We start from the raw sequence: 225,908 nt of genomic DNA on the forward strand, positions 1-225,908 counted from the left end.
AAAGCTCGGAAGCGACTGGTCCTATGGCTAACGGCGTTCTGCAAGGACAGCCAGGCTGGCATGATCAGCGTCTGCCAGGCTATCTGCGTCAGCATGCTCAGCAGGCTGCACTCAAAGGAACTGAAAGCGCGCTGCCATACGCACGTGCCGCAAGCCTGGAAAACCGTTAAGGAGGATCATGCGCGCCATCCCTCTACTTTCGCTTCTGCTCAGTGGCTGGTTCATTGTTCCAGCCCACGCTGACGAGGCCCAGGACTGGTTGACCCGTCTGGGCCAGGCCGAGCAGCAGCAAAGCTTTCACGGTACTTTCGTTTACGAGCGCAACGGCAGTTTTTCCACGCACAACATCTGGCATCGTGTCCAGAATGGCCAGGTCCGCGAGCGGTTATTGCAGCTCGACGGTTCGGCTCAGGAAGTCGTGCGCATTGATGGACGTACTCAATGCGTCAGCGGCACCCTGATTGCGGGATTGGGTGATTCCCCCAACGCTGCCGCCCGTGCGCTGGACCCCAAAAAGCTGAAGAATTGGTATGACCTTGCCGTCATTGGCAAGTCGCGCGTGGCCGGTCGTGATGCAGTGATCGTGTCGCTGACCCCTCGTGATCAGCACCGATACGGTTTCGAGCTGCATCTGGACAAGAAAACCGGCCTGCCGCTCAAGTCGTTGCTGTTGAACGATAAAGGGCAATTGCTCGAGCGCTTTCAGTTCACTAGCCTCGACACTGATGAAGTCCCGTCGGACAAAGACTTGATGGCAGACGCCGATTGCAAGCCGATCAACATCGGTAATGACAAGGCTTCTGCGGCGAAGACCGTGCAAAACTGGCGTTCGGACTGGCTGCCGCCAGGCTTCGAGTTGACCAGCAGCAGTTCACACAAGGATGCGCAGACCAAGACCCAGGTCAGCAGCCTGATGTATGACGATGGCCTGGCGCGTTTCTCCGTGTTCCTTGAACCGTTGAACGGTGCAACCGTCACCGATACTCGTACCCAGTTGGGCCCTACCGTCGCGGTATCCCGTCGTTTGACTACACCGCAAGGTGAAATGATGGTCACGGTGGTTGGCGAAATCCCGATTGGCACCGCCGAACGAATTGCTCTATCGATGCGTAACAACGATGGCGCTGCGACCAGCAAGCAGTGAGCTGATTTCAGTCATTTCCACCTCGTCGTCGAGACGTCGAAATGTTTGCTGAGCATTTTCATTTGCAAAACCCCTGAAAATTTTTTATAGGTCAGAGCCTCACGGCTCTGGCCTTGTTTGTTGTTCCCGGAACAAAAATACCGGTCTGTGGTTTCCGGTGTTCCTTTGCTCCATATCGCTTAACCCTGCTCGTCGTAACGGGAGCTGTATGTCGATACCTAGTTTGAAATCTTATCTTTCCATCTTCGCCACCGTGCTGTTGCTCGGTCAGGCGGTCCCTGCTGCGCAAGCGGCCGATCTGCCTGATTTCACCCAGTTGGTCGAACAAGCGTCGCCAGCGGTAGTGAATATCAGTACCACGCAGAAACTGCCGGACCGTCGCGTGAATCAGCAGATGCCGGATCTGGAAGGCCTGCCACCGATGCTGCGCGAATTCTTCGAGCGCGGCATGCCGCCTCAGCAGCGCTCACCGCGTGGCGACGGGCGTCAGCGTGAAGCGCAATCGCTGGGTTCGGGGTTCATCATTTCGCCGGACGGCTACATCCTCACCAACAACCACGTGATCGCCGATGCTGACGAAATCCTCGTCCGTCTGGCTGACCGCAGTGAGATGAAAGCCAAGCTGGTCGGCACCGATCCACGTTCCGACGTGGCGTTGCTGAAAATCGAAGGCAAGGATCTGCCGGTGCTCAAGCTCGGCAAATCCCAGGATCTGAAGGCTGGCCAGTGGGTCGTCGCGATCGGTTCGCCATTCGGCTTTGACCACACCGTGACCCAAGGCATCGTCAGCGCCGTCGGTCGTAGCCTGCCAAACGAAAACTATGTGCCGTTCATTCAGACCGACGTGCCGATCAACCCGGGCAACTCCGGTGGCCCGCTGTTCAACCTGAACGGTGAAGTGGTCGGCATCAACTCGCAGATCTACACCCGCTCCGGTGGCTTCATGGGCGTGTCGTTTGCCATCCCGATCGACGTGGCGATGGATGTTTCCAACCAGCTCAAAAGCGGTGGCAAAGTCAGCCGCGGCTGGCTGGGCGTGGTCATTCAGGAAGTGAACAAGGACCTCGCCGAGTCATTCGGTCTGGACAAGCCGGCCGGCGCTCTCGTTGCACAGATCCAGGATGACGGCCCTGCGGCCAAGGGCGGCCTGCAGGTTGGCGACGTGATCCTGAGCATGAACGGTCAGCCGATCGTCATGTCTGCCGATCTGCCGCATCTGGTCGGCGCGCTGAAGGCTGGCGCCAAAGCTAATCTGGAAGTGATTCGAGAAGGCAAGCGCAAGAACGTCGAGCTGACTGTCGGCGCAATTCCGGACGAAGACAAAGAGCTGGACGCACTGCCGAAATCCGGCGCGGAAAGCAGCAGCAACCGCTTGGGTGTTGCGGTCGGCGAATTGACCGCCGAGCAGAAGAAAGCCTACGACCTCAAAGGTGGTGTGGTGATCAAGGAAGTGCAGGACGGTCCTGCGGCCCTGATCGGTCTGCAGCCGGGTGATGTGATTACTCACCTGAACAACCAGGCCATCGGCTCGGCCAAGGAGTTCACCGACATCGCCAAGGCGTTGCCGAAGAACCGTTCGGTGTCGATGCGCGTGCTGCGTCAGGGCCGTGCCAGCTTCATCACCTTCAAACTGGCTGAATAAGCCTGCAACAAGGTAAAAAAGAAACCGCCTCGAAAGAGGCGGTTTTTTTGTGTCTGAAGTTTTTGTCTTGTCTGGAAAGACTCAGCCCATCATGTCCTTGACCATACGCTCCTGTTCCATCAGCTCACGCTGGCGGGCATCGATGCGCGAGGACAGCGGGAAGTTGTTGCCAGCCTTGCGCTTGGCGAAGTCCAACTGCTGAATGGCCTGGCGGTAATCGCCGACCAGCGCAAAATACTCGGCTCGCGCCTGGTGCAGGCCGATGATGTTGCCCGACAAGCCACGGGTTTCAGCAACCTGATACCAGACGTCCGGATCATCCGGGCGGGACTTGAGCAGGCTGTCCAGCGCCTTCTCGGCATCGGCGGCGCGATTCTGTTTCAACAGCAGATCGACACGCACCTGATTCAGCGGATAGTTGCCCGGGAACTGCGTGAGCATGCGGTCGACCCGTGATTGTGCATCGGGCAGGCGATTGTTGGTGATGTCCAGATCGACCTGAGCGAGGTTGTAGATAATCTCGTTGGGCGACTTGGCCAACAATTGCTTGAGATTTTCGCGGGCTTCGTTCAGCTGGCCACCCTTGATTTGCGCGATGGCGAGGCCGTATCGCGCGACATCGTTTTTCGGGTTTTCATCGAGCAGGGCGCGGAAACGCTTGGCGCCCAGCCCCGGGGTTTCCTCGTAGATCAACTGCACCCGCGCGCGAATCAACTGGTAGCGCATGCTGTCTTCGATGCCGCCCGGTTTCGCCTGCTCGGCGCGGTTGCGGGTGTCGGCGATACGCGATTCGGTAACCGGGTGGGTCAGGAGGAATTCTGGCGGTTTGGCGTCAAAGCGGTACTGGCGCATCAGGCGTTCGAACATGGTCGGCATCGACCGCGGATCGTAACCGGCCTTTTCCAGGTTGAGGATGCCGATGCGATCCGCCTCCTGTTCGTTTTGTCGCGAGAAGCGCCGTTGCTCCTGCAACGCCGCAGCCTGGGTGCCAGCGATGGTGGCGATGCCGGCATCACCGCCGCCGGCCGCCGCAATGACAATGCCGGCCAGCAACGCGGCCATCATCGGCACCTGCATTCTTTGTGAGGCTTCCACCCCGCGAGCAAAGTGACGTTGCGACAAGTGCGCCAATTCGTGGGCGAGCACCGAGGCGTATTCACCTTCGGTTTGCGCATTGAGGAACAGGCCGCCGTTGACCCCGACTACGCCGCCCGGTGCAGCGAAGGCGTTGAGCTGCGGGCTGTTGATCAGGATGAATTCCAGACGTCGGTCGGAGACCTGGCTGGTCTCCACCAGTTTATAGACGCTGGATTCGACGTAATCCTTGAGTTGCGGATCGTTGAGCTGGGAAACCTGACTGCGCAGCATGGCCAGCCAGGCACGGCCGAGCTGGTATTCCTGTTGCGGCGAGACAATGGCAGAGCTGGCGTCGCCGAGTGACGGCAGATCGTCGGCAAAGCCTGGTGAGGCGAGCAGGCAAGCGAGCGTCAGCAGGGTAGGGCGCAGAAAAGTCATGCACAAAGCCTTGGAGGACAAAGACCTTACTGTAGCCGGACACCGAAGCCGCGACCAGATATTCTAGGCAGCTCGACAACCCGAACCGGAGTGACGCAATGACTGACGCTGTAGCCCACGACGTGGAACTGGACGCCAGTGGCCTGAACTGTCCGTTGCCGTTGCTAAAGGCAAAAATGGAGCTCAATAAACTGCAAAGCGGCGCTGTACTCAAGGTCATCGCTACCGATGCCGGCTCGCAACGCGACTTCCGCACCTTTGCCAAATTGGCCGGTCATGCGCTGTTGCGCGAAGAAGACGAGGCTGGCGTCTACCGTTACTGGTTGAAAAAAGCCTGACGCGAGCGCGTTAACAATCGAAGGGATTATTGATGTTCAAAGTGTTACGCGACTGGATTCAGCGCTACTTCTCCGATGAAGAAGCCGTGGTGCTGGCAGTGCTGCTGTTTCTCGCCTTCACCGCCGTGCTCACCCTCGGCGGCATGCTTGCGCCGGTCTTGGCGGGCATGGTGCTGGCGTATCTGATGCAGGGCCTGGTGGTGACGCTCGAGCGGCTGCGCGTGCCGGGCGGCGTGGCGGTGGGGCTGGTGTTTGCGCTGTTCATGGGCGCGCTGATGCTGTTCATCGTCGTGGTCCTGCCGCTGCTATGGCATCAGTTGATCACGCTGTTCAACGAGTTGCCGGGCATGCTCGCCAAGTGGCAGTCGCTGCTGCTTCTATTGCCAGAGCGCTATCCGCATCTGGTGTCTGACGAGCAAGTCTTGCAAGCGATCGAAGCGGCGCGGGGCGAGATTGGCAAGTTTGGTCAGTGGGCACTGACTTTCTCGTTGTCGAGTTTGCCGCTGCTGGTGAACATCATGATCTACCTGGTGCTGGTGCCGATTCTGGTGTTTTTCTTCCTCAAGGATCGGGCCATGATCGGCGAGTGGGTGCGCGGCTATCTGCCTCGCGAGCGCGCGCTGATCACCCGCGTCGCGCAGGAAATGAACCGGCAGATCGCCAACTACATACGAGGCAAAGGCATCGAGATAGTGATCTGCGGCGGCGTGACCTACATCGCCTTCATCGCGCTGGGCCTGAACTACGCGGCGCTGCTGGCGTTGCTCGTCGGTTTGTCGGTGGTGGTGCCGTATGTCGGTGCGGTAGTGGTGACCGTGCCGGTGCTGCTGATTGCGCTGTTCCAGTGGGGCTGGAGCGATCAGTTCATCTACCTGATGGCGGTCTACGGAATCATTCAGACGCTGGACGGCAACGTGCTGGTGCCATTGCTGTTTTCGGAAGCAGTGAATCTGCATCCGGTCGCAATCATCTGCGCGGTGCTGCTGTTTGGCGGATTGTGGGGATTCTGGGGTGTGTTCTTTGCGATCCCGCTGGCGACGCTGTTCAAGGCTGTGCTCGATGCGTGGCCGCGGAAGGAGCCGGTGGTGGCGCCGTTGCTTTAGATCGGGGTGAGGCTTTTGGCCTCATCGCTGGCAAGCCAGCTCCCACAGGTTTTGTATGTGCTGAACCCTGTGGGAGCTGGCTTGCCAGCGATGGCGTCGGTGACGACGCAGCAAAAACATCAGGCTTTATTCAGAGCCTCAGCCGCCGCCAGCACGGCATCAACATGCCCCGGCACCTTCACACCACGCCATTCCTGACGTAGCACACCGTCCTTATCAATCAGGAAAGTGCTGCGATCAACGCCCAGGTATTCCTTGCCATAGAGCTTTTTCAGCTTGATCACGTCGAACAGCTGGCAAACCGCTTCGTCCTTGTCGCTGATCAGCTCAAACGGAAATTCCTGTTTGCCTTTGAAGTTTTCGTGCGACTTCAAGCTGTCGCGGGAAATGCCGAAGACTTCGGTGTTGGCAGCCTTGAATGCCGCATATTGATCGCGAAAGCCCTGGCCTTGAGTGGTGCAGCCCGGGGTGCTGTCCTTCGGGTAGAAGTAGATCACCACTTGCTTGCCCTTGAGTTCGGACAGGCTGACGTTCTGCCCGCTGGTCGCAGGCGCGGTGAAATCCGCAACCGGTTGGTCGATGACAACGGCCATGAAAGCTTCCTTACATTGGGTTTTGTGGGCGCCAAGGCTCGATCAGGGCATCCAGGTTCATCGCGTCGGCGAAATCGAGGAACTGATCGCGCAGCCAGCTGATCTGGGTGTTGGCCGGCAGGGTCACGGTGAACGTGGCGTTGAGCATGGTGCCGCCGGTCTGGGGAGCCTGGTAAGTGTCGCAGGTGAGGTTTTCCAGTTCGACGTTGTGGTCCATGAAGAACTGGCACAGCTCATTGATGATGTCCGGGCGATACGCCGAGCTGACGTAAGCCACGTAAGGCAGCGCCTGCGGGCGATTTTCCAGAGCGGCGCTGCGCACCACGTTGACGGTGAAAGCGTGACGCTTGGCCAGCAATGGCAGGCTGCCTTCGAGGCGCGCGAGGGCGTCCCAGCTACCGGAAACTTCCAGCACCAGAGCGCTGCACTCGCCGTGGCGGGTCAGGCGAGAGGTGACGACGGCGCAGCGGTTTTCATGGCTGGCGCGGCACAGGACGTTGGTCAGCTCCATGGGGTTGGCGCCGAGGGCACTGATGACAAGGAATTGTTCGCGAACTGTGGGGGTGGACATGCAGCATTCCTAAAGCGATGAGCGGTCGGTAGGTTGACGGGCATTGGTGGCCGGGCGTGCCTGTTCTGGCGGTCCGTATAAAGAGCCCCGGCCAGCGTTCGCGGCTCGCTCCACTGTGCGGGAGCGCGTCGATGCGACGCAGGAACGGGGCCTGGGAGGCCGAAAGGGGAGGCAGAAACCCGGCGTACAAGCTGATCTGTACCGATCAAAGTCTGAAGGGTAGCGAAAAGCGGCGCCAAGGGGAATGGCAGCGGCGCAGTACTTCGCTTGTGCAAGCATCTTGGCGCCAGTACCATTACCGCTCTCTTTTTCCGGCAGGAGCGGTTTCATGATTGCGGGCAGTATGGTGGCACTGGTCACTCCCATGGATGCACAAGGGCGTCTTGACTGGGACAGCCTCAGCAAACTCGTGGACTTCCACCTCAAGAACGGCACCCATGCCATCGTCGCCGTCGGTACTACCGGCGAGTCGGCCACCCTTGATGTAGAAGAGCACATCGCCGTCATCAAAGCCGTGGTCAAACAGGTTGCCGGGCGCATTCCGGTCATCGCCGGCACCGGCGCCAATTCGACCCGCGAAGCCGTCGAGCTGACCCGCAACGCCAAGGCTGCCGGCGCCGATGCCTGCCTGCTGGTGGTTCCTTATTACAACAAGCCGACCCAGGAAGGTCTGTACCAGCACTTCAAGCACATCGCTGAAGCGGTCGACATTCCGCAGATTCTCTACAACGTTCCCGGCCGCACCTCCTGCGACATGCAGGCCGAGACGGTGATTCGCCTGTCCACCGTGCCGAACATCATCGGCATCAAGGAAGCCACCGGCGACCTCAAACGCGCCAAAGCGATCATCGATGGCGTGAGCAAGGATTTCATCGTGCTGTCCGGCGATGATCCGACTGCTGTCGAGCTGATCCTGCTGGGCGGCAAAGGCAACATCTCGGTCACCGCCAACGTCGCCCCGCGCGAAATGGCTGACCTGTGCGAGGCCGCGCTGAAGGGCGACGCCGATACCGCACGCGCAATCAACGAAAAACTGATGCCGCTGCACAAGGACCTGTTCATCGAAGCCAACCCGATTCCGGTGAAGTGGGCTTTGGTCGAAATGGGCCTGATGCACGAAGGCATCCGCCTGCCACTGACCTGGCTGAGCACCCCTTGTCATGAAACGCTGCGCTCGGCCCTGCGCCAGTGCAACGTCCTGGTTTAATTGAGGAAGTACAACGCATGAAGCGAATGGCCGGACTTTCCGCACTTGCCTTGATTATCTCCAGCACCAGTGGCTGCGGATGGGTCTGGGGGCCGGAAGGTTATTTCCGCGACCGTGGAAGCGATTACCTGCAAGCGCAACAGACTGCACCGATGCAATTGCCACCGGATGTAAGCACTGCCAAGCGTCTCGATCCGCTGTTGCCGATCCCGCGCAACGTGGCCGATGACACCGCGACGGGCGAATACGTCGTGCCGCGTCCTCAGCCGCTGTCGGCGGTTGCCGATGCCACTGATTACTCGCTGCAGAAGAGCGGTGATTCGCGTTGGGTCGTGGCCCAGCACCCACCGGCCGAAGTCTGGCCAGTGGCGCTGCAGTTCTTCCAGGACAACGGTTTCCGTCTGGATGAACAGCGTCCGCAGACCGGCGAGTTCACCACTACCTGGCAGCACTCCGACGAGTTGTCCGCATCGATGGCCAAGCGCCTGAGTGCGGCCGGTATCGCCAGCGACAGCGAAACCCGCGTGCGTGTGCGCATCGAGCCGGGCGTGCAGCGCAACACCAGTGAAATCTACGTAGTCAGCGCCGAGCGTCCTGCCGGCAGCACGGCCGACGTGGCGTTCACCAACCGTTCGGTCAACACTGGCCTGGACGCTGCGCTGGTCGACGACATGCTCGCGAGCATGAGTCGCACCTCCGAGAAGGGCGGCTCGGTGTCGATGCTGGCCTCGCGTGATTTCGACGCGCCGAGCCGTGTCAGCCTGAACGAAGACGGCAGCGGCAACCCGGTGTTGAACGTCGGTACCGATCTGGACCGCGCCTGGTCGAGCGTCGGCCGTGCGCTGGAACAGGGCGAATGGCGCGTTGAAGACATCAACCGCAGCCTGGGCTTGTACTACATCAACCTGGCCGAAAAAGCCGAGAAGAAAGACGACAAGCCTGGCTTTTTCAGCAGCCTGTTCGGCAGTGCGCCGAGCAAGGAAGAAGTCGAAGCCCGCGCCGAGCGTTATCAGGTTCGCCTGAGCAAGGTGGGCGAGAACATCCAGGTCACCGTAGAAAAGAACATCAACACCGTCGCGCCGGCCGATGTCGCGCGTAAAGTGTTGAGCGTGATTCAGGACAACCTGGGCTGATCCGATATGCGTTTTGCCGTTCTCGGCAGCGGTAGCCAAGGGAACGGCACGCTGATCGCCAGTGCTGATACGTACGTGCTGGTGGATTGTGGTTTTTCCCTGCGGGAAACCGAAAGACGTCTGTTGCGCCTGGGTGTGCACCCGGCGCAACTGAGCGCGATACTCGTGACCCACGAACATGCCGACCACGTGCATGGCGTGGGTTTGCTGTCTCGGCGCTACAATCTGCCGGTCTACCTCAGTCGCGGCACACTGCGCGGGATGCGCAAACCGCTGGAACCGGCAGGCTTTCTCGCCGGCGGCGAGCAACTGCAGATCGGCGCACTGAACGTCGGGGTCATTGCCGTGGCCCATGACGCGCAGGAGCCGACCCAGTACGTCTTCAGCGATCAGGAACAGCGGCGCTTCGGCCTGCTGACCGATCTGGGGTCGTTCTGCGAGCGGGTGCTGGATGGCTATCGGGACCTCGACGCATTGATGATCGAGTCCAACCATTGCCGCGACATGCTGGCTCGTGGTCACTACCCGTACTTTCTCAAGCAGCGGGTGGGCGGCGAACGCGGACATCTGAACAACCATCAGGCGGCATTCCTGGTGGCCGAGTTGGGCTGGCAGGGCTTGCAACACCTGGTCCTGGCCCATCTGAGCAGCAAGAACAACCTGCCGCAGCTGGCCCGGCAATGTTTTGTCGACACTCTCGGGTGCGACCCGGACTGGCTGCAACTGGCCGATCAAGATTCAGGGCTCGACTGGCGCCACATCGCCTAGCCCACCTACTTAGCAAGCGGAGCCCATCATGGAAAAACGTGAAGAACTCTACCGCGGCAAAGCCAAATCGGTTTACAAGACCGACGACGCTGACCGCTTGATCCTGCTGTTTCGCAACGACACTTCGGCGTTCGACGGCAAGCGCATCGAACAGCTCGATCGCAAAGGTATGGTGAACAACAAGTTCAACGCCTTCATCATGCAGAAACTCGAAGCTGCCGGCGTGCCGACCCAGTTCGACAAACTGCTGGGCGACAACGAGTGCCTGGTGAAGAAGCTCGACATGATCCCGGTCGAATGCGTCGTGCGTAACTACGCCGCCGGCAGCCTGGTCAAGCGTCTGGGCGTCGAGGAGGGCATGAAGCTCAACCCGTACACCTTCGAACTGTTCTTGAAGGACGACGCCAAGGGCGACCCGTTCATCAACGAATCCCACGTTGTTGCATTCGGCTGGGGCACCGCCGAGCAACTGGCGCGCATGAAGGAACTGTCGCTCAAGGTCAACGAAGTCCTGAGCAAACTGTTCGACGACGCCGGCCTGCTGCTGGTCGACTTCAAGCTTGAATTCGGCGTGTTCAGCGACGGCTCCATAGTCCTCGGCGACGAGTTCAGCCCGGACGGCTGCCGTCTGTGGGACAAGGACACCAAGAAGAAGATGGACAAGGACCGCTTCCGCCAGGGCCTCGGTGACGTCATCGAAGCCTACGAAGAAGTCGCCGCTCGTCTGGGCGTACCGCTTTAATCGACGCAAGCATCTGATAGCACGGAAAAAATTTCGTTTGGGGGGTTCGCAACCGACGAAAGTGTTGTTATGATGCGCGCCGTTGGAGAGATGCCAGAGTGGCCGAATGGGACGGATTCGAAATCCGTTGTACCTTCACCGGTACCTAGGGTTCGAATCCCTATCTCTCCGCCATTATTGAACAAGACAAAGCCCCCGTAATCATTGCTGATTGCGGGGGCTTTTTCGTTTCTGGCGTTTTGTTCGCAATGCTTTTCGGGTACAACCTGCCGACTGCATAAAGGAACAGCTCGATGAGTGAAGTTCAGCCGTTGGCGGGTGATGATGACGTTAGGCCGCAGAGCGTGAGTTTGCTCGAGGCGTTCTGGTTCTGGTTGAAGCTGGGCTTTATCAGTTTCGGCGGGCCGGCCGGGCAGATTTCGATCATGCATCAGGAACTGGTCGAGCGCCGACGCTGGATTTCCGAGCGGCGTTTTCTGCATGCCTTGAACTATTGCATGTTGCTGCCCGGGCCGGAGGCGCAGCAGCTGGCGACCTACATTGGCTGGCTGATGCATCGAAGCTGGGGCGGGATTGTGGCCGGGGCGTTGTTCGTGTTGCCTTCGCTTTTCATCCTGATTTTCCTGTCGTGGCTCTATATCGCCTTCGGTGAAGTGCCGGTGGTGGCCGGGCTGTTTTACGGGATCAAGCCTGCGGTGACGGCCATCGTCGTGCAGGCGGCCCATCGGATCGGTTCGCGGGCGCTGAAGAACAACTGGCTGTGGGCGATTGCTGCGGCGTCGTTTACGGCGATCTTTGCGTTAAATGTGCCGTTTCCGCTGATCGTTTTGGGCGCGGCGGTGATTGGCTATTTCGGCGGACGCTTGGCGCCTGAGAGGTTCAGAGCCGGCGGGCACAGTGCGGCGAAGAAGTCTTTTGGCCCGGCGTTGATCGACGACGACACGCCAACACCGGCCCATGCCCGTTTCAGCTGGACGAAACTGGCCATGCTCGTCGTGATCGGTGCCGCGCTCTGGGCGCTACCGATGGGTGTATTGACCGCGCTTTGCGGCTGGCAGGGCACGCTGACGCAGATGAGCTGGTTCTTCACCAAGGCAGCGCTGCTTACCTTCGGTGGAGCTTATGCAGTGTTGCCCTATGTCTATCAAGGTGCGGTCGGTCACTACGGCTGGCTGACCCCGACGCAGATGATCGACGGCCTGGCGCTGGGCGAAACCACACCGGGGCCGCTGATCATGGTGGTGGCGTTTGTCGGTTTTGTCGGCGCTTATGTGACGCAGGTGTTCGGCGCCGATCAGGTGTTTCTTGCCGGAGCGGTCGCCGCCGCGCTGGTGACGTGGTTTACCTTTCTGCCCTCATTCCTGTTCATCCTCGCCGGCGGCCCGCTGGTGGAGTCGACGCATGACGAACTCAAATTCACCGCGCCGCTGACCGCCATCACCGCCGCGGTGGTAGGGGTGATTCTTAACCTGGCGTGTTTCTTCGGCTATCACGTGCTCTGGCCGCAGGGTTTCAGCGGCAGCCTGGATTGGCCCTCGGCATTGATCGCCATTGCGGCAGCCGTTGCGCTGTTTCGCTTCAAACGCGGAGTGATTCAGGTGTTGCTGGGCTGTGCGTTGGTTGGGTTGGTGGTGCATTTGCTGCGTTAGTCTCGGCCGGCGTGCCATGGACGGCGGCGTATATCGACACCGTCGGTGAGCCTACCGCCGACATGCGCTCCAACATCGCAGCTGAAGCACGGGCGAAGATCGTCTATGAGCGCTTGATGGGGCGCGCGCCTGACATCAGGCGGCGCGCCCCGGTTAATCACTGTGAAATCTTGGTGACTTGCAAAGACTTGCGCTCGATCGCTACGGGCTGCAAATGCCCCAAACGGTCGAGGTGATAGCGCTGCAGATCCCGCGCCAGAATCAGTTGGCCGTGATACAGCGCTGCCGCTTCGTTGCGCACATCCTCGATCGACGGGCTCACCGCCGGATTGGCCTGATAGCGCGCGCTGAAATGCGTCAACACCAGATTGCGCACCCCGGCTGATTCGGCGAAACCGGCGACAGCGGCGGCGCTGCTGTGGCCGTAACTGGCACGAGCGCGGTCGATCGCTGCCTGCACGAATGTCGCTTCATGCACCAGCACATCCGCCGATTGCGCCACTTCGGCCAGCAGGGCCGGCCGATCGTTATCGCCGCAGACAATGATGCGGCGATCAGGTCGTGAACTCAGTAGATAGTCGCGAGCGTGCAGCACCCGCCCGTCAACCTCCACGTCCTGACCGTGGGCCAACTGACCCCAGAGCGGGCCGCGTTCGATGCCTTCGGCATCCAGGCGCTGCAGGTCCAGACGCGGTTCCGGGTCGGACTCGGTGAACACATAACCGTGACACGGCACCCGATGTGACAGTTCGACGGTCTGCACCTGAACGTTAACGTTGCGCCACTCCGTGAGCGTTTCCACAGCGTGCAGGTTGATCTCGAACGGCAGATACGATTGCGTCACCTCCAGACTCATTTTCAGCCAGGGATGCAGCGCTGTCGGCAGGATAATGTCCAGTGGTCGCGTGCGTCCGGACATGCCGGTGCTCGCCAGCAGACCCGGCAAGCCCAAGCAGTGATCGGCGTGCACATGAGTGATGAAAATCGCCCGCAATTCACTCAGTGACAGCGGCGTGCGCAGCACCTGATGCTGAGTACCTTCACCGCAATCGATCAGGTACCAGCCCTTGCCGGCAGACGCGATCAGTGCCGTCGCACTGACGTTGCGCTGGCGGGTCGGCACGCCGGCAGACGTGCCCAGAAACAACAAATCCACGGTGGTTCTCCCTGGCGGATCGGATTTCAGATATTGCGTGCAGTTCTCGGTGAGCTTTCGACAATCAGCGAGGCGATTCGGATCCATCGATGGACTGCGACAATTCATCGGACACCCGCGCTGTCGGCGGCTGGCCTCGGCACTTCGCTCGCTGATGATGGTCACAGCGAAACGGAGTCACTTAGCGGAGGTCAACTTGCCCAGAAAATCCAGGCCGATCGTCGACCGCGCCGATGCGGCGACCCTTTCGCAAGAACGCAAAGATGTGTTTTTCGCGGCGGTGCAGGTCAGCCGCATGGCCATGATTGTCACCGATCCAGCGCAGCCCGACGATCCCATCATTTTTGCCAACAATGCGTTTCTTGAACTCAGCGGCTACGAGCTGGAAGAAGTGCTCGGGCGCAACTGCAGGTTTCTGCAAGGCGAGCAGACTGATCGTGCGGTGTTGCAACGGGTCAAGCAAGCGCTGAAACATCACCACGAAACCTGCGTGGAGGTGCTCAACTATCGCAAGGACGGCTCGTCGTTCTGGAACGAGCTGTTCATCGCGCCGCTATTCAACGAGCGCGGACAACTGGTGTATTTCTTCGCTTCGCAAATGGACGTCAGCCGCCGCCGTGACGCCGAGGACGGTTTGCGATACAGCGAAAACATGGAAGCACTCGGGCAGTTGACCGGAGGCATTGCCCACGATTTCAACAATCTGTTGCAAGTGATGATCGGCTACATCGAGCTGATCCAGCACACCGCCAAGCGGCCGAGCATCGATCCGCAACGCATCGTGGTCGGCGCCGGCCACGCTCGCGCGGCGGCGGAAAAAGCACGTTTGCTGACCCAGCATCTGCTGGCATTCTCCCGCCGACAACGGCTCGAAGGCCGGGTGATCAATCTCAATGCCTTGCTTGAGCGCTCTACGCTGCCGACGCATGAATCCGCCGATCTGGAACCGCAATTCGAACTGGCCGAGGACTTGTGGAACTGCCGGCTCGACCCGGCGCAGGCGGAGATGGCGCTGAACCATTTGCTCTCCAACGCCTGCGATGCGCTGGTTGACCGGCAACAGCCAGCGATTACCGTGCTGACCCGCAACGTCGTGGTCCCGGACGCGACCGATCCGCACCAGGGCGGACTGGCGGCGGGGCGTTACGTCTGCATCGCGGTTGCCGATAACGGCGTGGGCATTGCCGCTGACGATCTCGACAAAGTGATGGAGCCGTTTTTCACCACCAAAGAGGAAGGCAACGGTGCCGGCCTCGGTTTGTCGATGGTTTACGGCTTCGTCAAGCAATCCGGCGGTGTGGTCAAAATCGAATCGACGCCGGGACTCGGCACCACGGTGCGCCTGTTCTTCCCGGCGGATGACAGTCAGCTATCGGCATCTGGCTCCGCTGAAACCGCAGAAAATCTCAAGGGCACGGAGCGCATCCTGATCGTCGAGGATCGCGCCGAAGTCGCTGAACTGGCGCGCTTTGTATTGTCCGAACAGGGTTACCACACCGACCTCGCTGCAGATGCGAGCGAGGCACTGGCCGTGCTGCAGAGTAGCGAATACGACCTGGTATTCACCGATCTGGTCATGCCGGGCGACATGAACGGGCTGGCACTGGCGCGGGAAATCAGCCAACGCTATCCGGCCATGAAGATCCTGCTGACGACCGGGTACTGCGCGGACGAGTCGACGCCCAATGAGCTGGCTGACAATGAGTTCGAATTGATCGCCAAGCCCTACGCGCCGGTGGATCTGTTGCGCAAGCTGCGCTCGATGCTCGGCTGAAAAAACGAACTGACGGCGCACGTTCGGCGTCCATCCTAAAGAGCGCATTGAGCAACCAGTGAGGCACCCGATCCCCGAGGAGATGTTGGCAATGAGCGACAACTTGATGATCAATATCGGGCCGATTGACTGACCGCCGGGAGGGCGATCCATGCAGGAGCAACCTTTGGTGGTGATAAGCGGCGCAAGTGCTGGTGTGGGTCGCGCGGTGGCTCATCGGTTTGCCGCTGGCGGCTACCGCATCGGCCTGTTGGCGCGTGATCCAGCGGGCCTGGCCGCCACGCAGGAGGAGCTGCAAGCGTATGGCGTTCAGGTTGAAACCGTCAGCGTCGACGTCGCCGATGCGCTCGCCGTGCAGCAGGCCGCCCAGCAACTGGAAACCGCGCTAGGGCCGCTGGCGGTCTGGGTCAACGCGGCGATGGTCACGGTGCTCTCGCCGATAGAACAATTGTCCGCCGCCGAGATCGAGCGCGTCACTCAGGTGACCTATCTCGGTACGGTTCATGGCACTTTGGCGGCGCTGTCGTTGATGCGTCCGCGCAACCAAGGGGTGATCATCCAGGTCGGCTCGGCGTTGGCCTATCGTGCCATTCCGTTGCAGGCCGCCTATTGCGGGGCGAAGTTCGCTGTGCGTGGTTTTACCGACTCGTTGCGCTGTGAGTTGCTGCATGAGCGCAGCCATATTCGCGTGTGCATGGTGCAATTGCCCGCGATCAATACCCCGCAGTTCGATTGGGCACGCAACAAATTGCCCCAGCGGCCCCAACCGGTGCCACCGATTCACGACCCCGACGTAGCGGCACGGGCGATTTTCAGTGTGGTAAAGCATCCGCCGCGAGAGTTGTGGCTAGGGTGGTCGACGATCAAAGCGATTATTGGCCAATCCGTCATGCCCGGTCTGCTCGACCGTTTGATGGCGCGAAGTGCATGGTCCGGTCAGCAGACCAATGAGCCTGAAGACAACGAGCACCCGGACAACCTGTTCGAAGCGCAGCCGGATCGGCATCAGATTCGCGGCCGCTTCGTCGGCCGTTCCAGGGATGCAGCGCTGGCCTTGACCTCGACGCAAGTGCTGGCGATATCGGCAGTGATTGCCATATTGGTCGGCGTGGTTCTATTACAGCTCTGATGCTTTCCCGCTTCGCTCCACTGTCGACGCATCTCTGCGCGCGCTGCTAGAGGCGCCGGGGTGCATGGAAGCAACAAATGCAGCACATGCACCTTTGATGACTGTGGTTTCGTTCAGATCTCTTTGATCGGCGTCTCGCCCTGTACGGCTTTGATCAGGTTGATCACGTGCAGGCAATCAGCCTTGTTCACATACGATTCGCCACTGGCCACCGTCTCGTGGTTGCGCGCACGCAGGCGCCAGCGCCATTGGCCTTTGCCAGTGCTGGGGGTGCCTCGGGTTTGTCGGTAGATTTCGAAATACATACGGTTCGCTCCCTGCGATCGATAGGCGCGCCCACCTGTGTGGCGCATCGACGCAAGCCTAGCGCAGCGGTTTTTTTTGGCTATCGGGGATTTGTTTCCAATCGTTCGCGGATGTTTCTGAAAGACGCTGGCCAGAGCGCCGCGACTGCCCGGCGAATTGGCCGATATGACGCCGTGTCCTGCTTGCACGTGCGTGCCGGCTGCTGCTTAATACGGCACGGCTCATGGCCTCGAAAGACTTTCGATGACCGACAAACTATAAAAAGAGCACTCCTTTGACTGAGCACGGAACGCAACAGGCCGGGCAGGTGACGTTGTCGCTGGTGATCCCCGTTTTCAACGAGGCCGACAGCCTCGACAGCTTTCTTTCGCGCATCGACGACGTCTTTCAGACGCAGGCACTGATCGATCTTGAACTGGTCTTCATCAACGATGGCAGCACCGACACCACCCTTGAGCGCTTGCTTGAGCGGCAGCGGCAAGACTCGCGTCTGCGCATCGTCGATCTAAGCCGCAACTTCGGCAAGGAAGCGGCGTTGTCGGCCGGTCTGCAAATGGCCACCGGGCAGATCGTGGTTCCGATCGACGCCGATCTGCAGGACCCGCCGGAAGTCATTTTGCAGATGATCGAGCGCTGGCGCGAAGGTTACGAAGTGGTGCTGGGGCATCGTGTCAGCCGCCGCAGCGACACGTGGGCCAAATCGACCTCGGCCCACTGGTTCTATCGCCTGCACAACCGCATCGCCGAACAGCCGTTGCCGGAGAACGTTGGCGACTTCCGCTTGATGGACCGCTGCGTGGTCGATGCCTTGCTGACCCTGCCTGAGTCGCGACGCTTCATGAAAGGTCTGTTCGCCTGGGTCGGTTTCCGCACCACTCATGTCGACTACGAGCGCCCCGAGCGCGTGGCCGGGCAAAGCAAATTCAATGGCTGGCGGCTGTGGAACTTCGCCCTCGAAGGCATCACCAGTTTCAGCACCGAGCCGCTGCGGGTCTGGACTTACCTGGGGGCAACGGTTTCGCTGGTGTCGTTTGCGTTCGCCATGTTCATTGTCCTGCGCACACTGATCCACGGTGTCGACTTGCCTGGTTATGCCTCGCTGATGGTCGCAGTCACGTTCCTTGGCGGTCTGCAATTGATCGGCATTGGCGTACTCGGCGAATACCTTGGCCGCACCTATATCGAATCCAAACGCCGGCCGGTTTTTCTGGTGCGTCGCGTTTACGACCCCAAGGACTGACAGATGGATCTCAAGGAAACCGACATCCTCGGCGACAGCATCGATGAGCATTGGTATTACTGCTGCAAAGCGGCGGCGACCCGGCGATTGCTGGGTAACATGCCGATCCGACGAATACTCGATGTCGGTGCCGGCTCGGGGTTTTTCTCGCATCATCTGCTGACCCACACCGACGCGCATGAGGCGTGGTGCGTCGACATCAGTTACCCCGCCGATTCAAGCGCCACCACCGCGGGCAAACCGGTGCATTACCGCCGCGGCATCGACAGCATCGATGCCGATCTGGTGTTACTGATGGACGTGCTCGAGCATGTCGACGACGACCTCGGCCTGCTCAAAAACTATGTCGATAAAGTGCCTTCGGGCAGTCGTTTTCTGATGACGGTGCCGGCGTTTCAGTTTCTCTGGAGCGGTCATGATGATTTTCTTGAGCACAAGCGCCGCTACACCCTCGCGCAATTCGAAACCCTGGCGGGCGATGCCGGTTTGACCATGCAGCGCGGCGCCTACTATTTCGGTGCGGTGTTTCCTATCGCCGCAGCGTTGCGCCTGATACCTCAAGGTTCGCAAACCGCACAGCCACAGTCGCAACTCAAGCGTCATCACCCGTGGGTCAACAGCGTGCTCAAGACTCTGTGCCGGCTGGAATTGCCGTTGATGGGCAGAAACCGGCTGGCCGGTTTGAGCGTCTTCGTGCTGGCGCAGAAACCGTGATCGACAGTGATCGTTCAGCGTTGGTTCGCCGTGGTCTGCGCTTTGCCCTGACCGGGCTGTTCGTCACTGCGCTGCATGCGCTGGTGGCCGTGATGTTCATCCGCTTCATCGCGCCCGAACCGCCGCTGGCCAATGGTTTCGCCTTTGCCGTGGCGACCGTTGTGTCTTATGTGATCAATACCACCTGGAGCTTTTCAGCTCGCCTGCACGGGCGCACGTTACTGCGCTTTGTGTCGGTCTCGGCGGGCGGTTTTCTATTGGCGATGCTGGTTGCCTGGGCGGCGCAAGTGGCGGGGTTGCATTATCTGCTCGGGATCGGTGCCGTGGCCATGACGGTGCCGGCGTTCACATTCGTTTTGCATAATTTCTGGACGTATCGATGAAGCTTTGCTCAACCTCTCGGGCGGCTGCGCTGTTGCCTGTGCTGCTAGGCATTCTGGCCTTTTTTATCGTGGTCGGCCCACGGGCGTTGAACCCGATGAACATTGCCTGGCTGGGCGACGGCGACCCGGCCACGCATTACCAGGGTTGGGTGTTTTTCCGGCACTCGCCATGGAGCTTTCCGCTGGGGCTCAATCCGTCTTATGGACTTGAATTGAGCAATGGCTTGATCTTTTCCGATTCCAATCCCCTGTTCGCCTTTTTGTTCAAGCCGTTTTCGGCGCTGTTGCCGGAGCCGTTTCAGTATTTCGGACTGTGGTTGCTGACCTGCTTCATTCTGCAGAGCTGGTTTGCCTGGAAACTGCTCGGCCTGGTGAGCCGCGACGCGGTTCTGCGGTTGCTCGGCACCGGGCTGTTTTTATTCGTTCCGGCCATGCTGATCCGCATGAGCGTGCACCTGTCCCTGGGCGGGCATTTCATGTTGCTGGCCGCGCTGTACCTGGCGCTGCGGCCATTCACGCCAAAACGCTCTCTGGCCTGGGGAACGTTGCTGGCGGCGGCCGCGCTGATTCACGCCTATTTGCTGGCGATGATTGCGCTGATCTGGCTCGCCGATCTCGCAGCACACACCCTGCGGCGACATCTGGCGCCGCGCAAAGCTGTGGCCGAACTGATCGGTCTGTTTTTGCTGGTGAGTCTGTGTTGCTGGCAGGCGGGCTACTTCAGCGTCGGCGATGACGGCCTGGCACTGATGGGCTACGGTCTGTTCCGCGCCAATGTGCTGAGCTTTTTCGACCCGGGAACCTGGTCGTTTGCCCTGCGCGACATGCCCGGTGTGTTGGGCGATGGTGACGGTTTTGCTTTCCTTGGTTTGGGTGTGGTGTTCCTGTTCATCTGCGCCTTCGCGGCATGGCTGCAACGCGGCACGGATGTTCACCTCAAGCCACGTCGCTACCCGTTGCTGTTGCTCGCGCTCGCCGGCCTGGCGCTGTTTGCGTTTTCCAACAACATCGGGGTCGGCCCATTCGAGTTGCACATCCCGCTGCCGGATGCGGTGGTGGCGGTGGCGACAATTTTTCGCGGTTCGGGGCGGATGATCTGGCCTGTCATGTACATGGCGATTTTCGCCATTCTGTACGTGGTGATTCGCGGCCATACTTCGCGCACGGCACGGATTCTGCTGAGCATTGCCCTGTTGCTGCAAGTGGCGGATACGCGTTCCGGTTGGGGAGAGTCGCGCAACCTGTTCATGGCCACGCCGGCGCCACAATGGCCGACGCCACTGGTTGATCCGTTCTGGGATCAGGCAGCCCGCCATTATCAGGCGGTGCGCTGGCTGCGCCCGGAGAATTATCCGGAGCAGTGGCGAACGCTGGCCGAGTATGCGGGACGCCATCATCTGCCGACCAATGCGGTCTACCTCGGCCGCATGAGTACCAAGGCCACCGAGGCGGCCCAGGCTGTGGCCGACCAGATGGTCAGCTCTGGTCAATACGCCACCGATACGCTGTATGTACTCGATAGCCGCACTGTGCTGCCGGCCGCGCTGACTCTCAATCGCGAGACTGACGTACTCGCCAGAATCGACGGTTTGAACGTGCTGGCGCCCGGCTGGAAGCGTTGCGCCGATTGCCCGCCTATCGTGGCCTCTGATCCCCTTACGCTGATTTCGCCAATGAAGTCGAACGAGCGCGTGACCTTCAACGTTACCAGCCTGGCGACGTTTTTCCTCGGCAGCGGATGGTCGAAAAGCGAACCGTGGGGCACGTGGTCCGAGGGCAGTGAATCGCAAATCATTCTGCGGCCCGAGGCGCCGGTGAGATCATTTGTGCTGGAAGCCAACGCTTTGATTGCGCCGTCGCATACCGAACAGGGGCTGGAGATTAGCGTCAACGATGTGCCGGTGCTCTCCACCCGCTTGCTCAAGCCCGAAGCGAACGTTGTCGCCGTTGACCTGCCAGCTGAAGTCCAGCAGCGCATTGAGCGTGAAGGCGTGCTGATGATTCGTTTCCAGCACGCCGATGCCGTCAGCCCGAGAGCGCTGGGCATGGGACTCGATCCGCGCAAACTGGCCATTGGCATTCTGGCGTTGACGCTTCATTGACCCTTCAGTGACTGTTCGGCGCAGCGGCCCATAGACGCGGTTCTTGGGCCTTTCTACACTGCCGCTATTCCGGGGAGCAGGGGCAAAGGATGAACCGCAATGAACTACGCAAGGCCGACATCAACCTGATGGTGGTGTTCGAGACCCTGATGCTCGAACGCAACGTGACCCGCGCGGCGGAGAAACTGTTCCTCGGCCAGCCGACCATCAGCTCGGCGCTCAACCGTTTGCGCACGATGCTCAACGATCCGCTGTTCATCCGCGTCGGCCATCGTATGGAGCCGACGGCCCGCGCTGAAGATATTTACCGCCATCTCAAACCGGCACTGGATTCACTGTCGGCGGCGCTGAGCCTGACCCGCGATTTCGATCCCGCGACGAGCACCATGACCTTTCGCATCGGCCTGTCCGACGACGTCGAATTCGGCCTGCTGCCGCCGCTGTTGCGCGCGTTGCGCCAAGAGGCGCCGAGCGTGGTGTTCGTGGTGCAGCATGTCGATTACTGGCGCATTCCCGACCTGCTCGCTGCCGGCGATATCACCGTCGGCATCAGCCAGACCCGTGGCCTGCCGGCCAACGCCAAACGCAAACTGCTGCGGCATATCCAGCCAAGCATCCTGCGCGCCGATGCCTCTGATACGCCGCTGACCCTCGACGAATATTGCGCTCGCCCGCATGTGCTGGTGTCGCACACGGCCAATGTCAGTGGCTACGCCGATGAGTGGCTGGCGGAACTGGGGCGCACGCGGCAGGTGGTGTTGTCGGTGCCGCAATACAGCGCACTGCCGGCTTTGCTGGCCGGCACCGACCTGATCGCCAGCCTGCCGGATTACACCGCAGCGGCGATGGCGGCGTCCGGGGCGCTGTTCCAGGAACCGTTCCCGTTCAAGACGCCAACACTGGACCTGTCGATGGTCTGGCTCAGCCACGTCGACAGCGACCCGGCCGAACGCTGGCTGCGTTCGCGGCTCGAAGCGTTCATGAGTGAACGGCCGCTTATTTCGTCCTGACAAGCACCACACAACCCTGTGGGAGCGAGCCTGCTCGCGAAGCCGTTCGGCAGGCGCAGATGTGCAACCTGAAAGGACGCTTTCGCGAGCAGGCTCGCTCCCACAAATGACGCTGTGTGATTGTGGTATATGTACGCCCCGCATCCGCCGACTGGAGATCCGCAATGCCACACCTGCACATGGAATACACCGCCAACCTGACGCAGTTGAACGCTGACATCGCCCTGATCCGGCTCAACAACACGCTGGTCGGTTCCGGTCAGTTCGGCGCGGAGTTCGATATCAAGAGCCGCGCGATCAAGATCGACAACTTCAAGGTCGGCACGGCGCAGGGCGAGCGCGCCTTCGTCCATGTGAAACTGGCCTTGCTCAGCGGACGCTCGGCGGAGATCAAGAAGCAGCTCTCGCAAAGCCTGCTGGCGGTGTTGCAGGAACTCTGCGAATGGCCGGCCGGGCTCGAAGTGCAACTGTGTGTCGAACTGCTCGACATCGATCGCGAGTCCTACAGCAAAGCCGCGATCGGCATCTGACGTTCAGGCGTTTTCCAGCTCGCTGCACACCTGAATCACCTGCTCGCGCAGCCAGACGTTGGCGCTGTCCTGATCGGCGCTCTGGCTCCACTGCATGTCGAGGGTGAAACCCGGCAGGCCGTTGGGCGCTTCGCAGTGGTTGAACACTGCGTCGTTGGTCAGCAGACGCTGGATACGCCGGGGCAGGGTGAGGATGAAATCGGTGCCGGTGATCATCTTCAACGCGGCGCTGTAGCTGTTCGATCGGGCCACTATCTGGCGCTTTTGCGCTTGCCGCGCCAGCCAGCCGTCGACCATGTTGGTGCTTGAAGTCCACGGCGTTGGAAACACATGCCGACGTTCGGTGAATGCTTGCAGGCTCAGGCGCGGTTCGAGTGGTGTGGCGCGTTTGTCGAAGACGCAGACCAGGTCATCTTCCAGCAACATCCGGGATTTCAGATCCGCATGCTGGCGGTGAAAGTGCGGGCCGAAACTGATCACCAGATCGAGGCTGCCGTCGCGCAACTCTTCGGCCGGAACGTCGGTTTCAAACTTGTGCATGTTGACCATCACTGGCAAGTCGTCGAAATCGAAGCGCTTCAACAGTCGCGGCAGAATCAATTGCTCGAAGTATTCCGGGGCGCAGATGTTGAAAGTCACCGCCTGCCGGCTCGGGTCGAAGGCCGGGGCACCGGCGTGGCAGAGGTTGATGCTTTCGAGGATTTTCTGCACATGGCCGTACATGCTGCAGGCCTTGTAGGTCGGGCGCATGCCGGTGCGGGTGTTGATGAACAGTTCGTCTTCGAAACTGGTGCGCAGTTTCTTCAGGCAATAACTGACGGTGGACTGGCTGACGAACAGGGTTTCCGAGACATCGGTGACACTGCTCTGCTCGTACACGGCGACGAATACCATCAAGTCCTGCATATCGAGCTTGCGAAGCAAATTACTGTTCAGCATGAGTTCCGTCTCGCTGTGCCCCTTGCGCAGAATTCGCGCAAACGTGTGCGTACGATCCTAACGGAACGATGGTGCCAGGAGAAACCCTCGTAGGACATTTCACGGACACATGTGGGACAGAAACTTTTAGCAACACGACGTTGCCAATCTCGTGCGCAAAAGATGGCCAGAGGCCTCTAGCCCGGGCAGGGCAAGCGACGTGTGTAGTCGCGAGGGTTGAAGCGCACAACCATCAGCAGCATGAGCACCATTACCGCAGTCAGCGCCCACCACGCACCTTCGAAACTGCCCAGCCGATCGCGAATGATCCCTGCCAACAGCGGCGACAGTCCTGCGATCAGATAACCGATCCCCTGTACAAACGCGGTCAGGCCACCGGCACGCTGCGGCTCGTCGCAGTGATCCAGCGCAATGATCAGGCTCATCGGAAACAGACCGCCAATTCCCAGCCCCAACAGACAAGGCCACAGCAGGGCCAAATGTTGCGGGGCAAGAATCAGCCCGCAGAAACCGCCGATGATCAGCAACAGCAGAACCGCCAATATCCCACGCCGGTCACGGCTGCGATTGGCGATCGCAGGCACTGCCAGGCCGGAAATGACCTCCATCGCTGTAAGAAAACCCAACAGCAGCCCGGCGTTCTGTTCACTCCAGCCTTTTTCCACGTAATACGGGGCAAGCCAGGCGAGGACACAGGTGTAGGACGCCGTACCGAGGCCAAAGAAAATCGCCAGCAACCAGGCGCGACGGCGCGTGATGAAAGATTCCCGCTGGGTCACCCTTGGTAGGGGTTGCGCGGGCTGCAAGCACCAGACCAGCAACGCGACCAATGCCAACGCCGCCCAGATGGCCAGCCCGATGCGCCAACTGCCGGTCTCCACCATCACCAGCGGCGCGAACGATGCGGCAATCGCGGCGCCGCCCATGATCGAAGTCACGTAGATGCCCATGCACAACGCCACGTTGTCAGCAAAGCGCGTCTTGATCAGCGCCGGCATCAATGCCTGAATCAGGGCTATGCCAATACCGGCCAGTATCGCGCTGACGATCAGCTCGACCGCAGAATCGATAAACAGCCGTGACACGTTCGCCAGCCCGATGACAAGCAGCGACAGCAGCACCGTGCGTTGTTCGCCCAGACGCTGGCTGATGCGCAGGCCGAAGAACATCGCCAGCCCCATGGCCATGACCGGCAGCATCGTCAGCAAAGAGGCAAGCGTGAAGCTCAACGGTATATCGCTACGGATCGCCGACAGCAGCGGCCCGATGGCTGCCATTGAGGGGCGCAGATTAAGTGCAACAAGAATGATCGCGAGTATCAGCCAAGCGGCGGGGCGGGAGTGATTCATCAGCAGGCCTTTGAGTGGGGAGGCTGATGATTAGGCGTCGCGGCGCGCGCATCGGCAAATCAGAAAACCCCGGGCCAGACCTAAAAACTCGATAATACCCCTGTCCCGATGTGGGAGCGAGCCTGCTCGCGAATGCGTTCCTCCAGACCAACAATCATTTGCTGACACTGCGCTTTCGCGAGCAGGCTCGCTCCCACAGAGGACATTGTGAAGTGCCTGAAACTGAATAAACCCTGAACCATTCTCAAATACTCGCAAACTTTCACGTTCGTACTCCGAGGCAACTAATCATTAGCATCTTTTTCACGAAAAATTGATCCATGCCTGCCTAAAGTTTGGCATGCCTCGGTGAATGAATTTTTCACAATCGACGAGGCTCTTCTTTCAGGAACAGTCACTCATCATGTTGAAGTTAAAAGCCGTGCGCCCGGAATGGGTGACGTTGTTTGCCAGCGCCTTTTTGTTGCTCGGTTTCAATCTGGTGCTTTGGCAACACCTGTTCGAGATCACCGCCGCCGATGGCAAGGGCATCGCCATGCGCGTGGCGTTCGGCGTGATGATCCTTGCCGCGTTCAATATCGTGCTGACGATATTCGCGTTCCGGCCACTGCTTAAACCACTTTTGACTCTTTTGTTTTTAGTCAGCGCCGGCGTGGCTTATTTCATGAGCCAATATGGCGTCATGATTGATGCGGGCATGTTGCGCAACTTTGCCGAGACCAACGCGACGGAAGTGCGTGATCTGCTTTCGTTGAAGTTGTTCGCTTATATTCTCTTGCTGGGTGTTTTGCCGTGTTTGTTGTTGTGGAAAGTACCGGTCAATTATCGGCGCTGGCATCGCGAGTTGTTCAGCAAAGTTATTGTCAGTGTTGCCTCGGCGGCGGTGATCGGCGTTGTGGCATTGGCCAACTATCAAGGTTTGTCGTCGCTGTTTCGCAATCACCACGAAATTCGCCTGATGCTGGTGCCGAGCAATTACATCGGCGCATCCATTGGTTATCTGCAAGAGCAAGTTGTCTCGGCGCAGCAGCCGTTCATCAAGATCGGCGAAGATGCCCAGCGCAACCCCGACTTGCGGCTACAGCCACGCAAATCCCTCACCGTGCTGGTGGTGGGGGAAAGTGCGCGAGCGCAGAACTTCGGCATTCTCGGTTACGACCGAGACACCACCCCGCAACTGGACAAAGAGGCCGGGCTGATCGCTTTCACTGATGTGCATTCCTGCGGCACGGAAACCGCAGTTTCGGTACCGTGCATGTTCTCCAACATGGGTCGCAAGGATTACAACGCCAGCAAGGCCAGGAATGAAGAGGGCTTGCTCGATGTGCTCAAGCGCGCCGGCATTGATGTGATCTGGCGCGATAACCAGTCCGGCTGCAAAGGCACTTGCGACCGCGTCACGGTGCAGGATGTCAGCAAGTTGCAAGACCCGGCGTTGTGCGCCAACAGCGAATGTCGCGATGAAATCCTCCTGCAAGGGCTGCAAAGTTTCATCGATCATCTGGACAAGGACACCGTGCTGGTTCTGCACCAGATGGGCAGTCACGGCCCGGACTACTTCAAGCGTTATCCCAAGGAGTACGAACACTTCACTCCGGTCTGTGAAAGTAACGCGCTGAACAATTGCAGCCGCGAAAGTATCGTCAACGGTTACGACAACACCTTGGTCTACACCGACCATGTGCTGGCTAGCCTGATCGATGTGCTGCGCAGCAATCAGGACAAAGTCGACACCGCCATGCTCTATCTGTCGGACCACGGCGAATCGTTGGGCGAGTACAACCTGTTTCTGCACGGCACGCCTTATATGCTGGCGCCCGAGCAACAGAAGCATGTAGCGATGCTGGCGTGGTTCTCTGACAGCTATCAGAAGGCCTATTCGGTCGACACCCATTGCCTGCAACTGAGCCGGGACAAGCCGCTGAGCCAGGACAATCTGTTCCACTCGATGCTCGGCCTGCTGGAAGTGCGCAGCAGCGTCTATCAACCTGCCTTGGACATGTTTGCCGGCTGTCGTGGCGCGGTGATCGACGGCGTGTTGGCCAAGCAGTGAAGCGTTCCCTGCCCGTCGCACCAATGCGACGGGCCTTTCTGTTTCTGCTGTCAGACTATTCTTGCTCACAGGCAAGACATTTCCTTACAGCTCTTGCCCTTCAAAGGCGCGTAAATCGTCGGTGGCGATATATACTGCGCGCCATTCTTCAAGGGAGAGCCGTGTGGCTATCGATATTCACTGGATTCGCGACAACGAAAGCCTCGCGCAGTTTTGCGCCGAGTGGCAGCAGCTGCCGTTCGTTGCCCTCGACACCGAATTCATGCGGGTCGACACCTTCTACCCGATTGCCGGCCTGTTGCAGATCGGCGACGGCAAACGCGCCTACCTGATCGACCCGCTGACCATCAACGCCTGGCAACCGCTGGCCGCGTTGCTGGAAAACCCGGCGGTGCTCAAAGTCTTGCACGCCTGCAGCGAAGACCTCGAAGTACTGTTGCGCCTGACCGGCAGCCTGCCGGCGCCGTTGTTCGATACGCAACTGGCCGCCGCTTACCTGAACCTCGGTTTTTCGATGGGCTATTCGCGTCTGGTGCAGGAAGTGCTCGGCATCGACCTGCCCAAGGGCGAAACCCGCTCCGACTGGTTGCAGCGCCCGCTGTCCGAAACCCAGATCAGCTACGCCGCCGAAGACGCGGTACATCTGGCCGAGGTGTTCGTCGAGTTGCGCCCCAGGCTGTCCGCCGACAAGTTCGCCTGGGTGCTGGAGGATGGCGCCGAACTGGTCGCCAACCTGCGCCGCGAAACCGATCCTTACGAGGTCTATCGCGAGGCGAAACTGGCGTGGAAGTTGTCCCGTGCACAACTCGCCGTGCTGCGTGAGCTGTGCGCCTGGCGCGAAAAAGAAGCCCGCGCCCGCGACCTGCCGCGCAACCGCATCGTCCGTGAACACTCGCTGTGGCCCTTGGCCCGCACGCAGCCGGATAACCTCGCGGCGCTGGGCAAGATTGAAGACATGCACCCGCGTACCGTACGTCAGGACGGTCAGTTTCTGCTTGATCTGATCAAGCGCTCTGGCAGTGTGGGGCCAGATCAATGGCCGCCGGCAGTGCCGGAGCCGTTGCCGATCGAAGCCGCTGCGCTGATCAAGCAACTGCGCGCGCTGGGTCAGGCCGAGGCCGAACGCCTGGGTATTGCCCCGGAACTGATGCTGCGCAAGAAAACCCTCGAAGCCCTGGTCAAAAGCGGCTTCCCCGAGGGGCCTTACCAATTGCCCGATTCGCTGCGTGGCTGGCGCCGCGAATTGCTCGGCCAGAAGCTGCTCGACAGCCTGGCCACCGCCGGAGAACAGCCTTGAAACGTATTTGCTCCATCTACCAAAGCTCCAAGCGCAGCGGCATGTATCTCTACGTGCTCAAGAGCGATGCGCTCGAGCGCGTGCCGGAAGCGCTGATGACGGCTTTTGGCAAAGCGAAGCACTCCTTCGATCTGGTGCTGTCGCCCGAGCGCAAGCTGGCCAGCGAAGACATCACCGTGGTTCTGGAAAACCTCGACAAGCAGGGCTATCACCTGCAAATGCCACCGGCCGAGGACGAGTACATCGAGCACTTGCCCGAAGAGTTGCTGCGACGCAACGACCCGGTCTGACCCGCGAGGCCCTGTTCTGGGCCTCGGTTAACCCTGGAACTGTTTTTACCGCGATGGCCGGCCCGACCCCGGCGGCTGTCTGCACGGTTTGCGAAAGGTTTGAAGATGCGCGTTCTGATTGCCGAACACGACTACGCGATATACGCCCGCCTGCTGCGTCAGGCGCTGCCCGAGCTTGAAATCCTGACCAGCGGCGACTCCGCCGAACTGGCGCGTCAGGCCGCCGATTGCCCGGTGTGGCTGGGCCAGCCGGATCTGCTGGCGACCTTGCTGCGCCAGGGCCATCAACCGCAATGGCTGCAATCGACCTGGGCCGGCATCACGCCGCTGCTCGCCGACGGCCTGCGCCGCGACTATCGCCTGACCCGCGCCGTGGGGATTTTCGGTCAGGTCATGGCTGAATACGTGCTGACCTACATCCTCGGCCACGAACGCGAAGTGCTGGCGCGGCTGGTCAGCCAGGTCGAGCGCAAGTGGGACAACCGCAGCGGCCAGAGTCTGGTAGGGCGCAAGGTGCTGATCGTCGGCACCGGTGACATCGGCCAGAGCGTTGCGCAGTTTCTGCGGCCGTTCGGCGTCGAGCTGTACGGTATCGCCAGCAGTGCCCGCGAACAGGCGCCATTTGTCGAAGTCGGCGCGCTGGCCGATCTTCCGCGATTGGTGGGCGAAGTGGATTACGTGGTCAATCTGCTGCCGAACACCGAACACACCCACGATATCTACGACGCGGCGCTGTTCAAGCAATTCAAGCCGACCGGATTGTTCATCAACGCCGGGCGTGGTGTCGCAGTGGTCGATGCCGATCTGGTAGAAGCCTTGAAGGAAGGGCATCTGGCCGGCGCGGTGATCGACGTTTGCCGTCAGGAGCCATTGCCGCAACGCCATCCATTCTGGACCGCATGGGGCTTGTTGCTGACCGGGCACAGCTCGGCACCGACCTCGCCGGCGCTTATGGTGGATTTGTTTGTGCAGAACCTGAAAGCGTATGAGGCGGGTGAAGCTTTGCGCGGCGAGGTGGATTTCACCCGCGGTTACTGACTCTCCACCGATTTCACTGTGGGAGCGAGCCTGCTCGCGAAGAGAGCGTGTCAGTCGACAACAGCGTGTCTGACACAGCGCTTTCGCGAGCAGGCTCGCTCCCACTTTGGTTTCAAAGTGTAGCCACCAGTTTGCTCAGTGGGCGGCGCTGGCGCTGACAAGCGGATTTACCGACAGTCGCCAGCGCTTGGCCCTTGCGCTCGCTGGCACTAGACTGGCGGCCTTTTCACCACCTTGATGTTGATGCTTGAGCCATGGCCGCCATAGTCGAACCGTTCTGGAAACGCAAAACCCTCGATCAGCTCGATCACGAGGAGTGGGAATCGCTGTGCGACGGCTGCGGCCTGTGCTGCCTGCAAAAGCTCGAGGACGAAGAAGACAACAGCGTCTATTACACGCGCATCGCCTGCAAACTGCTGGATCTTAAAACCTGCCAGTGCAGCGATTATCCGAACCGGATCAAGTTTGTCCCTGACTGCATCCAGCTCACGCCGGGTCAGGCGGAAGAATTCAAGTGGCTACCGCCGACCTGTGGTTATCGTCTGGTCAGCGAGGGCAAGGATCTGCCGTTATGGCATCACCTGGTGTGTGGCGACCGCGACGCGGTGCACCATGAGCGGATTTCCCGGTCCGGGCGCATGCTCGCCGAAGGCAGCGTGCCGGAGGATGACTGGGAAGATCATCTGATTTTTCGCGCCGGTTGATGAGGTGGTGAGTTGTTGAACCCTTAAAAATCAAAAGATCGCAGCCTGCGGCAGCTCCTACAATGGAAAACGTGATTCCGTGTAGGAGCTGCCGCAGGCTGCGATCTTTTGCTTTAAAGCCTCAGACGCCGGCCTTCGGCGAGGTCAGCGAATCATTGCCGGTGACGGTCGCCGTTTCCGTGGCCACTTCGGCATTGGTCTTCAACTTGCTCAGTTCTTCCCCGGCGCGTTCGATCTTCGCCCGCACGTTGTTCATGTCCTGACGGCCTTTTTCCAGCAGGCTTTTCGCCGAGCAATGGCCAGTGATGCCACGGGCCACGGCCATGCCGCCGAGCGCCACTTGAATCAGGCCGAACACGCCGCCACGGCGCAGGCCCTTGCCGACCATCAGCACGCCGCCGGTCAACGAGCCGACGCGCTCCCAGCCATGCACATTCTTGTGCGAAGGCGACTGGAACGGGGTGGATTCGATGCGTTCTACGCGTTTGAGCTCGCTCATGATCTATCTCCAGGCAGGGTGCGATTGATAGATAAGCTGACTGCCGGGGCCGTCAGCTTGTTCCATCGAATGTGCGACGCTTCAGCGGAATTTCGGCCCTGAGCGGGTGTTCAGGCCCTTGGCCATGCGGTCGTAGAGCACGACGTTGACCGTGGCGGCGAGGTTCATGCAGCCGGTGGTCGGGATGTACACGACGTCTTCGCACCAGTCGCGAATCTCTTTATCCAGCGAGCCGTCTTCCGGGCCGAAGATGTAGAGGGCGCGGTCGGGGTGGGTGTATTCCGGCAGCGGCCTTGCGCCTTCGACCAGCTCTACCGCGACGGGCACGCAGTTGAGCGGAAGGATTTTTTTCAGGTCGTCGATGCCGATCAACGGGATGTCGTAGTGCACGCGCTTGGTGTCGGTGACGAAGTCGGCGGCGCGTTCATAACGCTTGCCGGTGTAGAACACCGACGCCACGCCGTAACAGCCTGCGGCGCGCATCACCGAACCGACGTTCTCCGGTGATTTGGGGTTATACAAACCAATGCAGCTGTACCGTTTGTCTGCCACGAGCGGGGTGCCTTCGGGAAAAAGAGGGCGATTATACGGGGATTGGGGGAGGGCGGGCAGATTCGAGATTTGTGGTGCCTGGCCGGCCGCCTTCGCGAGCAGGCTCGCTCCCACAGGGGAACGCATTTCAACTGTGGGAGCGAGCCTGCTCGCGAAAGGGCCAGCTCAGGCGATGAAGATCTTCAATCTTCTTTTTTCATCAAGCCAGCCAGGGCCGCAAACGGGTTATGCGTGGCCTTGGCGATCTTCGGTGTGCTCAGCGAGCCGTCGCCGAAATACTGCTGATCGGTGTAACGCGAGTGCTCGTTGTCGTGGCAATACAGGCACAACAGCTCCCAGTTCGAGCCGTCCTGCGGGTTGTTGTCGTGGTTGTGGTCGCGGTGATGCACAGTCAGTTCGCTCAGGCGCTTGCCGGAAAACTCGCGGGCGCAGCGGCCGCAGACGTGCGGGTACATTTTCAGGGCCTTGTCGCGGTAGCCCATTTCCTTGTCGCGCTGGTTGTCGGCGAGGATGCGGTCCAGCTTCGACGTGTTGGTGGGGGTGGACGAACTCATGGGTTCACCTTTGCAGAAAGACTGATGACGGTTATGCGCAGTTTAGCTCAGCCCTTGAGCTTCTCGGCAATCCAGATCGTGTGACGGGTGCCCTTGTTGCCGTGGGCGAAGACCTGGACTTCTTCGGCTTTGAAACCGGCCTTCTTCAATTTGTCGGAAAACTGTCGGTCGGCGCTGGCCGACCATACCGCGAGCACACCTTTGGGGCGCAGCGCCTTGGCGCAGGCATTCAGACCTGCGGCGGAATACAGCCAGCTGTTGGCCTTTTGAGTCAGGCCTTCGGGGCCGTTGTCTACGTCAAGCATGATCGCATCGAAACCGTTCGGCTCGCTTTGCAGCACATTGGCCACATCTTCCTGACGGATCACCGTGCGCGGGTCGAGCAATGGCCGACCGGATTTCTCCCCGAGCGGGCCGTGATTCCACTCGACCACGCCGGGCACCAGCTCAGCGACCACCACTTCGGCGGACTTGCCCAGATGCTTGAGTGCCGAGGCGAGGGTGAAACCCATGCCCAGGCCACCGATCAACACCCGCGAATTCGACCGGCCGGCGACCTTGCGGCAGGGGATCTCTGCCAGTGCGTCCTCGGAACCGTGCATGCGCGTGTTCATCAACTGTCCGCCGTCGCCGCCCTGGATCTTGATGACGAAATCCTCGCCATACTCGAACAGGCACAGGGCACCGCCGTTTTCAGGGATCGGGGTGGTGTCGAGCAGAACGAAACGTTTCATGGAAATCTCTAAAGGGGGGAAGGCAAGCAGGCGCGTTGGGAGTAGCCTGAGCACAGACTAAAGGCCAAACGGAGCCCTTGATGAAGCGCACCATTCTAACGGTCATTACCCTGGCCGCGCTCGCGATTACTGCAGTGCAGGCCCAGCAGAGCGTTCCGGTCAGCCCGACGCCGCAGCCCGGCTCGCCCGGCACCGCGACGCCGACACCGTATCCGCAGATCACCCCGATCACCCTGCCCAAGTCGGGCGCCGGTAGCGGCAGCCCGCCACTGGTGCCGATCGAAATGCCCAGCCCGCCGAGCAAGGATCAACCGGTGCCGGGCATCGAGCCGAACGGCAACAAGGTCAAATCCCCGGGCGGCTAAACCTGTTGCGCGGCGAGCTGGCCATCGGCCATGCGCAGGCGTTTGGACAGCGAGACGGCGAGGGCGCGGATGATTTTTGCGGCGATTTTCGGTGCGTCGTTGAGCATTTTTTCCAGCGAATCCTTGCCCAGGTTGAGCAACTGACAGTTGCTCGCCGCGATACACGTGGCCGAACGACGTTCGCCATCAAGCACGGCCATTTCACCGAAGGCCCGGCCGCTGCGCAGGGTGGCCATGGTGATGACCTGGCCGTCAGCGCCGGTTTTCTGCACGGCGACCTGGCCGGTGCGGATGATGCACATGAAACTGCCGGCATCACCCTCGCGAAAAATCGCCTCGCCTTCAGCCACGGTGCTGATGCTGAAATAGCCGGAAGCGGCCGCGAAGTCGGCCAGCTGCAATTGATCGAACAGGCCACAGTCCATCAGCCAGTCGCGGATTTCGTTGTTCAGAAAGGTCGGTTCAGACATGTCGATGCGGTCTTTTTGTTATCACATTTCAAGGCTATACACGGATCCCGTAGGAATGGGCTTTTGTGGCGAGGGGATTTATCCCCGCTCGGCTGCGCAGCAGTCGCAAATCCTGCCAACTCGGTGCTTCAGGAATACTGAGTTTGCAGGTTTTGGGGCCGCTTCGCAGCCCAACGGGGATAAATCCCCTCGCCACAAGGGTCTGCTGTAAGACCCAAGCCACCCACAGAGTTCCTCAGGCAATCTGCAAAACCTTGAACACAAATGCATATTCGAGCGCTACGTCACGTAATCCCTGATAGCGCCCGCTCATACCGCCATGCCCGGCGCCCAGTTCGGTCTTGAGCAGCAGCACATTGTCGTCGGTCTTGGTTGCGCGCAATTTTGCTACCCACTTGGCCGCTTCCCAGTACTGCACGCGGCTGTCGTTGTAGCCGGCGATCACCAGCAGTGGCGGATAAGCCTGCGCGGTGACGTTTTCGTACGGTGCGTAAGCCTTGATCCGATCATAGACGTCCGGTTCTTGCGGGTTGCCCCATTCGTCGTATTCGGTGACGGTCAGCGGCAGATCGGGGTCGAGCATGGTGTTGAGCACGTCGACGAACGGCACTTCGGCAATCGCCACGCCGAACAGGTCCGGGCGCTGATTGAGTACCGCGCCGATCAGCAGGCCACCGGCGCTGCCGCCGCTGATCGCCAGTTTTTCCGCCGTGGTGATGCCGTTGAGGATCAGAAACTCAGCGCAAGCGATGAAGTCGCTGAAGGTGTTGTGTTTGTGTTCCTGCTTGCCGGCGCGATACCAGGCTTCGCCCAGCTCGCCGCCGCCGCGTACGTGGGCAATGGCGAAGGCCATGCCGCGATCGAGCAGGCTCAGGCGGGCGTGAGAAAACCACGGATCGAGGCTGGAGCCGTAAGCGCCATAACCATACAGATACAGCGGCACCGGTTTACCGACCATTTCGCGCTTCATCACCAGACTGATCGGCACCTGCGTGCCGTCCGGGGCGGTGGCCCACAGGCGTTGGCTGACATAGGCGTCGGCATCAAATTGGCCGAGTACCGGGGTTTCCTTGAGCACCGTTTGCTCGCCGCTGGCAAGAATCAACTGGCGCACCTGGGCCGGGCGATTCAATGCTTCGTAGCGCAAGCGAATGCGGTCGCTCTCGAATTCCAAGCTGTTTTGCACGTGGAGGCTGTAGGCCGCATCGGGCAATTGCACGCGATACGGCGCCGAGCCCTGCGGGTGAACCTCGATGATCGGCAGGCCACCTTCGCGCAGACTCAAAGTCATCGCCTCGGTGTTGAGGCTGACACCGTCGAGCATCACTTCTTCGTTGTGCGGGATCAGGTTCTGCCAGTCGGCCTCGCTCGGCGGCACGCCAGTGTCCGGGGCCTGATACAGGGCGAAGTTGATGCCGTCGCGGTTGGTACGGATAAACCATGTCCAGACGCCATCGAGCAGGCCGTGGTCGACGTCGTATTCGTGATCTTCGACCCGTGGCGCCAGGCAGCTGAACGGCAGGTGCGGTTGGTTGGCGTCCAGCGCCCAGACTTCACTGGTGGTCTTGCTGCCCAGCGACAGCAGCAATTGCTGTTCGGAGCTGGCGCGGTAGCAATGCAGGAAGAAACGCCCGTCCGGCTCGTGAAAAACCTCTTCGGCGGCAGTGCCATCAAGGCGATAGCGGAACAGTTTGTGCGGGCGATGGGTGTCGTCGAGCACGCCGAAGAACAGGGTCAGGCTGTCGTTGGCCCAGGTCATGCTGCCGTCGCAGTCCTCGAATTCCAGTTCGCTGACCTTGTCGTTGGACAGCTCCTTGACGAACAGCGTGTAGATCTCGTCGCCCGAGGTATCGACGCTGTAGGCCAGGCGCTGGTGATCGGGGCTGATGCTGAAAGCACCGAGCGAGAAGAAACCGCCGTTGGCCAGCGCATTCGGGTCGAGCAATAGTTGCTCGCGGCTTTCATCGAGGGTCAGGCTGTCGTCCGCCGGGCGCGGGCAGCGGTAGTGCCGGGCATATTCGTCACCGGCGGTGGTGCGCGTGTAATAAAGGTAGGGGCCCCAGGGCGAGGGCAGGGACAGATCAGTCTCGAGAATCCGCCCCTTGATTTCGTTGAACAGGCTTTCGCGCAGCTCGGCCTGATCGGCGATTTGCGCTTCCTGATAAGCGTTTTCAGCCTTGAGGTAGTCGAGCACCGCGTCGGTATCGCGTTCCTGCAGCCAGGCATACGGGTCGGCGCCGGGCGCCCGCTGGGCAATCGGGGCAGTCATGACATTGGCGGATTGGGGCATGGAAGGCTCTCGGACAATATTCGGAATTGGGTTGTTCGCAGGTCTTGAAAGCGCCGCAGCCCGTGTGGGAGCGAGCCTGCTCGCGAAAGCGGTGTGTCAGGCAACGCTGTTGCAACTGACAGTCCGTATTCGCGAGCAGGCTCGCTCCCACAGGGGCGGCTGCTGGCCGTCTGGTATTGGGACAAGCCGCATGGGCGAAAAGTCGTTACTATAAGCGCCTATTTGCCTGCCTTGCCATGGACACCATGACCGAGAACGACTATCTGATCGCCTGGGGCCTTTACGCCTTTGCCGCCGTGGGCTGCCTGCTGGTATGGATGCGCCTGACCACCTGGATGTGGCGCTGGCTGCGCGAGCCGCTGCGTGTGCTGATGGCGGTGTTGCTGTTCAGCCCGACCATCGTCGATCCGGTGAAAGCCAAAGTTGCACCGGCCATCGCCATCACCGCCCTGGACATGCTGTTCAAGGTCGGCAACAACGCCTGGCGCGCGGTTTCCGATCTGTTCATGTACGGCATGATCGCCTTCGGGGTGTATCTGGTTTTCGTTTTGATCCGCCTGCCGATCGAGCGTGCCTCGGCAGCACGGCGTGAACGCGCCGAGGCCGCCAAGGCTGCGGCCCGTGCCGAAGAGCGCGACGATGATCAACCGTTCGGCGGCGCCGGTGACGACCGCTACGGTCGCCCGCCAGTGCCGAACAATCCGCAGCGCATGCGGGTCGAGCCACGTCTGTAACCCGAGAGTCCGCACATGTGTGAATTACTGGGCATGAGTGCCAACGTGCCGACCGACATCGTGTTCAGCTTCACCGGCCTGATGCAGCGTGGCGGACGCACCGGCCCGCACCGCGACGGCTGGGGCATTGCCTTCTACGAAGGGCGGGGCCTGCGGCTGTTTCAGGACCCGGCAGCGAGCAGCGAGTCGGAAGTTGCCAACCTGGTGCAGCGTTATCCGATCAAGAGCGAAGTGGTCATCGGCCATATTCGCCAGGCCAACGTCGGCAAGGTCTGCCTGTCCAACACCCACCCGTTCGTCCGCGAACTGTGGGGGCGCAACTGGTGTTTTGCGCACAACGGCCAGCTCGCCGACTTCACTGCGATCAAGAGTTTCTACCGACCGGTCGGCGATACCGACAGCGAAGCGGCGTTCTGCGATTTGCTCAACCGGGTACGCGCAGCCTTCCCCGAGCCGGTCGATATCGAAGTGCTGCTGCCGGATCTGGTCGCAGCGTGCGCCGAATATCGCAGCAAAGGCGTGTTCAATTGCCTGCTCAGCGACGGTGACTGGCTGTTCTGTTATTGCTCGACCAAACTCGCCCAGATCACCCGCCGCGCCCCGTTCGGCCCGGCGCGGCTCAAGGATGTCGATGTGATCGTCGACTTCCAGGCCGAAACCACGCCCAACGACGTGGTCACGGTGATTGCCACCGAGCCTCTGACCGAAAACGAAACCTGGACCCGTTACGAACCGGGCCAATGGAGCCTGTGGCGACGCGGCGAATGCGTCAGCCAGGGCAAGACCGAATAAGGATTTGCACCCATGTTGCTCAGTTATCTACGGCTGGTGTTGTTTGCGGCGGGCCTGTTGATCGGTGTCCAGGTGCCGGGATTCATCAACGATTACGCCCAGCGTGTCGAAGCGCACCTGATCGAAGCGCAGACCGGTCTGCGTGGTTTCCAGGGCACGGCGGATCAGTTTTTCAAAGGCGATATGCAGGCGCTGGTCGCACATTACCGTGCCAGCGAAGACCCTATTTTCCGCAGCGATGCCGACAGCCTGAACACCTTGCTCACCCGCCAGGTCGCGCTGGATAAGCAGTTCCAGGCGATGCAAGGCCCGTGGTATGTGCGCTTCCTGCAAGTGGTGCTGGCCGCCGATCCGGATATTCGCAAGGAAACCTGGAACGGCTACAGCTACCAGATTTTGCTGACGCCGGAGGCGATGATCTGGGGCATGAGCGGCGCGTTGCTGCTGTCGTTCGGCATCGAATGCCTGTTCCGCCTGATCGACTGGGTCGTCCTCGGCGGCCGTCGCCTGCGCCAGAGCCGACCGATCGAAGATCGCGACGTGCGCGGTTTGTAAAACCTGCTCAATCCCTCTGGCAACAGAGGCTTTATGGCATGGGGGATTCTGTGGCGAGTGGGCTCTGTGGTGAATGAGTTCTGTGGTGAGTGGGTTCTGTGGCGAGGGGATTTATCCCCGTTGGGCTGCGCAGCAGCCCCAAAACCTGCAAATGCGGTACCTCTGAAAGACCGCGTTGGCCGCAATCACTACTGCTGCGCAGCCGAGCGGGGATAAATCCCCTCGCCACTAATCATCCAGTAAGGGTGATGCAGTCCTTGCCCACCTTGTGCGCATACCCCGCTAGCACCTGCTGACACAACGTCACAATCTCCTCGACCCACTCAACCCCGACCCGCCACGACACCACCACCGGCAGATTCGCTGGTCGCTGCTCGATGTCGAGCAAGATCAATTCGCCGCGCGCCAGCTCTTCGGCCACCAGCACCGGCGGCAGCGCGCCGATACCAAAGCCGTCACGCAATAACCGGGTGATCGCCGACACCGAATTTACACAATTCAAGCGGGGCGCCAGCACGCCGTTGGCGTGCATCAGCGCGACGATATCCTGATGCGGCCGTGAGTTTTTCGAGTAGGTGATGATCCGCTCCTGCGCCAGTTCGACGAGGTCGGCGTAGTCGCGGTTGTAGATCGAATTGCTCGCGACAATCCAGCCCAGCGGATGGCTGGCCAGCTCCAGGCTGCGCACGCTTTCGTGGCGGATCAGATCGGTTTGCAACACCAGATCGAGAAAGCCTTTTTGCAGCTGATCGCAGAGGTTCAGCGCCGTATCCGCGACCAATTCGATTTCCACCCGTGGGTACAGATCGGTCATCTGCGCCACCAGCGGGCTAAGCCATGTATGAATCACCGTGTCCATCACGCCGATCCGCACCCGCCCGACCTTGCTCGAACGGGTTTCGATCGATTGTTTCAGCGCCGCCATGGTGTCGAGCATCTGCTCGGCATAGTCGAGCACTTTCAGGCCTTCCGGGGTCAGGCTGACGCCGCGTGAGTCGCGCAGAAACAGCTTCACGCCCAGTTCGCCTTCGAGCACCGCAATGCGGCTGGAAATCGACGCCTGGGTGGTGAACAGCTTGTCGGCGGTCAGGCGAAAACTCTTCAGGCGCGCGACCCAGACAAAGGTCTCGAGAAACTTCAGATTCATGGACAAGGCTCGGCTGACAAATTTTTCTTATGCCTAAGGCGGGTTTTTATTCGTTGGACGGCGCAGGGCAGGGCGACGAAAAATCGGCGCATCCGGTTCCCACGATAGGCGTCGTCGGAGCTTCGAACAAGACCAATAAAAGCCCTGCGGAGATTTGCCATGAGTGCTCCCGACACCCTCCCGTTATCCAAGCCTGCGGCGCGCCCCGGGCCGTTCGACTGGTATCGCAACATCAACCAGCAGGAGCGCCGCACGTTCTGGAGCTGCAAGATCGGCTACGGTCTGGACGGCATGGACACGCAGATGCTCAGCTTCGTTGTGCCGACGCTGATCGCGATGTGGGGCATCACCACGGGCGAAGCGGGGCTGATTCACACCAGCACCCTCATTGCCTCGGCCATCGGCGGTTGGGTCGCCGGGATTCTCTCCGACCGCATCGGCCGCGTGCGCACCCTGCAACTGACAGTGCTGTGGTTCGCCTTCTTCACCTTCCTCTGCGGCTTCGCGCAAAACTACGAACAATTGCTGATCGCGCGCACCCTGATGGGCTTCGGTTTCGGCGGTGAATGGACCGCCGGCGCGGTGCTGATCGGTGAAGTGATCCGCGCCAAGGATCGCGGCAAAGCGGTGGGCATGGTGCAATCCGGCTGGGCGCTGGGCTGGGGCCTGACGGCGATTCTGTACGCGTTGCTGTTCTCGGTATTGCCAGCGGAAGACGCCTGGCGCGCGCTGTTCATCCTTGGCATCGTGCCGGCGATATTCGTGATTTTTGTCCGTCGCCTGGTAAAAGATCCTGAGATCTATCGCGAAGCCAAAGCCGCACAAACACCAGAGAACCCGGCGAAGTTCTACGAGATCTTTGCCCCTGGCATGCTCTTCACCACGTTTCGCGCTTCCTTGCTGACCACCGGTGCGCTGGGCGGTTACTACGCGATCACCTCCTGGCTGCCGACTTTCCTCAAGAACGAGCGCGGTCTGAGCGTGCTCGGCACCGGCGGTTATCTGGCGATGGTGATCGTCGGTTCCTACGTCGGCTATGTGATCAGCGCGTATCTGACCGACCTGCTCGGGCGGAAAAAGAATTTCATCTTGTTCGCGGTCGGCTCGTTCACCATCGTTCTGCTCTACACGCAGATGCCGGTCAGCAACGGCGTGATGCTCTGGCTGGGCTTTCCGCTGGGCTTCTTCGCCTCGGGGATTTTCAGCGGCATGGGCGCGTTTCTGACTGAATTGTTTCCTACGCGGATTCGCGGCTCGGGCCAGGGTTTCTGCTACAACATCGGCCGCGCACTGGCGGCGTTGTTCCCGCTGTTGATCGGCCTGCTCAGCCAGAAAGTCCCGCTGAGCATGGGCATCGGCGCCTTCGCGGCGGTTTCTTACGGCGTGGTGATTCTGGCGGCGCTGAGCCTGCCGGAAACCCGTGGCAAGCAACTCGACGCGCAGTAACTGATACCCTGCGCAGAAGTCTCCTACAGATAAAAAGACCAGCAGCTACAGGAGTGTTCACCGTGAGCCGCCTGCTATTGAATTGCGACATTGGCGAGAGCTTCGGCAGCTGGACCATGGGTCTGGATGCCGAGGTCATGCCCTTCATCGATTGCGCCAACATCGCTTGCGGTTTCCATGCCGGCGACCCGAGCATCATGCGCAAAACCGTGGCGCTGGCGCTCGAACACGGCGTCCAGATTGGCGCGCACCCGGCCTATCAGGATCTGGTCGGATTCGGCCGGCGCTCCATGGCCTATTCCGCGCAAGAGCTGCAAGACATCCTGCATTACCAGATCGGCGCCCTTGACGGCGTCTGCAAGGCGCAGGGCGGGCGTGTGAGTTACGTCAAACCCCACGGCGCGATGTACAACGACATGATGGCCAACCCGGCGCAATTGCGCGCGGTAGTGCAGGCCGTGGCCGCGTATGACAGCAACCTGCCACTTATGTTGATGGCAACCCGTGACAACGCCGCAGCGCAGCAAATCGGTGATGAATACGGAGTAACGTTGTGGTTCGAAGCTTTTGCCGACCGTGCCTACGACAGCGCCGGCCGGCTGGTCTCCCGGCAACTGCCGGGCGCCGTGCATCACGATCCCGAAAAAATCATCGAGCAAGCGCTGACCATCGCCGATGGCGGCGCGCTCACCGCCAGCGATGGCAGCGCCTTGATCCTGCGCGCCAATACCTTGTGCGTCCACGGCGACAACGCCAGTTCCGTGGCCGCGGTGCAGCGCATTCGCCAGGCCTTGCAGCAGTCGAGTGCGTCATGAACCCACGGATTGAAGTGGTGGCGCTCGACTGCCTGATGCTGCGTCTGTTCGATGACATCGCCGAAGCCAACATGCCGTGGATGCTCGCCGCCAGCGAGCGCTTGCGCACGGCGTTTGGTGCACAACTGATCGATCTGGTGCCGTCCTATACGACGTTGATGGTGCATTACGATCTGACGCTGTTGAGTCCGGCGCAGGCGCGCGAATTGATCGCCGAAGCGCTGGTCGATCTGACGCCGAATGCGCGAAGCGGTGGGCAGTGTCACGTCTTGCCGGTCTGGTACGACTTGAGTGTCGGCCCGGAACTGAGCCTGCTGGCTGAACGCAGCGGTCTCGCGGTGGAGGAGGTGATTCGTCGCCACAGCGCACGGGAATATCAGGCGTTCGCGTTGGGCTTTGCGCCGGGTTTTGCCTTCATGGGCCTGGTCGAAGAGATTCTCGCCACGCCACGCTTGAGCACGCCGCGCAAGAAAGTTGCCGCCGGCAGCGTGGGCATCGCTGAGCGGCAGACCGCTGCCTATCCGGTGGTCTCGCCCGGTGGCTGGAACCTGATCGGGCGCACCCCGGCGCAACTGTTTGATCGCCATCGCGACGGCTACAGCCTGATGCAGCCCGGCGACATGGTGCGCTTCGAAGCGGTCGACCACGCCGAATTCATTCGTCTGGGCGGCGATGACACACCACTGGAGGCGTTGGCATGAGTCGATTGACGATCGAAGCCAGCACACCGCTGTGCCTGTTGCAGGATGCCGGGCGGTTTGGCGTGCGGCATCTGGGCGTGACCCAAGGCGGCGCGGCGGATTGGTGTTCGATGAGCTGGGCCAATTGGCTGCTCGGCAATGAGCTGGATGCAGCAGTGGTTGAAATCACCCTCGGCGGGTTTGCTGTTGTGGCTGAAGAGGATTGCCTGCTGGCGCTGGCGGGAGCGGATCTCGGCGCGCAGATCGACGGCCAGCCGCTGGCGCCGTGGCGCAGTTTCAAATTGGCGAAAGGCCAGACATTGCGATTTACCCAGCCGTTGCTTGGCGCTAGAGCTTATCTGGCGGCCCCCGGTGGGTTTACTGCGCCTAAGGTGCTGGGCAGCAGTGCCACGGTGGTGCGCGAAGAATTGGGCGGGCTTGATGGCATGGGCCTTCCGCTCGCCAAAGGGGCGGTGCTCGGTTACAGCGGCGAAGCGTTGGCAGTACGGGAAATGCCTTCGGCGCTGCGGCCGGATTTCAAAACGCACGCGCCTTTGGACTTGGTGCTCGGCGCACAGATCGGCCAGTTCAGCGGGCAGAGCCTGTTCGATGTGTTCAACAGCGCCTGGACCATCGACAGTCGCGCCGACCGCATGGGCATCCGCCTGCTCGGCTCGGCGCTGCAATATCAGGGCGCGCCGATGATTTCAGAGGGCATTCCCTTGGGCGCTGTGCAGGTACCGCCCGATGGCCAACCGATCGTGTTGCTCAATGATCGCCAGACCATTGGCGGATACCCGCGCCTGGGCGCTTTGACGCCGCTGGCGCTGGCACGATTGGCGCAATGCCTGCCGGGAGCGAAGGTGAGATTGAGGCCGGTAGTGCAGGACGTCGCGCACCGCGAGCATGTCGAGTATTTGCAGCGCTTCAAAGATCGCTAAAAGCTTCGCGAGCAGGCTCGCTCCCACAGGTAAAAGCATTCCAATGTGGGAGCGAGCCTGCTCGCGAAGGCGTTCGTCGAGTTAACGATTATTTGGAAAGAAACCGCATCCCTTCTTCAAGCCCGCGCAGCGTCAGCGGATACATCTGATCCTCGATCAGATCGCGGACGATGTTGGTCGACGAGGTATAGCCCCAGGTATCTTTCGGATACGGATTGATCCAGATGAGCTTCTTGTATTTCTCCATGAAGCGCTGCATCCACACGTAACCCGGCTCTTCGTTCCAGTGCTCGACGCTGCCACCGGCCTGGGTGATTTCGTACGGCGCCATGGCGGCGTCACCGATGAAGATCACTTTGTAGTCGGCGCCGTATTTATGCAGCAGATCCTGGGTCGAGGTGCGTTCGGAAGTGCGGCGCATGTTGTTCTTCCACACTGATTCATAAATGAAGTTGTGGAAGTAGAAATACTCAAGATGCTTGAACTCGGTCTTGCAGGCCGAGAACAATTCCTCGCAGATCTTCACGTGCGCATCCATCGAACCGCCGATGTCGAACAACAGCAGCAGCTTCACCGTGTTGCGCCGTTCCGGGCGCATCTGGATGTTCAGCAGGCCGGCATCCTTGGCGGTGTGGTCGATGGTGCCGTCGATGTCGAGCTCTTCCGCCGCACCCTGACGGGCGAACTTGCGCAGACGACGCAGGGCGACCTTGATGTTGCGCGTGCCCAGTTCCACCGAATCGTCGAGGTTCTTGTACTCGCGCTGATCCCAGACCTTGACCGCTTTGCCCTGACGCTTGCCGGCATCGCCAACGCGGATGCCTTCCGGGTTGAAACCGCCGGAACCGAACGGGCTGGTGCCGCCGGTGCCGATCCATTTGTTGCCGCCGGCGTGACGTTCCTTCTGTTCTTCCAGACGCTTCTTGAATTCCTCGATGAGCTTGTCCAGCCCGCCAAGGGACTGGATCTGCGCGCGTTCTTCGTCGCCCAGCGAACGCTCGAATTCCTTGCGCAGCCAGTCTTCGGGAATCAGCGCCTGCAAGTGATCGTCGAGTTTCTCCAGGCCATTGAAGTAGGCACCGAACGCGCGGTCGAACTTGTCGAAATGGCGCTCGTCCTTCACCAGAATCGCCCGCGACAAATAATAGAACTCGTCCATGTCGGCGAAGGTCACGCGCTGTTTCAGCGCGTTGATCAGGTCGAGCAGCTCGCGTACCGACACCGGTACCTTGGCTGCACGCATTTCGTTGAACAGGTTGAGCAACATGGCAGCAGCCTCTTAGCGGGTGCCGCGCCGGCTCATGAACGCCAGGCGCTCAAGCAGTTGCACGTCCTGTTCGTTTTTCACCAGTGCGCCTGCCAGCGGCGGAATGGCTTTGGTCGGATCGCGCTCGCGCAGCACCGCTTCGCCGATATTGTCGGCCATCAGCAGTTTCAGCCAGTCGACCAGCTCGGATGTCGAAGGCTTTTTCTTCAGGCCCGGTACCTTGCGCACGTCGAAGAACACATCGAGCGCTTCGCTGACCAGGTCCTTTTTGATGTCCGGGTAGTGCACGTCGACGATTTTCTGCAGGGTAGTGCGGTCGGGGAAAGCGATGTAGTGGAAGAAGCAGCGGCGCAGGAAGGCGTCCGGCAGCTCTTTCTCGTTGTTGGATGTAATAATGATGATCGGGCGCTTCTTGGCCTTGATGGTCTCGTCGATCTCGTAAACGTAGAACTCCATCTTGTCGAGTTCTTGCAACAGGTCGTTGGGGAACTCGATGTCGGCCTTGTCGATTTCGTCGATCAGCAGAATCACCCGCTCCTCGGACTCGAAGGCTTCCCAGAGCTTGCCTTTCTTCAAGTAGTTGCGCACGTCGTGGACTTTTTCATTGCCCAGCTGCGAGTCGCGCAAACGGCTGACGGCGTCGTACTCGTACAGACCCTGATGGGCCTTGGTGGTGGACTTGATGTGCCAGGTGATCAGCTTGGCACCGAACGACTCGGCCAGTTGCTCGGCGAGCATGGTCTTGCCGGTGCCCGGCTCACCCTTGACCAGCAGCGGTCGTTCCAAGGTGATGGCGGCGTTGACCGCCAGCTTCAGGTCATCGGTGGCGACGTAGGCCTGGGTGCCTTCGAACTTCATCTGCAAATCCTCGAACGGTAACGCTGACCTTGCGGGCAGGGCGGGGCGAATAATCGGATGCCCGACTATAACGCGCACGCCGGTCGACTGTGAACGCAGACGGCTTATTCAGTCTCTGAATGGAGCGTCACATGTTGACTCAGTCTCGGCGGATGGCCAGTATTTCGGTATCGCCGATTTGGCGATAGCCTTTCTTACTCGGTTAGTAAAAAGGGCAGAAAATCGATGTTACCCATGAAACGGCCGCGTCTGCGATCTGCGCACGTCCTGTCGGATTTCAGGTTGGCGCTGACATTTATCAATGGTCAGGAACTGACAGTTGATTTGGGGATGGATATTCATACTTATCCAGGTCTGCGGCCACTGCTTGATCGCGAAGTCTTTGCGACTGCCGTAGTCGGGGACGAGGGGTGGATCGTTGAATGGGTTGATCCCGACGTACAGATCGGTGCAGACACCTTGTATATGGATGCGCTAGCGCAAAATGCCCAGGATGAGAACACGCGCATTTTTATCGATTGGCGCGCCCGTACCGGACTTTCTCTCAATGATGCGGCCGAAGCGCTCGGTGTGAGCGCTCGCAGCATCAGCCGTTACAGCAATGGGCGTGAAGCAGTGCCACGTTCTTTGGCGTTGGCCTGTCTGGGCTGGAATTCGCTGCAACAGCGTTCATCGATAGCGGCCGAAGACACAGGTCGATATGTCGTCAACCGCAAAAATTAACCCTCATCCGGCTTCGGCCGCTCATATCGCGCATTGAATGCCTGGATGAAGCCATTGCGCAAAATCTGCAAAAACGCTTCGAAGGCGTTGACGTTCTGCTGGTGAACATTGCCGCTGAGTTCGACGCGGGTGGCGAACTGGTTTTTGTTCTGGTTTTTCAGCACGGTCTCGGTGCCGCCGACCAGCGCTTCCCAGATTGAGCGGAACAGGCCTTTGTTCTTGTTTTCGACGTCTTGCTGCCAGTTGAATACGTCGACGTCGCGCAGCAGGGGTTTGATGTAGCCGGTGAGTCGGGCTTTCTCCGCTTTCGCTTCGATAACCACGTCGCCGTGGCCGGCGTTGAAGTCGAACTTGCCGTAGGCGGCGGCGAAGTCGTTCATGCGTTTGAGCTCGATGTCGCGAGCGCGCAGACGGAATTCAAAGTCTTCGAAGTTGCTCAGCGGATCGAAGGTGGCGGTGGTTTCCAATGGCGCGTGGCCCAGCAGCAAGGCCTTGCCTTCAAAGCGGGCGTCGCGTTTGCCTTCCTTGTCGACCACATTGGTCAGGTTGTAGATGCTGGCGTTGACGTTGCTGGCATTCATGTTCACCGGCGGCTTGGAATTGAAGTTGCGGAAGGTGATACGGCCGTCGTTGATCTGCACTTCATCGAGGGTGATCGGCAGCAGCTTGCCCAATTGTTCACGCCAGTCGGTGCCCTGACCGGTTTGCGAGTTCTGCTTGTTGGGGCCACCGTCGACGAAGTTGATTTCGGGATTGAGGAATTGCACCTGCGCGACCACGGCATGGTCGTACCAGAGCGAATGCCAGCTCACCGACAGGTCGATCAACGGCGCATCGACGAACGGCACCGGGACCTTGCCGTCGACCTTGACGATTTTCAGGCCGTTGATTTTGTACGCACCACGCCACAGCGCGAGGTCGACATCGGTGATCTGTCCACGGTAATCGCCCATGTCCGCGAGCTTGTCATTGAGGTAGTCGCGTACCAGATAGGGCAGGGCGAAATGCAGGGCGACCAGCAGCACCACGACACCCGCCAGGGTCCAGAGCGGCCAGCTGTAACGACGTTTCATGCCATTGTTCCTTCAAGAGTGTGGCTTGACGATTCAATGCGATTGACTCCGCGCGTTTGCAGACGTTCGACCCGACTGGACTGTGATCGGCAACGGGCTTACCTTGGAAGGCTGAATTCAACGCTGCATAAGGACCCAGCCATGAGCCGTATTTACGCTGACAACGCCCACTCCATCGGTAATACGCCGCTGGTCCAGATCAACCGCATCGCGCCGCGCGGGGTTACGATTCTGGCCAAGATCGAGGGGCGCAATCCCGGTTACTCGGTCAAATGCCGAATCGGCGCCAACATGATCTGGGACGCCGAAGGCAGCGGCAGACTCAAGCCGGGCATGACCATTGTCGAGCCGACTTCCGGTAACACCGGTATCGGTCTGGCCTTCGTTGCCGCTGCGCGTGGCTACAAGTTGATGCTGACCATGCCGGCATCGATGAGCATCGAGCGCCGCAAGGTTCTTAAAGCCTTGGGCGCGGAACTGGTGTTGACCGAGCCGGCCAAGGGCATGAAGGGCGCCATCGAGAAAGCCGCGGAAATCGTCGCCAGCGATACCGATAAATATTTCATGCCGGCGCAATTCGATAATCCGGCCAACCCGGCGATTCACGAAAAGACCACCGGCCCGGAAATCTGGAACGACACCGACGGCGCCGTGGATGTGCTGGTGGCTGGCGTAGGTACCGGCGGAACCATTACTGGTGTCTCGCGGTATATCAAGAACACCGCCGGTAAACCGATTCTGTCGGTGGCTGTCGAGCCGGCGTCTTCGCCCGTCATCACCCAGGCTCTGGCCGGCGCCGAGATCAAGCCGAGCCCGCACAAGATTCAGGGCATTGGCGCCGGTTTTGTGCCGAAGAACCTTGATCTGTCGATGGTCGATCGTGTCGAACAGGTGACCGATGAAGAATCCAAGGCCATGGCTCTGCGCCTGATGCAGGAAGAGGGGATTTTGTGCGGCATTTCCTGCGGTGCTGCCATGGCGGTGGCGGTGCGTCTGGCGGAGAAACCAGAGATGCAGGGCAAAACCATCGTCGTGGTGCTGCCGGATTCGGGCGAGCGTTATCTGTCGAGCATGCTGTTCAGTGACCTGTTCACCGAGCAGGAGAACCAGCAGTAAGCCTGTTGATTCAGGTCAGCCGAGGTTCAGGTGCTGCATGTTAATAAAGGCTTTGTTGCGTAATGCTTAACACTGAATCTTGTGTCAGGCGGGTTTTTCCGCAGGCCGGTAGTGTTTATCATGGCCGGCTGCCATGCCGGGTAAAGGGCATTGCGCAGCGTTGTCTTTATTCAAGGAGTTGTTGATGACCGTTTCGTTTGCCGCCAAGGCGTTTGTGCTGTTGCTGTTTCTGGGCAGCACGCTCTATGTGCATTTGCGCGGCAAGGCGCGTTTGCCGGTATTGCGCCAGTTCGTCAACCACTCCGCGCTGTTCGCGCCCTACAACGCGTTGATGTACCTGTTTTCCGCAGTGCCATCCAGACCGTATCTGGATCGCAGCAAGTTTCCGGAACTGGATGTTCTGCGCGACAACTGGGAAACCATCCGCGACGAAGCCATGCACCTGTTCGACGAAGGCTACATTCGCGCTGCCGAAAAGAATAACGATGCCGGTTTCGGTTCGTTTTTCAAGAAAGGCTGGAAGCGTTTCTATCTGAAGTGGTACGACAAACCGTTGCCATCGGCCGAAGCCCTGTGCCCGAAAACCGTGGCGCTGGTCAGCGCCATTCCCAACGTCAAGGGCGCGATGTTTGCGCTGCTGCCGGGCGGCAGTCACCTCAACCCGCACCGCGATCCGTTCGCCGGCTCGCTGCGCTATCACCTCGGTTTGTCGACGCCCAACTCCGATGATTGCCGGATCTTCGTCGACGGTCAGGTCTATGCCTGGCGCGACGGCGATGACGTGATGTTCGACGAGACTTACGTGCACTGGGTCAAGAATGAAACCGCTCAGACTCGAGTGATTCTGTTCTGTGACATCGAACGTCCGCTGAGCAACCGCCTGATGACCCGGATCAACCGCTTCATCAGCGGCTGGCTCGGCCGCGCCACCGCGCCGCAGAATCTTGATGACGAGCGCGTTGGCGGCATCAACCAGGCTTATGCCTGGAGCAAGAACTTCAGCGACCGTTTCAGCGGCGTGGTCAAGCAGTGGAAACGTCGCCATCCCAAAGCCTACAGGGTAATGCGCCCGGTGCTGGCGGTGTTGGTGCTGACGTTGCTGGGGTATTGGTTGTTTGGTTGAGGCTGGATAAGACAATAGAAAACCGCTCTTTGGGAGCGGTTTTTCATTAGCGGAAGGAAAAGGACGACCCGGCTAATGCGCCGCTTGGCTCTTCAACGGCTGGATTGACCAGTGCATTCCTGATGCGATGCATCTCGGTTTCAGATAATTCAACAGATGGCTGCTTTTTCTCCATCTTTCTGGATTTGAAGTTTGATGCTTTCTTTTCAACGACAGCTTTCATGGGATCTCCCACGTTGATCACTAAATGAGCAGGTGCTCAGATACTAGACTTGGTCAATACGCTTCACAAGACGGCCCTCAGAGTCGAATTCGAAACCCAGTTGACGGTATAGAGGTATAGCTCCCGAAAGAGGCTCCTGAATTTCGATTTGCTGGCTGCCGATGATACGTGCGAAATGAGTGACGGCAGTCAGGGCGAAGGTCGCTATGCGGCCCTTGAGCGGGTGTTCGTTTGGGTGCCCCTCAAGACGCACAATCTTGACTCTCAGTCGGCTTTGGTTCGGATTGGCGAAACAAAGTCCGCACAGTTCACGATCAAACCAGATTGCCAGATCGAAGCTCATTGGTTCTTTGGCTTTCCATCGGACAATTTCCTCCCAGCAGAAATGCGGATCGAGCCATTGCTCATAAGCTTTCATGGCGGACGCATCAATAGCCTCGAAGCGAACCTTGGAATAATCAACGTCAACAATTGCGCGCGCCTCGAGTTCGCTGTGTAGCTTCGCAAATGTAACTGCCGCCCGCTTCCTCGCCTCCGACCGATAAACCTGATACCGCAAATACGTCCGTTTCCTTGGCATATGATCTCTTGCATTCCATGTCTCCTGACAATCCGTTGCCACGCCAATAACCCTAACCACCCGGCGCCGCACTGTCGCTACCGGCCCATTGCCCAAGTCATTGCAATCTGTGTCCCGGGCTGGTTATAGTCAGCCCGCTTGAGCGCCATGCTCACGCCTTCATTTCCTCAATAAAGATCAGCATCCATGCCTGCATCCCTCATCAACGCGGTAGTCGATTCAGCGGTCAACGCTGGCATCGTGCCGTGCGGGAATCGGCAGTCTGTGCAGATCAGTCATTACCCTCCACCTGTCAGTAGCACGCCGGTGTGCGCAGTCGTTTCGCCGCCGGGCGTTGGTGTTCGGGGCTGATCGGCAGTTTCTGCTGACCCCCGCGCCCGCCAGAAAAACCTACTGAATTTCAGCTTCGGCTGAGTTGGCTTCTTGCCTGACTACAGGTGGTATTCATGTTTGTCCTTTCGAAACAATCCGCGCTCGCGGCGACGTCCACGAGCCTGTTCGTTCTGCTGTGGAGCAGCGGGGCAATTTTCTCCAAATGGGGCCTGGCCCATGCTTCGCCCTTTGCCTTTCTGCTGATTCGCTTTGCCATCGCCCTGTGCGGGCTGGTCTTGCTGGCGCCGCTGCTGAAATTGAAGCTGCCCAAGGGTGGCAAACCGATGCTGTTCGCGATCGCCACCGGCGTGGTGCTGTTGGGCGCCTATCAGATCTTTTATCTGCTGGCGCTGGACTGCAAAGTCACGCCGGGGGTGATGGCCACTCTGATGGGCGTTCAGCCGATTCTCACCGTGGTGCTGATGGAGCGCCAGCGTTCGGCGAGCCGCCTGTTCGGCCTGACGCTGGGGCTGACAGGGCTGATCATGGTGGTTTATCAGGGCATCGGTCTGGCCGGAATGTCCTGGGCAGGCATGTTGTTCGGTTTGCTGGCGCTGGCGAGCATGACGCTCGGCTCGATCATGCAAAAACGCATCACCGACAATCCGCTCGGTACGCTGCCAGTGCAGTACCTGGCCGGCCTGTTGCTGTGCGCGGTGTTCGTACCGTTCCAGCCGTTTCACTTCGAGCACAGCGCAGGCTTTATTGTCCCGGTGTTATGGATGGGCCTGGTGGTGTCGGTGCTGGCGACGCTGTTGCTGTATCGACTGATCGCGCGGGGCAATCTGGTGAATGTCACCAGCCTGTTCTATCTGGTGCCGGCGGTGACGGCAGTGATGGATTACCTGATTTTCGGTAATCGTCTGGCGGCGTTGAGTGTGCTGGGGATGCTGCTGATCATTGTTGGATTGGTATTTGTGTTCCGTAAAACCGGATAGCCGATAGGCAGGTGGCGCTTGTTGCGCCGCCTTTCGCGAGCAGGCTCGCTCCCACATTGGAATGTATTTTTCTGTGGGAGCGAGCCTGCTCGCGAATATCTGCGGCAGAAAATCTAACGGACTGACACCTTTGCAGGCCTCACCACCGCCGGCTTCAACACCAGCCACAACGCCGCCGCAATCAGCACCCCGCCATAAATGTGCGCCATCGACAACGGCTCATCCAGCAACAACGCCCCCCACAACACGCCGAACGGCGGGATCATGAAGGTCACGGTCATCGATTTTACCGGGCCGATCGAGCTGAGCAGGCGGAAATAGATGATGTAGGCAAACGCCGTGCAACCCAGGCCCAGGCCGAGCAGCGACAGCCAGACCTGCCAGCCACCCCAACTGACCGGCGGCGCAGTGATCACGCTGTAGGCGAACAGCGGCAGCAGAAACAACGTGGCTCCGAGCATGCTGCCCAGTGCCGACAAACGGCTGTCCAGCCCACCGGCCTGATCCAGCCAGCGCCGCGCGAGGAAACCGGCAAAGCCATAACAAGTGGTCGCCAGCAGGCACGCGACCGCGCCCATCAGCAGTTGCAGGTCGAAGGCCACGGGACCGGCGCGCGTCAGCACGCCGACGCCGAACAGGCCGAGGAACACACCGCCCAGCTTGGCAATCGTCAGTTTCTCGCTGAAGAACAAACCGCCAATCAACACGCCCATCAGCGGCGTCGTGGCGTTGAAGATCGCCGAATAGCCGGCCGGCAATACCTGGGCGGCAACCGAATACAGCGTCGCCGGAATCCCCGAGTTGATCACGCCCAGTAGCATCACGGTCTTCAGCTTGCCCTTGAAGTCCCAACTGATGCGCATCAGCCCAAGGATCACCAGCAGCCCGGCAGCCGCGATCGACACGCGAAAGAACCCGGTCGGGATCGTGCCGATCACCGGGGCAATGATGCGCATGAACAGAAAACTCGCGCCCCAGATAGCGGCCAGCGACAACATGCGGAAAATATCGACAGGGCTCACGGCGGGCTCCTTGCTTGATCGGGACGAGAGTGTTGCCGAGCGTCCGGATCATGGCAACCGCTATTCGGGCTTTTAATTCTGCCTTGGGATTAACCTGCGCGAGAAACACCGTCAACGGTCAGCGCTGTATCGGTTTTGGCAGAAATTGCGCTTTTCCTGCGAGCGCTTCCGTGACTAAGCTCAGACCAACCGAATTCCCGCCGAGGTTTCATTTATGTCGCAGCAATGGCCAGCCACCGAGATCGCCCGGATGATCCTCGCCGGCTTCGACGATTACCGCGAGCATTTCCGCCGCATCACCGATGGCGCGCGGGAGCGCTTCGAACAGGCGCGCTGGCAGGAGGCGCAGGCCGCGTCGGCGGCGCGGATCAGTCTGTATGAGGAAAAGGTTGGCGAAACCGTCGCTCGCCTGCGCGAGTATTTCGACGAAGAGACCCTGATGAACGTCAGCTGCTGGCCGCTGGTGAAAAGCGCCTATATCAGTGTCATCGACCTGCGCTTCGACGATGAGCTGTCCGAAACCTGGTACAACTCGATTTTCTGCGGGCTGTTCAGCCACGACCTGATCAGCGACGGCTGCATGTTCATCCACACCACGCGCCCAAGCCTGCGCCGTGCCCGCGCCGCGCAAACCCGTACGTACAAGCCGCAGGGCCAGTTGTCCGGGATGCTCGCCAGCATCTTCGCCGATTACCGCTTCAGCGAGGATTACGCCGATCTGCCTGGCGACTTGCTGCGGCTCGAAGCGCAATTGCGCGAGAACCTGCCGGACTGGGTGTGCAAGGACCCGGAGCTAAGCGTCGAGCTGTTTTCCTCGGTGCTTTACCGCAACAAGGGCGCGTATCTGGTCGGACGCATCTACACCCGCGACGAGCAATGGCCGCTGGTGATTCCGTTGTTGCACCGCGAAGGTCGGGGCATTCAGATCGATGCGTTGATCACCGACGAAGCCGATGTGTCGATCATCTTCTCTTTCACCCGTTCGTATTTCATGGTCGATGTCCCGGTGCCGGCGGAGTTCATCGGTTTTCTGCGGCGCATCCTGCCGGGCAAGCACATCGCCGAGCTGTACACCTCGATCGGCTTCTACAAGCACGGCAAGTCGGAATTTTACCGCGCGCTGATCAATCACCTGGCCAACACCGACGACCAGTTCATCATGGCCCCGGGCGTGCGCGGCATGGTCATGAGCGTGTTCACTTTGCCGGGTTTCAACACCGTGTTCAAAATCATCAAGGACCGTTTCTCACCGTCGAAGAACGTCGATCGCGCCACGGTGATCGAAAAGTATCGGCTGGTGAAAAGCGTCGATCGGGTCGGGCGTATGGCCGATACCCAGGAGTTTGCCGATTTTCGTTTTCCCCTGAGCAAGTTCGATCCGGCGTGCCTCGAAGAACTGCTTGAGGTGGCGCCGTCGACGGTTTCGGTCGAAGGCGAAACCGTGCTGATCCGCCACTGCTGGACCGAACGCCGGATGACGCCGCTCAACCTGTATCTGGAAAATGCCAACGACGCCCAGGTACGTGAAGCGCTTGAGGATTATGGCCTGGCGATCAAGCAGCTGGCGGCGGCGAATATTTTTCCCGGGGATATGCTGCTGAAGAACTTCGGCGTCACTCGACACGGCCGGGTGGTGTTCTACGACTACGACGAAATCTGCTTCCTGACCGAAGCCAACTTCCGCCACATCCCGGCACCGCGCACGCCGGAGGATGAAATGGCCTCTGAGCCGTGGTACTCGATCGGCCCGCTGGACGTGTTTCCCGAAGAGTTTCCACCGTTCCTGTTTGCCGATGCCGGACAGCGCAAGCTGTTCGATCAGTTGCATGGCGAGTTGTACAACGCCGATTACTGGAAGGGCTTGCAGGAGGCGATTCGGGCGGGGAAGGTCATCGACGTCTTCCCATACCGGCGCAAGGGCCTCGACAACGAGTAGCTCTTTTAAAAGCCCCTCACCCCAGCCCTCTCCCAGAGGGAGAGGGAGCTGACCGAGGTGTCTTGGGTCAAACGCCGACCTGAAAGAGCTCGGCGATTATGGATTCGGCAAAGCTCTTTCAGGTCGATGTACCTTTGAAGCATCCCCCAATCGGTCCCCTCTCCCTTTGGGAGAGGGCTAGGGTGAGGGTCGCAATCCCCCTGACACGCCACAACCCCCCCAAATCTGCGACAATCCGCCCCTGCATAAATAGACGACCGAATTGCCTACCCGATGACCGACGAATCGCCCTCCATCGACAAACTGCTGAAAAACCTCGATCACGCCATGCTCGCCGACCGTCACCGGCTGCGGCGGCAGTTGCTTGAACTGCGCAAGAAACCCGACGAGGCCAAACTGGCCCAGTGGGTGACGCGCATGCAGGCGTCCTGTGATCAGGTACTGGCGCGTCGCGCGAGCCTGCCGGTGATTCGTTACGACGACAGTTTGCCGATCGCGGCCAAGCGCGACGAAATCAAAAAGGCCCTGGAGCAACATCAGGTGCTGATCATCGCCGGCGAAACCGGTTCGGGCAAAACCACCCAGTTGCCGAAAATCTGTCTGGAAATCGGTCGTGGCCAGCACGGTCTGATCGGCCATACCCAGCCGCGTCGGATCGCCGCGCGCAGTGTGGCCAGTCGCGTCGCCGAAGAACTCGGCACGCCGCTTGGAGCGCTGGTCGGCTATCAGGTGCGCTTCGAGGATCAAAGCGATGCCAACACCCTGATCAAGCTGATGACCGACGGCATTCTGCTGGCGGAAACCCAGAACGACCGCTACCTCGAACGCTACGACACGATCATCGTCGACGAAGCCCACGAACGCAGCCTCAACATCGATTTCCTCCTCGGTTACCTGAAAACCCTGCTGCCACGCCGTCCCGACCTGAAGGTCATCATCACGTCGGCGACCATCGATCTGGAGCGCTTCTCCAAGCACTTCGATGACGCGCCGATCGTCGAAGTGTCGGGGCGTACTTTCCCGGTGGAAACCTGGTACCGGCCGCTGACGCTTGAGCAGGACGAGGAGGGCAACCGGGTCGAGGATGACCTGACCGTCGATCAGGCGATTCTCGCCACCCTCGACGAAATCGCCGCCTACGAGCGCAGCGAACGGCGCAGCCCCGGCGATGTGCTGGTGTTCCTGCCCGGCGAGCGCGAGATTCGCGATGCTGCCGACATGCTGCGCAAGGCCCAGCTCAAGCACACTGAAATCCTGCCGCTGTACGCGCGCCTGTCGCCGGCTGAACAGCAGCGCATCTTCCAGTCGCACCCGGGCCGTCGTGTGGTGCTGGCGACCAACGTCGCCGAAACCTCGTTGACCGTACCGGGCATTCGCTATGTGATCGACAGCGGCACCGCGCGCATCAGTCGCTACAGCTATCGGGCCAAGGTGCAGCGCTTGCCGATCGAAGCGATTTCCCAGGCCAGCGCCAATCAGCGTAAAGGTCGTTGCGGGCGGGTCGAGCCGGGCATCTGCGTGCGTTTGTACAGCGAAGAGGATTTCCTCGGCCGCCCGGAATTTACCGATCCGGAAATTCTGCGCACCAACCTCGCCGCCGTTATTTTGCAGATGCTCCATCTGCGCCTCGGCGAAATCACCGCGTTCCCGTTTATCGAACCGCCGGACGGCAAGGCGATCAGCGACGGTTTCAACCTGCTGCAAGAGCTTTCGGCAGTGGATCGCAACAGTCAGCTGACGCCACTCGGTCGACAATTGGCGCGCTTGCCGGTCGACCCGCGCATGGGCCGCATGCTCCTGGAAGCGGCCAGGCTTGGCAGTCTGCAGGAAGTGCTGATCGTCGCCAGCGCCATGTCGATTCAGGACCCGCGCGAGCGTCCACCGGAGCGTCAGCAAGCGGCGGATCAGGCCCACGCGCAATGGAAAGATCCTGATTCCGACTTCGCCGGACTGGTCAATCTGTGGCGTGGTTTTGAAGAGCAGCGCCAAGCGCTGACCGCCAATCCGCTGCGTAACTGGTGCCGGAAGAATTTCCTCAATTACCTGCGCTTGCGCGAGTGGCGTGATTCTCACCGTCAGTTGAGCCTGATCTGCCGCGACATGCAGCTGAGCCTGAACAAAGAGCCGGCGGATTATCCGAAGCTGCACAAAGCGGTACTGGTCGGCTTGCTCAGCCAGATTGGCCAGAAAACCGAAGACGGCGATTACCTCGGCGCGCGGCAACGGCGCTTCTGGATTCATCCGTCGTCGGGCATCGGCAAGAAGCGTCCGCAGTGGCTGATGACTGCTGAGCTGGTCGAAACCACCAAACTCTACGCGCGCATGGTCGCCAAGATCGATGCCGACTGGATCGAGCCGCTGGCCGGGCACCTGATCAAGAAGAATCACTTCGAGCCGCATTGGGAGAAGAAGCGCGGTCAGGTCGTAGCCTATGAGCAGATCACCCTGTTCGGCTTGATCGTGGTCGGTCGTCGTCCGGTGCATTACGGCCCGGTCGATCCGGTGGTGTCGCGTGAGCTGTTTATCCGCGAAGGCCTGGTGCGCGGCGAGATTCAGTCGCGGGCCAAATGCCTGAGCGCCAATCAGAAACTGCTCGAGCAGCTCGACGAACTGGAAGCCAAGGCTCGCCGTCGCGACATTCTCGCCGACGAAGAAACCTTGTATGCCTTCTACGATGCGCGTCTGCCGGCGGAGATCCACCAGACCGCGACCTTCGACAGTTGGTACAAGGTCAACAGCCAGAAAGACCCGCAGCTGCTGATCATGCGCGAAGAAGACGTGCTGGCCCGCGAGGCCAGTGAAGTCACCGCCCGTGATTACCCGGACACCCTGCACATCGGCGATCTGGAACTGGCGCTGACCTACCATTTCGAACCCAATCACCCGCGCGACGGCGTGACCTTGCGCGTGCCGGCGCCGTTGCTGCCGATGTTGCCGCCGGAGCGTCTGGAATGGCTGGTGCCGGGGCTGATTGAGGCCAAGTGCATTGCTCTGGTGCGCAACCTGCCGAAAGCCCTGCGCAAGAACTTCGTGCCAGTGCCGGACTTCATCAAGGCCGCGTTGCAGCGCATGACTTTCGCCGGAGGTTCGCTGCCGCAAGCGCTCGGTCGCGAGCTGCTGCGCATGACCGGCGCGCGGGTCAGCGATGAAGCGTGGGCGGAAGCGGCGCAGCAGGTTGAAAGCCACCTGCGCATGAACCTGGAAATTGTCGACGGCGAGGGCAAGTTCCTTGGCGAAGGCCGCGATCTGGCTGAGCTGACCGCACGCTTCGCCGAAGCCAGCCAGGCCGCGCTGGCGGTGCCGCAGAGCGCGAAAAGTCAGCAGCCGGTGGAGGCGAAAGTCTTTGCGCCGGTAGCAGAAAAGACCCAGCAGAAGATCGCCGGGCTGTCGATGACGGTGTACCCGGCGCTGGTGGAAGAGGGCGGCGCGGTCAAGGAAGGGCGCTTCTCGACCCCGGCCGAAGCCGAGTTCCAGCATCGTCGGGCCTTGCAGCGTTTGTTGATGCAGCAACTGGCCGAGCCGGCGAAATTCCTCCGGGGCAAGTTGCCGGGGCAGACTGAACTGGGCTTGCTGTATCGCGAACTGGGCCGCGTCGATGCGCTGGTCGAAGACATTCTGCTGGCCAGCCTCGACAGCTGCATCCTCGAAGGTGAAGACCCGTTGCCCCGTGATGGCGCCGGATTGGCGGCACTGGCCGAACGCAAACGCGGCAACTGGACCGAGCACGCCGAGCGGGTTGCGCGGCTGACGCTGGAAATCCTCAAGATCTGGCACGGTCTGCAAAAACGCTTCAAGGGCAAGATCGATCTGGCGCAAGCGGTGGCGTTGAACGACATCAAGCAGCAGATCGGCAATCTGGTTTATCCAGGCTTCGTCCGCGAGACGCCGATGCAGTGGCTCAAAGAGTTGCCGCGTTACCTGAAAGCGGTCGAGCAGCGTTTCGAGAAACTCGGCGCACAGGTGCAGAAGGATCGCGTCTGGAGTGGCGAACTCGCTGGCCTGTGGGCGCAATACCAGACCCGCGCGGCCAAGCATGCGCAGGAAGGCAAGCGCGATCCGCAGCTGGAGTTGTACCGCTGGTGGCTGGAGGAATACCGCGTGTCGTTGTTTGCTCAGCAGTTGGGGACGAAAGTGCCGATCTCCGACAAGCGCCTGAGCAAACAGTGGAGCCAGGTCGAGCCCTGACCTGCAGCCATACACAATCCCCCTGTGAAAGCGGGCATTGTGGCGAGGGGATTTATCCCCGTTGGGTGGCGAAGCCGCCCCAAAACCTGCAACCTCGGTTCATCGATCGTTCCCATGCTCTGCGTGGGAATGCCTCTGGGAACGCTCCGCGTCCAGTGACGCGGAGCGTCACGGGCTGCATTCCCACGCGGAGCGTGGGAACGATCATCAAAAGATCGCAGCCTTCGGCAGCTCCTGCAGGGATCGAGTTGAGCAGGAGAAAGGCGCCAAAATTCTGGGTTTATGGCAAACTTCGCCACCATAACCCGCAGTTTCGCGACCCAGAGCCTTCGGCCGTGTCGCGCTGCGGAATAAAACGATGCCAGGTTTGCGTCCCCCGGATGGGAATAGACCCTTTGCGTGTTGGTACGACGGTTCCAGCACTTTCTGCCTGAACAGATTAGAGAAACGACCATGCATAACGTCGTCATCAGCGGCACCGGCCTGTACACACCGGCCAACAGCATCTCCAACGAAGAGCTGGTGCAGTCTTTCAATACCTATGTCGCCCAGTTCAACGCCGATAACGCCGAGGCCATTGCCAGCGGTGAAGTCCAGGCCCTGACCGAATCCAGCGCTGCGTTCATCGAAAAAGCCTCGGGCATCAAGAGCCGCTTTGTCATGGACAAGGACGGCATCCTCGATCCGCAACGCATGGCCCCGCGCTTGCCCGAGCGCTCCAACGACGAATGGTCGGTGCTCTGCCAGATGGCCGTTGGCGCAGCCGAGCAAGCCTTGCAGCGAGCCGGCAAAACCGCAGCCGACATCGACGGCGTGATCGTCGCCTGCTCCAACCTGCAACGCGCTTACCCGGCCATCGCCATCGAAGTCCAGGAAGCGTTGGGCATCGAAGGTTTTGGTTTCGACATGAACGTGGCGTGTTCTTCCGCCACCTTCGGCATCCAGGCCGCCGCCAACAGCGTGCAACTGGGCCAGGCGCGGGCGATCCTGATGGTCAACCCGGAGGTCTGCACCGGGCACCTGAACTTCCGTGATCGCGACAGCCATTTCATCTTCGGCGATGCCGCGACTGCGGTGATCATCGAACGCGCGGATCTGGCGACCTCCGCGTACCAGTTCGACGTGGTCAGCACCAAATTGCTGACCAAGTTCTCCAACAACATCCGCAATAACTTCGGCTTCCTCAACCGCGCGGCGGAAGAGGGCATCGGTGCCCGCGACAAGCTGTTCGTGCAGGAAGGCCGCAAGGTGTTCAAGGATGTCTGCCCGATGGTCGCCGAGCTGATTGGCGAGCACCTGGAAGAGAACCAGCTCAACGTTGGCGACGTGAAGCGTTTCTGGCTGCACCAGGCCAACCTGAGTATGAACCACTTGATCGTGCGCAAGCTGCTCGGCCGCGAAGCTACCGAAGAAGAAGCCCCGGTGATTCTCGACAGCTACGCCAACACCAGCTCGGCCGGTTCTGTCATTGCTTTCCATAAATATCAGGATGATCTGGCCTCGGGTTCGCTGGCGGTGCTCAGCTCCTTCGGTGCCGGTTATTCGATCGGTAGCGTGTTGCTGCGCAAGCGCTGAAACAGGTTAATTTCCCCTTAATCGCGTCGATCTTTCCTACATCCGAAGCGATTGAAACGCTGTAATTTTTCGGACGTCGCGGCAGGTGCACACCTGCCGCGTTCATTTTCGAAGTCCGGACAAGGGGATTGATGGATGGCGGCTGACGACACCCAACTGCTCACGCGCCTGCTGGCGGGGGAGCAAAAGGCTTTCAAGGAACTGGTCACCACGTATCAGAGCGCCATGCGCGCTGTGGCTTACGCGATTGTCGGCCAGCGTCATGTCGAGGAAGTGGTGCAGGATGCCTGGCTGTCGGTGGTGCGTCATCTGGCCAGCTTCGAAGGCCGCTCCAGCCTCAAGACCTGGTTGCTGACCATCACCGCCAATTCGGCCAAGAGTCGCTACAAGCTCAATCGCCGGGAGGTCCTGCTCGACGACCTGCCATCGCCCCACGGCACCATCGGTGATGATCGATTTTCCTCGAGCGACGGTCATTGGCTGGTCGCGCCATTTGCCTGGCATCAGGACACCCCCGAAGCGCTACTCACCGAAAACGAACTGCGCGAATGCCTCGAGCACACCTTGCTGAGTCTGTCCGAGTTGCAGAACAGTGTCCTGCTGTTGCGCGAACGCCAGGGCCTGGAGCTGGAAGAGATCTGTAATCTTCTGGAGATTTCGCTCTCCAATGTCCGCGTGCTGCTGCACCGGGCACGCTTGAAGGTCTTTGCGACCGTGGAACATTTTGAGGAGACAGGAGAATGTTGACCTGCAAGGAGCAAGTGGCACGATCCAGCGATTATCTCGACGGCCAACTGAGCTTTCGCGAGACGCTGATGGTGCGTCATCACCTGTTGTTCTGCCCGAACTGCCGGCGCTTCATGCGGCAGATGCGCGTGATGCAGGCAACCCTGAAGGCGATGCCGGACAAACCGGACGAGAACGTCGATGCCTTGGCCGAACGCCTGGCCGAGCAACGACGAAAAGACAACCCCCTGTAGGAGCTGTCGAGTGAAACGAGGCTGCGATCTTTTGATCTTGTTTTCAGGATCAAGATCAAAAGATCGCAGCCTTCGGCAGCTCCTACAGGGGTTTTTGCATCCTGCAGAAATAACCCGGTGCGGGTGAAACGAACGGATGATGGGGATCGTCCCGCCCGCACCGGGCTATTACTTTCTTAGAACTTCGCTTCAGCATCCAGCTGCAGGGTGTTGGCATCTGCATCGCGCTGGCTGCGGCTGGCGAAGTCGGCCTTGGTCAGGAAGTACGTGGCGCCGACGGCGAAGTTCTTGTCGATGTCGTAACCGACCTTGAACTTGTGCCCGCGCGAACCGGTGGTGCCGTTGGCGAAGTCGGAGTCGGTGAAGGCGCCGACCACGGCATTGCGCTGCACGTCGCGATAGTTGTAGTCGAGGTTGAAGCCGAAGACTTTCGACTTGGCGCCGAGCAACCATGCGGTGTCCTGATCGGTCACGGCATCGTTGTTCTTCACGTACTGGCCGTAGAACGACAGCGGCATTGGCAGGCCGCCGATGTCGATCTGGCTGAACCCTTCATACAGACGGAATTCGTTGTTCGCCGAGTTGCCGTTGACTGCCAGCGCGCACGGCGTCGAGGTGCCGGTGCAGCGGCTGTCTTCGTCGTTCTGGTAGGCGTAGACACTGCCGCCGACGGTCATTTTCAGGTTGTCGGTGATGTTGAAGCGGCTGCCCAACTGGCCAGCGGTCAGGCGCAGGTCGTGGCGGAATTGCACGCCGTCGCCGTCAACGTTGTCCTTGAGGTTGTAGTTACCCAGGCTGCCGAACAGTTCGGCGCTGCCGCCCAATGGATACTTGTAGGTAACGGCCAGACCTTCCGGGTTGATATCGCTGTCCCAGATCACGTCGCCCATGCTCACCCACGGTTGCAGCATCTTGCCGCCGATCACGTGCAGGTTCTTGATCTGATCAGGGTGATAGTCGATGTAGCCGAGGTCGAGCCAGATCTGCTTCTTGTCGAAGTAGTTGTCCTGATCCTGGTTGGTCGAACGCGCGTCGTCACCGCCGCCAGTGGCGATGCGGATACCGGTGTCGACTTGCGGGTTGATCTCGGTGTAGGCGCCCAGACGCGCACGGATGCGCTGGCGATCCTTGTCGCGGCCGCCGTTGTTCGGCTCGCCGTCGATCTTGATGGTTTCCTGGCGGATACGTACGTCGCCCTTGAACTGGGTCTTCGCCGCCCAAGCCAGTTTCTGGTCGAACAGGCTCTGTTCGTTGGTCTTCTTCGCGACCGCCGCCACTTGTTCGTTGGTTTCCTGCTGCGCCTGTTGGGCGATTTGCTGAGCCTTCTGATCCTTGGCCAGTTCTGTTTGCAGCTCGATGTACTGCGCCTGGGAAATCGACCCGTTGGCCTTGAGCATGTCGAGCAGTTTGGCGTCGACTGCAGCACTGGCCGGAACGCTCATGGCCAGCAACAAGCCGCCGCACAGGGCCGCTGCAGTTTTCGTGGAAGCAAGACGCATAGCAATCTCCGAAGATGAAGGGGATGGCTGAACCATCCTGGGCACAACCGGCTGAAGGCCGGAAAACTGTGTCCGGGTTAGAACCCGGCGCTCTAAAAACAGGCGCCAGTATCGCGATGGTTTATGACAGAGCGGTGGCACAGTGATGGCAGGTTGATGACGATGCGTATCAGGCGTGAACTATCGAGTTAGAGCGCTGTCGGCCGATTGAGCGTGTGCAACGGGGTCGCGATCAGCGATACTCGCCGGGCTTTGTCGCCAAGCTGTGGAGTGCCAGTGAATGCCGTTGCAACGCCTGCAAGACCTGTCAGAAATCGCCCCGGCAAGCTGGGATGCGCTGGTGCCGGACAACCAGCCGTTCCTGCGTCACGCCTTCCTCAGCGCGCTGGAAGACAGCGGCAGTGTCGGCCCGCATTCGGGCTGGCAGCCCGAACATTTACTGCACATCGAAGATGATCGACTGATCGCCGCACTGCCCAGTTATCGCAAGTGGCATTCCTACGGCGAGTACGTCTTCGATCACGGCTGGGCCGATGCCTGCGCGCGTGCCGGCATCGATTACTACCCCAAACTCCTGACTGCTGTGCCCTTCAGCCCGGTCAGCGGTCCGCGCTTGCTGGCGGCGAAGGTCGAGGACGGTTTCGAACTGCTGAAAAGCCTGCCGGGCTATTTGCAGATCGAAGAACTGTCCAGCGCGCACATCAATTTCACCGATCCGTTTACCGATGCGGCGATGGCCGAGCAGCCGGGCTGGCTGCAGCGCATCGGCTGTCAATATCACTGGCAGAACCGTGGTTACCGCGACTTTCAGGATTTTCTCGACGCCCTCAGTTCGCGCAAGCGCAAGCAGATGCGCAAGGAACGCGAGCAGGTGGCGGGGCAGGGCTTCGAGTTCGAGTGGCTGGAGGGGCGAGAGCTGGGCGAGGCGCAGTGGGATTTCGTGTACGCCTGCTATGCCAACACTTATGCGGTGCGGCGTCAGGCGCCGTACCTGACGCGCGAGTTCTTCAGCCTGCTGGCCGAACGTATGCCCGAAGCGATTCGCGTGGTCTTGGCCAAACAGGGCTCCCGGCCGGTGGCGATGGCGTTCAGCCTGGTCGGTGGCGACAGTTTCTACGGGCGTTATTGGGGCTGCCTGGCCGAGTTTGATCGGCTGCATTTCGAGACGTGTTTTTATCAGGGCATGGATTACGCGATTGCCCATGGCATCCAGCGTTTCGATGCCGGGGCGCAGGGCGAGCACAAGTTGATTCGCGGCTTCGAACCGGTAATCACCCATTCCTGGCATTACCTGCGCCATCCGGGGTTGAAAGCAGCGGTGAAGGATTTCCTCCAGCAAGAGCGCGCTGGGGTTTTGGCGTATGCCGAAGAGGCGAGAACGGCGTTGCCCTATCGCCAAACCTGACCATGATCGTTCCCACGCTCTGCGTGGGAATGCAGGCCTTGACGCTCCGCGTCACTGGACGCGGAGCGTCCCTTGAGGCGTTCCCACGCGGAGCGTGGGAACGATCATATCGCGCGATCAATCGATGCCGACAAAGCCTCCGGTCTGGTGCGCCCACAAGCGCGCATACAAGCCGCGATGGGCGAGCAGTTCGGCGTGGGTGCCGCTCTCGGCGATCTTGCCGTTTTCCAGCACCACGAGGCGATCCATGCGCGCGATGGTTGAGAGACGGTGGGCGATGGCGATCACGGTTTTGCCCTGCATCAAGGTCTCGAGGCTTTCCTGAATCGCTGCTTCGACTTCCGAATCCAGTGCTGAGGTGGCTTCGTCCATGATCAGGATCGGCGCGTCCTTGAGCAGTACCCGCGCAATCGCGATGCGCTGGCGCTGACCGCCCGAGAGTTTCACCCCGCGCTCGCCGACATGCGCGTCGAAACCGGTGCGGCCTTCAGCGTCGGACAGCAGTGGAATGAACTCATCGGCGCGAGCCTTGTGCACCGCCTCCCACAGTTCAGCGTCGGTGGCGTCGGGTTTGCCGTAAAGCAAGTTGTCGCGGATCGAGCGGTGCAACAGCGAGGTGTCCTGAGTGATCATGCCGATCCGCGCACGCAGGCTTTCCTGGCCGACTTCGGCAATGTTCTGCCCATCGATCAGGATGCGCCCGCCCTCGACGTCGTACAGGCGCAGCAACAGGTTGACCAAGGTTGATTTGCCGGCGCCGGACGGGCCGATCAAGCCGATTTTCTCCCCCGGTTTTATCGTCAGATTGAGGTCGCCGATGATGCCTTTCTTCTTGCCGTAGTGAAAATCCACGTGCTCGAAACGCACTTCGCCCGAGGCCACGGCCAGCGGTTTGGCCTGCTCGCGGTCGGTGACGCTGACCGGTTGCGAAATGGTGCGCAGACCGTCCTGGACCATGCCGATGTTTTCGAAAATGCCGGTGACCACCCACATGATCCAGCCGGACATGTTGACGATGCGAATCACCAGGCCGGTGGCCAGGGCAATCGCGCCGACGGTGATCAGCGACTGCGTCCACAGCCACAATGCCAGCGCCGTGGTGCCGACGATCAGCAGGCCGTTCATCGCGGTGATCGCCACGTCCATGCTGGTCACCACGCGACCGGCCATCTGCGCTTTGACGGTCTGTTCCTCGATCGCTTCCTTGGCGTAGTGCTGTTCGAAGTTGGTGTGGGCGAACAGTTTCAGCGTGGCGATGTTGGTGTAGCCGTCGACGATACGGCCCATCAATTTCGAGCGCGCGTCAGAGGCTTCCACCGAACGCTCTTTCACGCGCGGCACGAAGTAATACAGCGCGCCGATGTAGGCGACGATCCAGGTCAGCAACGGGATCATCAGGCGCCAGTCGGCCTCGGCGAACAGCACCAGCGAGCTGATCGCATAGATCACCACGTGCCACAGCGCGTCCACCGCTTGCACGGCGGAATCGCGCAGCGAGTTGCCGGTCTGCATGATGCGCTGGGCTATGCGCCCGGCGAAGTCGTTCTGGAAGAAATTCAGGCTCTGCTTGAGCACGTAACTGTGGTTCTGCCAGCGGATCATGCTGGTCATGCCGGGGCTAAGGGTCTGATGCACCAGCAGGTCGTGCAGAGCAAAGAAGATCGGTCGCAGCACCAGAGCGACCACCAGCATCCAGGTCAATTCGAGGGCGTGGTCGCTGAAGAAATTCGGGTTGGGCGTGCCTTGCGCCAGATCGATGATGCGGCTCAGGTAACTGAACAGCGCAACCTCAATCAATGAGGCAAACAGGCCGATGACGAGCAGGGCGGCGAAACTCGGCCAGACCTGCTTCAGGTAGTAGATATAGAAGGGCCAGACACGGTCCGGCGGGGACGCCGTCGGGGCGTCGCGGAAGATATCGATCAGTTGTTCGAAACGGCGATAGAGCATCAGATAACCGCCCGGAATCCGGGCTCTCCTTTTATCAGTGCGAGCGGCGCAGGCTCAGCCCGGCGCCGCTCGATATGCCCGGCGAAACTCAGTCGATGCGCTTGGCCGACTTTATGATCACAGGGTCGACAGGCACGTTTTGCATGCCTTGTTTGGTGGTGGTCTGCGAGTTGACGATGACGTCTACGACGTCCATGCCCTTGACCACTTTGGCGAACACCGCGTAACCGGCGTCACGGCCCGGATCGAGGAATGCGTTGTCGGCAACGTTGATGAAGAACTGGCTGGTCGCCGAATCAGGGTTGGAAGTACGCGCCATCGACAGGGTGCCGCGAACGTTGTGCAGGCCATTGCTGGCTTCGTTCTTGATCGGCGCCTTGGTGTCTTTCTGTTGCATCTGCTGGGTGAAGCCGCCGCCCTGAGCCATGAAGCCCGGGATCACGCGGTGGAAAATGGTGTTGTTGTAGAAACCGCTGTCGACGTATTCAAGGAAGTTCTTCGTGCTGATCGGTGCCTTGACCGGGTCCAGTTCGATTTCGATCTGGCCGTTGGTGGTGTCCAGCAGCACGTGGGGCGCCTTGGCCGGGGTAGCAGCCATCAGGTTGGCGGCAAACAGTACGGAGCCGGCGGCGAGGGCGAGTTTTTTCAGCATGGGTCAGTGATCCTGAGAGTGAAGGTCGGCTGTGGCGAGAAAATCCAGCAGCGTGTGATTGAAGCGTTCGGGTTGATCGAGCGGGGTGGCATGGCGCGAGTCGTCAATGACCACCAGCCGCGCATCCGGCAGCAGTTTTACATAGGTTTCTTTTAACGCCACCGGTGTGTAATCAAGGTCGGCGCTGATGACGAGCGTTGGACAGGACACCCGGGAAAGTCGTTCCTGAACGCCCCAGCCCACGATCGCATCGAAGCTGGCGAGATAAGCACGTTTGTCGTTTTTTGCCCAGCGTTCGGCCATTTTCCGTCGCAGATCGGCCTGTTCCGGCTTGGGGAAAAGTTTGCTGCCGAGGGCTTTGCCGATGGTTTCCAGGCTGAGCAGGCGCATCAGGCTCCAGCGTTTGAACCACTGCCAGTAGTCGTCGCGGGTGCGCAATTTGACTTGTGGCGCGCTGTTGACGATGGTCAGGCTCTTGAGCACCTGCGGCTGATCGACGGCCAGCTGAAAACCGATCATCCCGCCCATCGACAGCCCGACGTAGTGCACCGGGCCGAGGCGCAGGTGCTCGATCAAGGCCAGCAGGTCGGCGCTGAACCCGGCAATGCTGTAGCGCTCGCGGGGTTTGTCCGAGCGCCCGTGGCCGCGAATGTCCGGGACGATCACCCGGTAGTGCGCGGCCAGCGCCGGGATCTGCATTTCCCAGTCCAGGGTGCTCGAGCCGAGCCCGTGAACCAGCAGCAACGGCGCACCGTGGCCATATTCCTCGTAGTGCAGGTTGCAACCTTCGTGCTCGAAATACGCCATCGGTGAACTCCGTGTCAGGCTTGTTCAGGTGCGGCAAACGGTGCGTCCAGCGGCAAGGTGTCGAAGGTGCGCAGCAGTTCGATGAGGATCTGCGTGGCCGGGCCCAGGGGTTTGTCCTTGTTCGAATACAGATAAAAGCTCGAATTGCGGCTGCCGCCTCGATCCAACGGTAGCAGCTTGAGCGAACCATCCTTCAATTCGCGGTCGATCATGTGTCGCGGTAGCCAGGCAAAACCCAGGCCGCTGCTGACAAAGGTCGCGGCGGTGGCAAGGCTGCCGACGGTCCAGCGCTGCTCGGCGCCGAGCCAGCCGACATCGCGCGGCTGCTGGCGGCCGGAGTCGCGGATCACCACTTGCATCTGGGTTTCCAGATCCTGAAAGCTCAGCTCGCGATTGAGCCGATGCAGCGGATGATCAGGGTGGGCGACGGCGACGAACTCGACATCGCTCAACTCCGCACCCAGGTAGCCCGGAATGCTCAGGCCGGTGATCGCCAGGTCCGCCACGCCTTCGAGCAGCACTTCCTCGACCCCCGACAACACTTCCTCGCGCAAACGCACGCGGCAGCCGCGACTCTGCGGCATGAACGCGGTCAGCGCGCGGACGATCCGCGCGCTCGGGTAGGCCGCATCCACCACCAGCCGCACTTCCGCTTCCCAGCCTTGCTCCATGTGATGGGCGAGGTCTTCGAGTTGGCTGGCCTGTTTGACCAATTGCCGCGAACGGCGCAACAACACGCCGCCGGCCTCGGTGAGCACGGCTTTGCGCCCGTCGATGCGCAGCAACGGCACGCCGAGCTGATCCTGCATGCGGGCGACGGTGTAGCTGACCGACGATTGCGAACGGTGCAGGGCCTCGGCGGCCTGGGCGAATCCGCCGTGGTCGACCACGGCCTGCAACGTTCGCCATTGATCAAGGGTCACGCGGGGCGCTTTCATCAATAGCTCCTCTTGTCCTAAGCTGGCCGTCCCTCATGGAGACTGCCGAATGAAAAAATTCTGTTGTGTGGTGCTGGCGCTGCTGCCGTTGACCGCGTTTGCCTATCCGATCGATGTGCAAAAGGATCTCAACGGCATGAAGATCGACTACGAGACTTACGACACGGACAACGACATCGGCTCGATCCGCGTGGCCAACTACGGTGATGTCGACGCGACCTGCCGTGCGGTGTTCAGCAACGGCCCGGAAGCACCGCGCACGCGCAGCATCGATGTCCCGGCCGGCAAGCATAAAAACGCCACGGCCAAGTTCACCCGCGAGATCATCAAGCTGCGCATCAAACTGACCTGCACCCCGAAATAACGCTATTACCCTGTGGGAGCGAGCCTGCTGGCGAAGACGGAGTGTCATCCAGAGATGATGTGACTGACATTCCGCTTTCGCGAGCAGGCTCGCTCCCACAGGGGATATGGCTTTAGCTTATAAACGAATTTATCGATGGATTACAGCGGATATTTGCGCTTTTTCATCGATTCGACTCTGTTTAACCTTCACTCCATCGACTTACAACATTCTCGGATGGAGGCTACACACCATGTCCCGCGTTCTGATCATCGAAAGCAGTGCCCGCCAGCAAGATTCGGTTTCCCGTCAACTGACCCAGACCTTCATCGCTCAGTGGAAAGCCGCGCACCCTGCCGATCAGATCACCGTGCGTGACCTCGCCGCGAACCCGGTGCCGCACCTGGACGCCAACTTGCTGGGCGGCTGGATGAAGCCCACCGAGCAGCGCAACGACAGCGAACAGGCGTCGCTGGACCGCTCCAACCAATTGACTGATGAGCTGCTCGCCGCCGACGTGCTGGTGATGGCTGCACCGATGTACAACTTTGCGATCCCGAGCACGCTCAAGGCCTGGCTTGACCATGTGCTGCGTGCGGGGGTGACCTTCAAGTACACCGAAACCGGCCCGCAAGGTCTGCTCAGCGGCAAGCGCGCCTTTGTCCTGACCGCTCGCGGTGGCGTGTATGCCGGTGGCCCGGCGGATCATCAGGAACCGTACTTGCGGCAGGTGATGGGTTTCATCGGGATCAACGACGTGACCTTTATCCATGCTGAGGGCATGAACCTGGGCGGTGACTTCCAGGAGAAGGGCCTGAATCAGGCCAACGCCAAATTGTCTCAGGTCGCTTGATCGGTTAATCGCCAGATAATCGCCGATTGTTTAAGTGACCTGGCGCAACCCCTTCAAGGTTCCACGCGCATCGAACCTCCCTTTGCACTTTTGCTCCTGAGTGTTGTAGCCCGATTGAACGCTTTAGCGAGATCGGGCTTTTTTTTGTCTGGGTTTTCTTGGCGGCCTTTGGGCCGACCAGGCTCTTGGGGTTTTGGGTGAATATCCGTTACTGCGGTGTTGCGGCTGGCGGTTCCGCTCTTACAGCGGGTCACTTTGGCAAACGCTCCAAAGTAACCAAAGGTCTGTGCCCCAACGTTCGGCCCGCTCGATGGGGCTCGGGGTTCCTTCGCTGCGGGATCGATCCCTCCGCTCAGCCTGCCGACGGGGCGGGTGGATCAAGATCAAGAGCGGTACTCGAGCTTGCGCTCATTGTGTTGAGCGGTGGAGGGCCGGTTTTTGGCTTCTTTGGATTCGATGCGGTATTTCATGTCGGCGTAGCTTGCCCAACCACCTCGGTCAGTCCCCTCTCCCTCCGGGAGAGGGCCAGGGTGAGGGGCTTTTGATTCCGGCGCCGTTTGCTGTTGGAGCCCATCCGAAAAACCGCTATCGTCGCCGCCATTCGATTTTCGAGGCGAGCATGGGCTATCTACTTTTTGTCACGCTGATCCAGGCGTTTTCCTTCAGTCTGATCGGCGAATACCTGGCTGGGCATGTCGACAGTTACTTTGCGGTGCTGGTGCGTGTGTTGCTGGCCGGGCTGGTGTTTATTCCGTTGACGCGCTGGCGTTCGGTGGAGCCGGCGTTCATGCGTGGCATGTTGCTGATCGGCGCGTTGCAGTTCGGGGTGACTTACGTCTGCCTGTACCTGAGCTTCCGTGTGCTGACGGTGCCGGAGGTGTTGCTGTTCACGATTCTCACGCCGCTGCACGTGACGTTGATCGAAGACGCGCTGAACCGTCGCTTCAACCCGTGGGCGTTGATTGCTGCGCTGGTAGCAGTCGGGGGTGCGGCGGTGATTCGCTTCGACAGCATCAGTCCCGACTTCTTCATGGGCTTCCTGCTGCTGCAACTGGCCAACTTCACTTATGCCGCCGGGCAGGTCCTGTACAAGCATCTGGTGGCGAAGCATCCGAGTGACCTGCCGCATTACCGCCGTTTCGGTTATTTCTACCTCGGTGCATTGGCGGTTGTGCTGCCAGCGTTCCTGTTGTTCGGCAAGTCGAACTTTCTGCCGGAAGCGCCGTTGCAATGGGGCGTGTTGCTGTTTCTCGGTCTGGTCTCGACTGCATTGGGTCTGTACTGGTGGAACAAGGGCGCGTGCATGGTCAACGGCGGTACCCTGGCGGTGATGAACAACCTGCATGTGCCGGTGGGATTGTTGTTGAATCTGCTGATCTGGAATCAGCATGAGGAACTGGGGCGGTTGTTCCTTGGCGGGGGTGTGATTCTGGCAGCGGTGTGGATCAGTCGGTTGGGCATTAAACGCACTGCGTAACCCGTGTAGGAGCTGCCGAAGGCTGCGATCTTTTGATCTTGAACATCAGAAGATCGCAGCCTTCGGCAGCTCCTACATGTGATTAGTAAGTTACATCAGGTGTTTTTCCGGCTCGGGAATACTCGCCGAGCCCAACACCGCTGGCAGCAAGCCTGCGCGCAAATCCCCTCCACTCGGCTGTTGATACAGGCTCAACCCGAACTCCGGCAGCACCGCCAGCAGGTAATCGAAAATATCCCCCTGAATCCGCTCGTAATCGGCCCACACCGTGGTGCGGGTGAAGCAGTAGATTTCCAGCGGAATGCCCTGCGCGGTGGTTTGCATCTGCCGGACCATGCAGGTCATGTTCGGCTGAATCTCCGGGTGACTCTTCAGATACGCCAGCGCATAGGCGCGGAAGGTGCCGATATTGGTCATGCGGCGGCGGTTGGCCGACATCGCCGCGACATTGCCCTGCGCTTCGTTCCAGGCCTTGAGCTCGGCTTTCTTGCGGCCCATGTAGTCGGTCAGCAGGTGCACCTGCGAAAGCTTTTCTTCCTCGTCGTCGCGGATGAAGCGCACGCCGCTGGCATCGATGAACAGGCTGCGCTTGATCCGCCGACCGCCGGACTGCTGCATGCCGCGCCAGTTCTTGAATGACTCGGACATCAGGCGCCAGGTTGGGATCGAGACGATCGTCTTGTCGAAGTTCTGCACTTTGACCGTGTGCAACGTGATGTCGACCACGTCGCCATCGGCGCCGACTTGCGGCATCTCGATCCAGTCGCCGACCCGCAGCATGTCGTTGCTGGTCAGTTGCACGCTGGCAACGAACGACAGCAGCGTGTCCTTGTAGACCAACAGAATCACCGCCGACATCGCACCCAGACCCGACAGCAGCAACAGCGGTGAACGGTCGATCAATGTAGCGACGATGATGATCGCGCCGAACACGTACAAAACCATTTTCGCCAGTTGCACGTAGCCTTTGATCGAGCGTGTACGCGCATGCTCGGTGCGCGCGTAGATGTCGAGCAGGGCGTTGAGCAGGGCGCTGACCGCCAGCAGCAGGAACAGAATGGTGAAGGCCAGCGCGACGTTGCCGAGGAAATTCATCGCGGTTTTGCTCAGCTCCGGCACCAGATGCAGGCCGAACTGGATCACCAGCGACGGCGTCATCTGCGCCAGTCGTTGAAACACCTTGTTGTGGCGAAAGTCGTTGATCCAGTGCAGCGCCGGTTGGCGGCCGAGCATGCGGCTGGCGTGCAGGATCAGGTAACGCGCCACTCGCCCGAGCACCAGCGCGATGACCAGCAGCACCAGCAGCGCCAGTCCCGATTGCAGAAGTGGGTGCTCTTCGAGCGTGCCCCAGAGGCCTTGGGCTTTGAGCCAGAGCTGTTTGATATCCATGAGCGAAACGTTTCTTCTGTAAGACGCGAGGGCCGATTAGAGCATTTAAGACGCTGTGTATTGCAGCGAGTGACAAATCGGGCAACAAAAAAATCACTGATTGTCGCCGTTTGCACAAAGAAACTCGGCCTGAGCGCTCGAAACCGGTAACCTATGCAGCTGTTTTTTTGCATATCTTCGAGGTAGCACCCGTGTTTTCCCAATTCGCCCTGCACGAACGCCTGCTCAAAGCCGTGGCCGAGCTGAAATTTGTCGAGCCAACGCCAGTGCAAGCCGCGGCCATCCCGCTGGCGCTCCAGGGGCGTGATCTGCGGGTGACGGCGCAAACCGGTAGCGGCAAAACCGCCGCTTTCGTCCTGCCGATCCTCAATCGCCTGATCGGCCCGGCGAAGATCCGCGTCAGCATCAAGACGCTGATCCTGCTGCCAACCCGTGAGCTGGCCCAGCAGACTTTGAAGGAAGTCGAACGCTTCTCGCAGTTCACCTTCATCAAGTCCGGCCTGATCACTGGCGGCGAAGACTTCAAGGTGCAGGCCGCCATGCTGCGCAAAGTGCCGGACATCCTCATCGGCACCCCGGGGCGGATGATCGAGCAGCTCAACGCCGGCAACCTCGACCTGAAAGAAGTCGAAGTGCTGGTGCTCGACGAAGCCGACCGCATGCTCGACATGGGTTTCGCCGAAGACGTGCAGCGTCTGGTCGATGAGTGCCCGAACCGTCAGCAGACCATGCTGTTCTCCGCCACCACCGGCGGTTCCGGCCTGCGCGAAATGATCGCCAAGGTCCTGAACAACCCTGAGCACCTGCAGCTCAACGCCGTCAGCCAGCTCAACTCGACGACTCGTCAGCAAATCATCACCGCCGACCACAATCAGCACAAAGAGCAGATTGTGAACTGGCTGCTGGCCAACGAGACCTACCAGAAGGCCATCGTCTTCACCAACACTCGCGCCATGGCCGACCGCATCTACGGCCGCCTCGTGGCCCAGGAATACAAGGCGTTCGTGCTGCACGGCGAGAAAGACCAGAAGGATCGCAAACTGGCGATCGATCGACTGAAACAGGGCGGCGTAAAGATCCTCGTCGCGACTGACGTTGCGGCCCGTGGTCTGGACGTCGACGGTCTGGATCTGGTGATCAACTTCGACATGCCACGCAGCGGCGACGAGTACGTGCACCGCATCGGTCGTACCGGCCGCGCCGGCAACGATGGCCTGGCGATCTCGCTGATCTGCCACGGCGACTGGAACCTGATGTCGAGCATCGAGCGCTACCTGAAGCAAAGCTTCGAGCGCCGCACCATCAAGGAAGTCAAAGGCACCTACGGCGGGCCGAAAAAGGTCAAGGCCTCGGGCAAAGCCGTCGGCGTGAAGAAGAAAAAGACCGACGCCAAGGGCGACAAGAAGAAAACCGCCGCCAAGACGCCGACCAAGCGCAAGAGCGTCAACCGTCCAAAGCCGGATTCTCTGGTGAGCAGCGACGGCATGGCCCCGCTCAAGCGTCGCAAGCCAGCAGAACCTGCGGCTGAGTAAGCTTTAGAACGCGCATAAAAAAACCGGACAATGTCCGGTTTTTTTTTCGTCCTCAACTGTCGGCTTTTTTCTCCGCCGATCCCAGTTCCTTCAAACGCTGATCGATCAACTGGCACTTGTCCGGCAGATCGGCGCTGGCCGTGCCCAGATCCATTTTCTGCAACTCGGCGTTAATCTCCTTGGCTTTTTCCGGATTCTGCTCGGTGAGCTTTGAGACTTCCTTGGCCAGTTGTTCGCGTTTGATCGTCGCCTCTTCCGGCGTGCAAGCCCAGACGGGCAGGGCGCAGGCGAGAGTGGCGGCGAGGGAGAGCTTGATCAGGATTTTCATGGGCAGGCCTCAGTTCCGGTTAAGGCGGGTTAACCGGTTGAGGGCTGAAGCGTGGCAAAAGTTCAGTAAGCTTCGCAGGAGGAATGCGGATCAAAGTCCACAGCTACGTTTCAGCTAATTGCAAGATAGCTTTCAACGCGGCCTCTCGCGTCGGCAGCTTGATCTCGCCTTCACAAGCAGACGGAACGAAACCTTCAAGACGCAAACTCGCTGCGAAGTTGGCTTTGCGATGCTTGGCAAACCAGATTTTTTTGGTTTCTAAACTGAGCTTTTGCATTGGCGCCTGTCCATGTCAGAACCTCGTATTATAGCGGACGCACATCCGCAGAGCCCTGTCGGCTTAATACGGCACAAACGATACAGCGTTGAACAACATTTCGACGTGCGTGCCAAATTCCCAACCAGACATTGTTCTCCTTGGGAGCGAGCCTGCTCGCGAAACAGGCGACACGTTAGCACCGCCTTGTCGTGTAATCGTTTTTCGCGAGCAGGCTCGCTCCCACAGGTCCTCGTGTGTTTTCTCCACAGTGAACTCAAGATCGCTGCTCACCATGACAGCAACCCGACTTCGGCACACCGTCATACCGATCATGATGTCGCACCCATTCCATGATCTCGTCTTCATTCCTGCCCTTGGGCGTCAGATCAAGGTAGTGGTAAGCGCCGACCAGCATGTCCAGACCGCGTGCGTACGTTGAATAGGTGTGAAAAATCTCGCCTTCGTCATTGCGATAAAACACGCTCAGCCCCGGCATTTCTTCCTCGGCGCTGTCGGTTTTTTCGTAATTGTAGGTAGCCTTGCCCTCGGCGACATCTTCAGCCCGGGCGCAGACGCCGAAGTCGTAATTGAAATCGCAACCTTCTGACGAGACCCAGTCGAATTTCCAGCCCATGCGTTGTTTGAACGCCTGAAACTCGCGCAACGGCGCGTGGGAAACGGCGACAACTGCGACGTCGTGATGGGCCAGGTGCTGGTTGGCGCCATCAATGTGGTCACTGAGGAACGAGCAGCCCTGGCAGCCCTGCTCCCAGCCTTTGGCAAACATGAAGTGATAGATGACCAACTGGCTGTTGTTGCCAAACAGGTCGTTGAGCTTGAGCTCGCCGTTCGGCCCTTGAAAATGATAGTCCTTGTCGACTTTCACCCACGGCATGGCGCGGCGCTCGGCGCTGAGGCGATCGCGGTCTCGGGTGAAGGCTTTTTCGCGGGCCAGATGCTGCTGACGGGCGGCGAGCCATTCTTCGCGTGATACCACCGGATGGTTTGCAACGTTCATGACCATGTCTCCTGCGTGTTGAACCGGCTGTTTCAGACTAGTCGTTTAACCAGCGAGAGAATCGACAGACCGCCGGTCGGTCGCCGCGAAGATATGCGGCTGAACGGCTGCGCAGCGCTTGGGTCACAACCTTTGAAAGCGGCACAAATCACCCGCACCGGAGGTTGAACCAGGATGACAACTTATAACTGGGATTTGATTGAACGTTTGCTGCATGAAGTGCAGAACAGCGCTGGACAGAGCTTCGCTCCCCGCGCTTATGCCGAAGCCTACGCGGCCGAGAAAGCCAGCGCTGGCGAGCCGATCGAGAATCTCGACCATTTGAAAACGTTGGCCTGTGAGTATGAAAGTCTGCTGCTTGACCGTGGTTATATCGAGCCGCGTCCGGATCATGAAGGCAGTACCGGCAACAATTTCATTCTGACGCAGCGCGGTTCCAGCCTGCTGAGCCTGATCGACAGCAGCATCCCCGGCAACGACCACCCGCGTCAGGTGCTGGATGAGCAGGAGGATGCGCTGGATGAGGTGACATTTGATGAAGTCGCTTCAAAGGCTCAAATCGCCTGAGCCAGCGAAATCCCCCTGTGGGAGCGAGCCTGCTCGCGAATACGGTTTGTCAGTGACATTGAACTGTCTGATACACCGCTTTCGCGAGCAGGCTCGCTCCCACATTGGATTCCAGTAATCTCAAGGTTTCTGAGCGGCCTTCAGACATTTCAGGTCATTGAAGTCCTTACGCACTCTCTCGATTTTCTTCAACAACCGCTCACGCTGTTGCGGCGTGCTCTGCGCCATCAGATCGACAAACAGCGAGCGTGCCTGGGCTTCAGTGTTGGCGTAGGCCTCGCGGTAGTCCGCTGTCCACAACCGCTCGCGGTTGACTAGAAGTGTCTCGATGCGTTGTGGGAATTCCGGGCTTTGGCGTTGCGCAACGGCGGCACTGAACTGTTGCTGCCAGTGCGCGCGGTTGGCGATCCATTGAGTGTTCTGGTCGCCCAAGGCGTTGGTCCAGGCCGCGACGCGTTGTTTCTGTGTGTCGCTGAGCGGACCCAGCCAGTCGTTCAGGCGTTTTTCCATGCGCTCGCCGCGTTCCTTGATCTGTTGGGCCAACGGCGGTTTCACGTATTCCTGCTGACGTTTGCGCAAATCCTTGGCAAACGCGTCGTTCATTTCTGCGACCTGTTTATCGTCCAGGCCCTGCAGCAACTCAATGGCCGAAGGGGTGATTTCCCGGGCGGTTTCGGCAATGGCCTGCTTGGCTTCGGCGGTGCGCTCCTGCAGGGCGACGTCGGTGACCTGATTGCTTTCAACCATGGCCTGCAAACGGTCCAGCCAGTCGAGGTAATCGGGTAACTGCGTGGTGCAATGCCAGCTCAGGTGTTCTTTGAGCCGGTCGTTGAACCAGTCTTTCTGCTCGCCGTTCATGTCCACGTAGTCACTTAGCGACCATGGAATAATCACGTCGAGGTTGCGGTAGGCAAGGCCCACGCGGCTGCAAGCGCCGAGGGCGAGAGTGAAGATGAGCAGGGCGGCAATCTGTTTGAACCAGCGAGACATGGGCAAATCCTTGCGAGAGCCTGGCGTCGGAAATCTGATTCTTATGTGATGCAGGATGCGCGCGGCAGTTCAGCCGATCAATAGAACGTGCGTACAGCCTTGAGGGTGACGAGGCCGTCGCACTCGCTGTTGTGCCCGGAATAGGCCGAGCAATCGCTGCCGCTGAGGCTGGAATTGCTGTAGATCAGATCGAGATCGACACCCATGAATGGTCGCGACAGCTTCACCGACCAATCGGTGAAACTGCTGATGTAACCGCCGTCCACCGCCACCGGTGTGTTCAATTGGTGCGTGGTGTATTTCATGCTCACGCCGATGCCGAACGGCTGATTGCCAGTGAGGTCGGCAAACAAGGTGTTGTTCTGTTTATCCGGGTCGTTGCTCAGGGCAATGCCGAAGCGACTGCCGAGCAGAGTCAGGCCACCAAACAGCTCCTGGCTGTCGAGGGTGTCCACGCGGGGATAGCTGTAATGGATCATCCCGACTTCATAGCCGAGCACCTGATCGAACGGCTGCTTGAAGCCGACGTAGGAATCGATCTCGAGGTTCTTGCCCGGGCTGATGCCCATGCTCGGCGCGTACTGACCGAAATACACGCCGCTGTCGTGGCTCAGATCAAGGCCACCGTGGAACGAGCCGACCGCCGCCGGCTTGACCAGGCCCTGGGCCATGCTGCGGCTGGGCGTGGTGCCGAGCTTGAGATCGAAGTCACCCAGTTCGCCCTGAAAAACCTGCGCGTGCGCGGTCGCGCCTGACAGCAGGCTGACGAACAATAAACAGGGAAATGGGCGCATGCGTCACTCCATGAACCGCGAGCGCAGGGCGAAGGCCTGCTGAAACGCTTGATCTAGACGCGTGCAAGGATACCGGCGAATGCCCGGCATTGATGGCCGTTCGTCGATTTTCGGAGATTTTTGTTTAAAGCGAAGGGGTATTGCGCGGTGCCAGTCCAGGCGCTTCGAAGCTCAAAGCGCCTCTGGACGGGGTAAAACCGGTGTTACTTCTTGCCCAGGCTGATCTGCTTGGACGGGCCGAATGTCTGGCCACTGACGCCTTTGGCAATTTGCTGGATCTCGCCGCCGGACTTGAGGAATGCTGCGATCTGATCGTTGATCGATTCGCTGGTTTCAACGGCTGGAGCTGGCTTTGCTTTGCTGGTGGATGCTTTTACACGCATGGCGGCCATTAACCTTTAGAAAAGTAACTCGGCCAGGCATCGTACAGGAATAACTTGACAATAGCTTGGTAAATATCCCCCGGAATAACCACCCGCAGCGCTGCATTATTGCCGGTTCGACACTATTAATGTTTCGCTAACTCCCTGTTTTAAATAAGAACATCGCGCGAGTGTGAGGCGATTGCGCACAGCCGCAAGCCGCCCGACCGGACTGACGAGCGGCACCTCACCGGGCAGTGATCAAGCAAAATCAACAGGTTGACGCAGATTTTCCGCTGCGAGGATCTGTCGCCCGACGTCTGCGGCAAAAACGGGTAGAATGCCGCCCACGTATTGAGGGTTTCGGAAATGGCTTTAGTCGGGCGTTACAACAGTTTGCAAGTGGTTAAACACACTAACTTCGGTTTATATCTGGACGGCGGTGCCGATGGCGAAATTCTTTTGCCCAACCGTTATATCCCCAAAGATATTCCCAGCGAAGATGAAGACTGGCTCAACGTATTCATTTATCTGGACAGCGAAGACAAACTTCTCGCCACCACGGAAAAACCCAAAGTTCAGGTCGGCGAGTTTGCCAGCCTGAAAGTGGTTGAAGTCAACAGCATCGGCGTGTTCCTCGACTGGGGCTTGCCGAAGGATCTGTTGCTGCCGTACTCGGAAGAAAAGCGCCAGATGACCGCTGGCGAATACTGCGTGGTGCACGTTTACCTCGACAAACACACGCGCCGCATCACCGCCACCGCGCGTCTTGATCGTTACCTCGACAAAACCCCGGCCACCTACAGCCCGGGCCAGGAAGTTGATCTGCTGGTGGCCGAAGCCACCGACATGGGCTTCAAGGCGATCATCAACAACAAGCACTGGGGCCTGATCCACAAGAACGAGATCTTCAAGTTCATGCGTTCAGGCATGCGCGAGAAAGGCTTCATCAAGGAAGTGCGCGCCGACGGCAAGATCAGCCTGAGCCTGCAACCGGTTGGCCAGGAAGCGGCGAGCAGCCTGAGTTCGAAGATCCTCGGCAAGTTGCGCGAAAACGACGGCACCCTGGCGGTCAGCGACAAGAGTGATCCGGCGTTGATCAGCAGCCTGTTCGGCGTCAGCAAGGGCAACTTCAAGAAAGCCATCGGCTCGCTGTACAAGGAAGGCAAGATCGTCATTCACGCCGATCGCATTGAACTAACCTGACTCACCGCAGGCCCATGTAGAAGCTGCCGAAGGCTGCGATCTTTTGATCTTGATCTTGAAAGTCGGCGGCTCCCACATCTAAAGGGGTGAGCCAATGAAAAAGGCGCTGATCGCATACGTCTCGACGCTACTGACGTTTCTGCTGCTCGATGGGATCTGGCTCGGGCTGCTGATGGCGCCGACCTATCGCGAACTGCTCGGTTCGCTGATGCTGGATAAACCGCTGCTGTTGCCCGCAGCGGTTTTTTATTGCCTGTACGTTATTGGCTGCGTGGTATTCGTGGTCTTGCCGGCGCTGAGCTGGCAGCGAGCGGCGAAGCTTGGTGCGCTGTTGGGGCTGGTGGCGTACGGCACTTATGACCTGACCAATTGGGCGACATTGCGCGACTGGTCGGTGCAGGTGAGTTTGATGGATTGGGCGTGGGGGACAGTGGCGACGGCCGTTGCTTGCACGGTGGGTTATTTGGTGGCGAAGCGGTTTGCCTGAGCTGCTCCGGCAGTTGTGTTGGCAATGCTGCCTCTTCGCGAGCAGGCTCGCTCCCACATGTTCACCGAACCCTCTGTGGGAGCGGGCTTGCCCGCGAATGACGGCGCAGCCGTCAACCATTCAGCGCTGACGCCACTGACCAAATAAAGGTCTTTTCCAGACGGCTTTTTCCGCGCATCTGATTGATAATCCCCGACACTGTTTTCTGACCATTGGATGGCCTGCCATGTTGTGTGTGTTCGAGGTGTTGCGGTGAGTGCCGAGCGGCGCAATGCCGACGGTTTTGCCCTGCAAGTGATGATCGGCCTGTGCCTGATCTGGGGTGTGCAGCAAGTCCTGATCAAATGGGCGGCGACTGACATCGCGCCGGTGATGCAAGCGGCGGGGCGCTCGGGAATTTCTGCGTTGCTGGTCGGTTTGCTGATCTGCTGGAAGGGTGGCTGGGATCAGGTCGGCAGCACCTGGCGCGGCGGTTTGCTGGCCGGTGCGCTGTTTGGTCTGGAATTCCTGTTCATCGCCGAAGGCCTGCAACTGACCACCGCCGCGCACATGTCGGTGTTCCTCTACACCGCGCCGATCTTCACCGCACTCGGCGTGCATTTCCTGCTGGCCAGCGAGCGGTTGCGCCCGTTGCAATGGCTGGGGATTCTGCTGGCGTTCATCGGCATCGCGATTGCCTTCGCCGGCGGTGTGTCGTGGGACAACCTTGATCGGCGCATGCTGCTGGGCGATGCCTTCGGCGTATTGGCCGGCGCTTGTTGGGGCGCGACCACCGTGGTGGTGCGGGCCTCGCGACTGTCGGAAGCGCCGGTGACATTGACCCTGTTCTATCAGTTGCTGGTCGGTTTTATCGGTCTGCTGTTGATCGCGTTGTTCAGCGGCCAGATCACCCACGTCAGCCTGACCACCGTGGCGGTGGCCAGTGTGCTGTTCCAGGGCCTGGTGGTGTCGTTCTTCAGTTACCTGGTGTGGTTCTGGCTGCTGCGCCGTTATCTGGCGGCCAACCTTGCGGTGTTTTCGTTCATGACGCCGTTGTTCGGCGTAACCTTCGGCGTGCTGCTGCTCGGCGAACAGTTGAGCCTGAACTTCGTCATCGGCGCCGTGCTGGTGCTGCTCGGCATCACTTTCGTCAGCGCCGAGCAGTGGCTGCGTCGGCGTTTGCGCAAGGCGCTGGGCCAGTAGCCTTGGCCTGCATCGCCAGCGCGCCGGCCAGCAACAGGCCGGCACCGGCGATCAGCAGCGCCGGCTGCAAACCGCCGCTGAAATGGCTGCTCAGCGCCGCCAGCAGCGGGCCGCTCAGTTGGCCGACAGCGAAGCACGCCGTGAGCATCCCGGCGTTGCGCTGAGTGGCGTGGGGCGCCAGCTCTCGCGAACGCTGCATGACCAGTTGCATGCACGCCAGAAACGGCGTGCCGCAGAGGATCACCCCCAACGCCAGGCCGACGCCGCTGCCCAGCAGACAGGCGAACACTCCGGCCGCTTGCAGCCACAGCGTCGCCATCAGCCAGTGCCGCGTGGTCTCGGGATCATGTCGACGCAAGCTCACCAGCCACACACCGATCGCCGCGCCGAGGCCAAAACACGGCCAGAACAGATCTGCCTGCCACTGGCCATGAAACTGCGCGTTGGCCATTTGCGCCAGAAACGTCGCCGGAATGATGTAGCCGATGCCGTACAGCGCATACACCAGCGCCAGTCGGCCAATGCCTCGATTCGCTGTTTTCACATGCATTGTCGCTGGCCTCGCTGCCGCCGTGGGCTGCGGCAATAATCGCCAGACGCCGAGCATCATCAGCAGCGCAGCCGCCGCGTAAATCAGCCACAGGGTTGCCGATGTCTGCTGCAATCGATGTGAGACCAGCGCCAGCAAGCCTGTGAGAAAAATCCCCAGACCCGGCCCGGCAAAAACCAGAGCACCCCAGCGCGGGCGACCCGCTGCCGCCGCCAGCGGCTGGCTGAGCGAAGTAATCATCACCAGCACCCAGGCACTCGCCACCCCGGTGCCAAAGCGCAACAGCAGGTGCGACCAGAAACCGCTGGCCCAGAACGACGCCAGTGTCAGCAGCACGCACAGCCACAGCCCGCCATGCAGCCGTCGCTGCACCTGCTGCGGCCGCTGCGCGAACATGGCATCCACAGCACCAAGCAGATAGCCGAGGTAGTTGGCCGCCGCGATCAGCCCGGCGGCGGTGAGGTCGATCTGCCCTTCGCTGAGCAGGTGCGGCATCTGTGGCGTCAGGGCGAAACGGCCAATGCCCATGGCCATCATCAGGGCAACGAAACAGGCGGATAAACGTATCAGCGGCGACATGGTCGGGCTTCCTTCAAGGCAGCAATGACCGTCAGGCTAGGATCGATTGACTTTCTTTAAAATTGAATAATAGTGAGTAACTTGTTCTGTTCAGGAGAAAGCAGTGGAATTCAGCCAACTGCGGATATTCCAGGCGGTCGCCGAGGAAGGCTCGATCACCCGCGCCGCCGAGCGCCTGCATCGTGTGCCGTCGAATCTGTCGACGCGCCTGAAACAGCTCGAGGAGCAACTGGGTGTCGAATTGTTCGTGCGCGAACGGCAGCGTTTGCAGTTGTCGCCGGCGGGCAAGGTGCTGCTCGACTACACCGGCAAACTCTTCGCTCTGCGCGATCAGGCCAGTGCGGCGGTGATGGGCGGGCAACCGGCCGGGGATTTCGTGCTGGGCACCATGTACAGCACGGCGGCGATTCATCTGCCGACGTTGCTGGCGCGATATCACAAGCAATACCCGACAGTGAATTTGCAGGTGCAATCGGCGCCGACCGGCGAACTGCTTGAAGGGTTGCTCACCGGCCGCCTCGACGCGGCATTGGTCGACGGACCGCTGCAACTGGCCGGGCTCGATGGCGTGCCGCTGTGCGAGGAGCGGCTGGTGCTGATCACTGAAATCGACCATCCACCGGTGCACAGCGCGCGCGACGTGGAAGGGCGTTCGGTATTCACCTTCCGTCAGGGCTGTTCCTATCGCATGCGCCTGGAGGCATGGTTCTCTCACTACCATGCGGCGATGGGCCGGCCGATGGAGATCGAGTCGTATCAGGGCATGCTCGCCTGTGTGATTGCCGGCAGTGGTGTGGCGTTGATGGCCGAGTCGATGCTCGCCAGCCTGCCGGGTCGCGAAAGCGTCGCGGTGCATCCGTTGGCCGAGCCGTTCGCGGGTGCGACAACATGGCTCATGTGGCGCAAGGGTATGGCCGGGGCCAACCTGAATGCCTGGATCGACGTGCAGCAAGCGGTCTATCCCGTGGCTTTGCATGAAGTGCGGGAAACCGCGTGAACCAATCGCAACAGATTCTGTTCAATTCAGTAACAGATCATTGCGGATTTGGCCGAGCATTGCGTAGGACTTCGGACTATTATCAGTGCGAAGCGGCCTCAGAATTCCGGCCGCTCAGCACCACCCTGAAGGGGGCATGACGATGAAAGAGAAAATCCAGAACTGGCTGCACGATTTGGGAGTTGCCCTCGGTTTGATCGAACCGCCTCTGCAACCGGTACCGATTCGCACGGACGACGAACAGCGTCGGCGCCAGCCACGTCGCCGTTAATACCTCCGATCAGAGATTTCAGGATCGCAGCCGTCGGCAGTTTCTACAAATGGTAGGAGCTGCCGAAGGCTGCGATCTTTTGCTTTTCGCCAAGCGAAAAAAACGGGTGTGGCTACCGACGCCACACCCGCTGAAGAAAACATCAAGTCGTTACAGCCGATTCATACCGCCGTTGCCACGGTCGCCGGGCGACGGGACAACAGGCTGACCACGACAAAACTCACCAGGCCAACGGCCAGGCTGTAGTAGATCGGCGTGTTGGCATCCAGACCATCCTTGAACATGAACAGCAGAGCTGTGGCGAAGCCCAGGCCCATGCTGGCGATCGCGCCGGCAGTGGTTGCGCGTTTCCAGAAGATCGCTCCGATCAACGGAATCAGCATGCCGCCAACCAACAAGTTGTAGGCGAGGGTGAGGGCGCTGATCACGTCATTCACCACCAGCGCGATACCCAGCACCACGACACCGGTCAGCAGCGTGAACAGGCGGTTCACGCGCAGGCTCGACTGCTTGCCGCCACGCAGCTTCGGCAGCAGGTCTTCGGTCAGCGTGGTGGCAGCGGCGAGCAGGCCGGCGCTGGCGGTGGACATCATCGCTGCCAGTGCAGCCGCGATCACCAGACCACGGATGCCATCGGGCAGCGACAGTTTGACGATGGCCGCGAAGGCATTGTTGACGTTGTCCAGATCCGGAATCAGCACGTGCGCGGCCATGCCGATCAGCGCGCACGCCAGGCCGTAAACGATGCAGTAGATGCCAGCGATGCTGCCGGCGTATTGCGCGACCTTGGCGGTCTTGACGGTGAACACCCGTTGCCAGATGTCCTGGCCGATGAGGATGCCGAAAAAGTAGATCATGAAGTAGGTGATGATCGTGTCCCAGCCGATCGTGGTGAAGTTGAACGCAGTGGCCGGCAGTTTCAGTACCAGCTCATCCCAGCCGCCGACACGGTACAGGCAGATCGGCAAGAGGATGAACATCAGGCCGACGGTCTTGATGATGAACTGGACGATGTCGGTCAGGGTCAGCGACCACATGCCGCCGATCGCCGAATAGATCACCACCACGCCACCGCCGAGCAATACCGAAATCCAGAACGGCAGGCCGAACAGCACTTGCAGCACGGTGCCGATGGCGAGGATCGAGGTCACGCCGATCATCAGCGCATAAGCCAGCATGATTGCCGCGCTCGCCGAGCGGGCCATCGGGTTGTAGCGTTTTTCCAGGACCTGGGTAACGGTGTAGATCTTCAGTTTCAGCAGCGGCTTGGCGAGGAACAGGTTCAGCGCAACGATGCCGCAACCCAGTGCCGCACATAGCCAGAAACCGGAAATGCCATGCACGTAGCCCAGGCGCACGGTGCCGACGGTCGACGCACCGCCAAGCACGGTAGCGGCCATGGTGCCCATGTACAGGCTCGGGCCGAGGTTGCGACCGGCGACGAGAAAGTCCTCGTTGGTCTTGGCCTTGCGCATGCCGAAATAGCCGAGCAAGAGCATGCCGGCGGCGTAGATGAGGACGACGAATAAATCCAAAGCCATGATGGCGTGTCTCCGATTGTCTTTTTTATGGTGAAGCAAATGGGGTCTGCAAGGCTTCCTGTGGGAGCGAGCCTGCTCGCGAAGGCGGTCTGTCAGCCACATCAACGTTGGATGTGCTGAAGTCTTCGCGAGCAGGCTCGCTCCCACAGGGTTTTGCGTTTATTCAGGCGGCGTGACGTAGTTCGGGTTTTATGGCGGCTTCACTGCGCACATCCGTTGGCCCAAACACCTCCCGAGGTTCCGGGAACAGCTTGAGCAGCGTCAGATACACCACCGACGCCAGGCCCAATGTCACCGGCAAACTGATGTCGATGCCGCCGGCCAATTCGCCCAGCGGGCCGACGAACTGCCCCGGCAGGTTGACGAAGCACAGGCCGACCAGTGCGCTGGGGATCCACGCGCCGAGGCCGCGCCAGTTCCAGCCGTGGTTGAACCAGTAGCGTCCGCCCTGTTCACCGCGGGTGAACACTTGCAGGTCATCCGGGCAGTAGAAGCCGCGCCGTACCACCAGGCCGATGATCATGATCACCATCCATGGGGTGGTGCAGGTGATGATCAGCACGGCGAAGGTCGACACGCTCTGCACCAGGTTCGCCGCAAAACGGCCGATGAAGATAAAGGCGATCGACAGCACGCCGATCAGCAAGGTCGCCTTGACCCGGGAGAGCACGCGCGGGAACACGCTGGACATGTCCAGCCCGGTGCCATACAGCGATGTGGTGCCGGTGGACATGCCGCCGATCACCGCAATCAGGCACACCGGCAGGAAGAACCAGCTCGGCGACACGGCCAGCAAGCCGCCGACATAGTTGTTCGCGGCGATGTAGTCCGGCGCCTTGATCGCGACGATGGTGGCGGTGGCAAGGCCGAACAGGAATGGGATCAACGTCGCCAGTTGCGCGGCGATCACCGCCAGCATGATCCGGCCCTTCGGCGTCTCACGCGGGATATAGCGCGACCAGTCGCCGAGGAACGCACCGAAGGAAATCGGGTTGCTCATCGCCACCAGCGCCGCGCCGATGAATGCCGCCCAGAACCCGGCCTGCCCCAGCGCCACGCTGCCGGCGTACTGGCTGTCGAAAGCAGGGGCGAAGGCGAAGATGCCGAGCAGGAACAACAGGCTCGCGGCCCACACGGCGATGCGGTTGACCCACAGCATGATGCGGAAACCGTAGATGCACACGGTCAGCACCAGCAGCGCGAACAGACCGTAGGCCAGGCCCAGGGTCAGGTCGGTTTCCGGCAAATCGACGAGGCGTTTGGCGCCGCCGACCAGCGCATCACCCGAGCTCCACACTGACAGCGAGAAGAACGCGATCGCCGTCAGCAACGACAGGAACGAACCGACAATCCGCCCGTGCACGCCGAAGTGCGCACCGGAAGACACGGCGTTATTGGTACCGTTGAGCGGGCCGAACAGGCCCATCGGCGCGAGGATCAGCGCACCGACCACCACACCCAGGACAATCGCCCAGACACCGGCCTGAAACGACAGGCCGAAGAGCACCGGGAAACTGCCGAGCACAGCGGTGGCAAACGTATTGGCGCCGCCGAAGATCAAGCGAAACAGGTCGCTGGGTCGGGCGTCGCGCTCATGATCCGGGATCTGTTCGACCCCGTTTGTTTCGATGCTGCTAAGGCTTTTTTCGTTGTTGTTGTTATTCATGATCTGCTCCGATCATCAGGCGCGCTCATCGTGCGTGAGCGTCACCATTGGCTAAGGGGGTGGCAGCCCTTCCGGCATTGCGGACAAATGTTCGTGACAGGCCAGCCATAGGCCTTGTTGTTCTAGGCTCGACGCTTGTCTTCTGAAAACAATCGTCTCGCGCTCCTGGCTGAAATGTTGCTCCCCTTGCATGCGCAGCTCGGTGGCCACGTCATGGATGAAAACCGCCACGTCACCCTGCAGGCTGACAAAGGCGTTGCTCGAGGTGCACGACAGCACCTCGAAACCATCCTCGGCACGCCAGCGGTCCCACAACGCCTGATAGGCATCGCGCGACAGCAATGGCTGGTCGAGGGTGTAGAAGACGAAGCTGGCATCGGCGCTGAACGCCCCGAAGTAAGCTTCGCGATCGTTACGCGCAAACGCGGCGACCAACTCGGCGGCCGCGTGCAAAACCTGATCACGTGCGTGCATGACCGACCCTCAGCGATGAACCACGCCAGGCAGTACGCAGAGCATTTCGTACAGCAGGTTGGCGGCCAGCAGCGAGGTGTTGCCGGTGGTGTCGTAAGCGGGCGAGACTTCTACCAGATCGCAGCCGATCAGGTCGAGGCCCTGACAGCCACGGACGATTTCAATCGCTTGAATGGTGGTCAGGCCGCCGATTTCCGGGGTGCCGGTGCCGGGCGCCCAGGCCGGGTCGATGCCGTCGATGTCGAAACTCAGATACACCGGACCGCCACCGACCTTCTCGCGCACTTCGGCCATCAACGGCGCCAGCGACTTGTGCCAGCACTCTTCGGCTTGAACGACGCGGAAGCCCTGATCGCGGCTCCAGTTGAAGTCGTCAGCGGTGTAACCCTGGGCACGCAAACCGATCTGCACCACGCGATCGCAATCGAGCAGACCTTCTTCGACGGCACGACGGAACGTGGTGCCATGGGCGATCTTCTCGCCGAACATGTGATCGTTGACGTCAGCGTGGGCATCGATGTGCACCAGGCCAACCTTGCCGTGCTTCTTATGAATCGCACGCAGGATCGGCAGGGTGATGGTGTGGTCGCCACCCAGGGTCATCGGGATGACGTTGTGCTCGAGGATGTTGTCGTAGGCTTCTTCGATGATGCGCACGGCGTCGAGCAGGTTGAAGGTGTTGATCGCCACGTCACCGATGTCGGCAACCGACAGCGAGTCGAACGGCGCGGCGCCGGTGGCCATGTTGTACGGGCGGATCATCACCGATTCGGTGCGGATGTCGCGCGGCCCGAAGCGGGTGCCGGGGCGCAGCGAAGTGCCGATGTCCAGCGGCACGCCAACGAAGGCAGCGTCGAGGCCGGCAGCGGTCGGTACATGGGGAAGTCGGAGCATGGTGGCGATGCCGCCGAAGCGCGGCATTTCATTGCCGCCCAGTGGTTGGTGAAGAATCTTGTCCACGGGTAGGGCCTCATCGTCTTTGTTTTATTTATGCCGGCGCGCCGTTGAGCACAGGTTCGGACGCCGCTGTGGGGTCGATCATGCGAAATGTAGTGACGGGGAAGAATCGCTACGGGCAAAAACTTAGTTCAGATTTTTCTAAACTAATGGGAGAGGTGGGATTAGACTTTGGTGGGTTCGAATGAAGTGTATGGCTGAAGATTGTTGCCCTCACCCCATCCCTCTCCCAGAGGGAGAGGGGGCCGACCGAGTTGTTGGCGGAATCTGCATCGACCTGAAAAATCGAGTCGAACTCAGGATTTGAAAGCCATGGAGATCGGCTCCCTCTCCCTCGGGGAGAGGGCTGGGGTGAGGGGCTTTTCCCACATACACACAGTTGCAAAGCCCGGAGTAGACATGGCCAACGCTTTACCCGACCTGAAACTCCTGCGCATCTTCGTCAGCGTCGTGCGCCATCAGGGTTTTGCCAACGCGCAGCAGGAACTCAACCTGTCGACCTCGGCGATCAGCACTTACATGAGCCAGCTCGAAACCGCGCTCGGTCTGGTGTTGTGCCATCGCGGGCGCGGTGGCTTCAGCCTGACCAGCAAGGGCGAGCTGTTCCATCAGGAAACCCTGCGCCTGCTCGCCGAGCTTGAAGGCTTCGAGCAATACGCCGCCGCGCTGAAGGGCGAACTGCGCGGCACGCTCAACCTTGGCGTGATCGATTCCACGGTCAGCGACAAGGCCCTGCCGTTTGCCGAAGCCATCGGCGCCTACAGCCAGGAACACCCGGCGGTGCATCTGCACCTGTCGGTGATGAGCCCTTATGAATTGCAACTCGGCGTGCAGGACAATCGCCTCGATCTGGCCATCGGTGCGTTTTCCACGCGCATGAGCGGTCTGGTCTACATGCCGCTGTACCGCGAGCAGCACTGGCTGTATTGCAGCAGTCGTCACCCGTTGTTCAACGAGCGGCGCATCCCCGAGCAGGTCATCACCCAGCAACGAATGGTCGGGCGCGGTTACTGGAGTCAGGCGGAACTGGCCCGCCACGGTTTCAAACACAGTGCCGCGACCGTGGAAAGTATGGAAGCGCAGCTGATTCTGGTGCTCTCCGGCGCCTACATCGGTTATCTGCCGGAGCACTACGCGCAGGCCTGGGCCGACAAGGGCGATCTGCGCGTTCTGCTGCCAGCGACCTTCGGTTATCAGGCGCCGTTTTCGATGATCATGCGCAGGGGCCGCAGCCGCGAGCCGCTGATCCAGACCTTCCGCGATTTGCTCAAAGCGCAGCTCAATCAGGCTTGAGAAAAAAATGTCCCGACCACAATGCCCGCGCTGCCTGCGCCCCCAGACCCACTGCCTGTGCCCGTTGATTCCGCACCTCGATAGCCGCACCCGGGTATTGCTGCTGCAGCATCCGAGCGAGGTCAGTCACGCGCTCAATACCGCGCGGCTGGCGGTGCTGGGACTGAGCAATGCCGAGCTGATTGTCGGCGAGGTATTCGAAGATTTGCCGAAACTGTTGAACCGGCCGGGTTATCAGGCGCGCTTGCTGTTCCCGGCTGACGATGCGCAGTCGTTGCAGGTTTACGCGCCAAATGATCAGCCAATGTTGCTGGTCGTCCCGGACGGCACCTGGCGCAAAGCGCGCAAGATGCTGCACCTCAACCCGCTGCTGGCAGCACTGCCACGGGTGACCCTGGCCGAGGGCGGCGTGTCGCGCTATCGCCTGCGCAAGGCGCCGGGGCCGGGGGCGTTATCGACGATCGAGGCGATCGTCCAGGCGCTCGAAACCCTCGAAGCACCGACGACGTTTGCGCCGTTACTGAAACCGTTTGAAGCGCTGATCGAAGGGCAGATTGCGGCGATGGGGGAGGAGACCTTTCAGCGTAACCATGGCGACAAATGATCATTGTCTGTGCGGGCCTCTTCGCGAGCAGGCTCGCTCCCACAGGGGAATGCATACCAATTGTGGGAGCGAGCCTGCTCGCGAAAGCGCCAGATCAATCACCGCAATTCAAAGATCACTAGCGCTCACGCATCGCCTCGGTCCGCGCTTTCAGCACCGGTTTGAGCAAGTAATCCAAGACGCTTTTCTCGCCGGTAATGATGTCCACCGTCGCCACCATCCCCGGGATGATCAGCAGCGGTTTGACATCGCCGCCCAGGTGATTCTTGTCGGTGCGCACCTGAATCAGATAGAAGCTGTTGCCCTTGTCGTCGGTAATCGTATCGGCGCCGATCAGCTCGAGTTTGGCGCTCAGCCCGCCGTAAATCGTGTAGTCGTAGGCACTGAACTTGACCATGGCTTTCTGGCCCGGATGCAGGAACGCGACGTCTTGCGGGCGGACCTTGGCTTCGATCAGCAGGTTGTCTTCCAGCGGCACGATTTCGACCATGTCGCTGCCCGGCTGGACCACGCCGCCGATGGTGTTGACCTTCATCTGCTTGATCACGCCACGCACCGGCGACGTCACCGTAGTGCGGCTGACGCGATCGTCGATGGCGATGCTCGACGCGGTGATTTTCGACAGGTCGGTGCGTTTCTCATTCAGCTCTTTGGCGGCCTCGGAGCGGAAGGTTTGCTCGGATTCGTCGATCTTGCTGCGAATTTCGGCAATCGCCGATTCGGCGCGGGGAATCGCCAGCGTGGTGGCGTTCAGCGAACCGCGAATTTCCACGGCACTGCGCCTGAGGCGGAGGATTTCCACCGGTGAAACGGCGCCGGTTTTGACCAGCGGTTCCGACATGTTCATCTCTTGCTGCAACAACGCGAGGCTGGAGCTGAACTGGCCTTGCTTGGAACGAAACTCCGCCAGTTCCTGGGTTTTCTGCCGCAGCTGTTCGCTGAGAGTGCGCTGTTCGCTGGCCAAGCGGCGTTGGCGTTGCTCGTACAGTGAGCGTTCATCCTCGGCAACTTGCGGCGCTTTGGCGATGACTTCAGCGGAGAGTTTGAAGGGGCGTCCCTCGGCCTCCGCTGACAAGCGTTCAACCTGCGCGGTCAGCGCGTAACGGTCGGCCTCGCTCTCGCCCTTGTTCGAGCGAAAGCGCGTGTCATCCAGACGCAGCAGGGTGTCGCCCTTGCTGACCATTTGACCTTCGCGAACGAATATCTCGGTGACAATGCCGCCCTCGAGATTCTGGATCACCTGGACCTTGCTCGACGGGATCGCCTTGCCTTCGCCCATGGTCACTTCTTCGAGCACGGCAAATTTGGCCCAGACCAGGGCGGCGATCAGCAGCGCTGCCGCCAGCCATACGGTGATCCGCGATTTGCGCGGCGAATCCTGCAACGCCGCGCCGGCGGTTTCCGGCATGAACTCGGCTTCGGCACTTTTGCCGAAGCTGTCGAAGTAGCCGCGCTTGTTGCTATCGGAAGAAGCAGGCATGGCGTAACTCCTAGACCGCCGCCGAGCCGACACGGCCCTTGCGCAGCGCTTCGATGACTGCTTCTTTCGGGCCGTCAGCGACGACCCGGCCGTTGTCCAGCACCAGCAACCGGTCCACCAGGCTCAGCATTGAGGTGCGGTGGGTGACCAGCAGCAGGGTTTTGCCTTGCACCCAGCCATGCAGTTTCTGCCGCAGCGCATCTTCGCTGCTGTTGTCCATGGCGCTGGTGGGTTCGTCGAGCAGCATGATCGGTGGATCGAGCAGTAACGCGCGCGCCAGCAACACCGCCTGGCGCTGGCCGCCGGAAAGCAATTGCCCGCGTTCGCCCACCGGTCGGTCGAAACCTTGCGGGTGTTGCCGGGCCAGTTCAGTGACGCCGGTGAGTTCGGCGACTTCGAGCATGCGTGAGTCGCTGATGTAACGCGCGCCCAGGGTCAGGTTGTCGCGCAGGCTGCCAGCCAGCAGCGGCAGGTCGTGGGCGACATAACCTATCTGCTGGCGCAGGTCAGCCACGTCCAGTTGGCGCAGGTCGAGGCCGTCGAGCAGCAGTTGGCCTTCCTCCGCTTCATAAAAGCCCATGACCAGCCGCGCCAACGTGCTTTTGCCCGAACCGCTGCGGCCGATGATGCCGACCCGCTCGCCGGCTTTCAGGCTGAAGCTGACTTCGCTCAGCGCCGGCGCATTCTGGCCGTTGTAGTGGAATGTCACGCCGCTGACGTCGAGGGCACCTTGCAGCTGCGTACGTTCCAGTGGTCGTTGTTTGCCGTCGCGCTCCTGCGGCAGGGCCATCAGCGCGTCGGTGCTTTTCATCGTCAGTTGCGCTTGCTGGTAGCGGGTGATCAGCCCGGCGATCTGGCCGAGCGGGGCGAGCACGCGGCTGCCGAGCATGTAAGTGGCAACCAGCGCGCCGACGCTGAGGTTGCCGGCAATGATGCTGTAGACCCCGGCAACAATCGTCGCCATCCCGGAAAACTGCTGGATGAACAGCGTGCCGTTGGTGGCCAGCGCCGACAGGTTGCGCGCATGACTGTCGAGGCGGGTGAGGGCGCCGTGGGTGCTTTCCCATTTGTGCTGACGCTCGCTTTCGGCGCCGCAGGCCTTGAGGGTTTCCAGGCCTCCGAGGGTTTCGATCAGCACCGCCTGACGCTCCGCGCCGAGGCTCAGGCTTTTTTGCACGGTGTCACGCAGGCGCACCTGAATCACCATGGCGAAGATGATGGTGATCGGAAACGCCAGCAGTGGAATCACCACCAGCCAGCCGCCGAGCAGGCCGATCACCACCAGCATCAACACCACAAAGGGCAAGTCGATCAGGCTGGTCAGGGTCACGGCGGTGAGAAATTCACGCAGGCCCTGGAAATCGTGAATGCTCTGCGCAAAGCCGCCGATGGTCGCCGGCCGCGCTTTCATCGACATCCCGGTGATGCGCTCGAACAACGTTGCCGAGAGGATCACATCGGTTTTCTTCCCGGCGGTGTCGAGCAGGTGCGCACGGACCACGCGCAGCACCAGTTCAAAACCGGTGCCGATCAACAGGCCGATCGACAGCACCCACAGCGTCGAGGTCGCCTGATTGGGTACCACGCGATCGTAGGTCTGCATGACGAACAGCGGCACCATCAGGCCCAGCAAATTGATCAGGAAACTGGCGAGAATCGCATCGCTGTACAGCCATTTCGACAGTTTAAGAGTGTCGCGAAACCACGCATTTACCCGTGGCACCAGCGGCGCGCGCAGGTCTTCGAGTTCATGGCGCGGGCGGGCGAACAAGGCCTGGCCGCTGTAGTGCTCGTTGAGTTCTTCGCGGCTGACCCATTGCTCGCCGCCGTCGGCTTCGCTGGGCAGCAGCAGGGCTTTGCCATCCTCGCCAAACCGCCGCAGCACAGCGGTGCGGCCGTCGTTGAGCAGCAGCAGGATCGGCAGGTTCAGCGGTGAAATGTCTTTCAGGTCACGGCGCAACAACCGCGCCTGTAATCCGGCCCGCGCTGCTGCGCGGGGCAGCAGATCGAGGCTCAGGCGTTGTTTGTTCAGGGGCAGCCCGGCGCTCAGGCTGGCACGACTGACCGTGGCGCCATGCAGTTTGCAGAGGATCAGCAGACCGTCGAGTAACGGATCGTCGAAGCTCAGGCGCGGATCGACCCCGGTGGCGCCGGGTTCCATGCTGGTCATAGTGATTGCCTCTGTTGAACGGGCTCGGTTATCGGATCGTTCCCACGCTCTGCGTGGGAATGCAGCCCGTGACGCTCCGCGTCACTGGACGCGGAGCGTCCCTTGAGGCATTCCCACGCAGAGCGTGGGAACGATCAGGGCAAAGTCAGTTCCTGCACCGTTTATTTCAGTTCCGGCAGGCGCGCCTGGTTTTTCACTTCGGTCGTGGCAATCGCATCAGCCGGCAGCACCACGCGTTGCTTGCTCAGCAACTGGCCCATGTTCGCCAGCACGCGATACATCGAGTATTCCTCGGTGTAGCGGATTTCGGTGTAGCGACGGTTGGCGTTGTACAGCTCGTTTTCGCTGTCGAGCAGGTCGAGCAGGGTGCGTTGGCCGAGGCCGAACTGGTCCTGATAAGCGGCGCGCACGCGTTTGGTGGTTTCGGCGTATTCGCGGGCCGTCGGCGTCTGCTTCTTGGCGTTCTCCATGGCGTTCCAGGCCAGGCGAATGTTCTCGTTGAGCTGACGCAGGGCGTTGTTGCGGATGTCCATCGCCTGATTGATGTCGTGGGCATTCGCGGCCAGACGTGCCTTGTCGCTGCCGCCACGGAACAGGTTGTAGTTCATCACCACACCGACACGCCATTCGTTGTCGTGGCCTTCGTCGCCCTGCACGTTGTTGTTCGCGCCCACTGCCGCTTCCGCGTCGAAGCGCGGGTAGAACGGCGACTTGGCCACTTCGTACTGGCTCTCGGCGGACTGCACGTCAGCCTGGGCCGATTTCAGGTACGGGTTGTTGTCGACCATGCTTTGCTGCGCTTCACGCAGGTCCGGTGGCATCTCACCGCGAGTCGAGGCCGGGGTTTCCAGCTCATCGGGCATGCGTCCGACCACGCTGTAGAAATTCGATTCGGCGTCAGCCAGATCGACTTCGGCGGTGTCGAGGTTGTTCTGCGCCAGTGCACGACGGGCAACCGATTGATCCGAGTCTGCAGTGCTGCCGATGCCGCGCTCGGTGCGCAGGCCGATCTGATCGTTGACGCGCAAGTGCGCCTGCAAATTGTTCTTGGCCAGCGTCACCAGTTCCCGACGCTTGAGCACTTCGAGGTAGACCTCGATGGTGCGCAGGGCCAGATCCTGCGCGGTGCCTTGCGCGTAGTAGGCGCGCGAGTTGGACACGCCCTTGGTGCGCTCGACCTCGTTGGCGGTGTTGAAACCGTCAAAGATCATCTGCCGCAAGCGCAGCTCCGACTGGGTGTAATTGAGGATTTCGGTGTTGTGGTTACCGAAAGCGCGGGTGTTGGTGTTGTCGCTGTAGCCGCGCCCGTAGGCGGCGTTCAGATCGACCGACGGATAAAACCCGCCCTTGGCCACTTTCACCTGTTCATCCGCTGACAGGCGGGCGTCCACGCGCGAAGCCAGTTCCGGGTGAGTGGCGATGGTGCTTTGAATCGCCTCGGTGAGGTTCATCGCCTGGGCTTGGGAAGTGCAAGCCATGGCCAGCAAAACCGCGCTGCAGAGGGGGGTTAAAACGCGCATGGGTGCATCTCCCTGGATCTCAATGTTGTGTTACCGTCGCCAAATATTTGACGTAAATTTTGGGTATAAGCGTTTCACTCTTGTAACAACAGAGCTAAGAACATCCTAGAGCGTAGCTAAGAAAAAATTTTCATAAGGTTTATTCCAAAAAAAACTTATGCGGTTTTTCAAAAGCAGCACATTGTTCAGCTCGAAAGCCTTTGTTTTATGCGCTTTAGGGAGCTCGAAAAGGCTTGAGGAAAGTTCCATTCACTTTGCGAGACACTGCGAAGTACTGCTGAAGGGGAGGGACGCGTAACGGCGAATGAGCGACAGATTTTTGTCACTCGGGTGATTCACCACCGTTACGTAGCGCTAGTGGGTCGGCGGATTGAACAGGGTTGGCAAGTGCTTGATAGCGCTGACAATTCACCTCAAACCGGGCCTGCGAAACGAACTGTCGAGGGTGCGAGCGTCGCCCCCGGCAACCCGATTGAGCCATGGGCTGCTTCGCGAACCTGTGCCGACGGTGGTCGGCAGCGGAGGATTTCACATGGCAGCGCTCATCGGTACGGTCACAAAAGTCATTGGTCAGGTGTTCGCTCAGGCGAGCGACGGCATCAAGCGTCCGTTGTTCGAAGGCGATCGTTTGTACGCTGGCGATCAACTGATCACCGGCGCGGAAGGCGCGGTGGCAGTGAAACTGCAAAACGGCGAGGAATTGACCCTCGGCCGGGGCAGCAGCATCACCATGACCGGGCAATTGCTGGCCGACCAGGCTGTGCCGGTGAACGTCGACGAAGCGCAGACCCCAAGCCAGGTGCAACTGACCGATGTCGAGCAGATCCAGAAAGCCATTGCCGCCGGTGAAGACCCAAGCAAAACTGCCGAAGCCACTGCGGCCGGCCCCAACGCGCCCACCGGCAATACCGGTGAACTGGGCGGCGGGCACAGTTTCGTTCTACTGACCGAAGTCGGTGGCCGGGTCGATCCGATCATCGGTTTCCCCACTGCCGGCTTCAATGGCATTCCCGAATTTCCCGAGTATCGTCGCGACGCGGACATCGATAATGGCGACGACACGCCAGCGCCGGTCGTGGTGCCACCGCCACCGGTGAACAATCCAATCATCCTCAACGGCCTCGACGCGGCGGGCGGCGAGCTGAACCTCAATGAAGCCAATCTGCCTGACGGTACAGCGGCCAATCCAGGCGCGCTGACGCAAAGTGGCAGCTTCACGGTCTCGGCAGCGGATGGTTTGAACAGCCTGAGCATCGGCGGCATCAACGTGATTGTTGGCGGCGTGCCGATCGGCTTTCCCCAGTCGATCACCACGCAACTGGGCAACACCCTGACCATCACCGGTTACAACGCGGCGACCGGCACGGTCAGCTACAGCTACACCCTCAACGGCAACGAAACCCACGCGGCCGGCGATGGCGTGAACAATCTCAGCGAACAGTTCACCGTGATCGCCACCGACAGCAATGGCGACAGCGCCACTGGCACGCTGGACGTGAATATCACCGACGACGTACCCAAAGCGTTTGACGACGCCAACGGCATTGCCTCGGAAACCTTGCTGACCCTTACCGGCAACGTGCTTACCAACGACGTGCAAGGTGCCGACCGCGTACCGACAGGCCCGGTTACGCCCGGCACGTTCACCGGTACTTACGGCACCTTGGTTCTGAACGCCGACGGCACCTACACCTACACGCTCAATACCAGCGATGCCGATTTCAAAGCCTTGACCGGCGGCGGTAACGGCACAGAGACCTTCGCCTACACCATCACCGATGCCGACGGCGATAGCAGCAGCGCCAATCTGGTTCTGCAGATCCACAACAACGACGATCCAGTCATCATTGATGGCCTGAACGTCGCCGGTGGCGAGCTGACGATCTACGAAAAAAACCTCAGCGACGGCAGCGCCCCTGACGCTGGCGCGCTGACGCAAAACGGCACGTTCACCATCACCGCACTGGACGGCGTCACCACGCTGACCGTCGGCGGCATCGCCGTGGTGACCAACGGCGTCGCCGCAGGCTTCCCGCAATCGATCACCACACCACTGGGCAGCACGCTGACCATCACTGGTTTCAACGCTGCAACCGGCGTGGTCAGTTACAGCTATTCCCTGGCCGACAATGAAGCGCATCCGAACGCCAACGGCGCGAATAATCTGCCTGAGCAGTTCGCAGTCACGGTGGTCGATGACAACGGCACGACGGCCACCGGCACCCTCGACGTAAACATCGTCGACGACCTGCCGAAAGCCAACGACGACAGCAACGGTACCGCCTCGGAAAGCCAACTGACCCTGACCGGCAACGTCCTGACCAACGACGTGCAAGGTGCCGACCGCGTACCGACAGGCCCGGTTACGCCCGGCACGTTCACCGGTACTTACGGCACCTTGGTTCTGAACGCCGACGGCACTTACACCTACACCCTGAATACCAGCGATGCCGATTTCAAAGCCTTGACCGGTGGCGGCAACGGCACAGAGACCTTCGCCTACACCATCACTGATGCCGACGGCGATTCCAGCACTGCCAATCTGGTTCTGCAGATCCACAACAACGACGATCCAGTCACCATCGACGGCCTGAACGTCGCCGGTGGCGAGTTGACGGTTTACGAGAAAAATCTCGGCGACGGCAGCGCCCCGGACACTGGCGCGCTGACGCAGAACGGCACCTTCACCATCACTGCACTGGACGGCGTCACCACGCTGACCGTTGGCGGCATCGCCGTGGTGACCAGCGGCGTCGCCGCAGGCTTCCCGCAATCGATCACCACACCACTGGGCAGCACGCTGACCATCACCGGTTTCAACGCTGCAACCGGCGTAGTCAGTTACAGCTACACCCTGGCCGACAACGAAGCGCATCCGAACGCCAACGGCGCGAATAATCTGCCTGAGCAGTTCGCGGTCACGGTCGTTGATGACAACGGCACTACCGCCACCGGCACCCTCGACGTCAACATCGTCGACGACCTGCCGAAAGCCAACGATGACAGCAATGGTACCGCCTCGGAAAGCCAACTGACCCTGACCGGCAACGTCCTGACCAACGACGTGCAAGGTGCCGACCGCGTACCGACAGGCCCGGTTACGCCCGGCACGTTCACCGGTACTTACGGCACCTTGGTTCTGAACGCCGACGGCACTTACACCTACACCCTGAACACCAGCGATGCCGATTTCAAAGCCTTGACCGGCGGCGGTAACGGTACAGAGACCTTCGCCTACACCATCACTGATGCCGACGGCGATAGCAGCACTGCCAATCTCGTACTGAATATCCACAACAATGACGATCCGGTGCTGCTCAACGGCCTCGACGTCAACGGTGGCGAACTCACCGTCTACGAAAAAAATCTCAGCGACGGCACCAGCCCCAACACCCCAGCTCTGACCCAGAACGGCACCTTCACCGTCAGCGCTCTCGATGGTCTGCAGACCCTCACAGTCGGCGGCATCGCGGTGATCACCAACGGCGTGGCCGCAGGTTTCCCGCAATCGGTGATCACACCCCTGGGCAGCACCTTGACCATCACCGGTTATGACCCGGCGACCGGCGTAGTCAGTTACAGCTACACCCTGGCCGACAACGAAGCCCATCCAACCGCCAACGGCGCCAACAGCCTCACCGAGAACTTCGACGTCGTCGCGACGGACACCGATGGCAGTACCGCCAGCGGCCAGATCAACGTCAACATCGTCGACGATTTACCGACCGCGCATGCGGACGCGGCTTCGGTGGCGGAGGGCGGCACCGTCAGCGGCAATGTGCTGGATAACGATATCGGCGGCGCGGATGGCCCGGCGATTACCGGCGCAGTCGTCGGCGTGCGTGCCGGTGCCGACACCTCGACTTCGGCCATCGGCGGGCTCAATTCGCAGATCAACGGCACCTACGGCTACCTCACGCTTGATGCCAACGGTAACGCCGTTTATCACAGCAATCCCAACGCGGTGAACGGTCCGGGTGCGGTGGATGTGTTCACCTACACCGTGCGCGATTCCGATGGTGATGAAAGCACCACGACGATCACCATCGACGTCTATAACAGCTGCCTGAAAGCGGTCAGCGACACTGACGTCACCGTCTACGAAAAAGCCCTCGACCTGAACAGGGATGGCCAGGATCTGGCGGCGGGCAGTGTGGTCGGCAGCGATCCAAACAGCACTGGCGAAACCGCTTCCGGCACCCTGGTCGGCTCGGTCACCGGTGCAGTCGGTGCGATCAGCTATGCACTGGTCGGCAGCGCCACCGGTAATTACGGGCAGATCGTCCTCAATGCCAATGGCACTTACACCTACACCCTGACTTCGCCAGCGACCACCACGCCGCATGCTGACGACGGCGCCAACAGCCTGAGCGAAACCTTCACCTATCAGGCCACCGATTCGCTGGGCAATGTCGTCACCAGCACGATCGTTGTGAGCATCGTCGATGACGTGCCGAAGGCGCTGAATGACAGCAATGCCGTCAGCGCAACCGAAGCCCAGTTGACCCTGACCGGCAACGTCCTCGACAACGACGTGCAGGGCGCCGACCGGGTCGCCGGCGGCCCGGTAACCGCCGGTACTTTCACTGGCACTTACGGCACGCTGGTGCTCAACGCCAACGGCACTTACACCTACACGCTGGACGCCAATGACGCCGACTTCAAAAACCTCCATGGCGGCGGCAACGGCACGGAAACCTTCGCCTACACCATCACCGATGCCGACGGCGACACCAGCACCGCCAACCTGGTGTTGAACATCCACAACAATGACGATCCGGTGTGCCTCGACGGCCTCAACGTGAAGGGCGGCGAAATCACTGTTTACGAGAAAAACCTCAGCGACGGCAGCAACCCCGACACCTCGGCGCTGAGCCGGAGCGGCAGCTTCACCGTGACCGCTCTTGATGGCCTGCAAACCCTCACGGTCGGCGGCATTGCGGTGATCAGCAATGGCGTCGCCGCCGGTTTGCCGCAATCGGTGGTCTCGCCACTGGGCAGCACCTTCACCATCACCGGTTACGATCCGGCCACCGGCGTGGTCAGTTACAGCTACACCCTGGTCGACAACGAAGCTCATCCGAACGCCAACGGTGCCAACAGCCTCAGCGAGAGCTTCGACGTGGTCGCCACTGATACCGATGGCAGTACCGCCAGCGGTCAGATCAACGTCAATATCGTCGACGATTTGCCGACTGCCAACGCCGATACCGGCTCGGTAGCGGAGGGCGGCACGGTCAATGTCAGTGTGCTCGGCAATGACCTCAGCGGCGCCGATGGTGCCGCAACGGTGGTCGGCGTGCGCGCCGGCAGCAACACCGCGACATCAGCCAGCGGCGGGCTCAACAGCAACATCAACGGCAACTACGGCTACCTGACCCTCGACGCGGCGGGCAATGCGGTTTACCACAGCAACCCGAACTCGGTGAGCCCGCCGGGCGCGACCGACACGTTCACCTACACCATCCGTGACAGCGATGGCGATGAAAGCACCACGACGCTGACCATCAACGTCGCCGACAGCAAACTGGTCGCCTCGGTCGATCAGGATGTGACGGTCTATGAAAAAGCCCTCGACCTGAACAAGGATGGCCAGGATCTCGCCCCCGGCACAGTCACCGGCAGCGAACCGGGCAATACCGGTGAAACCGCCAGCGGCACGCTGGTCGGTTCGGTCAGTGGCGGCAGCGGCGCGATCACTTACACCCTGGTCGGCAACGCCACCGGTAGCTACGGGCAACTGCTGCTCAACGCTGACGGCACCTACACCTACACGCTGACCTCGGCGCCGAAAACCGCGCCGAACGCCAACGACGGGCCGAACACCCTCAGCGAAACGTTCACCTACAAAGCCACCGATGCACTGGGCAACAGCACCACCAGCACCCTCGTGGTCAACATCGTCGACGACATACCGAAAGCCGTTGCCTCGGATCGCTCGGTAACCGCAGTGGAGATCGATTCGAACATTCTCATCGTCCTCGACATCTCCGGCAGTATGGCTGATGCCTCTGGCGTGCCGGGCCTGTCGCGGCTGGCACTGGCCAAGCAGGCCATTGGTGCCTTGCTCGACAAGTACGATGATCTGGGCGATGTGAAAGTGCAGCTGGTGACGTTCAGCAGCAATGCCGCCGACCGCACCACCGTGTGGGTGGATGTCGCCACCGCCAAGACACTCCTCGCCGGTCTCAACGCTGGCGGCGGCACCAACTACGATGCTGCCGTAGCAGTGATGCAGACCGCGTTCAACACCTCCGGCAAACTCACCGGGGCACAGAACGTCGGCTACTTCTTCTCTGACGGCAAGCCCAACGAGGGCGACATCGGCACGGCTGACGAAGCCGCGCTGAAAAACTTCCTCGACGCCAACAACATCAAGAACTACGCCATTGGTCTGGGCAGTGGCGTGAGCAACGCCAACCTCGATCCGCTGGCCTACGATGGCATCAACCACACCAATACCAATGCGGTGGTGGTCACCGATCTCAATCAGCTCAACTCGGTATTGTCCGGCACCGTGCAGGGCGCGCCGGTCACCGGTTCGCTGCTGGGCGAGGGCGGTTCGTTCGGCGCCGATGGCGGTTTCATCAAGTCGATCGTGGTCGACGGCACCACCTACACCTACGATCCGAAAGCCCTCAGTGGCCAGGGTTCGTTGACCGCGAGCGGCGGCGCCAATCACGGCACCTTCAATACCGCCAACAACAGCGTCAGCATTGCCACCAACAACAGCGGCACGCTGGTGGTCAATCTTGATACCGGCGAATACAGCTACACCTCGCAGAAAACCACCGCCGTGGTGATCACCGAAAACATCGGTTTCACCGTCAGCGACAACGACGGCGATCTGGCCAGCTCCACCCTGACGGTGAAAGTGATCCCCAACGCGCCACCGCTGGCGATGGACGATCACGTCATCACCAACGTGCTGTCGGGCAACATCGTGGTGCCGGGCGAGCTGTTGCTGGCCAATGACACCGATCCGAACGGCGACACCCTCAACGCCACACCCACCAGTTTCAATACCGGTTGGGTGTCGAAAGCGGCGGACTTCACCGGCAGCGGCCTGATCGGCTTCACTGGGCAGACCAATAACGCAGCCAACCAGAATCTGGCCAATGTGCGCAGCGCCTTCAGCGCCAATGCCGCGACCATGACCGCCGTGCTGGTGGTCAGCGGTTATCTGGGCATGGTGAGCAACAGCAATGCCAACGATGAAGACCGCATTACCGTCAATCTGCGTCAGGGCGAAACCCTCAATCTGGATCACAATCTGGGTGCCGGTAAGATCAGCATGGAGTATTCGCTCAATGGCGGTGCCTGGATGGCGCTGGCGGACGGCCAGACCCTCAGCGCCTCGGCGGACGGCGTCTACCAGATTCACATCACCAACATTGGTAATGGTGGCGGCAACCCGAATGCGGCGGAGAACTACCAGCTGACCATGACCCTCAACTACGCCGCGGCCCACGACATCACGCCGGACTACCACGGCACTTACGCCGCCAACGACAACCACGGCGGCAGCGACACGGCCAACATCAGCATCAGCTATCAGGACGGCCACACCCTGACTGGCACTGCTGGCGACGATGTGTTGGTGGCGGGCAGCGGCAACAACGTGATCAATGCCGGCGACGGCAACGACGTACTCACGGCAGGCTCCGGCAATAACGAAATGCACGGCGACGCTGGCAACGATTTGCTCTACAGCGGCGCGGGCAACGATCTGCTCGACGGCGGCACTGGCAGCGACACCGCCAGCTACGCCCACGCCACAGCCGCCGTCACCGTCAATCTCGGCCTGCTGGGTGCGCAGAACACCCTCGGCGCCGGTACCGATACGCTGACCGGCATCGAAAACCTGCTCGGCTCCAACTTCAACGACAGCCTCACCGGCGACGGCAACAACAACGTGATCAACGGTGGCCTCGGCAACGACTTCCTCAATGGCGGCGCTGGCGATGACTTACTGATTGGTGGCATGGGCAACAATACGCTGACGGGCGGGGCAGGGGCCGACACCTTCCAGTGGCTCAAGGGCAACAGCGGCCATGACCTGATTACCGATTTCACCCCCGGTACCGACAGGCTCGATCTGTCGCAACTGCTGCAAGGCGAAAACGCCAGTACCGCGTCGCTGGACGACTATCTGCACTTCACCGTCAGCGGCAGCGGCGCCTCGGTGATGACCAGCATCGACGTCAGCGCCATGGCCGGCGCCGCGCCGAGCCAGACCATCGACCTGGCCGGCGTCAACCTCGCCAGCCACTACGGCGTGACCCCGGGCGCAGGCGGCATGATTGCCAGCGGTCACGACACAGCGACGATCATCAGCGGCATGCTCAATGATCATTCGTTGAAGGTGGATACGGTTTGAGCTGAGGTCTGAAACAACAAAACCCGCCGCCCCGGTTGATTCGGGACGGTGGGTTTTGTCTGTCTGTAGAGACGTGTTGTCTTTAAGTCAGCCTTCGCGAGCAGGCTCGCTCCCACAGGGGAGAGCGGTGAAACTGTGGGAGCGAGCCTGCTCGCGAAGAGGCCGGTTTATCCGTAAATGGGATAGATACACCATGGAGCCCATCGGGCATTCAGGTCCGGATGGCAAACAATTCCGCCATTGGCATGCGCATATATCGACCGCGAGTTGCTCGGGCAACCGCCTTCATCGCACATCCGGTATATGCCCCCAGCGGCTATTGGCCAATAAGGATCGGGTCCATATACCACTTGCATTGTGTGCAGTGCACCACCCATGGCTTCTGCGCCCGGAATGCTGTATCGCCAGTTGAGCGCCTCTTGGTGTGTCATGCCGTAGCCGCCGATAGCCAACTGATAAACATTCGTCACACTGACGTAATAAGAAAATGAGCTGAATCGGTCCTGTACGGTAATGTACGTATTGCCGTTACGTATGCCCGTGACTTTCCCGTTGCCGTCGACATAAGCCACGTTCGGATTACTGCTTCTGTAGGTGATCGGGTGGACGCCTGTAGACGGGACGGCGGCGCGGATTTGGGTATTGTTTGGAAAATCTGCACTGTGAGTGTGGCGCCATGCATAAACTCTCAGTCCTGACAGGGCCATGGCGCTGTTGTTGACTTGCAGCGCTTTGCGCAGCGTGAACGAGCGTAAAGGAGAGAGAAGACCGTCGCCATAGAGTGCTCGAATCTGCACGACTGTCAGTACATCGACAACGAGCCCCTTCAATAGCGTCGAAAATTTCCCGTCCTTGTCTGTGGTCAATGTCTCTATCGACTCGCCATTCACCAGAACTTCAACCTGCTGTTCTACGCTCGCAGTTCCCTCGATCGTGACATTCGGATCAACCGTCAGGTCGCTATGCGGAATCTCCCTGTTCTGCGAGTCCTTAATCAGTGTGATGACCGGCTGCAACTCAACCAGAGATTCGATCTGATAGGTCTGGTGGGGAAATTCCACTGGATTGCCGCGCAACCCCAGGCGCACGGAAAATATCAATGTCGCCGTACTGCCGCTTTTGAGATTTTTCAACACTTCCAGCGTCGGCGTTGACAGTTCCCGTATCAGCCCGGCGCTGGTGACGCTCGCCTCCGCGTTCATGATGACGTGGCGAACAGGGTTGTCTTTGCTGTCGATGCCGATCAGCACCAGCGTCATGCTCTGGCCCGGCCGTTGTCCGTGCCAGAGGTTGACCGCCAATTTGTCTGCGCTGGTCAGTTTTTTTACGTCCAGGATTGCGTTATCAATGCCAATGATTCGCGGTCTCGGAAACCTGGGATCCTGATCAGCGATCAGTTTGAAAGAAATCTCAGTTTCCGGAGAAGATCCGATTTTCTTGCCGTCCTGATTCAGGTTGAATTTGAATCGCACGGTTTCACCGTGAAGCGCCACAATGAGGCGCCTGTCGAACGTAAAGCGGGCTTGTTTGGCCGAATCCAGATCTACCAGCGGGAAGCGATCAAATCCCAAGGGCAGTGGTGTGCACACCAGGCGAACCTTCTCGGTCTTGGCATCGAGATATTCCACCAGCATGCTCGGCAGCGCTGCCAAGGGATCAAGCGGATTAGTGAAAGGCGATACCAGTGAGGGCGGCGTGAGGACAAGCTCCTTGGGATCGCCGATCTTCAACTGCGCGATATCGGAAAAGACTTCACTTTCGCCGGGATTGGTGATGGTGGCCTGCACGGCCAGTCTCGCGCTGGCGTAGGGCTTGATGTACTCGTTCTCGGCCTCGAAAACGATGGGCTTTGAAGGATCCGTTACAAGCTGTCCCCAAGTAAACCGTACCAACTTGCCGTTGATGTCTGTGGTCTGCCAATGCAGCTTGACCTCTGCCCCTTGTTTCAAGGGCCAGAAACTGGCGACATTTATAAAGGCTTTGGCAGTGTCGACTGCCAGCTCACCTTCCACCAGTGGGGTGACCTCCGGTGCTCCCAGTGGCAAGGATTTACCCGCAACGGTGACGTCAGCAGGTTTGGAAAGTTTGGACTGACCTGCTCTGGTCAGAATATAAGTTGCCCGTAAACTTCCACCTATCACATTTTGAATGCGGAAATTTTCCACGGGAAAGTTCAGTGTCTTGCTGTCTACGGTCACCGTTAAAGAATAGGTATGAGTGACTGGCACGTTGTTTCGGGTGAATCCTTCCAGTGTCAGGGCGATCACATCGTTGATCGCAAAACTGCCCGTCAGGAGAATGTTCGTCGGGCCGCCTGCAAGCCAGTCATGGTGTATTACGTCGTCGGCATCGGACTGCTCGAAAATCGGCGCGGTCAGCAGGGTTATTACGGGCTTGAACGGCAGAATGAGCGGTTCCGAAAAACCACTGGAGTTCTCGACAACGTCATAAACGCTCCAGCGCACCACCAGATTGCTGGTTTGTTGCAATTTGCCGAGCAAGTCAGGCGTCAGCTTGAAAACGATGTCGGCCGAGTCGTCGGTCACGACGAAGTCCAGCCGCAGCGAACCAAATGTCAGCACGACCGTATCGCCGATCTGCTGATTGAAGTAATGCTTGACCGTGACTTCCATGCCCTCTTTGATGACGTTCTGATCGACGATACTTTCCGATGCGATCGGCAGCTTGAGGCCCTGATTGGAAGGCTTGCCGCCGTCAATGTCCGCTTCGCCCGGAGCGGGATGTTTGAACCAGAGTTGTGAGTGTGGCGATTCCCCCGGGTTGCCGCTCAGTCTCGTGACTTTAATCCAGCAATCCAGCCTGACGTCGGTAAACGGCAGGAATTTCTCCTCGAGGGTTTCAGCTGTAATGTAAAAAAGTACGGTTTTAGGGGTCTTTCCATCGGCCTCAAAATCGTCCTCTGTAAGGGCGAAATCAATCACGGACGAAGGGGTGGTGACATCGGGTCTATCGAGGAAGACTTCGATACGGTCACCGAGGGCTTGAGACAGATACGCCGGGAGACTGAAGCCCAATCCGTTAATGTTCTGAGCAATCATGGCGATGTTGATACCGTAGCTCTGGTCAGTTTGCAGCTTGTGCAGAAGTGGTTGCGGCGGATAGAGGGCCAGCACACCGATACCGGAACGCGGCGCAGGAGGGAATATCAGGTATTGTGAGCTGGTCATGAATTTTCGCCTTCCATACGGGGCGCTTACCTGGGCTGTCAGCGCCGATACGGAAGAATTAAGCATGCGACGTTAAAGCGCGCACCTGTCAACTCTGACAGGTGCGGACGGATATCGGATGAACGGTTGTGCCGCCGACGGTGGAGCAATCAGCGTTTTTTCAAGGTCTTCTGCCGCACAATATAAACCGTCACCAACACCGCACTCGTCAGCATGAACCCACGCGCCCAAACCAACGGCACCAGATAACACGAGAACAGAATGCTCACCCACATCAGGCCGATCGCGTAGACCTTGCCTTTGAGCGGGATGCCGTTGCCTTCGAGGTAGTCGCGAATCCATGGCCCCAGCCGTGGATGTTCGACCAGCCAGCGATAGAAGCGCGGAGAGCTGCGCGCGAAGCAGGCCGCGGCGAGCAGGAGGAAGGGGGTGGTGGGCAGGACCGGCAGGAAGATGCCGATCACCCCCAATGCGACGCTGAGCCAGCCGATGGCCAGCAGGACGTAGCGCAACATCAGGGGGCGGTTGCCTATGGGGTTGTCCATAGGCCGGTTCTTAGTGATGACGAGGCTTGAGGATCGCCGGTTTTTCGTCGGGGGCCTGGCACAGCAGATACAGCGCGGTCAGGGCTTCCGGGATCTGAACGATCATGTCGTCCATCAGGTTGGCGTCCTTGGCGATGTCTTCGAACTCAGGCTGCTCGTCGAACAGGCCGGAACCGACCATGATCGGCAGGAGCATTTCGCTGACTTCTTCTTCGGCGGTTTCGAACCAGGCCGCTTCACGCAGGAACACGCCTTCCATGAAACCGATGCACCAGCCGCGCAGTTCGGAATCGTCCGGCTCTTCGCCCAGATCCAGTTCGCACGGCAATTCGAATTCTTCATCCGAGGCCAGTTGGCGAGCGATGTGTGCTTTGAGGCCGATCAGTGTGGCTTCGATTTCGGCACGCTGGGCTTCGTCGGCGTAATGCGGCTCTTCGGCGAACAGCGCGTCGATCCACTCGCGCTCCGGAACGTCTTCGGAGCAGATAGACAGCGCGGTCAGGTAACCGTGGGCGGCGACGTAATCCAGCGCCTCGTCGTGCAGCTCGTCGGCATCGAGGAAGACTTGCAGGCGGGTCAGTTGCTCAGCGAAGGACATTACGGGGCTACCTTGGGGAATAAACAATGCGGGAATTCTAGGCTTTCTTGCGCGCTCTAGCCAGCCGCTTGGCAGATTTGCCCGAATTACCGGCCTCACTGGAAAGATGAATAACCCTGTGGGAGCGAGCCTGCTCGCGAAGGCGGTGTATCAGGCACTTTTGCATCGACTGACAGGTCGCTTTCGCGAGCAGGCTCGCTCCCACAGGGTTTTGTGTGTGGCAGGTTTATCAGGTGTCTTCTCAGCGGCACCCTGTGCGGCGAAGGCCTCGGGTATACTGCCGCGTTTTGCGATCCCTGCTGGCGCTGCGCTGGTCATGCAATGTGTTCTTACGTTTTGTTTAAGCAGCCGAAGCTGCTCTGAACCAGCCTGAGCAGGGATGTATCGGTAGATTTTTGGAGTTTTTATGCTCGAACAGGCTCAACGCGTCCTCAAGGACATCTTCGGCTACGACAGTTTCCGTGGCCGTCAGGGTGCGATCATTGAGCGCGTGGCCAGCGGCGGTGATGCGCTGGTGCTGATGCCTACCGGTGGCGGCAAGTCGTTGTGCTTCCAGGTGCCGGCACTGTTGCGCGAGGGCCTGGCGGTGGTCGTTTCGCCGTTGATCGCGCTGATGGACGATCAGGTCGCCACCCTTGAAGAACTGGGCGTCGCCGCCGCTGCGCTGAACTCCACGCTGAGTGCCGAGCAGCAGCGTGATCTCGCCCTGCGGATCAAGCGCGGCGAAGTGAAAATGCTCTATCTCGCGCCCGAGCGTCTGGTGCAGCCACGCATGCTGGCGTTCCTGCAAAGCCTGGAAATCGCCCTGTTTGCCATCGACGAAGCGCATTGCGTATCGCAATGGGGCCACGATTTCCGTCGCGAATACCTGCAACTGGGTCAATTGGCCGAGCTGTTCCCCAACGTTCCGCGCATTGCCCTCACCGCGACCGCCGACAAGCGCACCCGCGAAGAAATTGTCGATCGCCTGCACCTGCAGAACGCCGAGCGCTTTCTGTCGAGTTTCGACCGCCCGAACATCTTCTATCGCATCGTGCCCAAGGAGCAGCCGCGCAAACAGTTGCTGGCGTTCCTCGCCGAACGGCGCAGCGACGCCGGCATCGTTTACTGCCTGTCGCGCAAGAAGGTCGAAGAAGTTGCGGCGTTCCTCAGCGAGCAGGGCTTCCCGGCGCTGCCGTATCACGCCGGTCTGCCCAACGATCTGCGCGCCTATCACCAGAAGCGCTTCCTCAACGAGGAAGGCCTGATCATGGTCGCCACCGTGGCGTTCGGCATGGGCATCGACAAGCCCAACGTACGCTTTGTCGCGCACCTCGATCTGCCGAAATCTCTCGAGGCGTATTACCAGGAAACCGGGCGCGGCGGCCGTGACGGGCTGCCGGCGGATGCGTGGATGGCCTACGGTCTGCAAGACGTGGTGATGCTCAAGCAGATGCTGCAGAACTCCGAAGGCGACGAGCGGCACAAGCGTCTGGAGCAGCACAAGCTCGACGCGATGCTCTCGCTGTGCGAAGAAACCCGCTGCCGCCGGCAGGCGTTGCTGGCCTATTTCGATGAAGACATGCCTGAGCCGTGCGGGCATTGCGACAACTGTGTCGACGGCGTGCAGACCTGGGACGCCACCGAACCTGCTCGTCAGGCCTTGTCGGCGATTTTCCGCACCGGCCAGCGCTATGGCGTCGGTCATCTGGTCGACGTGTTGCTGGGCAAGGACAACGAAAAGGTGCGCAGCTTCGGCCATCAGCATTTGTCGGTGTTCGGCGTTGGCAAGGCGTTGAGCGAGAGCGAGTGGCGCTCGCTGTTCCGCCAGCTGGTGGCGCGTGGGTTGGCCGATGTCGATCACGAGGGTTATGGCGGTCTGCGTCTTAATGACAGTTGCCGGCCGCTGCTCAAAGGCGAAGTGAAGCTGGAACTGCGCCGCGACCTGAAACCGCAAGTCACTGCCAAAACGGGCAGCAAGAGCCAGGCCAGCCAACTGGTGCGCGGCGAGGAACGCGAACAGTGGGAAGCCTTGCGCGCACTGCGGCGCAAATTGGCCGAAGAACACGGCGTGCCGCCGTACGTCATCTTCCCCGACTCGACGTTGTTGGAAATGCTCCGCAGCCAGCCGACGTCTCTGGCGGAAATGGCCCGGGTCAGCGGCGTCGGCGCACGCAAGCTGGAGCGCTATGGCGAAGCCTTCCTCGAAGTGCTCGGCGGCGAGGCGGAGGCGCCGAAGGTGGTCGCCGATGTCCGTCACGAGCTGATCACCCTGGCCCGCGCCGGCATGACCCCGCTGCAGATCGCCGGGCAGTTGCAGTGCTCGGAGAAGAACGTCTACGCCATGCTCGCCGAAGCCATCGGCAAGCAGCAGTTGTCGCTGGAGCAGGCGCTGGATTTGCCTGAGGAATTGATGGGCGAAGTGCAGGACGCGTTTCTCGATGGCGAGGGCGAGTTGCCGTCCGTCGCCGAAGTCGCCGAGTTGTTCGCCGGACGTGTTCCTGAAGGCGTGCTTTATTGTGTGCGGGCGGCGTTGCTGTCTGAATTCGAGATGTAATCTGGCCGTTCCCTAACCCCAGCTCTCTCCCACAGGGAGAGGGAGCCGACCGCGGTGTCTGGCGGCAGACTCGACCTGCAAAACCGAGTCGATTATGGATTCAGCGAGCGCTGTCGGGTCGGCGAATTTTCAAAGCATCCCCCGCTCAGTTCCCTCTCCCTCTGGGAGAGGGCTAGGGTGAGGGGCTTTTGATCTTCGCGCAGTTGTAACGATTCAGTACAGAGCCACTCTTGCCTATAACTGCCGCCCATGCTTAGCTGACTAATAATTAGATTTTCCGTATTTTCAGTCTAACCGTGAGTGTTTTATGCCGTTAACCGATCAACATCGCTTTGGTATGCAACTGGCCCAGATGTCCCGTGGCTGGCGTGCCGAACTGGATCGTCGCCTCGCCGGGCTGGGCCTGTCGCAGGCGCGCTGGCTGGTGCTGCTGCATCTGGCGCGTTTTGAAGAGGCGCCTACCCAACGCGAACTGGCCCAGAGTGTCGGCGTCGAAGGCCCGACCCTGGCGCGCTTGCTCGATAGTCTGGAGAACCAGGGACTGGTGCAACGCCAGTCCGTGATGGAAGACCGCCGGGCGAAAAAAATCGTGCTCTGCGCACCTGCCTTGCCCCTGATCGAACAAATCGAAACCATTGCCACGCAACTGCGTCACGAACTGTTCGAAGGTGTCGACGAGGCGGATCTGAAGGTGTGCATGCGCGTGCACGGGCACATTCTGGCCAACTTGGAAAAATCTTGAGGCACATCCCGGCAGCGATTTTTTGAGAGATCGCGCTGAGCCGACTATAAGAACTACTGGGCAATATCGTGTTCGTACCGGATGTGCGAACGCATAGAAACCGGTTTTGCTTATTTAAGGGATGCTCATGCTCGCAAGTCGGCACGTGCTGCGCGGGGGCGCCAAATGGCTGCTGCTCGCTGGCGTATTCAGCTATTCGACCTGGTCGATGGCGTTGGGGTTGGGCGAAATCACTGTTCACTCAGCCCTCAATCAGCCGTTCAAGGCCGACATCGCGCTGGTCGATGTCGGTACGTTGACGCAAAACGATCTCTCGGCCAGCCTGGCTTCGGCGGATGAGTTCGGCCGGGCGGGCGTCGAGCGGGTGTTCTTTCTCAATGACCTCAAGTTCACTCCGATCCTGCGCGGCAGCCGCCAGATGATCCGGGTGACGTCCGGCAAACCGGTCAACGAACCTTTCCTGAATTTCCTCGTGCAGCTCGATCAACCCAACGGCCGTCTGCTGCGCGAGTACACGGTGTTGATCGATCCGCCGGGTTCGCCGGGCATCGTGCCCGCCACCGACGAGCCGGATCCGCGCCCGCAATCTTCTGAGTTTCCAACCGTCGAACCGGTTACCGCACCGCCCCAGGCTGCCCAAGGCAAACGCCCTGCGACGCCTGTGCCGCCAACGCCGGCGCCGCCTGCCAATGATGCGCAGGCCGAGCAACTGGCCGCCAGCGTGCTGCTCACCCAGCAACTGCAAAAGACCCTCGACGAACAGAACCTCAGGCTGCAAGAGCAGCAAGTGCAAATAGCCGACGGCAAGAAGCAGATTGAAGATTTGCAAACCCGCTTGGCCGAAGTGCAGAAAGCACCGCCACCGCCCGTGGTCGCTCCGGTTCCGGCCGCTGTTTCAGCCCCGGTCGAGGCGGCAGACGATGGCGTGAACTGGCCGCTGCTCGGCGGACTTCTATTGCTGCTGGGCGTGCTGGCTGCGTTGCTCATACGTCGCCGTCAGCAAGGTTCGACCGCAGATGGCACGCCGATGCCGCTATTGCCTGTGAGCGCCGAAGACAACGTTGATGAGCCTGAACTTCAACAATCTGTCGGTGCGCACGCGGCCGCCGATCATCGCGACGAACCCGGTGCCGGCGACGTGCTGGAGGCTGTGGGCATCTATCTGGCCTACGGCCGGCTCAGCGAAGCCGCCGGGCTGCTGCGCGATGCCTTGCACAAGGAACCTGAACGCACCGATCTCGGTTTGCAGTTGCTGGAGGTTCTTGGGCGCCAAGGTGACAGCGCCGCTTACGAACAGCAGGAAAACCGCCTGCGTGCGCTTGGCGTCGATGAGCGCGAACTGATTGAAACCCGCGCTCGCCATCCCAAACTGGCAGGCGCCGCACCGGCGGCATTTGCAGCAACGCCAATCGCGCCTGAGCTGCCCGTGGCCACGGCAGCGACCGCAGCCGCGCCGCTCGCATCGTCGCCCGGCGCTCTCGAGGATGATTTCGAATTGAATCTGGGCGAGCTGTCGATGGATTCAAATTGGGATCTGAACGACAGCCGCACCGATTCCGCCGCACCGCCAATCGATGATCCGGAGCTGGGCACCAGCCTGTCGGTGTTACCTGTCGATTTCGAACTGCCACAGGCTGCATCTGCCGAAGAAGCCGAACTCGAATGGATCCCCGAACCCGACGCCCAGCCGCTCGACGATGACTTCCTCAATGAGTTCGGCGATCCCGAGTCGTCACTGGCGCTGCAACCTCTGGATCTGCAATTGCCCGAGTCCACCGACGCTGACACCGAGGCCGCCGGCAAGCTCGAACAGGCACAGACCTGCATCGACGATGGCGACATCGACAGTGCGATCGCGCTGCTCAATGAATTGCTCAAGGAAGGGGATGAGCCGTTGAAGCAGACGGCAAGGACGTTGTTGGCGGGGATTCGCTGAGCGCCAACGGATTTTTGGGTTCACCCGAGACCGCCTTCGCGAGCAGGCTCGCTCCCACAGGATAGAGCGCATTCCATTGTGGGAGCGAGCCTGCTCGCGAAGGCGTCAGAACGTCTGCCCCAGATTCAGGTAAACCGCCTGCTCATCCGCATCATTCAACCCATACGTGAAGTTCAACGGCCCCAGCGGCGTGTCGAAGCCGATAAACACACTCGCGGCATTGATGTAGCCGCTGTCGAATTCATTGTCGTTGTTCCACGCCCGACCGCGTTCCAGCGAGGCGCCGGCGTACAGCGGGAAGTCCAGCGGCAGATAAGAGCGCGGCGTCAGGCGGCGGTAGTACACGGCGCGCATCAGGCTGACGTTCTGCCCGGACAGCGCGTCCTCACGGAACCCCGATAACTGCCGCGCGCCGCCGAGCAGGAAGCTTGAGGTGACCACATTGGCATCGTCCAGGGTGCGGCCGTACCGTCCGCCGAGTATCAGCGTATCCGGCCCGTGGCTCATGGCCTTGTCGAAATTCAATTCCCACTGGCGATAGCGATTGTCTGAACCCAGGCCCGGTTCGAACTGGGCAAACGTCAGGCTGACGTCCTTGCCCTCGTGCGGAAAGTAGACGTTGTCCAGCGAGTCGTAGGAATACTTCACGGTATAGAAGCCTTCGTTGAAGCTTTCACTCGGCAGATCCTGATCGCCGATGCGTACGTCAGCCTTGCCCCAGGCCTGGCCGACGCCGAGTCGCACTTCACCGTTGTTGCCGATCTGCCGGCCGAGGTTGAGGCCGAAGCCGTAACGCTCGACCCGATACTGCGCGATCGGATCGTTATCCAGCACCGAGTCAACGTTCTGCGCCTCGAACGACCCGTAGGGCGCGACGAAGTAACGCGAGCCGACGTCCAGCGGCTGATAGAACTCGCTGTACAGCTCCTGCTTGTCGCCGATCTGCGCGCGGGTCAGCCATTCCGCACCGAGGCGGTTGATGCCGTTGACGCGATAACTGGCACCAAGGTTGAAAGCACTGTCGCCGCGCATGTCGTCCGACAGATTGAGGCCGACCCGCAAATAATCGGTACCGCTGCGCTTGCCGCTGGCACTGATGACCAAGGTGTGATCCTGGCCTTTGTGCACCACGCGGTAACGCACTTGATCGAAGTAATCGAGGCCGTACAGCGTGCCCATGTCCGAATGCAGGCGGCCCAGGTCGAGCGGCGCGCCGATCGGTTGGCGGATGTAATAGCGAATCACGTCATCGTCGACCTTCGAGTCATTTTCGACGCGGATCCCGGTGATGATCGGCGTGCGCTGGCCCGGCTGACGGGCGGCGTTCAGTTCCGCGTCCTGGGTTTGAGTCGGCTTGAGTTGCGCCAGCCGCGCATCGAGGATTCGCGTGGCGCGATAACCGGCGTCGATCATCTCCTGAGCCTTGCCGAAATCGGTCACGCCGAACGCGGCCAGCGCAGGCTGGATCAACACGTCATTGGCATGCAGAGTCGCCAGTTGTTCTTCGGAATTGCGCCGGGTCATCAGAGTGATCGACTGATTGAGCACATCGACCACCGTGGTCAGTTGCTTGCGATTGCGCAGCGGCGTGCCGATGTCGACGACGATGGCGATGTCGACGCCCATTTCCCGCGCGACATCCAGCGGGATGTTGTCGGTCATGCCACCGTCCACCAGCAGGCGCCCATCGAGCTCAACCGGGGCGAACACCGCCGGGATCGACATGCTCGCGCGGATCACTTGCGGCAGGTGGCCTTTGCGAAACACCACTTTTTCGCCATTGGCGATGTCGGTGGTCACGGCCCGAAACGGGATCGGTAGTTTGTCGAAGTCGCGGGTGTCGCTGGTGTGCGCCAACAGGCTTTCCAGCAACAGTGCGAGGTTCTGGCCCTGAATTACCCCCAATGGCAGGCCGAGACTGCCGTCGTCGCGGAAGCTGAGTTTCTGCTTCACCAGAAAATCGCGGTCGTCCTGCTTGCGTCGAAATGGCACGTCCTCACGCGGCGGCGCGTCGGACAGTGCAGCCTGCCAGTCGATGCTCAGGGCGAGTTTTTCCAGTTCGTCGATCTTGTAGCCCGAGGCGTACAGGCCGCCGACCACCGCGCCCATGCTGGTGCCGGCAATGGCGTCGATCCTGATGCCTTGTTCTTCCAGCGCCTTGAGCACGCCGATGTGCGCCAGCCCGCGCGCAGCGCCGCCGGACAGCACCAGGCCGACTTTCGGTCGTGGCGCTTCACTGGCGTGAACCAGCAGGGGAAGGAAACCAAGCAGCAGGCAGAACAGCAAACGGCGCATTGTGAGTCTCGGGGCAAGCGGTAAAGCCGGCTATTATAGCGGCGCCCTCTGTCTCAGGAGTTTCAGCGATCATGACCGTCGCCAAAGCCGAAGTTGTCATCACTTATTGCACTCAATGCCAGTGGCTGCTGCGCGCGGCGTGGCTGGCTCAGGAACTGCTCAGCACCTTCGCTGACGACCTGGGCAAAGTATCGTTGGTGCCGGGCACCGGTGGGGTGTTTCACATCACTTGTGCGGGTGTGCAGATCTGGGAGCGCAAGGCCGACGGTGGTTTTCCCGAGGCCAAGGTATTGAAGCAGCGAGTGCGCGATCAGATCGATCCTGACCGCGACCTCGGCCACAACGACCGCACTCAGTGAGAGGCAGCCTCGGCGGCGACGGTTTTCTTCTCGGCATGGCCTGACATCCGCGCCGATACAACGATGGCAACAATGATCAGCGCGCCGCCAATCAACATCTTCGGCGTCGGGTTTTCATTGAACAGCAGCCAGGCGATGGTGATGCCGTAGACCGGTTCCATGGCGAACACCACCGCCGCCGTGCGCGCCTTGATCACCGCCAGACTGGCGACGAACAGGCTGTGGGCGACGCCGGTACAGAACACCCCGAGCAGGGCGATCCACAACCAGTCCAGCGCTTGAACCTGACTCAACTGCGGCGCCGCGACCGGCAACAGACACAAAGCCACGACGACGTTCTGGCACAACGCCGCCTGCACCGCCGGAATGCGCCCGGAGCTGGCGCGGTTGGTCAGCGACAGCAGGGAAAACAGCAGGCCGGACAACACTGCCCATAGCAAGCCGACGGTCGCGCCACTGCCCAGATCGAATGCGGGCGTCACCAGCACCAGACCGATGCTGACCAATACCACCAGGACGATTTCATTGGCACGGATGCGTTCGCGGAAGATCAGTCCTTCGAGAATCACCGTGAACGCCGGGAAACTGGCAAAGCCCAAGGTGGCGATGGCCACCCCGGCGATCTTCACCGATACGAAAAAACTCACCCAGTGCCCGGCCAGCAACACGCCGCTGAGGGCGAGGCGCCGCCAGTCCACGGCCTGAAGTTTCTGCCAACCGTGCTGGCTGGCGAAACGGGCGAAAAATGCCAGGGCGAGCACGGCGAAAGCCGCACGTCCAAATACGATCACAGCAGGGGATGCGGCAGCGAGTTTGCCGAACACACCAGTCAGGCCGAACATCAAAGCGCCAATATGCAGAGCGCCAAGGGCGGTACGCGGAGTCATTGCATTCCTTTTTTCAGGTTCAACTTCATGGGGCCATTGAACCGCGTCTCGGCCTGCAAGTCTGTCGGCAGGCTATCGTCTTTTGTCGCAGGAATCGCGCCGAAGATGTCCGGGCGAGGAGCCGAACTCACGTAGGACTGCGGCCGAGAACGCACTTTGCGAGCTGTAACCGACGCGACTGGCTACTTCACCAATCGGCAATGCAGTGTCGCGCAGCAGTTGCACCGCGAGATGCAGGCGTCGACTGCGGATGTAATCCATCGGCGTCTGTCCGCATTCGGCCATGAACCGAGCGTGCAGGCGCGCGCTGGACAACCCGGCCACGCGCGCCAGGTCGGCCACTTGCAGCGGATAGGCGGCGTATTGCTCGATGTGCGCATTCAGCGCGGCGTAGGGCAAGCGACGCGCGCGGAGTTCGGCAGGTTGCGCGTGATTGAGACTGGCCAACAGCAACACCGCGCCTTGCTGCGCGATCAACGGATCGCTGACCGGACTGTTCGCCAGCCAGCTGACCAATTGGCTCTGCCCCGAGTCCAGCGACAGCCGCCCCGGATGATCGAGCAAGCGGCGACTGGCCTCGGCATGCGCGCCCAGCGAATCCTGCACCCATTGCCCTTCAGGGATGTCGAGCACCAGGCAGCTGCTGCCTTGGGGACTGTCGCAGGCATGATGAGCGCCGGACGGAACCACCACGACACTCTGCTGACGCACTTGGCTGCCACAGCCCTCGACCTCGAAATCCAGCGCACCGGACAGCCCGAACACCAACTGCGGGTGCTCGTGGCTGTGCACAATCAAGTCGTGGGTGTACTGACGCAAGGTGAGGATCGGTCGCATGGCAGGTTGTCTCCGAAGTGGCCCTCAGTCTACACCGCCGTACGCCGGATGCGTTGTCACACGACTGACTCACGCCTGTCACGGTCGATTAACCGGGCGCGCGCAAGCTGGCGAAAACATCGCAGAGGGTTGCCCATGACCAGCGCCGAGCTCGCCCGACCCAGTCGCAAACAACGGGTGCGAACCCTGTGGATCTCCGATGTGCACCTGGGCACCCGGGATTGCCAGGCCGAGCACTTGTCGCAATTTCTCAAGGGCTACCACGCCGACAAGGTCTATCTGGTCGGTGACATCATCGACGGCTGGAAACTGCGCAGCGGCATGTACTGGCCGCAAGCCCACACCAACGTCATCCGCCGCCTGCTGACCATGAGCAAGCGCGGCACCGAGGTGATCTACGTCACCGGCAACCATGACGAATTCCTGCGGCGCTATTCGAAACTGATTCTGGGCAATATCCAGTTGGTCGACGAGGCGGTGCACGTTACCGCGGATGGCCGGCATTTGCTGGTGATCCACGGCGATCAGTTCGATGTGATCACCCGCTATCACCGCTGGCTGGCGTTTCTCGGCGACTCGGCCTACGAATTCACCCTGACCCTCAACCGCTGGCTCAATCACTGGCGTGCCCGTTATGGCTACGGTTACTGGTCGCTGTCGGCGTACCTGAAACACAAGGTCAAGACAGCCGTGAGTTTCATCAGCGACTTTGAAGAAGCCATCGCCCACGAATGCGTGAAGCGCGAACTGCATGGCGTGGTTTGCGGGCATATCCACCATGCCGAGATTCGCAAGGTCGGCGGGGTGGACTATCTCAATTGCGGCGATTGGGTCGAGTCGTGCACAGCGCTGATCGAGCATTGGGACGGCACGATCGAGTTGTATCGGCTGGCGGATGCCCAGGCGCGGGAGGCGGAGTTGAAAGCTGCCAAAGTTGCCGAGATCGCCTGAGCGAAAGATCACCCTGTGGGAGCGAGCCTGCTCGCGAAGGCGTAGTGTCAGACAAAGCTTATGTGCCTGATACAGCGCTTTCGCGAGCAGGCTCGCTCCCACATGTGGTCTCAGGCCGGGCTGTGTTCTTGCATCGCAGCCTTGTAAATCGAGTTCTTCGGCTGCGCAAACAGCCTTTCCATCATTGGCTCGAAGAAACTCAGCGGCAGCGTGTCGTACGCCGGATCAAACGCCGCCGCGTCGTATTTGGCGCAGAACTCGGCAGTGGCGTGGAACTGCGGATGGTCCTTGAACTGCTCGCGCAAGTGCCGATCCATGCCCAGGTGATGAAAGAAGTAATAGCCCTGAAAAATGCCATGCTTCTCCACCATCCACAGGTTCTCCGCACTCACGAACGGCTTGAGAATCGCTGCGGCGATGTCCGGATGGTTGTAGGAACCGAGGGTGTCGCCGATGTCGTGCAACAGCGCGCAGACCACGTATTCCTCGTCACGCCCGTCGCGAAAGGCGCGGGTTGCGGTTTGCAACGAGTGGGTCAGGCGATCCACGGGGAAACCGCCAAAGTCGCCCTCAAGCAGTTTCAGGTGCGCAAGAATCCGCGATGGCAGTTGCCTGGCATAGGCACTGAAGTCCGCGGCGATGATCGCCCAGTCTTCCTCGGTGCCGTCCTTCATATGGGTGAAGCGAGCATGGGCATTCATGGGCAGACCCTCATTCAGAACGCCACGCGACCGAGAATCATGTCGCGGTACATGACGAAATCGCCGAGCAGGCTGTACAGCGGATGCTGAAACGTCGCCGGGCGGTTTTTCTCGAAAAAGAAATGGCCGATCCAGGCAAAGCTGTAACCGGCCAGAGGAAGCGCGAGCAACAGCAGCCAGGCGCCTTTGGCGATGCTGAGCGCGAGAATGAAGATGACCAGAGACGTGCCGATGAAATGCAGACGACGGCAGGTGCTGTTGCTGTGCTCGGCGAGGTAAAAGGGGTAGAACTCGGCGAAGCTGTTGAACTGCTTGATGTTTTCCACGACCGCGCTCTCTGTGGTGATTGTTCTGGCGACAAGTTGTTCGGCGGGGAGCTTATTTGAGTCTAGAGTGATCATTGGCGTGGGCCAGTGACAATCGGCGCCACTTTAGTATCCTTCGCAAATAGGGCGGTTATCTGCAGCCCGTCATGTAAAAGAATAACAACCATGAGCGAACGAACGACTTCTGCAAGCTGGGCGATGGGGATTGTCAAAGCACTGGAGATGGACGGCCTGGATTGCCGGGTTCTGTTCAGGCAACTGGGGCTGGATTTCAGCGCCCTTGAAGATCCGGATGCACGCTTCCCGCAAGACTCCATGACCCGGCTCTGGCAGCGCGCGGTCGAGGTTTCCGGCAACCCGGCGATCGGCCTGAACATGGGCAAAGTGGTGCGCCCGGCCTCGTTTCATGTCGCCGGCTATGCGCTGATGTCGAGCAATACCCTGGCTGAAGGCTTCCAGCGTCTGGTGCGCTATCAACGCATCATTGCCGAAAGCGCTGACCTGAGCTTTCGCCTGCTCGACGAAGGTTACGCGCTGATTCTCACCGTGCACGGCGATCATCTGCCGCCGACCCGGCAGAGTGCCGAAGCGTCACTGGCCTGCGCGTTGGCGCTGTGCGGCTGGCTGACCGGGCGCCCGCTGCACCCGGTCAAAGTGTTGGTTCAGGGCGATCAGCCGACAAATCTGCAACCTTATAAAGAAGCCTTTCACGCACCGCTGGTGTTCAACGCGCCTTACGATGCGTTGATCTTCGAACGGGCCGATATGGAGGCGCCGCTGCCGACAGCCAACGAAGCCATGGCGCTGTTGCATGACCGTTTTGCCGGGGAATATCTGGCGCGGTTTTCCGAGAGTCGCGTGACGCACCGGGCACGCCAGGTGCTGTGTCGTTTGCTGCCCCAAGGCGAGCCCAAGCGCGACACCGTGGCGCAGACGCTGCACCTGTCGCAGCGCACTTTGCAGCGGCGCTTGCAGGAGGAGGGCACCAGTTTTCAGCAGTTGCTCGACGACACCCGCCGTGAACTGGCCGAACAATATCTGGCGCAACCGAGCATGACCTTGCTGGAAATCGCCTACCTGTTGGGCTTTGCCGACCCGAGCAACTTCTTCCGCGCTTTTCGCCGCTGGTTCGACACCACGCCCGGCGAGTACCGCTTGCGCCTGACGCGGGTGCCGGACGCGGTCAATGACGCCAGAAGGCCGGAATACACAGCACAAACACCGTAATGATCTCCAGTCGGCCGAGCAGCATGCCGAACGACAGAATCCATTTCGCCGCATCCGGCAGGGTCGCGAAGTTGCCGGCCGGGCCGATGGTTTCGCCCAGACCCGGGCCGACGCCGGACACGGTGCTGGCGGCACCGGTCAGTGCGGTCATCCAGTCGACTCCGAGCAGCGACAGCAGCAGCGCGATCACGCAGATGGTGATGGCGAAGAAGAACGAGAAAGTCAGGATCGAACGGACAATTTCTTCGTCGAGACGGTGACCGTTGTACTTCTGTTTGATCACCGCGCGCGGGTGGATGAGCTGATTGAGGTTGGCCTTGAGCAGGATGTAGGCGACCTGGAAACGGAAAATCTTGATCCCGCCCGCCGTCGAACCTGAGCAGCCGCCGACAAAGCCCAGATAGAAAAACAGCATCAGCGAGAAGTTGCCCCACAGGCTGTAGTCACCGAGGGCGAACCCGGTGGTAGTGACTACCGAGGTCACGTTCAGCGCCACATGCCGCAGCGCTTCCAGCCAATGCAGCTTGGTGGTCCACCAATACCAGGTGCCGAGCACCAGCCAGGTCACCAGCAACATTGCCAGCAAACCCTGCACCTGTTGATCCCTGATCAACGCACGGCGGTTGCCGCGCAGCGTCGCCACGTACAGGGTGAATGGCAGGCTGCCGAGAATCATGATAACGATCGCCACCCAGTGCACCGCCGGTTGCGTCCACTTGGCCAGCGACTGGTCAGAGGTCGAGAAACCACCGGTGGAAATCGCCGACATCGCGTGGTTGATCGCATCGAACGGGCTCATTCCGGCCCACCAGAACGCCAGACTGCCGAGAATGGTGATGCCGACGTAGGCCGCCACGATCAGCCGCGCCACCATGTGCGAGCGCGGCATGACTTTCTCCGAGCGATCGGAGGATTCGGTCTGGAACAGGCGCATGCCACCGATGCGCAGCAGCGGCAGAATCGCCACCGCCATGCCGATGAAGCCGATGCCGCCGATCCAGTGCAGCAGCGACCGCCACATCAGAATCCCCGGCGACATGTTGTCCAGGCCGTTGAGCACCGTGGAACCGGTGGCGGTGATGCCGGACATGCTTTCGAAGAACGAGTCGGTGTAGCTGATGTGCTGGGTCAGCAGAAACGGCAGCGCGGCGAAAATGCACACTACCAGCCAGCTGCTGACCGTCAGCAGGTACATGTCGCGCGGGCGCAGGTGAATGTGTTCCGGTCTGCCGGGTATCACCAGAGCGAGGCCGGCGACAAAGGTGATCATGCTCGCCCAGAGGAACGACGGCAGATCGCTGGTGCGCTCGAAAATCACCAGCGTGGCCATCGGCACGACCATGGCCACAGCCAGGGTTATCAGGAAGATGCCGATGATAAAACCAATGATCCGTAAGGTCGGCAACGCCATGAAATCCGCTCGGGCTGATTGAACAAGGGCGCCATTCTACCTGCGGGGCAAGGCATGTAAACCGGCAGGCGCTGCGCAGTTGCAGCTAGAATAGCTGCACATTTTTCAAAGGAGGTGGCCGATGCAGGCTCTCGACGCGTTGCTCAACCGTGTTTCCGTTCCCCGCCTGGTCGAACCGGCCCCTACTGCCGAGCAGCGCGAAGCCCTGTTCGGCGCGGCCTTGCGTGCCCCGGATCACGGGCACTTGCAGCCGTACCGCTTTTTGACAGTCGAAGGCGCAGCGCGTGAGCAAATGGGCGAGTTGCTGGCCGAGGCGGCCCGCCAGCAGGGCGGTGAAGTCACCGACGCGATGATCGACAAGGCGCGCAACGGCCCACTGCGCGCGCCGCTGGTGGTTGTGGTCATCGCGAAATTGCAGGAACACGTGAAATACCCGAAGGCCGAGCAACTGCTCACGGCCGGCTGTGCGGCCCACGGGATTTTGCTCGCGGCGTATGCGCAGGGGATTGGCGCGGTGTGGCGCACCGGGGATCTGGCGTACTCCAAGCATGTGGCCGAAGGCCTGGGGCTGGTGGAAGGCGAGGAGGTGATCGCGTTCCTCTATCTCGGCACGCCGCAGAAAGAGCCGCGCGTGGCGGAGAAGGTTGATCTGGCTGAGTTCGTCAGCGCCTGGCCAGGTAAGGTCTGAAGATCAAAAGCCCCTCACCCTAACCCTCTCCCAGAGGAAGAGGGGACTGATTGGGGGATGCTTTGGAATTACGCCGACCTGAGCGTCCTTCGCTGAATCCAGCGTCGGGATACCGGACGTCTGGTTTCTGCGAATCCATAAGGTCGATGCACAACGGCAGACAACTCGCTCGGCCCCTCTCCCTCCGGGAGAGGGTTGGGGTGAGGGGCTTTTTCAGGGCTGGACCACGACTCCCGGTACCAGCGGCAATTCCAGACTCGCCACAAAGCCGCCCTGCGGATGATTGGCCAGCGTCAGCGTGCCGCCATGCCGTTCCGCCGCGCGTTTGGCAATCGCCAGCCCCAGGCCATGACCGGCAGCGGTCTGCCCCGGTGCCCGGTAGAACGGCTCGCCCAACTGACTCAGATGTTCGGTCTGCACCCCCGGCCCATGGTCGCGCACGCTGATGACAATCCGCTCTCCCTGCCGCGCAGCCTGCAATTCGATCGGCTGATCGCTCGGGTTGAAGCGCTGGGCGTTGCGCAGCAGATTATCCACGGCGCGCTCGATCATCGTCGGCCAGCCTTTGAGATTCAGTTGTGACTCAGCTTGCAGGCGCACGGTCTGCTCGGGGGAGCTGAGCTGCGCATCCTTTTGCAGCGTGGCGAGCAACGCATTCAGGTCGACTTCTTCAGCGCTGGCATTGTCGGCATCGACTCGCGCCAGCACCAGAATTTCACTGATCAACGCCTCCAGCCGGTCGCATTCACGGGTCAGGCGTGGCCACAATTTCTCGCGCTCTTGCGGGTTGGCGCGCTCGGCCAAAGCCAACGCGATGCGCAGGCGCGCCAGTGGTGAGCGCAGTTCGTGGGAGACATCGCGCAGCAACTGGCGCTGACTGCCGATCAGGCTTTGCAGGCGCGCGCCCATGCGGTTGAAATCGGTGGCCAGCACGCCGAATTCGTCGCGGCGGTTGGCGAGTTTAGCCAGACTGTTCTGCTGATAAGTCGTCTGCCCCAGATCATGCACCGCGCCGCGCAAGCGACTGAGCGGGCGGGTGATGGAGAAAGTCACGAGCAAACTGAACAGGGTCAGCACCACCAGCGCAATACCCAGCGCACTCAGTGGCCAGAGCAGACTTTCGCGGTGCCAGGCGTCGAGTTCCGGGTGCGGGATGCGGTAGATGAACAGGTAGGTGTCACCGGTTTTTTCGCTGGTGATTTCGTCGGTCAGGCGCCGCCACGGCAGGCGGCGATCGTCGTTGTTCTGCCGCGCCTCGAATGCTGCGGCGCGGCGCGGGAAGGTGCCACGCACCACCGGATCGCCGGTTTCGTTGAGCACCTGAACGTCGATGTGATACTGGCGTTTACGTTGTTCGAGGATGTCCTGGGCGGCTTCTTCGCCTTGGGCTTCGTAGGTCTGCGTCCATTCTGCGGCCAGCGTGTTGAGGCCGGGATGGCGGCTGAGAATCCACGCGTCCTGATTGAGCATGTGCCCGAGCAGAATCGACAGCCCGGCTACCAGAGCGATGGCCAGCCAGAAGCTCGCAAGAATCCGCCAGAACAGTGAACGCACAGAAACTCCTCGAAAATCACACCGTTCAAATGTGGGAGCGAGCCTGCTCGCGAAGGCGTAGTGTCAGTCAATCCATCGCTGGCTGATACACCGCCTTCGCGAGCAGGCTCGCTCCCACATTTGATTTGAATGGAGCAGGCCCGACGAGGTGAGTCGTCGGGCCCAGGGTCTAGCCATTATTGCGCCTTTTGTGCCTGCTGCGCTTTCCAGGCCTTGAACTCGGCCCATTCGGCGCGGCGTTCGGCGCGTTTCTTCTGGATTTCGTCGAACTGCTTCTGTTGCTCGGGTTTGAGCAGTGCCCGGACATCGGACTCGGCTTTCTTGTGGTTGGCCGCGATCTCGTCCTTCATGGCTTTCTGGTCGGCCGGCGAGAGTTTTTCCAGGTACTTGTCGACCACCTGCTTACGCTCGTGCATCTGCTCGCCCATGATCTTGCGAATCTGCTCGCGTTGTTCGCGGGTCAGGTCGAGCTGGCTGTACGGGCCTTTGTCGTGCATGCCGCCGTGCATCTGACCGCCGTGGCGCGGGCCATCCAGCGGACCACCCAGCGGACCGCCATCCTGCGGCATGGCCATGGCCACGGTTGGCAGAGCGGCAGCGAACATCAGAGCGATAAGAGTCTTGCGCATGGTGTATCTCCTTGTCTCGTTCCCGGTACGTTCCGGATGAGTGCAGATTACGCAGATCAAGGTCAACGGCGGTCAGCGCAGCGTAAAGCTTCGGTAAAGACGTTTCGTGCCCGGCCTTACACATATCCAGTGCAGGAGGTGCTGAAGGCTGCGATCTGATCGTTCCCACGCTCTGCGTAGGAATGCAGCCGAGGACGCTCTGCGTCCTGCAGCCTGAAGATCGCCGCCTTGGGCAGCTCGTACACGGAACAAGATGGTTTTACAGGCTGTAGTAGTAACCACGGCTACGCAGCGCGACGATGCGTGGGCGGCCGTCGGGGTGGGGGCCGATTTTTTTGCGCAGGTTGCTGACGTGCATGTCGAGGCTGCGGTCGTACAGGGTCAGCTTGCGGCCGAGGGCCAGTTGCGCCAGTTCCTGTTTGTCCAGCGGCTCGCCCGGCTGTTTGAGCAGGGCTTCGAGCAGGCGGCTTTCGGAGACGGTCAGGGTCAGTTCTTTTTCGTCGATGCTGACCACGCCGCGCACCGGGCTGAAACTCAGGTCGCCCAGCTCGAGCTGCGTCGAAACGGCTGCCGGGTGGCTGCGGCGCAACACGGCACGCAGGCGCGCGGTCAGTTCGCGGGGGTCGCAGGGTTTGGCCAGGTAATCGTCGGCGCCCAGTTCGAGGCCGAGGATGCGGTCCAGCGGTTCGCCACGCGCTGACAGCATCAGCACCGGCAGGTCGGCGTGGTCGTTGCGCAATTGCTTGAGCAGTTCCAGACCGCTGCCGTCGGGCAGCATCACGTCCAGCACCACCGCCGCCGGGGCGGTTTCGGCCAACGCCTTGCGGGCGCTCTGGCCGTCGTGGCAGGCGCGCACCTGGAAGCCTTCCTGGCTCAACCAGCTACTCAGGAGTTCGCACAACTCCTGGTCATCATCAATCAATAACAGCTCGCTCATGACTCACTCAATTTAGCCATTGCCGACGTTTTCGGCTTGCACCGCTGGCAAAGATACCGCAGAGCAGCGCCAATAGCGCTACTCCGGCGCCAGTGACGAACCACTGCTGTTGATCGGTCAGCAAACGCGGCAGCGGGCTGGCCTGGGCTTCCTTGAGTTGCAGCTTCAGACGCTGGTTCTCCTGGCGCAGCCGGGCGAGCTGGGCGCTTTCGCGAGTGTTGTCGGCATTTTGCAGTTGTTTGTTCAGTTCTTCGCGCTGCTGTTCACTGGCCTTGAGCCGCTGTTGCAGCTCGGTGATCTGGCTGCCGGCGCTCAATGACAATGGCGTTGAGCTGCCGCTTTCGGTGGTTTCCTCACCATGGGCGGGGGCCATGATCGACAACGTGAGCAACATCAGACACAACGGACCCTTGCGCATCGCGACACCTGTTTCCAAATGGATATTGGGCAGGTTGTCGGCAGGCAAACGAGAATAATGAGCGATTGAGAGCGCGATGAACCGAGAAGGTTCATCGCGTGGAAGGACTTAAGGCAGGACTTGCTTGAACGGCTTGACGATCACATTGGCGTAAACGCCAGCGGCGATGTACGGATCGGCATCGGCCCAGGCCTGTGCGGCGCTGAGGGAGTCGAACTCGGCGACGATCAGGCTGCCGGTGAACCCCGCTGCGCCCGGATCATTGCTGTCGACCGCCGGGTGCGGGCCGGCCAGCACGATGCGGCCTTCGCCCTTGAGCGCTTGCAGGCGTTCCAGATGCGCCGGGCGCGCGGACAGGCGAGCTTCGAGCGAGTTGGCAACGTCGGTGGCAATGATGGCGTAGAGCATGTCAGTCCTCGGTTTTTGGCGTTGTGGTATCGGTGTCATGCAGATGGCGCGACAGGTAAACGCCCTGTGCGACCAGGAACAGCACGGTCATGCCCAGGCTGCCGAACACCTTGAAGTCGACCCAGATGCTCTGAAAGGTGAAAGCGACGAACAGGTTGGCGGCGCCGCAGAACAGGAAGAACGCGATCCAGGCGATGTTCAGGCGGGTCCAGACCGGGTCGGGCAGGGTCAGCGCGTGACCCATGATGCGTTTGATCAGCAAGCGATCGCCGATGAAGTGGCTACCGATGAACGCCGCAGCGAACAGCCAGTTGACCACCGGCGCTTTCCATTTCAGGAAGGTTTCGCTGTGGAAGGCCAGCGTCAGGCTGCCGAACACCAGACAGGCGATCAGCGTCAGCCACTGGCTCTTTTCCAGCTTGCGCTGCTTGATGAACAACGCGCCGTACACCACCAGGGAACTGATGATCAGCATCGCCGTGGCGCTGTAGATACCGCCTACGGTCACTTGCTGGCCGGCAATGTCGACGACCCGTGGATCAAGTTTGTAAACGATGAAGAACAGCAGAAGCGGGATGAAATCGATGAATTGTTTCACAGTGAGAGCCAGAAGCTGGATGTGGCGGCATAATAACAAACATATGGGCGCGCGATAGCGCCAGCTGATTTGAGGTTACAACTCCCCGTGAATGTTGATTTGCACTGCCACAGCACGGCCTCCGATGGCGCCCTGGCGCCTGCGGTTCTGGTTGCGCGTGCGTTCGAAAACGGCGTGCGAGTCCTGGCGTTGACCGACCACGACACTCTTGAGGGGCTCGCCGAGGCGCGTGCTGCCGCCACCGAGTTGGGCATGCAACTGGTCAACGGCGTCGAATTGTCCTGCACCTGGGGCGGGGCGACTATTCACGTGCTGGGTTACGGCTTCGACGTCAACGCTGCGCCGTTAGTGGAAGCGATCGCCAAATTGCACGATGGCCGCTGGCTGCGGTCGGAAGAAATAAGCCGCAAGCTCGCCCTCAAGGGGATGCCCGGTGCCCTCGACGGCGCCCGGCAGATCCAGCAGGAACTGGGCGACAGCGGCAACGCGCCGGCCCGGCCGCATTTCGCCGACTGGATGGTGCGTGAAGGTTATGTAAAGGATCGCGCCGAGGCGTTCCGCAAATGGCTCGGCGCCGGCAAACTCGGCGACGTCAAACTGCACTGGCCGACGCTGGAAGACACTGTCGGCACCCTGCGCGCCGCCGGTGCCTGGGTCAGCCTGGCGCATCCATGGCACTACGATTTCACGCGTAGCAAGCGCCGAAAGCTGATTGCCGACTATATTCAAGCAGGCGGGCATGCTATCGAGGTGGTCAATGGCCATCAGCCCGCAGAACAGGTGGGCAGCCTGGCGATCCTTGCCCGTGAGTTCGGTCTGCTGGTCAGCGCCGGCAGTGACTTCCATGGCCCTGGCGGCTGGTCCGAGATCGGCCAGTACCGGCCGGTTCCCGAGGACCTTCCACCCCTGTGGTGTCGGTTCAAACATGACACAGATATTGCCGCCGTCTGAACAGGTAGAGAATGTGAGTCAATTTTTCCAGATACATCCGGAAAACCCGCAAGCGCGCCTGATCAAACAGGCGGTCGAGATCATCCGCAAAGGCGGGGTGGTGATTTATCCCACGGACTCGTCCTACGCCATTGGTTGCCAGATCGGCGACAAGACCGCCATCGAGCGTGTGCGACGGCTGCGTCAGCTCGATGAAAAGCACAACTTCGCGCTGATCTGCAGCGACCTGTCGCAACTGGGCAATTACGCCAAGATCGACACCGGCACCTTCCGCATTCTCAAGGCGCACCTGCCGGGGCCTTACACCTTTATTCTCAACGCCACCCGCGAAGTGCCGCGCCTGTTGCTGCATCCGAAGAAACGCACCATCGGTCTGCGCGTGCCGAGCCATCCGATCGCGCTGGCGCTGCTGGCCGAACTCGGCGAGCCGCTGATGAGCGTGACGCTGATCATGCCCGGCGATGAAGACCCGCTCAGCGATCCTTACGAAATGCGCCAGTTGCTTGAGCATCAGGTCGATCTGATCATCGACGGCGGTTTTGGCGGTATCAAGGCCTCAACGGTGATTGACCTGACCGGCGATGACCCGGAAGTGGTCCGCGTTGGTTGCGGCGATCCGACGCCGTTCATGGTCGAGGCCTGAATGTCCGCAGTGGAAACCGTGGTCGATCCCCAGGCCGGCGCCCAGCAGGAACTGCCGTTCGCGATGGTCTATGGTCAGGCGGTCATGGAGATGCCGCTGGACCTGTACATCCCGCCGGATGCGCTGGAAGTCTTCCTTGAAGCCTTCGAAGGCCCGCTCGACCTGCTGCTGTACCTGATCCGCAAACAGAACATCAACATCCTCGACATCCCGGTGGCGGAAATCACTCGCCAGTACATGGGCTACGTCGAGTTGATGCAATCGGTGCGTCTGGAGTTGGCCGCCGAATACCTGGTGATGGCGGCGATGCTCGCCGAGATCAAATCGCGCATGCTTCTGCCGCGCGCCGAAACCGTCGAAGATGAAGAAGACGATCCACGCGCCGAACTGATCCGCCGCTTGCAGGAATACGAGCGTTTCAAGGCTGCTGCCGAAGGTATCGATGGGCTGAGTCGGGTGGGCCGCGATGTGATCGTGCCCAAGCTCGACGCCCCGGAAGCGCGGGCGCGCAAGCTGTTGCCCGACGTCGCGCTGGAAGAGATTCTGATGTGCATGGCCGAGGTGCTGCGCCGTGGCGACATGTTCGAAAGCCACCAGGTCAGTCGCGAAGCGCTGTCCACCCGCGAACGCATGAGCGATGTGCTGGAACGGCTCAAGGGCGGCGGCTTCGTGCCGTTTGTCGAGCTGTTCACCGCTGAAGAAGGCCGCCTGGGTGTGGTGGTGACCTTCATGGCGATCCTTGAACTGGTCAAGGAATCCTTGGTCGAGCTGGTGCAGAATGAGCCGTTCGCCGCGATCCACGTGCGAGCCCGAGCCGAATAACGAGTCCCTGTATGAACCTGACTGAACCCCGCGAGCTGGCGTCCCTGCTTGAAGCCTTTCTGTTGGCCTCGGGAAAGCCGCAATCCCTTGAGCGCCTGTATGAACTGTTTGAAGAAGGCGAGCGGCCGGAGCCGGCGGTCTTCAAGAAAGCCCTGACCCTGCTCGGCAAGTCCTGCGAGGGCCGCGCCTTTGAACTCAAGGAAGTCTCGTCGGGCTATCGCTTGCAGATCCGCGAGAAGTTTTCACCGTGGGTCGGCCGTCTCTGGGAAGAGCGCCCGCAGCGCTATTCCCGTGCGTTGCTGGAGACCATCGCGCTGATCGCCTATCGCCAGCCGATCACCCGTGGCGAGATCGAAGACGTGCGTGGCGTGGCGGTCAACAGCAACATCGTCAAGACCTTGCTCGAGCGTGAGTGGATCCGCGTCGTCGGCTATCGGGACGTGCCGGGCAAACCGGCTATGTTCGCCACGACCAAGGCGTTTCTCGACCACTTCAACCTGAAAAACCTTGAAGATCTGCCGCCGCTGGCCGAGCTGCGCGAGATGGAAGCCGAGCCGGTGCTCGACTTCGACGACGCGCCGGTGCCGCAGAGTCTGCAGGAACTGGCCGACGCCAGCGCCGAGCCGGAGGAGGAGAAGGAAGAAACCAGTTTCCATTCCCTGCTGCTGGAGCTGGACAGCATGGAAGAGGGCATCAAAACCGATTTCGACGATTTGCTGCGCGATGCGGTGGATGGCGAAGCGCCGGTGGCTGAGCCTGAGATCATCGAGCCGGTTGTTGAAGCTGAAGTTGAACTTGAAGCGGCGCCTGACGCCGAACCGGAAGAGGACGTCCTGGGCGTCGCCGAGGCCCGCGAGAAACTCCTGGCCGCCGTTGCCGCCCTCGAACAGCCTGAACCGGAACTCAGCGAAGAAGAAGCCGAAGCCCGCGCACTGGCCGAGGCGATCGAAGCCGAACGGCGCGAGTTCGACGATTGATCCGGATCCTTGTGGGAGCGGGCTTGCCCGCGATTGCCGTGGGTCAGATCCAATGATGTTGACTGACACTCCGCTATCGCGGGCAAGCCCGCTCCCACAGGGTTTGATGTGTTTCTGGAGAGGATGATGAGCTCAACCAAAGACCCCTGCATCAGCCTCTGCAAATTCTCCGACGACATCTGCCTGGGTTGCGGTCGCAGCAAGCGCGAGATCAAGGCCTGGAAGAAACTCGACAAGGACGACAAGCGCACCGTGCTGGCCGAAGCCGCGCTGCGCCTGATCAAACTGGGTGGTGCCGGTCGGCGGAAAAAGAAATAACCGGCAATCGATCAGCTAGTCTCTGATGCGCGACGGCGCACATCCGCGTATGATTCGCGACCCTTCGCCGATCCCTTCGGCCTGGACCCAGTTTTCAATACTTCAGGCGCCGCCTGAAAAGACCACACCGGGAGGTGCCCAGATGAGTGACATCAATCAGAAAGACGACCAGGAAATCGGCCCAGCAGGCGAAAAGCTGCAGAAGGTCCTCGCCCGTATCGGCGTCGGCTCGCGCCGTGACGTGGAATCCTGGATCAGCCAGGGCCGGATCAAGGTCAATGGCAGAGACGCCACCCTCGGCCTGCGCGTCGACATGCACGACGCCATCACCATCGATGGCAAAGTGATCAAGCGCGAAGAGGCCGCCGAGTCGGTGCGCCGCGTGATCATGTACAACAAGCCCGACGGCGAAATCTGCACCCGTGACGACCCGGAAGGCCGTCCGACCGTGTTCGACAAGCTGCCGCGTCCGAAAGAAGGCCGCTGGATCAACATCGGCCGTCTCGACATCAACACCACCGGTCTGCTGATGTTCACCACTGATGGTGAGCTGGCCAACCGTCTGATGCACCCGTCCTACGAGATGGACCGCGAGTACGCCGTGCGTGTACGCGGTGAAGTCGACGACGAGATGATCGAACGCCTGAAGGCCGGCGTGGTGCTGGAAGACGGTCCGGCGCGTTTCACCGACATTCAACAGGCGCCGGGCGGTGAGGGTTTCAACCACTGGTACCACTGCGTGGTCATGGAAGGGCGCAACCGTGAAGTGCGTCGTCTGTGGGAATCGCAGGGTCTGGTGGTCAGCCGTCTGAAGCGCGTGCGTTTCGGTCCGGTGTTCCTCAACTCCGACCTGCCGATGGGTCGCTGGCGCGAAATGAGCCAGTACGAAGTCGACGTCCTCAGCGCCGAAGTCGGCCTGACGCCGGTGGCAATGCCGCAGCTGAACGCCAAGAGCAAGGACAAGCTCGAACGCATGCAGCGCAAATCGTCGCGGCCGATGGCCAAGACCGAGCGCGTGCGTACTCTGCGTCCGGCCGCTGGCGCACCGACCGCGCCGCGCCCGAGCCGTGAGCCGCAGATCGAAGGCGAGCGTCCAGGTCGCAAGCCAGTCGCCCGTGACGGCGAGCGCGCACCGCGTCCGGCCAGCGGTCGCACTGAGCGTGGTGAAGGTCGTGCACCGGCCGGTCGCGGTACGCCAGTGGCGGATCGTCCAGCCGACACCACCAACAAGCGCCCGGCCAAACCGGCGCCGAAGCGTCCGGGGATCAAACTGGTCGACGGCGACAAGCCCTCGGGCAAGCGTCGCGGCGCACCGGCCGGTTCCGGTCAGCGCCCGGGGTTCGGACGCAAGAAGCCTGAGTGAGGCAGCTGTGAGTTTCTAGCTGCAAGCTGCAAGTTGAAGCAAAAACGCCAACCTTAGGGTTGGCGTTTTTTTTCGTCTGGCGAAACTCATGTAGCGTCTGATTGGGCCTCTTCGCGAGCAGGCTCGCTCCCACATTGGAGTCGCGTCGAACATAAATCCCTGTGGGAGCGAGCCTGCTCGCGAAGGCGTCAGTCGCCTAAAACACAAACCGCCCGTCAAACACCGGCTTGTCATCCAGCGCCAACACCCCGCCCGAAAAGATCAGATCCAGGTGATGACTGCCCTTGGCGCCACCGCCCAATCCGAGATGCAGCCCACAATGCCGCTCCTCAAACCCGGCATTGCGCGCATACAGATCCTTCACGCCTTCGTTGGTGCCAATCCCCAACTCCTCAATCCGCCGGTTCGACGGGTTGGCATCCAGGTACTTGTTGAAATCCTGCTCCAGCCCCGGCACGTCGGTGGCGATGCGGCTGATGGTCGAGTTCTCGATCCACAGCTCCAGCGGCGATTCCAGCACGCCGTACTTGCGCGCGAACGGGATAGTGCTGAGGAAGGTGCCCTTGAACTTCACATGGCCGTTGATAGCTTCGCTATGGGTGGCGATTTCGCCGGGGGCGAGGTCGAAGTTGCCGACGCCGTTGATGTCGGTCCACTTCTTGATGCTGCTCATCGGCGTTTCGAACCATGAGCCGTGGTCATCCTTGAAACTCAGCGTGGTCGCCTGGGACATGCGCTGGATCAAGTGACTGTTGAGTCCGGCGATGCGTTGCGGGGTGATGCTGAAGGTGTCGTAGAAATAGTCGCCGTAATCCTTGAACAGCAGCGACTTCTTCCAGTTTTCCGCCATCACCGCTTGCAGTGCGCGGACGAATTCCGGGCCGTCGGGGCGTGGGTTGGGCAGGGTGGAAGAGTCGTAGAAGAAAATGTACAGATCGCTGTCGGCAATTGCCTCGGACAGCGCTGCGGTACTTTCCAGGTCCAGACGCCGAGCGCTGAACTGGAAGCGCGGATGCTCGCCGGCCTGTTCGGCAATGGCGCCGGTCAGGGCTTCGTAATCGGCGGTGTGGCCCAGCATGACCTTCGCCGAGTCGAGGCCGGCGAGGGCAGGGTGATGTTCGAGGTAGTAAAGGAAATGCGAGATGGCGCGGGGCTTGTCCATGAATCCTCCCTGACTGACCGGGGAATGAAGCGGCAGGCACGACCGGCCGGACCGTGCCTGCCCGGGATGTCTTACAGAGGCCACATCGCCGTGCCGAACGGAACCACCGCGTCGGCTTGCATCATTTCCACAGCGGCCTCATGGGTTGGCGCTTCAAACCATTCGTCCAGTTGCAGTTCGGTATCCAAGTCTTTTTCCAGTGCTTGCATGGTCGATCTCCTAGAGAATTTCACGGTTTATGACTGACCGGTCGAGGTGGCCGGTGAGACGTGAAAAACCTAGTTGAGGCTTTTTCGTAATGCAAAATTTTATCCATTTAATTTTTAAATAGACTTTTTGTTCTGTTTTTCAGGATCGGTTTTCTTATTTGAAAACAAAAAACTAGGCAGGCGAAATTGATAGCAAGCTAGCTACCGTCAATATGCAGACGTCCTTCGGAAATTTCTGATTCGGAAAATATTCGTTACGCGTTGTAAACAAAACGTGACGAAAAGACCCCGCCGGAGCGGTGATTTCCCGACTCCGCATCGGTTGTAAGGAAAAGCTTCCGTAAGCCGGGAGAACAGCTGCCGCGCAAGGCTCTGGCGCGCTTGTTTCCAGCCTTCAGGCAGGGTGTGATGCGCCCCATGCCTGTCGTGCAGGCGAATAACAAGAAGGAGGCGCAATGAACGCCGCGACTGATTTCCACTTCTCCCCGTGGGACGGTTTTTTCCTCGTCCCCGTCGATGGCCTGCAAAGGCCTGACTCATATTTTGCAGCCGCTCGGCACTGTCGAGGCGGACACGTGCAATCCCGGCAACCGACACGCTGATCAGGCGGGTCTGGCAGCAGGGGGTTAGCGGTGTACAATGCGCCGCGTTTTAACTGTGACCCTCTGCGTAATCGCAAAAATCTCGAGGCTATCCGCCTTGTTCACTCCGCCGCGCCACAAGCGTGCCGGGTTCGATTTCGTCACAGATAAAAACAAACAGGTGACGCATGACCGTTGTAAATGAGCTGAACTCCTGGTGCCTGCGCTGGGGTTTGATCGGGGCTGCCTGAAATCGCAACCTTGCAGCAACGTCTACTGAACATCATCAAACCTTGCGTGAGACCTTTTTCATGAGTGGACAACCCTCGCAATCAGGCGAGCTTAAACGCGGCCTGAAAAATCGCCATATTCAACTGATCGCCCTCGGTGGCGCGATCGGTACCGGATTGTTCCTCGGTTCTGCCGGGGTCCTGAAATCCGCCGGCCCGTCGATGATCCTCGGCTACGCCATTTGCGGCTTCATCGCCTTCATGATCATGCGCCAGCTCGGCGAAATGATCGTCGAAGAGCCGGTGGCCGGTTCCTTCAGCCACTTCGCCCACAAATACTGGGGCGGTTTCGCCGGTTTCCTCTCGGGCTGGAACTGCTGGATTCTGTACATTCTGGTGGGCATGTCCGAGCTGACAGCGGTCGGCAAGTACATCCATTACTGGGCGCCGGATATCCCGACCTGGGTCTCCGCTGCTGCATTCTTCGTGCTGATCAACGCGATCAACCTGGCCAACGTCAAAGTCTTCGGTGAGGCCGAATTCTGGTTTGCGATCATCAAGGTCGTGGCCATCGTCGGCATGATCGCCCTGGGCAGCTACCTGCTGGTCAGCGGCCATGGCGGCCCGCAAGCCTCGGTGAGCAACCTGTGGTCCCACGGCGGTTTCTTTCCCAACGGGGTGAGCGGTCTGGTGATGGCCATGGCGATCATCATGTTCTCTTTCGGCGGTCTGGAAATGCTCGGCTTCACCGCTGCTGAAGCCGATAAACCGAAAACCGTGATCCCGAAAGCGATCAACCAGGTGATCTACCGCATCCTGATTTTCTACATCGGCGCGCTGGTGATCCTGCTGTCGCTGACTCCTTGGGACAGCCTGCTGGAAACGCTCAACGCCTCGGGTGATTCCTACAGCGGCAGCCCGTTCGTACAAGTGTTCTCGATGCTCGGCAGCAACACCGCCGCGCACATCCTCAACTTCGTCGTGCTGACCGCCGCGCTGTCGGTGTACAACAGCGGCACCTACTGCAACAGCCGTATGCTGCTGGGGATGGCCGAGCAGGGCGATGCGCCAAAAGCTCTGGCGAAGATCGACAAGCGCGGCGTGCCGGTGCGTTCGATTCTGGCTTCGGCGGCAGTGACGCTGGTTGCCGTGTTGCTCAACTACCTGATCCCGCAGCACGCGCTGGAACTGCTGATGTCGCTGGTGGTTGCGACGCTGGTGATCAACTGGGCGATGATCAGCTACTCGCACTTCAAATTCCGCCAGCACATGAACCAGACCAGACAGACGCCACTGTTCAAGGCGCTGTGGTACCCGTACGGCAACTTCGTCTGCCTGGCGTTCGTGGTGTTCATCCTCGGCGTGATGCTGCTGATCCCGGGAATTCAGATCTCGGTGTACGCGATTCCGGTGTGGGTGGTGTTCATGTGGGTCTGCTACCTGATCAAGAACAAGCGCAGTGCCCAGCAGGCGCTGCCAGTGATCGCCAAGTAACCGCTCAAGCAGAAACAGCAAACCCGGCCAAGTGCCGGGTTTGTTGTTTTGAAATGGAAAAATCTGACATCACACCGAACCCTGTGGGAGCGAGCCTGCTCGCGAAAGCGGTCCATCAGAAACATCTGCATCGACTGACACACCGCCTTCGCGAGCAGGCTCGCTCCCACAGAGGTTGAGTGAATCGGGTTATCCTGCACGCTCTGATTACGGACGCTTTTCCATGCTGGTGATTTCCAACAACGTGCATCTGCCGGATGCCGAGATCGAATTGACCGCCATCCGCGCGCAAGGCGCCGGTGGGCAGAATGTCAACAAGGTCTCCAGCGCCATGCACTTGCGCTTCGACATTCCCAACTCGTCTTTGCCGGAGTTCTACAAGGAACGCCTGCTGGCACTGCGTGACAGCCGTATCACCAGCGATGGCGTGCTGATCATCAAGGCGCAGCAATACCGAACCCAGGAAGCCAACCGCGCCGATGCGCTGGAGCGGCTGGTCGAGCTGATTCTCAGCGCCACCAAAGTGGAAAAGAAACGCCGCCCGACCAAGCCGACCCTTGGCTCGAAGAAGCGTCGGCTGGAGTCGAAAACCAAGCGCGGCAGTATCAAGGCCGGGCGCGGCAAGGTGGACTTCTAAACCTCGCGATACTTCGCCGTGTGCTTGTACAGATAGACACTCAAGCCAAGGCCGCTCAACGCTGCAAATGCGGCGAACAGGAAGATCGAAGCAAAACCGAATCCTGCTGCGATCGCCCCGGCCAGCGGCCCGGTGATCCCCAGCGACAAATCAATGAACAGTGAATAGGCACCGACCGCCGCGCCACGGCTCGAGGCCGGCACCAGATTCACCGCCTCCACGCCCAGCGCCGGGAACACCAGCGAGAAGCCGAAACCGCTCAGCGCCGCGCCCGCCAGTGCCCAATGCGCATCCGGCGCAATCCACAGCAACAACAAGCCCAACGTTTCCACCGACAGGCAGGCAATCGCCACGCGAAATCCGCCGAGGCGGTTGATCAGGTTGCCGAACAGCAGCCGCGCGCCGATGAAGCTGGCGCCGAACAGGCTCAGGCACAGCACCGCGTTGTCCCAGTGCTGGGTCGCGTAGTACAGGGTGATGAAAGTGGCGATGGTGCCGAAGCCGATCGAACCCAGCGCGAGCCCGCAGCCGTGGGGGAAGACTTTGCCCAGCACATGCATGAACGGCAGGCGTTCACCGGCGACGATCGGCGCGGCGGTCTTCGGCCATGCCAGCGCCAGACCGAGCAGGGCGAGGAGGATGATGCTCACGCCCATGCTCCACAGCCCCAACCTGCTTACCAGCCACACACCGAACGGCGCGCCGATCGCCAGGGCGCCGTAACTGGCGATGCCGTTCCAGGAAATCACTTTCGCCGTATTCGCCGCGCCGACCCGTCCGATACCCCAGCCAATCGAACCGGAACCGACCAGGCTTTCCGCGCTGCCCAGCACCAGACGGCCAATTAAGAGGCTGATCAGACTGAGCAGCGGCAGGTTCGGCGTCCACGCGGAAATCAGCATGAACACACCGCTCAAGCCACAGCCAGCGAGGCCGATCATCACTGCGCGTTTGCTGCCCTGGTTGTCGATGATCTTGCCGGCATATGGACGGCTGAGCAGGGTGGCGAGGTATTGCACGCTGATCACCAGCCCGGCGATCACGGCGCCGAAACCAAGGTCACTGTGGACATAGCCCGGCAACACGGCGAGCGGGATGCCGATGTTCAGGTAACCGATAAAGGTGAAGAGGACGATGGAGACTACTTGCAGCGTAACCGCCAGCGGACGCTGGGGCTCGGATATAGACGACATGGGTAACGATCCACGGGAGCAGCAGATTAGATAGGCTGCTCATGATACCGGCGTGAACCGTTCAGGGGCGGGGAAAAGTAAAACTATTTGCCGGGCGGCGCTTTCAGGATTTCGCCGGGGCGACCAGTTGCGTGGTGACGAGGGCGGCGAGGGCGTTTTCTTCGCTGCCGAAACGTTCGAGCAGGGCAGCTTGCTTCTCGGGCGAGAGGCGATTCCAGATCTCGATCATTTTCTCGGTGGCGCCGATCAGCACGGCAGCTTGGCTTTCGGAGAATTCGTCGGTCATGGCGGGCTCGGGTTTCAGGCAGTGTGGAAAGCGCATGTTAGCGCTTTCCACACGGTCTGTACGGCGGGTCTTACTCTTCGCTGTCGGCTTTGCGGCTGTCAGCGGCTTCTTGCGGCTCGGGCTTTTCAGCACCGGCGTGTTGCGGGGTCGTCTGCTCAGGTACGTGCAGGCTTGGGAAGGGGAGATTGGGAATCTCGTGCATGGGTGCGCTCCTCGCTAAGTCTGTTGATAGATCAGGTGCTCCGCGCTTTACAAAGCCTGCGCAGGATACAGCAGGAAAAATGACAATCAGACTTTTAATTCAAATTAATGCGACAGATGGCCGCAGGGAGGGGAGGCGACCACAAAAACCAAATGTGGGAGTGGGCTTTCGTGGCGAGGGGATTTATCCCCGATGGGCTGCGAAGCGGCCCCAGACCCTGCATTTGATCGTTCCCACGCTCCGCGTGGGAATGCAGCCGGGGACGCTCTGCGTCCCAAAGCGGACGCAGAGCGTCCGAAGAGGCATTCCCACGCGGAGCGTGGGAACGAGCATAGTGGGCTATTTACAGGCGTCGGCGATGGCGTCCGCGAGTAATGCGAGGCGGGTGGCGTCGATGCCGGCGACGTTCGCGCGGCCGGAGCTGACCATGTACACGCTGTGCCGCTCGCGCAGGGTTTTCACCTGTTCCGGCGACAGGCCGGTGTAGGAGAACATCCCGCGTTGCACACCGATGTGCGCGAAACGCTCGCGCAAACCGTGCGGTTCCAGCGCCTCGACCAAGCCGCTGCGCAACTGCGCGATTCGCAAGCGCATCGCTTCCACTTCATCGGCCCAGCGCGCTTTCAGCTCTGGGTCGGCGAGGATGGTCGCGACCACCGCCGCGCCGTGATCCGGCGGCGTCGACCACAGATTGCGGGCGATATTGGCCAGTTGGCTGCGGATGTCGATGAGCTTGTCAGCGCTGGTCGCGCAGACGATCAGCGCACCGGTACGGTCGCGATACAGGCCGAAGTTCTTCGAGCAGGAACTGGTGATCAACAGCTCCGGGAGCTGTGTCGCGAACAGCCGAGTCGACCAGGCGTCCTGATCGAGGCCATCGCCAAAACCCTGATAAGCGAAGTCGATCAGCGGCAGCAGATCGCGGCTGCGCACCACTTCAAGCACGCGCTTCCAGTCGTCATGGCTCAGGTCGAAACCGGTCGGGTTGTGGCAGCACGCATGCAGCAGCACCACGTCGCCCTTCGGCACTTCCCTGAGCACGGCGAGCATCGCTTCGACGTCGAGGCGATTGTCACTGCCGACGTACGGGTAGTGGCTGACCTTGACCTTGGCGGCGGCGAAAATGGTTTCGTGGATCGGCCAGGTCGGGTTGCTCAACCACACGCCTTTGCCCGGCAGGCACTGCGCGATGAAGTCGGCGGCCAGGCGCAGGGCGCCGGTGCCACCCGGGGTCTGGGTGGCGCCGGCGCGTTGTTCGGTGATCAGTTGCGAGTCGGCACCGAGTACCAGCTCATTGATGACCTTGCCGAACAGCGGATTGCCGTGGCCACCGATGTAAGTCTTGGTGTCCTGACTTTCGACCAGTCGCGCTTCGGCGATTTTCACCGCTTCCGGGATCGGCGTCAGGCCCTGGGCATCCTTGTAGACGCCAACGCCGAGGTCGAACTTGCGCGGGTTGGCATCCTGCGCATAGGCCTCCATCAAACCGAGAATCGGGTCGCCGGGGACCCGGCCGATGGCGTCGAAGTGCATCACTTGCGTCCTTCTGCGGTCTTCGCTACTTCGTCAGTGCGCGCGGCCATGATGAAGTCGTTGCGGTGCAGGCCTTTGATCGAGTGGCTCCACCAGGTCACGGTGACTTTGCCCCACTCGGTCAGCAGGCCCGGGTGGTGACCTTCGGCCTCGGAGATCTCGCCCACGGCGTTGGTGAACGCCAGTGCGTGCTTGAAGTTCTTGAACAGGAAAACTTTTTCCAGCTGCATGATGCCGTCGCGTACTTCGATGTTCCAGTCAGGGATCTGCTTGATCAGGATCGGCAGTTCTTCGTCGCTGACTTGTGGCGCATCGGCGCGGCAGGCTTCGCAGTGGGCTTGGTTCAAAGTCGACATGGTGGATTCCTGAAAACGAGTGTGTTTTTTATTAAAGCGCGTGTGCCGCCAATGCCGTCACGCTAAAGCAAAGTGGCGGCCACGGACAGACGCAATTGTCAGCAAAGGTCGCGGTTCAGGCGGCTTTGGGTTTCGGCGGAAATTTCGGCGCGTGCAAGCCCAGCTGCATGCCCTGACGGACCATGGCCATGATGTCTTCATGGGCCACATCGAACAGGCGCTTGAGATTGGGCAGGACGAAGTACAGCGGTTGCAGGATGTCGATGCGATACGGCGTGCGCATGGCTTCCAGCGGATCGAAGAGCTGATGCTCGGGCTCGTCCGACAGGCAGTAAACGGTTTCTTTCGGCGAAGACAGAATCCCGCCGCCGTAGATGCGCTTGCCGTGCGGGGTGTCGACCAGACCGAATTCGATGGTCATCCAGTACAACCGGGCCAGATACACGCGCTCTTCCTTGGTCGCCTGCAGGCCGAGCTTGCCATAGGTGTGGGTGAATTCAGCGAAGTAGGGGTTGGTCAGTAGCGGGCAGTGGCCGAAGATCTCGTGAAAGATGTCCGGCTCTTGCAGATAGTCGAGTTCTTCGCGGGTACGTATGAAGGTGGCGACGGGGAATTGCTTGCTGGCAAGCAACTCGAAAAACGTCTGGAAAGGAATCAGCGCCGGCACCCGGGCAACCTGCCAGCCGGTGGTCTCGCCGAGGACTTTGTTGATCTCGGCCAGTTGCGGGATGCGGTCGTGGGGCAGACCGAGTTTTTCGATACCGTCCAGATATTCCTGGCACGCACGACCTTCAATCACCTTCAACTGGCGAGTGATCAGCGTGTTCCACACCGCATGTTCTTCGGCGGGGTAGTCGATAAAACCTTGCGCATCGGGCTCGCGAGCCACGTATTGCGTCTGCTTCATGCTGCTCTCCTGCTAGGAAATTCGTTTTTGTTATGTCCAGCGATGGCTAAAGGAATACCCGAGAGTGACAGGGCGTGCAGCATGTTGACCGGTGTGTGCGTAGGAAAATTCTGCTTGTTTCGTAAAGTTATCGTTACGCCTTGTCGGGTAATGCGCATTTACGGTGATTGGCGGGTTTGAAAAGGGTCGGGGCTGTCACATAATCTTGACAACTATCTGCGTGCCTCGACAGAAACATCTGCCCCGGGCGCGCCACAAAACCCTGTGGGAGCGAGTCTGCTCGCGAAAGCGGTCTGTCTGACACATCGATACTGGATGTGCTGGCGCCTTCGCGAGCAGGCTCGCTCCCAAAAGGACATGTGTTTACCTCTCAAACCTGTCGGGCCTTTTTCTATGCGCATCAAAGTCCACTGCCAGAATCGCATCGGCATCCTGCGTGACATCCTCAATCTGCTGGTGGCGTACGGGATCAACGTCGCACGCGGCGAGGTGGGTGGTGAGCATGGCAATGCGATCTACCTGCACTGCCCGAACCTGATCAACATCCAGTTCCAGGCGTTGCGCCCCAAGTTCGAGGCAATCGGTGGGGTGTTCGGGGTTAAGCGCGTCGGGCTGATGCCCAGCGAACGCCGGCACATGGAATTGAACGCACTGCTCGGCGCGCTGGAATTTCCGGTGCTGTCGATCGACATGGGCGGTTCGATCGTTGCGGCCAATCGCGCGGCGGCGCAGTTGCTCGGGGTGCGCGTCGATGAGGTGCCGGGGATTCCGCTGTCGCGCTACGCCGAGGATTTCGATTTGCCGGAATTGGTGCGCGCCAACAAATCGCGAATCAACGGCATGCGGGTCAAGGTCAAGGGCGACATCTTTCTCGCTGACATCGCGCCGCTGCAATCGGAACACGACGACAGCGAGGCCATGGCCGGCGCCGTGCTGACGCTGCACCGCGCCGATCGGGTCGGCGAGCGAATCTACAATGTGCGCAAGCAAGAGCTGCGCGGGTTCGACAGCATCTTTCAAAGCTCGAAAGTCATGGCCGCTGTGGTCCGCGAAGCGCGGCGCATGGCGCCGCTGGATGCGCCGCTATTAATAGAAGGCGAAACCGGCACTGGCAAGGAATTGCTGGCGCGCGCCTGCCACCTCGCCAGCCCGCGCGGACAGTCACCGTTGATGGCGCTCAACTGCGCCGGACTGCCGGAGTCGATGGCCGAGACCGAGTTGTTCGGCTACGGCCCCGGCGCCTTCGAAGGCGCTCGCGCTGAGGGCAAGCTTGGCCTGCTCGAATTGACCGCTGGCGGCACGCTGTTTCTCGATGGCGTCGGCGAGATGAGCCCGCGTTTGCAGGTCAAATTGCTGCGCTTTCTTCAGGACGGTTGCTTCCGTCGCGTCGGCAGTGATGAAGAGGTGTATCTGGACGTGCGGGTGATCTGCGCGACGCAGGTGGACTTGTCCGAATTGTGCGCGCGCGGCGAGTTTCGCCAGGATCTCTATCACCGCTTGAACGTACTGTCGCTGCACATCCCGCCGCTGCGCGAGTGCCTCGACGGTCTGACGCCGCTGGTTGAACACTTTCTCGACCAGGCCAGTCGGCAGATCGGCTGTCCGCTGCCGAAACTGGCCCCGGCGGCGATGGATCGCCTCAGCCATTACCACTGGCCGGGCAATGTGCGGCAACTGGAGAACGTGCTGTTCCAGGCGGTTTCCCTGTGCGACGGCGGCACGGTCAAGGCCGAACATATTCGCCTGCCGGATTACGGCGTGCGTCAGCCGCTTGGCGATTTTTCCCTCGACGGCAGTCTGGACGAGATCGTCGGGCGTTTCGAAAAAGCGGTGCTGGAACGCTTGTATTCCGAGCATCCAAGCAGTCGGCAGTTGGGCAAGCGGCTCGGTGTTTCGCACACCACCATTGCCAACAAGCTGCGTGAGTATGAGGTTGGCAAAACCTCCGAAAGCTAAATAGAGCCTTTGTGGCGAGGGGATTTATCCCCGATGGGCGGCGAAGCCGCCCCGCTTTTTCTTCCCGGCGACCTCATTTGCAGGCTTGGCGACTGCTGCGCAGCCGAACGGGGATAAATCCCCTCGCCACAGGATCGCCATCCCCGCCGAACTCAGGATTGCCACTAACCGGCATGACACCGCCGGTTTTTCGTCTTCGATCCATTTCAGATTCCCCCTCCGATCCCCTCAAGTCCCCTGTTTGCCGGGCCTTCGCCCGCCAATAAAAAGTTGGTCTGCAAATTGCTTATGGCTGAGCAGTACAGCGGTGGGCGGCAAACGTCCGGCATGCAGAGGAAACACTGTGGACAAGTACCTTTATGTGGCAATGACCGGCGCCAGCCAGAACGCACTGGCGCAGCGGGCGCATGCCAACAACCTGGCGAACATTTCCACCAACGGCTTTCAGCGCGACCTCGAGCAGGCGCGTTCGATGCCGGTATTCGGCGACAGCTTTCCGGCGCGCGCGTTTGCCATGAGCGAACGTCCCGCCACCGACTTCACGCCGGGCTCACTGGTGCAGACCGGACGTGAACTCGACGTCGCGGTATCCGGCAACGGTTTCATCGCCGTGCAAAACCCCAGCGGCGGCGAAAGCTACGTGCGTACCGGCAGCCTCAACATCGACGCCCTCGGCGTACTGCGCGCCGGCAACGGCATGCCGGTGATCGGTAATGGCGGCCCGATCGCTGTGCCGCCCGAGCAGCAGGTGGAAGTCGGCGAAGACGGCACCATCAGCATTCGCGCAATGGGCGAAGGCCCCCGCGTCATGGCCGAAGTCGACCGGATCAAGCTGGTCAACCCGGACATCAAGAACATGAACAAAGGCCTCGACGGTTCGATTTACACCAAGGACGGCCAGCCGGCGCAAGCCGACGCCAACGTCAAACTGGTCTCGGGTTTCCTTGAGTCGAGCAACGTCAATGCCGTGGAAGAAATGACTTCGGTGCTGGCCCTGGCCAAGCAATTCGAGTTGCACGTCAAGATGATGAACACCGCCAAAGACGACGACCAGGCCATGGCTCGGGTCTTGCAGATCAGCTAATTATCAGAACGTCGCGCCGTAAAACAGGCGCACGAGGAGAATCGAATGCTTCCGGCTCTATGGGTTGCCAAAACCGGTCTGTCCGCCCAGGACACCAACCTGACCACCATTTCCAACAACCTGGCGAACGTTTCGACCACGGGTTTCAAACGTGACCGTGCCGAGTTCCAGGACTTGCTCTATCAGATCAAGCGTCAGCCAGGCGCTCAGTCGACCCAGGACAGCGAACTGCCGTCGGGTCTGCAAGTGGGTACCGGTGTGCGCATTGTCGGCACCCAGAAAAACTTCACCGCCGGCAGCCTGCAAACCACCGAGCAGCCGCTGGACATGGCCATCGACGGTCGCGGTTTCTTCCAGATCCTGCAGCCGGACGGCACCACGTCCTACACCCGTGACGGTACTTTCCACCTCGACTCCAATGGCCAGATCGTCAACGCCAGCGGTTTCGCGCTGGAACCGGCGATCATCATCCCGAACGATGCGCAGACCTTCACTGTCGGCCGTGACGGCACCGTGTCGATCACCATCGCCGGCAACCCGGCCTCGCAAGTGATCGGCAACCTGCAGACCGCCGACTTCATCAACCCGGCCGGTCTGCAAGCAGTGGGCAACAACCTGTTCCTGGAAACCGCTGCTTCCGGCGCGCCACAGATCGGCACCCCGGGCCTGAACGGTTTCGGTACCACGCTGCAGAACACCCTGGAAACCTCGAACGTCAGCACCGTTGAAGAGATGGTCAACATGATCACCACTCAACGCGCCTACGAGATGAACTCCAAGGTGATCTCCACCGCCGACCAGATGCTCTCGTTCGTAACGCAGAATCTGTAATCCAGTCTTTGGGGCGGCCTGAGGTCGCCAGCAACACCGTGAGGTAGGGTCATGAAGCGCTTTGTATCTGTTCTGGCATTGAGTGGGGTCGTCTCGCTCGCGGGCTGCGTCGCCCCGACGCCCAAGCCCAATGACCCTTACTACGCCCCGGTGTTGCCGCGCACACCGTTGCCGGCGGCGGCCAATAACGGCTCGATCTATCAGGCCGGCTTCGAGCAGAACCTGTACAGCGACCGCAAGGCGTTCCGGGTCGGTGACATCATCACCATCACCCTGAACGAGCGCACCCAGGCGAGCAAGAACGCCAACTCGCAGATGGACAAGAACAGCGATAACTCGATCGGTCTGACCTCGTTGTTCGGCTCCAGCCTGACCACCAACAACCCGATTGGTGGCGGTGACCTGAGCCTGAACGCTGGCTACAGCGCCGACCGTTCGACCAAGGGCGACGCCAAGTCGGGACAGAGCAACAGCCTGACCGGTTCGATCACCGTGACCGTGGCCGACGTGCTGCCCAACGGCATCATCGCCGTGCGTGGCGAGAAGTGGCTGACGCTCAACACTGGTGACGAACTGGTGCGCATCGCCGGTATGGTCCGCGCTGATGACATCGCGACCGACAACACCGTGTCGTCGACCCGTGTCGCCGATGCGCGCATCACCTACTCGGGTACCGGCGCGTTTGCCGATACGAGTCAGCCAGGCTGGTTCGACCGTTTCTTCCTCAGCCCGCTGTTCCCTTTCTAGGTGGCGACTTTGAATTTCAAGAGCCTTATGGTGGCCGCGTTGTTGATGTCTGCGGCGTTCACCGCACACGCCGAGCGGCTGAAAGACATCGCCAGCATTTCCGGCGTGCGCTCCAACCAGTTGATCGGTTACGGCCTGGTGGTCGGGCTTAACGGCACCGGTGACCAGACGACGCAGACTCCGTTCACCCTGCAGACCTTCAACAACATGCTCTCGCAGTTCGGCATCAAGGTGCCGCCGGGATCGGGCAACGTGCAGTTGAAGAACGTTGCGGCGGTGTCGGTGAGTGCCGATCTGCCAGCGTTTGCCAAGCCAGGTCAGCAGGTCGACATCACCGTGTCCTCGATCGGTAACTCCAAGAGCCTGCGCGGCGGCACCTTGCTGCTGACGCCGCTCAAGGGTATCGACGGCAACGTCTATGCGATCGCTCAGGGCAACCTCGTGGTTGGCGGTTTCGACGCTGAAGGCCGCGATGGTTCGAAGATCACCGTCAACGTTCCGTCGGCCGGTCGCATCCCTGGCGGTGCGTCGGTGGAGCGTGCGGTGCCGAGCGGTTTCAACCAGGGCAACAGCCTGACGCTGAACCTCAACCGCTCCGACTTCACCACCGCCAAGCGCATCGTCGACAAGGTCAACGACATGCTCGGCCCTGGCGTCGCACAAGCCATCGACGGCGGATCGGTGCGGGTCACTGCGCCACTGGATCCGAGCCAGCGCGTCGACTACCTGTCGATCCTGGAAAACCTCGAAATCGATCCGGGGCAGGCGGTGGCGAAAGTCATCATCAACTCGCGCACCGGCACCATCGTCATCGGCCAGAACGTGAAAGTGTCGCCAGCCGCCGTGACCCACGGCAGCCTGACCGTGACCATCACCGAAGACCCGATCGTCAGCCAGCCTGGCCCGCTGTCCAACGGCCAGACTGCCGTGGTGCCGCGCTCGCGGGTGAATGCCGAACAGGAAGCCAAACCGATGTTCAAGTTCGGCCCGGGCACCACCCTCGACGAGATCGTCCGTGCGGTGAACCAGGTCGGCGCAGCACCGGGTGACCTGATGGCGATTCTCGAAGCTCTGAAGCAGGCCGGCGCATTGCAAGCCGACCTGATCGTGATCTGAGGCCAGCCACCATGGATATGCGCAAAAGCGGTCTGGTCAGCAGCAGCGATTCGGGTTCCTACTCCGACCTCAATCGTCTGAACCAGCTCAAGGTCGGCGACAAGAACAGCGACGAAAACATGCGCAAGGTTGCGCAGGAATTCGAGTCGCTGTTCCTCGGCGAAATGCTCAAGTCGATGCGCTCGGCCACCGAAGCGCTTGGTCAGGACAACCCGCTGAACACGCCGGCGGCCAAGCAGTATCAGGAAATGTACGACCAGCAACTGGCGGTTTCCATGTCCCGCGAGGGCGGTGGTATCGGTCTGGCCGATGTGCTGATCCGGCAGATGTCGAAGAACAAACCGATGGCGCCGGGCGAGGCTGCAGCCGCGTCCGCCGCCAAGCAGCAGGAAGCGCTGGCCAAGGCCGCCGCCGTACCGACGCCGATTGCCGCCGGCACCGTCGCCACCGGTCCGCTGTCCCGCGTCAACGGCGAGCGTCCGTTGTGGGCATCGCGCTCGGTGCATGCGCCGAACAACACCGATATTTCCCATCGCAACGACATGGCGCTGATCAACCAGCGGCGTCTGGCGCTGCCGCCGAAACTGGCCGATCGCTTGCTCGCCGGTCTGGTGCCGTCGGCACCGAGCGCGGCCACTGCCAGCACTGCGGCGGCAGCGACCAACGCCTTGCCGCAACGGGCCACGACTACCGCCGTCACAGGCTCCGGCGCGTTGTACAACGGTGACTGGCTGGCCCGTGCTGAAGAGCAGAAAGCCGCTGGCGGGCAGATGCAGGTCTACGGCCGCGCCATGGCGCAGATTCCGCTGGCACCGGCGAAGAAGGCCTTCAGTTCCGCCGACGAATTCGTCAACACCATGTTGCCGATGGCCAAGGAAGCCGCTGACCGCATCGGCGTCGATCCGCGTTATCTGGTGGCGCAAGCGGCACTGGAAACCGGCTGGGGCAAATCGGTCATGCGCGCCCAGGATGGCAGCAGCAGCCACAACCTGTTCGGCATCAAGGCGAGCAGCAACTGGAAGGGCGATTCGGCCCGCGCGATCACCAGCGAGTTCCGCAATGGCGCGATGGTCAAGGAGACGGCCGAGTTCCGTTCCTATGCCTCGTACAAGGACAGCTTCCACGATCTGGTGACGTTGCTGCAGAGCAACAATCGCTATCAAGAAGTGCTGAAGTCGGCCGATAACCCAGAACAGTTTGTACGCGAGTTGCAGAAGGCCGGTTACGCCACCGACCCGAACTACGCGACGAAGATTTCGCAAATTGCCAAGCAGATGAACAGTTTTGAAAACTACGCTGCGGCGGGTGTCTCCACCACGCCTTTATAAGGCACCAGGTAATAAGGTCTGAACCATGAGTTTGCTCAATATCGGGATGTCGGGACTGTCGGCCAGCCAGTCCTCTCTGGCTACGACAGGCAACAACATTGCCAACGTCGACACCGCCGGTTATTCACGTCAGCAAACCGTGCAGGGCACCAAGTCCTCGCAGCAGTACGGCAGCGTTTTCATCGGCACGGGCACGACCCTGGCCGACGTGCGCCGGGTGTACAACTCGTATCTGGAATCGCAGCTGCACACCGCGACGTCGCTGGACAGCGAATCGGCTGCCTTCCTCAAGCAGGCGACGCCGCTGGACGCGATGCTGTCGGACACCAACACTGGCCTGACCGGTGTACTGCAGAAATTCTTCACCTCGATGCAGGGCGTATCGACGTCGGCCACCGATGACACTTCGCGTCAGTCGGTGCTGACCGGCGCGCAGGCGCTGACCAGCCGTTTCAATACCCTGGCCAAGCAGCTCAACGATCAGAACACCACGATCAACGGCAGCCTCGGCGACATGACTGCCCAGGTGAACAAGCTCGCCACGGCGATCGCCAATCTCAATCAGAAGATCGGCGAAATCTCCACCAGCGGCGGGGCGCCGAACGACCTGCTCGACAGCCGTAACGAAGCCGTGCGTCAGCTCTCCGAGCTGACCGGTGCCCAGGTCGTCGAGCGCGGCACCAGCTTCGACATCTATGTCGGCAGCGGCCAGCCGCTGGTCATCGGCAACACCACCAACAGCCTGAGCATGGTCGCGAGCAAGACCGACCCGTCGCGCATGTCGATCCAGATGGATCGCGGTTCGAGCACCATCGACATCACTTCGGTGATCAGCGGCGGCGAAATCGGCGGTCTGCTGACCTATCGCAAGGAAGTCCTCGACCCATCGCTCAACGAGCTCGGTCGCGTGGCCCTGGTGATTGCCGATCAGATCAACAGCCAGCAAGCCCAGGGCATCGACAAGAACGGTGACTTCGGTGCGGCGATTTTCAACAACATCAACAGTGCCGCCCTGATCAGTCAGCGCAGCATTGCGAAGGATGGCAACAGCGCCGGTTCGGGCAACCTCGATGTGACCATCAAGGACACCGGCAAGCTGACCACCAGCGATTATCAGGTGACCTTCACCAGCGCTACCGATTACACCGTCAAACGTTCCGACGGCACCGATCTGGGCGCATTCAGCACCACGACCAATCCGCCGCCAGTGATCGACGGTTTCACCCTGGCCTTGAATGGCGGCGCGCTGAGCGCGGGTGACTCGTTCAAGATCACGCCGACCCGCAACGCGGCGGCGAGCATTCAGACGGTCCTGACCGATCCGAAGAAAATCGCTGCGGCAGGTCCGCTGACCGGCGTCGCCAGCGCCAACGGTCTGGGCACGTACACCCAGCCGACGCTCAGCGACAAGATCGACATCTACAACCCGACCGCCCAGGCTGACATGCAGGCGGCGCTGAAGAATTCGACACCGGTCAAACTGGTATTCGGTGCAGCCAGCGGTGGCAGCCAGTCGTACAACCTGGTCGACGCCAAGGGCGCGACCATCGGCACCGGCACCATCGTGCCTGGCCAGTCGAACACGCTGAATTTGAAAGTCGGCATCGTCGATGCCAGCGGCAACCCGGTGATGGACACTACCGTCACGCCGAACGTGCAGAAGACCTTCACCGTGCAGACCACCGTGGGCGGCACGCCGAAAACCGGCGAGACCTTCACCATGAACCTGACCGGTGCGGCGTCTTCGGACAACCGCAACGCCCAGGCACTGGTCGCGTTGCAAACCAAACAGACCGTGGACACCGGTTCGGCGAGCAAGGGCATCAGCCTGACCGACGCCTACAACACCCTGGTGACCAACGTCGGTACCAAGACCGCCCAAGGCAAGTCCGACAGCGCCGCGACCACGGCGATTCTGGAGAACGCCAAGGGTGCCCGCGATTCGTTGTCCGGGGTCAACCTGGACGAAGAAACCGGCAACCTGGTCAAGTACCAGCAGTACTACACAGCGTCTTCGCAGATCATCAAAGCTGCGCAGGAAACTTTCGCCACGCTGATCAACAGCCTTTAAGGAGTCGTAATTCATGCGCATTTCCACCGCCCAGTATTACGGAACGCAAGCTTCGGATTATCAGCGTAACTTCAACAAGGCTGTCGCTACCGCGAGCGAGGCGAGCAGCCTGCAACGCATCAACACTGCCGCCGATGATCCGATCGGTGCCGGGCGCTTGCTGCAGCTGGGCCAGCAGGCGGCGATGCTCGATCAGTACAAGACCAACGTCAACACCACCAAAAGCGCCTTGACCGTGCAGGAGTCCACTCTGGATTCGATTACCACGGCGCTTGCGCGAGCCAAAGAGCTGGCGCTGGCCGCGAACAACGGCACCATCACCGACAAGGACCGCCAGGCATATGCCTCGGAACTGGGTGAGATCCAACAGCAAGTGCTGGGCCTGATGAACGCCAAGGATGCCAACGGCAACTACCTGTTCTCCGGTTCGAAAACCGATACCGCGCCGTATTCGAAGAATTCTGACGGCACGTTCAGCTACAACGGCGACCAGACCACCATCGATCTGGGCATCGGCGACGGCATGACCGTGGGTACCAACACCACCGGTTGGGACGCGTTCCAGCAGACCATCAACACCGGCCGCACCAACACCAAAATGACTGCGCCAGCTGTGGATGACGGCCGTGTCGTGCTGTCCAACGGCACCGTCGGCACTGCCGCCACCTACGACGCCAAGTTCACCGCCGGGCAGCCGTATACCATCGATTTCGTCAGCAGCACCCAGCTGAAAATCACCGATGCCTTGGGTAACGATGTGACTGCCGAGGCCAGCCAGAATGGCCTGATCAGCAACAGCACCGGCGCCAACCAGACTGTCAGCTTCCGTGGTGTCGACCTCAAGCTGAACGTCAACCTGAAGGCTGGCGATACCAATCCGGACGCCGTTATCGCAGGGCACAGTTTTCAGCTGTCTGCCTCGCCGGACTCGTTCACCACCACGCGTAATCCGGGTAACCCGTCGACCAGCGTGATCACCGGTTCGACCATCACCGATCAGGCAGCCTACACCGCAGCGTTCCCGCAGGGCGGCGCGGTGCTCAAGTTCACCAGCGCCACCGATTTCGATCTGTATGCCGCGCCGGTGACGGCCGACAGCAAGCCGGTTTCCTCGGGCACGGTTGCCGGCGGTAACGCCACCGCTGCCGGTGTGACTTTCGCCCTGGGCAGCGCGCCGGCCGCTGGTGATCAGTTCTCGATCCAGCCGAACAATCATCAGACCCAGAACGTGCTCGACACCCTGGGCCAGATGATCACCGCGCTGAATACGCCAGTCGACGGTGACCCGGTTGCCAAGCAGAAATTGCAGGGCGCGATGGAGGCAGGCCTCGGCAACATCGATGCAGCTTCCAACCAGATCGGCACGGCGGTGACCACCATTGGTGCGCGCGGCCAGGCGCTGGACATGCAGACCATCACCAATGACAGCCTGACCACGGCGAACAGCACGACCCAGGGTTCGATTCGTGATTCCGATCCGGCTGAAGTCATGACCCGTCTGACCCTGCAACAGACCATGCTGCAAGCCGCGCAACTGGCGTTCAGCAAGATCAGTCAGTTGGGTCTGTTCAACAAGATCTGATGGTTGGCGGGCGCGTGCGCGCCCGCTGACGTTGTCCCTCTGTTAATGATTTTTTGCGGTATCAAGGGCTCGTTTTTGCGAGCGGGCTCGTACCGCCTGTGAGCCCGCCGTGAATTCACTCCCCCTCGTCAGCATTGCCATCCCTGCGTTCAATCCGCGCTTTTTCGAGCGGGCATTGAACAGCGCCGTCAGCCAGACATACGCGCCTCTTGAGATCATTGTCTGCGACGACAGTCGTGGTCATGAGATCGAAGGGATTGTCAGTGCTGTGGCCGAGCGCTCGGGTGTTGCCGTGCGCTATGTGCGCAACCCGCGCACATTGGGCATGGTCGGCAATCTCAAGGCGTGCCTTGATCAGGCGCAGGGTGAATTCGTCAAGTTCATGTGTGACGACGACCATCTCTATGCCGCCTGCATCGAGCAGCAGGCGCACGAGATGTTGCGTGAGGAAGTCAGCCTGGTGCTGGCTCAGCGGTTATTCTGGGACGCCGACGACATCATTCTGCCGGCGCGCCTGGAAAACACTTCGCTGTCACCGGCCAGCGGTCTGTTCAAGGGTGACGACCTGCTGGGCATCTTCGAAAAATTTCCGGTCAATGTGCTGGGCGGTTTCTCCAGCGCCTTGTTCCGTCGTTCGGACCTCGCCGACTTGTTGCCGGCGCTGACTCAGGACGGCCACTGCTTTGTCGCCACCCTGGATTTCGCCTTGTACGTATGCTTGCTGCGGCGCGGCAATCTGGCGATGTCGAACACCGTGCTCAGTGCCGAGCGGCTGTATCCGGAGCGCTTGAGTGCTCAGCAGCCGATGAAAGACGCGGTCGAGGTCGAGCGCGAGTGGATTCTGCAAATGCTCAAGGCGCGCAGCGGCGAGTCGGCGCCAGCGCCGGGTTGGGTGCGCTATGTCCCGCTGACCAAGGCTGACGTAATGCCGCGCGTCTGGGAAGAGCTGCCCCTGAGCCGTACGCTGGGTACCAAGCAGAGTCGCCAGGAGTGGTGCGTCGGCATCGATAGCTGGAGCTTCGCCGAACTCTACGCGCACTGGCTGCAGTGCCGCAGTCTCACTGAAGGGCAGCGCAAGTTACTGCCGGAAACTCTGGCCGCCTGGCCACAACAGCCGCGAATAGTGCCGATCGTCATTGATGCCCAGGGCAGTCGCGATGGAGTCGAGCGCACGCTTGAGGCGCTTGCTCGGCAGGACTATGCCCCTGAACTGATTCTGGTGCTGTCCGCTTCCTGTAACGAGGCGACGCTGGATGGCCGCGCGTTCCACATGCCACTGGAAGGTGACGGGCTGGGTCAGATCAACGCGTTGTTGCCCCAACTGGAGGGCGCCGACTGGTTTTACCTGTTGCAGGCCGGTGACCGGCTGATGGTGCCAGCCTTGCTGGTCATGGCTGACCGGATTGCGCACTCGCCGTCGCTCGGTTGCGTGTACAGCGATGAAGGCGGTCTGCGCGATGGTGAGTCCGTGGAACCCGCCTTCAAACCCGATTTCAACCTTGATCTGATGCGCAGCTACCCGTATGTCGGGCGCGCCTTGGCGTTCAAGCGCGAACGCTTTCTGGCGCTGGGTGGTTTTGACACGACGTTCACCGAACTGGCTCCTCACGACATGCTGTGGCGCATGGTCGAAAGCGACGGCACCCAGGTGATCGGGCATGTCGCCGAAGTTCTGCTGGAGTCGCCATTCGATCTGTCGCGGTGGTTGGCCGAGCCAGGCGTCATCGAACAGAACCCTCGTGTGCTCGAAGCGCATCTGCAACGCATTGGCGTTGCCCATGAAATCCGCCGTGGCAGTTGCCACTTGCTCAATCGTGTCGACTATCGGCACGCGCGCCGTCCGCTTGTGTCGATCATCATCGTGACCCGGGATCAGACCGCTGCCTTGCAGCGGTGTGTCGAGACCGTGCTGGAAAAAACCGCCTACGCCGAATACGAACTGCTGCTGGTCGACAACGGCAGCGAAACCGCTGAGGCCAGAGCATGGCTGGACGGCATCGCGCAATTGGGTGGTGACCGAATCCGCGTGCTGCCGTACCCGCAGCCGGACAACATGGCTGCCCTGCACAATTTTGCCGTGACCAAGGCTCGTGGCGAATATGTGCTGCTGCTCAATACCTTTGCGGTGATTACCCACGCCGACTGGCTGGACGAACTGCTCAATCATGCGCAGCGCCCGGAAGTCGGCGTGGTCGGCGCCAAGTTGTTCAACCCGGATGGTTATGTGCTGCATGCCGGCATGATTCTGGGGATGCAGGGCGCGGTCGGGCTGCCATTTTATGGACAGTCGCTGCAGTCGGACGGTTATATGTTCCGGCTGCAGGCCGCCCACGATCTGAGTGCAGTCGGCGGTGATTGCCTGATGGTGCGCAAGGCGGTTTTCGAGGCGGTGGCAGGGCTTGATGAAGAGGATTTGAAGCAAGCGCTGAACGTGGTGGATCTGTGCCTGCGCATCGGCCAGGAAGGCTACCTGGTAGTGTGGACGCCTTATGCCTTGCTGGCTCAGGGCGTGCGCCCGACTGTCGAGTCGACAGCTGAGCAAGGCGAGCAACATTTGCACGAGCAGGAAATCTTCTACAAGCGCTGGCTGCCGCGCATTGCCCGCGATCCGGCCTTCAATGTCAACCTGTCCTTGCAGGGCGTCGGCGCGACGAGTTTCAGCCTTGAGCCGGGCCTGCGTACGGGGTGGACTGCTTTTTCCAGGCCGCAATTGCCCAACGTACTCGCCGTGCCGATCAATGCCTCAGCGATTGGCCATTACCGCATGAGTCAGCCGCTGATAGAGCTGGAAGCGGCGAACCGGGCCGAAGGGTGTATTCGTTACGGCTTGCCGTCGATCATTGAAATCGAGCGTCAGTCGCCGGATGTCATCGTCCTGCAAGGGCGCTATTCCCAGGGCGCGATCGATGAAATCCCGCCGCTGAAAAAGTTCTGCCATGCCCGGCGCATCTTCGAGCTGGATGACTATGTAATCGATGTTCCGCATCGCAATGCGCATATCCGCAACATGCCCAGCAAGCAGGAAATGGAACGGATGGTGCGCCAGGCGATCAGCCTGTGCGACCGCGTGGTGGTGTCGACTCAACCACTGGCCAATGCGCTGTCGGACATGCACCACGACATTCGCGTAGTCCCCAACATGCTCGCGCAAAACCTCTGGACCGGTTTGCGGGGTCAGCGCCGCACCTCGAAAAAACCTCGCGTGGGTTGGGGCGGAGGCACCAGCCACCATGGCGATCTGGGGGTGATTGCCGATGTCGTGCGTGAGCTGGCCAACGAAGTCGACTGGGTATTCTTTGGCATGTGCCCGGATGACCTGCGTCCGTACATGCACGAGTTCCACGGTGTGATTCCTCTGGACGTCTATCCGGCCAAGCTGGCCAGTCTGAACCTCGACCTGGCTCTGGCACCGCTGGAGTTTCACATTTTCAATGACTGCAAGAGCAATCTGCGTTTGCTGGAATACGGCGCCTGCGGTTACCCGGTCATCTGCACTGATACCGAAGCCTATCAGGGCTATCTGCCGTGCACGCGGGTGAAGACCAACAGCACTGATGAGTGGCTGCAGGCGATTCGCATGCATCTGGCCGACCCTGACGCCAGTTATCGCATGGGTGACGAGCTGCACGAGGTGGTCATGCGCGATTATGTGTTGCGTGGTGACAATCTGCGGTATTGGGAGAATGGCTGGCTGGCGGATTGATCGTTTATATAGGTGGCTTTTTGGGGTTGCCTTTTTTTGGGGCCTTGGCGGCCTTGGCGGCCTTTGGGCCGACCAGGCTGTTGGGGGTTTGGGGTGTAGATCCGTTTCTGCGGGTGTTGCTGATTACGGTTCCGCCCTTACGGCGGGTCACCTTTTTCAAACGCCAAAAAGGTAACCCAAAAGGCTTGCTCCTACGTTCGGCCCTCGCAGGCTCGGGTTCCTTCGCTGCGGGACTGATCCGGGCGCAGCGGCTCCGGTTTGCTTCGCTGCACCTCCTTCCGCTGTGTCTGGCTGCGCCAGACGGTCGCTGCGCTCCCACGCCCGGATCAATCCCTCCACTCAGCCTTCCGACGTCGCCGGTGGATCAAGATCAAAAGCACTCGAGCTTGCGCTCATTGTTGAGTGGGGCGGCTTTGCCGCGGGCAGCTGCGCTGCTTTGATTTGATTTGCTTTGCTTTGCTTTGCTTTGCTTTGCTTTGCTTTTGCTTTTGTGGGAGCGAGCCTGCTCGCGAAGGCGGCCTGACCGCCGACCCATTTCTTGCTGGATGCCCACGATCCAACTGTAGGAGCTGCCGAAGGCTGCGATCTTTTGCTCTTGCTCTTGCTGTTCTGTGGGAGCGAGCCTGCTCGCGAAGGCGGCCTGACCGCCGACCCATTTCTTGCTGGACGCACGCGATCCAACTGTTGGAATTGGCGAAGGCTCGGGCTGCGATCGGACGATCTTTTGCTTTGGCTTTTGATCTCTTGCCCCTCCACGCCCTCAGCCCGTCCGTCATTCTGTTGCCACTTCCATCGAAGCCTCTATCAGCTATCTCCCAAAACCCGGCTACGAGCTGGCGCGTTTCCTGCAAGTGCCCCGCAAATCGCCATAAAACGAGCGCTCGCGGTGTTTCCTCCTGCGCCCGTAGCGGCAGAAGGTTTGGCCAGAAGGCCTGCGACGCTCAAAAAAGCAGTGCGCAGCCCGGTGACGTACGAGAGGGGAGACGATGAAGGCAGTAATTTTGGCGGGTGGCCTCGGCACGCGCATCAGTGAAGAGTCGCACCTCAAGCCCAAGCCGATGATCGAGATTGGCGGCAAGCCAATTCTCTGGCACATCATGAAGCAGTATTCCGCCCACGGGATCCACGACTTCGTCATTTGCCTGGGCTACAAGGGCTACGCGATCAAGGACTTCTTCGCCAACTACTTCCTGCATACATCCGACGTCACTTTCGACATGCGCAACAACCGCATGGACGTCCATCAGAATTACAGCGAGCCGTGGAGTGTGACCCTCATCGACACCGGCGAGGAAACCATGACCGGTGGCCGCCTGTTGCGTGCCGCGCGTTATCTCAAGGATGAAGAGGCGTTCTGCTTCACCTATGGCGATGGCGTTTCCGACATCAATATTGCTGAGCTGGTCGACTATCACAAGGCTCACGGCCGCTTGGCGACCGTCACTGCGGTGCAGCCGCCAGGTCGTTACGGCGCGCTTGAACGCCAAGGTGACCAGGTGCTGGGTTTCACTGAAAAACCCCGTGGTGACGGTGGCTGGATCAATGGCGGTTTCTTCGTGCTGTCGCCAAAAGTGCTGCCCTACATCAGCGATGACAGCACCACCTGGGAAGCCGAGCCGTTGGCCCGTCTGGCTCAGGACGAACAACTGAAGGCCTTCGAGCATGAAGGTTTCTGGCATCCGATGGACACCCTGCGCGACAAGAACCATCTCGAAGCGCTGTGGCAGAGCGGGGAGGCCCCATGGAAGCAATGGGCCTGAGTGCGGAGTTCTGGCGTGGCAAGCGCGTCTTGGTCACCGGACACACTGGATTCAAAGGCAGTTGGCTGACCCTTTGGCTGCAAAGCCTCGGCGCGCAGGTCAGCGGTTTTTCCCTGGATCCGTCGACTGAGCCAAGCCTGTTCGAACTGGCGCGCGTACACGAAGACATCAATGATCAACGCGGCGATCTGCGTGACCTCGGCGCCTTGCTGGAAATCATCGCCGAGACCGAACCGGAGATCGTCCTGCATCTGGCGGCGCAGCCGTTGGTGCGCGAGGGCTATCGCGATCCGCTCGGCACCTATTCAAGCAATGTCATGGGCACGCTGAACCTGCTCGAAGCGATTCGTCAGGTCGGCGGCGTGCGCGCCTGCGTGCTGGTCACTACCGACAAGGTCTACGCCAACAAGGAATGGCTGTGGCCGTACCGCGAAGACGAAGCCCTCGGTGGCCACGATCCTTACAGCAGCAGCAAGGCCTGCTGCGAGTTGCTCGCGCAGTCCTACGCCGCGTCGTTCTTCCCGGCGGACAAACATGCCGAACACGGTCTGGCCCTGGCGACCGCACGCGCTGGCAATGTACTGGGCGGCGGTGACTTTGCCCCGGAGCGACTGATTCCCGACGTGCTCAAAGCCTGGAGTGCCGACGAGCCGGTGACCCTGCGTTACCCGCAAGCCGTGCGCCCATGGCAGCACGCCCTTGAACCGCTGGCGGGTTACCTGCAATTGGCCGCAGGCCTTTATGAGCGAGGTCCGGAGTATGCCGGCGCGTGGAACTTCGGCCCCGGTGAGGCGGACATGTGCAGCGTCGGCGAAGTCGTCGAATTGCTCGCCAGCCGCTGGCCGCAGGCACCTGGTTTGCGTATCGAAAAAAGCGAACTGCATGAAGCCGGCCTGCTGCGCCTGGACAGCAGCCGTGCGCGGCAATTGCTGGGTTGGCAAGCGCGCTGGACCTTGCAGCAATGCCTGGCCCAGACCCTCGACTGGCATCTGGCCTGGCAGAACGGCGATGACATGCGCGCTGTAACTCTGGGCCAGTTGAATCTGTACCGAGGCGCGCTGTGAGCGAGTTTTCCCTGAAAGCGTTGCCATTGGCCGGTCTGTTCAGCATTCAGCACAAACGTTTCGAAGATCAGCGCGGGCACTTCGCCCGGTTGTTCTGCGAGGGCAGCCTGATTGCGTTCGGCAATGAATTTCATATCCGCCAGATCAACCACTCCTGCACCCGCGAGAAGGGGAGTGTGCGTGGCCTGCATTATCAGAATGCCAACGCCCCGGAAGCCAAACTGATCACGTGCCTGCGCGGTGAGGTCTGGGATGTGGCGGTGGATCTGCGGCCGGACTCGGAGACGTTTTTGCACTGGCACGCCGAGCACTTGAAGGCGGGCGATGGCCGCAGCCTGTTGATTCCGGCCGGTTTCGCTCATGGCTTTCAGACGCTTACCGCAGACGCCGAATTGCTCTATCTGCACAGCGCCGATTACGCGCCGGAGCACGAGGGCGGCTTGTCGGTGAACGATCCTCGGCTGGCGATTGCCTGGCCGTTGCCTGTCAATAATTTGTCAGCGCGCGATTCCAGCCATCCTGCGCTCGATCAACACTTTGCTGGAGTGCGTCTATGAATTGCCGTGGGTGCGCCGCACCGCTGAATCTGCCGCTGATCGACCTCGGCACTTCGCCGCCGTCCAACGCCTACGTGCACGCCGATCGCCTGGAGCAGGCCGAGCAATGGGTCCCGCTCAAAGTCGCGGTGTGCCAGCAATGCTGGCTGGTGCAGACCGAGGACTACACCAGTGCCGATAGCCTGTTCGATGCCGAGTACGCCTACTTCAGTTCGTTCTCCAGCACTTGGCTCAATCACGCCGAGCGCTATGTCGCCGAGATGAGCGAGCGCTTCGGACTTAACGCCGACAGTCGTGTGGTCGAAGTCGCCGCCAACGATGGTTACCTGCTGCAATACGTCGCCGCGCGCGGGATCCCGTGCCTGGGCGTCGAGCCGACTCGCAGCACCGCACAGGCTGCACGCGAGAAAGGCCTGGAAATTCGCGAGCTGTTCTTCGGCCGCGACACCGCCACGCAATTGCGCAAAGAAGGCTGGAACGCCGACCTGATGGCGGCCAACAACGTGCTCGCGCATGTGCCGGACATCAACGATTTCCTCGCCGGCTTCGCGACGTTGCTCAAGCCGACCGGCGTCGCCACTTTCGAGTTTCCGCAACTGCTGACGCTGATGGCTGGCGCGCAGTTCGACACGCTGTATCACGAACATTATTCCTACCTGTCGCTGACCGCCGTGCAGACCCTGTGCGAGCGCAATGGCCTGGAAGTGTTCGACGTCAGCCAGTTGAGCACTCACGGCGGCTCGCTGCGCGTATTCGTGCAGCGCAAGGACGGCCAGCGCCGCGCTGTTCTCCCGGCAGTTCAGCAACAATTGCAGGCCGAACTCGCTGCCGGGGTAAAAACCCCTGAGTACTACGCGACCCTCGCGCCTGCTGCCGAACGCATCAAACATGACCTGCTGCGCTTCCTGTTGCAGGCCAAAGCCGACGGCAAACGTGTGGTCGGTTACGGCGCGGCGGCCAAGGGCAATACCTTGCTCAATTACGCCGGCGTCAAAGCGGATCTGCTGGCCTGGGTGGCCGATGCCAATCCGCACAAGCAGGGCAAGTTCCTGCCGGGCAGCCGCATTCCGATCGTGGCGCCAGCGCAGATCGAAATCGACAAACCGGACTACGTGCTGGTGCTGCCGTGGAACCTGCTGCAAGAGGTCAGTCAGCAACTGGCGCAGGTGCGTCAGTGGGATGGGCGCTTCGTCATCGCCGTGCCTGAGTTGAAAGTGCTGTGAAAGTTCTGGTCACCGGCGCCACGGGTTTTGTCGGTCGGCATCTGGTTGCTGCATTGCTTGAACGCGGCTGCGAAGTTCGCGCGGTGGCGCGCAATGCCGAAACGGCGCGAAGCATGCCGTGGATCGAGGACGTCGAGTTCGTCAGCGCGGATATTCACGCTGCCGATCTGAATGTCGTCGCGCTGACCGAAGGCATCGACGCACTCGTGCATCTGGCCTGGCCGGGGCTGCCGAACTATCGGGCGCTGTTCCATTTCGAGCACAACCTGATGGCCGATTACCGCTTTATCAAAAGCGCGATAGAGGCGGGCGTGTCGCAGGTGCTGGTGACCGGCACTTGCTTCGAATACGGCATGCAGAGCGGCCCGCTCAGCGAGTCGACCGAGCCACGGCCGAGCAATCCCTACGGTCTGGCCAAACATACGCTCCACCTGTTTCTGCAGAATCTGCAGCAGGAGCAACCGTTCACATTGCAGTGGGCGCGGTTGTTCTATTTGCACGGCGAAGGGCAGAACCCCAACAGCCTGTTGGCCGCGCTGGACCGGGCAATCGATAGCGGCGAGGCGTCGTTCAACATGTCGGCCGGTGAGCAGTTGCGCGATTTCCTCGCGATTGAAACCGCCGCGAGTCATCTCGCCGCGATCCTCCATCAGCGCGAGTTCGACGGCGTGATCAACTGCGCCAGCGGCCATCCGGTGTCGGTGCGTGCGCTGGTCGAACAGCGCTTGCGTGAGCGTGGCGCAACCCTGGCTCTGAACCTCGGCCATTACCCGTATCCGACCCACGAACCGCTGGCGTTCTGGGCCGTCACCGAGCGTTTGCAACAGTTATTGGGAGAGTCGCCATGAGGCACGAGTTGTACCGGGCCACCGGCCTGCCGGTATTGCAGAACCGCACTTTCGCCGATGCCGAATCGGCGCGGGCCTCGGCCAGCGCCGACATGGTCCTGGTTCAGGACGAGCGTAGCGGTCTGGTCTTCAACGCCGCGTTCGATGCCGACAAGCTCAGTTATGACGCCGACTATCAGAACGAGCAGGCGCACTCCGGTCAGTTCCAGAAGCATTTAAGTGACGTCGAAGGCATCATCGGCAAGCACTTCAAGGGCCGCGAGCTGATCGAGGTCGGCTGCGGCAAGGGCTACTTTCTCGAGCTGCTCAAAGGCCTCGGCTATTCGATCACCGGCATCGACCCGGCTTATGAAGGCGAAAACCCCGAGGTGATCAAGGCGCCGTTTACGCGCGGCCTCGGCCTGGCGGCAGATGCCATTGTGCTGCGTCATGTGCTGGAGCACATCGAAGACCCGGTGAGCTTTCTGGCCGTGATCGCCGAGGCCAATCAGGGCGGGCAGATCTATATCGAAGTGCCGTGCCTGGACTGGATCCTCGAGCACAAGGCCTGGTTCGACCTGTTCTACGAACACGTCAATTATTTCCGCCTCGATGACCTGCGCCGGATGTTCGGCACGGTGCACGAGGCCGGGCATCTGTTCGGCGACCAATATCTGTACATCGTCGCTGATCTGTCGACGTTGCGCCTGATACCCGAACAACCGGTGCCGCGCCTGACTCTGCCTGAAGATTTCAGCGCCAGCCTCGACCGTGCTGTGCAGATCATCCGCTCGGCGCCTGCGCAGGGTTCGGCGATCTGGGGTGCCTCGTCCAAAGGCGTGATCTATTCGCTGTACCTGCAACGCGCCGGCGTTGCGGTCGATCGCGTAGTCGATATCAACCCGGCCAAGCAGGGGCGTTATCTGCCGCTGAGCGGCGCGCGCGTGTCCTCGCCGCAAGAGGCCATGGATGCGCTGCCGGAAGGCGCGCACCTGTTTGTGATGAATTCCAATTACCTCGAAGAGATCAAGCGGATGACCGGTGGACGCTACGTCTATCACGCCGTCGACAGCGCTTCGTTCCAGTGACCCTTGAGATGACCAACATGACCGACAACAGCATCAACCAAGCCTTCGAAGCCGAGTGCCGCGAGCAGATCGCCCAGCAAGGTGACGACCCGAAACTGACCGGCCTGGCCCGGGATTTCTTCAACGAATCGGCCAAGCACAAATACAGCTACCACTTCTCGTGGATGGGCCGCCCGATCATCCAGCTGCCGCAAGACATGATGGCCATGCAGGAGATCATCTGGCAGGTCAAGCCGGACCTGGTTATCGAGTGCGGCATTGCCCACGGCGGTTCGATCATCTACTACGCCTCGCTGCTCGAGCTGCAAGGCCACGGCGAAGTGCTCGGCATCGACCTCGACATTCGTCCGCACAACCGTGAAGCCATCGAAAGCCACCCGATGGCCAAGCGCATCAAGATGATCGAAGGCTCAAGCATCGACCCGGCCATTGCCGCTCAGGTGCAGGCCGCCGCCAAAGGCAAGAAAGTCATTCTGGTCCTCGACTCCAACCACACCCACGATCACGTGCTCGAAGAGCTGCGCCTCTACGCGCCGCTGGTGTCGGTCGACAGCTATTGCGTGGTCATGGACACCGTGGTTGAAGACATGCCGGCCGATTTCTTCCCGGATCGTCCATGGGGCCCGGGCGACAACCCGAAAACCGCCGTGTGGAAGTACCTGGAAGAGAACCAGGACTTCGAAATCGACCAGCAATTGCAGAACAAACTGCTGATCACCGTGGCGCCGGACGGCTACCTGCGTCGCGTTCGTTAATTCGCAACATTTACCCAGAGTTGTTTCGGCGAGTCGCCGGTTGTGGAGAGAAGTTATGCAAGGCAAGTACAGTTCTGAACTGACGCTACCGCTCGATGAGCTGTTGACGGTGGTGCTCATTACCCACAACCGACCGGCGTTCCTGCGTCGGGCTGTGAAGTATTACAGCGACTTGCCCTGCAAGATCATGGTGCTCGACTCCTCGCCGGAACGTCCGGAAGGCGATTTTTCCGCCGTCGATTACCATCATGTGCCGCAATTCGCGTACTGGGGGATGCAGGCCAAACTGGCCTATGGTGTCGAGCAACTGACCACGCCGTACATGGTGCTGGCGGCCGATGACGACTTCATCCTGCATGATTCATTGGCCGAATCCGTGGGTTTCCTGCAGGCCAATCCGGATTACGGCATGTGCCACGGCTACTGCCTGATGTACCTGACGCTGGCCGGTGGCGTCAGCTACTACCGCCGCGACAAAAAGGTCCAGGAAGACTACTGCTCTGAACAGGCTCAGGAGCGGGTCATCGATTACATGAGCCAGTACATCCCGCCGTTCTATGCGGTGACCCGTACTGATCTGATGAAGACCTGGCACTCGGCATTGCCACCCGGCACCAGCTTCCAGTGGCAGGAAATCGGCCATGTCTATTTCCTGCTGGCCAGTGCCAAAGCACGGATTCTGCCGATCCCTTATGTGGTTCGGGAGATCAACTACGGTGCCTCCGAGCACAGCACCGAGGTGTATCACTCGCTGACCTACGTCGATGCCAAATCGGTCGCCGAGCGTGAAGCCTTTGCCGAGTTCCTTGCCGCGCTGCCAACCCAGATCAAAGGGCTGAACGCCGAGCAGGGCAAAGCGCTTGCCCTGCAAAGCTTCGAGGCAATGGTCGACAGCCTGCAATCGAATCGAGCGCTGACTGCGGAGCTGATCATCCAGTCCACCTGGAATCAGGAGCTCAAGTACCCGGATCGTCGTTTCGGGCCTTTGCAGTACGTGGAAATGCCGTTCTACAACGAGGCATTTTTCGACCGCCTGGCGCAGTTCGAATTCATGCTGCACGCCATGCCGGCGGGGCGCATCCAGCTTGAAGGCCTGGAGGGCGTCTGGACCCGTCAGGCGCACTTGCTGCAAGCACGCAACAACGACACGCCGGAAAGCGTTCTCGACCGTTTGTGGCAGGCTCACGATCTCAATGCGTTCAATCGCACCGTGATCAAGCGGCTGGCGGCTCAGCTGACTGCGATGGGCCAAGCCGAAGAGGCGCAAGCGATGCAGGCCTGGATCGAGCGTCTCGAAGCGTTGACCGTCGATGACCATCATGCGGTCATGGACAAGATGCAGTCCGGTCGCCTGCTCAACTGGCTGGCCGCACGTGCGCCCGGCGCTCACCTCGAGGCAATCGGCCAACATCTGGCGGTGAATGGCGGCGGGCCGCAGTTCGGCATTTTTCTGCTGGATCTGGACGACGACATCGACAAGCTTCAGGTGTCTCTCGACAGCTTGCTGGAAGGGCAGTGCAAGGCCTTCCGCATTGTCGTGTTCACCACCGGCGAAGCGCCCGCCGCGACCACGGCGCAGAACACCCTGCATTTTGTCCGAGTGACCGCGGGCAATCTGATCGACAAGCTCAATCAAAGCGCTCGTCAATCGCCGTGTGACTGGCTGCTGTTGGCTGAAGCCGGTGATGAGTTCACTGCCAGCGGATTGTTGCGCGCCAGCCTGGAGTTGATGAACGCCGGCGATTGCCGCGCGGTATCCACCGACGAAATCCAGCGTCAGGAAAACGGTGCCCTGACCGACGTGTTCCGGCCGGGCTTCAACCTTGATCTGCTGCTGAGCCTGCCAACGCTGATGGCGCGGCACTGGCTGGTACGGCGCGATGCGCTGGTCGAAATCGGCGGCTATCGCGCTGATTTCAGTCAGGCACTGGAGCTCGATGTGCTGCTGCGTCTTATCGAAGAACACGGCCTCAACAGCCTGGCTCACCTCGACGAGCCGCTATTGATCAGCCAGGCACCAGAGCTGGTCGAGAATGCTGACGAGCGCCTGGCGCTGCTGCGCCATTTGGGCAATCGCGGTTACAAGGGCAAAGTGACGTCAGCGGTCCCGGGGGTTTACCAGATCGACTACCACCACAGTGATCGTCCGCTGGTGTCGATCATTATTCCGGCGGGCAGCGATTTGGCGGTGCTGCAACGTTGCCTTGAAGGTGTGTTGCTGCGTACCCGTTACCATCACTATGAAGTGCTGATCGCCGCGACTGCGGATCAGACGGCTGAGATCAATGACTGGCTCGGCACTTACAAGCACTCCAGAGTGCAGGTGCTGCGTACTGATCGGACGTTGAGCGCAGCAGGATTATTCAACGCGGGCAGTCGTCAGGCGCGTGGCGAGTACCTGGTGCTGCTCGCCGCCGATGCGGAAGTGGTCAATCCGAACTGGCTCGACTCTTTGCTCAACCATGCTCTGCGTCCGGAGGTCGGCGTGGTCGGGCCAAAACTGATCGACCGTGATCGCAAGATCAGCCAGGCGGGATTGATCCTGGGCATGAATGGCGGGGTCGATTCGCCCTTCGTCGGTGAAGATCACGATGCCGATGGTTACCTGCACCGCTTGGCGGTGGAACAGAACTACTCGGCGGTATCGAGCGTGTGCCTGATGGTCCGCAAAGAGTTGTACGAGGCGCTCGGCGGTCTGGACGAAAGCACATTTGCCGAAGGCTTCAGCGATGTCGATCTGTGCCTGAGCGCCGGGCAGGCCGGTTATCTGACGGTATGGACTCCGGCGGTGCAAGTCATCCATCAGGGCGGTATGCCTGACGCCCCGCAAGCGCTGCTGGCCCTGCGCGAAAAATGGCCGGCGGCATTCGTTCAGGATCAGGCCTACAACGCGAACCTGAGCCTGAAGGGCAAAGGCTTCGTGCTCGATGACAATGCTTCACTGGACTGGGCACAGTTGCTCGCTTAAGCCTGGCGACAGGGACGGAATTGAAAAAATGTTCAACGGTAAATCGATCTTCATCTCCGGCGGCACCGGCTCGTTCGGGCGCAACTTCATCCGTCACTTGCTGGAGCAATACCAGCCCAAGCGTGTGGTGGTGTTCTCCCGCGACGAGCTGAAACAGTACGAGATGCAGCAGACCTTCAATGCGCCGTGCATGCGTTATTTCATCGGTGACGTGCGTGACGCCGACCGCTTGCGTCAGGCCATGCGCGGCATCGATTATGTGGTGCATGCCGCCGCGCTAAAGCAGGTGCCGGCGGCGGAATACAACCCGACCGAATGCATCCGCACCAACGTCAACGGCGCGGAAAACATCATCGCCGCTGCGATCGATAACGGCGTAAAGAAAGTCGTCGCGCTGTCCACCGACAAGGCGGCCAGCCCGATCAATCTGTACGGCGCGACCAAGTTGCTCTCGGACAAATTGTTCGTCGCCGCCAACAACATTGCCGGCGAGCAGCAGACCCGATTCGCGGTAGTGCGCTACGGCAATGTCGCCGGTTCGCGCGGCTCGGTAGTGCCGTTTTTCAGCAAGCTGATCGCTGACGGCGCGCAGGAGTTGCCGATCACCGACGAGCGCATGACGCGGTTCTGGATCACCCTCGACCACGGCGTGCAGTTCGTGCTCGACAGCTTTGCGCGGATGCACGGCGGCGAAGTGTTCGTGCCGAAGATCCCGTCGATCCGCATCGTCGATCTGGCGCGCGGCATGGCTGAACATCTGCCGCACAAGAACGTCGGCATCCGTCCCGGCGAGAAGCTGCATGAGTTGATGGTGCCGCTGGACGATGCGCGCATGACTCTGGAGTTCGAGGATCACTACACGATTCAGCCGTCGATTCGTTTTACCAGCGTCGACGTCGATTTTGCCGTCGATAAACTTGGCGAACGTGGGCGTGCGGTGGGCGAGGATTTCGAGTATCGCTCGGACACCAACCCGCATTTCCTTTCAGTGGGGCAGATCGCCGATCTGCACGCGAAGCTGTCGGTATGATTCCTTACGGTCGGCAGAGCCTTGATCAGGCGGACATCGATGCGGTGGTCGAGGTGCTGCAATCGGACTGGCTGACCCAGGGGCCGACTATCGAGCGCTTCGAGCAGGCCATGGCTGAGCGCTGTCAGGCGGATTTCGCCGTGGCGGTGTGCAATGCCACGGCGGCGCTGCACATTGCTTGTCTGGCCGCTGACCTGGGGCCGGGCGATCGCTTGTGGACCTCGCCGAATACGTTTCTGGCTTCGGCCAATTGCGGGCGCTATTGCGGCGCCGAGGTTGATTTCGTCGACATCGATCCGCTGACCTGGAACCTCGATGCCGTTGCCCTTGAAGCAAAGCTCGAACAGGCCGAACGCGATGGCACGCTGCCGAAAGTCCTGGTCGCCGTCGCGTTCTCCGGGCAGAGCTGCGATATGCGCAAGATTGCCGACCTGGCGGTGCGCTACAACTTCACCGTGATCGAAGACGCCTCGCACGCCGTGGGCGCCAGCTACGCCGGGCGTCCAGTCGGTTGTGGCGACTTCGCGGCGATGACGGTGTTCAGTTTTCATCCGGTGAAGATCATCACCAGCGCCGAGGGCGGCATGGTCCTGACCAATCGCCCGGCGCTGGCCGAACGTCTGCGACGCCTGCGCAGCCACGGCATGACCCGCGATCCCGAGCACATGACCGAGCCGAGCCACGGGCCGTGGTATTACCAGCAAGTCGAGCTGGGTTTCAATTATCGGATCACCGATCTGCAGGCGGCGCTGGGTCTGTCGCAGCTGCGCAAGCTGGATGAGTTTGTCGCACGTCGGCGCGAACTGGCCGCACGGTACGATCAGTTGCTTGCTTACCTGCCGCTGACCTTGCCGAGCGCGCAGCCGGAAGCCGATTCGGCGTGGCACCTGTATGTGGTGCGCGTGCAGACCGAGCGCTGCAACCTCAGTCATCGTCAGGTGTTCGAAGGTTTGCGCAGCGCTGGCATCGGCGTCAATCTGCACTACATTCCCGTGCACTTGCAGCCTTACTATCGCGAGCTGGGCTTTGCCGAGGGCGATTTCCCCGAGGCCGAGCGCTATTACGCCGAAGCGATCAGTTTGCCGCTGTTCCCTTTGCTCAGTGAGACACAACAAGATCAGGTGGTCGAGCAACTGCGTCGGCTGCTGCTTGAGGAGTAAGGCACCGTGAGCTGCGTCGCGATCATCCCCGCCCGTGGTGGCAGCAAGCGCATTCCGCGCAAGAATCTCAAACCGTTCGACGGCGTACCGATGATCGTCCGCTCGATTCGCACGGCGCTGGAGTCAGGGCTGTTCGAGAGCGTTGTGGTCAGCACCGACGATGACGAAATCGCCGACGTCGCACGAGCACATGACGCTGAAGTGCCGTTCATGCGACCGGCCGATCTGGCCGATGATTTCACCGGTACCGCTGCGGTGATCGTGCATGCCTTGCAGCAATTGCCGACGTTCGATTACGCCTGCTGCGTGTACGCGACCGCGCCGTTGTTGCAGGCGCGTTATCTGCGTCAGGGTCTGGATTTGCTCAAGCAGCATCCGCACAAGTCGTTTGCCTTTTCGGTGTGCGGTTTCGGTTTCCCGGTGCAGCGCGCACTGACCCTCGACGAGGAGGGCGCTTTGATGTCCATGTACCCCGAATTTCGTACCACCCGTTCGCAGGATCTGCCCGAAGCGTTTCAGGATGCCGGGCAATTTTACTGGGGGCGCAGCGAAGCGTGGCTGCGTGGCGAGACGCTGTTCTCGCCAGCGAGCCTGCCGGTGATCCTGCCGCGTCATTTGGTCCAGGACATCGACACGCCCGAAGACTGGCAACGCGCCGAATATCTGTACGCCGCACTCAGAGCCGGCGGAGAACTGCAATGAGAGTGCTGATCCGCGCCGACGCCTCGCCAACCATCGGCAGCGGCCACATTGCCCGCTGCCTGACCCTGGCGCGGATGCTGCGCGGGCAGGGCAGTCATGTTGCGTTTGCCTGTCGGCGTTTGCCGGGGCATCGACTCGAAGCCTTGAATGCCGAAGGCTTCGAGACCTTTGCACTGCCCGAGCGCTATCGCGACGAAGACCCGCTGCAGGCCATCGAATCGATGTTGCCGTGGCAGTTCGATATTGATGCACTGGGCCTGCTGCTGGATGGACAGGCACCGTTCGACTGGATCATCGTCGACCATTACGGCCTCGATCATCACTGGCAAACCGCTGCCCGGCGCTGGGCGCATCGAATCGCCGCCGTGGATGATCTGGCCACGCGGCGTTACAGCGTCGATCTGCTGCTCAATCAGAACCTCTCGGGCTTGAGTGAAAACTACGCGGCGCTGCTGCCGCCAGGCTGTCGCACCTTGCTCGGCCCGCGCTACGCCATGCTGCGCGAAGAATTCAACTGCGATGCCATCGAGATCAAACCGAAGGCCCGGCGCGTGCTGGTGAATTTCGGCGGTTTCGACGCGGCGAGGCAGACTCATCATGCGATGCTGGCGCTGGCTGATTTCACTGAGTTGCAGGTGGACTTCGTCGCTGGCGCCGACAACCCGGCGTGGACGCAGATGCAAGCGTTGGCCGAGACGCGACCGAACTGGCGCCTGCACAGTTTCGTCAGCGATTTCCATCAGCGCATGACTGAGGCCGATCTGTTTATCGGCGCCGGCGGTGGCACCAGTTGGGAGCGCGCGGCGTTGGGTTTGCCGACGATCTGCATCGCCGTGGCGAACAATCAGCAGGCCAACGGCGAAGTCATGGCCGCTGCCGGTGCGCATGTGTTCATGGGTGCTCGGGAACAGGTCAGCGTCGAGCAGTTGCGTGATGCGGTCGGCTTCGTCGTAAACAATCATTTTCTACGCCGCAGCCTCGCCGAGCGCTCGCGGCAACTGGTCGACGGACGCGGTGCCGAACGCGTGGCGGCCTCGCTGGCCGGTGCGGTGCTGAAACTGCGCCCGGCAACCCAGGACGATGCGCAGTTGCTGTTCGATGGACGCAATGCCGAAGCAGTGCGGCGCTGGTCGCTGGAAACCGGCGTTATCGATTGGGTGCAGCATCTGCACTGGCTGACGGCGAGTCTGCGCAATCCGCAGCGACTGCTACTGATTGCCGAGGCGGACGACGGCCCGGTCGGGGTGCTGCGTTACGACTTGCGCGGGTTCGAAGCCGAAGTGTCGATCTATCTGCTGGAAGGGCGTTTCGGCCTCGGTTGGGGCAGGGCAGTGCTCAGCCGTGGCGAAGCGTTTGTCGCTGCGCACTGGCCGCAACTGACACGCATCACTGCCCGGGTCATGCCCGCCAATCAGTCCTCATTGAAAGTTTTTCGCGACGCCGGGTTCATCCAGGAAACCTGCGCGTTCAGCCGTGTTTTGAAGGATCACCCGCATGTCTAGTTTCAAGATTGGCCACCACACCATCGGTGCCGATGCGCCGCCGTTCATCATTGCCGAGATGAGCGGCAACCATAACCAGTCTCTCGACGTCGCTTTGCAAATCGTCGAGGCGGCGGCCAAGGCTGGAGCGCATGCCTTGAAGCTGCAAACCTACACCGCCGAAACCATGACCCTGGATTTGGCTGAAGGCGAATTCTTCATCAAGGATCCGGGCAGTCTGTGGGCCGGCACGTCGCTCTACGATCTCTACGAAAAAGCCCACACACCGTGGGAGTGGCACGCGCCGATTTTTGCTCGGGCCAAAGAGTTGGGAATGCTCGCGTTCTCGACGCCGTTCGATGACAGCGCGGTGGATTTTCTCGAAAGCCTTGAAGTGCCGGCGTACAAGATTGCCAGTTTTGAAAACACCGATCTGCCGTTGATCCGTCGAGTGGCAGCGACCGGCAAACCACTGATCATCTCCACCGGCATGGCCAGCATCGCCGAACTGGATGAAACCGTGCGTGCCGCCCGCGAGGCCGGCTGCAAGGATCTGGTGTTGCTCAAGTGCACCAGCACCTATCCGGCCACGCCACTCAACAGCAACGTGCGCACGATCCCGCATCTGCGCGAGCTGTTTGGTTGCGAGGTGGGGCTGTCAGATCATTCGATGGGCGTTGGCGTGTCGGTGGCGGCGGTGGCGCTGGGCGCGACGGTGGTGGAGAAACACTTCACCCTTGATCGTTCGGCCGGTGGTGTCGACGCGAGTTTTTCCCTTGAGCCTGCGGAGCTGGCCAGTCTGGTCGTCGAAACAGAGCGTGCCTGGCAGGCCATGGGCCAGGTGCATTACGGCGTCACCGAGGCCGAGCGCAAGTCGCTGGTCTATCGCCGTTCGCTGTATGTCACCGCTGACATGGCTGCCGGTGAAGCCTTTACCGGGGACAATCTGCGCGCCATTCGTCCCGGTCTCGGTCTGCCGCCCAAGCACACCGAAGCCGTCCTCGGACGCCGCGCGCACACCGCGATCAAGCGCGGTACGCCGCTGGACTGGTCGCTGGTCGAATAGGCCAATCTGCCATCGATTCGGCAAAATAGCGTGACCTGCGAGTCATAACGCGCATCTTCACTGTATTGTATTGACCGGGGAGATGGCGCCTGGCCCGTTTTGCGGTTCCAGTGATAGCCCTTTGCGCTTCCCGTGGCTGCCCGTCGTGGCGGCCGTTTTCTGTTTGTCGGCGCCCCTCGAATCCTTGCGAGCGGTGGTTTTGGGCTGTTTTTTATTGGGAAGCCGTAATGATTGGCATAAAAAGCATTGCGAGCTACGTTCCTGTAGCCGGCGTGGACAATTACGCACAAGGTGCAAAATTCGAAAAGGATGAAGAGTTCATCCTGGGCAAGATTGGTTCGGCGTTCCTGCCGCGCAAAGACGCTGAGCAGGAAACTTCTGACCTGTGCGTGGAAGCGGCCAATGCGCTGTTTGCCAGCAATCCTGAACTGAAGCGTGAATCGATCGACGCGTTGATTGTCGTCACCCAGAACGGTGATGAAGAAGGCCTGCCGCACACAGCGGCAATCGTCCAGGACAAGCTCGGCCTGCCGACCAATGTCGCAGCGTTCGATATCTCGTTGGGCTGCTCCGGTTATGTATACGGCATCTACGCGATCAAGGGCTTCATGGAAGCCGCCGGTCTGAAGAACGGCCTGCTGATCACCGCTGACCCGTATTCGAAAATCGTTGACCCGGAAGACCGCAACACCACCATGCTGTTTGGCGATGCCGCCACCGCCACCTGGATGGGCGAAAACCCGACCTGGGCGCTGGGCAAGGCCAAGTTCGGCACCGACGGTTCCGGCGCACCGCATTTGAAAGTCAGCAACGGCGTGTTCTTCATGAATGGTCGTCAGGTCTTCAACTTCGCTCTGCTGAAAGTCCCGGCGCACTTGCACGAGTTGCTCGACGATTCCAATCTCAAGGCCGATGACATCGACGCATTCTGCATTCACCAGGGCAGCGCGGCGATTGTCGACGCCGTGGCGCGACGCTTCGAAGGCGAACCGGAGAAGTTCATCAAGGACATGGTCGAGACCGGCAACACCGTGTCGTCGAGCATTCCGCTGCTGCTGGAAAAACACGTCCTCGACTCTGACTGGCAGCGCGTTGCGCTGAGCGGTTTTGGTGTCGGTCTGTCGTGGGGCTCGGCGATCATCTATCGTCCGTAAGCCGCAGCAAAAACCTCTGATACAAAAATAGCGTTCAAGGTTAACCTTGAACGCTATTTTTTTGCCCGAGAAGGAGCGCGAGGCGCCATGAGCGAGTTTTTCCAAGCCAATGCCGAGGTGTTGCAACGGCGCTGGCCGGCGCTGTTCGAGCGATTGATGGCTGAAGACAGCGCGTCCGTGCAGGCCGAACTCGTGCAAGGACTGGGCTCGACGCTGAGCGTCGATGGCATTCAGCTCACCAGTCGCCATGATCGTCTGCATGAGGCGCAAATCCAGGCGGCGAGCCTGCCGGAAAAACCGCATGTTCACGTCTATGGCACTGGCCTCGGCGATTTGCCCGGTGTGCTGCTTGAGCGCGCAGGGCTGGAGCGTCTTTACGTGCACATTCTCAACGGCGCGCTGTTCGCGCTGGTACTGCAACTGCTCGATCAGCGCCAATGGCTGGAGGATCCTCGGGTCGAACTGTTTTACGCCGGTGATCACCCTGACTTCTTCACGCCATTCTTTGCCTTGCCGGCCGAGATGCTGCTGGCCGATGACTTCAATGCAAAGGTCCGCGACCGGCTGATCAATGAAGTGCACCTGACATTCAACAATCGCGATTTCGATCCGCAGTCGCCAGAAATCCAGCAACGCTTGCAGGAATGTCTGCCGGTGTTGCTTGGCGATGCCGATGTGGCGCAGTTGTTCGGTAGCTGCGCCGGGCGCGAAGTCTACGTGATCGCCACCGGGCCGACACTGGAGCAGCATTTCGAACGTCTGGCGGCGATCCGTCAGCTTGCTGAGCGGCCGTTGTTCATCTGCGTTGATACGGCCTATCGGCCATTGCGTGAGCACGGCATCGAGCCTGATCTGGTGGTGAGCATCGATCAGCGCATCGGCTTTCGGCATCTGCCGTGCGAGGCGTCCGAGAACATTGCGCTGGTGTACTTGCCAATGAGCGATCCGCAGGTATTGAAGGCATGGAAGGGCAAGCGTTATGGCGGCTATTCGGCCAGCCCGATCTACAGCGACCTGCGAGAACAGTATCCACGCGGTGAGCTGCATGTCGGCGGTAGCGTGATCCATCCGGCGGTGGATCTCGCGGTAAAAATGGGCGCGAGTCGAATCACTCTGTTCGGCGCCGACTTCGCCTTCCCGATGAACAAGACCCACGCCGGTTGGGACGACGGCGATTTAGGCCCGCCGCTGGCCCAGGCGCGGCACTGGGTGCGCGATGGTCATGGTCAGCGCGTCAGCACTCAGCTGAATTTTCGCGGCTATCTATGTGTGCTTGAGCGTTATATCGCCGCGCATCCGCAGGTCGAGTTTCTCAACAGCAGCCGCGCCGGTGCATCGATTGCCGGGACCGCTTTCAATCCGGAGTTCGTGCAATGAGTGCGCTGAACCAGAGTCAGCATCAGTGCCGCCAGTGCGCGGCTTTGTTTCGCTTGGGGCGTGATGTCGAGGCGGCGTTGACCATGGTCGATGTGTTCGAACAGGCCCAGCAATGTCTGGCGTCTGCCTCAGTGGATATCCAGCAAGCGTGGGCACAGGTGCTCACGCAAATGCTCGACTGTCAGGAGCGCCAGGACTGGTTGGGCCTGGCTGACTATATGGAATACGAACTGGTTGAATTGCTGGAAAGTGCCAGGCGCTGAACCGCTGCGCCGCGCTGGCCCGCGGCTTTGCGTTACAGGCGGTTTTATGACGTCATTTTTTCGCGCTGGATGTGCTGCTAAGTCTTTGTTTTCTCGGGGGTGGCGTGGTGATGGCAAAATTTTTTCAAAAAGCCCTCAAGCAACCTGCAAACCCGACGATAACTATTACGAAGGTTCTCTAGGCCATACCCGGCGGTTGCCAGGGCCGGAAGCCGCAGTACCCAACCAACGAGGAATTCGTCATGGCTTTAACAGTAAACACCAACACCACATCGTTGAACGTTCAGAAAAACCTGAACCGCGCTTCCGACGCTCTGTCCACCTCGATGCAGCGCCTGTCTTCCGGCCTGAAAATCAACAGCGCCAAAGACGACGCCGCTGGCCTGCAGATCTCCAACCGTATGTCCTCGCAGATCCGCGGTAACACCCAGGCCATCCAGAACGCCAACGACGGTATCTCCGTTGCCCAGACCGCTGAAGGCGCTCTGCAAGCTTCGACCGACATCCTGCAGCGTATGCGTGAACTGGCTGTTAAAGCTCGTAACGGTACCAACGGCACCGCTGACCAGACCGCTACCAACGCTGAATTCGCTCAGATGTCTGACGAAATTACCCGTATCTCGGCTGCTACCAACCTGAACGGCAAAAACCTGCTGGACGGTTCGGCTGGTACTGTGACCCTGCAAGTTGGCGCAAACACCGGTTCGGCTAACCACATCGACCTGGTACTGAGCTCCAAGTTCGACGCCGTCAGCCTGTCGGTAGGTAGCGGTACTGTAGTTCTGACCGGTACTTCGGGTACTGGTGCTGGTTCTGCTTCGCAGAACATCGACAACGCGATCACTGCAATCGACGCCGCTATCGCTGCAATCGGTGCAACCCGTGCCAGCCTGGGTGCTTCGCAAAACCGTCTGACCAGCACCATCTCCAACCTGCAGAACATCACTGAAAACACCACCGCTGCTCAGGGTCGTGTACAGGACACCGACTTCGCCGCAGAAACTGCTAACCTGACCAAGCAGCAGACTCTGCAGCAAGCTTCGACCTCCGTACTGGCTCAAGCCAACCAACTGCCTTCCGCTGTACTGAAGCTGCTTCAGTAATCCGGAACAAGTTTAAGCGGGGGAGTGCGCTTGTCGTGCTCTCTCGCTTTTTTACGTTAAGAGGTGATGGGCATGGACATGAGCGTAAAGCTTAACGTGTCTTATCCGGCTCCCAAGCTAGTGACACCGGTTGCTGACAAACCGTCAGAGCTGCCTAAAGTCCAAAAGACTGAAGCACCGGTCGCTGCCAAGGATCAGGATTCGGACGGCGCCAAGTTGAAGCTGGCGGTGCAAGAGATCGAAAAGTTCGTCCAGTCGATCAAGCGTAATCTGGAGTTCTCGATTGACGAGCATTCCGGCAAGGTCATCGTCAAGGTGATCGCGAGCGAGACGGGTGAAGTCGTTCGACAGATTCCTTCCGCCGAAGCCCTCAAACTGGCCGACAGCCTCGCCAATGCAAGTCATGTATTGTTCGACGCCAAGGTCTGATAAATGGCATGAATAGTGTTTGTTCGTTCTCAGGACGCGTGTAACGGTCAAAAGAATGGCAGCAATCTGAAGGGAGATGCACATGGCAAGTCCAATTCTACCGGGTTCCGGACTGGGTTCCGGCCTGGACATCGGCGCGATCGTGACCGCGCTGGTCAACGCCGACAAGTCTGCCAAGCAGACGCAGATCGATACCGCGACCAAAAGCAACAGCCTGAAGATTTCCGGCGTTGGTTCGCTGAAAAGTGCATTGGCGGCCTATCAGAAAGCGATGGGTGATCTGAACAAGGCAACAAGCCCGGCGTTTGCCGGTTTTACTGCAACCTCGGATGCGCCAACTGTCGTCGGTGCCACTTCGGATAAAACCGCCGTGCCGGGTACTTACAGCGTAGTCGTGAAAAACCTGGCCACCGGCTCCAAAGTTGCCAGTGCCGCCTTTGCCGGCGGGGCCGCCAGTGCCATTCCGAGTGGTACTCTGAAAATCAGTCAGAATGGCATTGATTACAATGTCGCGATTCCGGCCAATGCCACCTTGCAGTCCACGCGCGATGCGATCAACACCGCGCAGTCCAGCAATGGCATTTCCGCGAACATCGTGACTGACAGTACCGGCGCCTCGCGTCTGGTACTGAGCTCCAACAAGACGGGCGCCGGCATGGACCTGCAGGTCAGCGGTATCGCCGGTCTCGAGATCGATGGCACCCAGAAGATGGGTGACAGTCCTGCGGCAGGGGCATCCGGTGCGGTCGGTGATGTGGCCAAGGACGCGAGCCTGACCATCGACGGACTGGCCGTTACCAGCAAGACCAACACCGTCACCGGTGCGATCAGCGGCATGACGCTGAATCTGGTCACTGCGAGTCCCGTCGTGGGCGGCGTGCCAACGCCGGCTACTGTATCGGTTGCGACCAATACCGCCGGCATCCAGACATCGCTGCAATCGTTCATCGATTCCTATAACACCCTGAAGAAAACCATCGACACCTTGTCCAAGGCAACGCCGGATGCCGATGGCAATCTGACCGTTTCGGCGGCGTTCACTGGTGACGCTCTGCCGCGTTCGTTGATGGCGGACGTGCGCGCTCAGTTGACAGATCCAGGGGCGGGCGGAGCAGGCCAATTGTCCGTGCTTTCACAGATGGGTGTGTTGACTGACAGTAAAACCGGTTTGCTGACGCTCGATACTGCAGTGTTCAACAAGCGTATGGAAATCCCAGGCATGGCTGGCCAGGTTCAGCAGCTCTTCAGCGGCACCGACGCCAAGAATGGTCTGTTGGCGCGTATGACTGCGGCGGTTGATCCGTACGTCAAGACCGGTGGGCTGCTGGATCAGCGCAGCTCCAACTTGGCGAGTCTGACGAGCGGCTTGCAGAAGCAGCAGGCGGCGCTGGATCTGCGGGTTGCCAACCTGACGTCGACATTGACCGCCAAGTACAACGCCATGGACTTGCTGGTAGGGCAGATGAAGGCAACGGCGAGCAACATCACGTCGTTCTTCAGCTCGCTGAACGCTCAGCAGTCGGCGAAGTAACAGTCAGTAACGACAAAAACCCGGCTACGCTTTATCGGCGTGCGCCGGGTTTTTGTCTTTTGATCTAAAGTTTTCGGGCCGGTTGGCGATACACTGGTTATACGAGTCAACGTGGCAATGAGGTAGAACATGAACCCGATGTTAGCCCTTCGGCAGTACCAGAAAGTCGGCGCCCATGCGCAGACGTCCGAAGCGAGCCCGCACCGCCTGGTGCAAATGTTGATGGAAGGTGGCCTGGCCCGGATTGCGCAGGCCAAGGGCGCCATTGAGCGCAAGGATATTCCCGGCAAGTGCACGGCGATCAGCAAGGCCATCGGCATTGTCAGTGGCTTGCGTGAAGGTCTCGACCTTGAAAACAATGCAGAGGCACTGGCCGATCTGGATGGCCTGTACATCTACATGATGAAGCGCCTCGCCGAGGCGAACATCAGCAGCGATCCCCGTGTACTCGACGAAGTCGCCGGCCTGCTGACCACGGTCAAAGAAGGTTGGGACGCCATCGCGCCCGTGCCGGCTCCGCAGTTCTGAAGGAGATCACCATGAGTCTTGTATTGCAGCGAATTGCCGATACCCGTGAAGCGTTGGTCGGAGCATTGGCCGAACGAAACTGGGAAGCCATCGGCGAGCTGGATCTGGCTTGCCGTTCCTGCATGGAAGACGTCATGGCGGAAGCTTCGCTGGACGAAGTGGCACTGCGCGACAACCTTGAGGAGCTGCTATTCGTCTACAAAGAGCTTCTTGAGGTGGCAATGGGCGAGCGGCAGGCGATAGCCAACGAGATGTCGCAGATCACCCAAGCGCAAAAGGCTGCAAAGGTTTACCATCTGTTTGGTTGATTAACCGTCAGTTAAACCAGAGATGTGCGCCATAAATTTGACTGTGCACGGTTTTTTGACTTAACTAGTGGCTATTATCAGGTTTAGGGCGTCTACAGGCACATGGTGTCCTGCAAGCGTCTCGCTTGCCTTATTTTTCGGGCATTGAGTTGACTAGGGAAGTTGCTATTGCATGTGGCGTGAAACCAAAATTCTGCTGATCGATGACGATAGCGTCCGCCGCCGCGACCTGGCGGTGATTCTAAATTTTCTTGGCGAAGAAAATTTACCCTGCGGCAGCCATGACTGGCAGCAGGCAGTCGGCTCTTTGTCGTCTAGTCGTGAAGTCATTTGCGTACTGATCGGGACCGTTAATGCTCCTGGCGCGCTTTTGGGCTTGCTAAAGACACTCGCAACCTGGGATGAGTTCCTTCCGGTTTTGTTAATGGGCGATAATTCTTCCGTTGACCTGCCTGAAGACCAGCGTCGCCGCGTGCTGTCGACCCTGGAAATGCCGCCCAGCTACAGCAAATTGCTCGATTCGCTGCATCGCGCCCAGGTCTATCGCGAAATGTACGACCAGGCCCGCGAACGCGGCCGTCATCGCGAACCCAATCTTTTCCGCAGTCTTGTCGGCACCAGCCGTGCGATTCAGCACGTCCGGCAGATGATGCAGCAAGTGGCCGACACCGACGCCAGCGTGCTGATCCTCGGCGAGTCCGGCACCGGCAAGGAAGTGGTCGCGCGCAACCTGCACTATCACTCCAAACGCCGCGACGCGCCGTTCGTACCGGTCAACTGCGGGGCGATCCCTGCAGAGCTGCTGGAAAGCGAACTGTTCGGTCACGAGAAGGGCGCTTTCACTGGCGCGATCACCAGCCGTGCCGGGCGCTTTGAGCTGGCCAACGGCGGCACGCTGTTCCTCGACGAAATCGGCGATATGCCGCTGCCGATGCAGGTCAAGCTGCTGCGCGTGTTGCAAGAGCGCACCTTCGAACGCGTGGGCAGCAACAAGACCCAGAGCGTCGACGTGCGCATCATTGCCGCAACGCACAAGAATCTCGAAAGCATGATCGAGATCGGCTCGTTCCGTGAAGACCTCTACTATCGCTTGAACGTGTTCCCGATCGAGATGGCGCCACTGCGTGAGCGCGTCGAAGACATCCCGCTGCTGATGAACGAACTGATCTCGCGCATGGAGCACGAGAAGCGCGGTTCGATCCGTTTCAACTCGGCGGCGATCATGTCGCTGTGCCGTCACGGCTGGCCGGGCAACGTCCGCGAGCTGGCCAACCTGGTCGAGCGCATGGCGATCATGCACCCGTACGGGGTGATTGGCGTGGTCGAGTTGCCGAAGAAATTCCGCTACGTCGACGACGAAGACGAGCAGATGGTCGACAGCCTGCGCAGCGATCTGGAAGAACGCGTGGCCATCAACGGCCATACGCCGGACTTCAGCGCCAATGCACTGCTGCCGCCTGAAGGTCTGGACCTCAAGGATTACCTCGGGGGCCTGGAGCAGGGCCTGATTCAGCAAGCGCTGGACGATGCCAATGGCATTGTTGCCCGTGCCGCTGAGCGTCTGCGTATTCGTCGCACCACCCTGGTCGAGAAGATGCGCAAGTACGGCATGAGCCGTGCTGGAGGAGATGAACAGGCGGATGATTGACGCCTGTTTTTCAAGCGCTTCATTTATAAGCGGTTTTTTTTAGGCACGGGTATTGCTACAGCCCTCGCAACGTTCCGTTTCACTGACGGTCAGCCAAGCGAGAGAGCCCAATGCCCCAAGCCGCCCAGATCTCTTCTGCCTCCAATATCGTGTCCGTAGAGCAGGCAAGTCGTCAGGGACTTGAGCAGGCCTTCCAGCTGTTCAACCAGATGTCGAGCCAGCTGACCGACTCCTACAGCCTGCTCGAAGCGCGGGTCACCGAACTCAAGGGTGAGCTGGCCGTGGTCAGCGCCCAGCGCATGCAGGAGCTGGCGGAAAAAGAACGCTTGGCCAATCGCCTGCAAAACCTCCTCGACCTGTTGCCCGGCGGTGTGATCGTCATTGACGGCCACGGTCTTGTGCGCGAAGCCAACCCGGCCGCCATCGATCTGCTCGGCTCGCCACTCGAAGGCGAACTCTGGCGCCATGTGATTGCACGCTGCTTCGCCCCGCGTGAAGACGACGGTCATGAAATCTCCTTGAAAAACGGTCGACGCCTGTCGATTTCCACCCGCTCGCTGGATGCCGAGCCGGGGCAGTTGGTGCTGCTCAACGACTTGACGGAAACACGTCATCTGCAAGACCAGTTGGCGCGCCACGAACGTTTGTCATCGCTGGGGCGCATGGTTGCCTCGCTGGCCCACCAGATTCGAACACCGCTGTCCGCCGCTTTGCTCTACGCCAGTCATTTGACTGAACAGCAACTGCCAGTGGAAACCCAGCAACGCTTTGCCGGCCGCTTGAAAGAGCGTCTGCACGAACTCGAACATCAAGTGCGCGACATGCTGGTGTTCGCTCGCGGTGAATTGCCGCTGACCGACCGCCTCACGCCCGGTGCCTTGATGCAGTCGCTGCAGGCTGCGGCGCTGACCCATGTGCAGGACCTGCCGATCCGCTGGCAGTGCGACAGCCATGCCGGTGAGTTGCTGTGCAACCGCGACACACTGGTCGGCGCATTACTGAATCTGATTGAAAACGCCATTCAGGCCAGCGCTGGCGAAGCGCGCCTGAAAGTGCATTGCTACACCAGAGGCAACACCCTGCGTCTGTGTGTCAGCGACAGTGGCAGCGGCATTGAGCCGACAGTTTTGGCGCGCCTCGGCGAGCCTTTTTTTACTACCAAGGTCACCGGCACCGGCCTCGGCCTGACCGTGGTCAAAGCGGTGGCCCGTGCGCATCAGGGAGAATTGACCCTGCGTTCGCGAGTCGGGCGCGGCACTTGCGCGCAGGTCAGTCTGCCGCTGTTTTCCGCTGCACAAGGAGTTGAATAAACGTCATGGGCATCAAGGTGTTGCTGGTCGAGGATGACCGTTCGTTGCGCGAGGCGCTGGCCGATACGCTGCTGCTCGCCGGCCACGACTATCACGCCGTCGGCAGCGCCGAAGAAGCGCTGACGGCCGTCGCGCAGCAAGCTTTCAGCCTGGTGGTCAGCGACGTCAACATGCCGGGCATGGACGGTCATCAATTGCTTGCGTTGCTGCGCGCACGCCAGCCGCAATTGCCGGTGCTATTGATGACCGCCCACGGCGCCGTCGAGCGTGCGGTCGATGCGATGCGCCAAGGCGCGGCGGATTATCTGGTCAAGCCGTTTGAGCCCAAGGCATTGCTCGATCTGGTGGCGCGACATGCGCTGGGCTGCATTGATGCTGGCGAAGCGGAAGGCCCCGTCGCCGTTGAACCGGCCAGTGCGCAGTTGCTTGAGTTGGCGGCGCGGGTTGCGCGCAGTGATTCGACTGTCCTCATCTCCGGCGAGTCCGGCACCGGTAAAGAAGTGCTGGCGCGCTATATCCACCAGCAATCGCGACGGGCGAGCCAGCCGTTTATTGCGATCAACTGCGCGGCGATCCCCGACAACATGCTCGAAGCAACACTGTTCGGCCATGAGAAGGGCTCGTTCACCGGCGCCATCGCCTCGCAGGCCGGCAAGTTCGAGCAAGCGGACGGCGGCACCATTCTGCTCGACGAAATTTCCGAAATGCCCCTGGCCCTGCAAGCCAAGTTGCTGCGCGTTCTGCAAGAGCGTGAAGTGGAGCGAGTGGGCGCGCGCAAGCCGATCAGTCTGGATATTCGCGTGGTCGCCACGACCAACCGCGATCTGGCCGGTGAAGTGGCGGCGGGGCGTTTTCGCGAAGACCTGTTTTACCGCTTGTCGGTTTTCCCCTTGGCCTGGCGTCCACTTCGCGAGCGCACTGCCGATATCCTGCCGCTGGCGGAAAAATTGTTGGCCAAACACGTCAATAAAATGAAGCACGCAGCAGCCAAGCTGTCCCCCGAAGCTCAAGCTTGCCTGACCGCGTACCCGTGGCCGGGCAACGTGCGGGAGCTGGACAACGCCATTCAGCGCGCGTTGATTCTGCAGCAGGGCGGTTTGATTCAGCCGCAGGATTTCTGCCTGAGCGGTGCGGTGACATTTGCGCCGTTGCCGATCACGGCACCGGTGATCCGCGAGGTGGAAATTGAGGCGGATTCTTCCGGCGCGCTGGGCGATGACCTGCGCCGCCGGGAGTTTCAGATGATCATCGACACCCTGCGCGCCGAGCGTGGCCGCCGTAAGGAAGCTGCCGAAAAGCTCGGCATCAGCCCGCGCACCCTGCGCTACAAACTGGCGCAAATGCGCGATGCCGGGATGGATGTCGAAGGTTATCTGTTCGCCACCTGATCGATGCTGCAAAACATTCCAGATGCTTTTCTCAGGAGGGTGCCCACTAGCTGGCACCCTTGTTGCTAATACCTGTGTACCCGCCGAGTGAGTGTCAAAAAATTGCGGGCCGCCCAAGAGAGTAGACCATGAGCCAAGGTATTGAATTTAATCGGTTGATGATGGACATGCAGGCCATGAAAGTGGATGCCATGTCTGCGCGTAAATCGACTGCCGCTGTCCCTGAAATCGCGGGCAGCAGCTTTTCCGACATGCTCGGTCAGGCGATCAATAAAGTCAGCGATACCCAGCAGGCGTCGACTCAACTGGCCAACGCGTTCGAGATCGGCAAGAGCGGTGTCGACCTGACTGACGTCATGATTGCGTCGCAAAAAGCCAGCGTGTCGTTCCAGGCTCTGACCCAGGTGCGCAACAAGCTGGTCCAGGCTTACCAAGACATCATGCAGATGCCGGTTTAAGGGCGAAATAAGTCATGGCAGAAGCAGTCGCTGATAACGTTCCGGCCAAGGCCACCCCGATCGACGGCAAACCGCCGCTGTTCGGCCTGTCCTTTCTGGAAAACCTTTCCCAGATGACCGTGCTGCGTCAGGTCGGCCTGTTGGTCGGTCTGGCGGCGAGCGTGGCGATTGGCTTTGCCGTGGTGCTGTGGTCGCAGCAGCCGGATTACCGTCCACTGTACGGCAGCCTTGCCGGCATGGACGCCAAGCAGGTCATGGAAACCCTGGCCGCCGCTGACATTCCCTACAACGTAGAACCCAATTCCGGCGCCTTGCTGGTCAAGGCCGACGACCTGTCCCGTGCGCGGATGAAACTCGCTGCCGCTGGTGTCACTCCCAGCGACGGCAACATCGGTTTCGAAATCCTCGACAAGGAACAGGGTCTGGGCACCAGCCAGTTCATGGAAGCGACCCGTTATCGTCGCGGCCTCGAAGGCGAACTGGCGCGGACCATTTCCAGTTTGAACAACGTCAAGGGTGCCCGCGTGCATCTGGCCATTCCGAAGAGTTCGGTGTTCGTCCGTGACGAGCGCAAGCCTAGCGCTTCGGTACTGGTCGAGCTGTACAGCGGGCGTTCGCTGGAGCCGGGTCAGGTGGTGGCGATCATCAATCTGGTCGCGACTTCCGTGCCCGAGTTGAGCAAATCGCAGATCACCGTCGTCGATCAAAAGGGCAACCTGCTCTCCGATCAGGCGGAGAACTCGGAAATGACCATGGCCGGCAAGCAGTTCGATTACAGCCGCCGCATGGAAAGCATGCTCACCCAGCGCGTGCACAACATTCTGCAACCGGTACTGGGCAACGATCGTTACAAGGCTGAAGTCTCCGCCGACGTCGATTTCAGTGCCGTCGAATCGACTGCCGAGCAGTTCAACCCGGACCAACCGGCGTTGCGCAGCGAGCAGTCGGTCAACGAACAACGTACCGCCAGCAATGGCCCGCAAGGTGTGCCGGGTGCCCTGAGCAACCAGCCGCCGTCGCCTGCCTCGGCGCCGCAGACCACCGGTGGCACCGCCGCACCGGCCGGGATGATTCAGCCAGGTCAGCCTTTGGTTGATGCCAACGGCCAGCAGATCATGGACCCGGCCACCGGCCAGCCGATGCTCGCGCCGTACCCGGCCGACAAGCGTCAACAATCGACCAAGAACTTCGAACTCGACCGTTCGATCAGCCACACCAAGCAGCAGCAGGGCCGTCTCAATCGCCTGTCGGTGTCGGTCGTGGTCGACGATCAGGTCAAGATCAACCCGGCCAACGGCGAAACCAGCCGTGCGCCGTGGAGCGCCGACGAATTGGCGCGCTTTACCCGTCTGGTGCAGGACGCGGTCGGTTTCGACGCCAGCCGTGGCGACAGCGTCAGTGTGATCAACATGCCGTTCTCCGCCGAGCGCGGCGAAGTGATTGCCGATATTCCGTTCTACTCCCAGCCATGGTTCTGGGACATCGTCAAACAAGTGCTGGGTGTGCTGTTCATCCTCGTACTGGTGTTTGGTGTGCTGCGTCCGGTGCTCAACAACATCACCGGCGGTGGCAAAGGCAAGGAGCTGGCCGGTCTGGGCAGCGACGTGGAACTTGGTGGCATGGGCGGCCTGGACGGCGAACTGGCCAACGACCGCGTGAGCCTCGGTGGTCCGCAGAGCATTCTGTTGCCGAGCCCGAGCGAGGGTTATGACGCGCAGCTGAATGCAATCAAGAGTCTGGTAGCTGAAGACCCGGGTCGCGTGGCTCAGGTCGTGAAAGAGTGGATTAACGCAGATGAGTGATAACCGAGCCGCCACCGTCAAACTGACCAAGGTCGACAAAGCCGCGATTCTGCTGCTGTCCCTGGGTTCGACCGATGCTGCGCAAGTGCTGCGCCACATGGGGCCCAAAGAGGTTCAGCGCGTCGGCGTGGCCATGGCGCAGATGGGCAACGTCCATCGCGAACAGGTCGAGCAGGTGATGAGCGAGTTCGTCGACATCGTCGGCGATCAGACCAGCCTCGGCGTCGGATCCGACGACTACGTACGCAAGATGCTCACCCAGGCCCTGGGCGAAGACAAGGCCAACGGCCTTATCGACCGCATCCTGCTCGGTGGCAACACCAGCGGCCTCGACAGCCTGAAATGGATGGAGCCGCGCGCCGTCGCCGACGTCATCCGTTACGAACACCCGCAGATCCAGGCAATCGTGGTCGCGTACCTCGACCCGGATCAGGCCGGTGAAGTGCTCGGCAACTTCGACCATAAAGTGCGTCTGGACATCATCCTGCGCGTCTCGTCGTTGAACACCGTGCAACCGGCCGCCTTGAAAGAACTCAACCAGATTCTCGAGAAACAGTTCTCCGGCAACTCGAACGCCTCGCGCACCACCCTGGGTGGCATCAAGCGTGCGGCCGACATCATGAACTTCCTGGACAGCTCGATCGAAGGCCAGCTCATGGACTCGATCCGCGAAGTCGACGAAGACCTGTCCGGTCAGATCGAAGACCTCATGTTCGTGTTCAACAACCTTGCCGACGTCGACGACCGTGGCATTCAGGCGCTGTTGCGCGAAGTCTCTTCCGATGTGCTGGTGCTGGCCCTCAAAGGCTCGGACGAGGGCGTCAAGGAAAAGATCTTCAAGAACATGTCCAAGCGTGCCGCCGAACTGTTGCGCGACGACCTCGAGGCGAAAGGCCCGGTGCGCGTCAGCGACGTCGAAACCGCGCAGAAGGAGATCCTCACTATTGCCCGTCGTATGGCCGAAGCCGGCGAGATCGTGCTCGGTGGCAAGGGCGGCGAGGAAATGATCTAAGCCCATGGATAAGCCTGACGAGTCTGTGACGGATCTGATCCGCGCCCGTGATGTTCGCGGCTTCGAATCCTGGGCGCTGCCCAGCTTCGACCCGCCGAAACCGGAACCCGAGCCGGAGCCCGAGCCCGAACCGCCGGAAATGGAAGAAGTGCCGCTGGAAGAAGTCCAGCCACTGACCCTGGAAGAACTCGAAAGCATCCGTCAGGAGGCTTACAACGAGGGCTTCGCCATCGGCGAAAAAGAAGGTTTTCACAGCACCACGCTGAAGGTGCGTCAGGAAGCAGAAACGGCGCTGGCGGCGAAAATCGCCAGCCTTGAGCTGCTGATGGCCAACCTGTTCGAACCGATCGCCGAGCAAGACACCCAGATTGAAAAGTCGCTGGTCGACCTCGTGCAGCACATCACCAAACAAGTGATCAAGCGCGAACTGGCCATCGACTCGACACAGATCGAACACGTCATGCGCGATGCCCTCAAGCTGTTGCCGCTGGGCGTGGAAAACGTGCGCCTGTACGTTAATCCGCAGGATTTCGCCCAGGTCAAAGCCCTGCGCGAACGCCACGAAGAAACCTGGCGCATCGTCGAGGACGAGTCGCTGTTGCCGGGCGGTTGCCGGGTTGAAACCGAGCACAGCCGCATCGACGCCAGCGTCGAGTCACGGGTGACCCAGGTTATGGCCAAGCTGTTCGACCAATTGCATGAGCAGGCTCTGCATCCGGCAGCGCCTGACTTGAGTCTGGACATTCCCGAAGACACCCCAGCGGCTGTCGACTCTGACGAGCCGCGCGCGGACGCCATCGATGCGCCTTGAACGCACCAGTTTCGCCAAGCGCCTGAGCACCTACGCCGAGGCCACCGAGATTGCCGGCGCGCCGATCCTTGAAGGTCGGCTGCTGCGCATGGTCGGCCTGACCCTCGAAGCCGAAGGCTTGCGCGCCGCCATGGGCACCCGTTGCATGGTGATCAATGACGACAGCTACCACCCGTCCCAGGTGGAAGCGGAAGTCATGGGTTTTTCCGGCAGCAAAGTCTTTCTGATGCCGGTCGGCAGCGTCGCCGGGATTGCCCCGGGCGCCCGCGTGGTGCCCCTGGCCGATACCGGTCGTTTGCCGATGGGCATGAGCATGCTCGGCCGTGTCCTCGACGGCGCCGGCCGCGCGCTGGACGGCAAGGGCGGCATGAAGGCCGAAGACTGGGTGCCGATGGACGGCCCGACAATCAACCCGCTCAACCGTGATCCGATCAGCGTACCGCTGGATGTCGGCATCCGTTGCATCAACGGTTTGCTGACGGTCGGCCGTGGCCAGCGTCTGGGTCTGTTCGCCGGTACCGGTGTCGGTAAATCGGTGCTGTTGGGCATGATGACCCGCTTCACCGAGGCCGACATCATCGTCGTCGGCCTGATCGGTGAGCGTGGTCGCGAAGTTAAGGAATTCATCGAACACATTCTCGGTGAAGAAGGCCTCAAACGTTCGGTAGTGGTCGCCTCGCCAGCGGACGATGCACCGCTGATGCGTATGCGTGCCGCGATGTATTGCACGCGCATCGCCGAGTATTTCCGCGACAAAGGCAAGAACGTTCTGCTGCTGATGGACTCGCTGACCCGTTTCGCCCAGGCCCAGCGGGAAATCGCGCTGGCCATCGGTGAGCCGCCAGCAACCAAGGGTTATCCGCCATCGGTGTTCGCTAAACTGCCGAAACTGGTGGAGCGCGCCGGTAATGCGGAGAAGGGCGGCGGTTCGATCACGGCGTTCTACACCGTGCTGTCCGAAGGCGATGACCAGCAGGACCCGATTGCCGACTCGGCGCGGGGCGTGCTCGACGGCCACATCGTCCTGTCGCGGCGCCTGGCCGAGGAAGGCCACTATCCGGCGATCGACATCGAAGCCTCGATCAGCCGGGTAATGCCAGCAGTGGTTTCGCCGGATCACATGCAGCGCGCGCAGTATTTCAAACAGCTCTGGTCACGCTATCAGCAGAGCCGTGATTTGATCAGCGTCGGTGCCTATGTGGCCGGTGGCGATCGCGAGACCGATCTGGCGATTTCCCTGCAGCCGCAATTGGTCAGGTATCAGCGCCAGGGCCTCAACGACAAAATCAATCTGGGTGAAAGCCAGGCCTATCTGGAAACCCTGTTCGCCCCTGCGGCGGGCGGGTAACCGGCCATGGCCGTCAGCCGCGCTGCGCGCCTGGCACCGGTGGTGGACATGGCCGAGAAGGCCGAGAAAGCCGCCGTGCAGCGCCTCGCCTACTTTCAGGGCCAGGTCAAAGTTGCCGAAAGCAAACTGGCCGACCTCAATGCCTTTCGTCTGGATTACTCGCAGCAGTGGATCGTCCGTGGCAGCACCGGCGTCACCGGGCAATGGCTGCTGGGTTTTCAGGGTTTCCTGGCGCAACTCGATACTGCCGTCGACCAGCAACGGCAGAGCCTGGTCTGGCACCAGAACAAGCTCGACAAGGCGCGTGAGGAATGGCAACAGGCGTTTGCCCGCGTCGAGGGTTTGCGCAAACTGGTGCAGCGCTATCGTGATGAGGCGCAACGTCTTGAAGACAAGCGCGAGCAGAAGCTGCTCGATGAACTGTCACAGCGTTTGCCACGGCGTGACGCCTTTTAAAGATCAAAAGATCGCAGCCTTTGGCAGCTCCTACAGGGGAATGCATTTTCAAATGTAGGGGCTGCCGAAGGCTGCGATCTTTTGATCTGCTTTTCCAGCCTTGCCCCAACCCTATCCAGGTGCTAAACCTTGTACAGGTTCGTCAATGACAAGGAAGCCAGTCAATGTCAGTCGTTACAGAAGTCTCTCCAGACCAGAAAAAGCTCACGATCGCCGTCAAAGGCCGGTTCGATTTCGGTCGCCATCAGGAATTTCGCGAGTCGTATGAACGGCTCCCACACAAACCCGAATCCATCGTGGTCGATCTCAAAGAGGCTACTTACCTCGACAGCTCCGCGCTGGGCATGCTGCTCCTGCTGCGTGATCACGCCGGTGGCGACGAGTCGGATATCCGCGTCGTCAACAGCAGCTCCGATGTGAAGAAAATCCTCGCGATTTCCAACTTCGACAAACTCTTCGACATCAGTTGACGCCCATGCAGGCGCAAGAGCCGCTGACCATTCTTATCGCCGAAGACAGCGCCGCCGACCGGCTGCTGCTGTCGACCATTGTCCGCCGTCAAGGTCATCAGGTGCTGACGGCGGCCAATGGTGCGGAGGCGGTCGAATGCTTCCAGCAGCAACAACCCGATCTGGTGTTGATGGACGCGCTGATGCCGGTGATGGACGGCTTCGAAGCGGCGCGGCAGATCAAGGCGCTGGCGGGTGAAGCGTTGGTGCCGATCATCTTCCTCACCTCGCTGACCGAGAGTGAAGCGCTGGCCCGTTGTCTGGAGGCTGGCGGTGACGATTTTCTGGCGAAGCCGTACAACCAGGTGATCCTTGCCGCCAAAATCAAGGCGATGGATCGCTTGCGTCGCCTTCAGGCCACGGTCCTGCAGCAGCGCGATCTGATCGCGAAACATCATGACTATCTGCTCAACGAACAACGCGTGGCCAAAGCGGTGTTCGACAAGGTCGCGCATTCAGGGTGCCTGAGTGCGCCGAACATCCGTTACCTGCAATCGCCTTACGCCCTGTTCAATGGCGATCTGTTGCTCGCTGCGTATACGCCGGCCGGTGACATGCACGTCATGCTCGGCGATTTCACCGGGCATGGCTTGCCGGCAGCGGTGGGGGCGATGCCGCTGGCCGAAGTGTTTTATGGGATGACCGCCAAGGGCTATGGCCTGGCCGAAACCCTGCGCGAGATGAACGCCAAGCTCAAGCGCATCCTGCCGGTGGACATGTTCTGCTGTGCCACCTTGCTCAGTCTGAGTTTCCAGAGCCGTTCGGTGGAGGTGTGGAATGGTGGCATGCCCGACGGTTACCTGCACCGCATGGCCAGCGGCGAGCGTGTGCCCTTGCCGGCGCGGCATTTGCCCCTTGGGATTCTCAGCGCGCAAGCCTTCGATGACCGTACGGATGTGTATCCGATGGCCGTCGATGATCGAGTGTTTCTGTTATCGGACGGGGTGATCGATACCTGCGATGCCAATGACCAGTTGTTCGGCGTCGAACGCTTGCAGCAGGTGTTTGCGGCGAACCGTGAGCCGGATCGGTTATTCGAGGATATCGAACAGGCGTTGCGCGATTTTCGCGGACAGGCCCGTGATGACGTAAGCATGGTCGAAGTCAGTCTGCTTGAGTCGGCGCAGGCCCACGGCGCAGCGCCGGTGTATTCCGACAGTGGCCAGTCGTGCCCGCTGGACTGGTCGGCCAGTTTCGAGTTTCGCGGCGCCACGCTCAGGCGCTTCAATCCGTTGCCGTTCCTCTTGCAGTTGCTGCTTGAGGTGCATGGCCTGCGCGCGCAAAGCGGGGCGCTGTACAGCGTGCTCGCCGAGTTGTATTCCAATGGGCTGGAGCATGGCGTGCTCGGGCTGGACTCGAGCCTCAAACGCGATGCGGCAGGTTTCGCCCGCTACTATGAAATGCGCGCGGCGCGGCTGGAGGCGCTGCAAGACGGTTTCGTGCGCGTGCATCTGCAGGTGCAACCGCAAGGCGAGGGTGGGCGGCTGGTCATTCGTGTCGATGACAGTGGCAAGGGGTTTGATGTGGCGCGGGTCATGGAAAGGCCCGTGGATAACGTCCGCTTGTCGGGACGCGGCATCGGTCTGGTCCGGCAACTGGGGCGCAACGCCAGTTGGTCGGACCAAGGTCGTAGTGCCAGCGTGGAGTTTTTCTGGGAGATTGAGGCATAATCCGCCCATTCTTGATCAAGGAGTGAGCAAGTGACAGACCCACATGTAAATCGCGAAGTCCTCGATACTTTGCGCGAGGTGATGGAGGACGGCTATACGGAATTGCTGGAGACTTTTCTGGCAGATTCGCAAAGCCGCCTGCACGAGTTGCAGGACAGCACCAGCGCCAAAGCGCTTTCCGATGTAGCGCATAGCTTCAAGGGCAGCGCCAGCAACATGGGCGCGGTTCGACTGGCCGAGTTGTGCCAGGACCTGGAGTCGAACGCGAAGGACAAAAGCCCGGAAGCGCTCGCTCAGCTAGTCGCCGATATCCATTCTGAATTCGCCGAAGTACGTCCGGTGTACGAAAGCGAAAAGCACCACGCCCACATCCACTGAAGCTGCCGTCCGGCGCTTTTCGCAAGTGTCTCGCCAAACTGGCCCGGCACTTGCAGTCAACTTGCTCAACTGTACCTACGATCCCAGTGCAGCGGAGACCGTGTCATGCCTGCGACCCCCAACATTCTTCTTCAGACCGCCGCTCAGGCCAAGGCCCAAGCCGCCTCTGCCAAATCGTCGGCAATGGCCGCAGACGCCGGGGACAAGGCCTCCAGCTTCGCCAAAGTGTTCGCCGATCAGGCGCCGGTCAAGCCCGCCGTGAGCGCTGACAATTCAGTCAAGCCGGCACGCGATAAGGTCGCGGACAGCAGCGGCAAAAAGGATATCGGCAAAGAGCAGTCTGCCGCGCCCCAGCCAGCAGTTGCCGATAGCGGCAAAGCGTTGCCTGCCGACAAAGCGGCGACGAGCGACGACGCGACTGCCACTGCCGATGACACCGCTGAAACCATACAAACCCCTGTGGCCGATGCCGCGCCTGTAGACCCGGCCCTTGATCCGGCCTTGGCGCAAGTCGTTCAGCCGTTGGTGGCAGCGCCTGTGGTGCAAACGCCAACAGTCGCCACGCCAGCCCAGCCGGAAACCGAGACGCCTGCATTGGCGGTCGTGTCGGGCATGGTCAAAGATCCGGCGGCAACCGACAGCGATTTCGATCCATCGGCCGACCCGCTCGACTCGATGCCGGCCGTGCGCATGGCGATGGAGCAGGGCGGGCATATTTCCGCCGCCAGTCAGGCGCAACCGAAAGCCACGCCTGCTCAAGCTCAGGCTGACGGTGAATTGACCGCCGCGCAGAACTTTGCCGCCGGCATGGCCAGCATGCTCGACGTGCAGGCCGACAAGGACAGCACCAGTCAGGGCGGCGAACAAGCTTTCAGCGGGCTGATCGACGATGGTCTGAAGGATCTGAAATCGGCTACCAGCGACACCCGCGTCGATGACTTCGCCAACCGTCTGGCGGCACTGACCCAGGCCGCTACGCCGAAAACCGCCAATGCGCTGCCGGTGAATCAGCCGATCGCCATGCACCAGAGTGGCTGGACCGAAGAAGTGGTCAACCGCGTCATGTACCTGTCCAGCGTCAACCTGAAGGCCGCCGACATTCAGTTGCAGCCGGCGGAGCTTGGGCGTCTGGATATCCGCGTGAACATGGTTCCCGATCAGCAGACCCAGGTCACCTTCATGAGCGCACACCCAAGCGTGCGTGAAGCGCTCGACAGCCAGATGCACCGCCTGCGCGACATGTTCAACCAGCAGGGCATGGGCCAGGTAGATGTCAATGTCGCCGACCAGAACCGTGGCTGGCAGGGGCAGCAAGGTCAGGAACAGGCGCAGCAGGGGCAGAGTGGCCGGACCAGCGCTGCGGGTGGCCGCTTGGATTCGGCGGATGAGGAATTGGCACCGGCTACTGTCGCTGAAGTGGCGGCGCAGACTACCAGCGTAATTGGCAGCAGCGCGGTCGACTATTACGCCTGAGCAAATCAAGAGCCCCCTCACCCTAGCCCTCTCCCAGAGGGAGAGGGGACCGATTGGGGAATCTTGAAGAACTACGCCGACCTGAACGAGCATCGCTGAATCCGTTCGACATTCGGCGACCTGTTGATTCCCGCCCTGAACTTGCAATCACCTCGGTTGTGCAGGTCGATGTCCAGCCCCATTACATCTCGGTCGGCCCCCTCTCCCTCAGGGAGAGGGCTGGGGTGAGGGTGCTTTTGACTTTAGCGTCGTTCTCGACCTCCGACACTTCTGGCATAACACTTGCTCTTGCCTTGCCGTGCGACTGTGAAACCCCCGATTAGTGACGGATTATTGGCATGGCGAAGAGCGAAGCTGCAGCAGTAAAAGACCCCGCAACCAAAGGCAAACTCAAGCTGATCATCGTGATCGTGCTGGCGTTGCTGGTGGCCATTGGTGCATCCGTCGGGGCGACCTGGTTCTTCATGCACGGCGCGCAAAGCAAGCCTGCCGAGGCCGCTGAAGCAGCGCCGGTCGGCAAGCAGGCGGCGATTTTCGAGCCGATGGCGCCGGCCTTCGTGGCCAACTACAACCAGAACGGCCGTCAGCGCTACATGCAGGTGAGCATCACCATGCTGGCGCGGAATCAGGCCGATCTGGACGCGCTCAAAGTGCACATGCCGGTTATCCGCAACAACCTGGTAATGCTCTTCTCCGGTCAGGATTTCGCCACACTGGCGACACCGGTCGGCCAAGAGATGTTGCGCCAGAAGGCCACCGCCAGCGTCCAGGAAGTGGCGCAGAAAGAACTGGGCAAAGTGGTCATCGAACAGTTGCTTTTCACTAATTTCGTACTGCAGTAGGAACACGACATGGCCGTGCAGGATCTGCTGTCCCAGGATGAAATCGATGCGCTGCTGCATGGCGTCGATGATGGTCTGGTACAGACCGATAATGCTGCCGAACCCGGCAGTGTCAAAAGCTACGACCTGACCAGTCAGGATCGCATCGTCCGTGGACGCATGCCGACGCTGGAAATGATCAACGAGCGCTTTGCCCGCTACACCCGCATCAGCATGTTCAACATGCTGCGCCGCTCGGCGGACGTGGCTGTCGGTGGTGTGCAGGTGATGAAGTTCGGCGAATACGTGCACTCGCTGTACGTGCCGACCAGCCTCAACCTGGTCAAGATCAAACCGCTGCGCGGCACCGCGCTGTTCATCCTCGACGCCAAACTGGTGTTCAAGCTGGTGGACAACTTCTTCGGTGGTGACGGCCGTCACGCCAAGATCGAAGGGCGTGAGTTCACCCCGACCGAGTTGCGCGTAGTGCGCATGGTGCTGGAGCAGGCTTTCGTCGATCTGAAGGAAGCCTGGCAGGCGATCATGGAAGTCAATTTCGAGTACATCAACTCGGAAGTGAACCCGGCCATGGCCAACATCGTCGGCCCGAGCGAAGCGATTGTGGTCTCCACCTTCCACATCGAACTCGATGGCGGTGGCGGCGATCTGCACGTGACCATGCCGTACTCGATGATCGAGCCGGTGCGCGAGATGCTCGACGCCGGTTTCCAGTCCGACCTCGACGATCAGGACGAGCGCTGGGTCAACGCCCTGCGCCAGGACGTACTCGATGTCGACGTGCCGATCGGTGCCACCGTAGCCCGCCGCCAGTTGAAGCTGCGCGACATCCTGCACATGCAACCGGGAGATGTGATCCCGGTCGAGATGCCGGAAGACATGATCATGCGCGCCAACGGCGTGCCGGCCTTCAAGGTCAAGATGGGCTCGCACAAAGGCAACCTCGCGTTGCAGGTGATCGAGCCGATCGAGCGTCGCTGAGGCGGCGCTTTTCACCCCCGTATTTAACCGAATTGTTGCCCGCCGAGGACACATGATGAACGACGATATGAACGCGCAGGACGACCAGGCACTGGCCGATGAATGGGCTGCGGCCCTGGAAGAAACCGGTGACGCCGGCCAGGCTGACATCGATGCACTGTTGGCCGCCGACGCCGGCACTTCCAGCTCCAACCGTCTGCCGATGGAAGAGTTCGGCAGCGTGCCGAAGAACAACGATCCGGTGACCCTCGACGGTCCGAACCTGGACGTGATCCTCGACATTCCGGTGTCGATCTCGATGGAAGTCGGCAGTACCGACATCAACATCCGCAACCTGCTGCAACTCAACCAGGGTTCGGTGATCGAGCTTGATCGTCTGGCCGGTGAGCCGCTCGACGTGCTGGTCAACGGCACCTTGATCGCCCACGGCGAAGTAGTGGTGGTCAACGAGAAGTTCGGCATCCGCCTGACCGACGTGATCAGCCCAAGCGAACGCATCAAGAAGCTGCGCTGAGTGAAAAGGTTTCTCTGGGTGCTGCTGGCATGGCCGTTGAGCGTGCTGGCTGCCGAACCGGGTGCAACCAATGCCGCGCCTGCCGCCACCGCGCCAATGGTCAACAGCGGCGTGGCCGGTCAGTTGACGCAACTGGTGTTCGGTTTGCTGCTGGTGCTGGGTTTGATCTTTTTCCTCGCCTGGCTGTTGCGCCGCCTGCAACAGGCGGGGCCAGCGGGCAAGGGCCAGGTAATCGAGCTGATCGGCTCACGCGCGCTCGGTCCGCGTGACCGCTTGATGCTGGTGCAGGTCGGCAACGAGCAGATTCTGCTCGGCCTCAGCCCCGGCACCATCACCGCGCTGCACGTGCTCAAAGAGCCGGTCGAAGTCCCCACCGCCAGTGAAAAAGCGACGCCGGAATTTGCTCAGCATCTGCTGAAGATTCTTGGCAAGGACCAAAAGGATACGAAGTAATGGGTGCGCTCCGCATCGTCTTGACGCTGGTCCTGTTGCTGGCCGCGCCGCTGGCGTTGGCCGCCGATCCGTTGTCGATCCCGGCGATCACGCTGGGCACCAATGCCGACGGCGCGCAGGAATATTCGGTCAGTCTGCAGATCCTGCTGATCATGACCGCGCTGAGCTTTATTCCAGCGGCGGTCATCCTGATGACCAGCTTCACGCGGATCATCATCGTCTTCTCGATATTGCGTCAGGCCCTCGGCCTGCAACAGACGCCGTCGAACCAGATCCTCACCGGCATGGCGCTGTTCCTGACGCTGTTCATCATGGCGCCGGTGTTCGACCGGGTGAACAACGACGCGCTGCAACCGTATCTGGCGGAAACCCTCACCGCCCAGCAAGCGGTGGAAAAGGCTCAGGTGCCGATCAAGGACTTCATGCTCGCGCAGACCCGCACCAGCGATCTGGAGCTGTTCATGCGCCTGTCCAAGCGCACCGACATTGCCAGCCCGGATCAGGCGCCGTTGACCATTCTGGTGCCGGCGTTCGTGACTTCCGAGCTTAAAACCGCCTTCCAGATCGGCTTCATGATCTTCATTCCGTTCCTGATCATCGACCTCGTCGTGGCGAGCGTGCTGATGGCCATGGGTATGATGATGCTCTCGCCGCTGATCATCTCGCTGCCGTTCAAGATCATGCTGTTCGTGCTGGTCGATGGCTGGGCGCTGATCATCGGTACTCTGGCCAGCAGTTTTGGAGGTGTTTCGCCATGACGCCGGAAGTCGCGGTCGATATCTTTCGTGAAGCCCTGTGGCTGACCACCATGATGGTTGCCATCCTGGTGGTGCCGAGCCTTCTGGTCGGCCTGCTGGTGTCGATGTTCCAGGCCGCCACGCAGATCAACGAACAGACCCTGAGCTTCCTGCCGCGTCTGCTGGTGATGCTGGTGACCCTGATCATCGGCGGTCCGTGGATCGTGCAGACGTTCATGGAATACATCATCCAGCTGTACAAAAACATTCCGATGGTCATCGGCTAAGCCATGCAATCGCTGCTTCAGCTGACCGACACCCAGATCAGCACCTGGGTGGCGTCGTTCATGTTGCCGCTGTTTCGCGTGGCGTCGATGCTGATGGTCATGCCGGTGTTCGGCACCACCCTGATCCCGCGCCGCGTGCGCCTGTATTTCGCCGTGGCGATCACCGTGGTCATCACCCCGGCGCTGCCGCCGATGCCCGCCGTCAGCCCACTCGATCTCAGCGGCCTGTTGCTGATCGGCGAGCAGATTCTGGTGGGCGCCGTACTCGGCTTTTCCCTGCAACTGTTCTTCCAGGCTTTCGCCGTCGCCGGGCAGATTGTTGCGATCCAGATGGGCATGGGCTTCGCCTCGATGATCGACCCTACCAACGGCGTTTCGGTGGCGGTGATCGGGCAGTTCTTCACCATGCTGGTGACGTTGCTGTTCCTGTCGATGAACGGCCATCTGGTGGTATTCGAAGTCCTCACTGAAAGTTTCACCACGCTGCCGGTCGGCGGCGGTTTGATGGTTGCGCATTACTGGGAACTGGCCGGCAAACTCGGCTGGGTCCTCGGCGCCGCATTGCTGCTGGTGTTGCCGGCCGTCACCGCACTGTTGGTGGTCAACATCGCCTTCGGCGTGATGACCCGCGCCGCGCCGCAACTGAACATCTTCTCGATCGGTTTTCCGCTGACCCTGGTGCTCGGCCTGTTCATCGTCTGGGTGGGGCTTGCGGACATTCTCAACCAGTATCAACCGCTGGCCAGCGAGGCCTTGCAGTTGCTACGCGAACTGGCACGGGCGCGCTGAGTCATGGCAGAGAGCGAGAGCGGTCAGGACAAGACAGAAGACCCCACGGAGAAACGCAAAAAGGACTCCCGTGAGAAGGGTGAAATCGCCCGTTCCAAAGAGCTCAACACCCTGGCCGTGATGATGGCCGGCGCCTCTGCGCTGCTGATTTTCGGCGGCATGCTTGCGCAAGAAATGATGGATGTGATGCGCCTGAACTTCACCCTGTCCCGCGAAGTGGTCATGGATCAGGGCGCCATGGGCCGTTTTCTGTTGGAGTCAGGGTTGATCGCCTTGCTGGCGATTCAGCCGGTGATGATAACCCTGTTGCTCGCCGCCATCATCGGGCCAATCTCCCTGGGTGGCTGGCTGTTCGCGGCAAGTTCGCTGGCACCCAAATTCAGCCGGATGAACCCGGCCGCCGGCCTCAAACGGATGTTCTCGTTCAAGGCTGTGGTTGAACTGCTCAAGGCCCTGGCCAAGTTTCTGATTACCTTGGGGGTGGCGCTGTTGGTGTTGTCCGCCGACGTCGACGACTTGCTGCGCATCGCCCACGAACCACTGGATATGGCGATCATTCACAGCGTCTTGCTGGTGGGCTGGAGCACGCTGTGGCTGGCCTGCGGTCTGATCATCATCGCCGCCGTCGACGTGCCGGTGCAGATCTGGGAGAGCATGAAGAAGCTCAAGATGACCAAGCAGGAAGTGCGCGACGAACACAAGGACCAGGAAGGCCGCCCTGAGGTCAAGCAACGCATTCGCCAGACCCAGCGCGAAATGTCCCAGCGACGGATGATGGCGGCGATTCCCGAAGCCGACGTGGTCATCACCAACCCGACCCACTACGCGGTCGCGCTCAAGTACGACTCGGAGAAGGGCGGCGCACCGGTACTGCTGGCCAAGGGCAGCGATTTCATCGCCCTGAAAATCCGCGAAATTGCCGTGGCCAACAACGTCATGTTGCTCGAGTCGCCTGCGCTGGCGCGCTCGATCTATTACTCAACTGAGCTTGAGCAGGAAATTCCCGGTGGACTGTATCTGGCGGTGGCGCAGGTATTAGCCTACGTCTATCAGATTCGCCAACACCAGGCGGGCAAGGGCAAGCGGCCGGACCCGTTGAAGGATGATTTGCCGATTCCGCCGGATTTGCGTCGGGATTCCTGACGTTGCTGCGCAGCCTTTTGTCTGAGATTCCCCTTTACTGTCAACTCTGACAGGTGCAGTCGCCGTGATTTTGCAGTTTGATGCAAGATGCAGCTGCGTACTGGCGCGGTCAGGCGAGCGAGTGCAAGGGAGCACGACGATGAAAGGTATTTTCAGCAGCTACGATGAAAAAACCGGCAAAGGCACCATCACGCCGAAGCCGACGGGACGATGCCTTTCCTTTGCCGAAGCCACGAATTTTTTCTGACTGCCAAAGAGTACCGATTCAGCGTTCCATTGGCTGAGGCCTTGCAGGCGAAGATCAAAGTGGGCGGCGAAGTCGAGTTCGAATTGCCCAGGACCAAAAATGGGAAAGTGAAAATCCTTCGGTATTGACCGGCAGTTTGCCCTCATCGCCAAACACCTGAAAAGAAAACCGCCGTCCCGATGATGCGCAACGGCGGTTTTTTTGGGCGATTATTGCCTGTCAGTAGCCTTCGCGAGCAAACTTGATTCCACTTGTAATGCGATCAACCGTCGAAAGTGAGCCTGCTCGCTAAGGGGTCATCCCGGTCAGGAAAACAACCAAGTTCAAGCCCCGCTGTTCTAGATCACTGGTTAAATAAATCCGTTCCCTTTACTCCTGTCCCCTTTTCTCTCAATTCTGATGAGGCGAAGCGTCGACTCACTACCGCAAACACAAGACAGTGTGTCCAGGGCTAGAATGATAAGCATGCTCTCTCCACCCGTGTCCTTCGTTGTACAAACCCCAATACAAACTAACGTCTGAGCGAATTCCATAGGCAGCGGGCTGAGTCACAAAAAATTTAGTTCGGAACAAAACCAGGTCTGACGTTTTTACAGCACGGCCATTCGCATTGACCCACTGATCAATCTTTGAATCAGCTATAAGTGATGGTGAGACAATGCATTGTTCGACGTTGCTTACAGAAACAGAAATTGAGGCATGTTGGCCTGAGCTATCTCTTACATTGATGGTGGTGCTGCCATTACCTTCACTCCAGATTAACCCGACGTCATTGACGTTTGCGATTTTTGGATTATCCGATTGATAAGTAATTTGACCCACTCCTCCTGACGCTTGACGATTTGCTGAGGCTCCAGACGGATGAACACCCGTAAGGCGCCATCTATCGATGTACTGACCACTGGTATTCACGATTGACACTGTCCTGCCTGACAACTCTAAAGGTGAATCATCTATGATGAGTTTTGCACGTACCTTGAGGCCTACATTTAGACTAGGGAACAGAGTAGCGTCGTTTTTGTCCCCGTTGGTGCTGAATCCAACACTAATGTCCACGCGAAGAGATCCATCAACAAGGCGGTCTAGTTCCGAACGCAAAAGCGTTCTGCTCAATTTACCTGGCATTTCAATTTCAATTCCATTAGCCAACGAAATTTCGTAGTCCGATCCATCATCTTTTTTTCCTACGCAAAGCAGCCAGAACTTTTGTCCCTTTGCCATGGCTGTCCAGGTATCGACTGTCACAGTCGCATCGCCATCAAAAGTCGATAAATCAAGTACTTTTCCTTCGTCCGGCCCAATTGCTTGGAGAATTACGGGTGTCGGCAAACGCGGGTCTCCATCAGCGATTGTCATGACATCAAACCTGACTGTTGGTGATTCTCCAGCCGGAACTCCGGTACGAATCAAATCCCACCGCAACTCAATCGCCTTGCCATGCCAAGCCGCCAGAAACGCAGCGCTCAATGAAATCTCTGCAATCTCACCAACAAAATCCACCACCGGAAACGGCGGCGCACCGGCCGGCGCGTTCACCTGGACGAATTGAGCTTTATCGTCTTTCTCTGCTGCGAAGCCTGTTATCTGAAGCTTCACTCCATCCGGATTAGCCAAAACGTCAATCGGCACTGTGGGCGGGTTCAAGGTCGGGGGTGGCAGGTCAAGTTGCAGGCCAATGACGGTATACACCTGATCCGGAAACCGCGTGGCGCTAGCGAAGTCATTGCTCTTGTCCTCCGATACCCAGAATTCCAGTTTCAACAGCGATCCTTCTTTCAATTCTTTCAGAAAAGCTATGAGCAGCGGTTTATCCCAGAACCCCTGACTGACCCAGGTCGCATTCACCTTGTGGGTGTCACCATTCCAGAATTGCAGGACGTGCGCCGAGCCGTCGGGTTTCTGGCCGGTGAGCTTCAACCACACCTGCTGACCGACCTGGATTCCCGTCCAGTTGCGTGCTCGTAGCGTGGCGTCCTGGCCCCTCAGTGCGGCCACGTCGAGCATGCCGTCCACGGCCTCAGCGATTATCGGCGAGTTGTACACCTTCTGATTGGCGGTGATAGTGATCGGGGTCGTCGCCGACTCATTGTTGTTGGTCAATTGATCGCGCACCCTGGCGAAGACCGAATGGGTGCCGTCGCCTATCAACTGCAATTCGGCAGCCGTCAGGGTGTGGTTGATCGGGCTTGTGGGGTTGGCAAATGTGATGCTCCAGGTGCCTATGGTGAGCGTGACCGTGTCTTGAGGCCGTGAGTAACCGACGGTGATCGTGATGACTGCCGTCTGCCCCGGTGCGACGCTGGGTGGATGGCTGACGGTGACGGTAGGCGCCGGGTTGTTGTAGAGCAGCTTGAGTGTGGGTGAGTCAGCGTCGTTACCGCTGGCTCGGGTCACTCTGTAGTGGACATCGTTGACACCGTTTGTGAACCAGCTCGCCGGCACGCGCAAAAGAATGCGTTCCTGCTCCTCACCGGGATAGATGGTTTTGCTGATGCCGGTGTTGACTCCGTTGACAAAAATAGTCACGACGTCATAAGCCGCCATGACCCAGTTCCGCAAGCCGGTTATGGGGTCGATGACAAGTTCTACCCCAGATGGAGTGAATGCCGAGAGAGGAAGGCCACCATCGGCAGTACCTGGAGGCAGCACCGGTGTTATCCATTGCGGGGGGTACACGGGATACAAGGCCAGGGCAGCGTTGGCTTCGGTTGAATAGACTTGAACGCTCATTCTGTTCTCCAGGAACAATGGCAGGCAAGGTTCATCACAACGCAGAACGAGGCGCCCGTCACCTGTCAGATCTGACAGGTGGGGACGGTTTTCCGACCAATGGTATCGCTGAAGGGGTGGGCGCTCCTGCACCGCCGAGAGGCCTAGCTCGCGCAAGCTGCACTCGACAGGATCTTCAGCCGCTGCAAGATTTGCATCCAAGAAGATCAAAATGTGGGAGCGCGCTTGCTCGCCAAAAGGCCGGCTCTCTCACTCGAATCACTCAGCCGAACCGCATCATCCAGGCAACTCCAGATTATCCAGCACCCGATTTACCGCCAGTTCCCCGAGCATGATCAGTTGCGCAATCCCCATCAGCGTTCGGCGCTGCGATGGTTTGACCAGCCCGGCGAATTCCTGGGCGATGGTTTTGGCCGAGGCGAGGGTTTCGCAGGCGTTGGCCAGCAGGTCTTCGTTTTTCGTGTCGGCGGTGACGGCGTACATGGCGCGGGGGCTGAAGGGTGGTGGGGTCGAGCCGGGTGGGCAGAGGTAGTGGTCGAGGGCGCGGTCGGCGGCTTGGTGGAGTTTTTTTGAATCGAGGGATTCGTAGGGGGAGGTGGGGTCGGATTCGGGCGGGTTGGGTGTTGGTTTGACCATGGTGAAGCTCCTTTGAAATGGAGCCGCGACAACCTGTCGCTAAACAGGGAGGGTGGCGGCTGTACGCGGGTTAGCGAACCGGTCAAAGGCACCCGGCAGACCCGAAGGTCTCCCGCATACAGCCACCATGACGAAATCGCGAAAATACAGATCCGCAACGAAGCCTGGAACGCTGATGCACCTTTGACTTGAGTTCGAGTCGCTAAACCCGATCGCTGATTCGTCAGCGACCGGACCACGATAGAACTCGACCCCAAAGCGCACAAGCCGGCGGATTCTGGCTTGGCTGTAGGCAATGGCGCAAGGATTTGTAGCCTTGAGACCGTGTCTGCAGGTGTCTTTTAAACAGCTTCGTTTAAATCGACAAAATGCGCCGCATTCGATGGCCTCTTCGCGAGCAGGCTCGCTCCCACAGGGGCCGTATTCCAAATGTCCGATTGGGAATGCATGTCAAACTGTGGGAGCGAGCCTGCTCGCGAAGGGGCCAGCCCAATCAGCCGATAAATCCCAAGTAAAACCGCTCTATTTCATTCCCCGGCAAAAGTTGGAAAGCTTCTTGCAATAGCCGCCCTGCGCCCGTTCGGGGCGTCAAAAGTTTGCTTTAAAGGAACGGGGAAAACCGGTGGATCGCACTCAGTTATTCAATACAGCACGCACCAACGTTGCCGACCTCAGTCGAGGCAATCTGGGCGTGCCGTTGTTGCTGCTGGTCATGCTGGCGATGATGATGTTGCCGGTACCGCCGTTCCTGCTCGACGTCTTCTTTACCTTCAACATTGCCCTGTCGATCGTCGTCCTGCTGGTCTGCGTGTACGCGCTGCGGCCGCTGGATTTCGCCGTGTTCCCGACGATTCTGCTGGTGGCGACGTTGCTGCGACTGGCGCTGAACGTGGCCTCGACGCGAGTGGTCATGCTCCACGGTCAGGACGGCCACGCCGCTGCCGGTAAGGTGATTCAGGCCTTCGGTGAGGTGGTGATCGGCGGTAACTACGTGGTCGGTATCGTGGTCTTCGCTATCCTCATGATCATCAACTTCGTCGTGGTGACCAAGGGTGCCGGGCGGATTTCCGAGGTGAGCGCGCGCTTCACCCTCGATGCGATGCCCGGCAAACAAATGGCGATCGACGCCGACCTCAACGCCGGCCTGATCGACCAGAATCAAGCCAAGTCGCGCCGTCAGGAAGTCGCCCAGGAGGCGGAGTTCTACGGTTCGATGGACGGTGCCAGCAAGTTTGTCCGTGGTGACGCCATCGCCGGCCTGCTGATTCTGTTCATCAACCTCATCGGCGGCATGGCCGTGGGTATCTTCCAGCACGGCATGAGCTTCGGCGATGCGGGCAAGGTTTACGCCTTGCTGACTATCGGTGACGGTTTAGTGGCGCAATTGCCATCACTGTTGTTATCTACAGCAGCGGCGATCATGGTGACCCGTGCTTCCGGCTCGGAAGACATGGGCAAGCAGATCAACCGCCAGATGTTCGCCTCGCCGAAAGCGCTGGCCGTGGCCGCTGGTTTGATGGCGGTGATGGGTCTGGTTCCGGGCATGCCGCACTTCTCCTTCCTGAGCATGGCGGCGCTGGCTGCGGGCGGCGCGTACCTGTTCTGGAAGAAGCAGAACGTTGCCAAGGTTGTGGCGCTGGAAGAGGTCAAGCGTCAGCAGGAACTGCTGCCGTCGCCGGCCCGCGCCATGGAAACCAAAGAACTGGGCTGGGACGACGTGACGCCGATCGACATGATCGGCCTGGAAGTCGGCTATCGCCTGATTCCGCTGGTAGACCGCAATCAGGGTGGGCAATTGCTCGCGCGGATCAAGGGTGTGCGCAAGAAGCTCTCGCAGGATCTGGGCTTCCTGATGCCGACCGTGCACATCCGCGACAACCTCGATCTGGCGCCGAGCGCTTACCGCCTGACGCTGATGGGCGTGATTCTCGCCGAGGCCGAGATCTACCCGGACCGCGAACTGGCGATCAACCCCGGCCAGGTGTACGGCTCGCTCAACGGGATCAACGCCAAAGATCCGGCTTTCGGCCTGGAGGCGGTGTGGATCGAAATCAGCCAGCGCGCCCAGGCGCAATCGCTCGGCTACACCGTGGTTGACGCCAGCACCGTGGTCGCCACGCACTTGAACCAGATTCTGTACAAGCACTCCAGTGAGCTGATCGGCCACGAGGAAGTGCAGCAACTCATGCAATTGCTGGCCAAGAGCTCGCCGAAACTGGCGGAAGAGCTGGTGCCGGGCGTGGTTTCGCTGTCGCAGTTGCTCAAGGTCCTGCAAGCGCTGCTCGCCGAGCACGTGCCGGTGCGCGACATTCGCAGCATCGCCGAAGCGATCGCGAACAACGCTGCCAAGAGTCAAGATACCGCCGCGTTGGTCGCCGCTGTGCGGGTCGGCGTATCCCGTGCAATCGTCCAAAGCATTGTAGGCACTGAGTCCGAGCTGCCTGTAATCACATTGGAACCAAGGTTGGAACAGATATTGCTCAATAGTCTGCAGAAGGCAGGACAAGGCTCGGAAGAGGGCGTTCTGCTGGAGCCGAGCATGGCCGAGAAGCTGCAGCGTTCGTTGATCGAAGCGGCCCAGCGTCAGGAAATGCAAGGCCAACCGGTGATCCTGCTGGTAGCAGGCCCGATTCGCGCGATGCTCTCGCGTTTCGGCCGCCTCGCAGTGCCAGGGCTGCATGTACTGGCCTACCAGGAAGTACCGGACAACAAGCAAGTGACCATCGTTGCGACAGTAGGGCCCAACGGCTGAGGTAGTGGTTTATGCAAGTTAAGCGTTTTTTCGCCGCCGATATGCGTCAGGCCATGAAGCTGGTTCGCGATGAGCTGGGCGCTGATGCCGCCATCATCGGCAACCGCCGCATCGCCGGCGGCGTCGAGTTGACGGCGGCTCTGGATTACAAATTGTCGGCGCTGGCGCCACGGGTTCCAAACATGGAACTCGAAGACGAGCTGCGCAAGACCCAGTCGCGCATCGTCACCGCCCAGGCCGAGCTGAGCCTGCGTGGCGAAGCCGACGGCAACACCAATCAGCAGTTGTTCGCCGGGCTGCCGTTGACCGCAGGCCTGCCGCTGACTGCTGCCGAACCGCTGAGCGAGCCGACCTACGCCGCACCGACGCGCCCGGCCGCAGCGCCTGCGCAGGCCTCGGCGGGTGTCGATCCGCGTGCACTGGATTCGATGCGTTTTGAATTGAACAGCCTGCGCGAGCTGATGGAAGTGCAGCTCGGCACCCTGGCCTGGAATCAGCTGCAAGGCAGCCGTCCGGCCCAGGCCAATCTGTATCGCCGTCTGCAGCGCATCGGCCTGTCCGGCCCGCTGTCGCGCGATCTGTTGGCGATGATCACCGATATCGAAGAACCCCGTCAGGCCTGGCGCATGCTGCTGGCGCACCTGGCGCGGATGATTGCCGTACCGGAAGTCGAGCCGCTGGAAGAGGGCGGTGTGATTGCCATGGTCGGCCCCGCCGGCATGGGCAAGACCACCACGCTGGCCAAGCTCGCCGCGCGTTATGTGCTCAAGTACGGCGCGCAGAACGTTGCACTGGTAAGCATGGACAGCTTCCGCATCGGCGCGCAGGAACAATTGAAAACCCTCGGGCGCATCCTCAACGTGCCGGTAACGCACGTCGATCCGGGTCAGTCGCTGGTGCAGGCATTGGATCCACTGCTACGCAAACGCGTGGTTTTGATCGATACTGCCGGCCTGCAAGCCAGTGATCCGGCGTTGCGCATGCAGCTTGAGAGCCTGGCCGGGCGTGGCATTCGCTCAAAAAATTATCTGGTCCTGGCAACCACCAGCCAGAAACAGGTTCTAACCGCCGCTTATCACAGTTACAAGCGTTGCGGGCTGGCCGGCTGCATCCTGACTAAACTGGATGAAACGGCCAGTCTCGGCGAAGTGTTGAGCCTGGCGATCAGTCATGAATTGCCGGTCGCGTATCTGACCGATGGCCCACGGATTCCGGATGATCTGCATCTGCCGCGTCGTCATCAACTGGTCAGCCGCGCCGTCAGCGTGCAAATGCAGGAAGAACCCAGCGAAGAAGCCATGGCTGACATGTTCGCTGATATCTATCACAGCCCGACCAAGCAGGTTGGCTGAGGTAATCATGAACAGTTTTTGTACCTACATCGATGGTCTGCCACGCATTGTTCCGATCAGGAACGCGCAGCCAGTAATGTGGCCTCCGTCTATGCAAGACAAGGTAAAGAAATAACATGGGCAGCATGCATCCCGTACAGGTGATCGCGGTGACCGGCGGCAAAGGTGGCGTCGGCAAGACTAACGTGTCAGTGAACTTGTCGCTGGCGCTGGCAGAGCTTGGCCGTCGGGTCATGCTGCTGGACGCCGACCTGGGCCTGGCGAACGTCGACGTTCTGCTGGGGCTGACACCCAAGCGCACACTGGCCGACGTTATCGAAGGCCGTTGCGAACTGCGCGACGTGCTGTTGCAAGGCCCGGGCGGGATTCGCATCGTGCCGGCGGCCTCCGGCACGCAGAGCATGGTGCACTTGAGCCCGGCGCAACACGCCGGCCTGATCCAGGCGTTCAGCGACATCGGCGACAATCTCGACGTGCTGGTGATCGACACCGCTGCGGGTATTGGTGACTCGGTAGTCAGTTTCGTACGCGCCGCCCAGGAAGTGTTGCTGGTGGTCTGCGACGAGCCGACTTCGATCACCGATGCTTACGCGCTGATCAAGTTGCTCAACCGCGATTACGGCATGAACCGCTTCCGCGTGCTGGCCAACATGGCGCAGAGCCCGCAGGAAGGGCGCAACCTGTTCGCCAAGTTGACCAAGGTCACGGATCGCTTCCTCGACGTCGCCCTACAATACGTCGGCGCCGTGCCATACGACGAAAGCGTGCGCAAGGCAGTGCAGAAGCAGCGCGCCGTCTACGAAGCCTTTCCCCGTTCCAAGTGCGCACTGGCCTTCAAAGCCATCGCCCAGAAGGTCGATACCTGGCCGCTGCCCGCCAACCCGCGCGGGCATCTGGAATTTTTCGTCGAGCGTCTCGTGCAGCAAACCGCAGGGCCTGTGATATGACCGCCAGTGGCATGAATCTTTACAAAAAGTCGGCGCGTGACGCGCAATACGAATTGATCGAGCGTTACGCGCCACTGGTCAAGCGCATTGCCTATCACTTGCTGGCGCGCCTGCCGGCCAGCGTGCAGGTCGAAGACCTGATCCAGGCCGGGATGATCGGTTTGCTGGAAGTCTCGACCAAATACGACGCCAGCAAAGGCGCCAGTTTCGAAACGTACGCGGGCATTCGAATCCGCGGCGCGATGCTCGATGAAGTGCGCAAAGGGGATTGGGCACCACGCTCGGTTCACCGTAATACCAGGATGGTCAGCGACGCGATTCGCTCGATTGAAGCTAAAACCGGCCGTGACGCTAAAGATCACGAGGTTGCGGCCGAACTCCAATTGAGTCTCGACGATTACTACGGGATTCTGAATGACACCTTGGGCAGTCGCCTGTTCAGTTTCGACGACCTGTTGCAGGACGGCGAACACGAAGGGCTGCACGAGGATGGCGCGAGTGCTCATATGGAGCCGTCACGCGATCTGGAAGATGAACGCTTCCAGGCGGCGCTGGCGGACGCGATTGCCAATTTGCCGGAGCGTGAGCGACTGGTGTTGGCGCTGTACTACGACGAAGAGCTGAACCTCAAGGAAATCGGTGAAGTCCTTGGCGTCAGTGAATCGCGGGTCAGCCAGTTACACAGCCAGTGCGCGGCCCGTCTGCGGGGGCGTTTGGGGGAGTGGCGAGCGCGCTGAAGGCAGTGTGGGGACACTGCGAAACGAGGCTGGTGCGGTGATGAACGGCGCCGGTCTCGATCCGTTGTGCTCCAGACAAACTTTAAGTGCTGCGCCGATTGATTGAAGTGGCGCGTCCAGGTGCTGGGCGCGTTTAAGACTGCTTGGAGGTCGAATTGAACAAAGACATGAAAATCCTCATCGTTGATGACTTCTCAACGATGCGGCGGATCATCAAGAACCTGCTGCGCGATCTTGGGTTCACCAACACCGTCGAGGCCGACGATGGCACCACTGCCATTCCGGTGCTCAACAGCGGCAGCATCGACTTTCTGGTAACGGACTGGAACATGCCGGGCATGACCGGTATCGACCTGCTGCGTCACGTGCGCGCCGATGAAAAACTCAAGCACCTCCCGGTGTTGATGGTGACTGCTGAAGCCAAGCGCGAGCAGATCATCGAGGCCGCTCAGGCCGGTGTGAACGGTTACGTAGTCAAACCTTTCACGGCTCAAGCGTTGAAAGACAAAATCGAGAAGATTTTCGAACGCATCGGCTGATGAATGCGCGGGGGAGCTATGGAGCATAACGAATCATCACAGGGCGATTTCGAATCGACCCTGAAAAAACACGCGGTCGAACTGGTCGAGAGCCTTGAAAAAGGCAAGTTCGGCGACGCGGTGCAACTGATCCATGAGCTCAATCAGACCCGTGACCGCGGCCTGTATCAGGAAGTGGGCAAGCTCACACGTGAACTGCACAGTGCGATCGTCAATTTCCAGATCGATCCGCACATGCCGCAGGCCGAGGAAGTGTCGCAAATCACCGACGCCACCGAACGCCTGGGCTATGTGGTCAAGCTGACGGAAGCCGCGGCCAACCGCACCATGGATCTGGTGGAAAGCGCCACCCCGGTGGTCAACAGTCTGGCTGATGAAGCGCAGACGTTGAGCGCCGATTGGGGCCGCTTCATGCGTCGCGAGGTCGGGGCTGAAGAGTTCCGTGAACTGGCGCGCCGGGTCGACGGTTTTCTGTCACGCAGCAGCACGGACAACCGTGCGGTGTCGAGCAACCTCAACGACATCCTGCTGGCTCAGGATTACCAGGACCTCACAGGTCAAGTGATCAAGCGTGTGACCCAACTGGTCACCGAAGTCGAAAGCAATCTGCTCAAACTCGTGCTCATGGCCAGTCAGGTCGACCGCTTTGCGGGCATCGAACATGACCGCGCCGCAATGCTTGCTGAAAAAGATCCACAAAAACATCTCTCGCAGGGTGAAGGTCCGCAGATTCATGCCGATAAACGAGAAGACGTTGTGTCCGGTCAGGACGATGTGGACGATTTGTTATCCAGCCTTGGATTCTAGAGTTTCGGAATTCGGGTTTTTTGGGTTTTTAGACCTGTAGGAGCACCCCATTAATGAGCTTCGGCGCCGATGAAGAGATCCTTCAGGATTTCCTGGTTGAGGCCGGCGAGATTCTTGAGCAACTGTCCGAACAACTGGTCGAGCTGGAAAGCCGCCCGGATGATGCAGATCTGCTCAATGCAATTTTTCGCGGTTTCCACACTGTAAAAGGGGGCGCCGGCTTCCTTCAGCTCAATGAGCTGGTGGAGTGCTGTCACATCGCCGAAAACGTTTTCGACATCCTGCGCAAGGGTGAGCGTCGCGTTGATGCAGAACTTATGGACGTTGTGCTCGAAGCACTGGACGCGGTGAACAGCATGTTCAGTGAAGTCCGTGAGCGTGCACCGATCACCGCTGCCACGCCGGAACTGTTGGCCGCGCTGGCGCGTCTGGCCGAACCGCAATCGGCGGATGAAGCCCCGGCTTCGCCGGTTGCCGAGATGATCGAAGAACTGGTCGTTGAAAGCGACTCCTCGGACGACATCACCGATAACGAATTCGAACAACTGCTGGACTCGCTGAATGCCGTCAAGGCCCAGGCTGAGGCTCCGGCCGCTGCTGTGGCGCCCGCGCCGGTTGCCGACACGGCGGCCAGCGATGAAATCACCGACGCCGAATTTGAATCGCTGCTCGATCAGCTGCACGGCAAGGGCCAGTTTGCTGTCGATGCGGTCGCTCCGGCGGCACCAGCAGCGCCGGCTGCTCCGGCCGCGCCTGCTGCGGGTGACAGCTCGGACATCACCGACGACGAATTCGAAGCCTTGCTCGATCAGTTGCACGGCAAGGGCAACTTCGCCGTTGACGCGCTGGAATCGGCCATCGCTTCGGCCCCGTCAGCACCTGCTGCACCGGCAGCCGCTGCGGCCGGCAGTGACCTGATCAGCGATCACGAATTCGAATCGCTGCTCGACGAACTGCACGGCAAAGGCAAGTTTGACGCCAGCGCTGCGACTGCCGGCTCCGTGTCGAGCGTCGCCACGCCAGCGGCGAAAGCTCCGGCTGCCGCTGCTGCGCCGAAGCCTGCCGCCAAGCCTGAACCGAAAGCCGAGGCGCCGAAACCGGCCGCCGCTGCTGCACCGGCTCCGGCCCGCGCGCCAGCTGCTGCCCCGGCAGAAAAGCCGGCCAGCGAAGCGGAAACCACCGTGCGCGTCGACACCGCGCGGCTCGACGAGATCATGAACATGGTCGGTGAGCTGGTGCTGGTGCGTAACCGTCTGGTGCGTCTGGGCCTCAACAGCGGCGACGAAGCCATGTCCAAGGCTGTGTCGAACCTCGACGTGGTCACCGCTGACCTGCAGACCGCCGTGATGAAAACGCGGATGCAGCCGATCAAGAAGGTCTTCGGGCGCTTCCCGCGTCTGGTTCGCGACCTCGCACGTCAGCTCAAGAAAGAGATCAACCTGGAACTGGTGGGCGAAGAAACCGACCTCGACAAAAACCTTGTCGAGGCTCTGGCCGACCCGCTGGTCCACTTGGTGCGCAACGCTGTCGACCACGGCATCGAGTCGCCGGAAGAACGCGAAGCATCGGGCAAGGCCCGTGGCGGTCGCGTGGTGCTGGCGGCCGAGCAGGAAGGCGACCATATCCTGCTGTCGATCTCCGACGACGGCAAAGGCATGGACCCGAACGTCCTGCGTTCGATCGCGGTAAAACGCGGTGTGATGGACAAGGACGCCGCCGATCGCCTGAGCGATACCGAATGCTACAACCTGATTTTCGCCCCGGGTTTCTCGACCAAGACCGAGATCTCCGACGTGTCCGGCCGTGGTGTCGGCATGGACGTGGTGAAGACCAAGATTTCCCAGCTCAACGGTTCGATCAACATCTACTCGACCAAGGGCCAGGGTTCGAAGATCGTCATCAAGGTGCCGCTGACCCTGGCGATCATGCCGACGCTGATGGTCATGCTCGGCAATCAGGCGTTCGCGTTCCCGCTGGTCAACGTCAACGAAATCTTCCACCTCGACCTGTCGACCACCAACGTCGTCGACGGTCAGGAAGTGGTGATCGTGCGCGACAAGGCGCTGCCATTGTTCTACCTCAAGCGCTGGCTGGTGAGCTCCGCCGCTCACGAAGAGCAGCGCGAAGGCCATGTGGTGATTCTTTCGGTGGGCACTCAGCGCATCGGCTTCGTCGTCGATCAACTGGTCGGCCAGGAAGAAGTGGTCATCAAGCCACTGGGCAAAATGCTCCAGGGAACTCCGGGCATGTCCGGCGCTACCATCACCGGTGACGGCCGCATTGCGCTGATTCTCGATGTTCCAAGCATGCTCAAGCGTTACGCCACAAAGCGTATTTGAATCCGGGGCGGCGGCGCGATGACGCGCCGCTGCACCTAATGGAGTGTTTATGGCAGTCAAAGTCCTGGTGGTGGACGATTCGGGTTTTTTCCGCCGCCGCGTCTCGGAAATTCTTTCGGCGGATCCGAGCATCCAGGTGGTCGGCACGGCCACCAACGGTAAAGAGGCGATCGATCAGGCCATGGCCCTCAAGCCTGACGTGATCACCATGGACTACGAGATGCCGATGATGGACGGCATCACGGCAGTGCGGCACATCATGCAGCGCTGCCCGACCCCGGTGTTGATGTTCTCCTCGCTTACGCATGAAGGCGCGCGGGTAACCCTCGATGCGCTGGACGCCGGCGCGGTGGATTTCCTGCCGAAGAATTTCGAAGACATCTCGCGCAACCCCGAAAAGGTCAAGCAGTTGCTGTGTGAGAAAGTCCACAGCATCTCGCGCAGTAACCGTCGTTTCAGTGCCTACAGCGCGCCGGCTGCCGCCGCTGCGCCAGCGCCGACGCCTGCTCCGGCAGCGTCGAGCTACGGCAGCCACACGAGCCACAGCAGCCCTGTCCCGGCACGTCCGGCACCTGCGCCTGCGCCTGCCCGTGCATCCGCTGCCAGCGCTTCGTCGCCGGCTCCGAAACGCAAAGCCTACAAACTGGTTGCCATCGGCACCTCGACGGGTGGCCCGGTCGCGCTGCAACGCGTACTGACGCAGTTGCCGGCGAACTTCCCGGCGCCGATCGTGCTGATCCAGCACATGCCGGCGGCGTTCACCAAGGCGTTTGCCGAGCGTCTCGACAAGCTCTGCCGCATCAGCGTCAAGGAAGCCGAGGATGGCGACATCCTGCGTCCGGGCCTGGCGCTGCTGGCGCCGGGTGGCAAGCAGATGATGATCGACGGCCGTGGCGCGGTGAAGATTTTGCCGGGTGACGAACGTCTGAATTACAAGCCGTGCGTGGACATTACCTTCGGTTCTGCAGCCAAGTCTTACGGCGACAAAGTTCTGGCAGTGGTGCTGACCGGCATGGGCGCCGACGGCCGCGAAGGCGCGCGTCTGCTCAAGCAGGGCGGCAGTTCGGTGTGGGCGCAGGACGAAGCTAGCTGCGTGATCTACGGCATGCCGATGGCCATCGTCAAAGCCGATCTTGCTGACGCGGTGTATGGTCTGGACGACATCGGCAAGCACATCGTCGAGGCGTGTATCTGATGGATGTTCTCAGCCTAATCGGCCTCATCATGGCGTTCGTCGCCATCATCGGCGGCAACTACCTTGAAGGCGGTCACCTCGGCGCGCTGGCCAACGGCCCGGCAGCGCTGATCGTGCTGGGCGGCACGGTCGGTGCTGCGCTGCTGCAATCGCCGATGAGTGCGTTCAAGCGCGCCATGCAGATTCTCGGCTGGATCTTCTTTCCGCCGCGTGTCGACCTGGCCGGCGGCATCGACCGCGTGGTCAATTGGAGCCTGACGGCGCGCAAGGAAGGCTTGCTTGGCCTCGAAGGCGTGGCCGACGCCGAACCTGACAGCTATTCGCGCAAGGGTCTGCAACTGCTGGTCGACGGCGCCGAGCCGGAAGCCATTCGCAGCATTCTCGAAGTGGATTTCTACACTCAGGAATCCCGCGATATCGAAGCGGCCAAGGTGTTCGAAAGCATGGGCGGCTACGCGCCGACCATCGGCATCATCGGTGCGGTGATGGGCCTGATTCACGTGATGGGCAACCTCGCTGATCCGTCGCAACTGGGTAACGGCATTGCCGTGGCGTTCGTCGCGACCATCTATGGCGTGGCCAGTGCCAACCTGATCCTCTTGCCGGTCGCGGCCAAGCTCAAGTCCATCGCGTTGCGGCAGTCGCGTTATCGCGAAATGTTGCTGGAAGGAATTCTGTCGATCGCCGAAGGTGAAAACCCTCGTTCCATTGAGTTGAAGCTGCAAGGCTTCATGGACTAAGGGAATAACCTCATGGCTCGTCGTCGCCACCAGGAAGAACACGTCAATCACGAGCGCTGGCTCGTGTCTTACGCGGATTTCATCACTTTGCTGTTCGCGTTTTTCGTGGTGATGTACTCGATCTCGTCGATCAACGAAGGCAAATACAAAGTCATTTCCGAAGCGCTGATCGGCGTGTTTACCGACTCCGATCGCTCGCTCAAGCCGATTCCGATCGGCGACGAACGACCGAAAACCGTGACCCCGGCCAAGCCGCTGGTCAAGGATGCCGAACAGGTCGACGCCGGTATTTCCGGGGCCAGCGATCCACTGAAAAGCATCGCCGATGACATCAGTGCCGCCTTCGGTGATTTGATCAGCTCCAACCAGATGACCGTGCGCGGCAACGAGTTGTGGGTCGAGATCGAGCTCAATTCCAGCCTGTTGTTTGGCAGCGGCGACGCCATGCCGAGCGACATCGCGTTCAACATCATCGACAAGGTCGCGGCGATCCTCAAACCGTTCGATAACCCGATCCACGTCGAAGGCTTCACCGACGATCAACCGATCCGCACCGCGCAGTACCCGACCAACTGGGAACTGTCCTCGGCGCGCTCGGCGAGCATCGTGCGGATGCTCGCCATGCAGGGCGTAAACCCTGGGCGACTGGCGTCGGTGGGCTACGGCGAATTCCAGCCGGTGGCCAACAACGCCACGGTCGAAGGCCGGGCGAAGAACCGTCGCGTGGTGCTGGTGGTGTCGCGCAATCTTGATGTGCGCCGCAGCCTGACGGGCACCGGAACCGCCAATGCGCAACCGGACGCGGCGTTGAAGCGCGCTGGCACACAAACTGCACCGACCCCGGTCAAGACGCCGGGACGCGAGAGTGCCGTCAATTCTCCGTCGCCCGCATTAACACGCTGAAGCATGTCTCGGCCAATCAACCTGGCCGGGAGGAACGAACTGAATGAGAGTCTGGGCAGTCGCCAATCAAAAGGGTGGTGTCGGTAAAACCACATCCTCCATCGCTTTAGCCGGATTGCTGGCCGAGGCGGGCAAGCGCGTGGTTGTGGTCGATCTGGACCCGCACGGCTCGATGACCAGCTATTTCGGCTATGACCCCGACAGCCTGGAACACAGCAACTACGATCTGTTTCTGCACAAGGGCAGCGTGCCGCAAGGCCTGCCGGGGCAGTTGCTGTTGTCGACCAGCGACGAGCGCATTTCCCTGCTGCCATCGAGCACTGCACTGGCCACCCTTGAGCGGCAGTCGCCGGGGCAGAGTGGCTTGGGCCTGGTGATCGCCAAGAGTCTGGCGCAATTGTGGCAGGACTTCGATTACGCGATCATCGACAGCCCGCCGTTGCTCGGTGTGCTGATGGTCAACGCCCTCGCGGCGAGCCAGCAACTGGTGATCCCGGTGCAGACCGAGCACTTGGCCGTGAAAGGTCTGGAGCGCATGGTCAACACCCTGGCGATGATCAATCGTTCGCGCAAACAACCGTTGCCGTTCAGCATCGTGCCGACTTTGTTCGACCGCCGCACGCAGGCGTCGATGGGCACCTTGCGTGTGCTGCGTGACAAATTTCCCGAAGACATCTGGCACGGCTACATCCCGGTCGATACCCGTCTGCGCGACGCCAGCCGGGCGGGCGTCACGCCTTCGCAATTCGACGGCAAGAGCCGTGGCGTGCTGGCCTACCGCGCACTGCTCAAGCACCTGCTCGCGCAGCAACTTGTTCCGCAGGTGGCCTGAGCATGATCTTTATTCGCTTGCCCGAACCCTGTGGGAGCGAGCCTGCTCGCGAAGCAGACGACGCGGTTTCCCTGCCTGGCGTTGATCACCGATGAACCGCCCAGTGAAACTCACGTCACGTCCGCAACAGGCCTTGCAGTCCTATCTGGAAGACCTGTTGCTCGACCTGCCAGAGGACTTGCCTGCGCCGGTCGAAGCGCCGCCGCCAGTCGTCGAACAGGCGCAGCCTGAAGTGGTGGAAAGCACCGAGGCCATGGACGAGTTCCAGGCAGCGGTGCTGGAGGAGCAGGCCCGCGACGCGCAGAAATCCGTCGCTCCGATTACCGCGCCCGCTGCTGCCCCCGTGGCCAAGGCGCCAGTCGCGCTGATCGACGAACCGCGCGCGCCGCTGTCGACCTTGGCGCCGCTGCTGCAAACACAATTATTGACCGTGCCGGAACCCGAGCCGGAGCCAGAACCCGCGCCGCAGATTGCGGAGCCGAAGGTGCTGGTCCCGCCGCTGGTCGAAGTGCATCTGCCACCGAACAACCCGCCGCCACCGGTCGAACCCGATGGCCGTCCGGCCTGGGCTGCCGATGCTTTCGAATGCTTGCTGTTCGACGTTGCCGGGCTGACCCTGGCGGTGCCGCTGGTGTGCCTCGGCTCGATCTATTCGCTGGCCGGCCACGAGCTGACGCCGCTGTTTGGTCAGCCGGAGTGGTTCCTCGGCATTCTGCCGAGCCAGGCTGGCAACCTGAAAGTTCTGGACACCGCGCGGTGGGTCATGCCGGACCGTTACCGCGATGACTTCCGGCAGGGCCTGCAATACGTGATTTCGGTACAAGGTTACGAGTGGGGGCTGGCGGTGCATCAGGTCAGCCGCTCGTTGCGCCTGGACCCGAATGAAATCAAATGGAGAAGTCACCGGGGTCAGCGGCCATGGCTCGCCGGCACCGTGATCGAGCACATGTGTGCATTGCTTGACGTATCCGCACTGGCCGAGTTGATCGCCAGCGGCGGGGCAAAGCACTTGAGTGGCAACAAGCCGCTACATAAACCGACATAGCAGCCGACATAACAATCAGGCGATGGCATTTTCCAATGCCACCACACAGAACACACACCGCCCGGGGCGGTTTTTTCGAGGGGTCAGGGTATGAGTAGTCAGGCGTCGAATGCAAAAGGTTCTGAAGATCCGATCCTGCAATGGGTGACCTTCAAACTGGATAACGAAACCTACGGCATCAACGTGATGCGCGTGCAGGAAGTGCTGCGCTACACCGAGATCGCGCCGGTACCGGGTGCGCCAAGCTACGTGCTGGGCATCATCAACCTGCGCGGTAACGTGGTCACCGTGATCGACACCCGTCAGCGCTTCGGCCTGCACAGCGGCGAGATCAGCGACAACACCCGTATCGTCATCATCGAAGCCGACAAGCAAGTCGTTGGCATCATGGTCGACAGCGTGGCCGAAGTGGTTTACCTGCGTCAGTCGGAAATCGAAACCGCGCCGAACGTCGGTAACGAAGAATCGGCCAAGTTCATTCAGGGCGTGTGCAACAAGAACAACGAACTGCTGATTCTGGTCGAGCTGGACAAGATGATGAGCGAAGAAGAATGGTCGGAACTGGAGAGCATCTGATTTGATTCTCGAGGTTGCGGTAATTGTTCTGTTCCTGTTCTGGGCCGGCACGCTGGCGATGTTCGTCTCGTACATCAAGGCGCAGCGAGTGATCGCTGCACAGCAGGCCCAGGGTGATGCGCTGCGTGATCAGCGCATCAAGGAACTGGCCAAACGCGTCGACGATTACCAGAACGGCAACGTGCGCATGGGCGAGGCCCTGCACGAGTTGCGCGCGGTGGTAAGCCCGTTGCCGGACAAGATCGTTGCACTGGAACAACGCGACCCGTCGAGCCTGTCATTCGCCCAAGCGGCGAAACTGGTGGGCATGGGCGCCAGCGTCGATGAACTGACTCAGTCGTGCGGCTTGACCCAGGCTGAGGCGGAGTTGATGCGCAAGTTGCACAAGGGCAGCTAGGGGCTTCAAGCTTCAAGCGGCAAGCAAGATCAAAAGATCGCATCGGAGGCAGCGCCTGCATAAATCTCGTGTAAGCGGTGTCGAAGGCTGCGATCTTTTTTCTCGATTGCATCGCAGGCATAGCGATCCGCAGTTGTCCGGATCAGCTCGCCGGAGTTTTTGTGTAACTGATCAGTTGATACAGGGCTTTCTGCTCACCGTTACCGCCGAAGTCGGCGTTGCCCCAAGCCACTACCCGACGATCTGCCCTGAGTGCCACGAAGGTATCGCCTCCTCCGTACACAGCACGAACGTCAGTGAGCAAATGGGCAACTGCGCTGGTATCGCCGCCGCCGTTCTCTCTTCCCCACGCAACTGCCACGCCGTTGCTGCGCAATGCTACGACCGCGTCTTGGTTGGCATTAATGGCGACAATGTCTCTCAACTGGCGAATGTCTGGCGGAATGTTAACGATATCGCTGGGGAGGGTAGCCCAAGCGTGCACTGAGCCATCCCCGCACAGCACGACAAATCCGGATCCGGAGCCTATGACGTGGACGATGTCGTTGCGACTGGCAATCTCTTCTGGCATGGCCGGCATATGTCCCCATACGACCAGTGCGCCATTGCTTCTGCGTGCTGCAAAGGCTGAGCTGTTACTGGCCAGGTCGACGATATCTCTAAGCGCTGCGATGTCCGACGGCACTTGGCCTCCAAGCGATTCATGCCCCCATGCGCGCACTTGGCCATTGTCGCTCAGCACTGCGAAAGCATGAGTCGAGCAAGCCAGTCTGGTTATGTCGGTGAGCAACGCGATACCGTCCGGCAACTGCGCTGAATGGTCATGATAGCCCCAACAGACGACGTTGCCAGTGCTGCGCAGCGCGGCGAAACCATACTGGCCACCCGACGCTTGCATGATATCGGTCAAATCGGCGATTTCGGGCGGAAGTGCGCCTCCCATCTCGGGCATGCCCCATGCGACAAGCTTGCGCGATTCAAGAAGGGCTACGAAAACATAAGTGCTTCCCGACACCGCGACAACCGTATTCAGCTGTGCGATATCTTCGGGGACGGTCCCGCTGGGCTGAAGTCCCCAAGCGAGGACATTGCCTTGCGCGCGCCGAATCGCAAAGGCTCTCATCCCCGCCGACAACTCTACGACGTCGTGCGCTTCTCTTACCGGTTCCGGCAAAGTGCCGCCGCCATCGACGTGACCCCATGCATGGACTGCCCGGCTGTCCAAAACAGCGCACAGGGCGAATGATGTACCGATAATGTTTGACGGGTTCAGGGTTATCCGTTTCTTGCCCGACCAGACGACCAGTTCCTCATAAGGCCGGACATCGAAAAATTCGCTACCAGTGGCTGGCTGCTTGTCTCCAACATACTGCCACGTGACGTTCAACGGTTTGAGCGTTGAGGCGTCCAGCGCTACAAGTCGCCAGCTGCGCGTGTAGAAGTTGCCAAGACCACCCCGATTGCCGCGTGCGCCCATGACCAGCAGTCCGCCTTCAGCGTTTATCTTCAGGGGCAATTCATCTTTCTCGTTTGGCATGGAATCAATCCCTCAAGATTGTGGACCTGCGGGCAACCTGGTCAGGTCTGGTCCGTAATCAAGCGCTGCGGGATCGGGCATGCGCTACTGTCAGACCTGACAGTAGCGACAAACGGTATATGGCAGGGCGCAGAAGAGACTGCGACTGCGGCTCAGTAGTCATCCCCGCGCGCGGTGATGTCCTTCTCGACCATCGGCGCGTTCGGGTCTTGTCCTTCGGGGAATTTGCCCTTCAGATTCCAGGCAAACGCGATGATCTCGGCGATGGTGCGATAGAGCTCTTCGGGAATGCTGTCGCCCAGTTCCATCCGCGCCAGCAGGCGCACCAGTTCGGCGTTCTCGTAGATCGGCACTTCGTAATCGCGAGCGATACGCAGGATTTCTTCGGCCAGTTCTTCGTCGCCCTTGGCGGTGAGGGTCGGGGCGTGGTTGCCGTCGTATTTGAGGGCGATGGCCTGGCGTGGGGCGGTGGAATCGTTCATGCGGTTTCGTCGACCCAGCGGTGTTCGAGGCGGGTTTGGTTGCCTTGCGGCGGGGTGCCGTGGTGGCAGTCGAGGTCGCCGACGTTGAGCCCGGAATCGAGCAAGCGCTGGCGCAGGGCGAACAGGTTGTTCTCGATCAGGTCGGCGGTGTACGGCCGCTCGGCCCACAGCTGACTGGACAGGCTGCCGGCGATCAGTTGCGCCTGAATCTGCATTGGCCCGAGCGGTTCCAGATCGAAGGCCAGATCGACGCGCCACAGTTGCTGTTTGGCTTCGCGCTCATCGCGGCGCTCGTGGGGCTGCGGCTCGCGCTCCGGCGCTTCTTCACGCTGAAACTTGACCTGCAACGGCACGATGTCTTGCAGGTTGCGCATGGGGATTTCCAGCTGCCAGGTGCTGAGCAGGCGGCCATCGTCGGTGACGCCGGTCTGTTCCAGGCTCGACAACTGATGGCTTTGCAGACGCGACACCGCTGCGGCGGCGAGGCGCAGCAGTTGTTCGAGATCACCTTCGCCTTCGAGTTTCGCCAGCAGTCGTTCGGGCAACGGGAAGCTGCTCGGCACCGGTTTGGCGCTGACCTGGCCGAGGGTGCCGAGGGCGTTCCGGACGAAACTCGGCAGCGCTTGCGCCAGGGTATTGGCGGCGATGATCGCATTGAAATTGGTGTTGCTCGGCAGGCCCGGGGTCAGTTGCGCGATCAGCTTGAGCAGGTCGGCTTTCATGTCCGGGGTGAGAGTCGGGTTTTGTCCGCCGAGCAATTTCGCTTCGAGGAACGCGCCGCTGTTGGCCAAGGCCAGCGCCACGCCTTTGGCGGTGCTCATTTGTTGCACGTCCGGCAGGCTGGCAAGCAGCTTGTCGACCACCGTGCGCAGATCGGCCGAAGTCTGATCGCTGGATGGCGGCAGGTTCTGCAACATCTTCAGCAGACCATCGAGCGAGCCCTGACGACTTTGCTGACCGAGCAATTGCTGACTCACCGCCAGTTGTTCCTGGCGGCTGCTCAGCGGCACGAATTTGAGGGTTTGCGCATCCTGCACCTGCGCCGACAACAAGGTGCCGATGCGCAGCGGTTGCGGGCTGTCGACGGTCAAAGTGCTGCCGCTCAATGCGGTGTTGAGCAGGGTGACCATCGAGCGAAATACCGCCGCTTGCCCCGGCGTCTGCGGCAGGGCCTGCGAGGTCACGACTTTGCCTTGCAGCAGGGTGCCGGCGGGCAATTGCGCGGTATCGATGCGGGTCAGGGTGGCGACGCTGCTGGCAATCGCTTGTTGTACGGTGATCGCCAGATTGCCGGCCGAGGGCTGAGTGATCGCCAGGTTGGTGCCCTGTGGCAACGGCAGGTTGCTGCTGGCCTGCACGGTGGTCTGGCGACCGCTGTCGAGGGTCACTTTGAGCAGCAATTCAAAGGTCTGATCAGCCTGCTTGAGCGACAACACCTCGGCCTTGGCGCTTTGTCCCGCGCCGATCAAGCCTTCGACCGGTGTCAGCAGCTTGAGCAGTTCACCCATCTGCGGGCGAGCGCTCGCCGGCACGGTGGGCGGCAGCGGGAGGATGTTCATTTCGCCTGTCATACGCGGACACAACCTGAGGAAATTGCGCTCTTGAGAGTAAGGCACGGCATGTATAATGCCGCGCGTCGTGCGCTTCGTTCAAAAAACCTGGCAATTGTTTGATCCAGCTCGCCAGATCGAGCGATCAAAGCATCTATGCTGCATCTCTTTAACGGCCGCTCTAGAGCCGACTTGAACCGTATAAGGCCCGTGATCCCTTGACCAGTCCTGTCCTGCAAACCGTTGCCCTGGCGTGTGAACGCGACCTCAGGCTGCTTTTCGAAAACCTCGAATTGCGCCTGGCCAGTGGCGACATGGTGCAGATCAGCGGCCCCAACGGCAGCGGCAAGACCAGTCTTTTACGTCTGCTCGCCGGTTTGATGCAACCCACCGACGGCCAGGTGCTGCTCAACGGTCAGCCGCTGGCCGAGCAACGCAGCGAACTGGCGCGAAACCTGTTGTGGATCGGCCACGCCGCCGGGATCAAGGATCTGCTCACTCCCGAAGAAAACCTGTCGTGGCTGTGCGCCCTGCATCATCCCGCCGAACGCGAGGCGATCTGGCAGGCGCTGGCAGCGGTAGGATTGCGCGGTTTCGAAGACGTTCCCTGCCACAGTCTTTCCGCCGGCCAACAGCGCCGCGTGGCGCTGGCGCGGTTGTATCTGGACAGCCCGCCGTTGTGGATTCTCGACGAACCGTTCACCGCGCTGGACAAGCAGGGTGTCGCTCAGTTGGAAGAGCATCTGGCCGGCCACTGCGAACGCGGCGGTCTGGTGGTGCTGACCACCCACCACACCCTGAGCCGAATGCCGGCCGGTTATCGCGACATCGATCTGGGGAAATGGGCGGTATGAGTGTCTTCGGCCTGCTGCTTGCCCGCGAATCGCGCCTGCTGTTCCGCCGCCCGGCGGAGCTGGCCAATCCGCTGATTTTCTTTGCCATCGTCATTGCCCTTTTCCCGCTGGCCGTCGGCCCGGAAACTCAAGTCTTGCAAAACCTGTCCCCGGGGTTAGTCTGGGTGGCGGCGTTGTTGTCGGTCCTGCTTTCGCTGGACGGATTGTTTCGCAGTGACTTCGAAGACGGCTCGCTGGAACAGTGGGTCCTTTCGTCGCACCCGCTGCCGCTTCTGGTCCTGGCCAAGGTGCTGGCACACTGGCTGTTCTCCGGTCTGGCACTGGTGCTGCTATCGCCGTTGCTGGCGCTGATGCTCGGTTTGCCGGCTGCGTGCCTGCCGGTGCTGCTGCTGTCGTTGCTGTTGGGCACGCCGGTGTTGAGCCTGCTCGGTGCAGTCGGGGCGGCGCTGACGGTCGGCCTGAAGCGCGGCGGGCTGTTGCTGGCGCTGCTGATTCTGCCGTTGTACATCCCGGTGTTGATCCTTGGCAGCGGCGCGTTGCAAGCGGCGCTGCAAGGCATGCCGGCGACCGGCTACCTGTTGTGGATGGCCAGCCTCACAGCGCTGGCGATCACCCTGACACCCTTTGCAATAGCCGCTGGCCTGAAGATCAGCGTCGGCGAATAATAATGAGGCCTGGTCAAAAATTGACCACTTCTTCCAGAAGAAAGGCATGACCCTCTGCCAGCTCGCGATGATGAGCGGCAACCGTGATGGAAACAGTATGAACTGGACCTGGTTTCACAAGCTCGGCTCGCCCAAGTGGTTCTACGGCATCAGCGGCAAGTTCCTGCCGTGGTTGAGCATTGCAGCGTTGCTGCTGATCGGCGTTGGCGTGGTCTGGGGCCTGGCGTTCGCGCCGCCGGATTACCAGCAAGGCAACAGCTTTCGCATCATCTATATCCACGTGCCAGCGGCGATGCTCGCCCAGTCGATCTACGTGATGCTCGCGGTGTGCGGCGTGGTCGGGCTGGTGTGGAAAATGAAGCTGGCCGACGTTGCCCTGCAATGCGCCGCACCGATAGGTGCGTGGATGACTGCCGTGGCGCTGGTTACCGGGGCCATCTGGGGCAAGCCGACCTGGGGCTCGTGGTGGGTTTGGGATGCGCGCCTGACCTCGATGCTGATTCTGCTGTTTCTGTATTTCGGTGTGATCGCGCTGGGCAATGCCATCAGCAACCGCGACAGCGCCGCCAAGGCCTGCGCGGTGCTGGCGATCGTTGGCGTGATCAACATTCCGATCATCAAATACTCGGTGGAGTGGTGGAACACCCTGCACCAGGGCGCGACGTTCACCCTCACGGAAAAACCGGCGATGCCCGCGGAAATGTGGCTGCCGCTGCTGCTGACAGTGCTGGGTTTCTACTGCTTCTTCGGCGCCGTGCTGTTGCTGCGCATGCGGCTGGAAGTGCTCAAGCGCGAGGCCCGCGCCAGTTGGGTGAAGGCCGAAGTGCAGCAGAGTCTGGAGGCGGTGCGATGAGTTTTGCTTCATTCGGCGATTTTCTCGCCATGGGCCATCACGGCCTGTATGTCTGGTCGGCCTACGGCATCTGCCTGGCGGTGCTGGCCCTCAACGTAGTGGCGCCGATTGCGGCGCGCAAGCGTTATCTGCAACAAGAGGCGCGTCGTCTGCGCCGGGAGAACGGCAAGTGAATGCGCTGCGCAAAAAACGTCTGATCATCATTCTGGCGATTCTGGTCGGAGTGGGCGCTGCTGTCGGCCTGGCCCTGAGCGCGTTGCAGGAAAACATCAATCTGTTTTACACGCCGACGCAGATCGCCAACGGCGATGCGCCGCAGGACACGCGCATCCGCGCCGGCGGCATGGTCGAGGCCGGTTCGCTGCAACGCTCCAAGGATTCGCTGGACGTCAAATTCGTCGTCACCGATTTCAACAAATCCGTGACCATCGCCTATCGCGGCATCCTCCCGGATCTGTTCCGCGAAGGGCAGGGCATCGTTGCCCTCGGTAAGCTCAACGCCGATGGCGTGGTGGTCGCCGATGAAGTGCTGGCCAAGCACGACGAGAAGTACATGCCGCCGGAAGTGACCAAAGCGCTGAAGGACAGCGGTCAATCCGCACCGACGCCTGTGAAGGAGGGTTGATCGATGGCTGCTGCACTGTTTATTCCCGAGCTGGGCCATCTGGCGATGATCCTCGCCCTGTGTTTTGCACTCGTCCAAGCGCTGGTGCCGATGCTCGGCGCGTGGCGCGGCGACCGCTTGTGGATGAGCCTGGCGCAACCGGCTGCGTGGGGCCAGTTTGCCTTTCTGCTGTTTGCCTTTGGCTGCCTGACCTATGCGTTCATGACCGACGATTTCTCGGTCGGCTACGTGGCGATGAACTCCAACAGCGCGCTGCCCTGGTACTACAAATTCAGCGCGGTGTGGGGCGCCCACGAAGGTTCCCTGCTGCTGTGGGCGTTGATCCTCGGCGGCTGGACCTTCGCCGTGTCGGTGTTCTCCCGGCAGTTGCCGCAAGTCATGCTCGCCCGCGTCCTGGCGGTGATGGGCATGATCAGCACCGGTTTCCTGCTGTTCCTGATTCTTACCTCGAACCCGTTTTCGCGGATCCTGCCACAGATTCCCGCTGACGGTCGCGACCTCAACCCGTTGCTGCAAGACATCGGCCTGATCGTGCATCCGCCAATGCTGTACATGGGCTATGTCGGTTTCTCCGTGGCGTTCGCGTTTGCCATCGCCGCGCTGCTCGGCGGGCGTCTCGATGCGGCGTGGGCGCGCTGGTCGCGGCCATGGACCATCGTCGCCTGGGCCTTCCTCGGCATCGGCATCACCCTCGGTTCGTGGTGGGCGTATTACGAACTCGGCTGGGGCGGCTGGTGGTTCTGGGACCCGGTGGAAAACGCCTCGTTCATGCCATGGCTGGTCGGCACCGCGTTGATTCACTCACTGGCGGTCACCGAGAAACGCGGCGTGTTCAAGAGCTGGACGGTGTTGCTGGCGATCGCCGCGTTCTCGTTGAGCCTGCTCGGCACTTTCCTCGTACGTTCAGGCGTGCTGACTTCGGTGCATGCCTTCGCTTCGGATCCCGAGCGCGGCGTGTTCATCCTGATTTTCCTGCTGTTCGTGGTGGGCGGTTCGCTGACCCTTTTCGCCCTGCGCGCGCCAGTGGTGAAAAGCCAGGTCGGGTTCAATCTTTGGTCACGGGAAACCTTGCTGCTGGGCAACAACCTGGTGCTGGTCGTGGCCGCGTCGATGATCCTCCTTGGCACTTTGTATCCGCTGATTCTTGATGCCATCAGCGGCGCCAAGCTGTCGGTCGGCCCGCCATACTTCAATGCGTTGTTCATTCCGTTGATGGCGTTGCTGATGCTGGTCATGGCGATCGGCGTGATCGTGCGCTGGAAGGACACGCCAGTGATATGGCTGGCGAGCATGCTCACTCCGGTGCTGCTCGGCAGCGTCGCATTGGCCGTGGTGGCCGGCGTGGCTTATGGCGATTTCAACTGGGCAGTGATCGCGACGTTCCTGCTGGCGGCGTGGGTGTTGCTTGCCGGTGTGCGCGATTTGTTCGACAAGACGCGGCACAAAGGTCTGATCAAAGGTTTGCCGACGCTGACCCGCAGTTATTGGGGCATGCAGATCGCCCACCTCGGCATCGCCGTGTGCGCGCTGGGCGTGGTGTTGTCGAGCCAGAACAGTGCCGAACGCGACCTGCGTCTGGCGCCGGGCGAGTCGATGGATCTGGCCGGCTATCAATTCGTCTTCGAGGGCGCCAAGCATTTCGAAGGGCCGAATTTCACCTCGGACAAAGGCACCATCCGCGTCATTCGCGACGGCGAGGAAATCAGCGTACTGCACCCGGAAAAACGTCTGTACACCGTGCAGAACTCGGTGATGACCGAAGCCGGCATCGATGCCGGTTTCACTCGCGATCTCTACGTCGCCCTCGGCGAGCCGCTGGATAATGGCGCCTGGGCCGTGCGCGTACACGTCAAACCGTTTGTGCGCTGGATCTGGTTCGGCGGCTTGCTCACCGGATTGGGTGGTGTGCTGGCGGCGCTGGATCGGCGTTATCGGGTCAAGGTGAAAAGCAAAGTGCGCGAAGCGCTGGGCATGACGGGAGCGGCGGCATGAGGCGTTGGTTGATGTTGTTGCCGTTGGCGATTTTTCTGCTGGTGGCGGTGTTTCTCTATCGCGGCTTGTACCTGGATCCGGCGGAGCTGCCGTCGGCGATGATCGACAAGCCGTTCCCGGAGTTTTCCCTGCCAAGTGTGCAGGGTGACAAGACGCTGACCAAGGCCGACATTCTCGGCAAACCGGCGCTGGTCAATGTCTGGGGCACCTGGTGCATTTCCTGCCGGGTCGAGCATCCGGTGCTGAACAAACTCGCCGAGCGCGGCGTGGTGATCTACGGCATCAACTACAAGGACACCAATGCCGACGCCTTGAAATGGCTGGCCGAGTTTCACAATCCGTATGCGCTGGATATTCGTGACGACGAGGGTTCGCTGGGCCTCAATCTCGGTGTCTACGGCGCGCCGGAAACCTTCTTTATCGACGCCAAAGGCATCATCCGCGACAAGTTCGTCGGGGTGATCGACGAGCAGGTCTGGCGCGAAAAACTCGCGGCCAAGTATCAGGCGCTGGTCGATGAGGCCAAGCCATGAAGCGTTTTCTCGCTGCGGTCGTGTTGGGTTTGAGCCTGGCCGGTGTCGCCCACGCGGCCATCGACACCTACGAATTTGCCAAAGAAAGCGACCGCGAGCGTTTCCGCGAGCTGACCAAGGAACTGC

At 60.4% G+C, this 225,908-nt stretch carries 210 protein-coding genes, 1 tRNA gene and 1 pseudogene (2 of these 212 running past the window's edge); 144 read left to right on the plus strand and 68 right to left on the minus strand.

The window, feature by feature from the left end:
• The 3 genes from ACZ9BE_RS04265 to ACZ9BE_RS04275 form a co-directional block, all read left to right on the plus strand.
• Positions 1–170, plus strand: the final stretch of a protein-coding gene (locus tag ACZ9BE_RS04265; protein ID WP_008077804.1) for a sigma-E factor negative regulatory protein. Its footprint begins 418 nt before the window's first position; 170 of the gene's 588 nt are visible here — the last part of the coding sequence; the start codon falls outside the window, past its left edge; it ends in the stop codon at positions 168–170.
• An 8-nt stretch (positions 171–178) separates the two neighbouring features.
• Complete coding sequence (locus tag ACZ9BE_RS04270; protein ID WP_150742397.1) at positions 179–1,144, plus strand: MucB/RseB C-terminal domain-containing protein; 966 nt, start codon at positions 179–181, stop codon at positions 1,142–1,144.
• 208 nt (positions 1,145–1,352) lie between these two features.
• Complete coding sequence (locus ACZ9BE_RS04275) at positions 1,353–2,786, plus strand: DegQ family serine endoprotease (protein WP_150742398.1); 1,434 nt, start codon at positions 1,353–1,355, stop codon at positions 2,784–2,786.
• Positions 2,787–2,867: 81 nt separating this feature from the next.
• Here ACZ9BE_RS04275 and ACZ9BE_RS04280 read toward each other — a convergent pair whose 3' ends face one another.
• On the minus strand, positions 2,868–4,301 hold the full coding sequence (locus ACZ9BE_RS04280) for a M48 family metalloprotease (protein ID WP_024011999.1): 1,434 nt from the start codon (positions 4,299–4,301) through the stop codon (positions 2,868–2,870).
• A 98-nt stretch (positions 4,302–4,399) separates the two neighbouring features.
• Between ACZ9BE_RS04280 and ACZ9BE_RS04285 the strand changes: the two genes are divergently transcribed.
• Both ACZ9BE_RS04285 and ACZ9BE_RS04290 read left to right on the plus strand, forming a co-directional pair.
• Complete coding sequence (locus ACZ9BE_RS04285; protein WP_016771269.1) at positions 4,400–4,639, plus strand: sulfurtransferase TusA family protein; 240 nt, start codon at positions 4,400–4,402, stop codon at positions 4,637–4,639.
• A 32-nt stretch (positions 4,640–4,671) separates the two neighbouring features.
• Entirely contained in the window at positions 4,672–5,742 is a 1,071-nt protein-coding gene (locus ACZ9BE_RS04290; protein ID WP_016771268.1) for an AI-2E family transporter, read from the plus strand.
• A 119-nt stretch (positions 5,743–5,861) separates the two neighbouring features.
• Here ACZ9BE_RS04290 and ACZ9BE_RS04295 read toward each other — a convergent pair whose 3' ends face one another.
• Entirely contained in the window at positions 5,862–6,335 is a 474-nt protein-coding gene (locus ACZ9BE_RS04295; RefSeq protein WP_305382391.1) for a peroxiredoxin, read from the minus strand.
• Between the two features lie 10 nt (positions 6,336–6,345).
• Complete coding sequence (locus tag ACZ9BE_RS04300) at positions 6,346–6,906, minus strand: glycine cleavage system transcriptional repressor (RefSeq protein ID WP_024012001.1); 561 nt, start codon at positions 6,904–6,906, stop codon at positions 6,346–6,348.
• A gap of 328 nt (positions 6,907–7,234) precedes the next feature.
• Here ACZ9BE_RS04300 and dapA point away from each other — a divergent pair, with 328 nt between their 5' ends.
• From dapA to ACZ9BE_RS04335, 7 genes and pseudogenes are all read left to right on the plus strand, one after another.
• Positions 7,235–8,113, plus strand: coding sequence for a 4-hydroxy-tetrahydrodipicolinate synthase (gene dapA, locus ACZ9BE_RS04305; protein ID WP_016771265.1), 879 nt, complete (start codon positions 7,235–7,237; stop codon positions 8,111–8,113).
• A 17-nt stretch (positions 8,114–8,130) separates the two neighbouring features.
• Positions 8,131–9,246 carry an outer membrane protein assembly factor BamC gene (bamC, locus tag ACZ9BE_RS04310; protein ID WP_016771264.1) on the plus strand — a complete coding sequence of 372 codons (1,116 nt, stop codon included), beginning with the start codon at positions 8,131–8,133 and terminating at the stop codon, positions 9,244–9,246.
• Between the two features lie 6 nt (positions 9,247–9,252).
• Positions 9,253–10,014, plus strand: coding sequence for an MBL fold metallo-hydrolase (locus tag ACZ9BE_RS04315; protein ID WP_024012002.1), 762 nt, complete (start codon positions 9,253–9,255; stop codon positions 10,012–10,014).
• A gap of 28 nt (positions 10,015–10,042) precedes the next feature.
• On the plus strand, positions 10,043–10,756 hold the full coding sequence (gene purC, locus ACZ9BE_RS04320; protein WP_016771262.1) for a phosphoribosylaminoimidazolesuccinocarboxamide synthase: 714 nt from the start codon (positions 10,043–10,045) through the stop codon (positions 10,754–10,756).
• Positions 10,757–10,840: 84 nt separating this feature from the next.
• Positions 10,841–10,930 (plus strand) — tRNA-Ser (locus tag ACZ9BE_RS04325).
• 119 nt (positions 10,931–11,049) lie between these two features.
• Entirely contained in the window at positions 11,050–12,405 is a 1,356-nt protein-coding gene (chrA, locus tag ACZ9BE_RS04330; RefSeq protein WP_476248940.1) for a chromate efflux transporter, read from the plus strand.
• A pseudogene (locus tag ACZ9BE_RS04335) lies at positions 12,387–12,539 on the plus strand (manganese catalase family protein); the annotation flags it as partial. The gene chrA and the pseudogene ACZ9BE_RS04335, both read left to right, overlap by 19 nt.
• A gap of 23 nt (positions 12,540–12,562) precedes the next feature.
• On the opposite strand, the gene ACZ9BE_RS04340 reads toward ACZ9BE_RS04335, so the two are convergent.
• Positions 12,563–13,561: a ribonuclease Z gene (locus ACZ9BE_RS04340; RefSeq protein ID WP_476248941.1), complete on the minus strand. Its 999-nt coding sequence runs from the start codon at positions 13,559–13,561 to the stop codon at positions 12,563–12,565.
• A 196-nt stretch (positions 13,562–13,757) separates the two neighbouring features.
• Between ACZ9BE_RS04340 and ACZ9BE_RS04345 the strand changes: the two genes are divergently transcribed.
• Both ACZ9BE_RS04345 and ACZ9BE_RS04350 read left to right on the plus strand, forming a co-directional pair.
• Positions 13,758–15,335: a histidine kinase famiy protein gene (locus ACZ9BE_RS04345; protein WP_476248942.1), complete on the plus strand. Its 1,578-nt coding sequence runs from the start codon at positions 13,758–13,760 to the stop codon at positions 15,333–15,335.
• A 151-nt stretch (positions 15,336–15,486) separates the two neighbouring features.
• The gene (locus ACZ9BE_RS04350; RefSeq protein WP_476248943.1) at positions 15,487–16,464 is read left to right on the plus strand and encodes an SDR family oxidoreductase; all 978 of its coding nucleotides are present in this window, start codon (positions 15,487–15,489) and stop codon (positions 16,462–16,464) included.
• A 113-nt stretch (positions 16,465–16,577) separates the two neighbouring features.
• Here the strand turns inward: ACZ9BE_RS04350 and ACZ9BE_RS04355 are convergent, their stop codons facing one another.
• Positions 16,578–16,769 carry a YegP family protein gene (locus tag ACZ9BE_RS04355; protein ID WP_016771242.1) on the minus strand — a complete coding sequence of 64 codons (192 nt, stop codon included), beginning with the start codon at positions 16,767–16,769 and terminating at the stop codon, positions 16,578–16,580.
• A 275-nt stretch (positions 16,770–17,044) separates the two neighbouring features.
• Here ACZ9BE_RS04355 and ACZ9BE_RS04360 point away from each other — a divergent pair, with 275 nt between their 5' ends.
• From ACZ9BE_RS04360 to ACZ9BE_RS04385, 6 genes are all read left to right on the plus strand, one after another.
• Positions 17,045–18,010, plus strand: a complete 966-nt coding sequence (locus ACZ9BE_RS04360; RefSeq protein ID WP_150636528.1) for a glycosyltransferase family 2 protein — start codon at positions 17,045–17,047, stop codon at positions 18,008–18,010.
• 3 nt (positions 18,011–18,013) lie between these two features.
• Positions 18,014–18,724, plus strand: a complete 711-nt coding sequence (locus ACZ9BE_RS04365) for a class I SAM-dependent methyltransferase (protein WP_476248944.1) — start codon at positions 18,014–18,016, stop codon at positions 18,722–18,724.
• Positions 18,721–19,107: a GtrA family protein gene (locus ACZ9BE_RS04370; protein WP_252877648.1), complete on the plus strand. Its 387-nt coding sequence runs from the start codon at positions 18,721–18,723 to the stop codon at positions 19,105–19,107. The genes ACZ9BE_RS04365 and ACZ9BE_RS04370 overlap by 4 nt, the downstream gene beginning before the upstream one ends.
• Positions 19,104–21,209 (plus strand): DUF6311 domain-containing protein, encoded by a 2,106-nt coding sequence (locus ACZ9BE_RS04375; protein ID WP_476248945.1) that lies wholly within the window; start codon positions 19,104–19,106, stop codon positions 21,207–21,209. The genes ACZ9BE_RS04370 and ACZ9BE_RS04375 overlap by 4 nt, the downstream gene beginning before the upstream one ends.
• Before the next feature lie 89 nt (positions 21,210–21,298).
• Entirely contained in the window at positions 21,299–22,219 is a 921-nt protein-coding gene (locus tag ACZ9BE_RS04380; protein ID WP_122691656.1) for a LysR substrate-binding domain-containing protein, read from the plus strand.
• 164 nt (positions 22,220–22,383) lie between these two features.
• Positions 22,384–22,749: a 5-carboxymethyl-2-hydroxymuconate Delta-isomerase gene (locus ACZ9BE_RS04385; protein ID WP_041478855.1), complete on the plus strand. Its 366-nt coding sequence runs from the start codon at positions 22,384–22,386 to the stop codon at positions 22,747–22,749.
• Positions 22,750–22,752: 3 nt separating this feature from the next.
• Here the strand turns inward: ACZ9BE_RS04385 and ACZ9BE_RS04390 are convergent, their stop codons facing one another.
• Together ACZ9BE_RS04390 and ACZ9BE_RS04395 are read right to left on the minus strand one after the other, a co-directional pair.
• Complete coding sequence (locus ACZ9BE_RS04390) at positions 22,753–23,688, minus strand: LysR family transcriptional regulator (RefSeq protein ID WP_252887457.1); 936 nt, start codon at positions 23,686–23,688, stop codon at positions 22,753–22,755.
• A 176-nt stretch (positions 23,689–23,864) separates the two neighbouring features.
• On the minus strand, positions 23,865–25,037 hold the full coding sequence (locus ACZ9BE_RS04395) for a cyanate transporter (protein WP_476248946.1): 1,173 nt from the start codon (positions 25,035–25,037) through the stop codon (positions 23,865–23,867).
• A gap of 403 nt (positions 25,038–25,440) precedes the next feature.
• Between ACZ9BE_RS04395 and ACZ9BE_RS04400 the strand changes: the two genes are divergently transcribed.
• From ACZ9BE_RS04400 to ACZ9BE_RS04420, 5 genes are all read left to right on the plus strand, one after another.
• Positions 25,441–27,090, plus strand: coding sequence for a phosphoethanolamine transferase (locus tag ACZ9BE_RS04400; RefSeq protein WP_476248947.1), 1,650 nt, complete (start codon positions 25,441–25,443; stop codon positions 27,088–27,090).
• A 163-nt stretch (positions 27,091–27,253) separates the two neighbouring features.
• Complete coding sequence (gene rnd, locus ACZ9BE_RS04405) at positions 27,254–28,387, plus strand: ribonuclease D (protein WP_346620675.1); 1,134 nt, start codon at positions 27,254–27,256, stop codon at positions 28,385–28,387.
• On the plus strand, positions 28,384–28,677 hold the full coding sequence (locus tag ACZ9BE_RS04410; protein ID WP_041478850.1) for a YcgL domain-containing protein: 294 nt from the start codon (positions 28,384–28,386) through the stop codon (positions 28,675–28,677). The genes rnd and ACZ9BE_RS04410 overlap by 4 nt, the downstream gene beginning before the upstream one ends.
• 105 nt (positions 28,678–28,782) lie before the next feature.
• Positions 28,783–29,715, plus strand: a complete 933-nt coding sequence (locus ACZ9BE_RS04415) for a D-2-hydroxyacid dehydrogenase (RefSeq protein WP_041478849.1) — start codon at positions 28,783–28,785, stop codon at positions 29,713–29,715.
• A 254-nt stretch (positions 29,716–29,969) separates the two neighbouring features.
• Positions 29,970–30,419 (plus strand): YcgN family cysteine cluster protein, encoded by a 450-nt coding sequence (locus tag ACZ9BE_RS04420; RefSeq protein ID WP_150636544.1) that lies wholly within the window; start codon positions 29,970–29,972, stop codon positions 30,417–30,419.
• Between the two features lie 121 nt (positions 30,420–30,540).
• Here the strand turns inward: ACZ9BE_RS04420 and ACZ9BE_RS04425 are convergent, their stop codons facing one another.
• The 4 genes from ACZ9BE_RS04425 to ACZ9BE_RS04440 all read right to left on the minus strand — a co-directional run bounded on the left by ACZ9BE_RS04425 (position 30,541) and on the right by ACZ9BE_RS04440 (position 32,758).
• Entirely contained in the window at positions 30,541–30,918 is a 378-nt protein-coding gene (locus tag ACZ9BE_RS04425; protein WP_042607429.1) for a YgaP family membrane protein, read from the minus strand.
• Positions 30,919–30,999: 81 nt separating this feature from the next.
• Complete coding sequence (locus tag ACZ9BE_RS04430) at positions 31,000–31,470, minus strand: RNA methyltransferase (protein ID WP_007911337.1); 471 nt, start codon at positions 31,468–31,470, stop codon at positions 31,000–31,002.
• A gap of 182 nt (positions 31,471–31,652) precedes the next feature.
• A complete protein-coding gene (locus tag ACZ9BE_RS04435; protein ID WP_003222612.1) occupies positions 31,653–32,024 on the minus strand; it encodes a YajD family HNH nuclease in 372 nt (123 codons plus the stop codon).
• A 47-nt stretch (positions 32,025–32,071) separates the two neighbouring features.
• Entirely contained in the window at positions 32,072–32,758 is a 687-nt protein-coding gene (locus tag ACZ9BE_RS04440) for a spermidine synthase (protein ID WP_252877655.1), read from the minus strand.
• A gap of 80 nt (positions 32,759–32,838) precedes the next feature.
• Here ACZ9BE_RS04440 and ACZ9BE_RS04445 point away from each other — a divergent pair, with 80 nt between their 5' ends.
• Complete coding sequence (locus tag ACZ9BE_RS04445; RefSeq protein ID WP_016771228.1) at positions 32,839–33,123, plus strand: hypothetical protein; 285 nt, start codon at positions 32,839–32,841, stop codon at positions 33,121–33,123.
• Here the strand turns inward: ACZ9BE_RS04445 and ACZ9BE_RS04450 are convergent.
• Positions 33,120–33,593 (minus strand): cyclic nucleotide-binding domain-containing protein, encoded by a 474-nt coding sequence (locus ACZ9BE_RS04450; protein WP_476248948.1) that lies wholly within the window; start codon positions 33,591–33,593, stop codon positions 33,120–33,122. The genes ACZ9BE_RS04445 and ACZ9BE_RS04450 overlap by 4 nt on opposite strands.
• Positions 33,594–33,828: 235 nt before the next feature.
• Positions 33,829–35,883: a S9 family peptidase gene (locus ACZ9BE_RS04455; RefSeq protein WP_252877656.1), complete on the minus strand. Its 2,055-nt coding sequence runs from the start codon at positions 35,881–35,883 to the stop codon at positions 33,829–33,831.
• Between the two features lie 236 nt (positions 35,884–36,119).
• On the opposite strand from ACZ9BE_RS04455, the gene ACZ9BE_RS04460 reads away from it, so the two are divergent.
• Genes ACZ9BE_RS04460 through ACZ9BE_RS04470 form a run of 3 tightly spaced genes read left to right on the plus strand, consistent with a single transcriptional unit; the run spans position 36,120 to position 37,964 of the window.
• A complete protein-coding gene (locus ACZ9BE_RS04460) occupies positions 36,120–36,617 on the plus strand; it encodes a hypothetical protein (protein WP_041478845.1) in 498 nt (165 codons plus the stop codon).
• Positions 36,618–36,632: 15 nt separating this feature from the next.
• Positions 36,633–37,409: a class II glutamine amidotransferase gene (locus ACZ9BE_RS04465; protein ID WP_041478844.1), complete on the plus strand. Its 777-nt coding sequence runs from the start codon at positions 36,633–36,635 to the stop codon at positions 37,407–37,409.
• A 12-nt stretch (positions 37,410–37,421) separates the two neighbouring features.
• Entirely contained in the window at positions 37,422–37,964 is a 543-nt protein-coding gene (locus tag ACZ9BE_RS04470; protein ID WP_016771223.1) for a DUF2937 family protein, read from the plus strand.
• A gap of 232 nt (positions 37,965–38,196) precedes the next feature.
• On the opposite strand, the gene ACZ9BE_RS04475 is transcribed toward ACZ9BE_RS04470, so the two are convergent.
• Positions 38,197–39,111, minus strand: coding sequence for a LysR family transcriptional regulator (locus tag ACZ9BE_RS04475; protein WP_476248949.1), 915 nt, complete (start codon positions 39,109–39,111; stop codon positions 38,197–38,199).
• A gap of 159 nt (positions 39,112–39,270) precedes the next feature.
• Between ACZ9BE_RS04475 and ACZ9BE_RS04480 the strand changes: the two genes are divergently transcribed.
• From ACZ9BE_RS04480 to ACZ9BE_RS04495, 4 genes are all read left to right on the plus strand, one after another.
• Positions 39,271–40,557 (plus strand): MFS transporter, encoded by a 1,287-nt coding sequence (locus tag ACZ9BE_RS04480; protein ID WP_016771221.1) that lies wholly within the window; start codon positions 39,271–39,273, stop codon positions 40,555–40,557.
• Between the two features lie 62 nt (positions 40,558–40,619).
• Positions 40,620–41,372 carry a 5-oxoprolinase subunit PxpA gene (locus tag ACZ9BE_RS04485; protein WP_476248950.1) on the plus strand — a complete coding sequence of 251 codons (753 nt, stop codon included), beginning with the start codon at positions 40,620–40,622 and terminating at the stop codon, positions 41,370–41,372.
• Positions 41,369–42,073, plus strand: coding sequence for a 5-oxoprolinase subunit B family protein (locus tag ACZ9BE_RS04490; protein WP_476248951.1), 705 nt, complete (start codon positions 41,369–41,371; stop codon positions 42,071–42,073). Before ACZ9BE_RS04485 ends, ACZ9BE_RS04490 begins: the two co-directional genes overlap by 4 nt.
• Positions 42,070–42,993, plus strand: coding sequence for a 5-oxoprolinase subunit C family protein (locus ACZ9BE_RS04495; RefSeq protein WP_476248952.1), 924 nt, complete (start codon positions 42,070–42,072; stop codon positions 42,991–42,993). Before ACZ9BE_RS04490 ends, ACZ9BE_RS04495 begins: the two co-directional genes overlap by 4 nt.
• Positions 42,994–43,081: 88 nt before the next feature.
• On the opposite strand, the gene ACZ9BE_RS04500 is transcribed toward ACZ9BE_RS04495, so the two are convergent.
• Together ACZ9BE_RS04500 and ACZ9BE_RS04505 are read right to left on the minus strand one after the other, a co-directional pair.
• Positions 43,082–44,260 (minus strand): vWA domain-containing protein, encoded by a 1,179-nt coding sequence (locus ACZ9BE_RS04500; RefSeq protein WP_476248953.1) that lies wholly within the window; start codon positions 44,258–44,260, stop codon positions 43,082–43,084.
• A gap of 12 nt (positions 44,261–44,272) precedes the next feature.
• Entirely contained in the window at positions 44,273–45,118 is an 846-nt protein-coding gene (locus ACZ9BE_RS04505; protein ID WP_007911294.1) for an AAA family ATPase, read from the minus strand.
• Positions 45,119–45,343: 225 nt separating this feature from the next.
• On the opposite strand from ACZ9BE_RS04505, the gene ACZ9BE_RS04510 reads away from it, so the two are divergent.
• Entirely contained in the window at positions 45,344–45,841 is a 498-nt protein-coding gene (locus ACZ9BE_RS04510) for a helix-turn-helix domain-containing protein (protein WP_150636556.1), read from the plus strand.
• Here the strand turns inward: ACZ9BE_RS04510 and ACZ9BE_RS04515 are convergent.
• A complete protein-coding gene (locus tag ACZ9BE_RS04515; protein WP_056783605.1) occupies positions 45,838–46,914 on the minus strand; it encodes a DUF748 domain-containing protein in 1,077 nt (358 codons plus the stop codon). The two genes, ACZ9BE_RS04510 and ACZ9BE_RS04515, sit on opposite strands and share 4 nt — an antisense overlap.
• Positions 46,915–47,055: 141 nt before the next feature.
• Here ACZ9BE_RS04515 and cysK point away from each other — a divergent pair, with 141 nt between their 5' ends.
• Together cysK and ACZ9BE_RS04525 are read left to right on the plus strand one after the other, a co-directional pair.
• Positions 47,056–48,030 carry a cysteine synthase A gene (gene cysK, locus ACZ9BE_RS04520; RefSeq protein ID WP_095180659.1) on the plus strand — a complete coding sequence of 325 codons (975 nt, stop codon included), beginning with the start codon at positions 47,056–47,058 and terminating at the stop codon, positions 48,028–48,030.
• A gap of 184 nt (positions 48,031–48,214) precedes the next feature.
• The gene (locus tag ACZ9BE_RS04525) at positions 48,215–49,153 is read left to right on the plus strand and encodes an aspartyl/asparaginyl beta-hydroxylase domain-containing protein (RefSeq protein ID WP_041478836.1); all 939 of its coding nucleotides are present in this window, start codon (positions 48,215–48,217) and stop codon (positions 49,151–49,153) included.
• Between the two features lie 46 nt (positions 49,154–49,199).
• Here ACZ9BE_RS04525 and ACZ9BE_RS04530 read toward each other — a convergent pair whose 3' ends face one another.
• Both ACZ9BE_RS04530 and ACZ9BE_RS04535 read right to left on the minus strand, forming a co-directional pair.
• A complete protein-coding gene (locus ACZ9BE_RS04530) occupies positions 49,200–49,376 on the minus strand; it encodes a hypothetical protein (RefSeq protein ID WP_191622380.1) in 177 nt (58 codons plus the stop codon).
• A 43-nt stretch (positions 49,377–49,419) separates the two neighbouring features.
• Entirely contained in the window at positions 49,420–49,956 is a 537-nt protein-coding gene (locus ACZ9BE_RS04535; RefSeq protein ID WP_056783608.1) for a hypothetical protein, read from the minus strand.
• Between the two features lie 446 nt (positions 49,957–50,402).
• Here ACZ9BE_RS04535 and ACZ9BE_RS04540 point away from each other — a divergent pair, with 446 nt between their 5' ends.
• A complete protein-coding gene (locus tag ACZ9BE_RS04540) occupies positions 50,403–51,266 on the plus strand; it encodes a DMT family transporter (protein WP_095180660.1) in 864 nt (287 codons plus the stop codon).
• A gap of 113 nt (positions 51,267–51,379) precedes the next feature.
• Here ACZ9BE_RS04540 and ACZ9BE_RS04545 read toward each other — a convergent pair whose 3' ends face one another.
• Entirely contained in the window at positions 51,380–52,288 is a 909-nt protein-coding gene (locus ACZ9BE_RS04545; protein WP_236167958.1) for a DMT family transporter, read from the minus strand.
• A 214-nt stretch (positions 52,289–52,502) separates the two neighbouring features.
• On the opposite strand from ACZ9BE_RS04545, the gene aceK reads away from it, so the two are divergent.
• The 5 genes from aceK to ACZ9BE_RS04570 all read left to right on the plus strand — a co-directional run bounded on the left by aceK (position 52,503) and on the right by ACZ9BE_RS04570 (position 60,964).
• Entirely contained in the window at positions 52,503–54,224 is a 1,722-nt protein-coding gene (gene aceK / locus ACZ9BE_RS04550) for a bifunctional isocitrate dehydrogenase kinase/phosphatase (protein WP_056783617.1), read from the plus strand.
• Between the two features lie 273 nt (positions 54,225–54,497).
• The gene (gene hrpA / locus ACZ9BE_RS04555) at positions 54,498–58,409 is read left to right on the plus strand and encodes an ATP-dependent RNA helicase HrpA (protein WP_476248954.1); all 3,912 of its coding nucleotides are present in this window, start codon (positions 54,498–54,500) and stop codon (positions 58,407–58,409) included.
• Between the two features lie 453 nt (positions 58,410–58,862).
• Positions 58,863–59,984 carry a beta-ketoacyl-ACP synthase III gene (locus tag ACZ9BE_RS04560; RefSeq protein ID WP_056783622.1) on the plus strand — a complete coding sequence of 374 codons (1,122 nt, stop codon included), beginning with the start codon at positions 58,863–58,865 and terminating at the stop codon, positions 59,982–59,984.
• A gap of 135 nt (positions 59,985–60,119) precedes the next feature.
• A complete protein-coding gene (locus ACZ9BE_RS04565; protein ID WP_476248955.1) occupies positions 60,120–60,731 on the plus strand; it encodes an RNA polymerase sigma factor in 612 nt (203 codons plus the stop codon).
• Positions 60,725–60,964 carry an anti-sigma factor family protein gene (locus tag ACZ9BE_RS04570; RefSeq protein WP_236167956.1) on the plus strand — a complete coding sequence of 80 codons (240 nt, stop codon included), beginning with the start codon at positions 60,725–60,727 and terminating at the stop codon, positions 60,962–60,964. The genes ACZ9BE_RS04565 and ACZ9BE_RS04570 overlap by 7 nt, the downstream gene beginning before the upstream one ends.
• Positions 60,965–61,140: 176 nt before the next feature.
• Here ACZ9BE_RS04570 and ACZ9BE_RS04575 read toward each other — a convergent pair whose 3' ends face one another.
• The gene (locus ACZ9BE_RS04575; protein ID WP_041478827.1) at positions 61,141–62,463 is read right to left on the minus strand and encodes a putative porin; all 1,323 of its coding nucleotides are present in this window, start codon (positions 62,461–62,463) and stop codon (positions 61,141–61,143) included.
• 280 nt (positions 62,464–62,743) lie between these two features.
• On the opposite strand from ACZ9BE_RS04575, the gene ACZ9BE_RS04580 reads away from it, so the two are divergent.
• A complete protein-coding gene (locus ACZ9BE_RS04580; protein WP_056783630.1) occupies positions 62,744–63,868 on the plus strand; it encodes a GNAT family N-acetyltransferase in 1,125 nt (374 codons plus the stop codon).
• Positions 63,869–63,985: 117 nt separating this feature from the next.
• Here the strand turns inward: ACZ9BE_RS04580 and ACZ9BE_RS04585 are convergent, their stop codons facing one another.
• The 4 genes from ACZ9BE_RS04585 to ACZ9BE_RS04600 all read right to left on the minus strand — a co-directional run bounded on the left by ACZ9BE_RS04585 (position 63,986) and on the right by ACZ9BE_RS04600 (position 68,215).
• Positions 63,986–65,818, minus strand: coding sequence for an ABC transporter ATP-binding protein (locus ACZ9BE_RS04585; RefSeq protein WP_256809402.1), 1,833 nt, complete (start codon positions 65,816–65,818; stop codon positions 63,986–63,988).
• An 88-nt stretch (positions 65,819–65,906) separates the two neighbouring features.
• A complete protein-coding gene (locus tag ACZ9BE_RS04590) occupies positions 65,907–66,470 on the minus strand; it encodes a peptidylprolyl isomerase (RefSeq protein ID WP_150742416.1) in 564 nt (187 codons plus the stop codon).
• Between the two features lie 3 nt (positions 66,471–66,473).
• Positions 66,474–67,277 carry an alpha/beta fold hydrolase gene (locus tag ACZ9BE_RS04595; RefSeq protein WP_476248956.1) on the minus strand — a complete coding sequence of 268 codons (804 nt, stop codon included), beginning with the start codon at positions 67,275–67,277 and terminating at the stop codon, positions 66,474–66,476.
• 14 nt (positions 67,278–67,291) lie between these two features.
• Positions 67,292–68,215 carry a PA3225 family LysR-type transcriptional regulator gene (locus ACZ9BE_RS04600; RefSeq protein ID WP_016771199.1) on the minus strand — a complete coding sequence of 308 codons (924 nt, stop codon included), beginning with the start codon at positions 68,213–68,215 and terminating at the stop codon, positions 67,292–67,294.
• A gap of 49 nt (positions 68,216–68,264) precedes the next feature.
• Between ACZ9BE_RS04600 and ACZ9BE_RS04605 the strand changes: the two genes are divergently transcribed.
• From ACZ9BE_RS04605 to ACZ9BE_RS04615, 3 genes are all read left to right on the plus strand, one after another.
• Positions 68,265–68,579, plus strand: a complete 315-nt coding sequence (locus ACZ9BE_RS04605; RefSeq protein WP_016771198.1) for a hypothetical protein — start codon at positions 68,265–68,267, stop codon at positions 68,577–68,579.
• 232 nt (positions 68,580–68,811) lie between these two features.
• Positions 68,812–69,411, plus strand: coding sequence for an FMN-dependent NADH-azoreductase (locus ACZ9BE_RS04610; RefSeq protein WP_476248957.1), 600 nt, complete (start codon positions 68,812–68,814; stop codon positions 69,409–69,411).
• 619 nt (positions 69,412–70,030) lie between these two features.
• The gene (locus ACZ9BE_RS04615) at positions 70,031–70,888 is read left to right on the plus strand and encodes a carboxylate/amino acid/amine transporter (RefSeq protein WP_252879611.1); all 858 of its coding nucleotides are present in this window, start codon (positions 70,031–70,033) and stop codon (positions 70,886–70,888) included.
• Between the two features lie 90 nt (positions 70,889–70,978).
• Here ACZ9BE_RS04615 and ACZ9BE_RS04620 read toward each other — a convergent pair whose 3' ends face one another.
• A complete protein-coding gene (locus tag ACZ9BE_RS04620) occupies positions 70,979–72,277 on the minus strand; it encodes a mechanosensitive ion channel family protein (protein WP_056783642.1) in 1,299 nt (432 codons plus the stop codon).
• Between the two features lie 191 nt (positions 72,278–72,468).
• Here ACZ9BE_RS04620 and ACZ9BE_RS04625 point away from each other — a divergent pair, with 191 nt between their 5' ends.
• Positions 72,469–73,809 carry a DEAD/DEAH box helicase gene (locus ACZ9BE_RS04625; RefSeq protein WP_024012040.1) on the plus strand — a complete coding sequence of 447 codons (1,341 nt, stop codon included), beginning with the start codon at positions 72,469–72,471 and terminating at the stop codon, positions 73,807–73,809.
• Between the two features lie 52 nt (positions 73,810–73,861).
• On the opposite strand, the gene ACZ9BE_RS04630 is transcribed toward ACZ9BE_RS04625, so the two are convergent.
• From ACZ9BE_RS04630 to ACZ9BE_RS04640, 3 genes are all read right to left on the minus strand, one after another.
• On the minus strand, positions 73,862–74,137 hold the full coding sequence (locus ACZ9BE_RS04630) for a hypothetical protein (RefSeq protein ID WP_041478956.1): 276 nt from the start codon (positions 74,135–74,137) through the stop codon (positions 73,862–73,864).
• 103 nt (positions 74,138–74,240) lie between these two features.
• The gene (locus tag ACZ9BE_RS04635; protein ID WP_110645024.1) at positions 74,241–74,414 is read right to left on the minus strand and encodes a YhfG family protein; all 174 of its coding nucleotides are present in this window, start codon (positions 74,412–74,414) and stop codon (positions 74,241–74,243) included.
• Between the two features lie 256 nt (positions 74,415–74,670).
• A complete protein-coding gene (locus ACZ9BE_RS04640; RefSeq protein WP_476248958.1) occupies positions 74,671–75,414 on the minus strand; it encodes a DUF899 domain-containing protein in 744 nt (247 codons plus the stop codon).
• A gap of 174 nt (positions 75,415–75,588) precedes the next feature.
• Between ACZ9BE_RS04640 and ACZ9BE_RS04645 the strand changes: the two genes are divergently transcribed.
• Positions 75,589–75,981 (plus strand): transcriptional regulator, encoded by a 393-nt coding sequence (locus tag ACZ9BE_RS04645; RefSeq protein ID WP_095180673.1) that lies wholly within the window; start codon positions 75,589–75,591, stop codon positions 75,979–75,981.
• Between the two features lie 120 nt (positions 75,982–76,101).
• Here ACZ9BE_RS04645 and ACZ9BE_RS04650 read toward each other — a convergent pair whose 3' ends face one another.
• The 3 genes from ACZ9BE_RS04650 to ACZ9BE_RS04660 form a co-directional block, all read right to left on the minus strand.
• Positions 76,102–76,971, minus strand: coding sequence for a DUF6279 family lipoprotein (locus ACZ9BE_RS04650; protein ID WP_476248959.1), 870 nt, complete (start codon positions 76,969–76,971; stop codon positions 76,102–76,104).
• A 77-nt stretch (positions 76,972–77,048) separates the two neighbouring features.
• Positions 77,049–77,765 (minus strand): TorF family putative porin, encoded by a 717-nt coding sequence (locus ACZ9BE_RS04655; protein ID WP_252877671.1) that lies wholly within the window; start codon positions 77,763–77,765, stop codon positions 77,049–77,051.
• A 203-nt stretch (positions 77,766–77,968) separates the two neighbouring features.
• Entirely contained in the window at positions 77,969–78,157 is a 189-nt protein-coding gene (locus ACZ9BE_RS04660; protein ID WP_016985943.1) for a hypothetical protein, read from the minus strand.
• A 339-nt stretch (positions 78,158–78,496) separates the two neighbouring features.
• Here ACZ9BE_RS04660 and ACZ9BE_RS04665 point away from each other — a divergent pair, with 339 nt between their 5' ends.
• The 3 genes from ACZ9BE_RS04665 (at position 78,497) to ACZ9BE_RS04675 (ending at position 81,002) form a co-directional block, all read left to right on the plus strand.
• The gene (locus ACZ9BE_RS04665; protein ID WP_016771157.1) at positions 78,497–79,333 is read left to right on the plus strand and encodes a CvfB family protein; all 837 of its coding nucleotides are present in this window, start codon (positions 78,497–78,499) and stop codon (positions 79,331–79,333) included.
• 94 nt (positions 79,334–79,427) lie between these two features.
• On the plus strand, positions 79,428–79,820 hold the full coding sequence (locus tag ACZ9BE_RS04670; RefSeq protein WP_150636587.1) for a DUF2177 family protein: 393 nt from the start codon (positions 79,428–79,430) through the stop codon (positions 79,818–79,820).
• Between the two features lie 252 nt (positions 79,821–80,072).
• Positions 80,073–81,002, plus strand: coding sequence for a DMT family transporter (locus ACZ9BE_RS04675; RefSeq protein ID WP_041478962.1), 930 nt, complete (start codon positions 80,073–80,075; stop codon positions 81,000–81,002).
• On the opposite strand, the gene ACZ9BE_RS04680 is transcribed toward ACZ9BE_RS04675, so the two are convergent.
• Positions 80,950–82,131 (minus strand): MFS transporter, encoded by a 1,182-nt coding sequence (locus ACZ9BE_RS04680; protein ID WP_375123263.1) that lies wholly within the window; start codon positions 82,129–82,131, stop codon positions 80,950–80,952. The two genes, ACZ9BE_RS04675 and ACZ9BE_RS04680, sit on opposite strands and share 53 nt — an antisense overlap.
• A gap of 103 nt (positions 82,132–82,234) precedes the next feature.
• Between ACZ9BE_RS04680 and ptrR the strand changes: the two genes are divergently transcribed.
• Both ptrR and ACZ9BE_RS04690 read left to right on the plus strand, forming a co-directional pair.
• Positions 82,235–83,128, plus strand: coding sequence for a putrescine utilization regulator PtrR (ptrR, locus tag ACZ9BE_RS04685; protein WP_476248960.1), 894 nt, complete (start codon positions 82,235–82,237; stop codon positions 83,126–83,128).
• 142 nt (positions 83,129–83,270) lie between these two features.
• Positions 83,271–83,399: a PA1414 family protein gene (locus ACZ9BE_RS04690; RefSeq protein ID WP_003184145.1), complete on the plus strand. Its 129-nt coding sequence runs from the start codon at positions 83,271–83,273 to the stop codon at positions 83,397–83,399.
• Positions 83,400–83,560: 161 nt separating this feature from the next.
• Here the strand turns inward: ACZ9BE_RS04690 and ACZ9BE_RS04695 are convergent, their stop codons facing one another.
• The 4 genes from ACZ9BE_RS04695 to speB form a co-directional block, all read right to left on the minus strand.
• Complete coding sequence (locus tag ACZ9BE_RS04695; protein ID WP_150636591.1) at positions 83,561–84,940, minus strand: sodium:solute symporter family protein; 1,380 nt, start codon at positions 84,938–84,940, stop codon at positions 83,561–83,563.
• Positions 84,941–85,103: 163 nt separating this feature from the next.
• Entirely contained in the window at positions 85,104–86,606 is a 1,503-nt protein-coding gene (locus tag ACZ9BE_RS04700; protein ID WP_476248961.1) for a purine-cytosine permease family protein, read from the minus strand.
• Positions 86,607–86,657: 51 nt separating this feature from the next.
• The gene (locus ACZ9BE_RS04705; protein WP_150636595.1) at positions 86,658–87,080 is read right to left on the minus strand and encodes a YybH family protein; all 423 of its coding nucleotides are present in this window, start codon (positions 87,078–87,080) and stop codon (positions 86,658–86,660) included.
• Positions 87,081–87,089: 9 nt separating this feature from the next.
• Entirely contained in the window at positions 87,090–88,040 is a 951-nt protein-coding gene (gene speB, locus ACZ9BE_RS04710; protein WP_003222717.1) for an agmatinase, read from the minus strand.
• Between the two features lie 396 nt (positions 88,041–88,436).
• Between speB and ACZ9BE_RS04715 the strand changes: the two genes are divergently transcribed.
• Positions 88,437–89,330: a LysR family transcriptional regulator gene (locus ACZ9BE_RS04715; protein WP_095180681.1), complete on the plus strand. Its 894-nt coding sequence runs from the start codon at positions 88,437–88,439 to the stop codon at positions 89,328–89,330.
• Positions 89,331–89,337: 7 nt separating this feature from the next.
• Complete coding sequence (locus tag ACZ9BE_RS04720) at positions 89,338–89,934, plus strand: tRNA-uridine aminocarboxypropyltransferase (protein ID WP_476248962.1); 597 nt, start codon at positions 89,338–89,340, stop codon at positions 89,932–89,934.
• A gap of 118 nt (positions 89,935–90,052) precedes the next feature.
• Here ACZ9BE_RS04720 and ACZ9BE_RS04725 read toward each other — a convergent pair whose 3' ends face one another.
• The 3 genes from ACZ9BE_RS04725 to ACZ9BE_RS04735 all read right to left on the minus strand — a co-directional run bounded on the left by ACZ9BE_RS04725 (position 90,053) and on the right by ACZ9BE_RS04735 (position 95,104).
• On the minus strand, positions 90,053–91,414 hold the full coding sequence (locus tag ACZ9BE_RS04725; protein WP_476248963.1) for an HlyD family type I secretion periplasmic adaptor subunit: 1,362 nt from the start codon (positions 91,412–91,414) through the stop codon (positions 90,053–90,055).
• Positions 91,415–91,424: 10 nt separating this feature from the next.
• The gene (locus ACZ9BE_RS04730) at positions 91,425–93,584 is read right to left on the minus strand and encodes a type I secretion system permease/ATPase (RefSeq protein ID WP_150636600.1); all 2,160 of its coding nucleotides are present in this window, start codon (positions 93,582–93,584) and stop codon (positions 91,425–91,427) included.
• Between the two features lie 161 nt (positions 93,585–93,745).
• Positions 93,746–95,104 carry a TolC family outer membrane protein gene (locus tag ACZ9BE_RS04735; protein WP_016771146.1) on the minus strand — a complete coding sequence of 453 codons (1,359 nt, stop codon included), beginning with the start codon at positions 95,102–95,104 and terminating at the stop codon, positions 93,746–93,748.
• A 532-nt stretch (positions 95,105–95,636) separates the two neighbouring features.
• Here ACZ9BE_RS04735 and ACZ9BE_RS04740 point away from each other — a divergent pair.
• Positions 95,637–103,484: a retention module-containing protein gene (locus ACZ9BE_RS04740; RefSeq protein WP_476248964.1), complete on the plus strand. Its 7,848-nt coding sequence runs from the start codon at positions 95,637–95,639 to the stop codon at positions 103,482–103,484.
• Positions 103,485–103,651: 167 nt separating this feature from the next.
• Here the strand turns inward: ACZ9BE_RS04740 and ACZ9BE_RS04745 are convergent, their stop codons facing one another.
• From ACZ9BE_RS04745 to ACZ9BE_RS04755, 3 genes are all read right to left on the minus strand, one after another.
• Positions 103,652–106,672: an Ig-like domain-containing protein gene (locus ACZ9BE_RS04745; RefSeq protein ID WP_476248965.1), complete on the minus strand. Its 3,021-nt coding sequence runs from the start codon at positions 106,670–106,672 to the stop codon at positions 103,652–103,654.
• A 149-nt stretch (positions 106,673–106,821) separates the two neighbouring features.
• Positions 106,822–107,217 (minus strand): YbaN family protein, encoded by a 396-nt coding sequence (locus tag ACZ9BE_RS04750; protein ID WP_056783699.1) that lies wholly within the window; start codon positions 107,215–107,217, stop codon positions 106,822–106,824.
• A gap of 10 nt (positions 107,218–107,227) precedes the next feature.
• A complete protein-coding gene (locus ACZ9BE_RS04755) occupies positions 107,228–107,815 on the minus strand; it encodes a UPF0149 family protein (RefSeq protein WP_101158594.1) in 588 nt (195 codons plus the stop codon).
• 406 nt (positions 107,816–108,221) lie between these two features.
• Here ACZ9BE_RS04755 and recQ point away from each other — a divergent pair, with 406 nt between their 5' ends.
• The 3 genes from recQ (at position 108,222) to ACZ9BE_RS04770 (ending at position 113,029) form a co-directional block, all read left to right on the plus strand.
• The gene (recQ, locus tag ACZ9BE_RS04760) at positions 108,222–110,351 is read left to right on the plus strand and encodes a DNA helicase RecQ (RefSeq protein WP_476248966.1); all 2,130 of its coding nucleotides are present in this window, start codon (positions 108,222–108,224) and stop codon (positions 110,349–110,351) included.
• 307 nt (positions 110,352–110,658) lie between these two features.
• Complete coding sequence (locus ACZ9BE_RS04765) at positions 110,659–111,093, plus strand: MarR family transcriptional regulator (RefSeq protein ID WP_016771142.1); 435 nt, start codon at positions 110,659–110,661, stop codon at positions 111,091–111,093.
• Positions 111,094–111,220: 127 nt separating this feature from the next.
• Positions 111,221–113,029, plus strand: coding sequence for a motility hub landmark protein FimV (locus ACZ9BE_RS04770; RefSeq protein ID WP_476248967.1), 1,809 nt, complete (start codon positions 111,221–111,223; stop codon positions 113,027–113,029).
• A 105-nt stretch (positions 113,030–113,134) separates the two neighbouring features.
• Here ACZ9BE_RS04770 and ACZ9BE_RS04775 read toward each other — a convergent pair whose 3' ends face one another.
• The gene (locus ACZ9BE_RS04775) at positions 113,135–115,324 is read right to left on the minus strand and encodes a patatin-like phospholipase family protein (RefSeq protein WP_150742435.1); all 2,190 of its coding nucleotides are present in this window, start codon (positions 115,322–115,324) and stop codon (positions 113,135–113,137) included.
• A gap of 71 nt (positions 115,325–115,395) precedes the next feature.
• Here ACZ9BE_RS04775 and ACZ9BE_RS04780 point away from each other — a divergent pair, with 71 nt between their 5' ends.
• A complete protein-coding gene (locus ACZ9BE_RS04780; RefSeq protein WP_016771139.1) occupies positions 115,396–115,683 on the plus strand; it encodes an Rdx family protein in 288 nt (95 codons plus the stop codon).
• On the opposite strand, the gene ACZ9BE_RS04785 is transcribed toward ACZ9BE_RS04780, so the two are convergent.
• Both ACZ9BE_RS04785 and ACZ9BE_RS04790 read right to left on the minus strand, forming a co-directional pair.
• Positions 115,677–116,570 (minus strand): DMT family transporter, encoded by an 894-nt coding sequence (locus ACZ9BE_RS04785; protein WP_476248968.1) that lies wholly within the window; start codon positions 116,568–116,570, stop codon positions 115,677–115,679. The genes ACZ9BE_RS04780 and ACZ9BE_RS04785 overlap by 7 nt on opposite strands.
• Before the next feature lie 72 nt (positions 116,571–116,642).
• On the minus strand, positions 116,643–117,407 hold the full coding sequence (locus ACZ9BE_RS04790) for an AraC family transcriptional regulator (RefSeq protein WP_476248969.1): 765 nt from the start codon (positions 117,405–117,407) through the stop codon (positions 116,643–116,645).
• Positions 117,408–117,542: 135 nt separating this feature from the next.
• On the opposite strand from ACZ9BE_RS04790, the gene ACZ9BE_RS04795 reads away from it, so the two are divergent.
• Complete coding sequence (locus ACZ9BE_RS04795; protein WP_016771137.1) at positions 117,543–118,358, plus strand: UDP-2,3-diacylglucosamine diphosphatase; 816 nt, start codon at positions 117,543–117,545, stop codon at positions 118,356–118,358.
• Positions 118,359–118,468: 110 nt separating this feature from the next.
• On the opposite strand, the gene ACZ9BE_RS04800 is transcribed toward ACZ9BE_RS04795, so the two are convergent.
• Positions 118,469–119,059 (minus strand): HD domain-containing protein, encoded by a 591-nt coding sequence (locus ACZ9BE_RS04800; protein WP_056783723.1) that lies wholly within the window; start codon positions 119,057–119,059, stop codon positions 118,469–118,471.
• 14 nt (positions 119,060–119,073) lie between these two features.
• Positions 119,074–119,385 carry an Mpo1-like protein gene (locus ACZ9BE_RS04805; protein WP_150742439.1) on the minus strand — a complete coding sequence of 104 codons (312 nt, stop codon included), beginning with the start codon at positions 119,383–119,385 and terminating at the stop codon, positions 119,074–119,076.
• Positions 119,386–119,550: 165 nt separating this feature from the next.
• Between ACZ9BE_RS04805 and ACZ9BE_RS04810 the strand changes: the two genes are divergently transcribed.
• A complete protein-coding gene (locus ACZ9BE_RS04810; RefSeq protein WP_476248970.1) occupies positions 119,551–120,612 on the plus strand; it encodes an AraC family transcriptional regulator in 1,062 nt (353 codons plus the stop codon).
• Here ACZ9BE_RS04810 and ACZ9BE_RS04815 read toward each other — a convergent pair.
• Positions 120,569–122,023 (minus strand): TrkH family potassium uptake protein, encoded by a 1,455-nt coding sequence (locus ACZ9BE_RS04815; RefSeq protein WP_024012066.1) that lies wholly within the window; start codon positions 122,021–122,023, stop codon positions 120,569–120,571. The two genes, ACZ9BE_RS04810 and ACZ9BE_RS04815, sit on opposite strands and share 44 nt — an antisense overlap.
• Positions 122,024–122,144: 121 nt before the next feature.
• On the opposite strand from ACZ9BE_RS04815, the gene ACZ9BE_RS04820 reads away from it, so the two are divergent.
• Positions 122,145–122,711, plus strand: a complete 567-nt coding sequence (locus tag ACZ9BE_RS04820; protein WP_056783730.1) for a nitroreductase family protein — start codon at positions 122,145–122,147, stop codon at positions 122,709–122,711.
• Between the two features lie 213 nt (positions 122,712–122,924).
• Here the strand turns inward: ACZ9BE_RS04820 and ACZ9BE_RS04825 are convergent, their stop codons facing one another.
• From ACZ9BE_RS04825 to ACZ9BE_RS04850, 6 genes are all read right to left on the minus strand, one after another.
• On the minus strand, positions 122,925–124,265 hold the full coding sequence (locus ACZ9BE_RS04825; RefSeq protein WP_476248971.1) for a sensor histidine kinase: 1,341 nt from the start codon (positions 124,263–124,265) through the stop codon (positions 122,925–122,927).
• Positions 124,266–124,441: 176 nt separating this feature from the next.
• Positions 124,442–124,894: a Spy/CpxP family protein refolding chaperone gene (locus tag ACZ9BE_RS04830; protein WP_095180696.1), complete on the minus strand. Its 453-nt coding sequence runs from the start codon at positions 124,892–124,894 to the stop codon at positions 124,442–124,444.
• A 259-nt stretch (positions 124,895–125,153) separates the two neighbouring features.
• Complete coding sequence (locus ACZ9BE_RS04835) at positions 125,154–125,831, minus strand: response regulator transcription factor (protein ID WP_016771129.1); 678 nt, start codon at positions 125,829–125,831, stop codon at positions 125,154–125,156.
• A gap of 7 nt (positions 125,832–125,838) precedes the next feature.
• Positions 125,839–126,249, minus strand: a complete 411-nt coding sequence (locus ACZ9BE_RS04840; RefSeq protein ID WP_016771128.1) for an SH3 domain-containing protein — start codon at positions 126,247–126,249, stop codon at positions 125,839–125,841.
• A gap of 108 nt (positions 126,250–126,357) precedes the next feature.
• Entirely contained in the window at positions 126,358–126,657 is a 300-nt protein-coding gene (locus ACZ9BE_RS04845) for a YciI family protein (protein ID WP_016771127.1), read from the minus strand.
• Position 126,658: 1 nt separating this feature from the next.
• Complete coding sequence (locus ACZ9BE_RS04850) at positions 126,659–127,255, minus strand: septation protein A (protein WP_024012071.1); 597 nt, start codon at positions 127,253–127,255, stop codon at positions 126,659–126,661.
• Positions 127,256–127,342: 87 nt separating this feature from the next.
• On the opposite strand from ACZ9BE_RS04850, the gene ACZ9BE_RS04855 reads away from it, so the two are divergent.
• The 6 genes from ACZ9BE_RS04855 to rluB all read left to right on the plus strand — a co-directional run bounded on the left by ACZ9BE_RS04855 (position 127,343) and on the right by rluB (position 132,329).
• Positions 127,343–128,206 carry a PHP domain-containing protein gene (locus ACZ9BE_RS04855; protein ID WP_252868989.1) on the plus strand — a complete coding sequence of 288 codons (864 nt, stop codon included), beginning with the start codon at positions 127,343–127,345 and terminating at the stop codon, positions 128,204–128,206.
• A gap of 13 nt (positions 128,207–128,219) precedes the next feature.
• Complete coding sequence (locus ACZ9BE_RS04860; RefSeq protein WP_016771124.1) at positions 128,220–128,849, plus strand: L-threonylcarbamoyladenylate synthase; 630 nt, start codon at positions 128,220–128,222, stop codon at positions 128,847–128,849.
• Positions 128,850–128,972: 123 nt separating this feature from the next.
• Positions 128,973–129,671 (plus strand): segregation and condensation protein A, encoded by a 699-nt coding sequence (locus tag ACZ9BE_RS04865; RefSeq protein WP_172828192.1) that lies wholly within the window; start codon positions 128,973–128,975, stop codon positions 129,669–129,671.
• Between the two features lie 11 nt (positions 129,672–129,682).
• On the plus strand, positions 129,683–130,648 hold the full coding sequence (gene scpB / locus ACZ9BE_RS04870) for an SMC-Scp complex subunit ScpB (RefSeq protein ID WP_476248972.1): 966 nt from the start codon (positions 129,683–129,685) through the stop codon (positions 130,646–130,648).
• A 126-nt stretch (positions 130,649–130,774) separates the two neighbouring features.
• Positions 130,775–130,966, plus strand: a complete 192-nt coding sequence (locus ACZ9BE_RS04875) for a DUF1289 domain-containing protein (protein WP_016771121.1) — start codon at positions 130,775–130,777, stop codon at positions 130,964–130,966.
• Between the two features lie 142 nt (positions 130,967–131,108).
• Positions 131,109–132,329, plus strand: coding sequence for a 23S rRNA pseudouridine(2605) synthase RluB (gene rluB, locus ACZ9BE_RS04880; protein WP_476248973.1), 1,221 nt, complete (start codon positions 131,109–131,111; stop codon positions 132,327–132,329).
• 196 nt (positions 132,330–132,525) lie between these two features.
• On the opposite strand, the gene ACZ9BE_RS04885 is transcribed toward rluB, so the two are convergent.
• Both ACZ9BE_RS04885 and ACZ9BE_RS04890 read right to left on the minus strand, forming a co-directional pair.
• Entirely contained in the window at positions 132,526–133,491 is a 966-nt protein-coding gene (locus ACZ9BE_RS04885; RefSeq protein ID WP_150636622.1) for a M29 family metallopeptidase, read from the minus strand.
• Between the two features lie 71 nt (positions 133,492–133,562).
• Positions 133,563–133,700 carry a hypothetical protein gene (locus ACZ9BE_RS04890; RefSeq protein ID WP_003222780.1) on the minus strand — a complete coding sequence of 46 codons (138 nt, stop codon included), beginning with the start codon at positions 133,698–133,700 and terminating at the stop codon, positions 133,563–133,565.
• Between the two features lie 892 nt (positions 133,701–134,592).
• Between ACZ9BE_RS04890 and ACZ9BE_RS04895 the strand changes: the two genes are divergently transcribed.
• Together ACZ9BE_RS04895 and arfB are read left to right on the plus strand one after the other, a co-directional pair.
• Positions 134,593–136,005: an amino acid permease gene (locus tag ACZ9BE_RS04895; protein WP_252868992.1), complete on the plus strand. Its 1,413-nt coding sequence runs from the start codon at positions 134,593–134,595 to the stop codon at positions 136,003–136,005.
• A gap of 223 nt (positions 136,006–136,228) precedes the next feature.
• Positions 136,229–136,642 (plus strand): alternative ribosome rescue aminoacyl-tRNA hydrolase ArfB, encoded by a 414-nt coding sequence (gene arfB / locus ACZ9BE_RS04900; protein ID WP_016771119.1) that lies wholly within the window; start codon positions 136,229–136,231, stop codon positions 136,640–136,642.
• On the opposite strand, the gene ACZ9BE_RS04905 is transcribed toward arfB, so the two are convergent.
• From ACZ9BE_RS04905 to phhA, 6 genes are all read right to left on the minus strand, one after another.
• Positions 136,639–137,826 carry an MFS transporter gene (locus ACZ9BE_RS04905; protein WP_041479047.1) on the minus strand — a complete coding sequence of 396 codons (1,188 nt, stop codon included), beginning with the start codon at positions 137,824–137,826 and terminating at the stop codon, positions 136,639–136,641. The two genes, arfB and ACZ9BE_RS04905, sit on opposite strands and share 4 nt — an antisense overlap.
• Positions 137,827–137,938: 112 nt before the next feature.
• Entirely contained in the window at positions 137,939–138,121 is a 183-nt protein-coding gene (locus ACZ9BE_RS04910) for a hypothetical protein (RefSeq protein WP_039761215.1), read from the minus strand.
• Between the two features lie 70 nt (positions 138,122–138,191).
• On the minus strand, positions 138,192–138,323 hold the full coding sequence (locus tag ACZ9BE_RS04915; RefSeq protein WP_016771117.1) for a hypothetical protein: 132 nt from the start codon (positions 138,321–138,323) through the stop codon (positions 138,192–138,194).
• 339 nt (positions 138,324–138,662) lie between these two features.
• Positions 138,663–139,856 carry an amino acid aminotransferase gene (locus tag ACZ9BE_RS04920; protein ID WP_476248974.1) on the minus strand — a complete coding sequence of 398 codons (1,194 nt, stop codon included), beginning with the start codon at positions 139,854–139,856 and terminating at the stop codon, positions 138,663–138,665.
• Complete coding sequence (locus ACZ9BE_RS04925) at positions 139,856–140,212, minus strand: 4a-hydroxytetrahydrobiopterin dehydratase (RefSeq protein WP_016771115.1); 357 nt, start codon at positions 140,210–140,212, stop codon at positions 139,856–139,858. Before ACZ9BE_RS04925 ends, ACZ9BE_RS04920 begins: the two co-directional genes overlap by 1 nt.
• 115 nt (positions 140,213–140,327) lie before the next feature.
• The gene (phhA, locus tag ACZ9BE_RS04930; protein ID WP_041478990.1) at positions 140,328–141,119 is read right to left on the minus strand and encodes a phenylalanine 4-monooxygenase; all 792 of its coding nucleotides are present in this window, start codon (positions 141,117–141,119) and stop codon (positions 140,328–140,330) included.
• 393 nt (positions 141,120–141,512) lie between these two features.
• On the opposite strand from phhA, the gene ACZ9BE_RS04935 reads away from it, so the two are divergent.
• The 51 genes from ACZ9BE_RS04935 to flhB all read left to right on the plus strand — a co-directional run bounded on the left by ACZ9BE_RS04935 (position 141,513) and on the right by flhB (position 197,917).
• Positions 141,513–143,075, plus strand: coding sequence for a sigma-54-dependent phenylalanine hydroxylase transcriptional regulator PhhR (locus tag ACZ9BE_RS04935; RefSeq protein WP_016771113.1), 1,563 nt, complete (start codon positions 141,513–141,515; stop codon positions 143,073–143,075).
• 343 nt (positions 143,076–143,418) lie between these two features.
• Complete coding sequence (locus tag ACZ9BE_RS04940) at positions 143,419–144,159, plus strand: flagellar basal body rod protein FlgF (protein WP_016771112.1); 741 nt, start codon at positions 143,419–143,421, stop codon at positions 144,157–144,159.
• Positions 144,160–144,204: 45 nt separating this feature from the next.
• Positions 144,205–144,990, plus strand: a complete 786-nt coding sequence (flgG, locus tag ACZ9BE_RS04945) for a flagellar basal-body rod protein FlgG (RefSeq protein ID WP_016771111.1) — start codon at positions 144,205–144,207, stop codon at positions 144,988–144,990.
• Between the two features lie 51 nt (positions 144,991–145,041).
• Positions 145,042–145,737 carry a flagellar basal body L-ring protein FlgH gene (gene flgH / locus ACZ9BE_RS04950; RefSeq protein WP_016771110.1) on the plus strand — a complete coding sequence of 232 codons (696 nt, stop codon included), beginning with the start codon at positions 145,042–145,044 and terminating at the stop codon, positions 145,735–145,737.
• Positions 145,738–145,764: 27 nt separating this feature from the next.
• A complete protein-coding gene (locus ACZ9BE_RS04955) occupies positions 145,765–146,853 on the plus strand; it encodes a flagellar basal body P-ring protein FlgI (RefSeq protein ID WP_024012083.1) in 1,089 nt (362 codons plus the stop codon).
• Between the two features lie 11 nt (positions 146,854–146,864).
• Positions 146,865–148,181, plus strand: coding sequence for a flagellar assembly peptidoglycan hydrolase FlgJ (gene flgJ / locus ACZ9BE_RS04960; RefSeq protein WP_024012084.1), 1,317 nt, complete (start codon positions 146,865–146,867; stop codon positions 148,179–148,181).
• Between the two features lie 25 nt (positions 148,182–148,206).
• A complete protein-coding gene (gene flgK / locus ACZ9BE_RS04965) occupies positions 148,207–150,252 on the plus strand; it encodes a flagellar hook-associated protein FlgK (RefSeq protein WP_071171415.1) in 2,046 nt (681 codons plus the stop codon).
• A gap of 13 nt (positions 150,253–150,265) precedes the next feature.
• Positions 150,266–151,834, plus strand: coding sequence for a flagellar hook-associated protein 3 (locus ACZ9BE_RS04970; RefSeq protein ID WP_150636629.1), 1,569 nt, complete (start codon positions 150,266–150,268; stop codon positions 151,832–151,834).
• Positions 151,835–151,943: 109 nt separating this feature from the next.
• The gene (locus ACZ9BE_RS04975) at positions 151,944–155,537 is read left to right on the plus strand and encodes a glycosyltransferase (protein WP_476248975.1); all 3,594 of its coding nucleotides are present in this window, start codon (positions 151,944–151,946) and stop codon (positions 155,535–155,537) included.
• 986 nt (positions 155,538–156,523) lie between these two features.
• Positions 156,524–157,297 (plus strand): glucose-1-phosphate cytidylyltransferase, encoded by a 774-nt coding sequence (gene rfbF, locus ACZ9BE_RS04980; RefSeq protein ID WP_041478997.1) that lies wholly within the window; start codon positions 156,524–156,526, stop codon positions 157,295–157,297.
• Positions 157,279–158,361, plus strand: a complete 1,083-nt coding sequence (rfbG, locus tag ACZ9BE_RS04985) for a CDP-glucose 4,6-dehydratase (RefSeq protein WP_457264008.1) — start codon at positions 157,279–157,281, stop codon at positions 158,359–158,361. Before rfbF ends, rfbG begins: the two co-directional genes overlap by 19 nt.
• Positions 158,358–158,918: a dTDP-4-dehydrorhamnose 3,5-epimerase family protein gene (locus ACZ9BE_RS04990; protein ID WP_056783766.1), complete on the plus strand. Its 561-nt coding sequence runs from the start codon at positions 158,358–158,360 to the stop codon at positions 158,916–158,918. The genes rfbG and ACZ9BE_RS04990 overlap by 4 nt, the downstream gene beginning before the upstream one ends.
• Entirely contained in the window at positions 158,915–160,141 is a 1,227-nt protein-coding gene (locus tag ACZ9BE_RS04995) for a methyltransferase domain-containing protein (protein WP_476248976.1), read from the plus strand. The genes ACZ9BE_RS04990 and ACZ9BE_RS04995 overlap by 4 nt, the downstream gene beginning before the upstream one ends.
• Positions 160,138–160,989, plus strand: coding sequence for an NAD-dependent epimerase/dehydratase family protein (locus ACZ9BE_RS05000; protein WP_476248977.1), 852 nt, complete (start codon positions 160,138–160,140; stop codon positions 160,987–160,989). Before ACZ9BE_RS04995 ends, ACZ9BE_RS05000 begins: the two co-directional genes overlap by 4 nt.
• Positions 160,986–162,056, plus strand: coding sequence for a class I SAM-dependent methyltransferase (locus ACZ9BE_RS05005; RefSeq protein ID WP_476248978.1), 1,071 nt, complete (start codon positions 160,986–160,988; stop codon positions 162,054–162,056). Before ACZ9BE_RS05000 ends, ACZ9BE_RS05005 begins: the two co-directional genes overlap by 4 nt.
• 17 nt (positions 162,057–162,073) lie before the next feature.
• Positions 162,074–162,811, plus strand: coding sequence for a cephalosporin hydroxylase family protein (locus tag ACZ9BE_RS05010; RefSeq protein ID WP_038860482.1), 738 nt, complete (start codon positions 162,074–162,076; stop codon positions 162,809–162,811).
• A gap of 55 nt (positions 162,812–162,866) precedes the next feature.
• Positions 162,867–165,779, plus strand: a complete 2,913-nt coding sequence (locus tag ACZ9BE_RS05015; RefSeq protein WP_095180709.1) for a glycosyltransferase family 2 protein — start codon at positions 162,867–162,869, stop codon at positions 165,777–165,779.
• A 28-nt stretch (positions 165,780–165,807) separates the two neighbouring features.
• Entirely contained in the window at positions 165,808–166,809 is a 1,002-nt protein-coding gene (pseB, locus tag ACZ9BE_RS05020; RefSeq protein WP_460142888.1) for a UDP-N-acetylglucosamine 4,6-dehydratase (inverting), read from the plus strand.
• Positions 166,806–167,969, plus strand: a complete 1,164-nt coding sequence (pseC, locus tag ACZ9BE_RS05025; RefSeq protein WP_476248979.1) for a UDP-4-amino-4,6-dideoxy-N-acetyl-beta-L-altrosamine transaminase — start codon at positions 166,806–166,808, stop codon at positions 167,967–167,969. Before pseB ends, pseC begins: the two co-directional genes overlap by 4 nt.
• 6 nt (positions 167,970–167,975) lie before the next feature.
• Positions 167,976–168,671: a pseudaminic acid cytidylyltransferase gene (gene pseF, locus ACZ9BE_RS05030; RefSeq protein ID WP_095180711.1), complete on the plus strand. Its 696-nt coding sequence runs from the start codon at positions 167,976–167,978 to the stop codon at positions 168,669–168,671.
• A complete protein-coding gene (pseG, locus tag ACZ9BE_RS05035; RefSeq protein WP_476248980.1) occupies positions 168,668–170,173 on the plus strand; it encodes a UDP-2,4-diacetamido-2,4,6-trideoxy-beta-L-altropyranose hydrolase in 1,506 nt (501 codons plus the stop codon). Before pseF ends, pseG begins: the two co-directional genes overlap by 4 nt.
• Positions 170,166–171,218, plus strand: a complete 1,053-nt coding sequence (gene pseI / locus ACZ9BE_RS05040; protein ID WP_150636650.1) for a pseudaminic acid synthase — start codon at positions 170,166–170,168, stop codon at positions 171,216–171,218. The genes pseG and pseI overlap by 8 nt, the downstream gene beginning before the upstream one ends.
• A gap of 227 nt (positions 171,219–171,445) precedes the next feature.
• Positions 171,446–172,372: a ketoacyl-ACP synthase III gene (locus ACZ9BE_RS05045; RefSeq protein WP_016771093.1), complete on the plus strand. Its 927-nt coding sequence runs from the start codon at positions 171,446–171,448 to the stop codon at positions 172,370–172,372.
• An 87-nt stretch (positions 172,373–172,459) separates the two neighbouring features.
• The gene (locus ACZ9BE_RS05050) at positions 172,460–173,749 is read left to right on the plus strand and encodes a motility associated factor glycosyltransferase family protein (RefSeq protein ID WP_476248981.1); all 1,290 of its coding nucleotides are present in this window, start codon (positions 172,460–172,462) and stop codon (positions 173,747–173,749) included.
• On the plus strand, positions 173,746–174,012 hold the full coding sequence (locus tag ACZ9BE_RS05055) for a hypothetical protein (RefSeq protein ID WP_406228544.1): 267 nt from the start codon (positions 173,746–173,748) through the stop codon (positions 174,010–174,012). The genes ACZ9BE_RS05050 and ACZ9BE_RS05055 overlap by 4 nt, the downstream gene beginning before the upstream one ends.
• 242 nt (positions 174,013–174,254) lie before the next feature.
• Entirely contained in the window at positions 174,255–175,115 is an 861-nt protein-coding gene (locus ACZ9BE_RS05060; protein ID WP_016771090.1) for a flagellin domain-containing protein, read from the plus strand.
• Between the two features lie 72 nt (positions 175,116–175,187).
• Positions 175,188–175,544, plus strand: coding sequence for a flagellar protein FlaG (locus ACZ9BE_RS05065; protein WP_476248982.1), 357 nt, complete (start codon positions 175,188–175,190; stop codon positions 175,542–175,544).
• Positions 175,545–175,626: 82 nt separating this feature from the next.
• Positions 175,627–177,075, plus strand: coding sequence for a flagellar filament capping protein FliD (gene fliD / locus ACZ9BE_RS05070; RefSeq protein ID WP_041479012.1), 1,449 nt, complete (start codon positions 175,627–175,629; stop codon positions 177,073–177,075).
• Positions 177,076–177,204: 129 nt separating this feature from the next.
• On the plus strand, positions 177,205–177,603 hold the full coding sequence (gene fliS / locus ACZ9BE_RS05075) for a flagellar export chaperone FliS (RefSeq protein WP_041479013.1): 399 nt from the start codon (positions 177,205–177,207) through the stop codon (positions 177,601–177,603).
• 11 nt (positions 177,604–177,614) lie between these two features.
• Complete coding sequence (fliT, locus tag ACZ9BE_RS05080; RefSeq protein ID WP_016771085.1) at positions 177,615–177,911, plus strand: flagellar protein FliT; 297 nt, start codon at positions 177,615–177,617, stop codon at positions 177,909–177,911.
• A 172-nt stretch (positions 177,912–178,083) separates the two neighbouring features.
• Complete coding sequence (locus ACZ9BE_RS05085; protein WP_041479014.1) at positions 178,084–179,559, plus strand: sigma-54 dependent transcriptional regulator; 1,476 nt, start codon at positions 178,084–178,086, stop codon at positions 179,557–179,559.
• Positions 179,560–179,669: 110 nt separating this feature from the next.
• Positions 179,670–180,869, plus strand: coding sequence for a sensor histidine kinase (locus ACZ9BE_RS05090; protein WP_476248983.1), 1,200 nt, complete (start codon positions 179,670–179,672; stop codon positions 180,867–180,869).
• A 5-nt stretch (positions 180,870–180,874) separates the two neighbouring features.
• Positions 180,875–182,257: a sigma-54-dependent transcriptional regulator gene (locus ACZ9BE_RS05095; RefSeq protein WP_056783797.1), complete on the plus strand. Its 1,383-nt coding sequence runs from the start codon at positions 180,875–180,877 to the stop codon at positions 182,255–182,257.
• Between the two features lie 128 nt (positions 182,258–182,385).
• Positions 182,386–182,715, plus strand: a complete 330-nt coding sequence (gene fliE, locus ACZ9BE_RS05100) for a flagellar hook-basal body complex protein FliE (protein ID WP_016771081.1) — start codon at positions 182,386–182,388, stop codon at positions 182,713–182,715.
• Between the two features lie 14 nt (positions 182,716–182,729).
• Positions 182,730–184,517 (plus strand): flagellar basal-body MS-ring/collar protein FliF, encoded by a 1,788-nt coding sequence (fliF, locus tag ACZ9BE_RS05105; RefSeq protein WP_041479017.1) that lies wholly within the window; start codon positions 182,730–182,732, stop codon positions 184,515–184,517.
• The gene (gene fliG, locus ACZ9BE_RS05110) at positions 184,510–185,529 is read left to right on the plus strand and encodes a flagellar motor switch protein FliG (RefSeq protein ID WP_016771079.1); all 1,020 of its coding nucleotides are present in this window, start codon (positions 184,510–184,512) and stop codon (positions 185,527–185,529) included. Before fliF ends, fliG begins: the two co-directional genes overlap by 8 nt.
• Positions 185,530–185,533: 4 nt before the next feature.
• On the plus strand, positions 185,534–186,340 hold the full coding sequence (fliH, locus tag ACZ9BE_RS05115; RefSeq protein ID WP_476248984.1) for a flagellar assembly protein FliH: 807 nt from the start codon (positions 185,534–185,536) through the stop codon (positions 186,338–186,340).
• Positions 186,330–187,688 (plus strand): flagellar protein export ATPase FliI, encoded by a 1,359-nt coding sequence (gene fliI / locus ACZ9BE_RS05120; protein WP_016771077.1) that lies wholly within the window; start codon positions 186,330–186,332, stop codon positions 187,686–187,688. Before fliH ends, fliI begins: the two co-directional genes overlap by 11 nt.
• 6 nt (positions 187,689–187,694) lie before the next feature.
• On the plus strand, positions 187,695–188,144 hold the full coding sequence (gene fliJ, locus ACZ9BE_RS05125; RefSeq protein ID WP_016771076.1) for a flagellar export protein FliJ: 450 nt from the start codon (positions 187,695–187,697) through the stop codon (positions 188,142–188,144).
• Positions 188,145–188,308: 164 nt separating this feature from the next.
• Entirely contained in the window at positions 188,309–188,614 is a 306-nt protein-coding gene (locus tag ACZ9BE_RS05130) for an STAS domain-containing protein (RefSeq protein ID WP_016771075.1), read from the plus strand.
• 5 nt (positions 188,615–188,619) lie between these two features.
• The gene (locus ACZ9BE_RS05135) at positions 188,620–190,323 is read left to right on the plus strand and encodes an ATP-binding SpoIIE family protein phosphatase (protein WP_150636660.1); all 1,704 of its coding nucleotides are present in this window, start codon (positions 188,620–188,622) and stop codon (positions 190,321–190,323) included.
• Positions 190,324–190,353: 30 nt separating this feature from the next.
• Positions 190,354–190,701 (plus strand): Hpt domain-containing protein, encoded by a 348-nt coding sequence (locus ACZ9BE_RS05140; protein WP_041479021.1) that lies wholly within the window; start codon positions 190,354–190,356, stop codon positions 190,699–190,701.
• Between the two features lie 105 nt (positions 190,702–190,806).
• Positions 190,807–192,174 (plus strand): flagellar hook-length control protein FliK, encoded by a 1,368-nt coding sequence (locus ACZ9BE_RS05145; RefSeq protein WP_476248985.1) that lies wholly within the window; start codon positions 190,807–190,809, stop codon positions 192,172–192,174.
• A 338-nt stretch (positions 192,175–192,512) separates the two neighbouring features.
• Positions 192,513–193,016, plus strand: a complete 504-nt coding sequence (gene fliL, locus ACZ9BE_RS05150) for a flagellar basal body-associated protein FliL (protein WP_016771071.1) — start codon at positions 192,513–192,515, stop codon at positions 193,014–193,016.
• 9 nt (positions 193,017–193,025) lie between these two features.
• Complete coding sequence (gene fliM, locus ACZ9BE_RS05155) at positions 193,026–193,994, plus strand: flagellar motor switch protein FliM (RefSeq protein WP_003222890.1); 969 nt, start codon at positions 193,026–193,028, stop codon at positions 193,992–193,994.
• A 55-nt stretch (positions 193,995–194,049) separates the two neighbouring features.
• The gene (gene fliN, locus ACZ9BE_RS05160) at positions 194,050–194,508 is read left to right on the plus strand and encodes a flagellar motor switch protein FliN (RefSeq protein ID WP_016771070.1); all 459 of its coding nucleotides are present in this window, start codon (positions 194,050–194,052) and stop codon (positions 194,506–194,508) included.
• A complete protein-coding gene (gene fliO / locus ACZ9BE_RS05165; protein WP_476248986.1) occupies positions 194,509–194,961 on the plus strand; it encodes a flagellar biosynthetic protein FliO in 453 nt (150 codons plus the stop codon). It begins immediately after the preceding gene.
• On the plus strand, positions 194,961–195,719 hold the full coding sequence (gene fliP, locus ACZ9BE_RS05170; RefSeq protein WP_150636664.1) for a flagellar type III secretion system pore protein FliP: 759 nt from the start codon (positions 194,961–194,963) through the stop codon (positions 195,717–195,719). The genes fliO and fliP overlap by 1 nt, the downstream gene beginning before the upstream one ends.
• The gene (gene fliQ, locus ACZ9BE_RS05175; protein ID WP_016771067.1) at positions 195,716–195,985 is read left to right on the plus strand and encodes a flagellar biosynthesis protein FliQ; all 270 of its coding nucleotides are present in this window, start codon (positions 195,716–195,718) and stop codon (positions 195,983–195,985) included. Before fliP ends, fliQ begins: the two co-directional genes overlap by 4 nt.
• Positions 195,986–195,988: 3 nt before the next feature.
• On the plus strand, positions 195,989–196,774 hold the full coding sequence (gene fliR / locus ACZ9BE_RS05180) for a flagellar biosynthetic protein FliR (protein WP_016771066.1): 786 nt from the start codon (positions 195,989–195,991) through the stop codon (positions 196,772–196,774).
• Between the two features lie 3 nt (positions 196,775–196,777).
• Positions 196,778–197,917 carry a flagellar biosynthesis protein FlhB gene (gene flhB, locus ACZ9BE_RS05185; protein WP_016771065.1) on the plus strand — a complete coding sequence of 380 codons (1,140 nt, stop codon included), beginning with the start codon at positions 196,778–196,780 and terminating at the stop codon, positions 197,915–197,917.
• Between the two features lie 667 nt (positions 197,918–198,584).
• Here the strand turns inward: flhB and ACZ9BE_RS05190 are convergent.
• The gene (locus ACZ9BE_RS05190) at positions 198,585–200,894 is read right to left on the minus strand and encodes an Ig-like domain-containing protein (RefSeq protein WP_476248987.1); all 2,310 of its coding nucleotides are present in this window, start codon (positions 200,892–200,894) and stop codon (positions 198,585–198,587) included.
• A 276-nt stretch (positions 200,895–201,170) separates the two neighbouring features.
• Positions 201,171–201,530, minus strand: a complete 360-nt coding sequence (locus ACZ9BE_RS05195) for a DUF6124 family protein (protein ID WP_476248988.1) — start codon at positions 201,528–201,530, stop codon at positions 201,171–201,173.
• 622 nt (positions 201,531–202,152) lie between these two features.
• On the opposite strand from ACZ9BE_RS05195, the gene flhA reads away from it, so the two are divergent.
• From flhA to ACZ9BE_RS05265, 14 genes are all read left to right on the plus strand, one after another.
• Complete coding sequence (flhA, locus tag ACZ9BE_RS05200) at positions 202,153–204,282, plus strand: flagellar biosynthesis protein FlhA (RefSeq protein WP_016771062.1); 2,130 nt, start codon at positions 202,153–202,155, stop codon at positions 204,280–204,282.
• Between the two features lie 11 nt (positions 204,283–204,293).
• Positions 204,294–205,634, plus strand: coding sequence for a flagellar biosynthesis protein FlhF (gene flhF / locus ACZ9BE_RS05205; RefSeq protein WP_024012117.1), 1,341 nt, complete (start codon positions 204,294–204,296; stop codon positions 205,632–205,634).
• A 116-nt stretch (positions 205,635–205,750) separates the two neighbouring features.
• Complete coding sequence (fleN, locus tag ACZ9BE_RS05210; protein ID WP_016771060.1) at positions 205,751–206,581, plus strand: flagellar synthesis regulator FleN; 831 nt, start codon at positions 205,751–205,753, stop codon at positions 206,579–206,581.
• Complete coding sequence (fliA, locus tag ACZ9BE_RS05215) at positions 206,578–207,318, plus strand: RNA polymerase sigma factor FliA (protein WP_016771059.1); 741 nt, start codon at positions 206,578–206,580, stop codon at positions 207,316–207,318. Before fleN ends, fliA begins: the two co-directional genes overlap by 4 nt.
• A gap of 167 nt (positions 207,319–207,485) precedes the next feature.
• Positions 207,486–207,857, plus strand: a complete 372-nt coding sequence (locus tag ACZ9BE_RS05220; protein ID WP_024012118.1) for a chemotaxis response regulator CheY — start codon at positions 207,486–207,488, stop codon at positions 207,855–207,857.
• An 18-nt stretch (positions 207,858–207,875) separates the two neighbouring features.
• On the plus strand, positions 207,876–208,664 hold the full coding sequence (locus ACZ9BE_RS05225; protein ID WP_016771058.1) for a protein phosphatase CheZ: 789 nt from the start codon (positions 207,876–207,878) through the stop codon (positions 208,662–208,664).
• 53 nt (positions 208,665–208,717) lie between these two features.
• The gene (locus ACZ9BE_RS05230; protein WP_236169671.1) at positions 208,718–211,003 is read left to right on the plus strand and encodes a chemotaxis protein CheA; all 2,286 of its coding nucleotides are present in this window, start codon (positions 208,718–208,720) and stop codon (positions 211,001–211,003) included.
• 49 nt (positions 211,004–211,052) lie between these two features.
• Positions 211,053–212,198, plus strand: a complete 1,146-nt coding sequence (locus ACZ9BE_RS05235) for a protein-glutamate methylesterase/protein-glutamine glutaminase (protein ID WP_476248989.1) — start codon at positions 211,053–211,055, stop codon at positions 212,196–212,198.
• The gene (locus tag ACZ9BE_RS05240; RefSeq protein WP_016771055.1) at positions 212,198–212,938 is read left to right on the plus strand and encodes a flagellar motor protein; all 741 of its coding nucleotides are present in this window, start codon (positions 212,198–212,200) and stop codon (positions 212,936–212,938) included. Before ACZ9BE_RS05235 ends, ACZ9BE_RS05240 begins: the two co-directional genes overlap by 1 nt.
• A gap of 12 nt (positions 212,939–212,950) precedes the next feature.
• Positions 212,951–213,841 carry a flagellar motor protein MotD gene (gene motD, locus ACZ9BE_RS05245; RefSeq protein ID WP_016771054.1) on the plus strand — a complete coding sequence of 297 codons (891 nt, stop codon included), beginning with the start codon at positions 212,951–212,953 and terminating at the stop codon, positions 213,839–213,841.
• Between the two features lie 43 nt (positions 213,842–213,884).
• Positions 213,885–214,673, plus strand: coding sequence for a ParA family protein (locus tag ACZ9BE_RS05250; RefSeq protein ID WP_039763606.1), 789 nt, complete (start codon positions 213,885–213,887; stop codon positions 214,671–214,673).
• A 91-nt stretch (positions 214,674–214,764) separates the two neighbouring features.
• Positions 214,765–215,718, plus strand: coding sequence for a CheW domain-containing protein (locus ACZ9BE_RS05255; RefSeq protein WP_476248990.1), 954 nt, complete (start codon positions 214,765–214,767; stop codon positions 215,716–215,718).
• 90 nt (positions 215,719–215,808) lie between these two features.
• Entirely contained in the window at positions 215,809–216,294 is a 486-nt protein-coding gene (locus ACZ9BE_RS05260) for a chemotaxis protein CheW (protein ID WP_016771050.1), read from the plus strand.
• 1 nt (position 216,295) lies between these two features.
• On the plus strand, positions 216,296–216,691 hold the full coding sequence (locus ACZ9BE_RS05265) for a DUF2802 domain-containing protein (protein ID WP_016771049.1): 396 nt from the start codon (positions 216,296–216,298) through the stop codon (positions 216,689–216,691).
• Between the two features lie 142 nt (positions 216,692–216,833).
• Here ACZ9BE_RS05265 and ACZ9BE_RS05270 read toward each other — a convergent pair whose 3' ends face one another.
• From ACZ9BE_RS05270 to fliK, 3 genes are all read right to left on the minus strand, one after another.
• The gene (locus ACZ9BE_RS05270) at positions 216,834–218,228 is read right to left on the minus strand and encodes an RCC1 domain-containing protein (RefSeq protein ID WP_476248991.1); all 1,395 of its coding nucleotides are present in this window, start codon (positions 218,226–218,228) and stop codon (positions 216,834–216,836) included.
• Between the two features lie 152 nt (positions 218,229–218,380).
• The gene (locus ACZ9BE_RS05275) at positions 218,381–218,710 is read right to left on the minus strand and encodes an EscU/YscU/HrcU family type III secretion system export apparatus switch protein (RefSeq protein ID WP_041479625.1); all 330 of its coding nucleotides are present in this window, start codon (positions 218,708–218,710) and stop codon (positions 218,381–218,383) included.
• Entirely contained in the window at positions 218,707–220,281 is a 1,575-nt protein-coding gene (gene fliK, locus ACZ9BE_RS05280) for a flagellar hook-length control protein FliK (RefSeq protein WP_095180730.1), read from the minus strand. The genes ACZ9BE_RS05275 and fliK overlap by 4 nt, the downstream gene beginning before the upstream one ends.
• A gap of 197 nt (positions 220,282–220,478) precedes the next feature.
• Here fliK and ccmA point away from each other — a divergent pair, with 197 nt between their 5' ends.
• The 8 genes from ccmA to ACZ9BE_RS05320 form a co-directional block, all read left to right on the plus strand.
• Complete coding sequence (gene ccmA / locus ACZ9BE_RS05285; RefSeq protein WP_041479623.1) at positions 220,479–221,114, plus strand: cytochrome c biogenesis heme-transporting ATPase CcmA; 636 nt, start codon at positions 220,479–220,481, stop codon at positions 221,112–221,114.
• Positions 221,111–221,779 (plus strand): heme exporter protein CcmB, encoded by a 669-nt coding sequence (gene ccmB / locus ACZ9BE_RS05290; protein ID WP_039763615.1) that lies wholly within the window; start codon positions 221,111–221,113, stop codon positions 221,777–221,779. Before ccmA ends, ccmB begins: the two co-directional genes overlap by 4 nt.
• 97 nt (positions 221,780–221,876) lie before the next feature.
• The gene (locus tag ACZ9BE_RS05295; RefSeq protein ID WP_056786756.1) at positions 221,877–222,632 is read left to right on the plus strand and encodes a heme ABC transporter permease; all 756 of its coding nucleotides are present in this window, start codon (positions 221,877–221,879) and stop codon (positions 222,630–222,632) included.
• Positions 222,629–222,805 (plus strand): heme exporter protein CcmD, encoded by a 177-nt coding sequence (gene ccmD / locus ACZ9BE_RS05300; protein WP_016771045.1) that lies wholly within the window; start codon positions 222,629–222,631, stop codon positions 222,803–222,805. Before ACZ9BE_RS05295 ends, ccmD begins: the two co-directional genes overlap by 4 nt.
• On the plus strand, positions 222,802–223,257 hold the full coding sequence (gene ccmE / locus ACZ9BE_RS05305) for a cytochrome c maturation protein CcmE (protein WP_056783845.1): 456 nt from the start codon (positions 222,802–222,804) through the stop codon (positions 223,255–223,257). The genes ccmD and ccmE overlap by 4 nt, the downstream gene beginning before the upstream one ends.
• A 3-nt stretch (positions 223,258–223,260) precedes the next feature.
• Complete coding sequence (locus ACZ9BE_RS05310) at positions 223,261–225,249, plus strand: heme lyase CcmF/NrfE family subunit (RefSeq protein WP_476248992.1); 1,989 nt, start codon at positions 223,261–223,263, stop codon at positions 225,247–225,249.
• Positions 225,246–225,782 (plus strand): DsbE family thiol:disulfide interchange protein, encoded by a 537-nt coding sequence (locus tag ACZ9BE_RS05315; protein WP_024012128.1) that lies wholly within the window; start codon positions 225,246–225,248, stop codon positions 225,780–225,782. The genes ACZ9BE_RS05310 and ACZ9BE_RS05315 overlap by 4 nt, the downstream gene beginning before the upstream one ends.
• Positions 225,779–225,908, plus strand: the start of a protein-coding gene (locus tag ACZ9BE_RS05320) for a cytochrome c-type biogenesis protein (RefSeq protein WP_252883387.1). 341 nt of this gene lie beyond the right edge of the window; 130 of the gene's 471 nt are visible here — the first part of the coding sequence; its start codon is at positions 225,779–225,781; its stop codon lies off the right edge, out of view. The genes ACZ9BE_RS05315 and ACZ9BE_RS05320 overlap by 4 nt, the downstream gene beginning before the upstream one ends.

The organism is Pseudomonas sp. TE9122 (assembly GCF_056278925.1).

What these genes read in the sequence shown, in the direction of transcription:
- ACZ9BE_RS04270 (WP_150742397.1), top strand. Translation starts at nt 179, where the DNA reads ATGCGCGCCATCCCTCTACTTTCGCTTCTGCTCAGTGGCTGGTTCATT.
- ACZ9BE_RS04275 (WP_150742398.1), top strand. Translation starts at nt 1,353, where the DNA reads ATGTCGATACCTAGTTTGAAATCTTATCTTTCCATCTTCGCCACCGTG.
- ACZ9BE_RS04280 (WP_024011999.1), bottom strand. Translation starts at nt 4,301, where the DNA reads ATGACTTTTCTGCGCCCTACCCTGCTGACGCTCGCTTGCCTGCTCGCC.
- ACZ9BE_RS04285 (WP_016771269.1), top strand. Translation starts at nt 4,400, where the DNA reads ATGACTGACGCTGTAGCCCACGACGTGGAACTGGACGCCAGTGGCCTG.
- ACZ9BE_RS04290 (WP_016771268.1), top strand. Translation starts at nt 4,672, where the DNA reads ATGTTCAAAGTGTTACGCGACTGGATTCAGCGCTACTTCTCCGATGAA.
- ACZ9BE_RS04295 (WP_305382391.1), bottom strand. Translation starts at nt 6,335, where the DNA reads ATGGCCGTTGTCATCGACCAACCGGTTGCGGATTTCACCGCGCCTGCG.
- ACZ9BE_RS04300 (WP_024012001.1), bottom strand. Translation starts at nt 6,906, where the DNA reads ATGTCCACCCCCACAGTTCGCGAACAATTCCTTGTCATCAGTGCCCTC.
- dapA (WP_016771265.1), top strand. Translation starts at nt 7,235, where the DNA reads ATGATTGCGGGCAGTATGGTGGCACTGGTCACTCCCATGGATGCACAA.
- bamC (WP_016771264.1), top strand. Translation starts at nt 8,131, where the DNA reads ATGAAGCGAATGGCCGGACTTTCCGCACTTGCCTTGATTATCTCCAGC.
- ACZ9BE_RS04315 (WP_024012002.1), top strand. Translation starts at nt 9,253, where the DNA reads ATGCGTTTTGCCGTTCTCGGCAGCGGTAGCCAAGGGAACGGCACGCTG.
- purC (WP_016771262.1), top strand. Translation starts at nt 10,043, where the DNA reads ATGGAAAAACGTGAAGAACTCTACCGCGGCAAAGCCAAATCGGTTTAC.
- chrA (WP_476248940.1), top strand. Translation starts at nt 11,050, where the DNA reads ATGAGTGAAGTTCAGCCGTTGGCGGGTGATGATGACGTTAGGCCGCAG.
- ACZ9BE_RS04350 (WP_476248943.1), top strand. Translation starts at nt 15,487, where the DNA reads ATGCAGGAGCAACCTTTGGTGGTGATAAGCGGCGCAAGTGCTGGTGTG.
- ACZ9BE_RS04355 (WP_016771242.1), bottom strand. Translation starts at nt 16,769, where the DNA reads ATGTATTTCGAAATCTACCGACAAACCCGAGGCACCCCCAGCACTGGC.
- ACZ9BE_RS04365 (WP_476248944.1), top strand. Translation starts at nt 18,014, where the DNA reads ATGGATCTCAAGGAAACCGACATCCTCGGCGACAGCATCGATGAGCAT.
- ACZ9BE_RS04375 (WP_476248945.1), top strand. Translation starts at nt 19,104, where the DNA reads ATGAAGCTTTGCTCAACCTCTCGGGCGGCTGCGCTGTTGCCTGTGCTG.
- ACZ9BE_RS04380 (WP_122691656.1), top strand. Translation starts at nt 21,299, where the DNA reads ATGAACCGCAATGAACTACGCAAGGCCGACATCAACCTGATGGTGGTG.
- ACZ9BE_RS04385 (WP_041478855.1), top strand. Translation starts at nt 22,384, where the DNA reads ATGCCACACCTGCACATGGAATACACCGCCAACCTGACGCAGTTGAAC.
- ACZ9BE_RS04390 (WP_252887457.1), bottom strand. Translation starts at nt 23,688, where the DNA reads ATGCTGAACAGTAATTTGCTTCGCAAGCTCGATATGCAGGACTTGATG.
- ACZ9BE_RS04395 (WP_476248946.1), bottom strand. Translation starts at nt 25,037, where the DNA reads ATGAATCACTCCCGCCCCGCCGCTTGGCTGATACTCGCGATCATTCTT.
- ACZ9BE_RS04400 (WP_476248947.1), top strand. Translation starts at nt 25,441, where the DNA reads ATGTTGAAGTTAAAAGCCGTGCGCCCGGAATGGGTGACGTTGTTTGCC.
- ACZ9BE_RS04415 (WP_041478849.1), top strand. Translation starts at nt 28,783, where the DNA reads ATGCGCGTTCTGATTGCCGAACACGACTACGCGATATACGCCCGCCTG.
- ACZ9BE_RS04420 (WP_150636544.1), top strand. Translation starts at nt 29,970, where the DNA reads ATGGCCGCCATAGTCGAACCGTTCTGGAAACGCAAAACCCTCGATCAG.
- ACZ9BE_RS04425 (WP_042607429.1), bottom strand. Translation starts at nt 30,918, where the DNA reads ATGAGCGAGCTCAAACGCGTAGAACGCATCGAATCCACCCCGTTCCAG.
- ACZ9BE_RS04435 (WP_003222612.1), bottom strand. Translation starts at nt 32,024, where the DNA reads ATGAGTTCGTCCACCCCCACCAACACGTCGAAGCTGGACCGCATCCTC.
- ACZ9BE_RS04440 (WP_252877655.1), bottom strand. Translation starts at nt 32,758, where the DNA reads ATGAAACGTTTCGTTCTGCTCGACACCACCCCGATCCCTGAAAACGGC.
- ACZ9BE_RS04445 (WP_016771228.1), top strand. Translation starts at nt 32,839, where the DNA reads ATGAAGCGCACCATTCTAACGGTCATTACCCTGGCCGCGCTCGCGATT.
- ACZ9BE_RS04450 (WP_476248948.1), bottom strand. Translation starts at nt 33,593, where the DNA reads ATGTCTGAACCGACCTTTCTGAACAACGAAATCCGCGACTGGCTGATG.
- ACZ9BE_RS04455 (WP_252877656.1), bottom strand. Translation starts at nt 35,883, where the DNA reads ATGCCCCAATCCGCCAATGTCATGACTGCCCCGATTGCCCAGCGGGCG.
- ACZ9BE_RS04460 (WP_041478845.1), top strand. Translation starts at nt 36,120, where the DNA reads ATGGACACCATGACCGAGAACGACTATCTGATCGCCTGGGGCCTTTAC.
- ACZ9BE_RS04465 (WP_041478844.1), top strand. Translation starts at nt 36,633, where the DNA reads ATGTGTGAATTACTGGGCATGAGTGCCAACGTGCCGACCGACATCGTG.
- ACZ9BE_RS04470 (WP_016771223.1), top strand. Translation starts at nt 37,422, where the DNA reads ATGTTGCTCAGTTATCTACGGCTGGTGTTGTTTGCGGCGGGCCTGTTG.
- ACZ9BE_RS04475 (WP_476248949.1), bottom strand. Translation starts at nt 39,111, where the DNA reads ATGAATCTGAAGTTTCTCGAGACCTTTGTCTGGGTCGCGCGCCTGAAG.
- ACZ9BE_RS04480 (WP_016771221.1), top strand. Translation starts at nt 39,271, where the DNA reads ATGAGTGCTCCCGACACCCTCCCGTTATCCAAGCCTGCGGCGCGCCCC.
- ACZ9BE_RS04490 (WP_476248951.1), top strand. Translation starts at nt 41,369, where the DNA reads ATGAACCCACGGATTGAAGTGGTGGCGCTCGACTGCCTGATGCTGCGT.
- ACZ9BE_RS04495 (WP_476248952.1), top strand. Translation starts at nt 42,070, where the DNA reads ATGAGTCGATTGACGATCGAAGCCAGCACACCGCTGTGCCTGTTGCAG.
- ACZ9BE_RS04500 (WP_476248953.1), bottom strand. Translation starts at nt 44,260, where the DNA reads ATGTTGCTCAACCTGTTCAACGAAATGCGTGCAGCCAAGGTACCGGTG.
- ACZ9BE_RS04505 (WP_007911294.1), bottom strand. Translation starts at nt 45,118, where the DNA reads ATGAAGTTCGAAGGCACCCAGGCCTACGTCGCCACCGATGACCTGAAG.
- ACZ9BE_RS04510 (WP_150636556.1), top strand. Translation starts at nt 45,344, where the DNA reads ATGTTACCCATGAAACGGCCGCGTCTGCGATCTGCGCACGTCCTGTCG.
- ACZ9BE_RS04515 (WP_056783605.1), bottom strand. Translation starts at nt 46,914, where the DNA reads ATGAAACGTCGTTACAGCTGGCCGCTCTGGACCCTGGCGGGTGTCGTG.
- cysK (WP_095180659.1), top strand. Translation starts at nt 47,056, where the DNA reads ATGAGCCGTATTTACGCTGACAACGCCCACTCCATCGGTAATACGCCG.
- ACZ9BE_RS04525 (WP_041478836.1), top strand. Translation starts at nt 48,215, where the DNA reads ATGACCGTTTCGTTTGCCGCCAAGGCGTTTGTGCTGTTGCTGTTTCTG.
- ACZ9BE_RS04530 (WP_191622380.1), bottom strand. Translation starts at nt 49,376, where the DNA reads ATGAAAGCTGTCGTTGAAAAGAAAGCATCAAACTTCAAATCCAGAAAG.
- ACZ9BE_RS04535 (WP_056783608.1), bottom strand. Translation starts at nt 49,956, where the DNA reads ATGCCAAGGAAACGGACGTATTTGCGGTATCAGGTTTATCGGTCGGAG.
- ACZ9BE_RS04540 (WP_095180660.1), top strand. Translation starts at nt 50,403, where the DNA reads ATGTTTGTCCTTTCGAAACAATCCGCGCTCGCGGCGACGTCCACGAGC.
- aceK (WP_056783617.1), top strand. Translation starts at nt 52,503, where the DNA reads ATGTCGCAGCAATGGCCAGCCACCGAGATCGCCCGGATGATCCTCGCC.
- hrpA (WP_476248954.1), top strand. Translation starts at nt 54,498, where the DNA reads ATGACCGACGAATCGCCCTCCATCGACAAACTGCTGAAAAACCTCGAT.
- ACZ9BE_RS04560 (WP_056783622.1), top strand. Translation starts at nt 58,863, where the DNA reads ATGCATAACGTCGTCATCAGCGGCACCGGCCTGTACACACCGGCCAAC.
- ACZ9BE_RS04565 (WP_476248955.1), top strand. Translation starts at nt 60,120, where the DNA reads ATGGCGGCTGACGACACCCAACTGCTCACGCGCCTGCTGGCGGGGGAG.
- ACZ9BE_RS04570 (WP_236167956.1), top strand. Translation starts at nt 60,725, where the DNA reads ATGTTGACCTGCAAGGAGCAAGTGGCACGATCCAGCGATTATCTCGAC.
- ACZ9BE_RS04575 (WP_041478827.1), bottom strand. Translation starts at nt 62,463, where the DNA reads ATGCGTCTTGCTTCCACGAAAACTGCAGCGGCCCTGTGCGGCGGCTTG.
- ACZ9BE_RS04580 (WP_056783630.1), top strand. Translation starts at nt 62,744, where the DNA reads ATGCCGTTGCAACGCCTGCAAGACCTGTCAGAAATCGCCCCGGCAAGC.
- ACZ9BE_RS04585 (WP_256809402.1), bottom strand. Translation starts at nt 65,818, where the DNA reads ATGCTCTATCGCCGTTTCGAACAACTGATCGATATCTTCCGCGACGCC.
- ACZ9BE_RS04590 (WP_150742416.1), bottom strand. Translation starts at nt 66,470, where the DNA reads ATGCTGAAAAAACTCGCCCTCGCCGCCGGCTCCGTACTGTTTGCCGCC.
- ACZ9BE_RS04595 (WP_476248956.1), bottom strand. Translation starts at nt 67,277, where the DNA reads ATGGCGTATTTCGAGCACGAAGGTTGCAACCTGCACTACGAGGAATAT.
- ACZ9BE_RS04600 (WP_016771199.1), bottom strand. Translation starts at nt 68,215, where the DNA reads ATGAAAGCGCCCCGCGTGACCCTTGATCAATGGCGAACGTTGCAGGCC.
- ACZ9BE_RS04605 (WP_016771198.1), top strand. Translation starts at nt 68,265, where the DNA reads ATGAAAAAATTCTGTTGTGTGGTGCTGGCGCTGCTGCCGTTGACCGCG.
- ACZ9BE_RS04610 (WP_476248957.1), top strand. Translation starts at nt 68,812, where the DNA reads ATGTCCCGCGTTCTGATCATCGAAAGCAGTGCCCGCCAGCAAGATTCG.
- ACZ9BE_RS04615 (WP_252879611.1), top strand. Translation starts at nt 70,031, where the DNA reads ATGGGCTATCTACTTTTTGTCACGCTGATCCAGGCGTTTTCCTTCAGT.
- ACZ9BE_RS04620 (WP_056783642.1), bottom strand. Translation starts at nt 72,277, where the DNA reads ATGGATATCAAACAGCTCTGGCTCAAAGCCCAAGGCCTCTGGGGCACG.
- ACZ9BE_RS04630 (WP_041478956.1), bottom strand. Translation starts at nt 74,137, where the DNA reads ATGAAAATCCTGATCAAGCTCTCCCTCGCCGCCACTCTCGCCTGCGCC.
- ACZ9BE_RS04635 (WP_110645024.1), bottom strand. Translation starts at nt 74,414, where the DNA reads ATGCAAAAGCTCAGTTTAGAAACCAAAAAAATCTGGTTTGCCAAGCAT.
- ACZ9BE_RS04640 (WP_476248958.1), bottom strand. Translation starts at nt 75,414, where the DNA reads ATGAACGTTGCAAACCATCCGGTGGTATCACGCGAAGAATGGCTCGCC.
- ACZ9BE_RS04645 (WP_095180673.1), top strand. Translation starts at nt 75,589, where the DNA reads ATGACAACTTATAACTGGGATTTGATTGAACGTTTGCTGCATGAAGTG.
- ACZ9BE_RS04650 (WP_476248959.1), bottom strand. Translation starts at nt 76,971, where the DNA reads ATGTCTCGCTGGTTCAAACAGATTGCCGCCCTGCTCATCTTCACTCTC.
- ACZ9BE_RS04655 (WP_252877671.1), bottom strand. Translation starts at nt 77,765, where the DNA reads ATGCGCCCATTTCCCTGTTTATTGTTCGTCAGCCTGCTGTCAGGCGCG.
- ACZ9BE_RS04660 (WP_016985943.1), bottom strand. Translation starts at nt 78,157, where the DNA reads ATGGCCGCCATGCGTGTAAAAGCATCCACCAGCAAAGCAAAGCCAGCT.
- ACZ9BE_RS04665 (WP_016771157.1), top strand. Translation starts at nt 78,497, where the DNA reads ATGGCTTTAGTCGGGCGTTACAACAGTTTGCAAGTGGTTAAACACACT.
- ACZ9BE_RS04670 (WP_150636587.1), top strand. Translation starts at nt 79,428, where the DNA reads ATGAAAAAGGCGCTGATCGCATACGTCTCGACGCTACTGACGTTTCTG.
- ACZ9BE_RS04680 (WP_375123263.1), bottom strand. Translation starts at nt 82,131, where the DNA reads ATGTCGCCGCTGATACGTTTATCCGCCTGTTTCGTTGCCCTGATGATG.
- ACZ9BE_RS04690 (WP_003184145.1), top strand. Translation starts at nt 83,271, where the DNA reads ATGAAAGAGAAAATCCAGAACTGGCTGCACGATTTGGGAGTTGCCCTC.
- ACZ9BE_RS04695 (WP_150636591.1), bottom strand. Translation starts at nt 84,940, where the DNA reads ATGGCTTTGGATTTATTCGTCGTCCTCATCTACGCCGCCGGCATGCTC.
- ACZ9BE_RS04700 (WP_476248961.1), bottom strand. Translation starts at nt 86,606, where the DNA reads ATGAATAACAACAACAACGAAAAAAGCCTTAGCAGCATCGAAACAAAC.
- ACZ9BE_RS04705 (WP_150636595.1), bottom strand. Translation starts at nt 87,080, where the DNA reads ATGCACGCACGTGATCAGGTTTTGCACGCGGCCGCCGAGTTGGTCGCC.
- ACZ9BE_RS04715 (WP_095180681.1), top strand. Translation starts at nt 88,437, where the DNA reads ATGGCCAACGCTTTACCCGACCTGAAACTCCTGCGCATCTTCGTCAGC.
- ACZ9BE_RS04720 (WP_476248962.1), top strand. Translation starts at nt 89,338, where the DNA reads ATGTCCCGACCACAATGCCCGCGCTGCCTGCGCCCCCAGACCCACTGC.
- ACZ9BE_RS04725 (WP_476248963.1), bottom strand. Translation starts at nt 91,414, where the DNA reads ATGCCTGCTTCTTCCGATAGCAACAAGCGCGGCTACTTCGACAGCTTC.
- ACZ9BE_RS04730 (WP_150636600.1), bottom strand. Translation starts at nt 93,584, where the DNA reads ATGACCAGCATGGAACCCGGCGCCACCGGGGTCGATCCGCGCCTGAGC.
- ACZ9BE_RS04735 (WP_016771146.1), bottom strand. Translation starts at nt 95,104, where the DNA reads ATGCGCGTTTTAACCCCCCTCTGCAGCGCGGTTTTGCTGGCCATGGCT.
- ACZ9BE_RS04740 (WP_476248964.1), top strand. Translation starts at nt 95,637, where the DNA reads ATGGCAGCGCTCATCGGTACGGTCACAAAAGTCATTGGTCAGGTGTTC.
- ACZ9BE_RS04745 (WP_476248965.1), bottom strand. Translation starts at nt 106,672, where the DNA reads ATGACCAGCTCACAATACCTGATATTCCCTCCTGCGCCGCGTTCCGGT.
- ACZ9BE_RS04750 (WP_056783699.1), bottom strand. Translation starts at nt 107,217, where the DNA reads ATGGACAACCCCATAGGCAACCGCCCCCTGATGTTGCGCTACGTCCTG.
- ACZ9BE_RS04755 (WP_101158594.1), bottom strand. Translation starts at nt 107,815, where the DNA reads ATGTCCTTCGCTGAGCAACTGACCCGCCTGCAAGTCTTCCTCGATGCC.
- recQ (WP_476248966.1), top strand. Translation starts at nt 108,222, where the DNA reads ATGCTCGAACAGGCTCAACGCGTCCTCAAGGACATCTTCGGCTACGAC.
- ACZ9BE_RS04765 (WP_016771142.1), top strand. Translation starts at nt 110,659, where the DNA reads ATGCCGTTAACCGATCAACATCGCTTTGGTATGCAACTGGCCCAGATG.
- ACZ9BE_RS04770 (WP_476248967.1), top strand. Translation starts at nt 111,221, where the DNA reads ATGCTCGCAAGTCGGCACGTGCTGCGCGGGGGCGCCAAATGGCTGCTG.
- ACZ9BE_RS04775 (WP_150742435.1), bottom strand. Translation starts at nt 115,324, where the DNA reads ATGCGCCGTTTGCTGTTCTGCCTGCTGCTTGGTTTCCTTCCCCTGCTG.
- ACZ9BE_RS04780 (WP_016771139.1), top strand. Translation starts at nt 115,396, where the DNA reads ATGACCGTCGCCAAAGCCGAAGTTGTCATCACTTATTGCACTCAATGC.
- ACZ9BE_RS04785 (WP_476248968.1), bottom strand. Translation starts at nt 116,570, where the DNA reads ATGACTCCGCGTACCGCCCTTGGCGCTCTGCATATTGGCGCTTTGATG.
- ACZ9BE_RS04790 (WP_476248969.1), bottom strand. Translation starts at nt 117,407, where the DNA reads ATGCGACCGATCCTCACCTTGCGTCAGTACACCCACGACTTGATTGTG.
- ACZ9BE_RS04795 (WP_016771137.1), top strand. Translation starts at nt 117,543, where the DNA reads ATGACCAGCGCCGAGCTCGCCCGACCCAGTCGCAAACAACGGGTGCGA.
- ACZ9BE_RS04800 (WP_056783723.1), bottom strand. Translation starts at nt 119,059, where the DNA reads ATGAATGCCCATGCTCGCTTCACCCATATGAAGGACGGCACCGAGGAA.
- ACZ9BE_RS04810 (WP_476248970.1), top strand. Translation starts at nt 119,551, where the DNA reads ATGAGCGAACGAACGACTTCTGCAAGCTGGGCGATGGGGATTGTCAAA.
- ACZ9BE_RS04815 (WP_024012066.1), bottom strand. Translation starts at nt 122,023, where the DNA reads ATGGCGTTGCCGACCTTACGGATCATTGGTTTTATCATCGGCATCTTC.
- ACZ9BE_RS04820 (WP_056783730.1), top strand. Translation starts at nt 122,145, where the DNA reads ATGCAGGCTCTCGACGCGTTGCTCAACCGTGTTTCCGTTCCCCGCCTG.
- ACZ9BE_RS04830 (WP_095180696.1), bottom strand. Translation starts at nt 124,894, where the DNA reads ATGCGCAAGACTCTTATCGCTCTGATGTTCGCTGCCGCTCTGCCAACC.
- ACZ9BE_RS04835 (WP_016771129.1), bottom strand. Translation starts at nt 125,831, where the DNA reads ATGAGCGAGCTGTTATTGATTGATGATGACCAGGAGTTGTGCGAACTC.
- ACZ9BE_RS04840 (WP_016771128.1), bottom strand. Translation starts at nt 126,249, where the DNA reads ATGCGCAAGGGTCCGTTGTGTCTGATGTTGCTCACGTTGTCGATCATG.
- ACZ9BE_RS04845 (WP_016771127.1), bottom strand. Translation starts at nt 126,657, where the DNA reads ATGCTCTACGCCATCATTGCCACCGACGTTGCCAACTCGCTCGAAGCT.
- scpB (WP_476248972.1), top strand. Translation starts at nt 129,683, where the DNA reads ATGAACCTGACTGAACCCCGCGAGCTGGCGTCCCTGCTTGAAGCCTTT.
- ACZ9BE_RS04875 (WP_016771121.1), top strand. Translation starts at nt 130,775, where the DNA reads ATGAGCTCAACCAAAGACCCCTGCATCAGCCTCTGCAAATTCTCCGAC.
- rluB (WP_476248973.1), top strand. Translation starts at nt 131,109, where the DNA reads ATGAGTGACATCAATCAGAAAGACGACCAGGAAATCGGCCCAGCAGGC.
- ACZ9BE_RS04885 (WP_150636622.1), bottom strand. Translation starts at nt 133,491, where the DNA reads ATGGACAAGCCCCGCGCCATCTCGCATTTCCTTTACTACCTCGAACAT.
- ACZ9BE_RS04890 (WP_003222780.1), bottom strand. Translation starts at nt 133,700, where the DNA reads ATGCAAGCACTGGAAAAAGACTTGGATACCGAACTGCAACTGGACGAA.
- ACZ9BE_RS04895 (WP_252868992.1), top strand. Translation starts at nt 134,593, where the DNA reads ATGAGTGGACAACCCTCGCAATCAGGCGAGCTTAAACGCGGCCTGAAA.
- arfB (WP_016771119.1), top strand. Translation starts at nt 136,229, where the DNA reads ATGCTGGTGATTTCCAACAACGTGCATCTGCCGGATGCCGAGATCGAA.
- ACZ9BE_RS04910 (WP_039761215.1), bottom strand. Translation starts at nt 138,121, where the DNA reads ATGACCGACGAATTCTCCGAAAGCCAAGCTGCCGTGCTGATCGGCGCC.
- ACZ9BE_RS04915 (WP_016771117.1), bottom strand. Translation starts at nt 138,323, where the DNA reads ATGCACGAGATTCCCAATCTCCCCTTCCCAAGCCTGCACGTACCTGAG.
- ACZ9BE_RS04920 (WP_476248974.1), bottom strand. Translation starts at nt 139,856, where the DNA reads ATGCACTTCGACGCCATCGGCCGGGTCCCCGGCGACCCGATTCTCGGT.
- ACZ9BE_RS04925 (WP_016771115.1), bottom strand. Translation starts at nt 140,212, where the DNA reads ATGTCGACTTTGAACCAAGCCCACTGCGAAGCCTGCCGCGCCGATGCG.
- phhA (WP_041478990.1), bottom strand. Translation starts at nt 141,119, where the DNA reads ATGAAGCAGACGCAATACGTGGCTCGCGAGCCCGATGCGCAAGGTTTT.
- ACZ9BE_RS04935 (WP_016771113.1), top strand. Translation starts at nt 141,513, where the DNA reads ATGCGCATCAAAGTCCACTGCCAGAATCGCATCGGCATCCTGCGTGAC.
- flgG (WP_016771111.1), top strand. Translation starts at nt 144,205, where the DNA reads ATGCTTCCGGCTCTATGGGTTGCCAAAACCGGTCTGTCCGCCCAGGAC.
- flgH (WP_016771110.1), top strand. Translation starts at nt 145,042, where the DNA reads ATGAAGCGCTTTGTATCTGTTCTGGCATTGAGTGGGGTCGTCTCGCTC.
- ACZ9BE_RS04955 (WP_024012083.1), top strand. Translation starts at nt 145,765, where the DNA reads ATGGTGGCCGCGTTGTTGATGTCTGCGGCGTTCACCGCACACGCCGAG.
- flgJ (WP_024012084.1), top strand. Translation starts at nt 146,865, where the DNA reads ATGGATATGCGCAAAAGCGGTCTGGTCAGCAGCAGCGATTCGGGTTCC.
- flgK (WP_071171415.1), top strand. Translation starts at nt 148,207, where the DNA reads ATGAGTTTGCTCAATATCGGGATGTCGGGACTGTCGGCCAGCCAGTCC.
- ACZ9BE_RS04970 (WP_150636629.1), top strand. Translation starts at nt 150,266, where the DNA reads ATGCGCATTTCCACCGCCCAGTATTACGGAACGCAAGCTTCGGATTAT.
- rfbF (WP_041478997.1), top strand. Translation starts at nt 156,524, where the DNA reads ATGAAGGCAGTAATTTTGGCGGGTGGCCTCGGCACGCGCATCAGTGAA.
- rfbG (WP_457264008.1), top strand. Translation starts at nt 157,279, where the DNA reads ATGGAAGCAATGGGCCTGAGTGCGGAGTTCTGGCGTGGCAAGCGCGTC.
- ACZ9BE_RS04995 (WP_476248976.1), top strand. Translation starts at nt 158,915, where the DNA reads ATGAATTGCCGTGGGTGCGCCGCACCGCTGAATCTGCCGCTGATCGAC.
- ACZ9BE_RS05005 (WP_476248978.1), top strand. Translation starts at nt 160,986, where the DNA reads ATGAGGCACGAGTTGTACCGGGCCACCGGCCTGCCGGTATTGCAGAAC.
- ACZ9BE_RS05010 (WP_038860482.1), top strand. Translation starts at nt 162,074, where the DNA reads ATGACCGACAACAGCATCAACCAAGCCTTCGAAGCCGAGTGCCGCGAG.
- ACZ9BE_RS05015 (WP_095180709.1), top strand. Translation starts at nt 162,867, where the DNA reads ATGCAAGGCAAGTACAGTTCTGAACTGACGCTACCGCTCGATGAGCTG.
- pseB (WP_460142888.1), top strand. Translation starts at nt 165,808, where the DNA reads ATGTTCAACGGTAAATCGATCTTCATCTCCGGCGGCACCGGCTCGTTC.
- pseC (WP_476248979.1), top strand. Translation starts at nt 166,806, where the DNA reads ATGATTCCTTACGGTCGGCAGAGCCTTGATCAGGCGGACATCGATGCG.
- pseG (WP_476248980.1), top strand. Translation starts at nt 168,668, where the DNA reads ATGAGAGTGCTGATCCGCGCCGACGCCTCGCCAACCATCGGCAGCGGC.
- pseI (WP_150636650.1), top strand. Translation starts at nt 170,166, where the DNA reads ATGTCTAGTTTCAAGATTGGCCACCACACCATCGGTGCCGATGCGCCG.
- ACZ9BE_RS05045 (WP_016771093.1), top strand. Translation starts at nt 171,446, where the DNA reads ATGATTGGCATAAAAAGCATTGCGAGCTACGTTCCTGTAGCCGGCGTG.
- ACZ9BE_RS05050 (WP_476248981.1), top strand. Translation starts at nt 172,460, where the DNA reads ATGAGCGAGTTTTTCCAAGCCAATGCCGAGGTGTTGCAACGGCGCTGG.
- ACZ9BE_RS05055 (WP_406228544.1), top strand. Translation starts at nt 173,746, where the DNA reads ATGAGTGCGCTGAACCAGAGTCAGCATCAGTGCCGCCAGTGCGCGGCT.
- ACZ9BE_RS05060 (WP_016771090.1), top strand. Translation starts at nt 174,255, where the DNA reads ATGGCTTTAACAGTAAACACCAACACCACATCGTTGAACGTTCAGAAA.
- ACZ9BE_RS05065 (WP_476248982.1), top strand. Translation starts at nt 175,188, where the DNA reads ATGGACATGAGCGTAAAGCTTAACGTGTCTTATCCGGCTCCCAAGCTA.
- fliD (WP_041479012.1), top strand. Translation starts at nt 175,627, where the DNA reads ATGGCAAGTCCAATTCTACCGGGTTCCGGACTGGGTTCCGGCCTGGAC.
- fliS (WP_041479013.1), top strand. Translation starts at nt 177,205, where the DNA reads ATGAACCCGATGTTAGCCCTTCGGCAGTACCAGAAAGTCGGCGCCCAT.
- fliT (WP_016771085.1), top strand. Translation starts at nt 177,615, where the DNA reads ATGAGTCTTGTATTGCAGCGAATTGCCGATACCCGTGAAGCGTTGGTC.
- ACZ9BE_RS05085 (WP_041479014.1), top strand. Translation starts at nt 178,084, where the DNA reads ATGTGGCGTGAAACCAAAATTCTGCTGATCGATGACGATAGCGTCCGC.
- ACZ9BE_RS05090 (WP_476248983.1), top strand. Translation starts at nt 179,670, where the DNA reads ATGCCCCAAGCCGCCCAGATCTCTTCTGCCTCCAATATCGTGTCCGTA.
- ACZ9BE_RS05095 (WP_056783797.1), top strand. Translation starts at nt 180,875, where the DNA reads ATGGGCATCAAGGTGTTGCTGGTCGAGGATGACCGTTCGTTGCGCGAG.
- fliE (WP_016771081.1), top strand. Translation starts at nt 182,386, where the DNA reads ATGAGCCAAGGTATTGAATTTAATCGGTTGATGATGGACATGCAGGCC.
- fliF (WP_041479017.1), top strand. Translation starts at nt 182,730, where the DNA reads ATGGCAGAAGCAGTCGCTGATAACGTTCCGGCCAAGGCCACCCCGATC.
- fliG (WP_016771079.1), top strand. Translation starts at nt 184,510, where the DNA reads ATGAGTGATAACCGAGCCGCCACCGTCAAACTGACCAAGGTCGACAAA.
- fliH (WP_476248984.1), top strand. Translation starts at nt 185,534, where the DNA reads ATGGATAAGCCTGACGAGTCTGTGACGGATCTGATCCGCGCCCGTGAT.
- fliI (WP_016771077.1), top strand. Translation starts at nt 186,330, where the DNA reads ATGCGCCTTGAACGCACCAGTTTCGCCAAGCGCCTGAGCACCTACGCC.
- fliJ (WP_016771076.1), top strand. Translation starts at nt 187,695, where the DNA reads ATGGCCGTCAGCCGCGCTGCGCGCCTGGCACCGGTGGTGGACATGGCC.
- ACZ9BE_RS05130 (WP_016771075.1), top strand. Translation starts at nt 188,309, where the DNA reads ATGTCAGTCGTTACAGAAGTCTCTCCAGACCAGAAAAAGCTCACGATC.
- ACZ9BE_RS05135 (WP_150636660.1), top strand. Translation starts at nt 188,620, where the DNA reads ATGCAGGCGCAAGAGCCGCTGACCATTCTTATCGCCGAAGACAGCGCC.
- ACZ9BE_RS05145 (WP_476248985.1), top strand. Translation starts at nt 190,807, where the DNA reads ATGCCTGCGACCCCCAACATTCTTCTTCAGACCGCCGCTCAGGCCAAG.
- fliL (WP_016771071.1), top strand. Translation starts at nt 192,513, where the DNA reads ATGGCGAAGAGCGAAGCTGCAGCAGTAAAAGACCCCGCAACCAAAGGC.
- fliM (WP_003222890.1), top strand. Translation starts at nt 193,026, where the DNA reads ATGGCCGTGCAGGATCTGCTGTCCCAGGATGAAATCGATGCGCTGCTG.
- fliN (WP_016771070.1), top strand. Translation starts at nt 194,050, where the DNA reads ATGAACGACGATATGAACGCGCAGGACGACCAGGCACTGGCCGATGAA.
- fliP (WP_150636664.1), top strand. Translation starts at nt 194,961, where the DNA reads ATGGGTGCGCTCCGCATCGTCTTGACGCTGGTCCTGTTGCTGGCCGCG.
- fliQ (WP_016771067.1), top strand. Translation starts at nt 195,716, where the DNA reads ATGACGCCGGAAGTCGCGGTCGATATCTTTCGTGAAGCCCTGTGGCTG.
- fliR (WP_016771066.1), top strand. Translation starts at nt 195,989, where the DNA reads ATGCAATCGCTGCTTCAGCTGACCGACACCCAGATCAGCACCTGGGTG.
- flhB (WP_016771065.1), top strand. Translation starts at nt 196,778, where the DNA reads ATGGCAGAGAGCGAGAGCGGTCAGGACAAGACAGAAGACCCCACGGAG.
- ACZ9BE_RS05190 (WP_476248987.1), bottom strand. Translation starts at nt 200,894, where the DNA reads ATGAGCGTTCAAGTCTATTCAACCGAAGCCAACGCTGCCCTGGCCTTG.
- ACZ9BE_RS05195 (WP_476248988.1), bottom strand. Translation starts at nt 201,530, where the DNA reads ATGGTCAAACCAACACCCAACCCGCCCGAATCCGACCCCACCTCCCCC.
- flhF (WP_024012117.1), top strand. Translation starts at nt 204,294, where the DNA reads ATGCAAGTTAAGCGTTTTTTCGCCGCCGATATGCGTCAGGCCATGAAG.
- fleN (WP_016771060.1), top strand. Translation starts at nt 205,751, where the DNA reads ATGGGCAGCATGCATCCCGTACAGGTGATCGCGGTGACCGGCGGCAAA.
- fliA (WP_016771059.1), top strand. Translation starts at nt 206,578, where the DNA reads ATGACCGCCAGTGGCATGAATCTTTACAAAAAGTCGGCGCGTGACGCG.
- ACZ9BE_RS05220 (WP_024012118.1), top strand. Translation starts at nt 207,486, where the DNA reads ATGAAAATCCTCATCGTTGATGACTTCTCAACGATGCGGCGGATCATC.
- ACZ9BE_RS05225 (WP_016771058.1), top strand. Translation starts at nt 207,876, where the DNA reads ATGGAGCATAACGAATCATCACAGGGCGATTTCGAATCGACCCTGAAA.
- ACZ9BE_RS05230 (WP_236169671.1), top strand. Translation starts at nt 208,718, where the DNA reads ATGAGCTTCGGCGCCGATGAAGAGATCCTTCAGGATTTCCTGGTTGAG.
- ACZ9BE_RS05235 (WP_476248989.1), top strand. Translation starts at nt 211,053, where the DNA reads ATGGCAGTCAAAGTCCTGGTGGTGGACGATTCGGGTTTTTTCCGCCGC.
- ACZ9BE_RS05240 (WP_016771055.1), top strand. Translation starts at nt 212,198, where the DNA reads ATGGATGTTCTCAGCCTAATCGGCCTCATCATGGCGTTCGTCGCCATC.
- motD (WP_016771054.1), top strand. Translation starts at nt 212,951, where the DNA reads ATGGCTCGTCGTCGCCACCAGGAAGAACACGTCAATCACGAGCGCTGG.
- ACZ9BE_RS05250 (WP_039763606.1), top strand. Translation starts at nt 213,885, where the DNA reads ATGAGAGTCTGGGCAGTCGCCAATCAAAAGGGTGGTGTCGGTAAAACC.
- ACZ9BE_RS05255 (WP_476248990.1), top strand. Translation starts at nt 214,765, where the DNA reads ATGAACCGCCCAGTGAAACTCACGTCACGTCCGCAACAGGCCTTGCAG.
- ACZ9BE_RS05260 (WP_016771050.1), top strand. Translation starts at nt 215,809, where the DNA reads ATGAGTAGTCAGGCGTCGAATGCAAAAGGTTCTGAAGATCCGATCCTG.
- ACZ9BE_RS05270 (WP_476248991.1), bottom strand. Translation starts at nt 218,228, where the DNA reads ATGCCAAACGAGAAAGATGAATTGCCCCTGAAGATAAACGCTGAAGGC.
- ACZ9BE_RS05275 (WP_041479625.1), bottom strand. Translation starts at nt 218,710, where the DNA reads ATGAACGATTCCACCGCCCCACGCCAGGCCATCGCCCTCAAATACGAC.
- fliK (WP_095180730.1), bottom strand. Translation starts at nt 220,281, where the DNA reads ATGACAGGCGAAATGAACATCCTCCCGCTGCCGCCCACCGTGCCGGCG.
- ccmB (WP_039763615.1), top strand. Translation starts at nt 221,111, where the DNA reads ATGAGTGTCTTCGGCCTGCTGCTTGCCCGCGAATCGCGCCTGCTGTTC.
- ACZ9BE_RS05295 (WP_056786756.1), top strand. Translation starts at nt 221,877, where the DNA reads ATGAACTGGACCTGGTTTCACAAGCTCGGCTCGCCCAAGTGGTTCTAC.
- ccmD (WP_016771045.1), top strand. Translation starts at nt 222,629, where the DNA reads ATGAGTTTTGCTTCATTCGGCGATTTTCTCGCCATGGGCCATCACGGC.
- ACZ9BE_RS05310 (WP_476248992.1), top strand. Translation starts at nt 223,261, where the DNA reads ATGGCTGCTGCACTGTTTATTCCCGAGCTGGGCCATCTGGCGATGATC.
- ACZ9BE_RS05315 (WP_024012128.1), top strand. Translation starts at nt 225,246, where the DNA reads ATGAGGCGTTGGTTGATGTTGTTGCCGTTGGCGATTTTTCTGCTGGTG.